136 protein-coding genes and 6 pseudogenes are annotated in these 172,619 nt (G+C 72.2%); 65 read left to right on the top strand and 77 right to left on the bottom strand.

All coding sequences use genetic code 11. The features are described from left to right. Positions 1-96: 96 nt before the first annotated feature. From AB0E14_RS07025 to AB0E14_RS07015, 3 genes and pseudogenes are all read right to left on the bottom strand, one after another. Positions 97-516 (bottom strand): annotated as a pseudogene (locus AB0E14_RS07025) (wax ester/triacylglycerol synthase domain-containing protein); the annotation flags it as partial. Positions 517-697: 181 nt separating this feature from the next. Then, positions 698-2,803, bottom strand: a complete 2,106-nt coding sequence (locus AB0E14_RS07020; protein ID WP_362413291.1) for a SpoIIE family protein phosphatase — start codon at positions 2,801-2,803, stop codon at positions 698-700. Between the two features lie 54 nt (positions 2,804-2,857). After that, positions 2,858-4,090: a DUF6777 domain-containing protein gene (locus AB0E14_RS07015; RefSeq protein WP_362413289.1), complete on the bottom strand. Its 1,233-nt coding sequence runs from the start codon at positions 4,088-4,090 to the stop codon at positions 2,858-2,860. Positions 4,091-4,264: 174 nt separating this feature from the next. Between AB0E14_RS07015 and AB0E14_RS07010 the strand changes: the two genes are divergently transcribed. The 3 genes from AB0E14_RS07010 (at position 4,265) to AB0E14_RS07000 (ending at position 6,592) form a co-directional block, all read left to right on the top strand. Next, positions 4,265-4,855 (top strand): DUF1990 domain-containing protein, encoded by a 591-nt coding sequence (locus AB0E14_RS07010; protein WP_362413287.1) that lies wholly within the window; start codon positions 4,265-4,267, stop codon positions 4,853-4,855. A 75-nt stretch (positions 4,856-4,930) separates the two neighbouring features. Beyond that, positions 4,931-5,101 (top strand): hypothetical protein, encoded by a 171-nt coding sequence (locus AB0E14_RS07005; RefSeq protein ID WP_362413299.1) that lies wholly within the window; start codon positions 4,931-4,933, stop codon positions 5,099-5,101. A gap of 33 nt (positions 5,102-5,134) precedes the next feature. Beyond that, positions 5,135-6,592 (top strand): lipase maturation factor family protein, encoded by a 1,458-nt coding sequence (locus AB0E14_RS07000; protein ID WP_362413285.1) that lies wholly within the window; start codon positions 5,135-5,137, stop codon positions 6,590-6,592. Positions 6,593-6,623: 31 nt separating this feature from the next. On the opposite strand, the gene AB0E14_RS06995 is transcribed toward AB0E14_RS07000, so the two are convergent. The 3 genes from AB0E14_RS06995 to AB0E14_RS06985 form a co-directional block, all read right to left on the bottom strand. Next, positions 6,624-6,794 (bottom strand): hypothetical protein, encoded by a 171-nt coding sequence (locus AB0E14_RS06995; RefSeq protein ID WP_329113262.1) that lies wholly within the window; start codon positions 6,792-6,794, stop codon positions 6,624-6,626. Positions 6,795-7,099: 305 nt separating this feature from the next. Beyond that, positions 7,100-8,575: an SDR family NAD(P)-dependent oxidoreductase gene (locus tag AB0E14_RS06990; RefSeq protein ID WP_362413282.1), complete on the bottom strand. Its 1,476-nt coding sequence runs from the start codon at positions 8,573-8,575 to the stop codon at positions 7,100-7,102. Positions 8,576-8,638: 63 nt separating this feature from the next. Next, complete coding sequence (locus tag AB0E14_RS06985) at positions 8,639-9,406, bottom strand: (2Fe-2S)-binding protein (RefSeq protein WP_362413280.1); 768 nt, start codon at positions 9,404-9,406, stop codon at positions 8,639-8,641. 308 nt (positions 9,407-9,714) lie between these two features. On the opposite strand from AB0E14_RS06985, the gene AB0E14_RS06980 reads away from it, so the two are divergent. Next, complete coding sequence (locus AB0E14_RS06980) at positions 9,715-10,707, top strand: DMT family transporter (RefSeq protein ID WP_362413278.1); 993 nt, start codon at positions 9,715-9,717, stop codon at positions 10,705-10,707. On the opposite strand, the gene AB0E14_RS06975 is transcribed toward AB0E14_RS06980, so the two are convergent. The 4 genes from AB0E14_RS06975 to panD form a co-directional block, all read right to left on the bottom strand. Further along, positions 10,588-11,919 (bottom strand): transglycosylase family protein, encoded by a 1,332-nt coding sequence (locus AB0E14_RS06975; RefSeq protein WP_362413276.1) that lies wholly within the window; start codon positions 11,917-11,919, stop codon positions 10,588-10,590. The genes AB0E14_RS06980 and AB0E14_RS06975 overlap by 120 nt on opposite strands. A gap of 379 nt (positions 11,920-12,298) precedes the next feature. Continuing rightward, on the bottom strand, positions 12,299-12,949 hold the full coding sequence (locus tag AB0E14_RS06970) for an aspartate/glutamate racemase family protein (protein WP_362413274.1): 651 nt from the start codon (positions 12,947-12,949) through the stop codon (positions 12,299-12,301). After that, positions 12,946-13,293 (bottom strand): N-acetyltransferase, encoded by a 348-nt coding sequence (locus AB0E14_RS06965; protein WP_362413272.1) that lies wholly within the window; start codon positions 13,291-13,293, stop codon positions 12,946-12,948. Before AB0E14_RS06965 ends, AB0E14_RS06970 begins: the two co-directional genes overlap by 4 nt. Before the next feature lie 32 nt (positions 13,294-13,325). After that, positions 13,326-13,751 carry an aspartate 1-decarboxylase gene (gene panD / locus AB0E14_RS06960; RefSeq protein ID WP_362413270.1) on the bottom strand — a complete coding sequence of 142 codons (426 nt, stop codon included), beginning with the start codon at positions 13,749-13,751 and terminating at the stop codon, positions 13,326-13,328. Between the two features lie 350 nt (positions 13,752-14,101). On the opposite strand from panD, the pseudogene AB0E14_RS06955 reads away from it, so the two are divergent. After that, positions 14,102-14,266, top strand: a pseudogene (locus AB0E14_RS06955) (glycosyltransferase); the annotation flags it as partial. Between the two features lie 58 nt (positions 14,267-14,324). Here AB0E14_RS06955 and AB0E14_RS06950 read toward each other — a convergent pair. Both AB0E14_RS06950 and AB0E14_RS06945 read right to left on the bottom strand, forming a co-directional pair. Further along, complete coding sequence (locus tag AB0E14_RS06950) at positions 14,325-14,792, bottom strand: SRPBCC domain-containing protein (RefSeq protein WP_362413268.1); 468 nt, start codon at positions 14,790-14,792, stop codon at positions 14,325-14,327. After that, positions 14,789-15,100: a metalloregulator ArsR/SmtB family transcription factor gene (locus AB0E14_RS06945; protein WP_362413266.1), complete on the bottom strand. Its 312-nt coding sequence runs from the start codon at positions 15,098-15,100 to the stop codon at positions 14,789-14,791. The genes AB0E14_RS06950 and AB0E14_RS06945 overlap by 4 nt, the downstream gene beginning before the upstream one ends. Before the next feature lie 107 nt (positions 15,101-15,207). On the opposite strand from AB0E14_RS06945, the gene AB0E14_RS06940 reads away from it, so the two are divergent. Both AB0E14_RS06940 and AB0E14_RS06935 read left to right on the top strand, forming a co-directional pair. Continuing rightward, positions 15,208-15,627, top strand: a complete 420-nt coding sequence (locus AB0E14_RS06940; protein ID WP_362413264.1) for an SRPBCC domain-containing protein — start codon at positions 15,208-15,210, stop codon at positions 15,625-15,627. 17 nt (positions 15,628-15,644) lie between these two features. Continuing rightward, positions 15,645-16,001 (top strand): SRPBCC family protein, encoded by a 357-nt coding sequence (locus AB0E14_RS06935; protein ID WP_362413262.1) that lies wholly within the window; start codon positions 15,645-15,647, stop codon positions 15,999-16,001. Positions 16,002-16,050: 49 nt separating this feature from the next. On the opposite strand, the gene AB0E14_RS06930 is transcribed toward AB0E14_RS06935, so the two are convergent. The 6 genes and pseudogenes from AB0E14_RS06930 to AB0E14_RS06905 all read right to left on the bottom strand — a co-directional run. Further along, positions 16,051-16,380, bottom strand: coding sequence for a TfoX/Sxy family protein (locus AB0E14_RS06930; RefSeq protein WP_362413259.1), 330 nt, complete (start codon positions 16,378-16,380; stop codon positions 16,051-16,053). 618 nt (positions 16,381-16,998) lie between these two features. Continuing rightward, a pseudogene (locus AB0E14_RS06925) lies at positions 16,999-18,249 on the bottom strand (molybdopterin-dependent oxidoreductase); the annotation flags it as partial. Between the two features lie 636 nt (positions 18,250-18,885). Beyond that, positions 18,886-19,116: a hypothetical protein gene (locus AB0E14_RS06920; protein ID WP_362413257.1), complete on the bottom strand. Its 231-nt coding sequence runs from the start codon at positions 19,114-19,116 to the stop codon at positions 18,886-18,888. 202 nt (positions 19,117-19,318) lie between these two features. Continuing rightward, a complete protein-coding gene (gene nhaA, locus AB0E14_RS06915) occupies positions 19,319-20,617 on the bottom strand; it encodes a Na+/H+ antiporter NhaA (RefSeq protein WP_362413255.1) in 1,299 nt (432 codons plus the stop codon). 230 nt (positions 20,618-20,847) lie between these two features. Further along, the gene (locus tag AB0E14_RS06910) at positions 20,848-22,386 is read right to left on the bottom strand and encodes an alanine/glycine:cation symporter family protein (RefSeq protein WP_362413253.1); all 1,539 of its coding nucleotides are present in this window, start codon (positions 22,384-22,386) and stop codon (positions 20,848-20,850) included. Between the two features lie 374 nt (positions 22,387-22,760). Beyond that, positions 22,761-23,564 (bottom strand): annotated as a pseudogene (locus AB0E14_RS06905) (hypothetical protein); the annotation flags it as partial. Positions 23,565-23,942: 378 nt separating this feature from the next. Between AB0E14_RS06905 and AB0E14_RS06900 the strand changes: the two are divergent. From AB0E14_RS06900 to AB0E14_RS06885, 4 genes are all read left to right on the top strand, one after another. Continuing rightward, positions 23,943-34,469 (top strand): LamG-like jellyroll fold domain-containing protein, encoded by a 10,527-nt coding sequence (locus AB0E14_RS06900; RefSeq protein WP_362413251.1) that lies wholly within the window; start codon positions 23,943-23,945, stop codon positions 34,467-34,469. Between the two features lie 20 nt (positions 34,470-34,489). Next, positions 34,490-35,014, top strand: coding sequence for a hypothetical protein (locus AB0E14_RS06895; RefSeq protein ID WP_362413249.1), 525 nt, complete (start codon positions 34,490-34,492; stop codon positions 35,012-35,014). A gap of 238 nt (positions 35,015-35,252) precedes the next feature. Next, positions 35,253-35,798, top strand: a complete 546-nt coding sequence (locus AB0E14_RS06890) for a flavodoxin domain-containing protein (protein ID WP_362413247.1) — start codon at positions 35,253-35,255, stop codon at positions 35,796-35,798. Positions 35,799-36,008: 210 nt separating this feature from the next. Next, a complete protein-coding gene (locus AB0E14_RS06885; protein ID WP_362413245.1) occupies positions 36,009-36,695 on the top strand; it encodes a response regulator transcription factor in 687 nt (228 codons plus the stop codon). Positions 36,696-36,712: 17 nt separating this feature from the next. On the opposite strand, the gene AB0E14_RS06880 is transcribed toward AB0E14_RS06885, so the two are convergent. Both AB0E14_RS06880 and AB0E14_RS06875 read right to left on the bottom strand, forming a co-directional pair. Further along, positions 36,713-38,443 (bottom strand): GAF domain-containing protein, encoded by a 1,731-nt coding sequence (locus AB0E14_RS06880; protein WP_362413295.1) that lies wholly within the window; start codon positions 38,441-38,443, stop codon positions 36,713-36,715. Between the two features lie 95 nt (positions 38,444-38,538). Continuing rightward, positions 38,539-39,450, bottom strand: a complete 912-nt coding sequence (locus AB0E14_RS06875) for a universal stress protein (RefSeq protein ID WP_362413242.1) — start codon at positions 39,448-39,450, stop codon at positions 38,539-38,541. Positions 39,451-39,689: 239 nt separating this feature from the next. Between AB0E14_RS06875 and AB0E14_RS06870 the strand changes: the two genes are divergently transcribed. Beyond that, entirely contained in the window at positions 39,690-40,319 is a 630-nt protein-coding gene (locus AB0E14_RS06870) for a CBS domain-containing protein (RefSeq protein ID WP_362413239.1), read from the top strand. Between the two features lie 60 nt (positions 40,320-40,379). On the opposite strand, the gene AB0E14_RS06865 is transcribed toward AB0E14_RS06870, so the two are convergent. The 3 genes from AB0E14_RS06865 to AB0E14_RS06855 are packed head-to-tail and all read right to left on the bottom strand — an operon-like array spanning position 40,380 to position 44,659. Beyond that, entirely contained in the window at positions 40,380-42,770 is a 2,391-nt protein-coding gene (locus AB0E14_RS06865) for a glycoside hydrolase family 65 protein (RefSeq protein WP_362413236.1), read from the bottom strand. After that, on the bottom strand, positions 42,767-43,609 hold the full coding sequence (locus tag AB0E14_RS06860; protein ID WP_362413233.1) for an HAD-IA family hydrolase: 843 nt from the start codon (positions 43,607-43,609) through the stop codon (positions 42,767-42,769). The genes AB0E14_RS06865 and AB0E14_RS06860 overlap by 4 nt, the downstream gene beginning before the upstream one ends. Before the next feature lie 9 nt (positions 43,610-43,618). After that, a complete protein-coding gene (locus tag AB0E14_RS06855; protein ID WP_362413230.1) occupies positions 43,619-44,659 on the bottom strand; it encodes an alcohol dehydrogenase catalytic domain-containing protein in 1,041 nt (346 codons plus the stop codon). Positions 44,660-44,831: 172 nt separating this feature from the next. On the opposite strand from AB0E14_RS06855, the gene AB0E14_RS06850 reads away from it, so the two are divergent. Next, positions 44,832-46,259, top strand: a complete 1,428-nt coding sequence (locus AB0E14_RS06850) for an MBL fold metallo-hydrolase (RefSeq protein ID WP_362413227.1) — start codon at positions 44,832-44,834, stop codon at positions 46,257-46,259. 294 nt (positions 46,260-46,553) lie between these two features. Next, the gene (locus AB0E14_RS06845) at positions 46,554-47,228 is read left to right on the top strand and encodes a DUF4389 domain-containing protein (RefSeq protein WP_362413224.1); all 675 of its coding nucleotides are present in this window, start codon (positions 46,554-46,556) and stop codon (positions 47,226-47,228) included. Between the two features lie 58 nt (positions 47,229-47,286). Here the strand turns inward: AB0E14_RS06845 and AB0E14_RS06840 are convergent, their stop codons facing one another. From AB0E14_RS06840 to AB0E14_RS06785, 12 genes and pseudogenes are all read right to left on the bottom strand, one after another. Next, the gene (locus tag AB0E14_RS06840; protein ID WP_362413221.1) at positions 47,287-47,742 is read right to left on the bottom strand and encodes an Hsp20/alpha crystallin family protein; all 456 of its coding nucleotides are present in this window, start codon (positions 47,740-47,742) and stop codon (positions 47,287-47,289) included. 223 nt (positions 47,743-47,965) lie between these two features. Continuing rightward, positions 47,966-48,211, bottom strand: a pseudogene (locus AB0E14_RS06835) (universal stress protein); the annotation flags it as partial. A 64-nt stretch (positions 48,212-48,275) separates the two neighbouring features. Then, positions 48,276-49,127, bottom strand: coding sequence for a PaaX family transcriptional regulator C-terminal domain-containing protein (locus tag AB0E14_RS06830; protein WP_362413218.1), 852 nt, complete (start codon positions 49,125-49,127; stop codon positions 48,276-48,278). A gap of 82 nt (positions 49,128-49,209) precedes the next feature. Then, positions 49,210-50,016: an Asp/Glu racemase gene (locus AB0E14_RS06825; RefSeq protein WP_362413215.1), complete on the bottom strand. Its 807-nt coding sequence runs from the start codon at positions 50,014-50,016 to the stop codon at positions 49,210-49,212. Positions 50,017-50,039: 23 nt separating this feature from the next. Next, positions 50,040-50,945 carry a fumarylacetoacetate hydrolase family protein gene (locus tag AB0E14_RS06820; RefSeq protein ID WP_362413212.1) on the bottom strand — a complete coding sequence of 302 codons (906 nt, stop codon included), beginning with the start codon at positions 50,943-50,945 and terminating at the stop codon, positions 50,040-50,042. Between the two features lie 181 nt (positions 50,946-51,126). Next, on the bottom strand, positions 51,127-52,239 hold the full coding sequence (locus tag AB0E14_RS06815) for a cupin domain-containing protein (RefSeq protein WP_362413209.1): 1,113 nt from the start codon (positions 52,237-52,239) through the stop codon (positions 51,127-51,129). Beyond that, on the bottom strand, positions 52,236-53,327 hold the full coding sequence (locus AB0E14_RS06810) for a carbon-nitrogen hydrolase family protein (RefSeq protein WP_362413206.1): 1,092 nt from the start codon (positions 53,325-53,327) through the stop codon (positions 52,236-52,238). Before AB0E14_RS06810 ends, AB0E14_RS06815 begins: the two co-directional genes overlap by 4 nt. A 13-nt stretch (positions 53,328-53,340) precedes the next feature. Then, positions 53,341-55,704 carry an FAD-dependent monooxygenase gene (locus AB0E14_RS06805; protein WP_362413203.1) on the bottom strand — a complete coding sequence of 788 codons (2,364 nt, stop codon included), beginning with the start codon at positions 55,702-55,704 and terminating at the stop codon, positions 53,341-53,343. A 97-nt stretch (positions 55,705-55,801) separates the two neighbouring features. Further along, complete coding sequence (locus AB0E14_RS06800) at positions 55,802-56,296, bottom strand: thioesterase family protein (RefSeq protein WP_362413200.1); 495 nt, start codon at positions 56,294-56,296, stop codon at positions 55,802-55,804. 13 nt (positions 56,297-56,309) lie between these two features. Then, on the bottom strand, positions 56,310-57,938 hold the full coding sequence (locus AB0E14_RS06795; protein WP_362413197.1) for an AMP-binding protein: 1,629 nt from the start codon (positions 57,936-57,938) through the stop codon (positions 56,310-56,312). 104 nt (positions 57,939-58,042) lie between these two features. After that, the gene (locus AB0E14_RS06790; RefSeq protein ID WP_362413297.1) at positions 58,043-58,168 is read right to left on the bottom strand and encodes a hypothetical protein; all 126 of its coding nucleotides are present in this window, start codon (positions 58,166-58,168) and stop codon (positions 58,043-58,045) included. A gap of 89 nt (positions 58,169-58,257) precedes the next feature. Next, positions 58,258-58,629: pseudogene (locus tag AB0E14_RS06785) on the bottom strand (ATP-binding protein); the annotation flags it as partial. Between the two features lie 261 nt (positions 58,630-58,890). On the opposite strand from AB0E14_RS06785, the gene AB0E14_RS06780 reads away from it, so the two are divergent. Both AB0E14_RS06780 and AB0E14_RS06775 read left to right on the top strand, forming a co-directional pair. Next, on the top strand, positions 58,891-59,865 hold the full coding sequence (locus tag AB0E14_RS06780) for an alpha/beta hydrolase (RefSeq protein WP_362413194.1): 975 nt from the start codon (positions 58,891-58,893) through the stop codon (positions 59,863-59,865). A 176-nt stretch (positions 59,866-60,041) separates the two neighbouring features. After that, the gene (locus AB0E14_RS06775) at positions 60,042-60,776 is read left to right on the top strand and encodes a phosphatase PAP2 family protein (protein ID WP_362413191.1); all 735 of its coding nucleotides are present in this window, start codon (positions 60,042-60,044) and stop codon (positions 60,774-60,776) included. 89 nt (positions 60,777-60,865) lie between these two features. On the opposite strand, the gene AB0E14_RS06770 is transcribed toward AB0E14_RS06775, so the two are convergent. From AB0E14_RS06770 to AB0E14_RS06760, 3 genes are all read right to left on the bottom strand, one after another. Further along, positions 60,866-61,873 carry a LacI family DNA-binding transcriptional regulator gene (locus tag AB0E14_RS06770; RefSeq protein WP_362413188.1) on the bottom strand — a complete coding sequence of 336 codons (1,008 nt, stop codon included), beginning with the start codon at positions 61,871-61,873 and terminating at the stop codon, positions 60,866-60,868. Positions 61,874-62,227: 354 nt separating this feature from the next. Beyond that, on the bottom strand, positions 62,228-63,817 hold the full coding sequence (locus AB0E14_RS06765) for a carboxylesterase family protein (RefSeq protein ID WP_362413185.1): 1,590 nt from the start codon (positions 63,815-63,817) through the stop codon (positions 62,228-62,230). 257 nt (positions 63,818-64,074) lie between these two features. Then, positions 64,075-64,794 (bottom strand): phosphatase PAP2 family protein, encoded by a 720-nt coding sequence (locus AB0E14_RS06760; RefSeq protein ID WP_362413182.1) that lies wholly within the window; start codon positions 64,792-64,794, stop codon positions 64,075-64,077. Between the two features lie 511 nt (positions 64,795-65,305). Here AB0E14_RS06760 and AB0E14_RS06755 point away from each other — a divergent pair. From AB0E14_RS06755 to AB0E14_RS06745, 3 genes are all read left to right on the top strand, one after another. Further along, the gene (locus AB0E14_RS06755) at positions 65,306-66,550 is read left to right on the top strand and encodes an MFS transporter (RefSeq protein ID WP_362413179.1); all 1,245 of its coding nucleotides are present in this window, start codon (positions 65,306-65,308) and stop codon (positions 66,548-66,550) included. A gap of 119 nt (positions 66,551-66,669) precedes the next feature. Further along, complete coding sequence (gene surE, locus AB0E14_RS06750; RefSeq protein WP_362413176.1) at positions 66,670-67,575, top strand: 5'/3'-nucleotidase SurE; 906 nt, start codon at positions 66,670-66,672, stop codon at positions 67,573-67,575. A gap of 199 nt (positions 67,576-67,774) precedes the next feature. Further along, positions 67,775-69,391 (top strand): carboxylesterase family protein, encoded by a 1,617-nt coding sequence (locus tag AB0E14_RS06745; protein ID WP_362413173.1) that lies wholly within the window; start codon positions 67,775-67,777, stop codon positions 69,389-69,391. A 15-nt stretch (positions 69,392-69,406) separates the two neighbouring features. Here AB0E14_RS06745 and AB0E14_RS06740 read toward each other — a convergent pair whose 3' ends face one another. The 4 genes from AB0E14_RS06740 to AB0E14_RS06725 all read right to left on the bottom strand — a co-directional run bounded on the left by AB0E14_RS06740 (position 69,407) and on the right by AB0E14_RS06725 (position 74,286). Next, entirely contained in the window at positions 69,407-71,395 is a 1,989-nt protein-coding gene (locus AB0E14_RS06740) for a SpoIIE family protein phosphatase (protein ID WP_362413170.1), read from the bottom strand. Between the two features lie 368 nt (positions 71,396-71,763). After that, positions 71,764-72,243 (bottom strand): universal stress protein, encoded by a 480-nt coding sequence (locus AB0E14_RS06735; protein ID WP_362413167.1) that lies wholly within the window; start codon positions 72,241-72,243, stop codon positions 71,764-71,766. 3 nt (positions 72,244-72,246) lie between these two features. Further along, complete coding sequence (locus AB0E14_RS06730) at positions 72,247-73,548, bottom strand: SLC13 family permease (protein WP_362413164.1); 1,302 nt, start codon at positions 73,546-73,548, stop codon at positions 72,247-72,249. Between the two features lie 48 nt (positions 73,549-73,596). Then, positions 73,597-74,286 (bottom strand): response regulator transcription factor, encoded by a 690-nt coding sequence (locus tag AB0E14_RS06725; protein WP_362413161.1) that lies wholly within the window; start codon positions 74,284-74,286, stop codon positions 73,597-73,599. Positions 74,287-74,309: 23 nt separating this feature from the next. On the opposite strand from AB0E14_RS06725, the gene AB0E14_RS06720 reads away from it, so the two are divergent. The 4 genes from AB0E14_RS06720 to AB0E14_RS06705 all read left to right on the top strand — a co-directional run bounded on the left by AB0E14_RS06720 (position 74,310) and on the right by AB0E14_RS06705 (position 78,001). Further along, a complete protein-coding gene (locus AB0E14_RS06720) occupies positions 74,310-76,661 on the top strand; it encodes an ATP-binding protein (RefSeq protein ID WP_362413158.1) in 2,352 nt (783 codons plus the stop codon). A 46-nt stretch (positions 76,662-76,707) separates the two neighbouring features. Beyond that, positions 76,708-77,073 carry a hypothetical protein gene (locus AB0E14_RS06715; RefSeq protein WP_362413155.1) on the top strand — a complete coding sequence of 122 codons (366 nt, stop codon included), beginning with the start codon at positions 76,708-76,710 and terminating at the stop codon, positions 77,071-77,073. A gap of 143 nt (positions 77,074-77,216) precedes the next feature. Continuing rightward, complete coding sequence (locus tag AB0E14_RS06710) at positions 77,217-77,594, top strand: peptidase inhibitor family I36 protein (RefSeq protein WP_362413152.1); 378 nt, start codon at positions 77,217-77,219, stop codon at positions 77,592-77,594. A 20-nt stretch (positions 77,595-77,614) separates the two neighbouring features. Then, positions 77,615-78,001 (top strand): peptidase inhibitor family I36 protein, encoded by a 387-nt coding sequence (locus AB0E14_RS06705; protein WP_362413149.1) that lies wholly within the window; start codon positions 77,615-77,617, stop codon positions 77,999-78,001. Between the two features lie 18 nt (positions 78,002-78,019). On the opposite strand, the gene AB0E14_RS06700 is transcribed toward AB0E14_RS06705, so the two are convergent. The 3 genes from AB0E14_RS06700 to AB0E14_RS06690 form a co-directional block, all read right to left on the bottom strand. After that, a complete protein-coding gene (locus tag AB0E14_RS06700) occupies positions 78,020-79,501 on the bottom strand; it encodes a fused MFS/spermidine synthase (protein ID WP_362413293.1) in 1,482 nt (493 codons plus the stop codon). 161 nt (positions 79,502-79,662) lie between these two features. Then, the gene (locus AB0E14_RS06695; RefSeq protein ID WP_362413146.1) at positions 79,663-80,103 is read right to left on the bottom strand and encodes a pyridoxamine 5'-phosphate oxidase family protein; all 441 of its coding nucleotides are present in this window, start codon (positions 80,101-80,103) and stop codon (positions 79,663-79,665) included. A 154-nt stretch (positions 80,104-80,257) separates the two neighbouring features. Next, a complete protein-coding gene (locus AB0E14_RS06690) occupies positions 80,258-80,710 on the bottom strand; it encodes an Lrp/AsnC family transcriptional regulator (protein ID WP_362413143.1) in 453 nt (150 codons plus the stop codon). Between the two features lie 129 nt (positions 80,711-80,839). On the opposite strand from AB0E14_RS06690, the gene AB0E14_RS06685 reads away from it, so the two are divergent. Continuing rightward, on the top strand, positions 80,840-81,802 hold the full coding sequence (locus AB0E14_RS06685; protein ID WP_362413140.1) for an SMP-30/gluconolactonase/LRE family protein: 963 nt from the start codon (positions 80,840-80,842) through the stop codon (positions 81,800-81,802). Positions 81,803-81,910: 108 nt separating this feature from the next. Here AB0E14_RS06685 and AB0E14_RS06680 read toward each other — a convergent pair whose 3' ends face one another. The 3 genes from AB0E14_RS06680 to AB0E14_RS06670 form a co-directional block, all read right to left on the bottom strand. Beyond that, a complete protein-coding gene (locus AB0E14_RS06680; protein ID WP_362413137.1) occupies positions 81,911-82,501 on the bottom strand; it encodes a hypothetical protein in 591 nt (196 codons plus the stop codon). Then, a complete protein-coding gene (locus tag AB0E14_RS06675; RefSeq protein ID WP_362413134.1) occupies positions 82,502-83,089 on the bottom strand; it encodes an RNA polymerase sigma factor in 588 nt (195 codons plus the stop codon). Positions 83,090-83,166: 77 nt separating this feature from the next. After that, positions 83,167-83,643, bottom strand: coding sequence for a hypothetical protein (locus AB0E14_RS06670; protein WP_362413131.1), 477 nt, complete (start codon positions 83,641-83,643; stop codon positions 83,167-83,169). 202 nt (positions 83,644-83,845) lie between these two features. Here AB0E14_RS06670 and AB0E14_RS06665 point away from each other — a divergent pair, with 202 nt between their 5' ends. The 6 genes from AB0E14_RS06665 to AB0E14_RS06640 all read left to right on the top strand — a co-directional run bounded on the left by AB0E14_RS06665 (position 83,846) and on the right by AB0E14_RS06640 (position 91,395). After that, the gene (locus AB0E14_RS06665) at positions 83,846-84,367 is read left to right on the top strand and encodes an SMI1/KNR4 family protein (RefSeq protein WP_362413128.1); all 522 of its coding nucleotides are present in this window, start codon (positions 83,846-83,848) and stop codon (positions 84,365-84,367) included. A gap of 47 nt (positions 84,368-84,414) precedes the next feature. Then, complete coding sequence (locus AB0E14_RS06660; RefSeq protein ID WP_362413125.1) at positions 84,415-85,434, top strand: hypothetical protein; 1,020 nt, start codon at positions 84,415-84,417, stop codon at positions 85,432-85,434. Between the two features lie 309 nt (positions 85,435-85,743). Next, a complete protein-coding gene (locus AB0E14_RS06655; RefSeq protein WP_362413122.1) occupies positions 85,744-86,838 on the top strand; it encodes a UDP-glucuronic acid decarboxylase family protein in 1,095 nt (364 codons plus the stop codon). 100 nt (positions 86,839-86,938) lie between these two features. Then, positions 86,939-88,828: a glycosyltransferase family 2 protein gene (locus AB0E14_RS06650; protein WP_362413119.1), complete on the top strand. Its 1,890-nt coding sequence runs from the start codon at positions 86,939-86,941 to the stop codon at positions 88,826-88,828. A gap of 34 nt (positions 88,829-88,862) precedes the next feature. Beyond that, a complete protein-coding gene (gene galE, locus AB0E14_RS06645; protein WP_362413116.1) occupies positions 88,863-89,885 on the top strand; it encodes a UDP-glucose 4-epimerase GalE in 1,023 nt (340 codons plus the stop codon). 76 nt (positions 89,886-89,961) lie between these two features. Next, positions 89,962-91,395 (top strand): UDP-glucose/GDP-mannose dehydrogenase family protein, encoded by a 1,434-nt coding sequence (locus AB0E14_RS06640; protein ID WP_362413113.1) that lies wholly within the window; start codon positions 89,962-89,964, stop codon positions 91,393-91,395. Between the two features lie 105 nt (positions 91,396-91,500). Here AB0E14_RS06640 and AB0E14_RS06635 read toward each other — a convergent pair whose 3' ends face one another. Then, positions 91,501-93,051: a right-handed parallel beta-helix repeat-containing protein gene (locus AB0E14_RS06635; protein ID WP_362413110.1), complete on the bottom strand. Its 1,551-nt coding sequence runs from the start codon at positions 93,049-93,051 to the stop codon at positions 91,501-91,503. Between the two features lie 368 nt (positions 93,052-93,419). Between AB0E14_RS06635 and AB0E14_RS06630 the strand changes: the two genes are divergently transcribed. The 4 genes from AB0E14_RS06630 to AB0E14_RS06615 all read left to right on the top strand — a co-directional run bounded on the left by AB0E14_RS06630 (position 93,420) and on the right by AB0E14_RS06615 (position 97,153). Beyond that, positions 93,420-94,553 carry a CDP-glycerol glycerophosphotransferase family protein gene (locus AB0E14_RS06630; RefSeq protein WP_362413107.1) on the top strand — a complete coding sequence of 378 codons (1,134 nt, stop codon included), beginning with the start codon at positions 93,420-93,422 and terminating at the stop codon, positions 94,551-94,553. 152 nt (positions 94,554-94,705) lie between these two features. Further along, entirely contained in the window at positions 94,706-95,164 is a 459-nt protein-coding gene (locus AB0E14_RS06625; protein ID WP_362413104.1) for a cyclic nucleotide-binding domain-containing protein, read from the top strand. A 132-nt stretch (positions 95,165-95,296) separates the two neighbouring features. Further along, complete coding sequence (locus tag AB0E14_RS06620) at positions 95,297-96,286, top strand: nitroreductase (RefSeq protein ID WP_362413101.1); 990 nt, start codon at positions 95,297-95,299, stop codon at positions 96,284-96,286. A gap of 201 nt (positions 96,287-96,487) precedes the next feature. Continuing rightward, complete coding sequence (locus AB0E14_RS06615) at positions 96,488-97,153, top strand: deoxynucleoside kinase (RefSeq protein ID WP_362413098.1); 666 nt, start codon at positions 96,488-96,490, stop codon at positions 97,151-97,153. A gap of 95 nt (positions 97,154-97,248) precedes the next feature. Here the strand turns inward: AB0E14_RS06615 and AB0E14_RS06610 are convergent, their stop codons facing one another. Further along, positions 97,249-98,349 (bottom strand): endonuclease/exonuclease/phosphatase family protein, encoded by a 1,101-nt coding sequence (locus tag AB0E14_RS06610; protein WP_362413095.1) that lies wholly within the window; start codon positions 98,347-98,349, stop codon positions 97,249-97,251. A 173-nt stretch (positions 98,350-98,522) separates the two neighbouring features. Here AB0E14_RS06610 and AB0E14_RS06605 point away from each other — a divergent pair, with 173 nt between their 5' ends. Beyond that, positions 98,523-99,323 carry an aminotransferase class IV gene (locus AB0E14_RS06605; protein ID WP_362413092.1) on the top strand — a complete coding sequence of 267 codons (801 nt, stop codon included), beginning with the start codon at positions 98,523-98,525 and terminating at the stop codon, positions 99,321-99,323. Between the two features lie 46 nt (positions 99,324-99,369). Beyond that, positions 99,370-100,047 (top strand): 2-phosphosulfolactate phosphatase, encoded by a 678-nt coding sequence (locus AB0E14_RS06600; RefSeq protein WP_362413089.1) that lies wholly within the window; start codon positions 99,370-99,372, stop codon positions 100,045-100,047. 37 nt (positions 100,048-100,084) lie between these two features. Here the strand turns inward: AB0E14_RS06600 and sigJ are convergent, their stop codons facing one another. Further along, on the bottom strand, positions 100,085-101,020 hold the full coding sequence (sigJ, locus tag AB0E14_RS06595; RefSeq protein ID WP_362413086.1) for an RNA polymerase sigma factor SigJ: 936 nt from the start codon (positions 101,018-101,020) through the stop codon (positions 100,085-100,087). A gap of 120 nt (positions 101,021-101,140) precedes the next feature. Between sigJ and AB0E14_RS06590 the strand changes: the two genes are divergently transcribed. The 5 genes from AB0E14_RS06590 (at position 101,141) to AB0E14_RS06570 (ending at position 105,733) form a co-directional block, all read left to right on the top strand. Further along, the gene (locus AB0E14_RS06590) at positions 101,141-101,548 is read left to right on the top strand and encodes a hypothetical protein (protein WP_362413083.1); all 408 of its coding nucleotides are present in this window, start codon (positions 101,141-101,143) and stop codon (positions 101,546-101,548) included. A gap of 98 nt (positions 101,549-101,646) precedes the next feature. Further along, positions 101,647-102,108 (top strand): hypothetical protein, encoded by a 462-nt coding sequence (locus AB0E14_RS06585; protein WP_362413080.1) that lies wholly within the window; start codon positions 101,647-101,649, stop codon positions 102,106-102,108. An 80-nt stretch (positions 102,109-102,188) separates the two neighbouring features. Then, positions 102,189-102,866: a GntR family transcriptional regulator gene (locus tag AB0E14_RS06580; protein WP_362413076.1), complete on the top strand. Its 678-nt coding sequence runs from the start codon at positions 102,189-102,191 to the stop codon at positions 102,864-102,866. 134 nt (positions 102,867-103,000) lie between these two features. Next, a complete protein-coding gene (locus AB0E14_RS06575; RefSeq protein ID WP_362413073.1) occupies positions 103,001-104,281 on the top strand; it encodes an amidohydrolase family protein in 1,281 nt (426 codons plus the stop codon). A gap of 117 nt (positions 104,282-104,398) precedes the next feature. Next, on the top strand, positions 104,399-105,733 hold the full coding sequence (locus AB0E14_RS06570) for an amidohydrolase family protein (protein ID WP_362413070.1): 1,335 nt from the start codon (positions 104,399-104,401) through the stop codon (positions 105,731-105,733). Positions 105,734-105,778: 45 nt separating this feature from the next. Here AB0E14_RS06570 and AB0E14_RS06565 read toward each other — a convergent pair whose 3' ends face one another. After that, complete coding sequence (locus AB0E14_RS06565; protein WP_362413067.1) at positions 105,779-106,318, bottom strand: DoxX family protein; 540 nt, start codon at positions 106,316-106,318, stop codon at positions 105,779-105,781. Positions 106,319-106,530: 212 nt separating this feature from the next. Between AB0E14_RS06565 and AB0E14_RS06560 the strand changes: the two genes are divergently transcribed. The 4 genes from AB0E14_RS06560 (at position 106,531) to AB0E14_RS06545 (ending at position 109,964) form a co-directional block, all read left to right on the top strand. Further along, positions 106,531-107,937 (top strand): dipeptidase, encoded by a 1,407-nt coding sequence (locus tag AB0E14_RS06560; protein ID WP_362413064.1) that lies wholly within the window; start codon positions 106,531-106,533, stop codon positions 107,935-107,937. Between the two features lie 18 nt (positions 107,938-107,955). Next, positions 107,956-108,591 carry an HdeD family acid-resistance protein gene (locus AB0E14_RS06555; protein ID WP_362413061.1) on the top strand — a complete coding sequence of 212 codons (636 nt, stop codon included), beginning with the start codon at positions 107,956-107,958 and terminating at the stop codon, positions 108,589-108,591. 99 nt (positions 108,592-108,690) lie between these two features. Then, positions 108,691-109,113, top strand: coding sequence for a DUF350 domain-containing protein (locus AB0E14_RS06550; protein WP_362413058.1), 423 nt, complete (start codon positions 108,691-108,693; stop codon positions 109,111-109,113). 110 nt (positions 109,114-109,223) lie between these two features. Further along, a complete protein-coding gene (locus tag AB0E14_RS06545) occupies positions 109,224-109,964 on the top strand; it encodes a class I SAM-dependent methyltransferase (RefSeq protein WP_362413055.1) in 741 nt (246 codons plus the stop codon). Positions 109,965-109,981: 17 nt separating this feature from the next. Here the strand turns inward: AB0E14_RS06545 and AB0E14_RS06540 are convergent, their stop codons facing one another. From AB0E14_RS06540 to AB0E14_RS06530, 3 genes are all read right to left on the bottom strand, one after another. Then, complete coding sequence (locus AB0E14_RS06540) at positions 109,982-110,461, bottom strand: hypothetical protein (RefSeq protein WP_362413052.1); 480 nt, start codon at positions 110,459-110,461, stop codon at positions 109,982-109,984. 34 nt (positions 110,462-110,495) lie between these two features. Continuing rightward, the gene (locus AB0E14_RS06535) at positions 110,496-112,028 is read right to left on the bottom strand and encodes a glycoside hydrolase family 71 protein (protein WP_362413049.1); all 1,533 of its coding nucleotides are present in this window, start codon (positions 112,026-112,028) and stop codon (positions 110,496-110,498) included. Positions 112,029-112,177: 149 nt separating this feature from the next. Beyond that, complete coding sequence (locus tag AB0E14_RS06530) at positions 112,178-113,155, bottom strand: LCP family protein (RefSeq protein ID WP_362413046.1); 978 nt, start codon at positions 113,153-113,155, stop codon at positions 112,178-112,180. 336 nt (positions 113,156-113,491) lie between these two features. Here AB0E14_RS06530 and AB0E14_RS06525 point away from each other — a divergent pair, with 336 nt between their 5' ends. After that, positions 113,492-114,967 (top strand): sugar transferase, encoded by a 1,476-nt coding sequence (locus AB0E14_RS06525; RefSeq protein ID WP_362413043.1) that lies wholly within the window; start codon positions 113,492-113,494, stop codon positions 114,965-114,967. 21 nt (positions 114,968-114,988) lie between these two features. On the opposite strand, the gene AB0E14_RS06520 is transcribed toward AB0E14_RS06525, so the two are convergent. Next, entirely contained in the window at positions 114,989-115,957 is a 969-nt protein-coding gene (locus AB0E14_RS06520) for a GDP-L-fucose synthase (RefSeq protein WP_362413040.1), read from the bottom strand. 125 nt (positions 115,958-116,082) lie between these two features. On the opposite strand from AB0E14_RS06520, the gene gmd reads away from it, so the two are divergent. From gmd to AB0E14_RS06505, 3 genes are all read left to right on the top strand, one after another. Next, on the top strand, positions 116,083-117,096 hold the full coding sequence (gene gmd / locus AB0E14_RS06515; protein ID WP_362413037.1) for a GDP-mannose 4,6-dehydratase: 1,014 nt from the start codon (positions 116,083-116,085) through the stop codon (positions 117,094-117,096). A gap of 186 nt (positions 117,097-117,282) precedes the next feature. Beyond that, the gene (locus AB0E14_RS06510; RefSeq protein WP_362413034.1) at positions 117,283-120,006 is read left to right on the top strand and encodes a DNRLRE domain-containing protein; all 2,724 of its coding nucleotides are present in this window, start codon (positions 117,283-117,285) and stop codon (positions 120,004-120,006) included. 79 nt (positions 120,007-120,085) lie between these two features. After that, a complete protein-coding gene (locus AB0E14_RS06505; protein ID WP_362413031.1) occupies positions 120,086-120,781 on the top strand; it encodes a hypothetical protein in 696 nt (231 codons plus the stop codon). Between the two features lie 79 nt (positions 120,782-120,860). Here AB0E14_RS06505 and AB0E14_RS06500 read toward each other — a convergent pair whose 3' ends face one another. Further along, entirely contained in the window at positions 120,861-122,012 is a 1,152-nt protein-coding gene (locus AB0E14_RS06500; RefSeq protein WP_362413028.1) for a glycosyltransferase, read from the bottom strand. Next, positions 122,009-122,545: a WcaF family extracellular polysaccharide biosynthesis acetyltransferase gene (locus tag AB0E14_RS06495; protein ID WP_362413025.1), complete on the bottom strand. Its 537-nt coding sequence runs from the start codon at positions 122,543-122,545 to the stop codon at positions 122,009-122,011. Before AB0E14_RS06495 ends, AB0E14_RS06500 begins: the two co-directional genes overlap by 4 nt. Before the next feature lie 158 nt (positions 122,546-122,703). Here AB0E14_RS06495 and AB0E14_RS06490 point away from each other — a divergent pair, with 158 nt between their 5' ends. Next, on the top strand, positions 122,704-124,269 hold the full coding sequence (locus AB0E14_RS06490) for a hypothetical protein (RefSeq protein WP_362413022.1): 1,566 nt from the start codon (positions 122,704-122,706) through the stop codon (positions 124,267-124,269). Here AB0E14_RS06490 and AB0E14_RS06485 read toward each other — a convergent pair. Genes AB0E14_RS06485 through AB0E14_RS06475 form a run of 3 tightly spaced genes read right to left on the bottom strand, consistent with a single transcriptional unit; the run spans position 124,242 to position 128,433 of the window. Beyond that, a complete protein-coding gene (locus tag AB0E14_RS06485; RefSeq protein WP_362413019.1) occupies positions 124,242-125,483 on the bottom strand; it encodes a hypothetical protein in 1,242 nt (413 codons plus the stop codon). The two genes, AB0E14_RS06490 and AB0E14_RS06485, sit on opposite strands and share 28 nt — an antisense overlap. Next, positions 125,480-127,213 carry a lipopolysaccharide biosynthesis protein gene (locus tag AB0E14_RS06480; RefSeq protein ID WP_362413016.1) on the bottom strand — a complete coding sequence of 578 codons (1,734 nt, stop codon included), beginning with the start codon at positions 127,211-127,213 and terminating at the stop codon, positions 125,480-125,482. The genes AB0E14_RS06485 and AB0E14_RS06480 overlap by 4 nt, the downstream gene beginning before the upstream one ends. Beyond that, positions 127,210-128,433: a glycosyltransferase family 4 protein gene (locus tag AB0E14_RS06475; RefSeq protein WP_362413013.1), complete on the bottom strand. Its 1,224-nt coding sequence runs from the start codon at positions 128,431-128,433 to the stop codon at positions 127,210-127,212. Before AB0E14_RS06475 ends, AB0E14_RS06480 begins: the two co-directional genes overlap by 4 nt. A gap of 179 nt (positions 128,434-128,612) precedes the next feature. Between AB0E14_RS06475 and AB0E14_RS06470 the strand changes: the two genes are divergently transcribed. Then, positions 128,613-129,095, top strand: a complete 483-nt coding sequence (locus tag AB0E14_RS06470) for an adenylyltransferase/cytidyltransferase family protein (RefSeq protein WP_362413010.1) — start codon at positions 128,613-128,615, stop codon at positions 129,093-129,095. On the opposite strand, the gene AB0E14_RS06465 is transcribed toward AB0E14_RS06470, so the two are convergent. From AB0E14_RS06465 to AB0E14_RS06450, 4 genes are all read right to left on the bottom strand, one after another. Then, positions 129,076-129,822, bottom strand: coding sequence for a CDP-alcohol phosphatidyltransferase family protein (locus AB0E14_RS06465; protein ID WP_362413006.1), 747 nt, complete (start codon positions 129,820-129,822; stop codon positions 129,076-129,078). The genes AB0E14_RS06470 and AB0E14_RS06465 overlap by 20 nt on opposite strands. An 88-nt stretch (positions 129,823-129,910) precedes the next feature. Then, the gene (locus AB0E14_RS06460) at positions 129,911-130,609 is read right to left on the bottom strand and encodes an ABC transporter ATP-binding protein (RefSeq protein WP_362413003.1); all 699 of its coding nucleotides are present in this window, start codon (positions 130,607-130,609) and stop codon (positions 129,911-129,913) included. A 42-nt stretch (positions 130,610-130,651) separates the two neighbouring features. Beyond that, the gene (locus AB0E14_RS06455) at positions 130,652-132,130 is read right to left on the bottom strand and encodes an ABC transporter permease (RefSeq protein ID WP_362413000.1); all 1,479 of its coding nucleotides are present in this window, start codon (positions 132,128-132,130) and stop codon (positions 130,652-130,654) included. A gap of 192 nt (positions 132,131-132,322) precedes the next feature. Beyond that, complete coding sequence (locus tag AB0E14_RS06450) at positions 132,323-133,630, bottom strand: ROK family transcriptional regulator (protein WP_362412996.1); 1,308 nt, start codon at positions 133,628-133,630, stop codon at positions 132,323-132,325. 216 nt (positions 133,631-133,846) lie between these two features. On the opposite strand from AB0E14_RS06450, the gene AB0E14_RS06445 reads away from it, so the two are divergent. Next, the gene (locus AB0E14_RS06445) at positions 133,847-134,773 is read left to right on the top strand and encodes a ketopantoate reductase family protein (protein ID WP_362412993.1); all 927 of its coding nucleotides are present in this window, start codon (positions 133,847-133,849) and stop codon (positions 134,771-134,773) included. Positions 134,774-134,865: 92 nt separating this feature from the next. After that, complete coding sequence (locus AB0E14_RS06440; RefSeq protein ID WP_362412990.1) at positions 134,866-138,336, top strand: DUF4132 domain-containing protein; 3,471 nt, start codon at positions 134,866-134,868, stop codon at positions 138,334-138,336. A gap of 36 nt (positions 138,337-138,372) precedes the next feature. Here AB0E14_RS06440 and AB0E14_RS06435 read toward each other — a convergent pair whose 3' ends face one another. The 7 genes from AB0E14_RS06435 to AB0E14_RS06405 all read right to left on the bottom strand — a co-directional run bounded on the left by AB0E14_RS06435 (position 138,373) and on the right by AB0E14_RS06405 (position 150,281). Beyond that, on the bottom strand, positions 138,373-139,137 hold the full coding sequence (locus tag AB0E14_RS06435; protein WP_362412987.1) for a maleylpyruvate isomerase family mycothiol-dependent enzyme: 765 nt from the start codon (positions 139,135-139,137) through the stop codon (positions 138,373-138,375). Between the two features lie 151 nt (positions 139,138-139,288). Further along, on the bottom strand, positions 139,289-139,861 hold the full coding sequence (locus AB0E14_RS06430) for an antibiotic biosynthesis monooxygenase (protein WP_362412984.1): 573 nt from the start codon (positions 139,859-139,861) through the stop codon (positions 139,289-139,291). Positions 139,862-140,037: 176 nt separating this feature from the next. Further along, complete coding sequence (locus AB0E14_RS06425; protein ID WP_362412981.1) at positions 140,038-141,858, bottom strand: ABC transporter ATP-binding protein; 1,821 nt, start codon at positions 141,856-141,858, stop codon at positions 140,038-140,040. Positions 141,859-141,952: 94 nt separating this feature from the next. Next, complete coding sequence (locus AB0E14_RS06420; RefSeq protein WP_362412978.1) at positions 141,953-144,601, bottom strand: glycoside hydrolase family 3 C-terminal domain-containing protein; 2,649 nt, start codon at positions 144,599-144,601, stop codon at positions 141,953-141,955. Positions 144,602-144,638: 37 nt separating this feature from the next. Further along, positions 144,639-145,727, bottom strand: coding sequence for a DUF1996 domain-containing protein (locus tag AB0E14_RS06415; protein ID WP_362412975.1), 1,089 nt, complete (start codon positions 145,725-145,727; stop codon positions 144,639-144,641). Positions 145,728-145,775: 48 nt separating this feature from the next. Continuing rightward, entirely contained in the window at positions 145,776-147,929 is a 2,154-nt protein-coding gene (locus AB0E14_RS06410) for a discoidin domain-containing protein (protein ID WP_362412972.1), read from the bottom strand. A 162-nt stretch (positions 147,930-148,091) separates the two neighbouring features. Next, entirely contained in the window at positions 148,092-150,281 is a 2,190-nt protein-coding gene (locus AB0E14_RS06405; protein ID WP_362412969.1) for a discoidin domain-containing protein, read from the bottom strand. A 219-nt stretch (positions 150,282-150,500) separates the two neighbouring features. Here AB0E14_RS06405 and AB0E14_RS06400 point away from each other — a divergent pair, with 219 nt between their 5' ends. Then, positions 150,501-151,520, top strand: coding sequence for a LacI family DNA-binding transcriptional regulator (locus AB0E14_RS06400; protein WP_362412966.1), 1,020 nt, complete (start codon positions 150,501-150,503; stop codon positions 151,518-151,520). Positions 151,521-151,602: 82 nt separating this feature from the next. Here the strand turns inward: AB0E14_RS06400 and AB0E14_RS06395 are convergent, their stop codons facing one another. From AB0E14_RS06395 to AB0E14_RS06380, 4 genes are all read right to left on the bottom strand, one after another. Then, on the bottom strand, positions 151,603-153,000 hold the full coding sequence (locus tag AB0E14_RS06395) for a GH1 family beta-glucosidase (RefSeq protein WP_362412963.1): 1,398 nt from the start codon (positions 152,998-153,000) through the stop codon (positions 151,603-151,605). A gap of 38 nt (positions 153,001-153,038) precedes the next feature. Next, positions 153,039-153,878, bottom strand: coding sequence for a carbohydrate ABC transporter permease (locus AB0E14_RS06390; protein ID WP_362412960.1), 840 nt, complete (start codon positions 153,876-153,878; stop codon positions 153,039-153,041). 73 nt (positions 153,879-153,951) lie between these two features. Then, entirely contained in the window at positions 153,952-154,965 is a 1,014-nt protein-coding gene (locus AB0E14_RS06385) for a sugar ABC transporter permease (protein ID WP_362412957.1), read from the bottom strand. A gap of 17 nt (positions 154,966-154,982) precedes the next feature. Next, positions 154,983-156,299 (bottom strand): extracellular solute-binding protein, encoded by a 1,317-nt coding sequence (locus AB0E14_RS06380; protein WP_362412954.1) that lies wholly within the window; start codon positions 156,297-156,299, stop codon positions 154,983-154,985. A gap of 187 nt (positions 156,300-156,486) precedes the next feature. On the opposite strand from AB0E14_RS06380, the gene AB0E14_RS06375 reads away from it, so the two are divergent. Further along, entirely contained in the window at positions 156,487-157,800 is a 1,314-nt protein-coding gene (locus tag AB0E14_RS06375) for an ROK family protein (protein WP_362412951.1), read from the top strand. Positions 157,801-158,019: 219 nt separating this feature from the next. Here the strand turns inward: AB0E14_RS06375 and AB0E14_RS06370 are convergent, their stop codons facing one another. Next, on the bottom strand, positions 158,020-161,523 hold the full coding sequence (locus AB0E14_RS06370) for a CHAT domain-containing protein (protein WP_362412948.1): 3,504 nt from the start codon (positions 161,521-161,523) through the stop codon (positions 158,020-158,022). A gap of 277 nt (positions 161,524-161,800) precedes the next feature. Here AB0E14_RS06370 and AB0E14_RS06365 point away from each other — a divergent pair, with 277 nt between their 5' ends. From AB0E14_RS06365 to AB0E14_RS06320, 10 genes are all read left to right on the top strand, one after another. Then, the gene (locus AB0E14_RS06365) at positions 161,801-162,436 is read left to right on the top strand and encodes a hypothetical protein (protein WP_362412945.1); all 636 of its coding nucleotides are present in this window, start codon (positions 161,801-161,803) and stop codon (positions 162,434-162,436) included. A 122-nt stretch (positions 162,437-162,558) separates the two neighbouring features. Further along, complete coding sequence (locus AB0E14_RS06360) at positions 162,559-166,020, top strand: CHAT domain-containing protein (RefSeq protein ID WP_362412942.1); 3,462 nt, start codon at positions 162,559-162,561, stop codon at positions 166,018-166,020. Beyond that, positions 166,017-166,784 carry a hypothetical protein gene (locus tag AB0E14_RS06355; RefSeq protein WP_362412939.1) on the top strand — a complete coding sequence of 256 codons (768 nt, stop codon included), beginning with the start codon at positions 166,017-166,019 and terminating at the stop codon, positions 166,782-166,784. Before AB0E14_RS06360 ends, AB0E14_RS06355 begins: the two co-directional genes overlap by 4 nt. Continuing rightward, entirely contained in the window at positions 166,784-167,464 is a 681-nt protein-coding gene (locus AB0E14_RS06350) for an RES family NAD+ phosphorylase (RefSeq protein WP_362412936.1), read from the top strand. Before AB0E14_RS06355 ends, AB0E14_RS06350 begins: the two co-directional genes overlap by 1 nt. Before the next feature lie 63 nt (positions 167,465-167,527). Next, a complete protein-coding gene (locus AB0E14_RS06345; protein WP_362412933.1) occupies positions 167,528-168,640 on the top strand; it encodes a hypothetical protein in 1,113 nt (370 codons plus the stop codon). A gap of 137 nt (positions 168,641-168,777) precedes the next feature. Next, the gene (locus AB0E14_RS06340; RefSeq protein ID WP_362412930.1) at positions 168,778-169,008 is read left to right on the top strand and encodes a hypothetical protein; all 231 of its coding nucleotides are present in this window, start codon (positions 168,778-168,780) and stop codon (positions 169,006-169,008) included. Continuing rightward, positions 169,001-169,771 carry a hypothetical protein gene (locus AB0E14_RS06335; RefSeq protein ID WP_362412927.1) on the top strand — a complete coding sequence of 257 codons (771 nt, stop codon included), beginning with the start codon at positions 169,001-169,003 and terminating at the stop codon, positions 169,769-169,771. The genes AB0E14_RS06340 and AB0E14_RS06335 overlap by 8 nt, the downstream gene beginning before the upstream one ends. Further along, positions 169,768-170,748 (top strand): protein phosphatase 2C domain-containing protein, encoded by a 981-nt coding sequence (locus tag AB0E14_RS06330; RefSeq protein ID WP_362412924.1) that lies wholly within the window; start codon positions 169,768-169,770, stop codon positions 170,746-170,748. The genes AB0E14_RS06335 and AB0E14_RS06330 overlap by 4 nt, the downstream gene beginning before the upstream one ends. 2 nt (positions 170,749-170,750) lie before the next feature. Then, positions 170,751-171,839: a hypothetical protein gene (locus tag AB0E14_RS06325; protein WP_362412921.1), complete on the top strand. Its 1,089-nt coding sequence runs from the start codon at positions 170,751-170,753 to the stop codon at positions 171,837-171,839. Beyond that, positions 171,836-172,486: a 4Fe-4S single cluster domain-containing protein gene (locus tag AB0E14_RS06320; RefSeq protein ID WP_362412918.1), complete on the top strand. Its 651-nt coding sequence runs from the start codon at positions 171,836-171,838 to the stop codon at positions 172,484-172,486. The genes AB0E14_RS06325 and AB0E14_RS06320 overlap by 4 nt, the downstream gene beginning before the upstream one ends. Positions 172,487-172,619: the final 133 nt, after the last annotated feature.

Raw genomic sequence — 172,619 nt, 5'->3', positions numbered from 1 at the left:
GCACAGGAACCGTACGGCGGGCCTTACTTGGCGACGGCGCCGAAGGCCGGGATGACCGAGCCGTTGTAGGTGTCCTCGATGTACTTCTTCACCTCAGGCGTGGTGGAGCTTGACGAGGACGGCGAACGAGCCGTCGGGGGCGCCCGTGAGCAGGTACATCTCCCAGGGCGGCAGCCCCCGTTCGACCGGCCGCTCCATGAGTTCGCCGGCCAGCCGGGCGGTCTCGGCGCCGAAGTCGGCGCCGGGCAGCGCGATCTCGTGCACGTGCCGTCGTACGTCGAAGTGCTTGTCCGTGGACCAGGCGGCGCCGCCGACGGGCAGCAGGACGTCGCGGACCCGCATCCGCAGCCGGGGGACGGCGGCGGCGCGGCTGCCCAGGAGTTCCAGGACGCCGGACGGGTCGCCGTCGGCGGGCAGCGGGCCGAAGTGGGCGAGGGCGCCCAGGTGCATGGGGTGGTCGGAGGACTCGAGGTGCCAGAACGCCAGGTCGAGAGGTGCCAGAAGCTCGCTGCTCAAGGTGTCCCCATCAGCGGGTGCGGGTCGGGAAGGACGGGAGAGGGGTGGACGGCGGAAGCGGAAGGACGGGAGGGGCGGGGTGGACGGCGGAAAGGTCGAGGTGGACGGCAGGAAGGGCGCGGGCAGGCGGCGGAAATCGGGTGGCTGGAAAGTGAAGTCAATCGCGGACGGTCGGTTACGGTCAAGTACGGTCTGTATACGCGGGGTTAACAATGAACTCGCACCACACGCACTTGCCGCTGCCGCGCGACTCGACACCCCACACGTCCGAGAGCCGGTCCACGAGCATCAGGCCACGGCCCGAGACGCCCGCCTCCCCCGCCTCGCGACGGCGCGGCAGCGCGCTGGAGCGGTCCTCGACCTCCACCCGCAGCCGCCGTTCCGGGCCCGCCAGCATCCGTAGGGTCACGATCGCCCCGCCGTCGGTGTGCATCAGCGCGTTGGTGATCAGCTCGTCGGCGACCAGTTCGATCTCGTCCGAACGCTCGCCGGCGCCCCAGGCCCGCACCGCGGCCCGGATCATGTGGCGCGCCGAGCTGAGCGCCTCCGGGTCGCTCTGCGCCACGTGCTGCTGGAGCCGGCCGCCGGACTGCGGGAAGTACTCCCCCTGCCGCCGGAGCAGCAGGAGCGCCACGTCGTCCTCGCCACCGCGCTCGTCCACGACGTCGCAGAGGTGGTCGGCGAGCTGCTGGAGGTCGCGCGGCCCGCCCCGGACGAGCGAGCAGAGCCAGCGCAGGCCCTCGTCGAGGTCGGCGCCCGGCTTCTCGACCAGCCCGTCGGTGTACAGCAGGAGCGTCTGCCCCGGGGACAGCTCCAGGGTGGTCGCCGGGTAGTCGAGCCGGTCGAACTCGGCCGACAGGCCCAGTGGAAGCCCGCCGTCCACCGGCAGCCGGCGACAGCTTCCGTCGGTGTCCTGGAACAGCGGGTCGACATGACCGGCGCGGACCACGTTCAGGATGCCCGTCGTGAGGTCCGCCTCGACATAGGTGCAGGTGGCGAAGCGCTCGGTGTCGAGTTCGTGCAGGAAGACGGAGGCCCTGGCCATGACCGTGGCGGGGCTGTGCCCCTCGGCGGCGTACGCGCGCAGCACGATGCGCAGCTGCCCCATCACGGCCGCCGCGTGGGTGTCGTGGCCCTGGACGTCGCCGATGACGGCGCCGACCCGGCCGCCGGGCAGCGGGATGATGTCGTACCAGTCGCCGCCGATGTCCCGGCCGAGGCGGGCGGAGCGGTACCGGACGGCTATCTGCGCGCCGGGCACGTCCGGGATGCGGCGGGGCAGCATCGCCTGCTGGAGCCCCTCGGCCAGGTCGTGGTCCTGCTCGTAGAGCATGGCGCGCTTGAGGCTCTGCGCGATGCTGCTGCCGAGCGCGACGAGCAGATTGCGCTCGTCGGGGCTGAATCCGGTCCGGTCGCTGTAGAGCAGGCCGAGCGCGCCGATCGGCCGGGCCTGCGCGATCAGCGGGAGGTACGCGGCAGAGGTGATGCCGAGGCCGCTGATGTGGGGCCACAGGATCGGGTACGAATCGGCGAAGTCCTTCGGCGACTCGATGAACCGGGGGGTGAGGGTCCGGATCACCTCACCCATCGGGTACGGCTCGTCCACCCGGGTGAACCGGGTGCCGGGAACGAAGGCTCCTTCGGGCCCCTCGGCGACGAGGTGGATCCGGCCGGCCTCCAGGAGCCCCAGGACGAGGCTGGTGGCGCCGAAGTACTCGAGGCCGTGCGAGTCGTTGAGGATGTCGATGACGTCCTGGACGGTCCGGGCGTGGGCGAGGGCCGCCGTGGTGCTCTCCACGACGCTGGTGCGGGCGCGCCGGCCCTCGTCGAGGCCGAGCCGGGCGGCCTGCTCGCTGACCTCCTCCGAGGCGTCCCTGACGATGCCGACGATACGGACGGGCCTGCCGGTGTCGTCCCGTTCGATCTGGCCCTCGGTGTGCGTCCAGCGCGGTGTGCCGTCCCGCAGCCGGACCCGGAAGTACGCGCCGTAGTGGTCGCTGCCGTCCTTCAGCGCGTGGCTGACGAGCGTGTCGAGCTGCCGCCCCTCGTCGGCGGTGACGCGCGAGCCCAGGGTCGCGGGGTCGCCGTCGTACTCGTCGGGCCGCAGGTCGAAGACCCTCAGGGCGCCCTCGCCCATGAGCATCACGCCGGTGAGCAGGTCCCAGTCGAAACTGCCCATCCGGAACGCCCGGCCGTAGTCCCGGAGGAAGCAGCACGCCAGGCCCGCTGGGCCCGACTCACAGCGGCAGGGCACCACCGCTTCGCCTCCCCCGCTTCCCGCGCTCATGGGGCCACGCTAGGCGCAGCCCCGTCGGAGCGCACGGCGGAGATCATCGGTCGCTCAGCCCTCGAAGGTCTCCGGCTGCTGGGGAGCCGTGTCGCTGGGGAAAAGGTCCTCGAAGGAGGGCCCGTCCGTCTCGGGTGCCGGTTCGGTCTCCGGCAGGGGTTCGACGGGCGGTTCGGGGGCGGTCGGCTCGCTCGGGGCCGGGGTGGGGCAGCCGGGCGGGATCGACGGCGTCCCCGTGTCGGGGGAGGTCGTGTCGGGGATGCCGGTCGGCTCCTCCGAGGGGGATGTGGCGGGCGGCAGCGAGGGGCAGTCGGTCGTCGGCGAGCCGTCGCGATGCGGGGACGCCGGCGAGGAGGGGTCGCCGGGTGCCGTCGGCTCGCCCGGCACGGTCGGGCCGTCGGTGACCGAGGGGGACGGTACGGGGACGGGCGTACCGGTCAGGTGGCAGTCGGCGGGGTCGCACGGCGGGGTCACGGCCGGACGGGTGTCCCGCTCGCCGTCGGTGCCGGTCTTCCGTTCGATCCAGGTGTTGTCGTCGACGTTCACGATCACCAGGCTGGTGACGACCGTGGTCGTCGGCGTGATGACGACGACGCGGTCGGGGTGATAGCCGCCCCAGGGCCGTCCCTTGTGGGTGGCGCCCTGGACGGCGACCGGCGAGCGCAGCGGGTTGCCGCAGGCGCAGCGGACGCGGGGCGTGCCGTACTGGTCGACGAGGACCGCCGTGCCGGCCTGGAGCACGGACTGGAACGCGGTGGGGGCGCCGTCGCGGTAGCCGTGGTTGGTGACGCGGGTGTCGGCGCGCAGGACGACGGGGGTGAGACCGCGCAGCCAGCCGGCGAGGGAGGTCTCGGGGAGTCCGGCCGCCTCGGCGAAGGCGCGGGCCTTGGCCCGGTCCTCGGCGAAGAAGGCGACCTGCTGCTCGACGTCGCAGCTGGCCTCGGAGCGGGTGCCGCCGTAGAGGCCGGGAGTGGAGCCGGTGACCTCGCGGACCGTCTGCGGCGGCGCGGGGGACGCGGGGGTGTCGGGCGGGGTGGTCGTGGGGCGGCTCGGGGTGCCGGCCGTGGCCGTGGAGCCGGTGAACGGATCGGGCCCCCGGGCGGCGACCGGCTGGAGGAGCACCTCCTGGGCGGCCGCTGTGGCGGTGGACCGGACCGCGCCGTTGCCGCCGCCCTCGTCGCCCGACGAGCAGCCCGCGAGCAGCAGCACGGCGCCGAGCGTCGCGGCGGCGAGCGCCCTGTGTGCGGTGACGTGGGGCCGTGACGACCTGCGTGTCGGTGAGCGCACGTGGTTCTCCCGCCTCTTTCCACCCCGAGACATTCCTTCATGTCTGTCGCACGGCGCGCCCACCCGCAAGCGGGGCGGGTCCGAGCGGGCGAGAAAGAGACTTGAACACGTTCAAGGGAAGCCCTACCCTCGGAACCAGTCGGTTTGAACACGTTCAAGCGGAGGAATCGCCCCATGGCCCGTCTGATCCGCGACCTCGCCACGCCCGCGAAACCCGCCACACCCGCGACAACCGCCACGCCCGCCCGGTCCGCCGCGCCGGCGGGCCTCACCTACCGCGAGGTCGGCGCCACGGCGCGGGACTTCCTCCCCGGCGGCTACCAGCACCTCCACCACATGGTCCGCGTCGGCCGCGGCCGGGACGACTTCGAGGCGGCCGGGGCAGCCGTCACCACCTGGCGGATGCACCGCGCCTCGGGCGCCCGGGTCCGCACCGAGGCCGTGCGCGCCGCGCCGGGCGCCCTCGTCGAGGTCGCGCTGGGCCTCGGCCCGGTCCGCTTCACCGCGCCGTGCGAGGTGGTCTGGACGGCGTACGAGGAGGACCGCGTCGGCTTCGCCTACGGCACGCGCGCGGGGCACCCCGAGAGCGGCGAGGAGTCCTTCGTCGTCGACCTCCACCCCGACGGCACGGTCTGGTTCACCGTCACCGCCTTCAGCCGCCCGGCGGCCTGGTACACGCGCCTGGCGGGACCGCTGGCCCCCGCCGCCCAGCGCGCCTACGCGCGCCGCCTCGGCCGGACCCTGCGGCACGTCGTCGCGGGATGACTCCGGGCGGCGCTCGGGGCGAGACCCGGGGTTACGCTCCTTCTGTAGGGAAATGTTCTGATCCGGGAGGCAGCCGTGAGCCAGTCCCAGTACGACATGTACAGCACTCCCTCCCAGGCCGAGGGGGAGCGGCAGGAAGAGGACATGGACGCGCTGCAGCGGGACCACCGGCACCCCGCGACCGCGCGCACCACACCGTCGCAGGCCGAGGGCCAGCGGAACGCCGACGAGGAGGAGAAGGCCTGACGCCCGGCCCGGACGGCGCCGATACGGGAAGCGATGGAGTGGTTCACCGCACCGGACTACTGGCTGAGCCGGATCGTCTTCCAGCGCGGGCTCGCCGGGCTCTACCTGGTGGCCTTCCTCTCGGCCGCGCTGCAGTTCCGGGCCCTGATCGGCGAGCGCGGCATGCTCCCGGTACCGGAGTACCTGCGCCGGGTGGAGCCGCGCAGGGCCCCCAGCCTCTTCCACTGGCGCTATTCGGACCGGCTGTTCTCGGCGGTCTCGTGGAGCGGCGCGGCGCTGGCCCTCGCCCTGGTGGCGGGCGCGGGGGACGCGGTGCCGCTGGCCGTCTCGATGCTCTGGTGGGCGGTTCTCTGGGCGCTGTACCTGTCGATCGTCAACGTCGGCCAGACCTGGTACGGATTCGGCTGGGAGTCACTGCTCCTGGAGGCCGGCTTCCTCTCGGTCTTCCTCGGCAACGACGACACCGCGCCGCCCGTCCTCGTCCTGTGGCTGCTGCGCTGGCTGCTCTTCCGCGTCGAGTTCGGCGCCGGACTCATCAAGATCCGCGGTGACCGCTGCTGGCGGAACCTGACCTGCCTGTACTTCCACCACGAGACGCAGCCGATGCCCGGCCCGCTGAGCTGGTTCTTCCACCGTCTGCCCCGACCGCTGCACCGGGTCGAGGTGGCCGCCAACCATGTCGTCCAACTCCTCGTCCCGGTGCTCCTGTTCACCCCGCAGCCGGTCGCGACGGTGGCCGCCGGGCTGATGGTGGCGACCCAGCTGTGGCTGGTGCTCTCGGGGAACTTCGCATGGCTGAACTGGCTGACGATCGTCCTCGCGCTCTCGGCGATGGACGGCTCGCTCGTCGTGGGCGAGCACCCCCAGCCCGACCCGCCGGTCTGGTTCGTGGTCGTGGTCGTCGCCGTGACCGCCCTGGTCCTGGTCCGCAGCTACCGGCCCGCCCGCAACCTGCTCTCGCGGCGCCAGGCCATGAACCGCTCGTACGACCCGTTCCACCTGGTCAACTCGTACGGCGCGTTCGGCACGGTCGGCCGGATCCGGGACGAGATCGTCGTCGAGGGAACCGACGACCCGGTCCCGCGGGAGGACACGGTGTGGAAGGAGTACGGCTTCAAGGGCAAGCCGGGCGATCCGCGCCGGCTGCCGCGCCAGTTCGCCCCGTACCATCTGCGGCTCGACTGGCTGATGTGGTTCGCGGCGCTCTCCCCCGTCTACGCCCGCGAGTGGTTCGGCCCGTTCGTCGAGCGGCTGCTCGACGGGGACCGGGACACCCTGCGGCTGCTGCGCCACAACCCCTTCCCCGACGCTCCCCCGGCCCTCGTCCGGGCCCGGCTGTACCGCTACCGGTTCACGACCTGGCGCGAGCTGCGGGAGACGGGGGCCTGGTGGCACCGCACGCTGGTGCGGGAGTACCTGCCGCCGGTCGGGCTCGGGGCCCCCGGACATACCCGTGCCCCCGGGCGCGGGGGCGGCCGGGGGCACGGGTGAAGCGGTACGACTCGGTCGGTACCGGAGCGGGTCAGTCGATACCCGGCAGGATGTGGGGCTCGGCGAGGTCGTCCTCGTAGCCCGCCAGCCGGATCGGGGCCGCGTGGGCCCACACGTCCAGGCTTCCCAGCTCACCGGAGCGGTGGGGCCGCTCCGGATGTTCGGCCGGTCGCTGTTCCTGCTTCGTCAGTTCTGGTGTCACCGCGCACTCCCTTGTGTCGCGTACCTATGTGGACATGGCCGTTCGGTCGCGGTGGCGCCGTTCTTCGGGCGGGACCGCGGCCTTGGTGGCAGGCCAGTCCCCAGGCAGGCCGTGAGGGTTTGGTGAAACCCTGGTGGCCGACCGTGGACATCAGACTAACCAAATGAGCGCGCCATCGCTCTATGGGGCTCGGAAGTGTGATGCGATCGAGTGAATTCCGGACATCAGAGCGATGAGGTCCGGGAGAACTGGGGTGACGGGAGGGTCACCCGTTCGACTGTCGGGTCACCCGTACGCCCACCCGCCTACCAGTTACCGGGCTTGTAGTCCTTGAGGAAGCAGCCGTAGAGGTCCTCGCCCGCCTCGCCGCGGACGACGGGGTCGTAGACGCGGGCGGCGCCGTCGACCAGGTCGAGCGGGGCGTGGAAGCCCTCATCGGCCAGCCGCAGCTTGTCGAAATGGGGACGCTCGTCGGTGATCCAGCCGGTGTCGACCGAGGTCATGAGGATGCCGTCGCTCTGGAACATCTCCTGGGCGCTGGTCCGCGTCACCATGTTCATCGCGGCCTTCGCGGCGTTGGTGTTCGGGTGCCCGGCGCCCTTGTAGCCACGGCCGAAGACGCCCTCCATCGCCGAGACGTTGACGATGTACGCGCGCCCGCTGGCCGCCTTCTTCGCGGCGTCGGCCATCACCGGGCGCAGGGCGCTGATGAGGATGAACGGCGACGTGTAGTTGCAGAGCTGGGTCTCCAGCAGCTCCACCGGGGAGATCTGGTCGATGGTCTGCACCCAGGTGTTGGTGTCGACGACGTCCGGGACGAGCCCGCCCGCGTCGATGGCGCTGCCGTCGCGGTGGCGCTCGACGCTGGCGTTGCCCGCGACGAGCGCGAGGTCGGCGACCTTCTGCGCGTCCAGACCGCTCACCCCGACGGGCAGCGCGGCGAGACCGTCGACCGCTCCGGAGTTGAACGCGCCGATGACCTGGTGCGCGGGCAGCTCGCCGGCGGGCAGCGGCGCGCTCTCGCCCTCGACGAGCGCGGCGTACGCGGAGGGCAGCCGGCGGACGGTCTGCGTCGCGTTGTTGATGAGGATGTCCAGCGGGCCCCGCTCGGCGACCTGCTCGGCCAGGGCGACCGCCTGCGCGGGGTCGCGCAGGTCGATACCGACGACCTCCAGACGGTGCATCCAGTCCGCCGAGTCCTCCATCGCCTTGAAGCGGCGGATTGCGTCCTTGGGGAAGCGGGTGGTGATCGTGGTGTGGGCGCCGTCGCGCAGCAGCCGCAGCGCGATGTACATGCCGATCTTGGCCCGGCCGCCGGTGAGCAGCGCGTGCTTGCCGGTGAGGTCCGTGCGGGCGTCGCGGCGCATGCGGTTCTCTACGGCGCACGGCTGGCAGAGCTGGTGGTAGAAGTAGTCGACCTCGACGTACCGGGTCTTGCAGACGTAACAGGACCGGGGGCGCTGGAGTATCCCGGCGATCTTGCCGGCCTCGGTGACCGAGGAGGGCAGCAGGCCCTCGGTCTCGTCGTCGATGCGCTGCGCGGAGCCGGTGGCGGTCGACTCGGTGACGGCCTTGTCGTTCGCCGTCTTCGACGCGCGGCGCTCCTGGCGACGGCGCTGCTTCACCGTGCGGTAGATCCCGGCCGTGGCGCGGCGGACGGTGATCGCGTCGGGGTGGTCGACGTCGAGCTCGTCGAGCTCGTCGAGCACGCTCAGGCAGACGGCCAGGCGATCGGGGTCGATACCCGGCCCGTACCCCTGGGTTTCTTCGGTCACCGTCATGGCCTCTGCCGTTCCTCGCTCGCCGGTCGCGCCGGTCGTTCCGGTCGTTCCAAAAGAGGAACTTTACGGAGACGTGGGCCCGGTCTCCAAACCCGTTTGCCGTACACGGGCGGGCGGGTGGTCGAAGACACAGTCGCCGCAGAGGCCGCCGGAGGGGCAGCGGTAGTAGAGGCAGCAGCTGGTACGGCGCAGCGCGCGGCCCTCGACGGTGCGGGCGAGGTCGGGGTGGGCGAAGAGCCCGGAGACGAGTTCGGCGGCGCGGGCGGCGACCTCGGGCCGGTCATGCGCGCGGGCCCAGCGGGTGAGTTCGCGCAGAGCACCGGCGAGGGCCGATCCGGCGTTGCCCCAGAGCAACCGGGGCGAGATCCGGCCGTCGCGCCGGAAGGCCTCGTGCAGCGGGACGAGGTGCGCGGTCTGGACGGCGTCCCGGAGGTCCGCCACGGTGGCGGGCCGGGTGCCCGTGCCCGCCCACCACAGGTCCTCGGGCGAGGTCAGGGCCGGGTCCCAGAACAACTCGGCCGGGTCGAGGTCAGGGAACCGGCCGAAGAGCGCGGCGGGCCCGAGCGCGATCGACCAGAGCCGCGCCGCGAGACCGAGGTGGGCGATGGAGGCGGCGACACGTCGCTCCGGCGCCCCGAGGCGGTCCCCGACCCGGTCCACGCGGCCGGTGAGAGGGGCGAGTCCTGGCCCGCCCCCGGCCGCGTACAGCCGCGCGAGCGGCGTGTGGCCACCGGCCGTCCGCCGGTCCGCCGTCGCCGGGGCGGACGCCTCAGGGGCCGCCGTCCGCAGAGCGAAGAATCCGCCCACGGACGAGCTCTCGACGAGATCCACCGCCACCACACCCCCACTGCTTCGGTTCTCCCGGCTTCCCCGGCGGTGATCACCGTAGCCGGTCCGAGGAGCGGGCCAATGTGGCCCGGAGAAGGCGGCGACTGGCTCGGGATGGAACGTCCGTCCGGGCGCGATCATGGCTGCCCGGTTCGGCCCCGATACCGGAAAAGTTCCCAATGCACCCCTGTTGACCTGCGCGGTTGTACATCCACAGGCGTACAGCACAGGCCCGTACTGCGACGGCAGTACGTCCGAAGGCGTCCCCTGGTCTGACGACGTGAACGCTCGGAAGAGAGATCGTTGTAGGTATGAGCCCCCTCCTGCTGTCCGTGCTCCTGTCACTGGTCTCGGCGGTCGCCTACGCGGCCGCGGCGATCGTGCAGGAGCGGGTCGCGGCCTCCGCCGCCGGCCTCACGTACGCACCGCTGCGCAACCCGGCCTGGTGGGGGGCCGTGCTGCTCAACGGTCTCGGGGCGGCGCTGCACGTGGCCGCGCTCGCCTACGGCCCGCTCAGTGTGGTCCAGCCCCTGGGCGCCCTCACCATCGTCTTCGCGCTGCCCATGGCTGCCCTCTTCGTCGGCCGCAAGGCCGGTCGGACGGCCTGGCGCGGCGCGCTGATGGCCACCGTGGGCCTCGCCGGGCTGCTCAGTCTGACGGGCGGCAGCGACGGCCAGTCCCTGGCGGACGCGGAGCGCTGGCTGCTGGCCGCCGGGACCTTCGGAGTCGTCGCAGTGCTCTTCACGGCCGCGCACGTCGTGGGCCGCTCGGTGCTGCGCGGCATCGTCCTCGCCGCCGCGGCGGGCGTCGCCTTCGGGATCGCCTCGGTCTTCACCAAGACCGTGGCCGAGGAGTGGACGACGAGCGCCCCGCTCGCCCAGTGGCCGAGCCTGCTGGTCCTCTCGGCCCTCGCCGTGACCGGACTCCTGCTCTCCCAGGCCTCCTACCGGGGTGCCGGTCTCGCGGCGCCGCTGGCGACGGTGACGGTCGTCAACCCGGTGGTGGCCGCGACCGTCGGCCTCACGCTGTTCGGCGAATCCTTCCGCTACGGCGCGGCCGGCACCGTCGCCGCGCTGATCTGCGGCGCGGTGGCGGCACTCGGCATCGTCCAGCTCACGATGGAGCGGCTGACGGGTCGGCCCGACTCCCTGTCGGTGTCAGAGGCGCCGACGTCGGAGACGCGGTCAGATGGAGACGCCCCGGGCGCGGAGGTAGGCGAGGGGGTCGATGTCGGACCCGTACCCGGGACCCGTGCGCACCTCGAAGTGGAGGTGCGGCCCCGAGCTGTTGCCGGTCGATCCTGAACGGGCGATGCGCTGCCCGCCGTTGACCCGCTGCCCCTCACGCACCGTGAGCGCGGAGAGATGCGCGTACTGGCTGTACCGCCCGTCGTCGTGCCGGATGACGATCTCGTAGCCGTACGCCCCGGCCCACCCCGACGAGACGACCTTGCCGGGGGCGACGGCCTTGACGGACGTACCGGTGGGCACCGGGAAGTCGACACCCGTGTGGTAGCCGCTGGACCAGGAGGAACCGGAGACGCGGTAGCGGGTGCCGATCGAGGCCGCGACGGGCGCGGAGAAGCTGTCGGAGCGCGCCTCGGTCCTGACGGCGGGCTTCGAGTCGGGCTTCGTCCTGCTGACGGGAGCCTTGGTGGCGGGGGCTTTGGTGGCCGGGGGCTTCGTGGCGGGGGTCCTGGTCGCCGGGGGCTTGGTCGCCGGGGCCTGGGTGGCGGGAGCCTTCGTCGCCGGGGGCTTGGTGGCTGCCGGGGGCTTCGCCTGATCGCTCTTGCCGGGCGCGGTCTTCCCGGGAGCGGTCTTACCGGGAGCGGTGTTCCCAGGGGCCGTGGGCTTCTTCGGGGCGGGGGCGGTGATGCGGAGGGTCAGCTTCTGGCCCGGGTGGATGAGATCGGGGTCGTCGCCGACGACGGCGCGGTTCGCCTCGTACAGCCGCTGCCAACCGCCCTTGACCCGCTCCTCACGCGCGATGCGGGAGAGCGAGTCACCCGGGGTGACGGTGTACATCTCGCGGACCTGCGGCACGGTGGTGGGCGTCGCCCGGTCCGCCGGGGTGCGGGTCTCCGGAGCGCTCGCCGACCGCTGGCGCGGCAGGGAGGCGGGGACGACGCCCGTGTTCCCCTGCTGGGTGAGCCCGGCGCGCGGGGAACAGGTCGGCCAGGCATCCGGGCCCTGTCCCTTGAGGACCTTCTCCGCGATGGCGATCTGCTGGTCCTTGGAGGCGAGGTCGGCGCGCGGCGCGTACCGCGTACCGCCGTACCGCTCCCAGGTGGACTGGCTGAACTGGAGCCCGCCGAAGTAGCCGTTTCCGGTGTTGATGCGCCAGTTGGAGGAGGACTCGCAGGCCGCGACCTTCTCCCAGACGTCGAGGGAGGCGGCTTGGGCCGCCCCGGCGGCGACGAGCGGGAGCGCGATGCCGGCGCCGCCCGCGGTGACGGTCAGCGAGGCACGGTTGATCCGGCTCGGCTGGTACCGACGGTGTCGTCCCCGTAAGGCCATGGCCCCCCCTTGAGCACGTGCGCTGAAGGCATCAGCAGTCGCCCAAGGTAGGGGAAGGTCACAGCCCGTGACAAGGGTTCCGGGCTCGTTCGAAGCGTGTTCAGCGCCCCGCGGGCCCGGGCTGGGGCTGGGGTTCGGGGTCCGGGAGGGGCGCGGGTCCCGGCGGCTCGGGCACCGGGTTGGGCGGCGGTACGGGAGGCGGTTCGGGCACCGGGGCCGGTGGGGAGGGGGGCGGACCCGGCGTCGGGATCGGCCCGGGCGGCACGGGGTCGGGGAACGGATGGGTCATGGCGGGGTCGGGCCTCTCGGTCGACGACGGGGCCGTACGGCTACGGCTCCAGGCTCTCCCGGGGCGTCTGCCCGCGCCCGCCGGGACCATTCATCCGTGGCGGGCCACGGCGTCCGCGGCCGCCGCGAGACCGAGGCGGGGGCTGGAGAGGACGGGCAGCGGGGTCGTGGTGCGTGCGGCGGCGTCGGTCATGGACGCCTGGGCGAGGACGACCACACCACCCTCGGTGGGGTCGACGCGGTCCACGGCGGCCGCGACGGCGTCCAGATACCCGTGGAGGTCGCCGGCGAGGAAGCGGTCCCAGGCGCCGTGCACGAGGAGGGTGGCGACCTCCGGACCCGGGTCCCCTGCCTCCTCCCGGAGCAGGTCGAGCGTGGGAGCGAAGGTGGACTCGACGGACGCGACGACCACGATCCTCCCCCGGCCTCGGGACCGGACGGCTTCGGCGGCCATCGGACGGTCGACCCGGAGGACGGGCACGCCCAGCTCGGCGGCGAGGCGTTCGGCGACGCCGCCGAGGGTGGAACAGGTGCACAGGACGGCGGAGGCACCGTCGCCGACGGCCTCGGCGAGGAGGTCGCGGACGGCGCCCGCGACGGCTTCGGGGCCCTCGGCCCGGGCCCGCACGAGCAGTTCCTCGGCGACGACGTGCCGCAGGGCGAGACCGGGGTGGTGGTCGTCGCGGAGCCCGTCGAAGACGGGCACATGGACCGGCGAGGTGTGCAGGAGGACGAGGGTCACCACAGCTCCGGGGTGGCCTTGAGCTGAACCTCGGCGGCGCGGACGACGTCCTCGTCCGGCACCGGAGCCTCGTCGGGGTGTTTCTCGGCCCACGTGGCGGCGTACGGGCAGAGCGGCACGACGGGGACGCCCTCGCGAGCGGCGATGGCGTAGAACTCCCGCACGAGCGACCCGGCGATGCCCTTGCCCTCGTCACCCGCCTCGACGACGGTGTGCACGGCCACCAGGGCGTGGGGTGCGGCGTCCAGGACGAAGTAGACGACGACACCGACGTACCGGCCGTCCTCGAACGCCTCCAGGCGCCCCTTCTCCCGGTCGTCGCGGATCTCCGGCGCGGCGGCCATGCGCCCCCTCTTCCCTAGGGCCGGTCGAACGATCAGGCGCGCGCGGCCACGGCGTGCGGGGCGCGCTCGGTGTCGCTCCCGGGCACGGGCGCGGAGGCGTCGCCCCCGAGCTCGACGATCCGGTTGTCCGCGTCCACGTGCACGACCCGAGGCACGAACGCCCGCGCCTCGGCGTCCTCGACCTGGGCGTAGCTGATCAGGATCACCAGGTCCCCGGGGTGGACGAGATGCGCGGCGGCCCCGTTGATCCCGATCACTCCGGACCCGCGCTCCCCCTCTATCACGTACGTCTCGAGCCGGGCCCCGTTGTCGATGTCGACGATGTGCACGAGCTCCCCGGGCAGCAGATCGGCCGCCTCCATGAGATCGGCGTCGACGGTCACGGACCCGACGTAGTGCAGGTCGGCCTGGGTGACGGTGGCGCGGTGGATCTTGGACTTGAACATTGTCCGAAACATGAACAAACTCCCAATTTGTCTGCTCCCTGCCTGCTTCCCGCAGGTCAAGGGCGTTCGCTGGAGCCTACAAGGGTTCGCACGGTCGGTCAGCTGCCCCCAGGTGTTTCAGGGCTCACACAGACCACTTGTTGACCTTCCTGATGCACCGCCAGGTCGGATCGGGATGCAAGGCCCGCCCGTCCGCTCCCCCACAGCGACGGCGCCTGCCCCGCCAACCGGGCCGGCGTCCGACGGTGCCGTTCGCCGACGGGTTGGCCGAGCGCGCGGGCGGCGGTGACAGCCCTGGCTGCGGAGGCAGGGCAGGCTCATCCACTGCAACTGCTTGCGCACCGCCCCTCGCGGACCTCGCACTGCCGTGCCTCAACGAAGCAGAAGCGCTCCCCTGGGTGCTGGCTCGGGTACCCGCCGGGTGGCGGGCCATCGTCGTCGACAACGGGTCGACCGACGGCTCGGCGGACATGGCCCGAAGCCTCGGCGCGACCGTCGTCCACGAGAGCCGGCGTGGTACGGGCTCGCGGCGCTCCTGGTCCTCGCGGCCACCGGGGTGCGGTCGCGGCGCGGGACCGGCGGGAGTCAGCCCGAGGGCGGCTCCATCCAGGCATCGGCGCCGGGGTCGCCGCCCTCGGCCCGAACAGCCAGCCGGCCGACGTAGTGCTGCCAGCCCTCGGCGTGCGCCGCGCACGCCTCCGGGGAGGGGAGCCCGCTGTGGACCAGGCGCAGCAAGGTGCCGTCGGCCGTGGGCTCCAGAGTGATCTCCACAGTGCTGGATCCGGGCGGGACGGGCATGGGGCCCGTCTCCCAGCCCCAGGTGAAGACGAGCCGTTTGGGCGGGTCGACGGTCACGAAGTGGCCGGCGGCGATGTTCTCGCCGGTGACCCGGGTTCGGTACGCGCCGCCGGGCTCGAAGGAGAAGGTGCCGTCGGCGCCCATCCATGACAGCCACTTCTCGCGGTCGGTGAAGAACCCGAAGACGGTCTCGGGGCGGGCGGCGATGTGCCGTTCCAGGGTGACGGTGTCCGCGGCGGGCGAGGGGGTCGTCATGAGGAGGTCTCGTTCCGTTCGGCCTCTTCGGCGAGCCGGGCCAGGGTGTCGAGCTTCGTGGCCCACATGGCCTGGAGGTAGTCGGCGAGCGGGCCCAGCGCCTCCCGGTCCGCCCGGTAGAACCGCTTCGTCCCATCCTTACGCAGCGTGACGAGACCGGTGTCGCGCAGCACCTTGAGGTGCTGGGAGACCGCCCCGAAGGTGACCTCGAATCGGCCCGCGATGTCCCCGGCCGACAGCTCGTCGTCCCAGATCAGCCGCAGGATCTCGCGCCGTCTGGGTTCGGCTATCACCTGTACCGCGTCCATGCCTCGAATTTTAGTCGAGGCTTCAGCTTGCCGCCTCTAACGTCTTATTTTAGTCTTGGCTCAAATAATCCCCCCACGGGAACGCCCAGCACGAGCAGGAGCACTTCATGGCCGCCATCACCTACGAGACCGACATCGCCGCCGACCGGGCCACGGTCCTGGAGGCGCTCAACACTCACGACGGCCTCACCGGCTGGTGGACGAACGACGTGAACCGCAAGGACGACGTCCTCTTCTTCAACTTCCCCGGCGTCCCCGAGCCCTTCCGGCTCCGCCGCGACCGGGCCGACGAGGACCGCGTCGTGTGGGTGAACATCGGCGCCTTCCCGCCCCATTGGGCCGGCACCACCATCACGTGGGAGCTCTCCGACTCCCCCGGCGGCGGTACTCGCGTCGCCTTCTCGCACTCCGGCTTCCCGGACGGCGAGCCCGAGATCCCGATGATCAGCGAGACCTGGGGCACCCTGATGACCCGCCTGAAGGACTACGCCGAGACGGGCGAGCCCAAGCCCTTCTTCACGGTCTGAGGATTCCGAGGATTCCGATGAAGGTCATCGACTCCGTCGCGTGGCAGACCCCGCCGCCCGTCACGGTCGGCTCCCGCATCGCGTTCACCGCCCGCTTCCTCGGCCGGCGCCTCGCCTACACCTACGAGATCACCGCCTACGAGCCCGGCCGGAGGCTGGTGATGCGGACGAGCGAGGGCCCCTTCCCCATGGAGACCACCTACACATGGGAGCCGCACGGCGCTAGGGGCGACGGCACCCGCATGACGCTACGGAACCGGGGCGAGCCCAGCGGCTTCGCGGCACTCGCCGCCCCCGTGATGGAAGCCTCGATGCGCCGCGCCCAGAACAAGGACCTGGCACGCCTCAAGGCACTCCTGGAGCCAAGCACCTGACTGGGGCCGCTCGGGAGGGCCCGGCCGCTCAGCCTTCGTTGACGCTGCGTCACTTCGGCGGGAGCGTGCTCGCGAAACCCACGGCCGTCGTGATCCAGTGGTCGAGGACCCGGTCCTCCCCGAGCGCGGGGCCGCCGACCGTCACCCAGCCGCGCATGGGCTTGCCGGTGAAGTCCATCGGGCGCGCCTCGGGGCGGGCCAGCGCCTCCTCGGCCCGCTCGGGACCCACCCGGACGATGAGTTCGTCGCCGACCACGCCGACGGTCATGTTCCCGCCCAGCAGGAAGGCCAGGCCGCCGAACATCCGCTTCTCGGTGAGGCCCGGCCGCTCACCGAGCTCCTCCCGGATCCGCTGGGCCAGACCTTCGTCGTACGTCATGGAACCCACTCTCCCGCACGACCCGACAAAGCGCCCTGCGGGCGGCCGTCAGTTGGCCGGCACCACCCGGGTCACGGGCCGCCGGCGTCGCCGTCACCGCACGGCTTCGCGTGCCCGTCGCTCGCGTCGTGCCGCTCGCCGTCGAGGTGCCGATTCATGCCAGCGCCGGACGAGGAGGACCGCTGCCGAGGCGACGAAGAGCGCAGCCGTGATCAGCAGCCAGCGCTCCAGGAACCCGTCGGCCGGGAGCCCTGTGTACGCGGTGTAGTGGTCGACCTGCCCCAGGATCAGTGGCCACCAGACCAGCAGCAGAAGCCCCGAGACGAAGACCGGGACACGCACGTAGTTGACGCTCGGCCTCGGCGACCTCTCCCCCGGGATCTCCTGGAACAGGCGCTGCGCCGCCCGGTCCGTCACCACGTACAGGGGGAGCAGGACAAGGTCGTGCAGGAGTGCCGCCCCGACGAACCACAGGGCCACGCCCAGGGTGTCCCCCTTGAGCAGACGGACGCCGGCGTACGCGGCAAGGGCGAACGAGGCCAGCACGAGCAGCAGGTGGAGCGGGGAGGCTCCGTAGCGGCGTCGGAAGGTGGCCCTGTGGCTCATGCCGGCCCTCCGAAAGGTGATCCGGCCGACCCACTTGGTGTTGTGGACGCCGGGCGCGCCCGGGACGATCACGCGGGCCGGGTAGCCGTGGTCCTGCGAGAGGACGGCCCCGTTGACGCGTACGGCAAGGAGGGAACGGTGGTCGCGTACCTGGTTGTCCCTCAGCACGACCGAGCTGAACGCCCCTCCCCGCTGTACCGATTCCACCAGGGCTCTCGGGGTGTCGGTGCCCCGTCCGACCAGTGCGGCCAGGTCGGTGAGCCGGACCCCGCTCCACAGCTGGTCGGGAGTCGACCAGCCTTCCACGCAGGCGATGGGCAGGGTCGCTTCGTGCTGCTCCATGGCCAGCAGCTCGTCCTGGGTCAGGACGACTTGGCGGCCCGCGCCGCGTACGGTCAGCCGCCAGGCGGGGCCGATGTCGCTGGGCCGGATGCCGACGGACGCCGCGGTTTTGTTGATCTGGAAGCCGTTCGGTCCTGAGCCGGGATCCTGGCCGTGCGGGGCGAGCAGCGCAGTCCGGCGCCACCAGCCGCCCACGCTCTGCCCGGCCGTCACCACGAACAGCGCCAGGGACCCCAGTCCGACCATGCCCAGGGCTCCCCGGCGAGAAATGGTCGGGGGTGCCGGCCGGGGCGAGGCCAGCCCGGCTTCCTCCTCGGTACCGGCTTCCGGCAGCTCGCGGCCGTACCTCACCGCGCGGAGGGCACGCGGCAGCCGGAAGGCCACGTGGACGACGAAGGCGCCGATGAACACCCACGCCCCGTAGAAATGCAGGACGTAGAAGGAGCCCGGGAAGATGTAGTGCAGCTGCACGTTGAGGATGCCGGTGGCGAACTCAAAGATGGCGCCGCCCACCAGAAGCAGCAGGGACATTCGCTCAATGCCCTGACTGACCGACCGCACGGGCGGCCACTGGAACAGCTTCGGGATGACCGACCACAACTTCGCCAGCAGCACCGGCACCAGGACGACACCCAGGACCACGTGCACACCCTGGTTCACCCGGTAGAGCCAGTACGGCGAGGTCGGCCAGGAGAACAGGTAGAAACCGAGCCACCCCTTGTCCGGCGTCTGGTCGTTCACCGGTGACAGATCCGGGTTGTACGCGGCGTACGACAGCAGGCCCGTCACGAACAACACCATGACCCCGACCAGCAGCACGAGCCCGAGCACGGCGGTCAGCCACAGCCCCCGCAGCGGGCTGCGCCAGAACTCCGGACGGGTCGGCCCCTGTGGGGGCCCCGACGCGACGACGGAATTCACGGCAGTCTGCAAGCGCCTCAGAGGAGCAGGACGCTCTGGAGGCTCAGACGGCGCCGGCGGTGTGGGCTCGGACCGGTTCCGCTCGCTGTCGCTCGCCTCCACCAGGACACCTCCGCACACTCACCAGTCGCCGGGACGAACATCCCCCACGGGAGGCCGGACCGGCTCCATGACACGCCCACGATCCACGCCCACGATCCGCCTCTTCCGCGGCGGTTTCGGCCGACTGTTCCGAGGGCGCCTGCTGCGCCTCATCCACATGGGTCGGACGTCAGGCCGTTCACACGAGGTGGTCCTGGAAGTGGTCGCCCGCGACCGCGATCAAGGCACATGGACCGTCGCCTCCAGATTCGGCCCGAATGCCCAGTGGTACCGGAACCTCCCGGGCCGCACGTACCCTCTGCCAGTACATGGGCTTCACGGCCGACGGCAGCGTGGCCGCCTACCGGACGGCGGGTGAACGGATCCCGTTTCGTGCAGCTGGAGGCCGCAGACCGCTGACGCGTCTCATGGCTGCGCGGAGGACGGAGATCTCGGCTGCTGGGTGGCGAGGCGAGAAGGTCCACGACTCGTCGTACGCGGGCGGGCTCCAGGTGGGCGTGGAGGGGGGCGCGAATGGACCCGCGCGATTCTCCATCATCCCCTCATCACGATGGCGAAGGCCACGCTGGCGAAGATGAGGAAGGAACCGATGGGGTTGTTCGGGTTGTGTTGTAGCGGTTCGTCCCGCATGCGCTCGTCTCCCAGCACACCGGCGAGGCTCAGTAGCGCCGCGGTCAGGGACCCTGCATACAGCGTGAACGCGGCGTAGCCGCGTGACCTGGCGACGCGCGCACTGCGACCGCGCGCGCCCAGCACGGGGTCCATCCGCGCAAGAAGGCGATCCCGATAGGCACAAGGCCGGCCGTGCACAGCACGATCCACACGACCTGAAACTTCATCAGTCACCTTCCGCTACTGCAGATCCGAGCAGCCAGGAGCCCGGCGAGGATGACCCATGGGACGGCTGCAGGTCCGGAATGCGCCCAGCCCACCGCGCCGAGGACCGCGGGTCCCGCGTCCTCCATGGTCATCGGCTGCCACGCGCTGGCCCCGTCTGGTAGATGTCGGGGATGCCGTCCGCGTCCTCATCGCGCTCTTCGTCCTCCCACAGGCGCCGGTAGAGGCGGTTGCGGCGGCGCAGCAGCGCCGCAGCGAGGACCGCGGCGGTGAGCGAGCCGATCAGGACTGCGGCCTTGATGTGCTCGGCCTCGGCGGCGTTCGGGAAGGCGAGTTCGCCGATGAGGAGGGCCACGGTGAAGCCGATGCCTGCCAGCGTGGCGAGCCCGAACACGTCGGCCCAGGCGAGGTCGGGGTTGAGCTGGGCACGGGTGAAGCGGGCTGCGAGGTAGGTGCCGAGGAAGATGCCGAGGATCTTGCCCACGACCAGACCGAGGAAGACCCCGAGCGGTTCCGGGTCGGTGAAGACGTGCGTGAGCGCGGCGCCCGAGATGCCGACGCCTGCGGCGAAGAGGGCGAAGAGCGGGACGGCCACGCCCGCGGAGAAGGGATGGACGAGGTGGGAGACACGCGCGCCCGGTGAGGCTTCCTCCCCCTTGTCCCGGGTGGTGCGCAGGATGAGGCCCATGGCGACACCGGCGACGGTGGCGTGGACGCCGGAGTTGTACATCAGTGCCCAGATGCTGACGCCGAGCGGGACGTACCACCACCAGCCGCGGACCCGGAAGCGCTGGAGTGCGTAGAAGAGGATCAGGCCGGCGAAGGCTCCGCCCAGGGCCCAGAAGTTGAGGCCGCTGGTGAAGAAGATCGCGATGATGAGGATGGCACCGAGGTCGTCGACGACGGCGAGGGTGAGCAGGAACGCCCGCAGGGCGGCGGGCAGATGGGTGCTGATGACAGCCAGGACGGCGAGGGCGAAGGCGATGTCGGTGGCCATGGGAACGGCCCAGCCGTCGATGCTTCCGCCGCCCGACGCGGCGACGAGGGTGTAGACAGCCGCTGGTACGGCCATGCCGCACAGGGCAGCGATGACGGGCAGGGCCGCCGTGGCGGGGGTGCGCAGTTCGCCGACGACGAGTTCGCGTTTCAGCTCGATGCCCGCGACGAGGAAGAAGACCGCCAGGAGGCCGTCGGCGGTCCAGTGGGCGACCGACAGGTCCAGCCCCAGAGCGGGGATGCCGAAGTGGAAGTCCCGTACGGACTCGTAGGCCGCACTCCACGGGCTGTTCGCCCACACCAGCGCGACGACAGCCGCCGCGAGGAGGACCAGACCACCGACCGTCTCCGTCCGCAGGGATTCGGCGATCGCTTGGCGTTCGGGCCAGGGCAGCAGTCCGAAGACGGGCTTGCGCGAGCGTGCCTGGGTCATGGGGAGGAGCCTCCGGGGCATGTCGACTGATGGGCGCACAGGCCTCTCGGACGCCGACCAGACTTCCCGGCACACCAGCATCGAATTGATGCGTTCTTAACACCCTATCGGGTGGCCGGGGGTCTCACCAGGCGTCTCTCACCTGCTGGAACAAGGGTGAAGGGCCCTGTCCCCACCAAGGCGCGAGGTGGGGACAGGGCCCTTCGGGAGCCGGGCCGCCGGGGGGACGGTCAGACGGTGGTCTTCACCGGCTCCTCGTCGGTGTCCTCGTCCGTGTCGAGGCCGGCGTCGCGCTTCTTCACGAAGGCGAGGAAGGAGTTCAACTCCCGCTTGACGACAGGGGCGAGGAGGTACAGGCCGATGATGTTGATGACGGCGAGCATGAACAGCACCGCGTCGGCCATGTCGATCAGGGTCTGCAGGGTCAGCAGCGAGCCGGCCACGGCGAACAGGGTGTAGGAGACCTTGAAGGTCACCTCGCTGGCCTTGCTGCGGCCGAAGAGGTGGGTCCAGGCCTTCATGCAGTAGTAACCCCACGTCAGCACCGTGGAGATGGCGAACAGCATGACCGCGATGGTCAGGATGTACGGGAACCAGGGCAGGACCGTGGCGAAGGCGTCCGAGGTGAGCGTCACTCCACCGATGGACTCGCCGCCCTCACGAACCTCGACATAGCTGGCGGGGTTGGCGATGACGATGGTCAGCGCGGTCATCGTGCAGATGACGACCGTGTCGATGAACGGCTCGAGGAGGGCCACCAGGCCCTCGCTCGCGGGGTGCTTGGTCTTCACCGCGGAGTGGGCGATCGGGGCGGAGCCGAGACCGGCCTCGTTGGAGAACGCGGCCCGCTTGAAGCCGATGATCAGCGCGCCGAGCACACCGCCGGCGACACCCTGGGGGTTGAAGGCGCCCTCGATGATCGTGGAGATCGCGGCGGGGACGGCAGTGACGTGGACGGCGATGACGACGAGACAGGCGGCGATGTAGATGCCGGCCATCGCCGGGACGAGCTTGCTGGTGACGGAGGCGATCGAGCGGATGCCGCCGAGGAGCACGATGCCGACCAGGGCCGCGATCAGGATGCCGAAGAAGAGCGCGCCCGCGGAGCCGCCCATCAGGCCGTTCTCACCGCCGGTGACGGAGACGAGCTGGGCGTAGGACTGGTTGACCTGGAAGAGGTTGCCGCCGAACAGGCCGAAGAACAGCACGAAGAACGAGGCAAGGACCGCGAGGACCTTGCCGAGCGTCTTGCCGTTCTTGCCGAAGCGCTCGGCGAGGCCCTTGGGCAGGTAGTGCATCGGACCGCCGGAAACGGTGCCGTCGGCGTGCACCTCGCGGTACTTCACGCCGAGCGTGACCTCGACGAACTTCGTCGCCATGCCCAGCAGACCGCACAGGATCATCCAGAACGTGGCGCCCGGGCCGCCTATGGAGACCGCGACAGCGACACCCGCGATGTTTCCGAGACCGACCGTGCCGGAGACGGCTGCGGTCAGCGCCTGGAAGTGGTTGACCTCGCCGGCCGACCCCTTCTCGTCGTACTTGCCCCGCACCACGTTCACGGCGAGCTTGAACTTGCGCAGCTGGACGAAGCCGAACCAGCCGGTGAAGACCAGACCGGCGACGACGAGCCAGGCCACGATCAGCGGCAGCTCCGTACCCCCGACGGGGACGGAGTAGAAGACCACTTCTCCGAGCCAGGTGGCTATGGGCTCGAAGAAGCCGCTGACCGCCTTGTCGACGGACTGGGTGAAGGAATCGAGTGACACGGTGGGGACCTCAGTAACGCAGGACCGGCGCGCGGGAGGCTGCGCCGGTGGATGTGCGGGCTTTGAGCGAACGCCGTTGTCCGATCGGCGACCCGAGGGTCGACGTCCACGGACTCGGAACGTGATCACCTTGGTCGTGCTGCCGGTGCGTGCCGGCACTGCGCAGGAACGGCGAGGGGTGGTGCCACCTGCGAAGTTGCGCATTCCTACCACGACACCCGCCGCACACTGTGTGGCGCATGTCACCTCACGCACGGTGATCTTCGAGAATCCCAGGGAGCGTGACACGACCGTTATCCGGACAGACATGTCCGTTCACAGTGCACTTATCTCCGCAGGTCAGGAGCGTTCGAAGCCATGCACATGTCCCTGCGTCAGCTCTCCGCCCGGTCTTCACGCACCGGTTGCGACGTGTGTCGTCCGGCCGGGCGCGCGAGGAGGTGGCGCGGGTCCGTCGGCGCACGGCTGATCGCCGTTTCGACGGCTGTGATGCGGTCGGCGAGCAGGCCGAGGGCGGCGACCGCGCGGCCGAGCGCAGCGAGATGGGGGTCCCCCTGGCCGAAGGTTGGAGGAGGGTCCTCTCCGGCGCCGCCGAGTGCCCGGGTCCGCAGGTGGGCGGAGGTGACCTCCGCCCAGCGAGCGGCCTGCGAGGGGGTGAGGGTGCCGCGCAGCTCGGAGAGTTTCAGGAGGTTGGCCTCGGCGTCGACGGTGAGGGTGTAGTGGTCGTCGATGACGGCGGCGAGTTCGGCGTCGTTCATGGCCGGTGAGATACGGGCGACGATCTTGTTCATGTTGCGGTACGAGCCCTGGAGACGGAAGGGCGGTTCGGTTCGGGCGTCGTCGGACTGGGCCGCGGACGCCATGTAGGCCGCGTTGACCGCGAGGACCGTCGCGCGGGCGGTCAGCAGGTGGCGCAGGACGGCGAGGACGCGGTCGAGTTCGGCGGGGGCGGAGGGGTGGGTGAGCCGGTCGCGCCGCGAATCGCTTGCCGCGCAGGTCGCGGCCGCCCAGGGTCCGGGTGGCGTCGCAGGGCGGGATGACTTCTGCAGGAACTCCGGCGCGGTGTGCTGGATGTCGTCCAGGTACAGCAGGACGTTGTTGCCCGCCGCGAGCGCGAAGGCGATCTTCTCCAGCTCCCGGCGGGCGGCGGCGTCGGGCGCTTCGGCGGGGTCCAGGGAGTGCGTGTTCCGGCCGAGGCTCGTTCGGGCTGCCACCGTCGCCATGCACGCAAGGCCGAGCACGAGCGACACGGCCACTCGGGCCGCGAAGCGACGTCCTGGCGGCGCAGCCGGGGCGGCGCCGGTGGCCGAAAGGGGGCTTTACGGCAGCGGTGTCGAAGTGATGTCACTCACCCGACTTCCCGTCGGCGCGGGCGAATTGGCAGGTTACGTGCCCGTCTGCGTGAGGGGTGTCATGAGCCGGCGACCACCGAGCCGTAGTCCATCTTCGGTCGAACTTGTGTGTGGGCTGTGTGAAGGATATGAAACCCCCCACTGATCATCTATGTGGGGGATTACGTGCGAAGAGCGCGACCACTAGTACTCCTAGTGGCATTCATGATGGCTGTTCTGGCAGGTACGGAGCAGGCTGCACTGGCGGTGACCCGCTGGGTCGCTGCGAAGGCCGGCCCGGGCGCCGGCGAACTGCCCGAACAGGGCTGGGGATCGGCCCGCGGACGCGGGCACAGCGCGACCGGCGATGCCACCGACGCGTCCGCAGCCGGCGGCCGCGAAGGCGCCCTGAAGGCACCGGGCGAGCTCGCGCCGGACTCGGCGGCCTCCGCCCTCCGGCTCGGTGGCGTACCCAAGCCGCCGGCGAAGCCGTCCTACACCGAGGTGCCGGCGCCCAAGGCCGCAGCCCCGAAGGGTTTCGACGCCAAGGCCAGCACCGAGCTTCCGGAGAAGCGCACCGAGCGGGGTCGTACGTTCCGGAACGAGGACGGCACCTTCACCACGCGCTTCTACAACGAGCCGGTCAACTTCAAGGCCGCCGACGGCAAGTGGAAGAGCATCGACACGCGCCTGGCGCGTGCCGAGGACTCCGGCCCGCGGACGATGAGCGGCACCTCCGGACCCGGCTGGGAGACCCGCTCGACCGAGGACGCGGTCTCCTTCGCCGAGTACGCGGACGCCGACGTCCTGGTGCGTCTCGCGGCCGGCGAAAAAGCCACCATCGGCTACGCCGTCGACGGCGCGGCCCGCTCCCGGGGACGTGTCACCGGCAGCGTCATCACCTACCCGGAGATCCGGCCCTCCGCGGATCTGGAACTCGTCGCGGGCAGTGACTCCGTCAAGGAGACGCTGGTCCTGAAGAACGCGCAGGCGCCGTCCGAATGGCGGTTCCCGCTGGCGCTGAACGGACTGACCGCGCAGCTCGACGGCCACGGCGGCGTCTCCTTCCTGGACGCCTCCGGCCGTCAGCAGGCAGCGATGCCGCCGGGCTGGATGGAGGACTCCGCGAAGGCGCCCAACTCCGACGAGGGCGTCATCTCCTCGGGCGTGACCTACCGCCTCGAAGGCCGCGGCAACCGCCAGGTGCTCGTCGTCTCGCTGGACAGGCGGTGGCTGTCCGCCCCCGAGCGCGTCTTCCCGGTGAAGGTCGACCCCTCGGTCGAGAGCGCCACAGCGACCTCCGACACCTACGTCGAGTCGCCCTACAACCAGAACTTCTCCAGCGACAAGGTGCTCAAGGCGGGCACGTACGACGCGGGCGGTCACAAGGCCGCGAGCTTCCTGAAGTTCGGCGGTCTGGAGAACACCCTCAAGAACGCGTGGGTCGTCGACGCCAAGCTGGCGCTGTTCAACTCGTGGTCGTACTCGTGCACCGCGCGCCCGGTGACGGTCCACGCGGTGACGTCGAACTGGGCGGAGAGCACCACCAAGACGTACCCCGGCCCGGCCACCGGCCCGGCCCTGGGATCGAAGTCCTTCGCGCACGGCTGGCTCCCTGAAGGGGCCTCCAACTGGTCCTGCGCTCCCGCCTGGGAGGCCATTCCCCTCGGGGCCGAAGGCCGGCAGCTCGTCGACGACTGGACGCACGGCCGCAAGCCGAACTACGGCCTGGCCGTGAAGGCGTCCACCTCCGACTCCAAGAGCTGGAAGAAGTTCCACTCCGAGGACGAGGCCGGCGGAAAGCCCAGCCTCGACGTCACGTGGACGAAGTACGGCGCCACCTACGGCCTCGGCGGATTCGTCCAGCCGATGACGGCGACCAGCGAGGGCACCTTCAAGGTCACGGTCACGAACCAGGGCCAGCAGACGTGGGGCAAGGACAGCAACTACAAGCTGCGCTACGACCTGTACGACGCCAACGGCAACCAGGTGGGCGGCGACTACTGGAGCAAGATCCGGTGGACGCCCATGCCCCACGACGTCGCACCGGGCTCCTCGGTGACGCTCGACGCCAAGATCGCTCCGCTCGCCCCCGCGACCTACACGCTCGTGTGGACGATGGACGAGTACGGCGTCAGCTCCTTCGCGGCGGCGGGCGTACCGGGCCCGGCGGTCAAGTTCGACGCGGTCAACGTGCCGCCGTACCTCACCTCCGCGGCCCCGCCGAGCGGCACCGTCGTCGACACCCGCACCCCGACGCTGTGGGCCAGGGCCACCGACGTGGACAAGTCCCCCGGGGCGCTGACCTACCAGTTCGAGATATGTGAGGTCGAGGGCAAGGACGTCCGGAAGAACTGCCGGGGCAACACGCACGCGGCTTCCGAGAGCTGGACCGTTCCGGCCGACTGGCTCACCTGGGCGAAGACCTACGCCTGGTACGCGTACGCCAACGACGGCAAGGACCAGTCGGCGCGCACCGCTCCGTCGATCCTGACCACACAGGTCCCGCAGCCCGTCATCACCTCCCATCTGGGCGGCGCGAACGACAGCCGCGGCTTCGGCGAGCGCTCCGGCAACTACGCCACCTCCGCCACGGACACCGCCGTGCCCGTGGTCGGGCCCGAACTCGCGGTCACGCGTACGTACAACTCGCAGGACCCGCGCACGACCGGCGCCTTCGGTGCCGGCTGGGCCACCCGCTGGGACATGCGGGCGACGGCCGAACCCGACGGCAGCGTCGTGATCACCCTCGCGACCGGCAGCCAGGTCCGCTTCGGCAGGAACAACGACGGCACCTACAGCGCGCCGTCCGGCTCGATGGGTCTGCTGACCACCGTCGCCGGCGGGGGCTGGACCCTGCGGGACGCGAGCGCGGCCCTCTACACCTTCGACGCGACCGGTCTCCTGACCAAGGTCAAGGACGGCCACGACCGCGAGCAGTTGCTGACCTACACGGGCGGCAGACTGACCAAGGCCACCGACGCCGTGTCGAAGCGGTCGCTGACGTTCACGTGGAGCGGTGCGCACGTCGCGTCGGTCTCCACCGACGCCGTCGGGCCGTCCGCGCCCGCCCTCGTCTGGTCGTACACCTACCAGGGCGACCTGCTGACGAAGGTCTGCCCGCCGACGTCCACGACCGCCTGCACGGCCTACGAGTACACCGGCGGGTCGCACTACCGGAGCATGGTGCAGGACGCCAACCCGGTCGCGTACTGGCGGCTGAACGAGACCGAGGGATCGCTCGCGCAGAGCGAGGCGGTCTCCCGCACCGGTATGAACGCCGGGCGCTACCGCGACGTCACCCTCGCCGGCGCCGGTGTCCTCGCGGGCACGGGCAACGGTTCGGCGTCCTTCGACGGGACCAGCTCCTACGTGGAGCTCCCGGAATCGACCCTCGCGTCGTCCACCGTCCTGTCGGTCGAGGTGTGGTTCAAGACCGACAAGGCCGGCGGCGCACTCGTCGGCTTCCAGGACGCACCGGTCGGCCCCACCGCTCCGGTCCGCTACAACCCGGTGCTCGCCATCGACGCCGCGGGCAAGCTCCGCGGGGCGTTCGAGAAGGCGGACGGCGGCCTGGTGCCCATCACCTCCGCCACCGCGGTGAACGACGACGTCTGGCACCACGCCGTACTCACGAGCACCGCGACGAACCAGACGCTCTACCTCGACGGCGCGGTCGTCGGTACGCTGGCCGGCCCGGTCGGTCACGCCGAGAAGTCCCACGCCTACCTCGGCGTGGCCTACGGAAACAGCAGCTGGGACGGGATCGCCGCCACGGGCAACCGCTTCTTCAAGGGGTCGATGGACGAGGTCGCGGTCTACCACCGTGCCCTGGACGCCGGGTCGGTCCGCGCGCACTACGCGGCCCGCACCGGGACCTCGAAGCTGTCCAAGGTGACCCTGCCCTCGGGCCGTACGGGCGGCACGGCCGAGTACGACGGCGACACCGGGCGCGCCACCAAGGTGACCGACGGGAACGGCGGTGCGTGGCAGATCTCCGCGCCCCGCTACGCGTCGGGTTCGCAGGCGTACGCGGACGCCGTGCACGCCTCGGGTCCGGTGAACTACTGGCGCCTGGGCGACGGCAGCGGAGCGGCCGCGGCCGACGAGATATCCGCCGGCGGCAACGGCTCCTACCGTGACGGTGTCACCCTCGGCGGTGTCGGGGCCTTCCTCGACGGCGACGACGCCGCGATCACCCTCGACGGTTCGAAGGGTGTCGTCTCCGTCCCGTCCGAGTCCATCAGCAATGCCACCTCGCTCTCCGTTGAGCTGTGGTTCAGGACCGACAAGCCCAGCGGTGTCCTGCTGGGTCTGCAGAACACCGAGCTCGGCACCACTCCGACGATGTGGAACGCAAGCCTCCTCGTCGACGGAGAGGGCAAGCTGCGCGGTCATCTGTGGGACGGTCCGTCAGCGGGCTGGCCGGTCATGGGCGGCGTGAAGGTCACCGACGACAAGTGGCACCACGTCGTCATCACGGGCGGCCCCACCGGACAGTCGCTCTACCTCGACGGAGCCAAGATCGGCTCCAAGGCAGGTGTCGTCAAGCCGGAGACCCTGGTCCAGGCCTACCTCGGCGCCGGCTACTCCAGCGAGGCGTGGGACGGCCAGGCCCGCGCCACCCGCTATTTCAACGGCCGGCTCGACGAGGCCGCGTTCTACACCAAGGAGCTCGACGCCCAGACGGTCGCCGACCACTACAAGGCCCACAGCAAGGCGGTCAGCGGCAGCGGTGACCAGTACCGCGGCGTCGTGACGGCCGCCCGTCCCGCGGGCTACTGGCGCCTGGACGAGACCGCCGGCACCACGGTGAAGAGCCGGGTGGCGTCCGTCGACGGCACCGGCACGTACACCAAGGCGGTCCTCGGGACCACCGGTGCGTTCGGCCCCGGTGACGGCTCCGCGGTGCAGTTCGGCGGTGACGGCTTCGCCGAGCTGCCGCCGGTCGGAACCGTCACCACGGACGTCTCCGCCAGCGTGTGGTTCCGCACCGACAAGCCCGGTGTCATCCTCGCCGACCAGTCGGCACCCGTCGCGGGAGCCGCCGACGCGAGCGGCAGCTGGACCCCGGTCCTGTACGTCGGCGCCGACGGCAAGCTGCACGGCGAGTACTACTCCGCCGGCGTCACGGCCTCCAACGCGTCGCCCGGCACCGTGACCGACAACCAGTGGCACCACGCCGCCATCACGGCCAAGGGCGGCACCCAGACGCTCTACCTGGACGGCGCTCAGGTCGCGACGAAGTCCGCCGCCCCGGTCGGGCACCAGAGCAACAGCCGGACGTTCCTCGGTGCGGGCTTCGCCAAGTTCTGGCCCTCCGCCCCCGGCAACGTCAGCTACTTCACCGGCGCGCTCGACGAGGCCGCGGTCTTCCGCCGCGGTCTTTCCGCCGATGAGGTGGCGGCGCAGTACCAGGCCCGCGCGTCGTCGTCGGTCTCCTCGCTCACGTCCACGGTGACGGTCACCGACCCGGCGGGCACGACGACGAGCAGCACCTTCGACGCGGTCCGCGGACAGCGCAGGGTCATGTCGACGAACGCGGACGGCGGTGTCACCACGTACGCGTACGACACCGGTGGCTTCCTGCACACCGTCACCGACCCCAACGGCCACTCGGTCGTGACAGGTCATGACGAACGCGGCAACACCGTCTCCACGACGACCTGCCGGGACGCGAACTCCTGCTGGACGTCGTTCGCGGAGCACCACTACAACGAGGCCGACAAGCTGGACCCGCGCAACGGCAAGCAGACCGCCGTGCGCGACGGCCGTTCCTCCGGGCCGGCGGACGACCGGTTCCGCACGACCACCTCGTACACCGCCCTCGGGCAGATCGACACGGTCACCCTGCCGGACGGCCGCAGGACGTCGACCACCTACACCCTGGGCGACGAGCCCGCGGTGGGCGGCGGAGCGACCCCCAAGGGCCTGGTCGCCACCAAGAAGAGCACCGGCGGCGCGACCGTCTCGTACGCGTACTTCGCGAACGGCGACCTGGCCAGGGCCACGACCCCGTCCGGGCTCGTCACCTCGTACACCTACGACGGCCTCGGACGGAAGCTGACCGAGACCCAGGTCTCCGACGCCACTCCGAACGGCGTGACCACGACGTACACCTACAACACGATGTCCCGCGTCTCGTCGGAGACCGGGCCGGGAGTGAAGAACGAGATCACCGGTGTCACGCACACCGCCAAGGTCAGCCGTACCTTCGACGCGGACGGGAAACTGCTCACCGAGTCCGTGGCGGACATCACCGGCGGCGACGCCACCCGTACCACGAGCTACCGGTACAACGCTGCCGGCCTCAACGAGAGCGTGACGGACGCGGAGGGCAACGAATCGGCCTTCGGCCACGACGCGCTGGGCCGGGTGATCCGTGAGACGGACCCCGCGGGCAACGTCGTCACGCACGCCTTCACCAAGCGCGGGCAGCTTGCCGAGTCGGTGCTGAAGGACTGGACGGGCGACCCGTCCGGCCAGATCCGTGACCTGGTCCTGGTCTCCCACGCGTACGACCCGGCGGGCCGCCTGGCCTCGACGACGGACGCGCTGGGGGCCACGACGGCCTTCACCTACTTCGACGACGGCCTGAGCGCCACGACGACGGCGAAGCAGGTGACACAGGCTGACGGTTCCAAGCGGGACGTCCTGCGGGAGTCGCTGGTCTACGACGGCGCGGGCAACGTCACCTCGCAGACGGCGAGCGGCGGTCGTACGACCGTCAGAACCGTGGACGCCACGGGCCGTCCGACGCGGTCGGTCTTCGACCCGAACGGCCTCAACCGGGTCACCGCCATCGCCTACGACGGCGACGACCGGGTCACCGAGCAGAGCCAGTCCATCGACGGCTCCGGTAAGAAGCTCACCTCGACCACCGAGTACGACGCGGCCGGCAACCCGAAGAAGTCGACCGTCACCGACGGCACCGGCACGCGCACCTCGTCGGCCACGTTCGACCAGCGGGGCCTCGCCCTGACCCAAATCACCCCCCGTGGCCACACCTCGATCAGCCGCTACGACGTGCTCGGCCGCCTGGTCGAGACGACGGCGCCGCAGGTCCAGGTCGAGGAGAACGGCGGTGCGGCCACGGCTGCCACGCCGAAGGCGGCCACGGGCTACAACACCTTCGGCGAGGCCACCGAGGCGCGCGACCCGCGCGGCGTGGTGACCCGTCTGGAGACCGACAAGCTGGGCCGTCCGACGGCGGTCACGCTGCCCGACTACACCCCGCCGGGCGCGACGACGGCCATCACCGCCGTCACGCGGACCACGTACGACCAGCTCGGCAACACGGCCTCCACGACCGACGCGCTCGGCCGTGCGACCAACTACGCCTACGACCAGCTGGGCAACCTGACCCGCAGGACCGACCCCGCGGTCACCGGTGCGCAGGGCCTCCAGGCCTCCGGTGCCACGACCTTCGACGGCACCTCCACCGACCTGTCCGGCCGCGGTGTCTCCACCTACACCTGGACCCCGACCGGTCTGCCGCTCTCCGCGACCGACCCGACAGGAGCACGCACCGAGTCCACCTACGACCAGCTGGGCCGTAAGCTCACGGCCACCACCGTCGAGCGCAGGCCCACGCTCCAGAACCTCGTCTCCCGCTACACCTGGGACGACGCGGACAACCAGACCGTCTCGGCCACCCCGGGAGGCCTGCGGACCATCTCGTCGTACGACACGGCGGGTCAGGTGCTCACGGTCACCGACCCCCTCGGAGGTGTCACCCGGGCCTCCTACGACGGCCTCGGGCGCCAGACCGAGTCCACGGACGCCACCGGCCGCAGAACGGCCATGGCCTACGACGTCCTCGGCAACCTGACCTCGTCGACGGAGTACGGCACGGGCACGACCGCCCTGCGGTCGACCGTCACCGAGTACGACGCGGACGGCAACGTCACCGCGTCCGTCTCACCCACCGGCGCGCGCCGTACCCACACCTACGACGCCGTCGGCCGGATGACCACGCAGGTCGAGCCGGTCACCGCGACGGACTCGATCACGACGACCTTCGGCTACGACGCCGCGGGCAACCGCACGCGCCTCACCGACGGCCGCGGAAAGGCGACCTACCACACCTTCAACACCTGGGGTCTGCCCGAGAGCACGATCGAACCGGCCACCAGCCAGCACTGGACCGCGGACGTCCGCACCTGGTCGAACGTCTACGACGCGGCCGGACGGCTCGTCACCGAGCTGCTGCCGGGCAACGTCAAGCGTCAGAAGACGTACGACGGCCTTGGCCGGCTGACCGGTGAGACCGGCTCCGGCACCGCGGTGGCCACCCGGCCCCGCACCCTGTCGTACGACCTCGCCGGCCGGCTGACCGGCGCGGGCGGGGACGGCGTCCTCGCCGCCAACGCGTACACGTACAACGACCGTGGTCAGCTGCTGTCGGCCGACGGTCCCGGCGGCAGCGCGTCCTACGCGTACGACGCGGACGGTCGCATGACCTCCCGCACGGACGCCGCCGGCGTGACGGCCTTCTCCTACGACCAGGCGGGCCGGCTCGACACCACGACCGACCCGCTGACCGGCACGCAGGTCCGCAGCGACTACGACGCCGCGGGCCGCCCGATCCTGCAGGAGTTCGCCAGGCCTGCGGGCGGAGGCCAGTACGCGGTCGGCGCGAAGCGCACGTACGCGTACGACGGCCTCGGCCGGATGACCAAGGACGCGGTGAGCCGTACCGACACCGGCGCCGAGGTCGAGAGCATGGCGTACGAGTACGACCAGGCCGACCTGCTGGTGAGGAAGACCACGGCGGGCACCGCGGGCGCGGGCGAGCAGACCTACGCCTACGACAGGTCCGGCCGCATGATCTCGATGACCGCGGGCGGCGGCACCACCACCCCGCTCGAGTGGGACAAGTCCGGGAACCTGACCAGGAAGGGGGCTGTCACCGCGACCTACGACTCCCGCAACCGGCTGGAGACGTGGGGAGCCCAGAGCTTCACCTACAGCGCACGCGGCACCGCGAAGTCGGTGACCGAGGGAGGAGTCACCCGCCAGATCGGCTCGGACGCGTTCGAGCGCACGATCACCAACGGCACGAGCACCTTCACGTACGACTCGCTCGACCGGGTCATGACCCACAACGGCGCGTCGTTCTCCTATGACGGCGGCTCGAACCAGCTGGTCAAGGACGGCACGACGACCTACAGCCGCAATCCCGGAGGAGCCCTGCTCGCCAGTGCCGCCTCCGGCACCGCGGGCTCGGCGAGTCTGGCGGTCGCCGACCGGCATACCGACCTGGTGGCCGGCCTGACACCGGACGGCAAGTCGGTGGCGTCGTCGCGTGCCTACGACCCGTTCGGCAACGTCACCGCCTCCAGCGGCGGCAACCCGGCCGTGGGCTACCAGTCCGGGTGGACGGACAGCTCCACCGGCGAGGTCAACATGGCCTCACGCTGGTACCAGCCGGGCATCGGCAGCTTCACGAGCCGCGACACCTGGCAGCTCAACCCGAGCCCGTCGGTCCAGGCCAACCGCTACACCTACGCGAACGCGAGTCCGCTCAACGGCACGGACCCGAACGGTCACCTTCCCTTGTTCCTCGCTGCCATCCCCCTGTGGAAGGTGGCCGTCGCAGCCACCGCCGCCGTGGGGGTCGGAGCGGCAGCCCATACGGCGGTCAACGCCAACTGGAGCACCGACAACGACTGGAACTGGCGCCAGAACGACAAGCAGAGGGACCGCTGGAACCCGCAGCCCCGCCCTCGCCCCTTCGACGTCTGGGACGAGAAGAAGTACATGCGGGACCAGCGGAAGAAGCAGCCGCAGGCCCAGCCGCAGCCCCAGCCGAGGAGCACCTACTGCCAGCGCAACCCGTGGCTGGCCGCGTGCGGCGGAGGGAAGAAGGGTGCGCCGCCGAAGGCGGGCAGCTCCGGCGGCGGTGGCGGCGGCTGCCGTCCCTGGTGCCGCACGAGCTGGGGCAACTTCCCCGGCCCGTCCTCCGTCGACGACGGCAACGCCAACGTCGACCCGTGGAAGCCGCCGCCGGTCGTCGTCCCGAACCGCAAGCCCGAGGTCGCGATGGACGCGGTCGCAGCCGGGCAGTGGACGCTGGCCGACGGCTGGGCCGCCATGTTCGGTTCGGCCGATCTCCTGGACTTCTTCAAGGAGCACCCGGACTTCGACCCTGATGGAGACATCGCGGCCGACTACGGGCTCGGTCTTCATCTGACACCGACCGAGGAGAACGAAGGGGCGTTCGACAGCTCACCTGTCGATCGCCGCGGCTGCAAGCAAGGCAATTCGGCGATCTACTACATGCCGCTGGACAGCCTTGGCCGTGCACAGGGTGCGCGTGCCTGTCTCAATAGCGGTGACTACAACTACACGACCGGCAAACACGAAAAGTGGAAATTCGATACGGAACCCACCAACCTCGTGGGTACGGGGACCGAATGGCCGCTCAACAGGGGCGACGGCTGGAACAACCAGCCTCGCGGTTGGAAGCTTGGCGCAGGCCTGCAGCGCGGGCATCTGATCGCCAAGTCCCTCGGAGGGTCCGGTGAGGACGCCCGTAATCTGGTCCCGCTCTACGACAGATCGAACTCGCCTGACATGTCGAGCATCGAAAGGGATCTCGCCAGGCGGGTCGAGACGGGGGAGACTCTCTACTACAGCGTCACTCCGGAATACGTCGGCAACAACCCCATCCCGATCCGGGTGCACCTGGGTTGGATAGGTAACCGAGAAGGTGCGGGTTATGCTCGCATCGAAAACTATCCTCACTAGACAGAAGTAGCCGAGGGACCATGGCGAGCTGGGTGGACAGAATCGTCGGCCGGCTCCCTTGGTCCCCGCTGGCCCTGGAGATCTCCTGGGGGGAGATCGAAGAAGAACTTCAGTGCTCCCTCCCAGGGGACTTCAAGGAGTTGTGCGAAACCTTCGGGCGCGGCGTTTTCAGTGGGTTCCTGGAGATTGCCTCGTCCGCGGGTGGTGCGGACCTGGAACTCCTGCGGCAGTGGCGTTCACTGCGGCGGATCGTGGAGGTCAACCCGTTCGCGGCGGCGGACCTTGAGCGCTACGGGGTCTACCGGTTCGGTTCCCGAGGGTTGCTCCCCTGGGCAGACACGTACTCGGAGTGCCAGATCTACTGGCTGGCGAGCAACGAGCCTTCGGAACGGTGGCCCATCGTGGTCCAGGATTCCGAGGGTGACTGGTCGGAGTTCGCGATGTCGGCCTCGGAGTACGTCTTCAGGACACTGACGGACGAAGAGTTCCGCTTCGGTGTGGCCAAGTACGGCCCGCCCTACTTCGAGGCGGCTTCGCCCAGCTGAACCAGGGCGAAGAGTGAAATGTGCGGCGCGGCGTGTCTCTTGGAGACCGTCGCGCCGTTTTCGTTGCTCCTGCCGGAATCAACCGATGCCACTGGGCCCGTTTCGGGGACCGTTCGGCCCCAGCGAGATACCCGTGCTTGGACGAGACTGATGACGTCGGATCTGGAGGTCATGGGGCACGTGGAGTGCCGGACCGAGCGGAGACCGGAGAAGGAAGCACCTGAGGAGATGCATCGTGATGCGTGCCGTGATCGTGTACGAGAGCCTGTTCGGGAACACGCACGAGATCGCCGACGCGATCGGAGAGGGCGTGAAGCAATCGCACCCGGACGCGGAGGTCGAGTGCGTGGCGGTGGTCGACGCGCTGCCGGAGCGTATCGGCTCCACCGACCTGCTGGTCGTCGGCGGACCGACCCACATGCGGGGCATGACCACGGGGATGAGCCGGAAGATGGGGCTGAAGGCCGAGCAGCAAGGGGCCGAGAAAGAGGAACGTCCCTTCACCCCTGAAGAGGGCGCCGAAGGTCCTGGCGTCCGCGACTGGTTCCACGACACGCTCCCGAAGGCCCACACCGGCACCCATGCCGCCGCGGCCTTCGACACCCGAGCGGACATGCGCCTGGCCGGCGCCGCGGCCGGCGGTATCGCACGCCGGCTGCGCAACCATGGTTACGAGCTTGTCGCGGAGCCGGAGGGATTCATCATCGAGGACACCGAAGGCCCGCTCCGCGCCGGCGAACGAGACCGCGCGAAGGCATGGGGCGCGGCTCTCCAGGTGGCTTGACCGATCCACGTGGCCACCCCCTCCGGCGGAGGGGGTGGCCACGATGCGTGGCTCGCTCTCGGACCGGTCGCTGGTGCCGCTGGTCGCCCGGGCCGTGCGGGCGGTGGAGTGGGTCGTCGACGTCCGGATGGATCTCGGTGCGACCTGAGACGCTCCGGTGACGGACAATCCAAAGAGGGGGTGCCCAGCCGATCGGCCACAAGGATCGCCATGACGGATCTGTCGGCAGTCACCGCACTCACTCGCGTGTTCCTCGTCGACGATCACGAGGTCGTCCGCCGGGGCCTTCGCGACCTCCTCGACGACGAGCCCGACCTGGAAGTGGTCGGCGAGGCGGCGACGGCGGAGCAGGCGCTGGCCAGGGGTCCCGCGCTGCGGCCGGACGTGGCGGTTCTCGACGTACGGCTGCCGGACGGCGACGGCATCTCCGTGTGCAGGGAGCTGCGGTCCCGGATGCCCGAGCTGGCCTGTCTGATGCTGACGTCCTTCGATGACGAGGACGCTCTCCTCGACGCGATCATGGCCGGCGCGGCCGGGTACGTCCTCAAGCAGATCAAGGGGTCGGACCTCGTCGCGGCCGTGCGGACCGTGGCCACCGGGCAGTCGATGCTGGACCCGGCCACCACAGCGCGGCTGATGCACTCGCTGCGAGACCCCGAGGCGGCGAAGCCGCCGGAGGACGAACGGCTCGCGGTGCTGTCCGAGCGGGAGCGGTCCGTGCTCGACCTCATCGGCGAAGGGCTCACCAACCGGCAGATCGCCAAGCGGCTCTACCTGTCGGAGAAGACCGTCAAGAACCACATCTCACGGTTGCTCGGCAAGCTCGGTGTGGAACGCCGCGTGCAGGCCGCCGTCATCGCCGCGCAGTCGCACGAACACGACTCCGAGGGGACGTAGCGTCCGGTGTCCGGCCCTCACTCCCGGCCCTCCCGCACCGGAATTCGCCACTCCAGTACCGTCCCGCCGCGCGGCTCCGCTCTCGCCTGAACCGACAGGGTCCCGCCCAGCCGCTCCGCCCGTTCGGAGAGGTTGCGCAGTCCGCTGCGGGGGCCGCCCCGCGCGATGCCCGTACCGTCGTCGCTCACCGTCACCGCCAGCACGCCGTCCTCGGCGACGACCGACACCTCCGCCCCGCGCGCGTGCGCGTGCCGAGCCACGTTGGTGAGCGCCTCGCCGATGACCGCGATCACCTCCTCCGCCGCCTCATGGGGCACGTCCGTGTCGAGGAGACCCTCCATGCGCAGCGCCGGAGCGAAGCCGAGCGTGGTCGCGGCCTCGTCGACCGCCTTGACCACACGGCTTCTGAGCCTCGGCGCCTCGGCGGTCTCGTGTTCCCGCAGACCGAAGATGGTCGACCGGATGATCTTGATCGTGGCGTCCAGGTCGTCGATCGCCCGCGTCAGCCGGTCCACGGCCTCCGGGTGCTCGACGAACCGACGGGCGCTCTGCAGCGTCATGCCGGTGGCGAACAGCCGCTGGATCGCGAGGTCGTGCAGGTCACGGGCGATCCGGTCGCGGTCCTCCAGGAGGACCACCTGCTCGGCGTCACGGCGTCGGTCGGCCAGTTCGAGCGCCAGGGCGGCCTGCCCCGCGAACCCGGGGAGAGCAAGGATCTCGGCGCCCGCGAACGGAGGCCGCCCGTGCCTCCGGGCCAGGATCAGTACCCCGCTGAGCCGCTCCTTGGTACCGACCGTCACGGCCACCGCCGGGCCGAAACCCTGCCACCGTTCGGGCTGCACCCTGATGCGCGGCTCGTTCTCGACGTCGGCGACGGTGAGCAGGCCGTCCTGCGCGAGGGCGGCCTCGGCCAGCGTTCCCTCGCTGCTCGGCAGGACGACTCCCCGGTGCGCTTCGGCCTTCTCGCCGCAGGCGAGTGAGCCTCGCAGCTCGCCACCGGGGCCCACGAGATAGAAGACCCCCATGTCGGCGGCCGCGATGTCCACGGCCTGCTCCAGCATCCCGTCGAGCACCTCGGTCTCCTCCGCGCCCGACAGGAGTGCGCTGGTCAGGTCGGAGCTCGCGGTGAGCCACCGCTGCCGGAGGCGGCCCTCCTCGTACAGGCGGGCGTTCTCGATGGCGATGCCGGCCGCGACGGACAGGGTGGTCACGACCGCCTCGTCCTCGGCGTCGAACTCGGCCCCACCCCGCTTCTCGGTGAGGTAGAGGTTGCCGAAGACCTCGTCGCGGACCCGGATGGGCACGCCCAGGAAGGTCCGCATCGGCGGGTGGTGCGGCGGGAACCCGTACGAGGCCGGATGCTCGGACAGCTCCGCGAGCCGCAGCGGCTTGGGGTTGCGGATCAGCTCACCGAGGAGACCGTGACCGGAGGGCAGGTCGCCGATCCGCGCCCGCAGATCGTCCCCGACACCGACCGGGAGGAACTCGGAGAGCTTCTTGTCGTCCCCGATGACGCCCAGAGCGCCGTACTCGGCGTCCACGAGGGTGACGGCCGCCTCCACGATGCCCCTGAGCACCTGAGGCAGGTCGAGTTCCCTGCCTACGGACATCACGGCTTCCAGCAGCCCGGTGAGCCGGTCCCTGGTGCCTCGTACCTCGTCGATGCGTGCCTGGACCTCGTCGAGCAGCTCGTCGAGTCGCAGCCGCGGAACCTTTCGGTTCGCGGGCCCCGGCCCCTCCGACACCATCGTCACCTCCGGCCGCGCCGCGCGGCGGTCCACGCCTGAAGCACATGTTCACGGTAGTTCCGGTGCTTGGGCCGCTCCAGCCGAACGCGTCCGTGTCAGTACGTGGTCCCATGCCCAGGACCTCGCCGGGGGATGAGCTCCACGGGACAGTGGGCGTGCTGCAGCAGGCCGAGCGTGGTGCGTCCGATGGTGGGTCCGAGGTATCCGGGCGACCGTCTCCCTCCGACGACCACGAGGTCGGCGTGGTGTGACGCGTCGACGAGGGCTCCGGGCACGCTGTGACTCGTCCGGCCATCGGCCCACACCGTCAGTTCCGGGAATTCCTTCCGGACCCGGTCGGTCACCTCGGGCGGCACGGCGACCCGCTCGCCGGCGTTCTTCTCGCCGCCGTCGCGCAACAGAGCGTGTGCGCCGGCGGACAGTCCCGCGTTCCGGACGTGCAGGAGCCGCAGCGGCACCTTGCGCAGCACGGCCTCACGGGCCGCCGCGAGGGCGCAGCCCGCATCGGCAGCGTCCCGGACCGCGGCCAGGACAACGCCTGCCTCGGCGGGCTCGGCGGGCTCGGTGGCCCCGCGGACCACGACGACAGGCGTGGTGGCGGCGGCCGCGACGCCGAGCCCGACCGAGCCGAGCAACAGCGCGGAGAACCCTCCGAGGCCCCGGTGCCCCACGACGATCGTTCCGGTGAGGGCGGCGGCCCGTCGCAGACTGTCAGGGGCAGCGCCGTGGTCGAGTTCGGTGAGGACCGTGAGCTCAGGGTGACGCGTCGCGATCTCCCCGGCGGTCCTGTCGAGCAGTTCGAGCCCCGCACGCCGACTCTCGGCAATCTCCGCCTGGGACAGGAACGGGGCTGGTGCGTCCGTGTCGGCCGCGTGGACGACGCGGAGAGGGCTCCCCCGCAAAGCCGCCTCCTCCGCCGCCCACATCACCGCCGTACGCGCGGAGGGTGATCCGTCGACGCCGACGACGACGCTGCCGATGCCGGGACGGGACGTGAAGGTCGCCATGCCTCCTCCTCGGACGATCCGAAGGGCTCCTTCCACTCTCCCCTCCGGACGCGGCCGGGCCGAGGGCCGCTGGGGCCAACGTCGGGACCGAAGGGCCCCATCACCTGCTGGGGGACGAGCACGTGGTCGCGCCGAGACCGTTCGGTCCTGATGGTGGACCGTTCGGCCCTCCCCGGCACGCGCCCGGCGGGGCAGGGTGAGGAGGCAGGACAGCACCACCGAACCCCTGAACAGGAGGCATGGCGATGAAGCACATGAAGGTCGGCGGACTGATGACCGACGACGTCGTTTCCGCCGTCCCTGCGATGTCGTTCAGGGACGCGGCGAAGATGCTCGCCGAACACGACATCAGCGGACTGCCCGTCGTGGACGAGGACGAGCATGTCCTCGGAGTCGTGTCGGAGAGCGATCTCCTGGCCCGCAACGAGCTGACGGTGAGGGACATCATGACGCGGCCGGCCATCACGGTGCACGCCGAGGAGACGGTGGCGGACGCGGCGCGGCTGATGGTGCGGCGGGGCGTCGAGCGCCTTCCCGTCGTCGACGAGGAGGAACGGCTGGTGGGCATCGTGACCCGCCGCGATCTGCTCTACGTCTATCTCCGACCCGACGCCGAGATTCGACGCCGTATCCACGAGGACGTCCTCTCGGAGGCCATGGACCTGTCGGCCGACGCCGTGGACGTCCACGTCCTCGACGGCGTGGCGACGCTCGCCGGCCGTGTCCGGCGACGCAGCCAGGCCCGGATGCTCGTCGAACTCACCGAACGGGTGGACGGTGTCGTCGCCGTCGTGGACCGGCTGTCCTCCCAGGAGGACGACACACGGCTCTCGTCCTCCGTCCGGAATCCGCACGACAGCCTCTGGTGACGAGCTTCCGGTGACGCACGGCGGACAGTGACGCTTCGAGAAGCCCCCGGTTCGCCCTGCTCAGAGCCGGAACCACCGCTCCCGCCCGGGGGCGACGGTGTACTTCCGGTCTCCGGGGAGCACGACGGCCAGCGAGCCCTCGGGCGAGGCGGGAACCCTCAGGGCGAGCCGCCCGGGGAGTACCCGCAGCCGGACCCCTCGATGACGGCCGCAGCACAGCGTGAACGTGAACCGCGGGATCTCCGCCAGCGCCACCGGAGCCACGCGCAGACCGCCCGGCCCGGTCTCCAGGCCGGTGATCCCGCGCTCGACCAGGTCGATCGTGCCCGCCATCGCTCCGAGATGGATGCCTTCCCCGGTCGTACCGCCCTGGATGTCGGCCACGTCGGCGAGCAGCGCCTCCTCGCAGTACCGCCAGGCGTCCGCGCCCTTCTGCCGGGCCAGCACCCAGCCATGGACGAGGCTGCTGAGCGTCGACCCGTGGCTGGTGCGCCGGAGGTAGTACGAGACGGTCGCCCGCCACACCTCGTCGTCCAGCGCGTAGCCGAGCCGGCCGAACAGGTCGGCCAGCTCCTCGGGCCGGAAGAGGTAGCCGAGCATGAGGGTGTCGGCCTGTTTCGACGCCTGGTAGCGGTTGACCGTGTCGCCCTCGGCCTCCAGGATCCGGTCGAGTCTGCGGATGTCGCCGTACCGGTCGCGGTAGCGGTCCCAGTCCAGCTCCGCCAGTTCGCCGTACCCCTGGAACTGGCTGATCACGCCTCGGTGGAACGGCACGTACAGGCGGCGGGAGACGTCCTGCCAGCGCGCGAGTTCACCCTCGTCGAGCGACAGTCGCTCCGTGAGCTCCGAGCGGCGGGCCTCGGGCAGTTCGCCGAGGAGGTCGAGGCCGCGGGCGAGTACCCAGGCGGCGGTCGCGTTGGTGTAGGCGTTGTCGTCGATCCCCGGGTTCACGGCGTCGGGATAGGCGTCGTGGTACTCGTCGGGTCCCACGACCCCGCGCATGCGGTGACGGCCGAGGGCCGGGTCGAACACGGCGGCCGCGGACCAGTAGCGGGCGACCTCCAGGAGGATCTCCGCACCGGCGGAGTGCAGGAACCCCCGGTCGCCGGTGGCCTGCGCGTACCGCCACACGTTGTACGCGATGGCGGAGTTCACATGGTGCTGAAGCCTGGAGTGGTCGGGAAGCCAGCGTCCCGATCGCGGGTTGAGGTGCAGGGCCTGCGTCTCCTCCCGGCCCGAACTCGCGCTCTGCCAGGGATACATGGCTCCTCGGCGGCCGGCGAGACGAGCGGCCTCGCGCGCGGCCGGCAGTCGACGGTGCCGGTACATGAGCAGCGCCCGGGCCACCTCGGGGAAGTGAAGGTCGAGATAGGGCAGGACGAACAGCTCGTCCCAGAACACGTGTCCCCGGTACGCCTCACCGTGCAGGCCGCGCGCGGGGACGCCCACGTCGAGCTCCGCCGTGTGCGGGGAGAGCGTCTGCAGCAGGTGGAAGACGTGCAGCCGCAGGATGCGGCCCGCCTCCCCCGGCGCGCGCAACTCGCCCTGTTCCCAGATGCGCTGCCAGGCCGCCTTGTGGGCGGAGAGCAGCCGGGGGAAGGCCGGGGCGCGGCCGATCGCGTCGACGGCCGCGGAGTGCGGGTCGGCGGCGGGCCAGTCCATCGAGGTGTGCAATGCCAAGGTCTTCACGACCGTGGCCGAACGTCGGGGGACGACGGGCAGGCGGTACGTCTGCACGGTGCCGGTCCCCGTGGCTTTCTGCCTCGCGGGCCGGACGGGGCTGGTGACCGTGCGCACGGCGGCGGCGATCCCGATGCCCGGATCGGCCGTGCGGCAGGTGAGCCAGGCGACGCCCTCGGACGCGAATCCAGCCCGGTGGTCCGTGAGATGCCGCCCCTGCAAGTGCCGGTAGCGGTCGACTCCGGAGTTGGTCACGGCGCCGTCGAGGATGGACTGCACCTCGATGTCACCGCTCCAGCAGTAGGCGCGGAACAGCGTGCGCTGGGCCGCCAGTCCGGGCTCGCCCATGTGCACGAGGCGGACATGGCTCACGCGCAGGCCGCGCCCCCGGGCGTCCTCGAAGAAGAGGTGCCGGGTGAGCACCCCCGCGCGCAGGTCGAGGCGCACGTCGTAGTGGCGCAGTTCCCCGCTGTCGGGCGTCAGCCAGTCGCCCGCCGGACCGTCGTCCGGCAGACAGCGGTAGCGCAGCAGCGTCCAGTTCGGGAGGTTGACGAGGTCCTCGTTCTCGACCCGTTCCCCCGCGACGAGCGAGGTGAGCCGGTCGTAGCAGCCGGCCAGATAGGTGCCCGGGTAGTGCGCGGACCCGGCGGTGCACTCGGGCGCGGAGCCCCGGGTCGCGAACCGGCCGTTGCCCAGGGTGCAGAGCGCTTCGACCAGCGGCTCGCGTTCCGGGTCGTACCGGTCGTACCTCCACGTCCACTCCGAGGTCATCGGCGCTCACCCCACACACTGCGGACCAGTGTCGTGAGATCGGGGACCACCAGGTCGGCACCCTGCTCGCGCAGCGGGGCGGCGGCACGCCGCAGCGCGGTGCGGTCGACGCCGACGACCAGGCCGAAGCCGCCGCGGCGCGCCGCGTCGACCCCGGCGAGTGCGTCCTCGGCGACCGCGGTCTCCTGCGGGCGGCTGCCGAGGAGAGCGGCCGCGCGCAGGAAGAGCGCGGGGTCCGGCTTGCCGGCGAGGCCGAGGCGGGCGGCGTCCTCGCCGTCCACGATCACGGTGAGGAGTTCCGCGAGTCCTGCCGCACGGATCAGGTCCCGAGCGTGCCGGGAGGCCGACACAGCGGCACAGGGCACCTCCGCCGCGCGCAGGGCCGTGAGAGCGGGCCTGCTGTCGCCGAAGGCCGCGACCCCGTCCTCGCGAAGCCGGTCGACGAACGCCCGCTCCTTGCGGGCGGCGACCGCCCAGATCGTGGCGGAGCCGGGCGGGTCGCCGGGAGTGCCCGGCGGGAGTGCGAGGCCCCGGGCGGCGAGGAAGGCCGCCGCGCCGTCGTAGCGGGGTCTTCCGTCGACGAACCGGCGGTACTCCACGTCGGCGTCGAAGGGCGGCTGCTCCGCGCCGGAGACCGCTGCCAGGCAGGCGTCCAGCGCGGTCTTCCAGGCCGCCGCGTGCAGGCCGGCCGAGTCCAGGAGCACCCCGTCCGTGTCGAGGACGAGGGCTTGGGGCGAGCGGGGTCCGGGACTGCCCCGGCCGTCCTCCGGCGGGCCCCCAGCCGGGCGGGGGCCGTCCCCTGGCTTGCCCCCAGCCGGGCGGGGGTCGGCGCCGCTCACCGGCGTGCCCTAGGCCCCGCCGAGCGCGACCTTGAGGGCGCCTGTCTCCGCGGCACGCCCGAAGACGTCGTACGCCTCCTCCATCTGCCCCAGGTCGAAGCGGTGGGTGATCAGTGACGAGGACGGCAGGCGGCCCGCGGCCATCATGCGGAGCAGCAGAGGCGTGGACGAGGTGTCCACCAGGCCGGTGGTGATGGTGACGTCCTTGATCCACAGGTCTTCGAGGTGGAGCGCCGCCGGCTTGCCGTGGACACCGATGTTGGCGACCCTCCCCCCGGGCCGCACCATCCGCGTGCACATCTCGAACGCCTCGGGGACGCCGACGGCCTCCATGACGACGTCGGCGCCCAGGCCGTCGGTCAGGTCCGCGACCAGTTGTTCCGGTTCCTCCGTGGCGTGGGCCGTGGCGTGCGCGCCGAGGGCGCGGGCGGCGTCCAGCCGGGACTCGGCCAGGTCGACGGCGACGATGTTCCCCGGGCTGTAGAACGCGGCGGTGGCGACTGCGGCGAGCCCCACGGGTCCCACGCCGACCACGACCACGGTGTCGGCGGGGCTCACGGCACCGTTCAGCACACCGACCTCGTAGGCGGTGGGGAAGATGTCGGCGAGCAGGACGGCGTCGTGTCCGTCCGTGGCGTCGGACAGCGCGTGGACGGACAGATCGGCGAAGGGCACCCGGACGTACTCCGCCTGGGTTCCGTCGATGGTGTGACCGAGGACCCAGCCTCCCCCTCCCGTGCACTGGCCGTAGCGGCTCTCGCGGCAGAAGCGGCAGCGGCCGCAGGCCGAGATGCAGGAGATCAGGACGCGGTCACCGGGACGCACGGTACGCACGTCACCGCCGGTCTCGACGACCGTGCCCACCGCCTCGTGACCGAGCACGCGGCCCGGTGTCACCTCCGGCACGTCCCCCTTGAGGATGTGCAGGTCCGTGCCGCAGATGGTGACGACGTCGACCCGCACGATCGCGTCGGCGGGGTCCTCGACGACCGGATCGGGCACGTCCTGCCAGCCCATGTGGCCCGGTTCCTGGAACACGAGTGCCTTCATGGAGTCCACCCACTTCTTCTCACGCGCGGCTGCGGTCCTCGGTATCAGGCTCAACGGGAGTCCCCCCGCGCCGCATGAGCCGGTCGGCCCCCGAAACGGACCCGCTCGGACCCTCCGGATCGGCTGGGCCGGATGCGAGGGTGAAGACGGCTCCGTCGAAGGAGGGTCGGCCATGTCCGATGCAGCCCCGAGCCCCGCACCCGGCACCCCACGCCCGGCCCTGCTCAGCTTCCTGGGCGGCGTGGGTACGGTCACCGGCAGCACGTTCCTGGTCGAGAGCGACCATGCCCGGATCCTCCTCGACTGCGGTCTCTTCCAGGGTTTCGCGGACCTGCGACGCCGCAACTGGGAGCGGTTCGCCCGCGACGCCGCCGACGTCGACGCCGTGGTCGTGACCCACGCCCACCTGGACCACTGCGGCTACCTTCCCCGCCTGGTCCGGCAGGGGTTCCGGGGACCGATCCTCACCAGCGCCCACACCGCCCGGCTCGCCGGGATCGTGCTGCGCGACAGCGCCCGCCTCCAGATGGAGGCCGCCCGGCACGCCGACGAGCACGGCTGGTCCAAGCACCGCCCGGCCAAGCCGCTCTACGACGACTCCGACGTCGAGAAGACGCTGTCGTTCCTCGACCCCGTCCCGATCGGCGAGGACGTCGAGATCATGGCCGGCACCCGGCTCGCCCTCCACCACGGCGGGCACATCCTCGGGTCGGCATGGGCGCACCTCACCCTGGAGGACGGCCACACCCTGGCCGCCTCCGGAGACCTGGGCCGCCCCGGACACCCGCTGCTGCTGCCGCCCGTGCCCTTCTCGGGCGCGGACGCGCTGCTCATGGAGTCGACGTACGGAGACCGCCGCCACGACCAGGAGTCCGCCCGGTCGGAGTTCGCCTCCGTGATCGCGCGGGCCCTCGCTCGCCGGGGCACCGTCGTCATCCCGTCCTTCGCGATCGACCGGACCGAGGTCGTCCTGCACGAACTGGGCCGGTTGCGCGCCATGGGCGTCCTGCCACGCTCTGTGCCCGTGTTCGTGGACAGCCCCATGGCCCTGGCCGCCCTCGACGTCTATCAGGACGCGGTACGCGCGCGCTCCCCCGAGCTCCGGCCGGAGATCCTCGCCGAGGGAGAGGCCGCCCTGAGCCCGGAGCCGTTCCTCGCCGCGCGCACCGTCCAGCAGTCCATCGAGATCAACGAGGTCGAGGGCCCCGCCGTGATCGTCTCCTCGGCCGGTATGGCGACCGGCGGCCGCGTCCTGCACCACCTGCACCGGCTGCTCCCCGATCCGCGCAACGCGGTCGTCATCGTCGGCTTCGCCGCGGCGGGCACCCGGGCACGGGACCTGGTGGACGGGGCGCGGGCGCTCAAGATGTTCGGCGCGTACGTGCCCGTGCGGGCCGAGGTCGCCGACGTACCCCACTTCTCGGCCCACGCCGACGCCGGCCAGATCATCGACTGGCTGCGCGGCGCCCCTCCCCCGCACACCACCTACCTCGTCCACGGCGAACCGGCCGCGTCCGAGGCCCTGCGCGACCGCATCGACCGCGAACTGGGCTGGACGGCCGTGGTGCCCCGGTCCGGCGAGGCCGTCCTGGTCCGCTGACGGCAGGCTCCTCAAGGTCTCCCTCCGCCAGGTCGACGTGCGGGTCGACGCCGGAGTCGTCACCCTGACAGGTGAGGTCCGCGACAGCGCGCGCATCCCCTCGCGGCCCGCCTTGCCCGCGCTGCGTGCGAGCTCACCGTCCAGGGACGTGGGTAGCCAGGTCCTCGCAGGTCGACGGGGCCGTCCTCCCGAAGGCGGCGGCGACGAGCGATCCTGAATGAGGGGCCGCCGGTCGAACACGTGAGACGACCGGCTCACGTACGAAGTCGACGACCTACCGAGGAAGTGACGATCATGGTCACGCCGAGTGCCCCGTACGTTCCCGTGAACGTGACGGCCGAGCTGGACAAGGGGCTGTCCCGCTGGCTGTGGCTGGTGAAATGGATCCTGGTGATCCCCCACTGGATCGTGCTGTTCTTCCTCTGGATCGCCTTCCTCGTCGTGACGGTGATCGCGTTCTTCGCCGTCCTGTTCACCGAGCGCTTCCCACGGGGCCTGTTCGACTTCAACCTCGGCGTGCTCCGCTGGTCGTGGCGTGTGTCGTACTACTCGTACGGCGCCCTCGGCACCGACCGTTACCCGCCCTTCAGCCTGGGCCCCGAGCCCGACTACCCCGCCCGGCTGGACATCGCCTACCCGGAGCGGCTCTCCCGCTCGCAGGTCCTGGTCAAGTGGTGGCTGCTCGCCATCCCCCACTACCTGGTGATCGCCTTCTTCACCGGCGGCATGCGCGCCGCCGGCTGGTGGAGCGGCGGGCTGATCACGCTGCTCACGCTCATCGCGGGCTTCGCCGTGGCCTTCACCGACCGGTATCCACGCGACCTGTTCGCCCTGATCGTCGGCCTGAACCGCTGGGTCCTGCGCGTCGCCGCCTACGCGAGCCTCATGACGGACGCCTACCCACCCTTCCGTCTCGATCAGGGCGGCACGGAGCCGGCCGCGACCGAGCGCACCGTCACCGGCCGCTGAAGGCGACGCGAGGTCGCGCCGGCCTTGCTGCCGTAGGCGACCCATACGCGCTTGGGGTTCACGAGCTGGCTCCTTCGGGCGGGGTGCCTCCTCGCTTCACCGGAATGGTGCGTACGGTGCCGGTCTTCTCCTCGGGTATCGGGACGCGGATGGTGAGGATGCCGTCCTCGTACGACGCCTCGACGTCGTCGGCCGGGATCGTGCCGGGGAGGCGCACCGTCCTGCGGAACGATCCGTAGCGGAACTCCGAGTGCTCTTTGTCCTCCTCACCTTCGCCGTGTTCCGCACTCACCGTGATCAGGTCGTCGTCAACGGTGATGGCGACATCGTCGGGGTCCATCCCGGGCAGTTCAGCCCGCAGCACGTACACACCGCCTCCGCCGGTCACCTCCACGGGAATGGAGTGAGCAGCCGTTGCGGGTCGCCACCCGGGCAGTCCCGGAAACTCTCGGTTGAACAAGTCGTTGAAGTCGGGGAAGAGGCTGTGCCTCCGTTCCACCTTGCCTCCGGCCATGGCGCTCCTCCTCGTTCGCGGGGCCCAGGGCCGTCGCGCTGGACCCGAGTCGGTACGGACGGGCTGCGGACCGGGTTACGGGGCCGGTCCGACTCCGTAACCCCATCGTCCGCCCGCGAGGTCAGGCGTCACAGCGTCCAAGGGGGCTGTCCGACGGGGCCGAACGGGCCGCCCTTGGACCGACCGGCCCATGGCGCCACGGCTCCGGTCCTGGCAGTCCCGGTCACCCACGCTGAGGTACGACGGCGATCGGACACGAGGCGTGGTGCAGGGCGCGGTGGGCGACCCTGCCCAGTTCCAGACCGACGAGCCCGTCCCTGCGCCGTGCCCCGACGACCAGCAGGTCGGCGGCGGCCGAGCGCTCGGTCAGGATCGTGTGCGCGGGGCCCTCGACCGAGCTCCTGCGCAGGCGGACCCGGGGATGTTGGGACGTCGCGGCCTCAAGGGCCTTGTCGAGCAGCTCATCAGCTGAACCCGGCTGGTCGGTCCCGAGCCCGGTCCATCCGGACCTTGGGCGGGCCCCCTCCTCACCTTCAGGAAAGCACCGGCCGAGAGCCCGTGCCAGGGCTGTCGCCGGTCACGGTCCGCACGTGGCGCAGGCTGGGCTCGGCGAGCACCGCGTGGAGTCGCTGGAAGAGCCGGCGTGCCTCGACCGCGTTCCAGTCCTCGGGGAGGAGTTCCTCCGGCAGGCCCGGGTCGAGGTAGGGCAGGCGGCGCCACTGCGTGAGCAGGGGGACGTAGTGGCGGAACGCCTCCTCGGGGTCGATCTCAGCCCCTTCGGTCATCCGCGCCGACACCGGGCCGTAGGTGTCGCTGAACGCGGCGTACTGCGCCTGGATCGCCGGGAAGTCCCACCAGGTGCTGACCGAGGCGCGCAGTTCGCTGAACGCCACGTACCGCGACGCGAAGAGGTGCACGTACGCGCTCAGGCCGAGGCGGTCGAGGGTGGCGCGGGCGTCGTCGAGCAGACGTCCGGGGGCCAGCCACACCCCGGAGGTGATGTTGCCGAAGCCGAGCCAGGTCAGGCGGGTGCGGAGCTGGTAGCGGTGGGCCCGCTCGGACTCCGGTACGGAGAACACCGCCGTCACCCAGCCGTCGGCCAGGTCCGCCGGCTCCAGGCTGCCGAAGATCCGGCGGTCGCCCTCGTCGAACACGGGGTGGACGGCCGGACTCAGGCGGTAGCCGTTCACGCCGCGCCGCTCGGGTTCGAGGATGCCCCGCTTCTTCAGGCGGGAGATCGCCGAGCGCACCGCCGGTGCGTCCACGTCCAGTTCGTTCATGAGGACGATCAGGTCGGCGATGGAGATCCATCCCCCGAGCGGCCGAAGAAAAGCTCCGTAGACCGTGTTGATCAACGAGCTGGGCCTGAGGGGACTGTCCGACATGATCGCCTTCCGTGGTGTGCGGGGGCGATCCTACCGAGCGTCCGGCAAGGCCGGGCCGGTGGGCGCGAGCGCGGGCGACCGGTCACTCCGTGGTCGCCGCACGCCGTGGCAGCGGCGTCTCGGCGTACGCGCCGGAGAGCAGGTGACCCGCTCCGGGCGCGACGGCCGGCAGGTCCAGCGTCCGCAGCATCTGGTGCGCGGTGCACACCGCCGCGGAGACGACGGGCTTGCCGAGCAGCTGCTCGGCCTCGTCGACGGCTCCGAGGGAGGGCATCTGGACGCAGGCGGACAGGACGACGGCGTCCGCGTCGGCGTGCCGGAGGGCGCGGGCGATCCCGGGCAGCCGGGCGGGGTCGTGGGCGGCGACGTCCAGATTGTCGGGGATCTCCAGCGCCGCGTAGTCGAGCACCTCGATGCCCTCGTGGGTCAGGTAGTCGACCACCGTCCGGGTCAGCGGGCGCATGTACGGGGCCACCAGCGCGATCTTCCTGGCGCCGAGGGTGTGCAGGCCGTGCACGAGGGCGCCGGCGCTGGTGACGACCGGGGCGGGGGCGCCGTTCTCGACCGTACGGGCGTGCAGGCGTTCCTCGGACGTGCGGTGGTAGCCGAGGCCCATGCTCATGATGGCGACCAGGCAGGCGTAGCCGAGGACGTCCACATGGGCGTCGGACAGTTCGACGGCGCAGCGGTCCGAGTCGGCGTCCATCGCCTTGAGCTGTTCGGGCGTGACATGGGTCATGCGCATGCGGCTGGAGTGGAAGGTGAAGCGCTCCGGCGCCACGCGCTCGCGGGCGCGCAGGATGGCCGGGATCTCGGTCTCCATCGTGACGTTGGAGCTCGGCACGATCTGGCCGATGCGGTAGGTGCGGGAGGTGTGGTGAGTGGTCATGACTGGTGCTCCGTGGCTGCTGGTCAGCGGGCGTCGACGACGGGGTTGGCGAGGGTGCCGATGTGCTCGACGGTGGCTTCGACGGTGTCGCCCGGGACGAGGAACTCCGGCGGCACCATGCCCGCGCCCACGCCGGAGGGCGAGCCGGTGGCGATGACGTCGCCGGGCTCCAGGGTCACGCCGGAGGAGATGTCCGCGATCAGGCGGGCGATGGGGAAGAGCATGTGGCGGGTGTTGGACTTCTGCTTGGTGACGCCGTTGACGCGCAGTTCGAGGTCCAGGGCCATGGGGTCGGCGATCTCGTCGGCGGTGACGATGGCGGGGCCGAAGGGCGCGTAGGAGTCCTGGCCCTTGGAGAAGAACCACTGGCCGGAGCGGCGCTGGTCGCGGGCGCTGATGTCGTTGACGATGCTGTAGCCGAAGACGTGGTCGTAGGCGTCCTCCTCGCTGACCCGGAAGGCGGTGCGGCCGATGACGACGGCCAGTTCGCACTCCCAGTCGAGCTGTCGGGTGAGGTCTCCGTTGTGCAGGACCGGCTGCCCGGGGCCCGTGACCGCGGTGGCGGGCTTGCTGAAGAGGACGGGGCGCGGGGGCAGTTCCCTGTCGGTGTCCAGGCTGCGGCTGGACTCCTCGACGTGTTCGACGTAGTTGAGGCCGACCCCGATGATCTTGCCGGGGCGCAGCGGGGCCTGGAGCGCCACCGCCGCGAGATCGTGGACGGCCGCGGCGGGCCGGCCGGCCGGGCCGCGGGCGAGCAGCCGGCGCGCGGTGTCGTGGACGTCGGTGTCCGCGCGCAGGAACGTCAGCAGGTCGTGCGGCAGTTCGGTGCCGTGGTGGGCCGCCAGGGCGGCGAGGTCGACGACCAGGTCCTCGACCTGGGCGCCGAGGCGGGCGGGGGCGTCGTCGGAGGTGAAGGTCACGAGGCGCATGACGGCTCCTTGGGAAGCGGTGGGGTGGAGTGGGGGCTGAGGCCGGGGCGGCGGTACGGTCCGTGATTCCGTGCCGCCGCCCCGGGTCCGGGGCGATGCGGAGAAGGTTCGGATCGCCCCCGGTTCGGGGCCGCCGCGCCGGTACCGGTGTCAGGGCCGGCGGTGCCGGCGCGGCGGCGGCTCACGCGACGGACTGGTGCCCGCCGTTGTCGGGGTACGCCTCCTCGCGGTGGAAGGCGAGGGAGCGCATCACGGGGAAGTCGTCGAAGGAGAAGAGGCAGGCGTCGTCGTTCTGGTCGAGGTTCGCGTGCTCGTGCCAGGCCCAGGAGGGGACGCAGAAGATGTCGCCCCGCTGCCAGTCGTGGCGCTGCCCGGCGATGACCGAGTAACCCCGGCCCTTGGCCACGGTGTAGACGACCGATCCGGTGTGGCGGTGCGCCTTCGTGGCCTGGCCGGGCCGCAGCAGTTGCATGTGGGCGCTCATGGTGGGCATCACGGACCCGCCGGTGACGGGGTTGGCGTACTCGGCGATGACACCGTCGTACGGGGAGCCTTCCGTCGCCTCGGCGAGGCCCAGCAGGGACTCGTAGGTCGGCTCCCACGGATAGGCGAGCAGCGGCGAGTAGGGGCGCGTCCACTTCTCGGAGCCGTGCGGAAGCAGGTGGGCGCCGTAGGTGAGGACGGAGGAGTTGATCACCTTTCCGGGCTGCTGGTACAGCTCCGGGTGGACCTCGTAGAAGCCCGCGTCCAGGGCGTTGACGAGGGGGATGTCGAGGCCGTCCTGCCAGATGACGGGGGCGTCGTCGGACTCGTTGCCGTGTTCGTGCCAGGTGCCGTTGGGGGTGATGGCGAAGTCGCCGGGACCGACCTTCAGCTTCTGGCCGTCGACGATCGTCCAGGCGCCGGTTCCCTCGTGGACGAAGCGCAGGGCGGCGGCCTGGTGGCGGTGGGCGGTCATCGCCTCCCCCGGTCCCATGATCTGCAGGCCTGTGTAGAGCAGACCGACGGCGGCGCTCACGTCCTTGCGGCCGGGGTTGACGAGCATGACGACACGGCGTCCGGCGTCGTCGGCCTCGACCAGGTCGAGCGCCTTGCGGACCAGCGGGCGCAGGGCTTCGTAGCGCCACAGGACCGGTACGGACTTCGGCTGCGGGTACCAGGGCTCGATGTCGTTGGCCACCGTCCAGAGGGCGCCGGCCTCCAGTTCGGCGAGTTCGCCGTAGTAGGCGGTGAGTTCGGGGGTGTCGGACACGCGGGCCCGGCCCAGCCTGTCGTCGTCGTACGCGGTGGTCATGACTCCTCCTTGGGGGTCCCGGCGGCCGGCGCGACGGCGTCGTCGTCGGCCGGGAGCGGCGGGGCGGTGGCGTGGCGGGCGGTCCGGGCTGCGTGGGCGGGCCGGTCCGTGAAGACGACCGGGGCGCGCGGGGTGTCGTCGACGTGCAGGCGGAAGACGTCGAAGCGGTTGTAGTGGCCGACGATGTCGTGCATCTGCTTGGGCTGGATGCACCTGGCCAGGTCGATCTCGGCGTAGACGATGCCCTCGTCGTCGACGAGCGGTTCGGTCACGGGGCGGCCGTCGGGTCCGAAGATCCCCGAGAGGGCGCTGCGGGGGCGGGCGAGCATGCGGCGCACGTCCTCGTCGTCACCGGCGACGGTGTCCACGATCTCCGGGGAGATCGTGGAGCAGGCGACGACGGAGAAGACCTTGCCCTCGAAGCTGTGGGCGGCCGTGCGGACGGCGATGGCGTCGGCCATGTCGTAGTCCTCCGGTGCGACCGGCAGCGCGATGTAGCTCGCCGCGTGCACCAACTCGCCCTGGGCGAGCAGGGTGAAGCGGGCGAGGGTGTTGGTGTTCTCGCCGCAGGCGAGCACACCGAGCGGGCCGACGGGCGTGGCGTGGACCTTGAGGGAGCTGCCGTCGCCGCCGGTCCAGGTCAGCTTCTCGGCCCAGGTGGGGACGAGCTTGCGGTGCACTCCGAGGAGTTCGCCGTCCGGCCCGATCGTGAGCAGCGTGTTGTAGAGGACGCCGAGGCTCCGGGGGCTTCGCTCGTTGACGCCGATGACGACGACCACGCCGTGCCGACGGGCCGCGGCGCGCAGGGCGTCGACGTGCGGGCCGGGGACGTCGACGGACGCCCGCCACAGGCGCTCGAACCACGGGGAGCCCTGGACGGGGTTCATCGTCCAGTTCCAGTAGGGGTACCCGGGGACGAAGACCTCCGGGAACACGATCAGTTCGGCCCCGTGGGAGGCGGCCTCCGCGACGAGGGACACGGCCTTGTCGACCGTGGCCGCCGGGTCCAGGAAGACCGGCGAGGCCTGCATGGCCGCCGCCGTGAAGCGGGGCAGCCGCCCCGTCTCCTCCGCTGTCTGCTTCTCCATCGGTTCCTCCGTGTCAGACGAGCGTCGAGTGCAGGGCGGCGGTCGCCGGGGACGGGGGCAGCCACCTCTGGTGTACGGGCGCGGGCGCCTCCCGGAGCAGTTGGAGGCGGGGCGGTACGCGGTCGGTGCGGGCGCTGGGCGGCCGGCTGCTGCCCGGCTTCCAGTACGCGGGCCAGGGCGCGGCCGGTCCTGCGTACCGCTGGGCGGCCGCGGCATGGAGCGTCCACAGCGGGTCGTGGAGCTGGGCACGGCCCACGGCGCACAGGTCGGCCCGGCCCGCCAGGATCAGGGAGTTGACGTCGTCGTACGTGGAGATCGCGCCCACGGTGATGACGGGCACGCCGACGGTGTTGCGGACGAGGTCGGCGTAGGGCGTCTGGTAGCTGCGGCCGAAGCGCGGACGCTCGTGTGCGACGACCTCTCCGGTGGACACGTCGACGGCGTCCGCTCCCGCGTCGGCGAGGGCGCGGCACAGCTCGACCAGGTCGGCTTCGCCGATGCCGCCGTCGGCCCAGTCGGTGGCCGAGATCCGGACGATCAGGGCCTTGGCGACCGGCCACACGTCACGGACCTGGCGCAGGACCTCCAGGGGGAAGCGCATCCGGTTCGCGGGGCTGCCGCCGTAGGCGTCCGTGCGGGTGTTGGTCAGCGGCGACAGGAAGCCCGACATCACGTGCCCATGGCCGTACTGGAGTTCGATCACATCGAAGCCCGCCCGGTCGGCGCGGCGAGCGGCGGCGACGAAGTCCCGCGCCATGCCGTCCATGTCCGCGCGGGTCGCCTCGCGGGGCGTCGCGCTCGCCGCGTCCCAGGGCAGGGCGGACGCGGCGACCAGCGGCTGCCCTTCGGCGCGCCGTCCGGCGTGGGTGAGCTGGATGCCGAGCGGGGTGTCCGACTGTCGGCGTACGAAGTCGGTGATGCGCCGCCAGGCGGCCTCCTGCGGGTCGGTGTACAGGCCCGGACAGCCGGAACCGGCGCGGCCGTCGGCGCTGACGGCCGTCATGCCCGCGATGACGAGCCCCGATCCACCCACCGCCTGCGTGCTGAGATGGACCAGCTCGACGTCTCCGGGGACGCCGTCGCGGGACGCGGAGTACAGGGCGATCGGCGGTACGACCACGCGGTTGCGCAGTCGCACCCCGCCCAGCCGGAACGGCCGGAACATGGGGGGTGCCGCTTCGTCTCGCGGATCGACGCGCAGGTCGTGCCGGCGGTCCTGGTGCTCCTGGTGCCAGGTGTCCACGGCCCCGGTGAACGCCTCGTCGCGTACCCGCAGGTTGTCGTAGGTGACCCGCCGGCTGCGGGTGAGCAGGTTGAACGCGAACTGGAGCGGTTCCTGGCCGGTGTAGCGGCCGACGTTCTCGAACCATTCGAGGCTGGCCTGGGCAGCCCGCTGCGTGGACTCGACGACCGGCTTGCGCTCGGCCTCGTACGCGGCGAGGGCGCCGGGCACGTCCGGGTGTTCGTGCAGGCAGGCGGCCAGGGCGAGGGCGTCCTCCATGGCGAGCTTGGTGCCGGAGCCGATGGAGAAGTGGGCGGTGTGTGCGGCGTCCCCGAGCAGAACGATGTTCTCGTGACGCCAGGCCCGGTTCCGTACGGTGGTGAAGCTGATCCACCGGGATCCGTTGGGTATGAGCCGGTGGCCGTCGAGGTGTTCGGCGAGGATCTCCTCGCACCGCCGGATGCTGTCCTCGTCGTCCGCACCGGGCGGGAGGTCGCGCGCCGCGAAGGCGTCGAACCCCGCCCGCCGCCAGGAGTCCTCGTCGATCTCGACGATGAACGTGCTGCGCGTGTCGTCGAAGGGGTACGCGTGGACCTGCAGGGTGCCGAAGTCCCGTTCGGCGACGATGAAGGTGAAGGCTTCGAAGACCTTGTCGGTGGCGAGCCACATGTAACGGCAGCGCCGCTGGTCCAGGTCCGGCCCGAAGGCCTCGGCGTGGGCGCCTCGGGTCTGCGACCGTACGCCGTCGCTCGCCACCACGAGGTCGTGGTCGGCGGCGAGTTCGGCCGCGGACGGGGCGGGCGTGCGGTAGCGGACGTCCACCCCGAGCGCCGCGCACCGCTCCTGGAGGATCTGCAGCAGACGCTTGCGGCCCAGGGCGGCGAAACCGTGACCGCCCGAGGTGAGCACCTGCCCGCGGTAGCGCACGTCGATGTCGCTCCAGCGGGCGAACTCCGCGGACATGGCCGCGTAGACCTCCGGATCGGCCTGGGCGATGCCGTCGAGGGTCTCGTCCGAGAACACCACGCCGAAACCGAAGGTGTCGTCGGCCGCGTTGCGCTCCCAGACGGTGATCTCCCAGTGCGGTGAGAGCTGCTTGGCCAGGGCCGCGAAGTACAGCCCGCCGGGCCCTCCGCCGATGACTGCTATGCGCACGGCGTCCTCCTAGTGGTTCGAGGAACAACGTATGCCGTAATTCCTGCGATCGTCAAGAAACCTATATACATCTGCGTGACCTGCTTGAACCGGCGTCTCAGCCGCAGCATTCGGGGGCCTGTGCGCCCGCCTTGGTGAAGAGTTCGCGCACCTCGTCCGGCCACGGCGTGGATCCCGAGGCGCGTGCGGAGGAGTGCGCGATCACCATCCGGCCGGCGGCCGCCGTCTCGTCGTCCTGGGCGCGGACGGTGAAGGCGTAGTGCAGCGACGTGGAGCCGACCTTGTCGACGCGCAGTTCGACGCGCACGAGGTCGCCGAACCACAACCGCGCCCGGTAGTCGGCCTCGAAGTGCACGCGCGGCGTGCTGCCGAAGAGGTGGGCCAGACCGAGGCGGCGCAGCAGGGCGGCCTCCGCCGCCTCCACCCAGCGCACGACGGTGGAATGGTGGTAGTGGCCGGCGGCATCGGTGTCGGGCCATTCGACGCGACGCTCGATGACGATGCGGGCCGGGTTCGCCTCTCCGGCTTCGGCGGCCCCCTCGGCGCAGCTGCCGATCGGCGGGGTCGCCCGGTGGGTGACAGGGGTTTCCATGAGGAGCCTTCTCTCAGCTGCCGGCCGCGTTCGCCGCATGCCGGCGCAGCACGTTGCGGCGCAGCTTTCCGTTGTCGGTGCGCGGCAGGTCGGTCACGAACTCGACGGCGCGCGGGTACTTGTAGGGCGCGATGGCCCGCTTGACGTGGTCCTGGAGGTCCTTGACGGCGGCCTCGTCGGCGACGGCGCCGTCGACCAGCACCACGTACGCCTTGACGACCATGCCGCGCCGCTCGTCCGGCGCGCCCACGACGGCGCAGTCCGCGACGTGGGGGTGGTCGAGGAGCGCCTTCTCGACCTCCGGTCCCGCGATGTTGTAGCCGGAGGAGACGATCATGTCGTCGCTGCGCGCCACGTACCAGAAGTAGCCGTCCGCGTCCCGCCGGTAGGTGTCGCCGGTGATGTTCCAGCCGTTCCGCACGTACGTCGTCTGGCGTGGATCGTCGAGGTAGCGGCAGCCCGTCGGGCCGGTCACGGCGAGCAGACCGGGCTCCCCGTCCGCGACCGGCGCACCGGTCTCGTCGACGACCATCGCGCGGTAGCCGGGAACCGGCTTCCCGGTCGCCCCGGGACGTATGTCGTCGTCGGCGGCGGAGATGAAGACATGGAGCATCTCGGTGGCGCCGATGCCGTCGATGATGCGCAGCCCGGTCGCCGCGTGGAAGTCCTCCGACACCTGGGCCGGCAGGGCCTCGCCGGCCGATACACATCTGCGCAGGCCGCCGAGGCGATCCGCGGCACCGGCGGCCATGATCGCCCGGTACGCGGTGGGGGCGGTGAACAGGACCGTGACGCCGTGTTCGGCGACGAGGTCGGCCAGTCGCCGCGGTGACGCCTGCTCGACGAGCAAGGTCGCCGCCCCCACATGGAGCGGGAAGACGACCAGACCGCCGAGTCCGAAGGTGAAGGCGAGCGGCGGCGTGCCGGTGAAGACGTCGTCAGGCCGGGGCTTGAGGATGTGCCGCGCGAAGGTGTCGGCGTTGGCGAGCACATCCCGATGGAAGTGCATGGTCGCCTTGGGCTTCCCGGTCGTACCGGAGGTGAAGGCGATGAGCGCGACGTCGTCGGCGGCGGTCGGAACGTTCTCGAACGTGCCCTCCTTGGCCGCGCATCGGCGGGTCAGGTCCGCCTCGCCCTCGCCGCCGTAGGCGAGGACGGTCAACCCCGGCGCGCGGACGGCCTCGACGTCGTCGAGGTACCTGTGGTCGCACAGGGCGACGAGCGGCCGGCTGATCTCGTGGAGTTGCGCGAGTTCCGCGGTCCGCAGCATCGGCATGGTGGTGACCGCGACCCCGCCCGCCTTGAGCACGCCGAACCAGGCGGCCACCAGCCAGGGGTTGTTGGGGCCGCGCAGCAGGACGCGGTTCCCCGGGACGAGCCCGAGGTCCTCGGTCAGGACCCGGGCCACCTGGTTGGCGTGGCGCAGCAGGTCGCCGTACGTCCAGCGATCGGTGGGGGTGAGGAGACAGGGCCGGTCGGGGCCCCAGCACTCGACGGCGTCGTCCAGCAGGCGGGCGGCGCAGTTGAGACGGTCCGGATACGCCAACTCCGGCAGGTCGAAGTGCAGTTGAGGCCAGAGACCGGAGGGAGGGAGTCGGTCACGACAGAAGGGGTCCACGTGGGCGGACGGGGAGAGCTCCATGGGGCGCACACCTCGGTTTCGGGGGCAGCGGAGGGAGTGCGGCAAGTATTTCGCCAAATTGACGAGCGTCAAGTTTTCTCGACATTGATTTTTATGACGGATCGTCAGATGGTGGGGACGTGAATCCGCACGACCTTGCCGGTCGACACGCGGAACGCCTCCAGCCGGCCACCGGCCTCGTCGACCAGGAACCCCACGATCGCGAGCCCGCGACCGCCCTCCGCGTCCACGTCGACGCCCGGGGCGGCAGCCAGGTCAGCGCCTGGATCGACGCCCGGGGCGGCGGCCGAGCCGGCACCGGGTCGGCGTCCGACTCGGCGGCCGGGTCCGCGCCTGGGGTGAAGCGCGGCAGTCGCGGGTCTCCGTCGGCGACGTCGAGCCGTAGCCGTCCGCCGCGGAGGGCCACCGTGAGACAGGTGCGGCCCCCCGGCCCACCCGCGTGGCGGACGGCGTTGGACAGGAGTTCCGTGGCGACGAGCAGCAGCACCTCGGCACGTTCCGGCGAAACTCCCCAGGCCGCGAGCGTGCGGCGCAGACAGGCCCGCACCCCGGAGACCTCCGACGCCACCGCCTCCACCGGCCGGCGGGCGCGTCGGCGACTTCGGGGCGGGACGACCGCCGCGCGGCCCGGGGGGTGCGGGGGGTGCGGGAGGGCAGGCGGAGCGGTCACGGACGACGAGGGAACGAACATGGGAACTCTCCGACGAGACGGGCGACGCACGCCGCGTTTCCTCGTGTAACCTCAGCGGCCACACCATCCGACTCATTCGGCGTCCGAGACGTTTACGACGTCGCACATGTTGTGTTACACGTGTAACAACACTAGGTCCGGCACCGCCGAGATCACAAGGCATTTCGGACATTCGTCCAGAAAGCCCGAATCCCGTGGGAGCGGCCCGACGCATCGGCAGCGCCTGGCCCGGACTGATCACACCCATAGAAATGAGGGGAAATGACGCAAGCACCCTCCGCACCCCCGACCGCGCCGACGGCTCCCGAACCCGACCTCGGCGCCTGGCCCCCGCCACCGTTCCGCGCCCCCGCTCCTCCGCGGGTCGGCCAGGACGGAGCGCGCCACTTCGACGGGCTGACCTACGCGATCACGCTGGGATACCGGCCGTGCCTTCTCGACGTCCACGTGCCGGCGTCCGAGCAACCGGTGCCCGCCGTGGTGTGGATCCACGGCGGCGGCTGGCTGGAGGGCGACCGTCGCTACCCGCCGCCGACCGTGCCGGCCGAGCTGCTGCACGGCGCCGTCCTGGGCGCCGGCCTCGCCCTGGTCAGCATCGACTACCGGCACAGCCTGGAGGCCCCGTTCCCGGCGCAGCTGCACGACACGAAGGCGGCCATCCGCTACGTCCGCCAGTTCGCCGCCGAGCTCGGCATCGACAAGGACCGGATCGCGGTCATGGGCGAGTCGGCGGGCGGCCACCTCGCCGCGCTCGCCGGGCTCGTGCGCCCGGACTCCACGGAGGACGGCGCCGAGTTGGAGGGCCGCGTGGGCGTCCAGGACCAGGACAGCGCCGTACAGGCCGTCGTCAGCTGGTACCCGGCCACGGACCTCGTCGGCCTGCTCTCGCACCCGCTGCCGATGCCGCCCGCGCCCGACGGCTCCGCGTACCCCGACCCGTTCCGTGCCCTGCTGGGCGGCGCTCCCGAGCAACTGCCGGAACTCGCCCGCGCCGCAAGCCCGGTCACCTACGCGGGCGGTGCGACCCCGCCTCCCTTCCTCCTGGTCCACGGGACGGCGGACCGCCTCCTCCCGTACAGCCAGAGCAAGGTCTTCGCCGAAGCCCTCCGGAAGGCCGGCGGAGAGGTCACCTTGCGGCCGGTGGAGGGCGCCGACCACATCTTCCTCGGCGCCCCCGATGTGACGCCGATCGTCGCCGAGAGCGTCGACTTCGTCGCCCGCCGACTGGGCGTCTGAGCACCGCCGTCGAACACCCCGCGCGGGGCGCCGTCATGACGGCGCCCCGCGCTCCGCACCCCTCAACTACGCGCCCCTCACCGCGCACTCCGCGCCCGCGCCACGCACTCCGGCGCCCCGCGCCACTCACCACTCACCACGCACTCCGCACCCCGCACTCCCGCGAGAGGTTACACATGGCCGGCACTCCGACCCAGACCCCGCTGACGCCCCCTGCGAGACCGACACCGGCGACGTCACGGCGCCGCCCCTCCCCCACCGCCCGCCGCTCCGGCCCCCTCGCCCTCGGGGTCCTCTTCCTGCTGGTCACCGCCGTGCTTGCGGCCACCGTGTCGGCCCGCCCCGAGCACCCCCTCACCCAACCTCTCGACGACACATGGCTGCGGTGGATGGGAGGCCCGCACGACGGTCCGTACGCGGCGGTCGCCGCCGTGCTCGACTGGTTCGGCGGGCCGCTGGGCGTAGTGGTCCCGCTGGGTCTGCTGGTCTTCCTGGCGGTCCGGAGACGCTGGCCGTCGCTCTTCTGCCTCCTGACCGCCTACCTGGTGGGGGGTTTCCTCGTCGTCCAGGCCCTCAAGCACGGGGTGGACCGGCCGCGCCCCGCCGACCCGCTGGTGCGGGTGGACCACGGCTCCTTCCCGTCGGGGCACGTCGCCGGAACGGCCCTCCTCGTGGTGATCGCCGTCGCCCTGCTCGTGCCCGCGGGGCGACGGCGCGGCTGGTGGGCGGCGGGCGCGGTGCTCACGCTGGCGATGATGTGGAGCCGCACCTGGCTGCACGCCCACTGGCTGAGCGACACCGTGGCCGGCGCCGCCACGGGAGCCGGAATGGCCCTCGTGGTGTGGTGGGCCTTCACACCCCTGCTGAACCGGGAGGAGTCCGCCCGCGGCCGGGACGCTCAAGCTCCCTGACGGCTCAGGCCGCTGACGGCTCAGGCCGACCGACGGCTCAGGCCCACTGACGGCTCACGAAGGCCGGCAACCCACGAGAACCGATCGGTTCACGAGGACTGACGGTGCACCAGGACCGGCTCCATGCCCCGCACCTGCGGCGACGTGCCGCGGTCCACCAGCTCGTGCAGGGCGTCGGCGACCTGCGCGGGCGTGGGCAGTTCCAGCCGTACGGACGTCAACGGCGGCTGCTGCAGGGCCGACAGGACCAGGTCGTCGCAGCCGACCACGGCGACGTCCTCCGGCACGGACACGCCCTCGTTGCGCAGGGCGTGGAGCAGCAGGGCTGCGTACTCGTCGTTGTAGGCGAACACCCCGTCCAGACCCAGCTCGCGCCAGCGCCCGGCGAGTTCGGCGGCGGATTCGTGGGTGTACGACAGGTCCACCGGGGTCACCGTCGCCGTACTGCGGGCGGCGACGCTCTCGGCGCCGACGAGGCGCGGCCGGGCGAAGGTTCCCAGGCCGCGCTCCTGCGGCATGACCACGCCGATCTTCCGACGTCCCTGTGCCACCAGGTGCTCGACGGCGAGCGCGCCGATGCTCGACTGATCGAAGTCGACGGTGTGGGCGCCGGGCACCTCTCGGGACGCGAAGGCCAGCACGCCGCGCACCCCCGCCCGGCTGAGCACCTCGACGGCCTGCCCGGACAGGTTGTCGCCGTCCAGCGCCACCACGGCGGCCGGACGCAGCTCCGCCCAGGCCCGGGCGGAACTCACCGGGTCGGGGAAACGGCCGGCGTGCAGCACAAGGACGTACCCGTGGCGTTCCAGCTCGCTCTCCAGGTCGTCGACCCAGGCGCTGACCAGGCGTCCGGCCGCCGAGACCGACGCGGGGACGAGTACGAGATTGCTGCGGCCCGCCCTGAGCGACCGGGCGGCGGCGTGCGGTACGTAGCCGAGCTGCTCGGCCGCCGCCTGCACGCGGGCCCGCGTGGTCTCGCTGACCCGGTGCTCCTGCGTGTTGTTGAGGACGAAGGACACCGTCGCCCGTGACACCCCCGCCAGGCGCGCCACATCGGCGCTCGTGACGGCCGCCGCCCCGGTCGGCTTCTTGCCCATGGCGTCCCCTGCCCCTGCCTCGTCTCCTCGGTCGGCCGATCGGCCACTGACCAGGTTACACGCGTTAGCGCAGGTGGCGACGGACATGCCCGCGGCGGAGCGTCGGCGAGGGCGTCCTCGTACGTCGACGGCGTGCGCAGGCGTCGGCGGCGTGCGCGGGCGTCGGCGGAGAAGGACGCGACCGCGGAGGTGCGTATTTCCTTCTGGCGGGGATGGCGCACGCGAGGCGGGCGGCGGGTCCCGGGCCGTCAGGAGCCCGGGACCCGCCGGGGCGCCCCCCGTACGCCCTACACGGAGATTACACGTGTAACAGCGGCGATGCGTACGCCCCGTGAGACATTTCGGCAACGACGGCTAAGCGGAGGCCGTCGGCCGCCGACGGTGCAGCTGCCGCGCATGTCCGGCGAGGTCGTCCACGGGCAGGGTGACGCTGTCGAACCGCATGGTGGTGCGCCGGTCCGTCCGGTACGGCTCCCAGGCCGGCAGCCCCGCGTGGTTGGGATCACCGGTCCTGACGAACGCGATCCACGCGCGGTGCATGCTCCGCGCCAGCCCCTGCCCCACCTCCGGGTCGATCCCCTCGACGAGCGGAGCGTGCGCCCAGCTGTCGAAGTTGTCGAAGACGAAGGGGAGTTCCAGACAGTGGGCGGCGGCGAGCCTGCCTTCATGGGCGGGCGTCGGGAGGTCGAACTGGAACGCCCACACCGGCCGCTCCGATCCCGCTCTGGCCTCGGCCAGTTCCAGACAGGGCACGCGGAACAGCTCGTCCGTGATCAGGTCCATGAGCACGTCCACCGGCCTGGCGCCGGGGCGGGTCCGCGCGTACTCGTCGTACACCTCGGCCGCCAGATCCGCCCCGAACGTGTCGGCGATGCGGTCGACGACCTGCTCGCGGGTGGTCTGCGCGTATCCCGGGTCCAGGGCGAACCCGAAGTTGGCCTCTTCCCGGGTCCAGCCGACGAGGACGTCGATGTCCGCCGCCGGCCCGTCGAGCAGCGTGCGCGCGGGATGACGGAAGAGCGTGACCTCGTCCCGCACGGGAAGGAAGGGCGTGGGCCAGTACCCCCAGCGCATGGTGTGCGCGAAGAGCCCGCCGGCGGCCTCGATCAGCCGCTGCCACGGCAGGCGCCGGAGTTCGTCGGCGTCCTTCACCCCGGCGAAACGCAGGTACGCCTCGACACGCTCCCGGTACTCGACTGCGGTGGGGATGTGCAGCCCGAAGGGCGGACTCTGCAGGATGACCCGCTGGAACAGCTGCCGCGCCTCAGGGTGTCCGGCCAGTGCGGCCGTCGACATGGCGCCGCCGGACTGTCCGGCGACCGTGACACGGTCGGGGTCGCCGCCGAAGCGGTCGATGTTGTCGCGCACCCACCGCAGCGCGGCCAGTTGATCGGTCAGCCAGACGTTGGCCGGCTGCGCGTCCGCCCGGAGCTCCCCCGACTCTTCAGACTCGTCGAATTCGTCGGACTCGTCGGCGAAGGAGAGGTAACCGAGCGGGCCGATACGGTAGTTGAGGGTGACGACGACCAGGTCGCCGTCGCGGGCGAAGGTCTCACCCGAATAGATGGGCAACGATCCGGAGCCGGAGACGAACCCGCCGCCGTGGATCCAGACCAGCACCGGCCGCCGCGCGGCATCCGGAGCCGGTGTCCACACGTTCAGCGTCAGGCAGTCGTCGTCGAACGGCGGGCTCCCGTGACCACCCAGGACGGGATCGCCGCCCTCGACGAACATCTGCGGCGCACTCGGGCCGTACGCCGTCGCGTCCCGCGTGCCCTCCCAACCGGGATGGGGCCGGGCAGCACGCCAGCGCAGGGCCCCCACCGGGGGCGCGGCGTACGGCACACCCTTGAACACCGCGATGCCACGCTCGATCCGGCCGCGCAGCCGACCGGCCGGCAGCTGGACGACGAGGGGCGTCGCCTCCTCTTGCACGTCAGCCATGCATGTCCTCCTTGGTCAATGGTTCGCCGGGCGCATCCGCGACGCCACCGCAGGGCCGAGCGGAGCCGCGGGGCCGAGTGGAGCCGCAGGGCCGAGCGGGGCGGAGCGGAGCCGCGGGAATCAGCCGGCACCGAGCCGGACGCGGAGCCGTCGGGACCGGCCGATACCGAGCCGGACAGCGAGATTATGCAGGACTATTGACGACCGTCAATAGTACTCAACACCCGGGAGGGCGACCCGAGCCGTTCGCGGCCCCCTCACTCCCACAGACGGCCGGACGCCGCGCGGGTGGCTTCCTCCTCCAGGAGTCGAGCGAAGGCGGCCCACAGGAGCAGGACGACACCCACCCCCATGGCGGCGCCGGCCACGGTGTCGCTCAGCCACTGGGTGTGCATCCACGTGCGGCTCCACATCGTGGCGGCCACCAGGACGGCGGCGAACAGCCACCACCAGCGCCGCGCGGCCGAAGGGAAGAGCACGACGCCGGCCGTCAGCACGAGGGTCGTCACCGTGAAGACCTGACCGGACGGGAAGGAGCCGCCGCCCACCAGGACCCACGGCTCCGGCGGGCGGGGGCGGTCGACGAGCTGTTTCACGGGGAGAACCACGACAATGTTGGCCACGACGCACGCGGCGAACACGAAAGCCCCGGATCTCCACCGCCCGTAGACGGCGAGACACCCCGCCAGCACGAGCGGCACGACCACGCCGAGGGGCCCGCCGAGGACGTCGAGAGCGCGCGCGAGCCCCGTCACCGCGTCCTCCGGTGAGCCGCGCATCGCGCTCATCCAGCGGTCGTCGACGCCCTGGAAGACCGGCGGCTCCTCGCCGAGAGCCGCGAGCCCGACGGCGAGGGCGGCGGCCATCAGCACGGATCCGGCCGGCACGGCACGCCGCGGCGGCGGGGCCGGGACCGGGTGCCGCGCCGGCTCGCCGGGAGGTGGCGACGGGACGGGAACGGTACGCGCAAGGGGCATGGCTCAACTCCGGGAGCTAGGGGTACCGCGACGCCCGCGAGGGGGCGGTGGCGGAGACACGAGCGGGAGGGGGCGGCGGCGACGCGGCCGCGAGAGCAGGGCCCACACAGGGCGGCCCCACAGCGCGCGGCGACTGCCGCGCGGGGCACTTCCAGGCCAAGGCTGAACCTTCACGACAGTCGACACAAGAGCGACCCGCGAGTAGCTACACGTGTTAGCAACCTGCCTCAGCCAAGCGGTCACGGTCGCCATGCAAAATGGCTTCGCCCCCTACCCAAGCGGCTTCACGAGTGCTACACAATGCTGCAAGCCGGAATTAACACGTGTAACTCAGAGGCTCCGCCACCGCGCTCACCAGCGGTCGTCATCAGCGCGGAACACGTCTCCCGGCGGTCATCCCCTCATCGCTCCAGCTCGCAGCTCCGCGCTCAGCTCCGTTCCCGAGGAGTCGCCATGCCCGCCCTGAACCCCCGCCGCGCGAACCGCGCGTCCGCATCCCCCGGTGGTCGCCGTGACAGCTGACGAAGTGACCCAGACGGACGCGTCACCAGAGGCGTCCGCGCCGCGCCAGCCCGGCCTCATGCTGCTGCTCCTGCTCGCGAACTCCTCGATGCTCGCCGTGTACATGGGCGTCGGCTCGGTGCTGCTGCCGCTCCAGGTCGCCGCCATCGACCCGGCGAACAAGGTGGCCGTTCTCGGCGTCATCGGCGGGGTGAGCGCGATCTTCGCCACCGCGTTCAACCCGATCGCCGGCGCCCTGTCGGACCGTACCGGCCGACGGAACCCATGGATCCTCGGCGGCGCGCTCGCCTCGTTCGTCGGCCTCGCGTTCCTCGGCGGTGTCGACACCGTGCTGCTGGTCGGCATCGGATGGTGCCTGGTACAGGCGACCATGAACGTCTACCAGGCCGCCGTCACCGCCATCGTGCCCGACCGCGTCCCGGTCGCCCGCCGGGGCACGGCCTCGGCTCTGGTCGGCCTGGCGCTGCCCGTCGGCGGCACCGTGGGCGTGATGATCGCCTCGCAGACGGCCGACCGGCTGACGACCGGCTATCTGGTGCTCGGCGCAGTGGCGGCCGGTGCGGCGCTGCTGCTCGCCACCCTCTGCCGCGACGTACCGCGGCGCGAGCCCGCTCCCTCCGTCCCGAAGCGCGAGCGCCTCGCCGCCTTCCTGTCCGCCCTGTCCCACCACGACTTCCGGTGGGCCTTCATCGGACGCGCCCTGCTGGTGCTGGGCTACTTCTCCGTCGTGGGCTACCAGCTGTACATCCTCGACGACCACATCGCCCTGCCCGACGGACTGGCGCCGGCCGAGGCGATCGCCCTGCTCACTCCGGTGTCGATGGGCGCCATGGCCGTGTCCACGGTCGTGGGCGGCCTCCTGTCCGACCGCTGGGACCGGCGGAAGGTCTTCGTCGGCGTGTCCGCCGCGCTCGCCGGGTTCGCGATGGCTATCCCCGTGATCAGCCCGACCTGGACCGGCATGCTCGTGTTCAGCGCCCTCAACGGCCTGGGCTTCGGATGCTTCATGGCCGTGGACACCGCGGTGGTCACGCTGGTCCTGCCCCGCGCGGAGGACGCCGCCCGGGACATGGGCGTCCTGAACGTCGCCAACGCGGGGCCGCAGATCGTCGCGCCCTTCGTGGCCTCCGCCATCGTGACCGCGTTCGGCGGCTACACCCCGCTGTTCGTCATCGGCGGTGTCCTGTCGCTGCTGGGCGCGGCGTCCGTGGTCCTCATCCGCGGGGTGCGCTGACCGGCCGTACCGCCGCACGAAGCTCGCCGGGCGCATGTCGAGGGGGCGTGCGTCCGGCGGTCCCGCCCCTCCCCCTCTCCCGCCTTCTTCACCCTCATCGACCTCGAAGGAGCAACTCCGTGAGACGCACGCGCGTTCTGCCCCTGGCCGCCCTGTTGCTGTGCACGCCCGCGCTGACCGGCACGGCGCCGGCGAACGCCGCCGCGGAGACCGGCCCGGCCGGCCCGCTGCGCATCCTGCTGACCAACGACGACGGCTACAACGCGCCCGGCATCCGCATGCTGTACCAGCGGCTGACGGCCGCGGGGCACGACGTCACCATCGTCGCCCCGCTCACGAATCAGAGCGGCGCAGGGACGAAGCTGATGAGCGGCAGCACGCTCAGGGTCGAGCGTCCGGAGCCGCGGGTGTGGGCCGTGGACGGCACGCCCGGCGACTCGGTGTCCTTCGGCCTCGCCGCGGTGTTCGCCGACCGCGCACCCGACCTCGTGGTCTCCGGCGCCAACTTCGGGCCCAACGTGGCCGCCCTGGCCACCCACTCCGGAACCGTCGGCGGCGCGATCGCCGCTCTGGAGCGCGGCGTGCCCGCCATCGCGGTGAGCACGGGCGAGCTCGCGGTCCCGGTTCCCGAGCAGATCATCAACGCCATGGGGCCCACCAACGACTTCACCGTCAAGCTCATCGAGCGGCTGCGCGCGCAGGCGAAGAACGGACGCCTGCTGCCCGAGGGCGTGGGCCTCAACGTGAACCACCCCGTGGTCGGCGCCGACGGCAAGGGGACCGCGAAGGGCGCCTCCGTCACCACCCAGGATCCTCAGCCCGGCCTCGCGGCGGAGTACACCGACTCCGGTGACGGGACCTGGAAGGTCGGCGTCAGCCTGGTCGCGTCGCCCGACCAGAAGGGTGGCGACGTGGCAGCGGTCAGGGCGGACAAGGTGTCCGTCGCGCCGATCTCACCCGACTGGAACACCGGCGCCGCGGACTTCGCCAAGGTCGCGGCGCTTCTGACCGGCCTGCGTCCGTAGGGGACCCGGTACGCCCGTTCCGTAGCGGAACCGGTACGCCCGTTCCGTAGGGGACCCGGTACACCCGCTCTCCGTCCCGGCGGCGCCGCGTCCGCCGGGACGGGGGCAGTCCCACGTCCCGACCGGACACGTGCGCAGGACTTGTCCGAGAGCCCGACTGTCATGTGCTTGACACCCTTGGAGGAGAGAGTTGACAAGGATGACGCGCTCGATCGTTCCCTCGATGCTGCTGGCTCTGGTGCTCGCCGTCGCCGCCCTGTTCACGCACCCCGCGGTCGCCGCGTCGGCGCGGCAGAGCGGCTCCGCGGCGCGCCCCGTCGTGACCGTCGACCAGGGCAAGCTCGCCGGCCAGGTCGACGGCCGGGCCGAGGAGTTCCTCGGCGTCCCGTACGCCGCGCCGCCCGTTGCGGACCTCCGGTTCCGGCCGCCTCGAAAGCCCGCACGGTGGACCGGGACACGGGAGGCGACCCGGCCGGCCCCCGCGTGCGTGCAGTTCCTGCCCGTCGGGCTGAGCGACCCCGGCCACATCAGCGAGGACTGTCTCTACCTGGACGTGTACCGGCCGCGCCACGCCCGTCCCGGTGACCGTCTGCCCGTACTGTTCTGGATCCACGGGGGCGCCTTCCTCATGGGCACCGGAACCCAGTTCGGCGGGCGCACGATGGCGGACCTCACCGACAGCGTGGTCGTGACGGTCAACTACCGTCTCGGGCAGCTCGGTTACCTCGCCGCGCCCGAACTCACCCGGCAGAACGACCTCGGCTCCGGCTCGTTCGGGCTCATGGACCAGGTCGCGGCGCTGAACTGGACCCGCGACAACATCGCGGCCTTCGGCGGTAACCCCGCCAACATCACCCTCTGGGGACAGTCCGCCGGCAGCGCCTCGGTCTGCGCGATGCTCACGTCGCCGCGCGCCGCCGGGATGTTCTCCCGCGCGGTGCTCCAGAGCGGACCGTGCAGCCTGATCCGCGCGCCCGGCTCGGCCCAGGCCGCCGAGGCGGCCGGGGACTTCGCGGCCGCCGCGGGCTGCACCGACCCCTCTGTCAGGGCAGCCTGTCTGCGCACGGCGCCGGCGGCCGACCTGATCGCCGCCGCCCGCACCCGTCCCGCCGCGGGGCCTGCCTTCGGCGACGGCCTGCTCCCTGCCCAGCCGTCCGAGGCGATCGCCTCCGGCAGGTGGAACAAGGTCCCGATCCTGATCGGCAGCACCCGGGCCGAGGGCAGGTTCTTCCTGGCCGGCACCCACCCGTACCTCACGGCGCAGGAGTACACCGACCAGATCGACGCCACGTACGGACCGGCGGCGCCGCAGGTCCTCGCGCGCTATCCCGTCGCGGGCCACCCCACACCGTTCGACGCGTTGTCGGCGGTGCTCACCGATTCCACGTTCGCCTGTCACACGCTCAGCACGGCGCGCGCCTTCGGCTCGCAAGTGCCCACCTACGTCTACGAGTTCGACGATCCGCGGTCCCCGACGCTGCTCGGAGCCCAGCCGCCGGGCGTGGACATGGCCAACGCGCACAGCGCCGAACTCGCCTACGTACACGACTTCAGCCTGATCGACCGCCCCCTCAGCGCCGAACAGCTCGCCCTCGCCGACGACATGAAGCGCCGCTGGGGAGCGTTCGCCCGTACGGGCAGCCCGAACACCGCCGGTGAGACCCGCTGGCAGCCGATCCGGGACCGGTACACCGTCCTGACCCTCGACCCGGAGCGCACCCGCACCTCGTCGTCCTTCGCGGCCGACCACCAGTGCGACTTCTGGGCCGGCGCGGCATCTCACGGCAGCGACGAGAAGCGGAACCGCATCAGGTGATGGTCCGCGCCGGGCTTACGCGGAGGTCTCGACGGTCTGCTCCGACCAGATCATCTTGCCGCCCGATGTGAAGCGGCTTCCCCAGCGGTCGGCCAGCTGCGACACGAGGAAGAGGCCCCGGCCTCCTTCGTCGGTCTCCCGGGCCCGCCGAACCCGCGGCCGGGCGGTACCGGTGTCGGAGACCTCGCACACCAGGGCTCCGTCGCCGCGGATGAGGCGGAGGCCGACCGGGCCGCCGACGTAGCGGATCGCGTTCGTCACCAGCTCGCTGACGATGAGTTCGGTGACGAACGCCGCCTCGTCCAGGCCCCACTCTGCCAGTTGCGACGTGACGAGTTCACGGGCGCGGGCGACGTGCGCCAGGTCCGGTTCGAGCTCCCAGGCGGACACGTCGCGCGCGGGCAGCGTGCGGGTGCGGGCGAGGAGGAGGGCCGCGTCGTCGTCCGGGGCCGTGGGCGTGAGCCGGGCGAGGAGCTCCCGGCCGGCCTCGTCCAGCGGCGTTTCGCCCACCCGCACGAGGGCCTCCCCCAGCCGGGTCATGCCCTCGTCGACACCGCTGGTCCTGCTCGTGACGAGGCCGTCCGTGAACAGGGCGAGGAGGGAACCCGAAGGGATCTCGAAGTGCGTCGTGGTGAAGGCCATGCCGCCGACGCCCAGCGGCGGCCCGGGCACCAGATCGGGGACCACGGACGCGCCGTCCCCGGGCCGGAGGAGGGCGGGCGGCAGGTGTCCTGCGCTGGAGGCGGAGCAGGTGCCGGAGGCCGGGTCGTACACGGCGTACAGACAGGTCGCGCCCAGGATCGCCGGGTCCGGTCCCTGGCTGTCGGTGGCCCTGGTGCTGTCGGGGCCGTCGGGGCTGTCGGGGCCGTCAGAGACGCCGGTGCTCTCGGTGACGCCAGTCCTCCCGTGGCCACCGGAGCCGTCGGAGCCGCCTGTGCCGTCGGAGAAGCCGAGAACGAGGTCGTCGAGGTGGGTGAGCAGTTCGTCGGGATCGAGATCCAGGTCGGCGAGGACGCGGACGGCGGTGCGCAGGCGCGCCATCGCGGCGGTGGCGTGCAGACCGTGGCCGACGACGTCCCCCACCACCATGCCGACGCGGAGGGACGGCAGGGGTATCACGTCGAACCAGTCGCCACCGGCCCCCGGGCCGCCGGCCCTCGGCCGGTACACCCCCGCGGTCTCGGCCCCGGGAAGGTGTTTGGCCGCGCCCGGCAGCAGGCTGCGCTGCAGGGTGACCGCGGAACGGTGCTCGCGTGCGTAGCGGCGGGCGTTGTCGACACCGAGGGCGGCGTGCGAGGCGATGTCCTCCAGCGCCGAGCCGTCCGCCTCGGTGAAGGGATCGGAGGGCGGGCCGCGCCAGAGGGTGAGGCAGCCGAGGACGCGTCCTCTCGCGTACAGCGGCACGGCGACCGAGGATTGCGTGCCGTCGGGGATGAGCAGTCGGAGGGTTCCGGGGTCCGCGCCGAGCCCGGATGTCAGCACCCCGATGTCGGAGACGACGACGGCTCGGCCCTCCATCAACGGCCTCATCACCGCATTCTCGGGAAGGGGTGGCACGGCTTCGCCGATCGGCAGGAGGTGCTCGGCGGACACGCCGGGGCTCTGCGCCGCTGCGACGCGACGCAGCCGCACCTGGCTGCTGGCGTCGAGCACCGCGGGTTCGTCACCGACAAGGACGGCCTCGACCAGATCGACGGTCGCCAGGTCGGCGAAGCCGGGCACGAGGAGATTCGCCAACGTCCGGGCGACCTCCGTCGCGTCGAGCGACTCGCCGAGGGACAGGGCCGCGATGTGGGCCAGTTCGCCACGACGGCGCGCGGCGGATGCGGCGGCCTCCCGGTCGTCCTCCTCCAGGAGCACCAGCCACGGCCCCGCCTCCGCACCGGAGCCGCCCGCGGACTCCAGCGGGACGACGACGGCGGCGTACGTCAGCGTGTCGGGAGTCCCCGGCGACGCCCGGGCCGCGGATACGGACCCTTCCCCTGCGGATACGGATCCCGCCACGGCGTGGCCCGCTTTCCTCAGCACTGCCACCAGATCGGGGCAGGGCGATCCGGGCGCGCACATCAACAGCTTCCTGGCTCTCGCCGTGCTGAACAGCACCACACCCGCCCGGTCGACCACGACCGCCGCAGCATCGGCACCACCCCCGGCCGCGCGCGCGTGCGCTCGGCCACCCGTGCTGGATACGTGCATGTCGCGCCTCGCCTGCCAAGCGATACCGCGTCCATTGTCGCCCGGTCGGCCGTACGACGCATGCCCACCGGGCGCCGCCCTACAAGGCCCTCGGGTGCCGAGATCCCGGCCGGCCACGACCGACGCAGACGCGCCCACACACGCACGCGCACCCGCACACGCGCCCGCACACGAGGTCAATCGGCGGACGCCGAGGCGCCGGGCCCCGGCGGATCCTCCGGCCGGACGAGCAGCACCGGGCACGGGGCGTGGTCGACGACGTAGCGGGCGGCGGGGCCGAGGCTGTGCGGTCCGAGGTGGGTGCGGTCGCCGTCGCGGGCCAGGATCAGCAGATCGCATCCCTCGGCCGCCGCGAGGACCTCACGCTCGACGCGTCCCGTGCGCTCGGTGCGGGTGCAGGGGCGGCCCAGGCGGTCGGCGGCGTCCTGGAGCAGCCGCTGCCCGGAGGCGGCGGCGAGGTGTTCCAGGCGCGTTCCGGGGTCCATCTCCGGGTGGCCGCGGCCGAGGAGTCCGGCGAACGCGCCGTGTGCCGCGCCCGGGACGTCGGCCGGTGCGACGTGCAGGAGCACGACGTCGGCGTCCGCCGGGGCGTGGGCGCGGGCCGCGTCCACGCAGGCGGGCCAGGTGCCCTCGACGATCCAGACGACAACGACCACGGGTCAGCCTCCTCCGACGACGGTCAGCGAGAGCCACAGTGCCAGGACGGCGGCGACCAGGCTCGCGGGTACGGCGTACACGCCGAGCCGGGTGAACTCCTTGAGCCGCACCTCACCGTCGTGCGCGTGGACGATGCGCCGCCACAGCAGGGTGGCCAGTGAGCCGGCGTACGTGAGGTTGGGGCCGATGTTGACCCCGAGCAGGACGGCGAGGACGGCGCCGGGTCCCGACGGGGCGGTCAGCGGCAGCAGCACCAGGACGGCGGGGAGGTTGTTGATGACGTTCGCGAGGACGGCGGCGAGCGCGGCGAGGGCGAGCAGCTCCGGGAGGCCCGTGCCCTGGGGGATCACGTGCCCCAACGCGTCGTCGAGACCGTTGTTCACCACCGCGAGGACCACGATCCCGAGGGCCAGGACGAACGCGAGGAAGGGGACGGACGCGGCGCGGACCAGCGCCCTCGGAGTGGTCCGGCGCCGGATCAGTGCCCGGACGGCCAGGGCGAGCGCGCCCGCGAGGGCGGCCCATGCCGCGTCGATGCCGATCACCGAGGTCAGCACGAAGCCGGCGAGCGTGCAGCCCACGGTCACGAGGGCGAACAGCGGCAGCGGGGGCGGTTCGACGGCGATGGGGGCCTCGGCTCCGGCATCCAGGTCGGTGGCGAAGAACCGCCGGAAGACCAGGTACTCGACGGCGATCGCCGCCGCCCAGGGCAGGGCCATCAGCGCGGCGAACCGGGTGAAGCTCAGACCGCTCGCCGCGAACGCCAGCAGGTTGGTCAGGTTCGAGACCGGCAGCAGCAGGGAGGCCGTGTTCGACAGGTGGGTGCACGCGTAGACGTGCGGTTTGGGGCGTGCGCCGATCCGGGCGGCGGTGGCGAAGACGACGGGGGTGAGCAGCACCACCGTGGCGTCCAGGCTGAGCACGGCCGTGATCGCCGAGGCGGCCAGGAACACCTGGGCCAGCAGGCGGCGTGGCCGGCCCGCCGCCGTGCGCGCCATCCAGGCCCCGCAGGCCTGGAAGAGACCCTCGTCGTCGCAGAGCTGAGCCAGCACCAGTACGGCCGCGAGGAAGCCGATCACCGGCCCGAGCCGTTCCGCCTCCGCCAGCGCCTCGTCGAAGGAGAGGGCCCCGGTGACGATCACCAGTGCCGCGGCCGGGACGGCCACGACCGCCTCGGGCCAGCCGAAGGGGCGGACGACCGCGCAGGCAAGCACGAGAACGAGGAGGACGACGGAGAGCGCCTCCGCGAGCTGGGGGTTCAGGGTCGGGTCCTTCCGTAGCGCTGGTCGGGCCGCCCGAACCATCGCGCCGAACGCTACCTCCTCGAAGATCGCAGCCGTGCGGTCCGGCGGTCAGGGCACCTGAGAGGGCGGTGTCGCGCCGAGTCCCGCGTCGCGGGCGTGGGAGACGGCCTCGGCCCGGTGGGCGACCTGAAGCTTGGCGAAGACGCGGCTCACGTGGTTGCGGACGGTCTTCTCCGACAGGACCAGTTCACGGGCGATGCGGCGGTTGTCGTAGCCCCGAGCGACCAGTTCGAGGACTTCCGCCTCCCGCTGCGTCAGTTCGGGGAAAGGCTGGTCGGGAACGGCCCTGCGGACCCCTGCGAGCTGGGCGGCGATCCGGTCGGCGACCTCGGGGCCGAAGACGGCGCCGCCCGTCGCGACGGTCCGTACGGCGTTGAGCACCGCGTCCCGTCCGGCCCCCTTGACCAGGTAGCCACGCGCGCCCGCGCGCAGCGCGGCGAGGAGACTGGCGTCGTCCTGAGCCATCGTCAACATGAGCACGGGCAGTCCGGGATGGCTCGATCCCAGTCCGCGCACGGCCTCCGTCCCCGAGATGCCGGGCAGTCCCATGTCCATGACGACGACGTGCGGCCGGGTCTCGTCGACGAGGACGCCCAACGCCTCGGCGTCCCCCGCCTCACCCACGACTTCGACGTCGACGGCGCTGTCCAGAGCGGCTCGCAGGCCGGAGCGGAAGAGGGGGTGGTCGTCGACGATCAGGACTCGGAGCTGCGGGCGGTCATCGATGGTGTCTGCCACGCACGCATGCTACTTGTAGTCGAATGGTCACCAAGGGTAGTAGTCGGGGGGCGGTCGAGGCACACCGCCCACCCCGGGTCGCCGCCCGGGAGCGCGAGTGGGCGGCGGCGGCCTTCTGCCTGCTGCTGTGTGTGGTGTCCGTGCTGGGCTGGGGGGCGCTGTGCACGCTCCACCCGCCCCGCGACGGCTGGTACGTGGACATGGGTTCGGACCTGTCCGTCGCTCTCGTCGGTCTGCCGTGCGCGGTCCTCGGCTTCCTCGTTCTCGTACGCGCCGCCGACCGGACCGCCGGCCGGCTGCTCCTCGCCACCGGCATCGGGCTGACCCTGCCGTTGCTCACCGGGCAGCTCGTGGTCATGGCCGAGCCGGGTCAGCGGGTTCGCCTCGCGGCGCACCTGTTCGCCCAACTGTGCTCGCTGGTACACGGCTACGCGATGGTGGTGCTGCCGCTGTCCTTCCCCGCGCCCCGCCGCGCGGGACGGTTCGTCCGGGTGTACGCGGCGGTGCTGGCCGCGGCCTGCGTCGGCATCGCCCTCGTCGCCACGGCCGTGGAGGAGGCGCCCGGCGCGGGCCCCCACCCGCTGCGGGGAACCCCGTGGGAGCGCGCGGCCCTGGCCGTCCTCGAGCCCTGCGCCGTGGCGAACCTCTGGCTGCTCGCGGTCTGCACGCTGGTCAACGCCTCGGTGGTGGCCCACCGTTGGCGCCGGGCTGGCCGGCGGGCGCGGCGGGAGGCCGTCGTCTTCGGCGCCGCGTACCTCCCCTGGACCTACGGCGACATCGTGGAGGAACTGCCCGGGATCCCGCCGTGGACGGCGATCGCGGCGTTCGTCACCGGCGCGGTCGGATGGTACGCGGCGGTCGCGTACGTCATCGGCAAGGGGGGCATGTGGCAGATCGACCGCACGAGCCGCCGACTGCTCGTGACCGCCGTGGTCGTGACGGCCGTCGTCCTCGCCTACACCGCCGCCGCGGCCACGGTCTCCACGGCGCTGCCGGACGCCGACGGCGCCGGGGCGTTCGCCGTCGCGGTCGTCGCCGTGCTGATCGGATCCGGCCTGCGGCCGCTGGCCTCCTGGGCGAGCCGACGCGTCGACCACCTGTTCCAGGGCAGGAGTTCGGTGCCGTACGAGGCGGTGCGCGGCCTCGCCCGGCGCCTGCGCGAGGCGCCGGAACCGGACGACGTCCCGGCGGTCCTGTGCCGTTGCGCGACGGAGGACCTCCGCTTTCCCATGGCCCTGGTCGAGGTGGCGACGCGCTCAGGCCCATGTGTCCTTGCCTCAGCCGGAGGGCCGTGGCAGGGCGAGGGGGCCCATGAGTTCCTGCTGCGCCACCACGACGAGGTGATCGGCACGCTCCGGGTGGCGCCGCGCTCGGGTGAGCCGTATCTGTCGGTCGGGGACGCCGAACTCCTCCAGTTGCTGAGCGAACAGGCCGCTCCCGCCCTGGCCGCGCTGCGGCTGATCCAGGACGTACGGGCCGCCCGGCGGCAACTCGTCCTCGCCCGGGAGGAGGAGCGGCGCCGGCTGCGCCGGGAGCTGCACGACGGTCTCGGCCCGCTGCTCGCCGCCGTCCGGATGCACCTGGACACCGCCCTGGCGGTCATGCCTCCCGGCGCGCCCGAACCGCCGCCGCACGCCGCGCCGTCGGTGCCCCCGGCGCGTCCCACGACCTCGACCGCGATGGCGGGCATCGAGGCCGCGCTGCGGCCGGCGGTCGAGGCGGTCACCCGGGCGACGGCCGAGACCCGCCGCCTCACGGACGGGCTCGGCCCGGGTGTTCTGACCGAGCAGGGTCTGGACTCCGCGCTCAGGGAGCTGGCAAGGACGCTGGCCGCGCCGGGGTTGGCCGTCACGGTCATCACGGAGACGAACTCCTTCCCGGAACCGGAACCGCACCCCGAGCCGGGACCACCATCAGGGTCGGCGACGGGGGAGGAACCCGCGGCAGAGAGCGCATCGCGGGCGGCGGTGGAAGCTCCGCTGCCCGCGGCCGTGGAGAGCGCCGTGTACCGGATCGCCTCCGAGGCGCTCACGAACACCGTCCGGCACGCGGGCGCCACGCGGTGCGAGATCCGCCTCACCCGGCACGCCCACGCCGCCGCCCTGAGCGTCGTCGACGACGGAACGGGACTGCCCGTCCGAGTCCGTCCCGGTGCCGTCGGGCTGGCGTCCATGGCCGAACGGGCCCGGGAACTGGGCGGTGTCTGCGAGGTGACGAGCGACCCGTCCGGCACCCGGGTGCACGCGGTGCTGCCGACGGCGGTCGGCACGCCGCCCTCTCCCGGGGCGCCGTTCCCGCGTGTCCCGGCAGCGATACGGGACAGAGACGAGACCGGCGCATCATGCGCACGGGACACCGGGCGGCGGAAGCTCTGACCACGGCGCCGGACCGACCGGAGCCCCGTGGAAAAGGAACCCTCCCATGACCTTGCGTACCCGCCTGCGGTCGGCGACAGCCGCCCTGGCGACAGTGGCGGCGCTCGTCCTGACCGCGCAGACCGCGGTCGCCGCGCCGCAGAGCACCGGCCGTTGGGACATGCCCAACGGCATCCTGTGGGCCGAGACCGCCCATGATCATGTCGACGTCGGCTACCAGCGCACCGGAGACGGCACCAGGGTGTCCATCGGCTTCGTCGACACCGAGGGAGAGCGCCGCTCGCACATCGAGACGCTGCTCACCGGCCGGAGCATGGCGTTCAGGTGGGACAGGGGAGCCCTCTCCGGCCCGTGCCTGACGGTGTTCGTGCAGTTCACGTTCACACGCGAATCGTTCGAACTGTGCGACTGACGGCCCGCCCGGCGCCCGCGCTTCCGACGGCGCCCGCGCTTCCCACCACGCCCCCGCTTCCTCCCACACCCTCGCGATCCGCGACTGCCTCGCGTCCCACCCCTTCCGAGAAGCCCGAGTCTTTCCAGAGAAAGGCAACGGCTGTGCCGACCGCCCGCCGCTTCCTCGTCGTGTCGACCGTCCTCGCCACGGCCGTCCTCTCCTCCGGCGCGCCGGCGGGCTCCGCGCCGCGCGGGTTCGACCGCTGCCCCACGGGCCACTTCTGCCTGTTCGACGGTCCTGGCGGCACCGGCCTCATGGCGAGCTTCCGCAGCGGCTCGCCCGACCTCGCCCGGCAGGGCATGGACAACCGGGCGTCGTCCCTCGCCCACAACGTGCCCGACACCGTCTGGTGCCTCTACGACGAGCGCGACTACGCCGGCACGGAGTACCAGCGCGCGTACCCGGGGGCCGCGGGCGACTTCGGCCCCGACTGGGACAACCGGGTCAGCTCGACCCGGCTCGGCGAATGCAGCCCCTGACACCGAAGACAGGAGTTCTCATGCGCGTCAGGAACCTTCTGACCACCCTGCTCACCGCGGCGGCCGTGCTGTCCGCCGCCACGGTCGCGACGGTCGCCCCACCGGCCTCCGCACTGCCGTCGGCACCGACGGCGGAGTGCCCGGCGGGCCACATCTGCCTCTGGGAAGGCCCCGACTTCCAGGGCTTCCAGTGGGGCGGCCCGCCCGAGCCGAACGAGGAGCCGAACGGCTGTGTCGACTTCACCGAGAAGTCACCGGGCTCCGTCATCAACAACTCCGACCGGGCGTACTACGTGTTCCGGGAGGGCACGTGCACGAACGCCGGTCGCGCCATGGACCTTCCCCTGGGGGAGTCTCCACGGTTCCCGTGGCGGGTCGGCTCCGTCTCGTGGTGCCGAGGCTGCTGAGCCGCGCCGACCCGCCTGTCAGCTGCCCGACTGCGGGCGGTAGGGCTGGAGGAGCTGGTCCACGGGCGCGTAGTCGTCGGTGAGTCGGCGGGCGTCGCCGATCCAGGACGTGAGGTCGTCGCCGGTGGCGATCTTCCAGCCGGTCTCCCGGGCGTCCAGGCGTTCCTGCGTGGCGCGGAGGTCGACCGGTCGGTCGGAGGCGAGCACGATCATATTGCCGCCCTTGGAGGTGGCGGTCGCGTCGAGGCCGATGTCGGCGGGTTCGCCGACGACGGCGACATGCTCGAAGGTCGCGCTGAGGGTGGCCACTTCGGCTCGCGCGAAGGCCAGTGCGCCGTGATCGATGAGGTTGGCGACGTACAGCCCGTCCTCGTCGAGGACGCGCCGTACGTCGGCCATCGCCTCCGCGGTGGTGAGGTGCCACGGCACGCTGACGCCCCCGAAGGCGTCGCCGACGACGAGGTCACGGCTTGCGGCGTCCAGTCGCCGCAGGCCGAGCCTGCCGTCCTCGACGCGTACGTCGATGCCGCCTCGGGATGTCAGCCCGAGCTCGTCGCGATCGATGCCGACGACCCCGCCGTCGATCTCGGACACCAGGCTGTGCGTTCCGGGTCGCGTCGCCGCGAGGTACCGGGGGAAGGTGAGCCCGCCGCCGCCGATGTGGTGGGCGGAGAGCGGCTCACGCGCGGGGAAGGCCGCATCGACCACCGCCGCGATGGCGCGCACGTACGCGAACTCCAGGTGGGTCGGGTCGTCGACATCGACGTAGGAGTGCCGCACGCCGTCCAGTACGAGGGTCCGGCCGCCGGTCCGGTCGGGGTCCGCGACGACCCGCGCGCAGTGGTACCTGGTCTCCGTGTCACAGGCACCGGGCGCGACCGTGGTGGCGAGGCCGCCGGCCACGACCGCGAGGGCCAGGGCAGGCGTGCCCTTCCAGCCGCGCGTTCGCCACTCGACCAGGGCCGCGCCCACGACCAGGCACGTGCCCAGGCCGATCAGGATGCCGCTGACCGGCAGCCGTGCGACGAGGACGAAGCCGGTGATGACCGTGCCGACGATGGCGCCGAGTGTGCTGACGCCGGACAGGCGACCGACGACCGTCCCGGTCTGCTCCAGGTTGGTCAGCCGCAACTTGGTGACGATCGGCGTCACGGCCGCGAGCAGCCCGCCGGGCACGAGGATGGCGAGCGAGGCGGTCAGCAGCAGCAGATCGGGGGACAACTCCGCGGTGGTGCGCAGCGCGGCGGGGGTGAAGGCGACGACCGCTCCCGACACGCCGAGCGAGGGGCCGATGAGCCTGCGCGGGTCGAGCTGGTCGGCGAAGCGCCCGCCGAGCCAGGAGCCGGTGGCGATGGCGGTGAGCGCGATACCGATCACCAACGTGCTGGTCTCGAGGGTGAGGCCGAGGTACGGAGCCAGGAGCCGCAGAGCGACGATCTCCACCACGAGGACCGCGAACGACGACCCGAAGACGAGCGCGACGGCGGTGCGGGTGCCCAGACCGCGGGTGCGAGGGGCGGCTTCGGCGGCGGGCTCGGCGGCGGTTTCGGCGGCGGGCTCGGAGGACAGTTCAGTCACGGTCGACATCCTGGCACGCGCCGCGTCGACAACACGCCTTGGATTCCACTTCGTTGACGAGAGGCGTTCCGGCCCGACCCGCCTCAGTCCTGGGCGGGGATGTCCAGGGCGGTCCCGTACAGGCGGGAGACCCGGATCAGGATGACCACGCGCCGGTCGGGCAGCGGCTGTTCGCCGGGGCCCGCCGTGTCGGCCGGGTCCACGATCTCCGCCGAGCCCTCCGCCACGGCGAACGACCAGACGTCCGGACCGCTGACGTGCAGCGAGGCGTGCGGGTCGCGGCGCAACTGGCGGACCTTGAGGCGGTCGGCCGTGGAGGAGATCCGCAGGACGCGCTCCTCGGGGCTCCAGTCGTAGAGGACGGTCGACAGATGGGGGTGACCGGTACTCCTGACGCTCGCGAGGACGCCGAACTGCTGCTGCCGGAGCAGTTGGGAGAGTTCCTGGTCCGTGAGCGCCCGGGGCGCCGGCCCGTCGTTCTCGGTCGTGGTGGTGGCCGTGGTGTTCGTGGCGGTGTCGTTCATGGTCTCGGCCTTTCGGTGGGCGGAGCAGGAGGAGTCGGGTCGCGACGACCGGACACAAGAGACCGTAGCAGATAGTTTTGTTACAGACTATCTGCTACGGCTCACCCCGCCGCGACACCGGGACCGTGCGCCGGGGTGTTCGAGGATCACCGGCTCACCCCTGTTCCGCGGCGCGAGGCGACAGCGGGCGTTCGAAGAAGGTCTCCAGGACCACGGTGGCCTGCGTTCCACTGACGCCGTCGATGGCATAGATCCGGCGCAGCACATCCTGCAGCTGCTCGGTCGTCGCGGTCCTGACCTTCACCAGCACCGAGGCGCTGCCGGCGATGACGTGCGCCTCCAGGATCTCGGGGAGCGCGGCGAAGTCCCGCGCCGAATCCCCCATCCAGGACGTCGAGTCGACCATCACGTACGCGAGGACGGCGCTGCCGACGGCCGCCGGATCCACCTCGACGGTGGTACGCCGGATCGCACCCCGTTCCCGCAGCTTCCGCACCCGCTCGTGGGCGGCACCGGCGGACAGGCCGACGGCCTGGCCGAGTGCGGCGTAGGACTGGGTGGCGTCCTGCTGCAACTGCTCCAGCAGCACTCGATCTATGTGATCCACAACTCTCCGTTCGGATTCAACTGGCCTTTGCAGTATCCCATCTTGCAGGATGCGACTGATGCCGATTCATATTCGGTACGCGACAGGTGTCATGAGCGGTGACGGACGAGTGGTCGAGGAGTGGACTCCATGAGCGGCGAGCGCCCCGGGCTGTACGAGATGCTGGACGACCGGTTCCGCACGGGGAGGTGCATGAACGGCGACGACGCACTGGAGGTCCTGTTCACCGGCTGCCGTTGGGCCGAGGGACCGGTCTATGTGCCCGCCTGGCGGCAGCTGGTCTGGAGCGACATCCCCAACGACCGGATGCTGCGGTGGGACGAGGAGACCGGCGCGGTCGGCGTCTTCCGCCGCGCCGCCGGGCACACCAACGGCAACACCCTGGACCGCGAGGGCCGGTTGATCACCTGCGAGCAGGGCCATCGCCGGGTGACCAGGACCGAGCACGACGGCACCCTCACCGTGCTGGCCGACCGGTGGCAGGGCAAGCGGCTGAACAGCCCGAACGACGCGACCGTGAAGTCCGACGGTTCGATCTGGTTCTCCGATCCGGACTTCGGCATCACCAGCGACTACGAGGGATACCGCGCGCCGAGCGAGATCGGCGCCAACAACGTCTACCGGATCGACCCGGCGACGGGCGAGGTGCGACTGGTCGCGGACTGTTTCGGCGCCCCGAACGGCCTGGTCTTCTCCGCCGACGAGCGGCAGTTGTACGTCTCCGACACCCGGGCGGGCGTCATCCGGGTCTTCGACGTACGCGACGACGACACGCTGTCCGACGGCGAGGTCTTCGCCGAGGCGGGGGCGCGCGCGAACGCCCGCTTCGACAACCTCCGCTTCGACGACGGCGGTCGGCTCTGGGTCGCCGCGATGGACGACGGCGTGCACTGCTACGACCCCGACGGCACCCTGATCGGCCGGCTCGACGTCCCCGAGGCGGTCGCCAACATCTCCTGGGGCGGCGCCAAGCGCAACCGTCTCTTCATCACCGCCGAGACCAGCCTGTACTCGGTGGTCATGGGCACCACCGGGACCCACCCGACCGGGCCGGGACGCCGCCCCTGGCTCGACGCGGCGGCGGTCGGCTGACCTACGGCGCCTCCTAGGACACCTCCCAGGGAGCCCCGGTCGGCCGCGAGGGCGTCGGCGAGACCGACGCCCCCGGCCGGACGGGCCGCACGACCGGAAGGATCGCGGTCACCGCTCCCTGACCTCGTTCGGCCCCGTGCCGGGAGTCCCCGGGCTCTCGACGAGCGGTCCCGGCCTGTCGTTCTTCGGCCGGCCGTTCTTCGCCCCCTGATCGGTTCCCCGGCCCTGCCCTTGGCTGTTGCCGATTCCCTGCCCCTTGCCCGGTCCCCTTCCCATGGTGTCGTCCCTTCCCGTCGGGGTCCCGGCGGGATCCGCCGTCGACGGGCGCGGTGATCCCGCGCGGGTGGGCCCCGCGGGGGCGGATGTCGGGTGGTGGGGTGTGGAGGTGGTGGGTTCGGGGACCGGGGATTCCGGGCGGTCGCCACGGATTGCGGGGAGGTCTCCCGCCGCGAGGGCGACTCCACCGAGGGCGGCGCTCGCGATGAGGCCGGCCAGCACCGTCCGCAGGGAGCGCCTCGTGCGGCGGGAGCGGCCGGCGGCGGAGGTCCAGTCGTCCCCGCGGCGCGTGGGCCGGTCGATGTGGCGGGCTGCACGGAAGGCGGCCAGCGCGGCGGGCTCGACCTCGGGGTCGACGCCTCCGCGGGTCAGAGCCGTGCGCAGCGCCTTCTCCAGGTCGCCGTACCTGTCGTCGTGCGGCATTCAGTCACCTCCCCTGCGGCCGAGTTCTCGCGAGAGCCGTTTCAGTCCCCTGTGTGCGGCGGACCGTACCGCACCCGGCCGTTTGCCCAGTACGCGGGCGGCGGTCGGCCCGTCGAGGCCGATCACGACGCGGAGGAGCACCGCCTCGGCCTGATCCCTGGGCAGGCCCTTCACCAGCGCGAGCGCCTGATCCGTCGACAGGGCCTCCAGCGCCTCGTCGGCGGTGTCCCCGCCGGCCGGCAGTTCGACGACGTCCGGTTCCACGGGGGCGGTCCGGGGGCGGGAGCGCTCTCGGCGCAGATGGTCGAGGGCTCGATGGCGAGCTATGGTCGCCGTCCAGCCGCGGAAACCCGCCGCGTCGCCACGGAACCTGCCGAGGTCGCGCGCGATCTCCAGCCACGCCTCGGCAGCCACGTCCTCCGCGTCGGCGCCCACCAGACCCCGTAGGTAGCCGAGGAGTCCGGGGTACACCATGCGGTAGGCCACGGCGAACGCCTCCTCGTCGCCCTGCTGCGCGCGTGCGACGGCCGAGTGGAGTTCGGCGTCGGAGATCGCCGAGGACGCGCGGCCGCCACCCCCCTCGCTCACACGTTCCTCTTCACAGCCGGTCCCGTCAGAAAACTCCGGTCGTATCCGTGAACCGGAGGGGCCATCCTGTCAGACCGTCAGCACAGGCTCGCGGCCAGTCCGTCGGACGGGCAGAACCCGCGGCGAGAACGCGCCGTGCGGCGGCCGTGCAGGGTGAGGAAGTACGTCTGGAGCGACTCCTGGGGGCCTATCTCGAAGCGGTTCACCGTCCGGCCGAGGGGGTTCCACAGCCGGCCGTCGGGCATGCGCACGGCGACGGGGTGCTCGAAGGTCGTACGGAGCGAGTGGTCCGGCGCGAGGTCCACCCACACCCCGCCGGCCTGGCGCACCAGCACCTCACCCACGTACGCGCCGAGACCGAGCAACGACTCGGCGACCTCTTCACGCCGGGCGCCCCCGCGCCGCAGACCGTCGATGATCCTGTCGACGACCCCGAGGCTCGCCACACCGAAGTCCAGCGGCAGACGCGTCCTCACGGTGATCCGTCCGACGAAGTCGACCGCGTACCGCTTCATCTCGACCGCTCTCGGCGCCTGCTCCTCGATCATGCTCATCACCCCTGCCCCTCGACATCGCGGCGGGTCCGGCGGACCCACCGGATGATCAAGCGGATCCGGCACACGGATCATCACGGGGCGAGCAAGTGACCCTGGTCACAGGCAGCGTCGGCTGAGGCGGGGGAACCGGCCAGGATGTCCGCAACCTGGTGGCCATGTACGACCGTCAGGGGCTCGACGCGCTAGAAGGGGCATCGGTGTGGCAACGCTTGCAGAGGTACGAGCCCTGTTGGGCGAATCCAGGTTCAACTGGTCCGATCCGGCACCGTGGATCGAGCTGGAGCGGGAACTCGGTGTCGAATTCCCCGTGGACTTCCATGAGGTCGTCGACGCCTACGGCTCGGTCCTGATCAACAACCAGTTGTATCTGAAGCATCCGGCCCGTCATCTTCTGCACGATCTGGGAACGATGATCGGGAGGGATCTCGAACTCTGGCGCGAGGAGGACATGGCGGAGTTCCTGCCGAGTCCGGTGGGTGCGAACCCAGGCGAACTGATGCCGGTGGCGACGGCCACGACGGGCGAGGCGGTCTTCCTCCGTGTTCCCGACGACTCCTCGTCGTCCTGGCGCGTCGTGGTCCAGGAGTTCGACAGTCCGGCGTGGACGCTCTACGAGATGACGTTCGGTGAGTGGTTGCCGGCGTATCTCAAGGGCAGAGACGTGACGTTGTGTGCGCGCGACCGCGCACCTGACGGCCCGTACTACGAACCACTGCCCTGAACACAGACACGGTGGTGTCTCCTGTCCCGGCGACAGGGGGCACCACCGTGTCGCGTTCCGACGGCGCGCCACACCGGCGCGCGGGATGCCTCCGCCGTGTCGTCGTCTCGGGGATCCTGGAGGGGTCGAAGTCCACTCCGCTCCTCGGGAGGTGTGGCGTCATCGGATCCGACCGCGCGCTGCTGGGCGTGTACAAGGGGTTCGGCGCCGCGGCCGTCGCGGCGACCGTGCGCCACGAAGAGCTGGTGGGCCGGCCGATGGAGATCGGCAACGACTATCTGCCGCATGGGAGTTGGGCGGATTTCGAGCCGACGTCGATGCGCCGTCTGCAGCTCGATCCGTGGCGCGCGTGGCGGGACGAACGGCCCGGATCGAGGTTCGTGTACGGCGTTCCGCCGCTGGTCGACGGTGACGAGGGGGCGTTCGCGCGAGGGGTGGCGGGCGAGTTCGACGCCGCGTACGAGCAGGCGGCACGGGCGCTCGTCTCGGCCGGGCACGGCGACGCGATCGTCCGGCTCGGCTGGGAGCCGAACAACCGGGCCATCGGCCCGTGGCAGGCGACGGACGATCCGGTGGGCTACGCGGCCCTGTTCCGCCACGTCGTCGGCGTGTTCCGCGCGACGCCGGGCGCGTGCTTCACCTTCGAGCTGTCCAGCGCGTTGGGCCTGCAGCCCGGCCGGCGCCTGAGCGCCTTCGCCGACTACTACCCGGGGGACGCGTACGTCGACTGGCTCGGCATGAACGCCTACGACCTCAGATGGGGCGACCCGACGACGTCCCCGGCCGACCGGTGGTCCTGGATCCGGTCCCAGGAGGCGGGGCTCGACGCCCATGTGGCATTCGTCCGCGCCCGGGGAAAGCGCAACGTGTGCTCCGAGTGGGGGCTCTACCGAGGCGGGGACCTGTTCGCCGGCGGCGGGGACGACCCGTACTACATCGATCGGATGACGGAGTATTTCTCGTGGGGTGAGGTCGCGTACCAGTCGTACTTCGACCACGATTGGGGTGGCGGCACGCTGGCGGAATTCCCGGCGGGCCAGGCGGCGTACGTGCGCCGGTTCAGGTGACGGCAGGCCGGGGCCCGACCTCCGCATCGAACCGACGCACCCGCGACGGATGTACGAAACACCCCTGAACACACGGGCGCGCACGCTTCCACCTCACACGTACGTGTGAGCCCGATCGACTACGCCGTTCGAACGCAGACCGAGCCCCGACCTGGCCGGTAACCCCCTAGCGTCTCCGCGCACGACACCTGCCGAACAGCCCATTCATCGGATTCGCCTCCGCGGAACGGACAACATATGCCCATATTCTCGCACTGCGTTTTCTGAAAGATCTCCGCAGGCATTGCCCTTTCATTCCTGGAGAAACACATGCGCGTTGTCGTCACCGGCGGCGGTGGATTCCTTGGGTCGCACCTGTGCGAGGCGCTGTTGCGGCGTGGCGACTCGGTGGTGTGCCTCGACAATTTCTCGACGGGCGACCCGGCGAACATCGCACACCTCATGCCCGACCCGGCCTTCCAGCTCCAGCACACCGACGTGAGCGTGGCCGTGGAGGTCACCGGCCACGTCGACGCCGTCGCCCATCTGGCATCCCCGGCCTCCCCTCCCGACTACCTGCGACAGCCGCTGGAGACGCTCGCCGTCGGCAGCCGCGGCACCGAGAACGCGCTGCGCCTGGCGCTGCGTCACGACGCCCGCTTCATCCTGGCGTCGACCAGCGAGATCTACGGCGACCCGCTGGTCCACCCCCAGGTCGAGACGTACTGGGGCAACGTCAACTCGATCGGGCCACGCAGCGTCTACGACGAGGCGAAGCGGTACGCCGAGGCCGTCTCGGCCGCCTATCGCCGCACCCGCGGCCTCGACGTCGGCATCGCGCGGATCTTCAACACCTACGGTCCGCGCATGCGCCCGCACGACGGCCGCGTGGTGTCCAGCTTCATCACCCAGGCCCTGACGGGTGAGCCCCTCACCATCTACGGCGACGGCAAGCAGACGCGCAGCTTCTGCTACGTCGACGATCTGGTCCGTGGCCTGCTCGCGCTCCTCGACTCCTCCGAGCTGGGGCCGTTCAACCTCGGCAACCCGGTCGAGCGCACGGTGTCCGAACTCGCCGAGACCGTACTGGCCATGACCGGATCGCTCTCCGAGGTGAAGTACCACCCGCTCCCGGAGGACGACCCGGTCCGGCGCCGCCCTGTGATCACCCGCGCCCGGGAGGTGCTGGGCTGGGAGCCGGAGATCGACATCACCGAGGGCCTGCGCCGGACCGTCGCGTACTTCACCGCCCACGCCGACCGGCTCGCCGCGTCGGCCGCCGCGATCCGGGGCAGCCAGAGCGACACGGTTCCGCTGGTCGCGACGGTCCCGGCCGCCCCGGCCCAGACCATCCCCGGTCCCGCGGCGGCCGCGGCCGGCCTGCCGGCCACCATCGCCCCCGGCCAGAGCGTCGGGGAGAGCTGACCTCCCGTCACATCCGGGCACGCTCCCTCCTGTCGAGCCCGCCCCCTCCTACCGTTCCCGCCCCCGGACCGCTCTCGCACCGCCTGGAGAACTTGCTGTCATGACGTCGCTGGATCAGGGTCCCTCCCGAGGGACCGGCACCGTCCAGGATCCGCCGCTCCACTCCCCCGCTCCGGGATCGCCGGAGGAGTGGGCGGCCCTGGGTGAGGAGATCCGGTCCCTGTCGAACGGCGCGGTGACCTCCATCGGCCCGGACGGACCCGTCCTCGCGAGACCGGTGCGTCGGCGCACGGTCGACGCCTCGGGCCATCGGCCGGCGTTCTCGCGCTTCGACCGTGTCCTCGTCGTCCTGATGTCCCTGGGCTGGACCGCCTGCCTGGTCTGGTTCTGGGTCTGGTGGCTCCAGCCGTCGCACCGGATCGGCTGGCTGGGTCTGGTCATCAACAGCGCTCTCCTGCTGTACCTGACCTACCTGCCGGTGCACTTCCTCGTCGCGCTGCTCCGCATGCGGCGCTTCGACCCCGCCCGCGAGGTGCCCGCGCTCCGCACGGCGTTCGTCGTCACCCGCGCTCCGTCCGAGGGCTGGGACATCGCCCGCGCCACACTGCGGGCCATGCTGGATCAGGACTTCCCGCACGCGTACGACGTGTGGCTGTGCGACGAGGACCCCACCGAGGAGATCCTCGACTGGTGCCGGTCCGCCGGGGTCGGCATCTCCTGCCGCCGGGGCCGTACCGACTACCACCGGGCCGACTGGCCGCGGCGCACACGGTGCAAGGAGGGCAACCTCGCCTTCTTCTACGACCACTGGGGATACGACGACTACGACGTGGTCGCCCAGCTCGACTGCGACCACGTCCCCGGGCGCCGGTACCTGGCCGAGGTCGTCCGCCCCTTCGCCGACCCCGCCGTCGGCTATGTCGCCGCCCCCAGCGTCTGCGACTCCAACGCCGACGAGTCCTGGGCCGCCCGCGGCCGACTCCACCGCGAGGCCATGTTCCACGGGCCGGTCCAGCTCGGCCACTCCGCCGGCCTCGCCCCGGTCTGCATCGGCTCGCACTACGCGGTCCGCACGGCGGCGGTGCGGGACATCGGCGGCCTGGGCCCCGAACTCGCGGAGGACTTCTCGACCACCTTCCTCCTCAGCTCCGCCGGCTGGCAGGGCGCCTTCGCCATCGACGCCGAGGCGCACGGCGAGGGGCCGCTCACCTTCGGCGCGATGATCACCCAGGAGTTCCAGTGGTCGCGCAGCCTCGCCGTGATGCTCCTGGGCATGCTGCCCCGCCACCTGAGCCGGATGCCGGTGAAGCTCCGGGTGCGCTTCGGCGCGGCGCTGATGTACTACCCGCTCCTGGCCATGGCCACCGTCATGGGCATCCTGCTGCCACCGATCGCCGCGATCACGGGCGCGCCCTGGATCAACGTCAACTACCTCGAGTTCCTCGCCCATTTCTGGAGCATGTCCGTCTGGCTCATCGCGCTGACGTGGCTGTGCCGCCGACGCGGGCTCATCCGCCCCAAGGACGCCCCGATCTTCAGCTGGGAAACCTGGCTCTTCGGACTCTCGCGCTGGCCCTACGTCGCATGGGGGGTGCTTGCGGCGGTGGTCCAGCGGGTGCGGCCCCGTCAGATCACCTTCAAGGTGACGCCCAAGCGGCGCGACGGCCTGGAGCCCCTCCCCCTGCGGGCCGTGGCCCCGTACACGCTGATCACCGTGTTCCTCTCGGGCTCGGCCCTGATGGGCGAGTTCACCGGCCCCGCCGTCGGCTATGTGTTCCTCTGCCTCCTCGGTTCCGCCTCGTACGCCGGAGTGACGCTGGCCGTGGGCGGGCTGCACATCAAGGAGACGGCACGCGCGACCGGTGTCCCGGTGCTGCGCGCGTGGCGCACCGCGGCGCTGCCGCTCTTCGTCGGTGTGCTGTCCCTGCTTCCCCTGGCACTCGGCATCGCCGTCTTCCCCACCTATCTCACCGGCTTCTACGCCTGGTGACGGCCGCACGGCCGATCGAGCGAAAGAGGTTCCCGTGCCCCAAACGGTCCTGGTCACCGGAGGCGCCGGTTTCATCGGCAGCCACACCTGCGTCGAACTGCTCGACCACGGCCACGAGGTCGTCGTGCTCGACGACCACTCCAACAGCAGTCCCGAGGCGCTCGAACGCGTCACGAAGATCGCCGGCCGCCCGATCGCCGCGGTCCATGTCGGCGACGTGCGGGACAGGCGCGCGCTCGACGCGGTCTTCACCAGCCACCGGATCGACGCGGTCATCCACTTCGCCGCGAAGAAGGCCGTCGGCGAATCGGTTCGCCTGCCCTTCACGTACTACGACATCAACGTCGGCGGCACCACGGCCCTGGCCTCCGCGATGCACGACCACGGTGTGCACCGGCTGGTCTTCTCCTCCTCGTGCTCGGTCTACGGAGACGCGACGACCGTCCCGCTGACCGAGGAGTCCCCGGTCGCCCCGACCAATCCGTACGCGACGACCAAGTGGACCTGTGAGCAGGTCCTCGCGGACCTGTGCCGGCACGCGCCGGAGTTCCGTGTACTGGCCCTGCGGTACTTCAATCCGACGGGCGCCCATCCCACCGGGCTGCTCGGCGAGGACCCGCGCGGTGTGCCCAACAACATCATGCCGTTCCTCAGCCAGATCGCCGTGGGCCGTCGCGACGAGCTCAGCGTCTTCGGTGACGACTACCCGACGCCCGACGGCACCGGCGTGCGCGACTACATCCACGTCGTCGACGTGGCCGAGGGTCATCGCGTGGCCCTCGACCACCTCGACGACGAGCCCGGCATGCGGGTCCTCAACCTCGGCACCGGGCAGGGAGCGTCCGTCCTCGACCTCGTGCGCGCCTTCGAGGAGGCGTCGGGGCGGCCCGTCCCGTACCGCGTCACCGGGCGCCGGCCGGGTGACGTCGCGGAACTCGTCGCCGACCCGTCGAAGGTCGCCGCCCTCTGGGACTGGAGGGCGCGCCGCGACCTGCCGGCGATGTGCCGCGACGCCTGGAACTTCCAGGAGCGCAACCCGTACGGCTACGCCCCCTGACCCGCCCCGCCGGCCGCACCCTTCCTCGCAGCAGCCCCGCAGCCCCCACAGCCGCGCCCAGACAGGAGAACAGCACATGCGGTTGACCGTCATCGGTACGGGATATCTTGGCGCCGTGCATGCCGCGTGCATGGCGGACGTCGGACACGACGTCCTCGGCGTCGATGTCGACGCAGACAAGATCGCGGCCCTCGCCGAGGGCCGACCCCCCTTCTACGAGCCCGGTTTCGCCGACGTCCTCCAGAGGGCGCTCGCCTCCGGGCGTCTCCGCTTCACCACCAGCCTGCGGCAGGCGGCGGAGCACGGCGAGGTCCACTTCGTCTGTGTGGGGACACCCCAACGGGCCGGCTCACAGGCGGCCGACCTGACGTACGTGGACGCCGTCGTCGACGGGCTCGCGCCCCACCTGTCCGGCCCGTGCCTGGTGGTCGGCAAGTCCACCGTCCCGGTGGGCACCACCGAGCGCCTGGCCGCCCGCGTGGCGGCCCTCGCACCGACGGGCGTACGGGCGGAGCTGGCGTGGAACCCCGAGTTCCTGCGCGAGGGCTTCGCGGTCGAGGACACCCTGCGGCCGGACCGGCTCGTCGTGGGCGTGACCAGCAGGGAGGCCGACGAGACGCTGCGCCGGGTGTACGCGACGATGCTGGAGGCCGGAGTCCCGTACATCTCGACCGACCCCAACACCGCCGAGCTGGTGAAGGTCGCGGCCAACTCCTTCCTCGCGACGAAGATCTCCTTCATCAACGCGATGGCCGAGATCTGCGACGCGGCGGGCGGTGACGTGGTGACCCTCGCCGACGCCCTCGGGCACGACACCCGGATCGGCCGACGGTTCCTCAACGCCGGCCTGGGGTTCGGCGGCGGCTGCCTGCCGAAGGACATCCGGGCGTTCGCCGCCCGCGCGCGGGAGCTCGGCGTCGGTACGGCCGTGGAGTTCCTCGACCAGATCGACGAGATCAACCAGCGTCAGCGGTCGCGCACCGTCGCCCTCGCGCGTCGGATGGTCGGCGGCGACCTGACCGGACGCGTGGTGACCGTCCTGGGCGCCACGTTCAAACCGGACAGCGACGACGTGCGCGACTCTCCGGCGCTCGCCGTCGCGACGGAGCTGCACCGGCAGGGCGCCGATGTCCGCGTTCACGACCCGGAGGGCGCCGCGAACGCGCGGCGCGCCCATCCTCAGCTGGCCTGCGGTGCGGACCTGCTGACGGCCTGCCGGGGCGCGGAGATCGTGCTCCACCTCACCGAGTGGGCCCAGTACCGCGAGGTGGACCCCGTCGCCCTGGCCCGCGTGGTCCGCGAGCCGGTGCTCGTCGACGGGCGGAACGCGCTGCCGCACGACGCGTGGCGGGCGGCCGGCTGGACCGTGAAGGCCCTCGGCCGTCCCGCGCGAGCGGCTCGTCCCTCGTACGTACGGTCCGCCGAACCCCTCCGGGCGACGATCGCGTCCCCTGCGGCCGAGTCGGACCGCGCCGGGGCGATGGCCGTACCGCCCGGCGGCCGGGCGTAGCTCGCCGGGCAGACCCACCGACTCCGCCCCGTGGTCACGGTTCTCGACCGTGACCACGGGGCGGAGTCATGCTCCGGGCGGCCGCGATCGACGTGGCCGCCCGGCTCAGTCGACGGGGCGTGCCTGCGCGGCGCCGACCGTGAGCGCCACCGGAACGCGGTTGCCGAAGTAGTCGACCGGCCCCACGTCGACACCCAGCGCCTGTGGCCCCAGGCCCCGGGGAACCTCGTCGACGCACGTGGGCACCAGGGCGCGGGCCTCTCGCTCGGCCGTGGTCGGAGCGACGAGCCCGGGCAGGCACGGGTCGTCGGTGGCACCGGTCGGCTCGCCGTCGAGGGTCTCCTGGTTGGACGCGGCGCGCCAGCTGCCCAGGCCCGAGTAGCGCTGCTTGCCCCACTCCATCAGCCAACGGCCCGTGCTGTAGTAGACGTTGCCGTGCAGGCGCATGGTGCTGGGGCTGTAGGACGACTGGGCCCCGACCAGGGGACCGCCGTCGGTGGCGAAGATGTTGTTGTAGACGCGGACGCCGCGCATGCCGTCCCGCAGCCGCAGGGCCGGTGGCCGGCTCCCCGCGGCCTTGGCGGACGGCAGTCCGGCCGTCCGCATCACGACCGTGTTGTGGTAGATGTCCAGGTTCCTCATGCGGGTGCCGTAGGCGACGATGCCGCCGTACTCGGGCAGCTTCCGGGCGTCGTCCCAGCTCATGTTGAAGCGGATCACGTTGTCCTTGTGGGCTCCGGTGGGCTGGCCCGAGTAGACGAGGAATCCGGGGCCGTCGTTGTCGTGCGCGAGGTTGTACTGCACGACGGAGGACGACACGTTGTTGTCGAGGCCGAATCCGCCGCCGTCGACCCGGGAGCCGGTGCGGTTGCGGTAGGACCTGTTGTGCTCCAGGACCACGCGGGTGGAGTCGTACACCCAGATGCCCTCGGGCCCCTCGTCGGCGTCGACGGCGGACCGCGCGCCGTTGTCGTGCGCTTCCGAGCGCGTCACCTTCGCGTCCCGCACGCTGCCGAGCGCGATGCCGCTGCCGGTGTTCCGCTCGTCGCTGCCGGGGTCACCGGTGTTGAAGGAGGCCTTGACGCGTTCGAGCCGGAGTCCGGTGTGCGCGTAGGAGGGGCGGTCGGCCTCGAACTCGGGCCCGTAGAAGACGAGTCCGCCCTCCAGGTTGTGGTGGACGGAGACGTCGGTGATCCGGACGTCTCCGTAGCCGGCGGCGGCGCCCTTCTCCGCGCCGACGCTGATCCCGTTCTGGAAGCCGCGCGCCTCCACGTTCGTGATCCTGACGTGCTGGAGGCGCCGCGCGCCGGGGAGGGTGTTGCGGAAGGCGATCCCGACTCCTTCCTTGAACGACGTGCGGTCGCCGACGATCGCGATGTCGCTGATCCGCACCCCGCCCGTGTTCCGTACGGTGATGCCGGACGTACCGCGTGGTGCGATCGTGGCGCGTCCGGTGCCGTACGACTCGATCACGACCGGCTTCGACGCGCTGCCCGCCTCGTTCTCCTCCAGGGTGACGGTGCCGCGGAACCGCTCCCCGCCCTTGAGCCGCAGCCGGTCGCCGGGCCGGAATCGCACGGTGTTGGCGTGGTCGAGCGTCCGCCAGGGCTTCTCGGGCGAGAGCCCGTCGTTCTTGTCGTCACCGTCGGGACTCACGTAGAAGGTGAAAGGTCCACCGGTGGCGGGCCTGGCCGGCCTGTACACACCGGGCACGTCACATGCCGTCAGCATCAGGAGTACCGCGGCGGACCCACCCACCGCGGTCCTCATCGACCGGCTCCGCTTCAGCGAGTTCAAGCGCATCCCCTAGGAACGTTCCCGTACATCGAGCGCACAACGGAACAGACTGCCAGAAAGGGTGCACTCAAAACGCCGACGAGAGGGGTCGGCCATCGGCCCGTTCGGGGGAAGATGTTCGGCCGGGCGGCCCACAGTGCGGTACGCCGGGGTGCCGCGCACCGCCGTTGGGCCGAACGGGTGGCTGCCGGTGGTCGGCCGGCCGCCGGTGCAGCTAGCGTCCCGGCATGCTCCAGCCCCTGCTCCGGCCCGCGCGCCGCTTCGTACGCGGCCCGGCCGCCCGCGCCGTCCACCGCCTCGACCGGGCTCTGCGGCCGGTCGACCCGGACCTGGTCGTCTACGGCGCGTACTGGAGCCGCGGCCCGGCGTGCAATCCCGCCGCCATCGCCGCCCGGGCGCGGGTGCTGCTGCCCCGGCTGCGCCAGGTGTGGGTGGTGAACAGCCGGCATGTCGACCGGGTGCCGCCGGGAACCGCGTACGTGATCGCCGGTTCGCGCCGGCACTGGGAGGCCATGGCCACCGCCGGCCATCTGGTCACCAACTCGGCCTTCCCCCCGGGCTGGGTCAAGCGACCCGGCCAGCGCTATCTGCAGACCCACCACGGGACCCCGCTCAAGCACATGGGGCGCGACGAACGCGGCGCCGATCTGCCCGCGGTGCTCGCCCACGCGCGCCAGTGGGACTTCAGCCTCTCCTCGAACCCCCACTCCACCGAGGTCTGGGAGCGGGTCTACGGCCCCGGGCTGCGCTCCCTGGACCTGGGCTATCCGCGCAACGACCGCTACTTCACCACGAGCGAGGCGGACATCGCCCGGATCCGTTCGGAACTCGGCATCGAGCCCGGGCAGATCGCCGTGCTGTACGCGCCGACCCACCGCCCCTCCCCCGGTCGGCTGCTGGACCCGGCCCGGCTGGCCGCGAGGCTGGGCCCCCGCTACGTCCTGCTGGTCCGCGCGCACTACTTCGAGTCCCCGACCGGTCCGGCCGGCGCCGCGCGCGACGTGTCCGCGCACCCGTCGGTGGAGGACCTGTGTCTGGCGTCCGACGCCCTGGTCACGGACTACTCGTCCCTGATGTTCGACTACGCCTGCCTGGACCGGCCCATCGTCCTGTTCGCACCGGACGCGGAGGCCTACCGGACGGAGCGGGGGCTGTACTTCGACCCGCTGTCGGGCGAGCCGGGCCGGGCCCCCGGAGTCTCCGCGACCTCCGAGGAGGAGCTGACCGAGGTTCTTCTCGGCGGTACGTGGAACGGCCCCGGGGCCGCCCGGCTGCGGGCGGCCTTCCGGGGCCGCTTCTGCCCCTACGACGACGGCGGCGCGGCAGACCGGGTCGTGCGGGCCTTCTTCGGCACGGACTGAGGCGGGCGGGGGGAGGCGGGCGGGGAATCGGGTGGCGCGAAGCGGACACGGGGAGGCGGACACGGTCGGTGTCGATGGAGGTCGGATCCGTCACCCGGACAGCATCGGGCGCAGAGGCCAGACTGGAGGGGGACAGCGACGAGGAGGCCCCCATGAGCACTCCCCCCAACCCACGGCTCACAGCCGCGCTCTCTCCCGCACAGCGCGAGCGGCTGTGGACCTGCGCCACCCCCGTGGACTTCCCCGAGGAGACCCGGCTGCTGGAGGAAGGCACGTACGCCGACCGGTTCTGGATCATCAAGACCGGGACGGTCACCCTCGACGTCCATGTGCCCGGCAAGCGGCCCGCCGTGGTCGACAGCGTCAGCGCCGGGGAGCTGCTCGGCTGGTCGTGGCTCTTCGAGCCGTACCGCTGGCATTTCGGCGCGGAAGCCATGACACGGGTACGCGCGGACGAGTTCGACGCGGCGACCGTACGCATGATGATGGACGCGGATCCGGCCTTCGGGCTCGCCCTGGACCACTTCGTGGGCCAGATGCTCGCCCACCGGCTCTTCTCCGCCCGTGTCCGGCTGCTCGATCTCTACGCCCCGCGTGGCAGCGGCCTGTAGGCGGCCCTGTACGCGTCATCGCCGTCCGGGAGCACGTGATGCCATGACGATGCCGTGTGACGGACAATCCTTGTGGGGCGGCGGGTACGGCCCGCCGACCCCTCCGGTGCCCCACCGCAGACAGGACGAACCGTGTCCACCACCCCGCTGACCCGCCCCGTCGTGACCTCGCTGATCGAGGACGCCGTCACGGCGCCTTCGATGCACAACGCGCAGCCGTGGAAGTTCGTCTGCAGGACGGACAGCGGCGTCATCGAGCTGCACGGCGATCCGCTGCGCGGCATGCCGCGCGAGGACCCGGACCACCGCGCCCTGCACATCGGATGCGGCGCCGCCCTGTTCGCGCTGCGGGTCGGCGCCGTGCGCGGCGGGCTGCACCCCGTGGTGCGCCTGCTGCCCTCCGCCGAGGATCCGTGGCATCTCGCCGACGTACGTCTCGACGGTCCGGACGACGCCGACAGCGACCTGGGGGCGCTCCACGAGGCCCTGGCGCGTCGGCACACCAGCCGGTTCCCGTTCACCGAGGAGCGGGTCCCCGCCGAGGTGATCGAGGGACTGCGTGCCGCGGCCCTGCGCGAAGGCTGCCGCCTGGTCGTACCGGGCCCCTGGCACACCGACACCGTGATGGACCTCGTCCACGTCTCCGAACTGTTCGAGGCGGCGGACAGCGCCGTGCGCGCGGAGATCGCCGCCTGGACGCGGACGGACACGGAAGGTGAGGGGCCGGCCACGGAGGGAATCCCCGCGTCCGCCTTCGGCCCTCGGCAGTACGACGTGACCTCTCCGGTCCGGGACTTCGGCTCCCACCGCCCCGTGCCGGGCCGCGACTCCGCACGCTTCGAGAAGCGGCCGCAGATCGCGCTCCTCGGCACGGCCGAGGACACCCCGGAGGACTGGCTGAAGGCCGGCCAGGCCGTGCACCGCGTCCTGCTGCAGGCCACCCTCGACGGACTGGCCACCTCCCTGATGTCCCAGCCGCTGGAATGGCCCGAGCTCCGCGCCGAGGCACGCGACCCCGGCTCGACGACCGGCTTCGTCCACATGGTGATCCGCCTCGGCTACGGCCCTCAGGGCGAGGCCACGCCCCGCAGGCCGGTCTCCGACGTGCTCACCTTCGACTGAACGAGGATCCTCGCGGCAGGGTGGGCCTGCCGGTGGCGTCCTCTAAGATTCAAGGCCGCTGGGTCAGGGCCTCGCCCCGGTCCGGCTCCGTGACGTTGATCACGAGGCCCCCGGGGAATCACACGACCGCCGGTGCGCGTCTCATGGAAGCGGGCTGCCCCGCGCGTCCACCCCCGAAGAGAAGACCAGGAGAAGTGAGGTATGCCGGTGATCTGCGTCGGCGGCATGATCGGAATCGGCAAGACGAGCGTGGCCGAGATGCTCGCCAAGGAACTGGGCAGCCAGGTCTTCTACGAGAGCGTGGAGGACAACCCGATCCTTCCGCTCTTCTACACGGCGAGCGCCGAGGAGATCCAGGCCAAGCGCTATCCCTTCCTGCTCCAGCTCTACTTCCTGCAGACCCGGTTCGCCTCGATCAAGGAGGCGTACAAGCAGGGCGACAACGTCCTCGACCGGTCCATCTACGAGGACTGGTACTTCGCCAAGGTCAATCACGACCTGGGCCGGATCAGCGCTCTCGAGATGCGGGTGTACGAGGGACTGCTCGACGAGATGATGCGCGAGATCGACGGCCTGCCGTACCGCAAGGCCCCCGACCTCATGGTCTACCTCAAGGCCGACTTCGAGACCGTGCTGTACCGCATCGGGCTCCGGGGCCGCGACTTCGAGCAGGACGAGAGCCTCGTCGCGTACTACCGGACGCTGTGGTCCGGCTACGACGACTGGGTGCACAAGCACTACTCGGCCAGCGACGTCCTGGTCGTCGACATGAACACCACGGACGTGGTGAACAACCCCGAGGACGCGACCCGCGTGGCGCAGGAGGTCAGGGACGCCCTGGCCGCCGCGGGGCGGCGACGGGGCTGAGTCGGGCCGGCGGGGCCACCGCGGCCGGCGCGGTGTCCCGCCGACGGCCGCGGGGAGGAGGGCGTCGGCGGGACAGGTCGTGAGAGTGCCGGAGATCAGTCCCGGTCGCGGGCGGTGGAGACCCGGAAGGTGCTGAGGACGGCCTTGTGGTCCGAGGGCCACGTCCAGCTCGGCTCGCGGAAGCTCTCCCGGCCCGGCTCCTCCACCCGCTCGTTGCGCACGATCGACGTGGACGGACCGACGATCACGCTGTCGAGGAGACGGATCCGGCGGTCCGGGTGGTAGAAGACGAAGTCGATCCGGTCCCGCTCGTCCGCCTTCGGCGCCCAGGTGAGCTGTCCCGGCTCGGCGCCCGCGTTGTCGCTGGGCCAGGTGAAGCCCGGCGTGCGCACCGGGTCGGGGTTGATCTCACGGTAGCTGTCGCGGAACCCGGCGTCCTCGATCGCCTTGGTCGTCGTCCACTCGACGACGGTGCCGTTGTGGTCGAACAGGTTGCGCGTCCGGCGGGTCCAGTCCCGGTGCGACGGCTCGTTGAAGTCGCCGGCCAGCATGGTGAGCCGGCCCCGGCGGCGCTCCTTCGCGGCGTCCGCGAGCACCGTCCTGGTCACCTCGGTCCGGCCGGAGGCCTCGTTGATCCGGTGGATCAGGTCGACGTCGGTGATCGGGCCGGTCGGGATCTCGTCCCAGCCGTACTCGGACGTCTCCAGGGGCGCCGGCGTACCGCCGCCGTAGCCGCGGGGCAGGTAGTTGGCGTAGTAGCGGTACTCAAGGTGCCCGGAGTAGGCCGCGACCTCGGTGCCGTCGACGTCGATGACCGCCTTCGACCAGGACGGGAACGACTGGTGCTCGATGATCGGGTAGCGCGAGATCACCGCCGGGTCGGTCGGGTTCCGGTTGTCGTAGTAGGTCAGTCCACGGGCCGCGAGATCGGCGAGGGTGTTGGCGACCCGGACCGGGTTCGACTCGCTGAGCATGACCACGTCCGGCTCGACCGCCGCGATCGTGTCGGCGATGCCCGCCCGGCCGCCCGCGACCTGGCTGCCGCCCAGCCAGATGTTGAACTGGAGGACCTTGAGCGTGCGGTGCGACGGCCGCGGCCGACCGCCCTTGGACGCGGCCTCGGCCGTTCCCGCCCCCAGCACCCCCGCGCCGACGGTCGCTCCGACCACTCCGAGCAGCTCACGACGCCTCATCATGCATGACCTCCGTACATCGGCATATGCCATTGACCCCATGCGCTGATCAGCACGGGATGGGACGCAGTGTCGGCGTGCCGCGCGTCCGGCGGGTGAACCTGGGTGGAACCCGCGAGGTGGGCGCCGTGTCCGATGGCTGCGCCGTGGGGGTGGGCGCGGGGGAGACTGCAGGCATGGCCACTGTCAACGGAGAACCAGCCACCGTCGCCCAGCTGGCGGCGCTCGCCCTCGGCAACTACGGACACTTCACGACCATGCGGGTGGAGGGCGGAGCCGTTCCGGGTCTTTCGCTCCATCTCGACCGGCTGGTCGGGGACTGCGCCGCCGTCTTCGGCGCGGATCTCGACCCGGAGCGTGTGCTCGGCTGGGTGCGGGCGGAGGTCGGTGGGCAGGAGGGGGTTGGGGGGCGGGGCGGGGCGTTGACCGTGCGCGTCACCGTGTTCGATCCCGCGCTCGACATCGCCCGCCCCGGCGAGCAGGCCGACCCGCACGTCCTCGTGACCACCCGCCCTGCGGGCGTCCTGCCCGCTCCCCCGCTGCGGGTGGCCGCGCTGCCCTACGTCCGGGACGCCGCCGCGGTGAAGCACACGGCGCTGTTCGGCCAGCTCCGGATGCGGCGCGAGGCACGGCGGGGCGGATTCGACGACGTCCTGTTCACCGGGCCTGGCGGTCTGGTCTCGGAGGGATGCACCTGGAACGTCGGGTTCGTCGACCGAGACGGGCGGGTCGTGTGGCCTGAGGCGGACGTGCTGCCCGGGGTGACCATGCGCATGCTGCGCTCCACCGTGCCCGGCTCGGCCGTCCGGCCGGTCCACGTCGACGAACTGCCCGCCATGCGGGCCGTCTTCGCCACGAGCGCCGGGGTCGGGGTACGCCCGGTGGAGGCCGTCGGTGCCGTGCCGTTCGCCACCGACGACCCGGTGCTCCACGCGCTCCGCGAGGCGTACGAAGCGCTTCCGGTGGAGCGGCTGTGACCACCCCCCGGGCCCTTCGGACCGGGCATGCGCGACCATGATCGGCATGGACGCTCGATTCCTCGGCATCGCCGATCTCGCCGAAGTTCCGTCCGTGGCGGTCGTGGTCGACGTCATGCGCGCCTTCACCGTGGCCGCCTGGGCCTTCGCGCAGGGGGCGGAGAAGATCGTCCTCGCCGGGTCCCCGGCCGAGGCCCTCGCGCTCAAGGACGACCATCCGGACTGGGTGGCGATCAAGGACGGTCCGCCCGCGCCCGGGTTCGACACCGTCAACTCCCCCGGCCTGCTGCGGTCCATGGACCTCGGCGGGCGGACCGTCGTCCAGAAGACGACGGCGGGGACGGTCGGTGCCCTCGCGGTCAAGGACGCTCCGCTGGTGCTGTGCGCAAGCTTCGTGGTGGCGGAGGCGACGGCCCGAGTCCTGCGCACGCGCGCCGGCGGGAGTGTCACGTTCGTGGTCACGGGCGAGGACGGGCAGGCCGAGGAGGATCTGGCGTGCGCCCAGTACATCGCGCGGCGGGCCACGGGGGCCGGGACGGACGCCGCCGGCTTCGTCCGCCGCGCCGCGGAGTCACGCGCCGCCGCCGAACTGACGAACGGCGTACGTCAGGGGGTCCATCCGGACGACGTCGCGCTCTGTCTCGAGGTCGACCGGTTCCCCTTCGCCATGGCGGCCGCCCCGGAAGGGCCGCACATGGTGCTGCGTCCCCGAACGTCCCAGTGAGCCGGGCGGCACACGACAGCCGACGGCCCAAGGCGGGCTAGGAACCCTCCAGTTCGCCGCCCGAGCTGTTCCACGACCGGAGCTTCTCCGGATTGCGCACGGCCCAGATGCGGGTGATGCGGGCTTCGGTGACGTCGAACGCCGCCACGGTGACGGTCACGTCGGCGTGCTGGGCGACCAGGCCGGGGCGGCCGTTGACCGTGCGCTCCATGAGCTGAAGGCCCGGGGCGACGGCGGCGATCTGGATCAGGTACTCGGCGATGCGCTCGGCGCCCTCGACCGGGCGCAGGACGGTGCCGACCTTGCCACCGCCGTCGGCGATCATCGCGGCGTCGGGGTCGAGCAGGCCGACGAGGGCCCCGATGTCCCGGGCCTCCCACGCTTCCTTGAAGTCCCGTACCAGATGGGCCTGTCCGGCCACCGGAGGAGAGGGGTCCTTCGCGGCACGCATGCGCCGCCGGGCCGAGGACGCCAGCTGACGGCAGGCCGCGGGCGTCCGGTCGAGGATCTCCGCGATCTCGGCGAAGGGGTACTGGAAGACGTCGTGCAGCACGAAGGCCACCCGCTCGGCGGGCGTCATGGACTCCAGTACGACGAGGAAGGCCATGCTGACCGACTCGTCCAGGGTGATCCGGTCGGCGGGATCGGCCCCGGCCTCCGACGCACGTGCGCCGCCCCACTCCGTACGGTCGGGCAGCGGCTCGGGTATCCACGCGCCGACGTAGCGCTCGCGCCGGGCCCGCGCCGACCCGAGCACGTCCAGGCAGACACGGCCGGCCACCGTCGTCAGCCACGCGCCCGGCGACTCGACGGCCTCGCGCTTCTGCCTCGGCATCGCGTACCAGCGGGTGTACGTCTCCTGCACGGCGTCCTCGGCCTCGGCCAGTGAACCGAGCAGCCGGTAGGCGAGGTTCGTCAGCTGCCGCCGCTCCGCGACGATCACACCGAGGCCCGGTTCGGTCGGATCGTCCATGCTCGTTGCCACTGCGCTCCCTCGTTCTCCTCGTCCGCGTGCGAACGCCCGCCTCACATTTCGCGGGCCTGCGTCGTCGGACGTACGAGACAGTACCGAGAGAGAGAAGAGGACCACGTCATGGCCGTACAGACGACGGAAGTACGGGGCCGCGTCACGTTCCTGCGGGTCGCGATCGCCCTGCAGACCGCCGCGCTCCTCTTCCAGGCGGTCACCGCCGGAATGCTGCTGTCCTCGTCGCTCGGCGCGCTGCTGCACGACGTCGGATCACGCGTGATGTACGGAGCCTCGATGCTGTACGTCCTCGCCGCGATCCTGGCGTGGCGACCGGGCGGCGGTTCGCCCCGCCCCATCGCCTACGCCACCGGATTCCTCGCCCTCGCCTCGGTGCAGGTGATCCTGGGCATCGCGCACATGCCGTCGCTCCATGTCCCCCTGGGCATAGTGATGTTCGCGCTCAGCCTGCTGGCGCTCGTCCAACTGGTGTCCCGTCCGTCGGCGGCGCGCCGGGCCGGCGCCGAGGGGTAGGGGTCTCGGGAGGGGACGGAGCAGCTCCGTTCACTCGTGATGGTGGCCGGCGGGCGTGCGCGGGGCCTCGGCGGCGCGGTTCGGGCAACGTGGGCCCCATGGACCGCCGAACGACTCTTGTCCTGCTCACCGCGCTGCTCACGAGCGGCTGCGTCGCCGTTCCCCCGCCCGCCGCCCCGAGTCCGTCCGCCCGGGGCGGCGAGGTCTCTCCGGCCGCCGTACGACCGCCGGCGCCGCTGCCCGAGTGGCCCGCGCCGCGGGAGGCCGAGCCCAGGGAGACGCTCGCCGCGACCGAGCCGGAGGCCGGGGCGGCGCCCGCGGCCGGGCCGGAGCCCGAGCGGTATCGGGCGGCGGGCAAGGGGAAACGGAAGGCGTCGGTCCCCGCCGCCTCCCGGCCCACGGTCGCCCCGGCACCCCCGCGCCGGCAGCCGAAGAAGCCCAAGAAGCCCGCGCGCACCGAGTCGCCGACCGGGTTGCGCGCCCTGTGCAGGCAGGCCGAGGGGTCGGGTGCCGTTCCCTCCGGCGTCGTCGACCTCTGCCGGAGGACGTACGGCCGCTGATGTACCGGAGGGACGTATTCTCGCCACGGGCACGCGCGGCGGGAGCACGCCCGTGATGAGAGACGGAGAAGGCGGCGAAGGTGGCAGAGCGCGGCAGAAGTGGCTCGGCGGCGAGCGGATCGGCCTCGCTCAGCGCGCAGGCGCGGGACGCCGTCCTGCGGCGCATCGTCGACCGGCGGTACGCGCAGGGGGCCCGACTCGTCGAGCGCGAGGTCGCCGAGGAGCTGAGCATGTCGCGCGTGCCCGTTCGGGAGGCGCTGCGCGCGCTGGTCGCCGAGGGGCTGCTGGAACTGCTGCCGCACAGCGGCGTCCGCGTGCGACGCCTCGAACGCGTCGACGTGGAGCACCTGTACGAGGTGTGGGAGCCGCTGGCCGTCCAGGCGTCGCGGCTCGCCGCTCGGGCCGTCGTCGCGGGCGGCGCCACGGGGCTCGCCGCTCTGGAGGCGACGCTGCGCCAGGCCGAGTCGGCGGCAGCGGCGGACGAGGGGACGCGGGAGGTCGCCGCGCACACGGCGTTCCACGAGGGAGTCGTGGAGTTGGCGGGCAATCCGCTGCTCGCGCGCACCATGGAGCAGCTCAGCTGGCAGTTGCGGCTGCTCTTCGGGCTGCGCGAGGAACCGGCGCACATGCGGGCCCAACATGCCGAGATGTACCGGCACATCGCCGCCGGTGACGCGGAGGCCGCGGCGGCGAGCACCCTGCTGCACGTGCGCGACAGCAGGACGGTCGCACTGCGCTCCCTCTTCGGCCCTGCATAGGGCTTTGTATACCAGATAGGTCGCCGCACCCTCTCGCCGCGCATTTTCCTGCACCTTCAGCACCACTCTTGCTCGCCATTCTCTCCTTGGTATACAAAACGGAGTGCCACTGTCCCCTTTCCCAGGGAGCCCCCATGTGCGTCGAAGCCACCCCGCCGCCGTCCGGCCGACTGACGCGCCGCGGTGTCCTCGCCGGTGCCGCCGCGCTCGCCGGCACCATGGCCGCCGCCGCCCCGGCCGCCGCCGACGGGACGGGCACCGATACCGCCCACGACACCCGGCGGGCGGGCGGACGCCTCCTGATCCGGGGCGGCTCCCTCCTCGACCCGGCCACCGGCGCGGTCGTCGAGGACGCCGCGGTCCTCGTCCTCGACGGGATCGTGCACGCCGCGGGGCCCCACGGCAGCTTCACCGCCCCCCGAGATGTCGAGGTGCTCGACGCGCACGGCCGCTGGATCCTGCCCGGCCTGATCGACGCCCACATCCACCTGAGCACCGCAGCCGAAGCCCGCGACGCCGTCCGCAAGGGCGCGACCAGCGCGCGCAGCGGATCGACCGCGTTCTACCAGGACATCGCCGTCCGCGAACTCGCCCGCCACAGCCCCGCCCTGGCGCCCCGGCTGACGGCCGCCGGAGTCTTCGTGACCCCCGACCTCGGCGACACCGTGCTCGCCGACCCCGACCTCACCCCGCTCGCCCGGCTGAAGGAGGGCGTGCGCTCGGCGGAGGCCCTGCGCCGCGTCGTCGAGGTCAACCTCGCCCGCGGCGCGGACGTCATCAAGACCCGGGTCAACGAGCGCGCCGGTCTGCCGGAGCAGGACCCGCTCACCCAGGTCTACTCGCACGAGCAGCTCTCGGAGATCGTCGCGGCGGCCCGGCGGCGCGGCAAGGGCGTGCTGTGCCACAGCTACAGCGAGCAGGGCTGCCACGACGCGGTCACCGCCGGCGTCCGCTCCCTGGAGCACGGCGCGTTCGTCGGCGAGCGCACCCTGGGCGAGATGCGCCGCAGGGGTACGTTCTTCACCCCGACCCTCACCGCCATCGCGGGCCTGGCCGACTCGCCCGACCCGGTGCTCGCGGAGCGGGGCCGCACGTACCTCCCCGTCCTGAAGCGGGCCGTCCTCGCGGCGTACGAACTCGGTGTCCCGCTCGCCGCCGGCACCGACTCGTCCGGCGGCACCGTGCGCCCGATCGGCCGGGAGGTCGAACTGATGCGGGCGGCCGGCCTGCCGGCACTCGACGCGATCCGCACCGCCACCACCGGCGCCGCCCGCCTCCTGGGCCTCGAACGCACGGCGGGGCGCCTCGCTCGCGGCTTCGCGGGCGACGCGATCCTCGTCGACGGCGACCCGCTGGCCGACGTCACCGTGCTCAAGCAGCCGGTACGGGTGGTACGGGCGGGCTTCGCCCTCTGACCTCCCCGTCGAACGGTCCCCCTTCAGCCGCGGGGGCTGCCCGCCCCCGCGTCCCGGAACGTCTCTCCGCCCCCACACACCCGCTCTCCGCCCTCCCCCGAGCCCCAAGGAGCCCCCGTGCAGTCCTCCTCCCCCTCCCCCGGCGCCTCCAGCCCTCTGTCGCGGCGCACGATGCTGGCCGGCGCCGCCGCGTTCGCCGGGGCGACGGCCACGTCGGGCGTCGCCGCGGTCCCGGCCGAGGCGGCGGCCTCCGGCCGGCCCGGGCCTCGGGGCAAGGCCGTGGTCTTCCGTGACGTGCGGGTGTTCGGCGCCGCGAAGGCGACGGATCTCGTGGTCGTCGACGGCCGCGTGGCGGGCGGTCCGGCGCCGCGTGGCGCGAAGGTCGTCGACGGTGGCGGACGGATCGCGCTCCCCTCACTCGTGGACGCGCACATCCACCCCGACAAGACGACCTGGGGCGGCTCCTGGGTCTCTCGGCGGCCGGCGAGCGGCATCGCCGACTACGTCGCCCAGGACGTCGAGTTGTTCCGTGCCCAGCGCCGGCCCGTGGCGCAGCGGGCGTACGGGCTCATGGCGCACGCCGTCTCGCGCGGTACGCGGGCGATGCGCGCACACGCCGACGTGGCCCCCGCCTACGGGCTCGCAGGTGTGGAGGGCGTGGCGGAGGCCCGCGAGCGGCTGCGGCACGCCCTCGACGTGCAGATCGTCGCCTTCCCGCAGCACGGAGTCGTCCGTACTCCGGGCACGGCGGAGTTGCTGGAGGAGGCGGCGCGCTCCGGTGCGATCGACATGATCGGCGGCATCGACCCGGCGGGGTTCGACGACGCCCTCGACGAGCAGCTCGACCTCGTCTTCGGCATCGCGGAGCGCCACGGCGTCGGCGTGGACATCCATCTGCACGACCGCGGCGAGAAGGGGCTCTCGGCCCTGCGCGGCATCGTCGAACGCACCCGCGCCCTGTCCCTGGCCGGCCGGGTCACCGTCAGCCACGTCTTCTGCCTCCCGGGTCTGACGGACAGGGAACTCGGTACCCTCGCCGCCGACCTGGGCGAGCAGGACATCGCCCTGACCACGGTGGCGCCGTCCGACTCCCTCGTCCTGCCGATCGCCCGGCTGCGCGAGCACGGGGTGCGGGTCGGGCTCGGCTCCGACGGCGTGCGTGACTCCTGGAGCCCCTTCGGCAACGCCGACATGCTCCACCGGGCGCAGCTGCTCGGCTGGGTGACGGACGTGCGGCTCGACGAGGAGCTTGCGGAGTGCTACCGCGTCGCGGCCCATGGCGGCGCGGACGTGATGGGCCTCGCCCACGCCGACCTCGCGCCGGGCGCCCCGGCCGACTTCGTCCTGGTCGCGGGCGAGTGCCTGCCCCAGGTCGTGGTGGACATGCCCCGCCGCGACATGGTCGTCCACGGCGGGGTCGTCGTCGCCCGCGACGGGGAGTTCCTCGACTAGGACGCCCTGTCGGTCTCCGCCCCGCCTTCCCTCCGCCCCGTCCGCCTACGCCTCGTCCGTCTCGGCCTCGTGCGCCGCCTCCGCCCTGGCCTGGGCGCGGCGGCCCACGACGGCGGCGGCCGCGACGGCGCTGCCGAGGAAGGCGGTCGCGACGACCCAGGGGCGGTCCAGGACGTGGCAGGTGGCGTGGTCGAGGGAGTAGCGGCCGGCGCCCGCGATGCCGATGGCGGCCGCCGTGAAGCCGAGGAACGCCGGGTACTCGTAGCCGCCGCCCTGGGCGAAGAAGCCCGCCGGGGCGTGGACGGCGACCGCGCCCGCCATCGCCCCGGCCGCGGCGGCGCCGGCCGCCGGGGTGGCCAGGCCGAGCGCCAGCAGGACCCCGCCGCCCGTCTCGCCGAGGCCCGCGGCGATCGCGCTCTCGCGCGGCGGGTGGAAGCCCATCGCCTCCATCCCCTTCGCCGTGCCCTCCACTCCTCCGCCCCCGAACCAGCCGAAGAGCTTCTGCGTGCCGTGCGCGGCGAGAACGGCGCCGGTGCCGACCCGCAGGACGAGAAGCCCGAGGTCGCGTCGGTTGAGGGTGGTCATCTGGGTCTCCCTGGGCAAGGCGGCAGGAGGCGTACGTCATCACGGCGGTCTTTCACCGTCGTCTCCCACTGTCGCCGCGGCCCGCCCCTGGGCGTCGGTGTTGTTGCTCCACACGGGGAAGTTTTGCGGCCTTTGTCCCGTACTGCTTGAGTGGGAGGGCCTCTGCCGCTCGGGCCGCCGCCCAGGAGCAGGCCGCATGGAAGTGGGTGCACATGTCCGCCGAGTCCACCGAGTCCGTCGGGACGACGGAGGCCGCCGCCACCGCCGCGCTCCGCGCCCAGGTCCGCGCGCTGATGCCCCGGGCCAAGGAGGACCTGACCGAGCTGGTGTCGATGCGCTCGGTCGCCGACCCCCGCCAGTTCCCGCCCGAGGAGTGCGCCAGGGCAGCCGACTTCCTGGTGCGCGCCTTCACGGAGGCGGGGCTCCAGGACATGCGCCGGGTCACCACCCCGGACGGCACCGACGCGGTCGTCGGGCACGCGCCGGGCCCCGAGGGCTCCCCCACCGTGCTCCTCTACTGCCACTACGACGTGCAGCCGCCGCTGGACGACGACGCCTGGACCACTCCGCCGTTCGAGCTGACCGAGCGCGACGGCCGCTGGTACGGGCGCGGTACGGCGGACTGCAAGGGCAACATCGCCATGCACCTCACCGCGCTCAGGGCCCTGCGCGACGCCTCGGGCGGGCGTGGGTTCCCGGTGTCGCTGAAGTTCGTGGCCGAGGGCTCGGAGGAACAGGGCACCGGAGGGCTCGAACAGCTGGTCCCGATGCAGCCCGAACTCTTCGCCGCGGACTGCCTGTTGATCTGCGACACCGGCAACTTCGCGCTCGGCCTGCCGACCGCGACGACCTCGCTGCGCGGGCTCGCCAACGTCGTCGTCACCGTCTCCACGCTCAAGGGCGAGATGCATTCCGGCATGTTCGGCGGCCCTGCGCCGGACGCCCTGGCCGCGCTGGTGCGGATCCTCGACAGCCTCCGCGACGAGCACGGCGACACGGCGGTCACGGGCCTCGCGGGCGACGGCCGGTGGGACGGGGTGGCCTACCCGGTCGAGCAGTTCCGTACCGACGTCGGGGCCCTCGACGGGGTCGCGCTCCTCGGCTCGGGTTCGGTCGCGGACGAGTTGTGGGCCCGGCCCGCGGTCACGGTCCTCGGCATCGACTGCCCGCCGGTGGTGGGCTCCTCCGCGGCCGTCCAGGCGAAGGTGCGGGCCCGGGTGAGCCTGCGGGTCCCGCCCGGGATGGACGCGGACGTCGCGCTGCGCGCGCTCACCGACCATCTGGTCTCGGCCGCGCCCTGGGGCGTACAGGTCGAGGTGGAGGCCGAGGGCACGGGGCAGCCCTTCCGGGCCCGCACGGACGGACCGGCGTACCGGGCGCTGGGCGCGGCCATGCGCGAGGCGTACGGGAAGGACATGGTCCAGTCGGGGCAGGGCGGGTCGATCCCGCTCTGCAACGTCCTGGCCGGTCAGTTCCCCGACGCCGAGATCGCGTTGATCGGCGTGGAGGAGCCGGGCTGTCTCATCCACGCCCCCAACGAGAGCGTGGATCCCGGCGAGATCGAGCACATGGCGCTCGCGGAGGCGCTCTTCCTCAGTTCGTACGCGACACCGCTCTGAGTGGACGGGAGTGTTCCCATGACCCAGACCCCGCACCGACCGTCCGACGACGCCGACCCCTACGGGAGCGGGCGCCGGGACCAGGACGTGCTGCCCGGGCCGATCGGCATGCTGGCCGGCGCCGCCTGGCAGGCGCTGCTCTTCGCCGGGCTCGCCTCGCTCGTCCTCGGGATCCTGGTGCTCGTCTGGCCGGGTGCCTCGCTGTTCGTGGCGGGTGTGCTGTTCGGCCTGTACCTGCTGTTCAGCGGTGTGATGCAACTGGTCGCGGCCTTCGGGACGCACGCCTCGACCGCGCTGCGGGTGATGGCGTTCATCAGCGGCACGCTGTCGATCCTGCTGGGCCTGTTCTGCTTCAAGGGCGAGACGCAGTCGACCCTGCTGCTCGCGCTGTGGATCGGGATCGGCTGGCTGTTCCGAGGGATCACCATGACCGTGGCCGCCGCCTCCGACCCGGCGATGCCCGCCCGGGGGTGGCAGATCTTCCTGGGGGTCGTGAACGCCCTGGCCGGCATCGTCCTCATCGTGTCGCCGCTCGAATCGGCGACGGTGCTCATCGTCCTCGGCGGTGTGTGGCTGCTCGTCGTGGGGGCCGTCGAGATCGCCACCGCTCTGCGGGTGCGCTCGCGCGCGAAGGACCTGCCGCCGGGCATCTGAACCGTCCCACCGGGCAGCCGACCTCGGCCTATGCGCTACATTTTGCCGGTCCTTGACCGCGATCACTCACGATCACTCATTTCTCGGAGCCGGCAACCCATGAGCGACATCGTCAACGGCCTCGGCCGGGCCTCCGCCTACGGCGCCCTCGGCGTGGTCCTGCTGATCCTCGGCATCGTCCTGGTGGACGTGCTCACGCCGGGGAAGCTCGGGCGCCAGATATGGGAGGAGCGCAACCGCAACGCCGCGACGCTGCTCAGCTCCGCGCTGCTCGGTATCGGCGGCATCGTCTTCACCTCCATCTGGACGACCTACGACGACTTCGGCAAGGGCCTCGCCTCCACGGCCGCCTTCGGTCTGCTGGGTCTCGTCATGATGGCCGTCGCCTTCCTGGTGGTGGACCTGGTCACGCCGGGCAAGCTCGGCGCCACCCTGGTCGACCCGCAGCCGCACCCGGCGGTCTGGGTGACGGCCTCCTGCAATCTCGCGGTCTCCGCGATCGTGTCCGCCTCCATCGCCTGACGCCCGAGCCGGCGCGGGACGCTCCCTGGGTTGCGGGGGGGGTGCACGCCGAGCCGCCGAGAGCCAAATGCGTCGACAGCACCCCACGGAACACGGCACAGTGGCCACCCGTGACGAGCAGTGAACTGTGGACCCGCGCAACCGCCGACCGCTACGACGCCGAGGAAGCCGATATGTCGTCGGCTGCCGCTCTCGGACCGACCCTCGCCTTCCTCGCCGAGCTCGCCGGAGACGGCCGGGCGCTGGAGTTCGCCATCGGAACCGGACGGGTGGGAGTCCCGCTCCGGGAACGCGGCGTACCGGTGGTGGGCATCGAGCTGTCCGAGCACATGGCAGCGGTGCTGCGGCGCAAGACCGACGAGGTCACCCTCCCGGTAGTCATCGGAGACATGGCCACCACCGCCGTTGCCGGCGGATTCACCCTGGTCTACCTCGTCTACAACACCATCACGAACCTGCTCACGCAGGACGAACAGGTCGAGTGCTTCCGCAACGCCGCCCGGCATCTGGAGCCTGGCGGCCGGTTCGTCATCGAGTTGCTTGTGCCGCCGCTGCGGCTCCTGCCGCCGGGCCAGGTCGCGGTGCCGTTCGACGTCTCCCAGCGGCATCTCGGTTTCGACACCTTCGACCTGGTCGAGCAGATGCTCGTCTCGCACCACTTCACCCGCGACGGCGACGACGGCCACTACCGCCGCGCAAACTCCCGGCACCGGTACGCCTGGCCGGCGGAGCTCGACCTGATGGCGCGGATCGCCGGGCTCGAGCTGGAACGTCGCGTCGCGGACTGGGACGGGTCTCCGTTCACCCAGGACTCCGCGAAGCACGTCTCCGTGTGGCGCAAGCCGGCCTGAGTTCGGACACCGGGCCATCAGCCCCGAGCCGGGCTCGGTTCCCGGCGCGGGACCAGCGGCTCCACTTCGAGGAACCGCCTGCGGCGCGGCCCCCGGTAGAGCAGCGCCTCCCAACCGAGCCGCTCCAGCGCGGGTACGCAGCGGCGCAGGGCGGACTCCTCCTCCTGCGCGGCCCCGCCGGCGGGCGGTCCGACCCACTCCACCACGGCCGTGCCGGGCCGCTCGCCCGCCGTGACCCGGTAGCCCGTCGCCACCCGCGCGCCGGAGGCGTCGACGGCGGAGGGAGTGATCCCAGCCGCCTCCAGAACGAGCGCGACGGCCCGGACGGGCTGTCTTCGCTCCCACTCGGCGACGCCCGTCCCGCCTGTCAGCCGCCGGATCTGCAGCAGCCCTTCGAGGGCCGCCCGCACCTCACGCGACCTCTGTTCCACGTCTCCCTCCGGCAGCGGCGGTTCGTCCCCCGTCGCCGCCTCGAAGACCCCCCGTTGCGTCGTCATGTCCTCACGTTAGGACGCGCCACTGACAACCGCCTCAGCGCTGCGCGCGTCCGCTCGTCACCGCGTAGTACTGCAGGTCCTGCCGGTCGACGGGGCGGCGGACCGGGTACCGGCTGGTGACCGTCGTGGTGGTCGTGCCGTCCCGTACGGCGGTGGCGGAGCTGTGGCCGGTGCGCAGCGGCAGCAGGCGCGCGTGGACCCCGGGCGGCGCGCGGTAGGCGTCGGTGGTGGTGCCGGTCCTGGTGCGGATCTCGGCGGGGGCGGTGAGGAAGGAGAGGACCTCGACCGTGTCGCGCGGGGTGGCGGTGCCCTCGCGGGGCCGTATCACCTGGGGCTGGCGGCCGGCGGGCGGCAGGTCGTCGACGAACTGGACGCGCGCGGTGAGGTAGAGGGTGTCGCGCAGGATCGTGGGCCAGGTGCCGGTCTTGAAGCGGGTCAGGTAGTAGGAGCTGAGGTCCAGGTAGGCGTGGCCGTTGTGCAGTGAGGGCGCGACGTGGCTGCCTTCGGAGTAGTCGTTCCAGGTGGTGAGCTGGACCCAGTCGGCGCGGGCGTCGATGGCGGCCTGCCAACTGGCGCGCAGGGTCTCGGTGTTGCCCGCCTCGTCGAAGAGGCCCTGGTTGGGCCGGGCGTCCTGGACGGAGACGGGGTGCATCCAGATCTTGCCGAGCCGGTGGGCCCGTCGGGCGTCGGCGACCGCGCCGGACTGCCGGTCGGGGCTGCGGGCACCCCACTCGGAGAGGCCGTGGCTGATCGCTGCGTAGTGGTCCCGGTCGGGGGTGAAGTCGAGGAAGAGCGGGACGAGGGCGGTCCTGATGCCGTGCCGGGTCTCCAGTTCGCGCATCATCGTCCGCCACCATTCCGGGCTCTTCGCCTCGGCCTTGAACGGGGTGACGACGAGCCTGCCGTCGGGGAGCCGGTGCGCGGAGGGCTGTCGGGCCAGGTCCGCGAGGAGGTCGGCGAGCGAGCCGGGGGTGGCGGCGGTGAGCGCCGTCATGTCGGGCATGAGCTGGATCCGGAAGCCCGGGTCCTCCTCCCGCGCGGCCCTGAGCAGGAGTTCGGCGCGCTCGCGGTGGCGTCCGGCTTCGGAGAGCAGGTCGAGGGTGAAACCGTCGAGCCCGGCGTCGCGGGCCGCGCGGATCTCCTGGCGGAGGTGGGCGAGTTCCCAGTCGCCGTCCTCGGGCGCGGCCGGGAGCGGGCGGTCGCGGAGGAGCCCTCCGTAGGCGCTGTGCTTGCCCTTCTCGCCGTCCGGGGTCAGGTAGTTCCGCGCGTAGTAGTCGCGGTCCGCGGGCTCGTTGTCGAGGGAGAGGGGGTACGGGGTGAAGTAGTGGGCGAAGACGAGCTTCGGCGAGCGGCGCAGTTCGGCGGCGGGCGGCAGGTCGAAGGGGAGGGCGGTGCTGTACGCCTTCGGGGACACCGGTGCGGTGTCCGCCGGCCCGTCCGCGCGCAGGGCGCCCGCCGTGGCGATCCCGGCCCAGGCGCCGAGGAGCAGGACGCCGAGGGCGAGGGCCGCGAGGATCCCGCGCCGTCCGGACGTCCTGTGCGTCCCGCCTGAGGACCTGTCAGCCATGGGCGTCCTTGGGGTTCTTCGGGGCCGCTCGCTCGCGCTCCCGCCGGTCCCGCGGACGGGCTGGGGTCCGTGCGGGCTGGCTGTAGTACAGCCGATGACCGGCGGGGGAACAACCACCGTCGGGCGGGTGGCGGGCGGGTCGTGGTCCGCTAGGACGTACCGCTTCCGAGGCGGTCGGTGCGGTGAGCGGCGACGTAGGCGGCCATGGTGTCGTTCCGCATCGCCTCCCACAGGGCGCCGGATTCCTTCGCGTCGAGGAGGACGACGGACTGGCCCTTGATCGTGTCGGTGCCGGTGACGGGCGCGTTCATGAAGACCATGTCGGCGGGGCGTACGGACTTGTGGTCCCAGAGGAGTTGGCGCAGATCGCCGTCGCTGAGCCGGTCGTCGACGCTGACGCTCGCCGTGAGGTCGTCGAGGAGTTCGGCGGTGCGGACCGGGTTGGTGAGGTTGCGGGTGGTCATGGCCTTGGTGAGGACGGCGCGCAGGAAGTTCTGCTGGCGTTGGGTGCGGTCGAGGTCACCGCGGGGCAGGTTCTTGCGCTCGCGTACGTAGACGAGGGCCTGCTCGCCGTTCATGTGGCGGACCGTGCCGTCGACGCGGAGGTCGACGCCGCCGACGGTGTCGGTGAGCTGCTTGAACCCCTCCCAGTCGATGACGGCGAGGTGGTCGACGCGGACGTCGGTGAGGCGTTGGACGGTGTCGATGAGCAGGGGCGGGCCGCCCCAGGAGAAGGCGGCGTTGAGCTTGGACCTGCCGTGTCCGGGGATGTCGACCCAGGAGTCGCGGGGCAGGGAGACCACGTAGGCGCCGGCGTGGTCGGCCGGGAGGTGGACCAGCATCATGGTGTCGCTGCGCTGGGCTCCGTACGTCCACGTCGGGGCCTTGGCGTCGCGCCCGGTGGTCGGCAGGTCGGAGCGGCTGTCCACGCCGACGAGCAGGAACGTTTGGCCACCCTTGGAGGGGGCGGGTTGCTCGGCCGGCGGGACGTGGGTGGGGAAGGCGCCGGGGATGCGGTCGACCTTGCCGGTGTAGTGCTCGACCGCCCACCAGCCGGCGCCGCCGGCCAGCAGGATGCCGAGGCCGAGGAGGGCGAGCGCGGCCAGCAGGACGCGTTTCGGGCTCACTCGGCGCTTACGTCGCGTGACGGACGGTGTGCTTTCCGCCACATCTTCGACTCTCTCCCCCACCGCGACCTCGTCCCCCACCGACACGTCCCCACCCCTTCTCCCCATGGCTTCACGTGCGTCAACTCCCGTTGGACAGACGTATCATGCGCCCTGCCGTGTCCACACCGGCCCCGATGTCACGAGATGAATACGCCATCACCTTCTGAGGTCGTTCGCGTGAACTGCAGCGGACGTGCGCGCGTATGTCGTACTGTTCCGGCGTTGCGACGCTTGTTCGTCGATCAGGGGGTCGACGAACAGGGTGGCGAACGTCGACACGTGCCTGGGGGGTACATGTGGCATGCCCGCACCACTGAGACCAACTCCACTGATACCGCTGCCGGTTCACCGTCCGCAGCGCCACGCCCGCGGGCGAAGGCGGGCTGGTACCCGGTCCTCGCGCTGACCGTCGACGCCCTGGGGGTGGGCGTGCCGGTGGCGTCGGTCCTCCATCTGGAGCGCCAGCCGTACGCCTTCGCGAGCGCCCTCGTCGCGGCCCTGTCCTGGGTCGTCGTGCGTGCGCTGCGGCGGAGGTACGCGCGGCGGGAGCTCGGGGAGTCGCGGGGCAGTCTGCCGGTGCTGCACGACTGGCTGATCCTGCTGGGCGTGCTCGCCGTGCTGCGGGCCGCCGCCGATCTGCACCATCCGGCGCTGCTCTGCCTCGCCGTGCTGCTGCCCGCGCCCGTACTCACCCTCATCTGCTCGAAGTTGACGTGGCATCACCTCGTCGCGGCGCGGCGGGAGGCACAGGTGGTCACCCGGGTGCTCGTGCTCGGCGAGCCGACGGCGGCCGGTGACGTGGCCGAGCACCTGGCCGGCCGGACGGAGCACCCGTACGTCGTGGTCGGCGTGGTCGCCATAGGCGAGGGTCCGGTCCGCACCGGCGCGCCCGTCGCGGCCCGGCTGAGTACCGCGACACCGGAGAGCGCCGACGGAGACACCTGCCATGTCCTCACGGCGGCACGCGAGTTGGAGGCGGACATCGTGCTCGTGGCGGCCGGTCCCCGGATGGCGGGCGAGCGGTTGCGCAGGCTGTCCTGGGGGCTGCACGACGCCGGGACGGAACTGGCCCTGGCGCCGGGCCTGGTGGAGTGCGCGGTGAAGCGCCTGGAGACCACGTCGGCGGCCGGTCTCGCGCTGCTGCGGGTCGCGCCGCCGCTGCGCAGCGGGGTGCAGCCGCTGCTGAAGTCCGTGGTGGACCGCGCGGGCGCGGCCTTCGGTCTGCTGGTCCTCTCGCCGGTGTTCCTGGCGATCGGCGCGGCCGTGCGGCTCGGCTCGCAGGGTCCGGTCTTCTACCGGCAGGTGCGGATCGGCCAGGGCCGGGTGCCGTTCGTGATGTGGAAGTTCCGCACGATGTTCCTGGACGCCGACGCCCGCAAGGCGGAGCTGGAGCGCGCCAACGAGAACGACGGCCTGATGTTCAAGATGCGGCGCGATCCACGCGTGACGCGGGTGGGCCGGCTGCTGCGCCGCACCTCGCTGGACGAGCTGCCGCAGCTGATCAACGTCCTGCTCGGGTCGATGTCGCTGGTCGGGCCGCGCCCTCCGCTGCCGGACGAGGTGGCGCGGTACGGGGACGTGGAGTTGCGGCGCCTTGCCGTGCGGCCGGGGATGACGGGGTTGTGGCAGATCAGCGGCCGCTCGGACCTGTCGTGGGACGAGACGGTCGAGCTCGATCTGCACTATGTGGACAACTGGTCCTTCACCAGTGACGTGGATGTCATGGCCCGTACGTTCCGCGCCGTCGTCGACGGTCGCGGAGCGTACTGACGGGCCGGCCGCCGCATGAGATCAGTGCTGTTCCCGCCACCAGGCGTAGGTGGCGGCGATTCCGTCCGGCAGGGCGACGGCGGGCTTCCAACCGAGGCCGGTCAGCCGGGAGACGTCGAGGAGCTTGCGCGGGGTGCCGTCGGGCTTGCTCGTGTCCCAGGCGATCTCGCCCTGATATCCCGTCACGTCGGCGACTGTACGCGCGAGTTCGTGGATCGTGAGGTCCTCGCCGCAGCCGATGTTGACCGGCTCGTCGCCGTCGTAGCGGTCGAGCAGGACGGCGCAGGCGGCGGCGAGGTCGTCGACGTGCAGGAACTCGCGGCGCGGGGTGCCGGAGCCCCAGAGGGTGATCTCCTCCCTGCCCTCCTCGCGGGCCTCGTGGAAGCGGCGGATCAGGGCGGGCAGGACGTGCGAGCTCTGCAGGTCGAAGTTGTCGCCGGGGCCGTAGAGGTTGGTCGGCATCGCCGAGACGTAGGCGGCGCCGTACTGCTTGCGGTATGCCTGGATCTGCACGATGCCGGCGATCTTGGCCAGCGCGTAGGCCTCGTTGGTGGGCTCCAGCGGGCCGGTGAGCAGGGCGTCCTCGGTGATGGGCTGCGGGGCGAGCCGGGGGTAGATGCAGGACGAGCCGAGGAAGAGCAGCCGGTCGACGCCCGCGGCGTGCGCGCCGGCGACGACGGCGAGCTGGATCCTGAGGTTCTCCTCCAGGAACTGCACCGGACAGGTGCTGTTGGCCATGATCCCGCCGACCTTCGCGGCGGCGAGCACGACGGCGTCGGGACGAGTCTCGGCGAGGAAGGCGGCGGTGCGTTCGGCGTCGCGCAGATCGAGTTCGGCGCGGGTCCTGGTGATCACCTCGTGCCCGTCGGCGGTGAGGCGGCGGGCGATCGCGGACCCCACGAGGCCGCGGTGGCCCGCGACGAATATCCGGGCCCGCTCGGGCAGGTACGACGTCGTTGCTCTCGGGGCTGCGCTCGTCGATTGAGTCATGGCCCGGATCATGCCAGGCCGAGTGGGCCCGCAGTACCTCAGATCAGGATCAAAGGCCTGTAACACACCACAACCGCATCACCCGGACCGGCTGGGGGCCGGTCCGCCAGGGAGGGGCAGCACGCATGGGCAAGACCGCACTCATCACCGGCGTCACCGGGCAGGACGGCTCGTACCTGGCCGAACTGCTGATGTCCAAGGGCTACACGGTGCACGGCCTGGTCCGCCGCTCGTCGAGCTTCAACACCGAGCGGATCGACCACATCTATCAGGACCCGCAGCAGGTGAATCGTTCCTTCGTGCTGCACCACGCGGACCTCTCCGACGGTGTGGCGCTGGTGAACCTGCTTCGGGACCTCCGCCCCGACGAGGTCTACAACCTCGGCGCGCAGTCCCATGTACGGGTCTCCTTCGACGCCCCGCTGTACACCGGTGACGTGACAGGTCTGGGCGCCCTGCGGCTCCTGGAGGCGATCCGGGCGAGCGGCATCGACACCCGGATCTACCAGGCGTCCTCCTCGGAGATGTTCGGCGCCACCCCGCCGCCGCAGAACGAGGGGACCCCGTTCCATCCGCGCAGCCCGTACGGCGCGGCGAAGGTCTTCGCCTACTGGGCGACGGTGAACTACCGCGAGGCGTACGGGATGTTCGCCGTGAACGGCGTGCTGTTCAACCACGAGTCGCCGCGCCGGGGCGAGACCTTCGTGACCCGCAAGGTGACCCGTGCGGTCGCCCGGATCAAGGCCGGGTTGCAGGACCGCCTCTATCTGGGCAACCTCGACGCGGTACGCGACTGGGGGTACGCCCCCGAGTACGTCGACGCGATGTGGCGGATGCTCCAGCGGGACGAGCCGACCGACTACGTGGTGGCGACCGGAATCCCGTCGACGGTACGGCAGTTCGTGGAGACGGCGTTCTCGCACGCCGGACTCGACTGGTCCGAGCACGTGCGGTACGACCCCAAGTACGAGCGCCCCAGCGAGGTGGACGCGCTGATCGGCGACGCCGGCCGGGCCCGGGACCTGCTCGGCTGGAAGCCCTCCGTACAGGTCGACGAGCTGGCCCGGATCATGGTCGACGCCGATGTCCGGCTCGTGGAGGACCAGTTGGCCGGCGCCACGGTGCGCATCGACCGCTGACCTGCGGCTTCCGGCCCCGCAGTCGCCCCTGGGGCGGTGGCGGCCCGGGCGACTGCGGGGCCGGGTGGTACGAGATTCGCCAAGTGGCCTTTTCCGACTGTCAGTTCGTCGTACAGTTCGCATTCATCAGATGGCAGTTGCACCACTTCACGCCACATTGACTGGGCTATCACGCCTGGGGGGAACATGCGTAGATCCTGGGGGCTCACCGCTGCCCTCGTCCTGACCGTCGCGGCCGGAGCCGGAGGCTCTCTGGCCCCGACGGCCGCGGCCCTGACGCCGCCGGTGGCCTTCACCGCGGACGATCTGCCGACCTGGCAGACCAACGGTGTCGTCTGGGCACTGGCCGAGACGAACGACACCGTCTTCGTCGGCGGCACCTTCTCCGAGGTGCGCCCGCCCGACGGCACCGCCGGCGCCGCGAAGAGCGCCGTCAACTTCGCGGCGATGGACGCGGCCACGGGCGCGCCCACCGACTGCACCCTCTCCTTCACCGTCGGCAGCGGCACCGCGACCGTGCGGACGCTCGTCGTCTCGCCGGACAAGAAGACGCTGTACGCGGGTGGTTACTTCGGCGCCGTCAACGGCACGCCGGTCTCCAGCCTCGCCGCGATCGACGTCGCCACCTGCACCCCGAGGGCCGGCTTCACCCCGAGCTTCCCCGCGACCGTGCGGGCGCTCGCCGTCACCGACACCACCATCTACGCGGCCGGCGACTTCGGCACCGTCGAGGGGCAGACCCGGCAGCGGTTCGCGGCCATCACCACCGGCGGGGACCTGCTGCCGTTCACGGCCAACGCCGACGAGCCTGGACGCGCCGTCGAGGTGACCCCGGACGGCCAGAACGTCCTGCTCGGTGGGGACTTCTTCACCGTCAACGGCGCCAACTCGCACGCCCTGGCCGTGGTGAACGCCACCACCGGCGCCGTGACGAAGGCGTACCCCAACGGCTGGATCCCGCAGAACTCCGTCGTCAAGGACATCGAGACCGACGCCACCGGCTTCTACACCGGCAACGAGGGCACCGGTGGCGGTGTCTTCGACGGCCGGATCGCCCTGAACCTGTCGAACTTCGAACAGCGCTGGCGCGACACCTGCCTCGGCGCCACCCAGGCCGTCCGCTCGTACGAGGGCGTCCTCTACAGCGCCTCGCACGCCCACGACTGCTCCAGCGTCGGCGAGTTCCCCGACGGACGCCGCTACCACCTGCTCGCCCAGCCGACCACGTCGACCGGCAAGCTCGGCTGGTTCCCCGACACCAACGACGGCATCGGCGAGGGCATCGGCCCGCGCGCCTTCACCATCTCGGGCACCGGCGCCACCAAGTACCTCTGGGTGGGCGGTGAGTTCACCACCACCAACGGAGCGCCCGCGCAGGGCCTCACCCGCTTCGCGTCGGGTCCCGACACCGGCGCGCCGACCGTCCCGGTGGCGAGCGCCGCCGCCGTGACCCCGAACGCGGTGCAGATCCGCTGGCGTTCCAGCCTGGACCTGGACGACTCGCGGCTGACGTACAAGGTCTACCGCAACGGCGCCGCGACCCCGATCGCCACCGTCCAGGGCGACTCGCTGCACTGGTCCCGCCCCCAGGTGTCGTTCAAGGACACCGCCGTGACCCCGGGCCAGACCTACAGCTACCGGGTGACCGCGGGCGACGCCGACGGCAACACCAGCGCCCTGTCGGCGACGTCCACCGTGACCGTGCCGACCTCCCCGGAGCCGTACGCCTCCCGCGTGATCGCCGACGGGGCGTCGCTGTACTGGCGCTTCGACGAGTCGACGACGCCGTACGCGGCCGACTCCTCCGACAGTGGCAACAACAGCGGTCTGTACGTCAACGCCCCGGCGCTGCGCCAGACCCCGGGTGCCGTCTCCGGCGCCTCCACGGCCGTCGCGCTCAACGGCACCGACGAGCAGATCCACAGCGACAAGCGGCAGGCGGTCACCGGTCCCTTCACCGTCGAGACCTGGTTCAAGACCACCACGACCCGCGGCGGGAAGCTGATCGGCTTCGGCAACAACACCACGCGAAACAGCGGTAATTACGACAAGCACCTGTACATGACGAACTTCGGGAACATCGTGTTCGGCGTGTACAGCGGCTCCACCCGGACCCTGACCTCCCTCGGCTCGTACAACAACGGCGCCTGGCACCACGCCGTGGGCACCCAGGGCCCGGAGGGCATGCGGCTCTACATCGACGGCAAGCTGGTCGGCTCCAACAGCGTCACCACCAACCAGCAGTACGACGGCTACTGGCACGTCGGCGCCGACAACCTCGGCAGCTGGCCGCTGCGCCCGTCGAGCAGCTTCTTCGCCGGCCAGCTCGACGAGGCCGCCGTCTACCCGACGGCCCTCACCGGCACGCAGGTGGCCCAGCACCACAGCCTGGCCACCGCCCCCGCCGACACGGTCACCACCGTCACGGCCACGGAGGACACGTACGCCAACGCGGGCGCTCCCGGCACCAACTACGGCACGTCCAGCTCGCTGGCCGTCCGGGGCACCTCGGCGTACGAGTCCTACCTGCGCTTCCCGCTGCCCGCCGCCCCGGCGGGCAAGGTCCTCAAGAGCGCCCGGCTCGCGGTCAAGACGACCACGATGACCGGCGCGGGATCGACCGACTCCGTCTCGGTCGTACCCGTCACGGGGGCCTGGGCGCAGGACACGGTGACGTACAACAACCGGCCCGCCCTCGGGGGGACTCCGGTGGGGACGCTGCAAGGCGCGGTGGACGGTTCGACCGTCTACTCGGCCACGCTGGACACCGCCGCGGTCACGGCCGCGCTCGGCGGCTCGTACAGCCTGGCGCTGACCAGCACCGGGACCGACCCGCTGTGGCTCTGGTCGTCCGAGGCCACGGCGGCGGAGGGCACTCCGCAGCTGGTCCTGACCTTCGGCGCGCCGTAACCGGTCACCGTCCCTCCACCACCGGACGCGGGGCCCGGCCGACCGGGCCCCGCGTCCGACGTACCACGGGAGTTCCCTCATGCGTCGACCTCTTCACCGGCGCCCGGCAGCGGCGGCGGCCGTGCTCGCCGCGCTGCTCGTCCTGACCGCCTGCTCCTCCGAGGGGACGGGCGATGCGCCGAAGGCGGCCGGGCCCACGCCCACCCGCTCGGCGGCGGTGCCCGACCGGCAGGCCGAGGCGGCCGAGAGCGCCGGGCCGAGCGCCTCGGCCTCCGCCTCGGCGTCCAAGGGGCCGGTCGTGCCCGACGCGCAACTGAAGCCCGTCACGGGTTCGTTCACGGAGAAGGAGAAGAAGTACCTGAGCGGGCGGGTGCCGGTGAACACGGACCCGGCCGCCGTGCTCCAGACCGGGCAGGAGTCCTGCCAGCGGATCGAGCGCACGGCCAAGCGGGACAAGGACGCGGCGATCGGCGCGATCGTCGCCGGGGACATCCCGGACGCGGAGGCGGTGATCACGCATCTGTGCCCCGCGCAGCAACCGCTGCTCGCGGCCGCGAGTACCGGCTTCGGCGAGGGCACGGTCGAGGCGCCGAAGGCCGGGAGCTATCGCGCCCTCACCACGAATCCGGCCTGTGCGTGGCAGGCACTCGGGGCGGACGGCAAGGTCCTCGCCTCCGGTCCCGCGCCCGGCGCCCAGGGGCCGGTGCGCGCGAACGTCCCGGCCGGGACGAAGGAGTTCACCTCCAGCGCGTGCTACGCCTGGGTGCCCGCCTAGCTCGTGGATCCGGCACGAGGAGAGCCCGGTGCGGTCCGAGGACCGCACCGGGCTCTCCCGCGTCCTGAGGAGGAGGGGTTCAGCGCGGTCCGGAGGCCCGCTCGTACACCCCGAGCAGGGTGTCCAGGACCGCGTCCATCGAGAAGGCCTCGGCGGCCAGCTTCCGGGCCGCGGCCGACGCGGCGGAGTGCGCGCCCGGCTCCAGAAGCTCCCGTACGGCCGGGGCCAGGCCGGCCGCGTCCGTGACCACCCGGCCCGCGCCCGCGTCCGCGATGTCCCGGGCGAGCCCGTTGGAGGTGGTGACGACGGCCGGGGTACCCACCGACAGCGCCTCGAGGACGGACATCGGGAAGGGCTCGTCGACCGAGGGCAGGACGTACACGTCGGCCCGGCGCAGCTCCTCCAGCATCCGCTCCGAGGTCAACGGCCCCGGCAGGCTCACCCGCTCCCCGACGCCCAGTCGGGCGACGAGCGCGTCGACGGCGGCCCGCTCGCCCTCGTCGGGGCCGGCGAGGACGAAGGTGGCGTCGGGGTGGTGGCGCAGGATCTCGGGGACGGCCGCCACGAAGTCGGTCGGCCGTTTGCGGGCCTGGAGCCGGGCCGCGTACAGGATGCGCGGCGGCCCGGTCGGCGCGGGGCGCGGCTCCGGCGCGGCCGCCGGTACACCGTTGACCAGGCGTACGGCTCCGGTGAGCGGGCCGCCGACGACGGCGTCCAGATCCCGGCACTCGCGGTCCGTCAGGTACAGGACGGCGGAGGCCCCGCGCAGCACGCGGCGCACAGCGACCGCGTCCAGGAGCCTCGCGAGCGGCTTGTCGCTCGGGTCGACCATGCCGTGGGTCTGGAGCACCAGCGGGCGGCCGGCCCGGAGCGCGGCCAGCGCGACGGGCAGGGTGACGAGGTCCCGGGCGAGATGGACGTGGACCACGTCGGCGTCCTTGACGAGGCCGGTGGCCCCGGCGAGCAGCGCGGGCGAGGTGATGCCGCTGAAGCCGAGCGGGAGGACGGAGCGGGCGCGGTAGAGCCGGGCGGGCACGCCGTCCACGTCGGTCGGCAGGGCGCCGGGGAAGCCGTCGCCGAGGGCGGTCAGCCGGACCTGGTGGCCGCGCGCGGCCAGGCCCCTGCCGAGATTGACCGCGACCCGGACGGGCCCGCCGAAGGCGTGCGTGGGGCTGTGCAGGGTGACCGCGTGCAGCACCTTGAGGGGATTCCGGCCCCCGGGGCGGCTCACGCGGGCACCGGAACCGGTCGTCGGCCCTCGGCCGTGTGCAGGGTCAGCTCCGGGAGGTCCTTGTGGAGCGTCGTACCGGCGGCGACGACGGCGTGCCGGCCGATGGTGGTGCCGGCGAGGACGGTGGCGCGGGCGGCGACCCAGGCGCCGTCCTCGACGGTGATCGGCGCGTTGCGGTAGCGGAAGTCGGCGGCCCGGTGGTCATGACCGCCGGTGCAGAGCAACGCCTCCTGGGAGACGCAGACATGGGCGCCGAGGGTGATGGGCTCCAGGTTGAGCAGCCAGGCGCCCTCGCCGATCCAGGTGTGGTCGCCGACGGTCAGTTTCCAGGGCCACAGGATCCTGACCCGGTGCCGTATGAGCACGCCGTCGCCTATGGTCGCGCCGAAGGCCCGCAGGAGCGCGACCCGCAGCCGGGCCGGACAGAACCAGGCCATGAAGACCGTGTTCATCACCGCGAACCAGAGGGCCTGGACGAGTCTGCCGCGGCCCTTGTCGTATCCGGCCAGTGTGAAGGCCGGTAGATTCCGCATGAGTTCACCCCCACCGGCGCCTCCCCAGGCGCCCGCCGATCAGACTAACGGTTACCGGGAGGTGACAGGGGGGCGTCGGTAGACTGGCCTGAAGTGAGGGGCCGGGGTGGGGACTTCGAGATCCGGGAAGCGGTGGCTGCCGGACTCCAGGGGGCGCGATGACGACCGAAATGCGCGGTACGGAAACCCCGGCGCGACCGGACCCCGCCGCACCGGACCCCGCCGCACCGGACGGCGTCGCGCCGGGTCGTGGCGCCCCGGGGGCCTTCGTAGCGGCGCCGTTGTTGCTCGCGCCCGCCGTGTCGCCGCGCACGCTGCTGTCGCGGGCCCTCTCGATCCCGCTCGTGCTCGGCTTCACGGTGTTCCTGCCGCTTCTCGTGGCGATCCAGCCCGGCGCGGGCGTGCACGACGCCGCGTACTACCTGCAGATCGCGCTGACCATGTACGCCGGGGCGCGGCTCTCGGCGATGATCCTGACCAGCCGCCGCAAGCTGCTGCAGGGCTCGTTCTGGCTCTTCGTCTACATGGCGATGGGGGTGGCTCCGCTCGCCCAGGCCGTCCTGGGCCGGGTGCCGACGCCGGTGGTGGGCCCGCGCTCGGACCTGACGACGGCGGTCGCCCTGGTGCTGGTCGGCTGCGCCGCCTTCGACGTGGGGTCTCTGCTGGCCCGGGGCAGGCCGGGGACGTCCCGGCGGGCGGAGGGACGGCCGGTGCTCGTCCACCGGCGGCGGCTGTATCTGCTCGTGCTGCTCGCCTTCGCGTGCAGCGGCCTGTTCATCATGAAGCTCGGCGGGCCCGCGGTGTTCTTCTCCAGCCGTCAGGAGATCATCGCGGGGATCGAGGAGGCGGGCGTCTCCCAGGCGGACTCGCAGGCCGGCCAGGCGTTCCTGCGCGGCTTCGGGACGGTCCCGGCGCTCTTCGCGCTGCTGGTGTACAGCCGCTGGCTCGTCACCTCGCGGCGGGCCCGGCGCCGGCCGATGGTGGTCACGGTGTTCCTGGCCCTGGTGGCTCTGAACCTGGTGGTGAACAACCCCATCTCGAACCCGCGTTACTGGTTCCTCACGGTGATGTTCTCGCTGCTGTTCACGGTGTTCCCGGTGAGCGCGGCGATGTACCGGTCGGCGCTGAGTCTGGGGGTGGTGATGGCGCTGATCGTCTTCCCGTTCTCGGACCGCTTCCGCTACGACGAGAAGAACTACCGCCCGGTGGAGACGACATCGGTCCTGGAGCCGTTGGCGCTCAAGGACTACGACCAGGTGGGCATGTTCGCCAACACCATCACGCTGGTCGAGTCGGGCAGCCGGCACCGGTACGGCCGTCAGCTGGCCGGGTCGGTGTTCTTCGCGGTGCCGCGTTCGGTGTGGCCGGGCAAGCCGCGCGACACCGGGGTGATGGTCGGCCAGTGGATGGGGGCGGTCAACACCAATCTCTCCTCCCCCGTCTGGGCCGAACTGTGGATCGACTTCGGCGCGGTGGGCATGGCCGCCGGGATGACGGGGCTCGGTTACGCGGCGGCGCGGGTGGACGGGCGGTTCGCCCGCCGGGGCACGCGCCGGGCGCCGCCGGGCAGTCTGATCTCGCTGGTGGTGCCGCTGGTCGCGGGGTACTCCTTCATCCTGTTGCGCGGCCCGCTGCTCCAGGCCTCCGGGCGGGTGGCGATCGCGCTGATCTGCGTCGCCCTGGTGATGACCTGGCGTCAGGACAAGGGGGCCGTGCTGCGCTGATCCTCCGGCCGGTCCTCGGCGGGCTCGGGTCGTACGCGCGCCACACGCGTCCAGGCGGCGAGCGCCTTCAGCGCCGAGCCGGCGGCCAGGCCCCAGGCCGCGCCGGGGGCGCCGGCGAGGGCGTGGCCGGCGAGCATCAGGGCGACGGAGAGCAGGGAGAAGACGACCTGGACCCCGAGCGTGGCGCGGGGACTGAGGACGCGCAGGGTGACGAGGGCGCAGGTGCCCGCGGCCATCACCGCGTACTGGCTTCCGGTGGCCGGCAGCAGGGCGGCGGTCGACTGCCAGGTGGCGCCCAGGAGTTGGCGGCCGACGCGGTCGGGCAGGGCGTACAGGACGGCGGCCCAGCCGAGGGCGACGAGAGCGAGGACGGCGGCGAGCACCGCGGCGGCCCGCACGGTCGCGCGCCGTGAGCCGGCGCGGCCGAGCAGCGGAGGACCGAAGGCGTTCACCGAGGTGAAGAGGGTGTTGAGCGGACCGAAGAGGGTGCTCGCGCCGCGGAGCGCGCCGACGACGAGGGGGCTCGCGAGGAGCCCGAGGCCGAGAACGGCGAGCTGGCTGGAGCCGCTGCCGACGGCGAACTCGACGGCGAACCGGCGGCCGAGGTGGTCCCGGCGCAGATAGCGCCGGGGCGTGCCCTTCAGCTGCCGTACGTACGGCTGGAGCAGGACGAGCCCGAGCAGGGCGGCGGGCAGGGCGGAGAGGCCCCAGGCGAGGACGAGGCGGGCCGGTGAGCTGCCGGACGGCTGGAGCAGCAGGGCCGGTACGGCGCAGGCGAGCCGGAGGAGGTCGGCGGCGAGGGCCCGGTGGGGCGTGCGCAGGGCGGAGAAGCCGTACCGCAGGCCGTCCTGGACGAGGACGACCGGGAGGACGGCGCCGAGGGCGAGCACGGCGAGTCCGGTGGGGCCGCCGATGACGGCGCCCGCCGCGAGGAGGAGCATCCCCGCGGCGGTGGAGGCGGCGGCGGTGAACGCGATGGCGGACCTGACCGCCGCGCCGACCTCGGGCTCCGCGCCCCGCTCCAGGACGAGGCTCTGGCCGACGAAGGCCGCGCCGAGGCCGAGGAGCACGGTGAAGACGATGTACACCATGGAGAAGGCGGCGAAGCCGTCCGCGCTGGAGGCGCGGGCCGCGATCACCAGGACGGCGATGTTGGTGAGGCTCGCCGCCGCCTGGTCCAGGACCGAGGCGGCGACGGTCGTGGCACGCCTCAACGGTCGCCCGCGTGGACGTCGCCGCCGCGCAGCTCGTCCGCGCGCAGGGCGCGCAGGGCGACGGTGTCGGAGCCGTCGCCGAGGAGGATCTGCTCGGGCTCCGCCGCGAACTCGTCGGGGGCGGGCGGCGGGGTGTGCCGTCGGCCGCCGCCGGGCCCCCGACGGGCCTGCTTCCCGGCGGCGCGGCGGCGGCGCCTGCCCGCGGTGTGCACGACGGCCCCGAGGACGGTGCCGCCCGCGCCCGCTATCAACTCGCGGATGCGCTGGAGGTCCGTACGGTGGACGGCGCGCGGGTCGCAGACGATGAGGACGCCGTCGACGCGGTCGACGAGCGCGAGGGCGTCGGCGTAGTTGAGGACGGGCGGGGCGAGGACGACGACGGTGGCGTTCGGCGAGTCGGCCTCGGCGATGAGCCGGGTGACCCGGGGGCCGGTGAGGGCGCGCGCCACGTTCCGCACCCGTTCGCCGGGGACCAGGCCGAAGGAGCCCGACTCGCCCGCGTCGACGGAGAGTTGGCGTCCGGTGGGCCAGCCGTTCTCCTCGGCGTCCGCGTTCTCGACCGGGTTGCTCCAGCGGGGCGCGGTCGCCGCGTGGGCGCGGAGCCGGCCCTTGAGCGTGGGGTCGCGCAGATCGGCCTCGATGAGCAGGACGTCCTTGCCGGTCTCGGCGAAGGAGGCGGCGAGGTGGGAGGCGACGGCGACGGCCGCCAGGTTGCAGCCGCGCGGGGCCACGACGAGCAGGCGGCGGCGGTCGGCGAACCGCTGGTCGTAGGCGAGCCGGAAGGCGACGGAGCGGTACTCCTCGGCGGCCCTGGGGTCCGTGTGGTCGTCGGCGAGCAGGACGTCGGTGGCGCCGCGCGGCAGGGTGCCGAGGACGGGCGCGCGCACCGCGCGGGCGACGTCGCCGGCGGAGCGGGGCGCGGGGTCGAAGACGAGCCGGACCCAGGCGGCGAGCAGGCCGAGCGCCACCCCGACGAGGGCGCCGAGGCCGAGGCTCATGGGCAGTCCGGGGCCGTCGGAGTAGCCGGGGGCGGTGGCGACCCGGATGACGGTGCCGGGCGACATGTCGAGGGACTTGAGCTGGCTGATCCGGGCGTCGAGTTCGTTGATGCGGTTGAGCAGGTTGGTCTTGACGCCGTACTCGGCGTCGCGGGCCGCCCCGTCGGGCATCCGGTCGAGTTCCTTGGTCTTCTGGTCGTGCTTCTTGGCCACCTCGTCGAGCTGCCGCTGCTGTCCGGCGAGCATGGTGGACCTCAGGTCGGTCCACTGCTTCTGGCGCAGTTCGAGGTAGGCACGGGTGACGGCGTTGGCCCGGTCGGCGGCGGCCTGGGGGGTGTCGGCGGTGTAGGTGAACTGGAGGACCTGGCTCTGGGGCGGGTTGGTGACCTGGAGGTCCTTCTGCAGGCGGCCGATGGTGCCGGTCCAGCCGAGCTTCTTCGCGGCCTGCTCGGCGACGCTGCTGCTGAGGGCGGTCTGCCGCTCCGACCCCATGTTGAGGGTCTTGTCCTGGGAGATGCTGGGGTTGAACGGGTCGTTGACGGGGGCGCGCAGCACGACCTGGCTGGTGGCCACGTAGGTGTCGGCGTTGGACATCCCGAACCAGACGCCGCCGAGGAGTCCGAGGCCGATGCCGGCGGTGATGATCGCGCGGTAGCGCAGGAGTTGGCGGAACTGGTCGCGCAGCAGCTCCGGTTCGTCGTCCTCGACCGCGGTGACGTGCGAGTGTGTCACGTGCTCGGACCCCCCAGAGCCTCGTCGATCAGTGCGTCGATCCGGGCCAGTCCGGCCGCTCGGGTCAGATGGGCCTCGACGTGTCGGGGCCCCTGGGCGCCGAGCGCGTCGGCGGCCGTCGGATCTGCGCCGAGTCTACGGATTTCGGCCAGCAGCGCGTCGGGATCTTCCGGAGGTACGAGCACTCCGGCGCCGGAGCGGAGGACTTCCTGGGCGGTGCCGCCCTCGGCGGCCACGGAGGCGACGACGGGGCGTCCCGCGGCGAAGTACGAGGTCAGTTTGGACGGCACGCTCATGTCCAGGACCGAGGCGCGCTGGGTGACGGCGAGGACGTCCGCGGCGGCGAGGGTGTCGGGGAACGCGTCGTCGCCGACGGGTGGCATGAAGTCGAGGTTGGGGACATCGGCGCCCAACTCCTCAAGGTGGGCACGCTGGTTGCCCTCGCCGAGGAGCACGATCCTGATCTTCGGGTCGCGGCGGGCCGCTTCGACGAGGATGTCGAGCCCCTGCTTGAGGCCCATGTTGCCGGAGTGCAGGACGACGGTCTCGGCGTCGTCCCAGCCGAGCCGTCGCCGTGTCTCGGCGCGGGATCCCGAAGGCCCCTGCACGTGGGACCAGTTGGGGACCAGCCGGATGCGGCGGCGGTCGACGCCCATGGCGGCGACCTTGTCGACGAAGGTCTCGTGGATCACGCCGACGAGCGCTGCCCGGCGCAGCGCGTACGTCTCCGCGCGGGCGGCGAGCGCGGCGGCGCGGTCGCCGCCCCTGATGCCGCTCTGTGCGGCCGCCGCGCCCATCAGGTCCTGGACGACGGGAACGTACGGGACGCGCCAACGGGCCGCGAGGCGGGCGCCGATGACCCCGCCGGCCAGGCTGGGCAGCTGGGCGAGCACGGCGTGCGGGCGGGCCATGCTCGGGGGCGCGAGGAGTCCGTGGGCGAGCACGCTCGCCTCGAACGCGGCGCGTTTCAGGGCGGTCTGGCGGGCGGGGACCGTGTGGCGCCTGCGGTGGACGACGACCCCGGCGCGTTCCTCCGTGCGGCGCCAGACCCCGGCGTAGGCCGGGTCCAGGGACCAGGCGGGGTAGTGCGGCATTCCGGCGAGGACGTGTGTCTCGTGCCCGCCGGCCGCCCAGTGCTCGGCTATCTGTGTGGCGTAGGGGCCTATCCCGGCGTGCTCGGGGGCATAGTTCGTGGAGACCAGAAGCAGCCGTCTGCGCACGGCCCGAGTCCCCAAGTCACCGCTCCCCGACGTCACTTCGCCCACGCGACCGCCCCTCTCCCCCAGTGACGCGAACCGGACTTCACCCTAGTCGTTCACCCACTCTCAACGGAACGTGCACGCTATCGTCGAAACTCCTTCGCGCTGGGGAGCGCGAACGCACCTGGGGGGTTTCGTACATGACCGCAGGAAGGCCGTACCGCGTCGGCTACGCACCGGGGGCCTACGACCTCTTCCACATCGGGCACCTCAACATCCTCCGCCACGCGCGCAGCCAGTGCGACTACCTGGTGGCGGGGGTGGTCTCGGACGAGATGGCGGAGCTGGCCAAGGGCCGCCGGCCGGTGATCCCGCTGGTGGAACGCCTTGAGATCGTGCGCAACGTGAAGTACGTCGACGCGGCCTTCGTGGAGACGGTGCCGGACAAGCTGGAGACCTGGAAACAGGTCAGATTCGACGTGCTGTTCAAGGGCGACGACTGGCGCGGCACGCCCAAGGGGGACCGTCTGGAGCGGGACTTCGCGGGGGTGGGGGTGGAGATCGTCTACTTCCCGTACACGATGCACACCTCCAGCACCCAGCTCCGGCGGGCGCTCGACCTCCTGACGCAGGAGGCCGAGCCGGGCACCGGGGTCGGCGGGGTCAGCGAGGGACTGCGCTGAGTTCGCGGAACCACTTGGCGAGGAAGGCGAGGAGGAACACGGCGCTCGCGACACCGAGCGCCGTGTAGCTCCAGCGGAACGCGGTTCCGAAGCCCAGGAGCAGGAAGACCAGGCAGAAGACGCCGTGGTCGACGGGGAGCAGGGCCACCGCGCGGAGCGTCGACGGCTGCGCGGCCGGGGTGCCCGGCGCCGGGCGGGGCTTGAGCTTCTCGGTCAGCAGACCGCCGAAGAAGGTGACCACGGCGGCGAGTTGGAAACCGAGGGGGACCAGGAGCCAGCCGTCGTCCGCGGTGCCGAAGTGGCCGGGGTGGCGGTAGAAGGCGATCAGCACGGCGAGGTGCAGGGCGGTGATCTTGGCGCAGTCGACGACGTGGTCGAGCCACTCCCCCGCCGGGCTGCCGCCGCCGCGCAGCCGGGCGAGCTGTCCGTCCGCGGAGTCGAAGGCGAAGCCGACGGCGAGCCCGAGCCAGACAAGGAGACCGAGGATCGGGCTCGGGCCGGAGAGGGCCACGGCGGCGACGGCGGCGAAGCTGAACCCCGCGCTGATGAGCGTGACCTGATTGGGCGTCAGGCCGCGTGCGTACGAAACGGCCGCGAGGACGCGCCCCACCGGCCGGTTGACGAACCGGGAGTAGAGCGAGACCCCCTTCGCGGACTTCTGGGCGGATCGCAGTGCGCTCAGCGCGGTACCGATCGTTCCCGAACCCGTTCCCGTTGCCGTTCCCACGAACCCCCCAGGACCTTTGCGCGAGTTTCGTACTTTCATACGTGATGCCGCACATCATGGCATCACCGGAGGGTTCGCGGTGGCGGGTCTACGCCTCCACGGGCTCGGCCTGGCGGTTCTCCTTGATCGTGATGCGACCCTTGCGGATCGTCGCGAGGCGCGGGGCGCGGCGGGCGATGGCGCTGTCGTGGGTGACCATCACGAACGTCAGACCGTGCTCCTTCCACAGCCCTTCGAGGAGGTCCACGATCTCGTCGCGCATCGACTCGTCGAGATTGCCGGTGGGCTCGTCGGCGAGCAGCACCTTGGGCCGCTTGACCAGAGCGCGGGCGATGGCGACACGCTGCTGCTGGCCACCGGAGAGTTCGGACGGCAGATGCCCGCGCCGCTCGCCCAGGCCGACGGAGTCCAGGGCCTCGGCCGCCAGAGTGCGCCGCTCGCCCGCCTTGATGCCCATGGGGACGAGCGCGGTCTCCACGTTCTCCTGGGCGGTGAGCGTCGGGATGAGGTTGAAGGACTGGAAGACGAAGCCGATGTTCTGGCTGCGGACGGCCGTCAGCCGGCTCTCCGGCAGTTTGGCCAGATCGACACCGTCCAGGACCACGCTGCCCGAGGTGGGCCGGTCGAGGCCGCCGAGCATCTGCAGCAGCGTCGACTTCCCGCCGCCGGTGGGCCCTTGGATGACCAGACGGTCGCCCTCCCTGATGGTCAGGTCGACGCCGGCGAGCGCGTCGACTCTCTCCTGACCCCTGCGGTACTGCTTGGTGACGCCGGTGAGTTCGTACATGGTGCAACTCCTGCGATACGTGAAGGGGGTGGGGGCGGCCGGCTACTCGACGCGGCGCAGCGCGTCCGCCGGTCGCAGCCGCGAGGCGCGCCAGGCGCCGAAGCCGCCCGCGACGAGCCCGCCGCCGAGGGCGAGGAGGACGGCGAGGCCGACGGTGGTGACGCTCACCGGGGCGGTGAGGGCGATGTCGAGGGTCTTGCCCCCGGCGCCCTGGCCCGCGGCGCCCATGCCGGGTCCGCCGAACATCCGGGCGCCCCCGCCGGGACCGCCGCTCGTCAGCGCGCCGGAGCCGAGCTCGGCCGTGAGGGTGGGGCTGACGGCGGTGACCAGGTACGCGCCGGCCAGGCCGACGGCGATGCCGAGGGCGCCACCGATCAGGCCGTTGACGAGCGCCTCGCCCATGACCTGCCGGGTGACCCGGCCGCTCTTCCAGCCGAGCGCCTTGAGCGTGCCGAACTCGCGCACCCGGCGGCTGACGGCCGAGGAGGTGAGCAGTCCCGCGACCAGGACCGCGGCGACGAGGACGGCGTACGACAGCCACTTGCCCACGTTGGTGGCGAGGTTGGCGGCCGTGTCGAGGGAGCCGGAGACGGTCTCGGCGAGGTCGGCGGAGGTGGTGACCGTGGTCCCGGCGACGTTCTTCTGGATGGCGGACTTGACCACGTCGATCCGCGTCGAGTCGGTCGCCTTCACATAGACGGTGGTGATCTTGTCCTTGGAGTCCGAGAGCGTCTGGGCCTGCTTGAGCGGCAGGTAGACCTGCGCGGCGGACTGGCCGCTGTCGGCGGTGGCGATGCCGATGACCTCGAACTTCACCGCCTTGACCGTGAGGGTCTCGCCGACCGCGAGGCCTTCCTGCTTGGCGTAGGCGCTGTCGACGACGACCACCTTGGCGTCGGTCTCGGCGGTCTTGAAGGTACGGCCCGCGGTGATCGTGGAGGTGGTGAGGGGGCCGAGGTCGGGGGTGGTGACGTCGGTGCCGTAGAGGGTGAAGGAGTTGACGTCGAAGGCCGCGCCGCCGCCCTCGACACGGCCTCCGCCGCCGTTTCCTCCGCCGCTCCCACCGCCGGGGCCACCGGGCTGGGCGGGCTGCGTCTGCCGGAACTCGCCGCGCTTGAACTCGCCGTCGATCTTGAGGTTGGTCAGGCTGAGGCCGCCGACGGCCTGGGCGACGCCGTCCTGCTTGGCGACGGTGGTGACGGTCGAGGCCGCCAGGGTCTGGAAGCCCTGGACCATCAGCCGGTCACTGCTCTGTTCCTCGCCGTCCTCGCCGGCGTCGAACTCGAACCGCGGCCGCTGCGCCTGCTGACCGGCCTGGGGCTCCTCGCGGGCCTTGGTGACGGTCAGGTCGGTGCCGAGACCGTAGAGGGACTCCAGGACCTGGGTCTGGGCCTGCTTCATGCCGGAGGCCACGGAGTTGACGACGATGACCAACGCGATACCGAGCGCGAGCCCGGAGGCGACGACGAGCGCCGCCTTTCTGCGGCGGCGCAGCTCGCGCCGGAGGTAGGTGAAGAACATGGACGCGAAGCTAGGGGCGTGCGGTGATGGCTGGATAAGGCCCACGTGAGAGTGGGATGAGAGTCGGGCACGGGCGGGTGGCGGAGCGGGTACGGACCCGCGGGCCGCCGTGCCCACGGGCGGGTGGCGGAGCCGGTACGGACGCGCGGGCGAAGGAGCCGTGTGGAGGAGCGAATTGCGGCCCCGGGTGAGTCAGGTCGTGTACGCCAGGGGGTCGCGCAGGACCTGGCGGACGACGTACGCGGCCGCGCCGCGCGACGCCGGGGTCGCGGGGGACGGGGGCGACGCGGCGCGCAGGCGTCCAGCCGCCGGGGTCCAGAGGCCGGAGACCACGCGGTGGGCGAGTTCGGCGTCCACGGCGGGGCCGAGCCGGGCCATCAGCCGGGGGTAGAGGCCGCCGAGGACGACCGCCTCGGGGTCGAGCAGGTTCACCGCGCCGGAGAGCGCGAGCCCCAGCATCCGCCCCGCCCCCTCGACGGCGGCCACCGCCCTGGGCTCCCCCGCTTCGGCGGCGCGGGCCAGTTCCTCGACGCCGACGGCCCCGGCCGCCCGCAGCAGCGCCGACTGGCCGGCGTACTGCTCCAGGCACCCGCGCGAGCCGCAGCGGCACAGCGGGCCGTCGGCGTCCACGGGCAGATGGCCGATCTCGCCGGCGAAGCCGTGGGCGCCGCGCAGCAGTTCACCGTTGACGACGATCGCGCCGCCGACGCCGATCTCGCCGGTCAGGTAGAGGAAGCTCCGTACGTCACCGAGGGTGCCGAACCACAGTTCCGCGAGCGCGGCGGCGTTCGCCTCGTTGTCGGAGGTGACCGTGAGGTCCGAGGTGCCCGGGAGGCCTGCGGTGCCCGGGAGGCCTGCGGTGCCCGGGAGGCCGGCGGTGCCCGGGAGGCCTGCGGTCCCGCGCGTCCCCGGCCACCGCTCGGCGAGGGCCTCGCCGAACAGCCGGTCGGCGGGTACGCGGTTCCAGCCGAGGTTCGGCGCCTGGTGGACGGTTCCGGAGGAGACCAGGCCCGGCAGGGCGAGCCGTACCCCGGCCGGGCGCAGATCCCGCTCGGCCGCGCTCCGCAGAGCCTCGGCCGCGAGCCCTGCCGCGCGCGCGAGGAGTTCGGCCGGTTCGGCCGTGCGGTGGGCACCGTGGTCGAGGGGCTCGGTGAACCGGACGCGATCGGCTCCGGCGAGGTCGACGACGCACACGGAGACGTAGTCGACGTTGATCTCGACCCCGAGCCCGGCAGGGCCGGTGCCGGCCGGCTTCAGGACCGTTCCGGGCCGACCCGCCTGGCCGCTGAAGGTCTTGCCCGACTCGACCAGGAAGCCCTGCTCCAGGAGCTGTTCCACCAGGGAGGAGACGGCGGCGCGGGTGAGTCCGACGCGCGCCGCGACGGCCGCGCGTGTCGTCTCGCCGGCGTCGTGGACGGTGCGCAGGACGAGGCTCAGATTGTGGCGTCGCACGCTCGCCTTGTCGGCCTTGGGCTCCCGGGTCGGTGGGGTCTTCTTCATCGTGCCCGAGCCTAGCCCTCCTCCGTCCCCTTCTCCCTCAGCCGTCTCTCTTGTCCGGCTGCCGGACACCGGGCGCCACGCGGGGTCTACGCTCTCACCCCCAAGGGGTGCCCTGTGGCCCGACCCGGTGACGGCGGCCCTCGCCCGCCCGCACCGGCTGCTGCGCCCCCTGCTCGAACCGTCCACCACGCACCCTTCCCCGAGAGGTCCGCACTCATGAAGATCCTGGTCGTCGGCGCCGGAGCCACCGGAGGCTACTTCGGGGCCCTGCTCGCCCGTTCCGGACAGGACGTCACCTTCCTGGTCCGACCGCGCCGCGCCGCCGCACTGCGCGAGCGCGCCCTGCGACTCGTCGGCCGGGGCGAGGAGTGGTCCGTCGAACCCCGGCTCGTCACGGCCGACGCGCTGGACACGACGTACGACCTGGTCCTGCTCTCGGTGAAGTCCACGGCCCTCGATCAGGCGATGGAGGACGTGGCACCGGCCGTCGGACCGGACACCGTGATCGTGCCGCTGCTGAACGGCCTCGCCCACGTCGACGCCCTGAACGCCCGCTTCGGCGCCGCACGGGTCCTCGGCGGTGTCGCCAAGGTGGTCACCACGCTCGACGAGAACGGGGACATCGTCCGCCTCGCGCCGCTCGCCCATCTGACGATCGGCGAGCAGGACGGGACGCCCACCGCGCGCGTGGAGAAGGTCCGGTCCGTGCTGGCCGAGGCCGGTATCGACGTCCTGGTGCCGTCGGACGTGCTGACGTCCATGTGGCACAAGTGGGTCTTCATCACGACGTTCGGCGCGGTGACGAGCCTGACGCGGGGCACGGTCGGGGAGGTCAACGCCGTGCCGGGCGGCGCGGAGCTGGGCCCGGCGGTCCTCGCCGAGGCGGTGGCGGTCGCGGAAGCGGCCGGGCATCCCGTACCGGAGGCGGAACGGGACGCGACCCTCGGCATCGTGACCGCCACCGGCTCCCCGATGGTGCCCTCCCTCTACCGCGACCTGGTCGCCGGCCGCCCGACAGAGGTGGAGCACCTCTTCGGCGACCTGGTGGCCCGCGCGCGTGCCCTGTCCGTGCCCACTCCGCTGCTCGACCTGGCGACCCTGCACCTCCGTGTCCACCAGGCACGGGTCACGGCCGCCGACTGATCCCGTCGGCCGGTCCCGTCGACCGAACCCGTTGTCAGAGGCGCTCGTTAGGGTGCGGTGCAACTGATCGACAAGGGACAGGGGGAGGGCCAGTGGGGCGCTCGGAGTACGTCGTGGACAGCCCGGACAGCACGGAGCACGTGGCTCCGGAGGTCCCGGGAGCCTCCCCGCTCGACGAGGACACCTTCGTCCTGCCCGCCGCCTGGAAGCGGAATCTGCACCCGCGACGCGGCGGGGTCCGGCGCACCGTGCCCGCGGGCGCCGCCGACGCGCCGGAGAGGCTCCGCGGGTGGCTCGCGCGCGACGCCGACGCGATCGAGCACGCGCTGGACTCCGAGCAGAGCGACCCCGCGCTCGTCGAGGCCGCCCGCGCGCACCGGGACGGCGGGCCCGACGCCGTCGGCGCCGCGGCGCTCGCGCGGATGCTCAACCTCCAGCAAGGAGGCTATGGAACGGTCGCGGACGCCTGGGCCGCGGAGTTCGGGCTGCCGTTCGCCGCCTGCGCGGCGGTCGAGCTGGGCGAGACGCGGAACATGTGGCTGAAGGAGGACCGGAGGAGCGTCCTCGTCGGGGTCGAGGCGAACCCCGAGGATTCGAGCGGCTGGGGACACGGCGTCACCATGGTGGCGCTCGAGCGGGTCAGGGCCCTGCTGGCGGAGGCGGACGAGGCCGACTACCGCGCCGCGGTCGAGGCGCTGGCAGGGCACCGCCACGGTGTCCGCAGGGCGGTCAGGGTGTCGTTCCTCGTCCCCTCGGAGAGCGCGTGGGTGGAGGAGTGCTGCGCGCGGCTGAGCCATCCCGTCCACGCCGACTCCCTGGTGCGCAGGATGCTGCTGTGTTCGCTCGGGACCGCCGAGCAGGTCGCCCTGTTCGGCGACCGCTGCGACCTGGGTTGGCGCGGCTGGAACCCTGCCGTCGTCGCGACGCTCGGCGAGGGCGTGGGCGCGGCCATGGCGCCCCTGCTCGCCGGTGAGCTGAACGGCCCCCACATCGACGCGGAGGGCGTCAAGGCCATGGCCGCGGCGCTCGGCGAACTGCCTTCGGACGAGGCCTTCCGCCATCTGCTCGCCCGTGTCGACGACAAGCGTGTGCGGGGCACCGTAGTCACCGCCGCGCACCGCCACCCGGTGCGGGCCCTGCGCCTGCTGGCGGAGGCCGCCGGTGCGGACGGTACGGGCACAGGCGGTTCGGGCACGAGCGGTGCGGGCACCTCGGCGGTCACGGTCCGCAGGCTCCTCACGGCCCATGTCGCGGCCCATCGTGAGACGGCCCTCGCCCTGCTGCCCGATCTGCCCGAGGAGGCGGCCGCGCTCGTCGGGCCGCTCGCGCGCCAGGACGGACGCGTCGAGGACGTCGCCCTCGACTCCCTGCCCGAGGTGCTGACATCCCCGCCCTGGACCCGTCCCCGCAAGGTCGTCAAGCCCAAGGTGGTGGCCGGGCTCGTCGCCCCGGCGGACCCCCGCATCGCGTGGGAACCGGGCGAGCAGCAGCAGTGGGCGGTCGCCGAGTCCTGGGTCACCGGCTGGCAGCCGTACCGGCCGATGGAGGAGCTGATCGAGCAGGCACGCTCGGGCCTCCTGAGCTCCTGGCACGACGTGGCGGTGTTCACGTACGGCCCCGTCGAGGCGGTCCGGCCGCTGATCGCCGACTGGAGCGGCGGCGACGGCATCCACGACGGCCCGAACACCTACAAGCCGTTCGTCGCCCGCCACGAACTCCTCGCGCTCCCCACGGTCGTCCGCGTCGCCACGAACCATCCGACCTCGATGGCGCCGCTCCTCATGCCCTTCGTCAGTCCCGACGTGGCCCGGCTGATGGCCGACTGGCTGGACCGGCTCAAGGTGGCCGGCAGGACGGCCACGGCCTGGTTCGCCCGGCACGGCGCCGACGCGGCGCGGCTGCTCGTTCCCGACGCCCTGGGCAGGCCCGGCGCGGCACGGACCGCCGCCGAGCGGGCGCTCGCGCTGATCGTGTCGGCGCACGGTGCCGAGGTCGTACGGAAGGCGGCGGCGGAGTACGGCCAGGAGGCGTCCGAGGCGATCGAACTCCTCCTCGACTCCGATCCTCTGACGGCCGGGCTGCCCGCCCGGATGCCCGAGCCGGGTGCCTGGGCCGATCCGCTCGCGCTTCCGCAGCTCCTGACGTCCGGCGGCGGCGCGCTCCCGCCCTCGGCCGTGGGCCATGTCCTCACCATGCTCGCGCTGTCCACACCGGGCGCGGTGTACCCGGGCCTGGGCGTCGTACGGGAGCTGTGCGCGAAGGACTCCCTCACGGCGTTCGCCTGGGCGCTGTTCGAGGAGTGGCAGTTCGGGGGGATGCCCTCGAAGGACGCGTGGGCGCTCCGCGCGCTCGGCTGGTTCGGCGACGACGACACGGTCCGCGCGCTGGCCCCGATCGTCCGCGCCTGGCCGGGCGAGGGTGCGCACCAGCGGGCGGTCGACGGGCTCGACGTGCTGGCCGCGATCGGTACGGACGTGGCCCTGCTGCACCTGCACGGCATCGCGCAGCGGGTGAGGTTCAAGGCGCTGAAGCTGCGCGCCCAGGAGAAGATCGCCTCGGTCGCCGCCGATCTCGGCCTGACGGCCGATCAGCTGGGTGACCGGCTGGTGCCGGATCTCGGCCTGGACCCCGACGGCGGCACGGTCGTCGACTACGGCGACCGCGCCTTCACGGTCGGCTTCGACGAGCAACTGAAGCCCTTCGTGCGGGACGGGGCCGGGCAGCGCCTGAAGGATCTGCCGAAGCCCGGCGTACGGGACGACGCGGAGCTCGCCCCGGCCGAGCGCAAGCGGTTCGCCGCCCTGAAGAAGGAGGCCCGGACGGTCGTCTCCGAGCAGGTGCGGCGCCTGGAGCAGGCGATGGTGACCGGGCGCTCCTGGACGGGAGGAGAGTTCCGCCGGCTGTTCGTGGACCATCCGTTGATGGGGCTCCTGGTGCGGCGTCTGGTGTGGCTGGCCGAGGAGCCGGGGACGGTCACCGCGTTCCGGGTGGCCGAGGACCGTACGTACGCGGATGCCGGCGACCGGACGGTGACCGTCGCCGACGACGCGACCGTCACGCTCCCCCACCCCCTGCACCTGGACGGCGCGGTCGCCACCTGGTCGGAGCTGTTCGCCGCGTACAAGATCGTGCAGCCCTTCTCCCAGCTCGACCGGCCTGTCCTCGCCGTGACCGACGAGGAGGCCGCCGGTGCGCGCCTGGCCAGGTTCGAGGGGGTGACCGTGCCGGTGGGCAGGCTGCTGGGTCTGCAGAAGCGCGGATGGGAGCGGGGCGAGCCGCAGGACGCGGGCGTGGAGCGGTGGTTCTCCCGGCGGCTCGGGCCCGAGCGGTATCTGGTCATCGCCCTGGAGCAGGGCATCGCGGTGGGCCATGTCGAGATGTTCGAGGAGCAGACGCTGGAGACGATCTGGCTCGACAGGCGGCCTGGCGACCACTGGCCGTCTCGTACATACCCGCTGACCTTCGCCGACCTCGACCCGGTGACCGTCTCCGAACTCCTCGCCGACCTCACGGAGCTGACGGCCACGGAGGCCGGCTCCCGGGCACCGCGGCCCCGGCCGTGACCCGCCGGACACGACCTACTGTCCTGACTCAGGGATTCAGTCCCAGTCCTGCAGCCGCTGGAGCAGCCCGGCGTCGCCCTCCATCCGCACCGCGTCGGCCGGGACGCGCATGTACATCAGCAGGGCCAGCTCGCTCGCCGTGCCGTGTAGGGCGGCGGTGGGCTTGCTGTCGGCGGCCTCCGCCGGGGTGAGGCGGGTGAAGCGGGAGCCGGCGGCGTCCAGCGTCTGGCGCCAGGAGCGGCCCTCGGCCGTGTGGTAGTCCATGGTGGCGGGCTCCCCCGGCCACGGAGTCGTGACGGTGCAGACGGTGGCGAGGAACTCCTCGGCAGCGTCGAGCGCCTCGGTCGTCGGCAACTCCTGCGGGGCGCCGGAGGCCAGCTGGGCGTCGTAGGTGTGAATCATCGACTCCGGGACGCGGCGGCGGGCCGCGGCGGCCACCGTGTGCGGCGAGGCCAGCGGCTCCCACCAGGCCCAGCAGGACCGGTCCGGGCCGGCCTCGCGCAGGGCGGCCAGCAGCTGCTCCGTCGAGTCGGCCAGCCAGGCCACCAGGGCCTCGCGCTCCCTGGGCGCCGCCAGCCCGTCCTTGCTCGGCCGCTCGTCGCCCGGCGCGGTGTTCAGCACGATGTGGGCCCAGAACCGGTCCCCCTCGCTGAGGTGGTTCGCCAGGTCGTACAGCTTCCACCCGGGGCAGGACGGGACGTCGGCGTCGAGGCTCGGGGCGGCGGTGATCGCGGCGCGGAACGCGGCGGACCGCTCGTCGATCATCCGCAGCAGGGTGGGGAAGTCGAGATTCTCAGTCACGCGGGATCTTCTATCACCCGGCCGGATGCCCACGCACCCGATTAAGTCGCGCCCCTGGCGTCCTGAGTCCTCGATCCGACGCCACCGGCTCGGCCGCCTTCAGCCCGGGACGTCCATGCATTGATCAACGACGGATCAAGGACTCTGGACACTAGCGGCTGAGCCAGCCGCGCAGGAGTCTGCTCACGGCCGGCATCGACACGTAGGTCATCAGGACGTTGAAGACACCGGCGACGACCGCGCTGCTCAGCACGTACGGCAGCGAGGTCAGCCGGGGCACCAGGAAGTAGCCGCCGAGGAGGGAGATCGGGTAGATCGCCAGCGTGGCGCTGATCGCCATCTTCCATCGCGGGGGCGCGGGCCGGGTCGAGCCCGGCTTGGCGAACCAGGTCTCCATGCCGGTCAGGACCCGCCGGGCGATCTCGACGTGGTGGTGGCCCTCGCAGTCGGCGAACCAGGCCGCCCGCTCCGGCGACTCCTGCCACGCCCGGCAGGCCTCCGCGTCGCGGAAGCGGTGGACGAGGAACCAGGGGGCGTCGCCGCCGGAGGAGCGGAAGAAGCCGTAGCCGAGGTGGCCGGGGAAGGCCGCCGCGCTCTCCAGGATGCCCTTCGCCCACCGCTCGAAGTCGGCTTCGTGCCCGGGGTCGACCCGACGGGCTATCAGCAGGGTCACCTCGCCGGTGTCGGCGGGGACGGTGGGGTGCTCAAGACTCACCGCGGTCACTCGTACTCCTCGTGATCACACCGCGCCCGCCGCCACTGTACGCGCCGCCGGGCCGAGGGACGCGGGTGAGGGGTGCCCGCCCGGCTCGGCGAGAAGGGTCACTCCTCGCCGAGCCGGGCGTCCGCGGCCGTACGCGGTCCTCCTCCTCGGCCCGCCCCGCCGGCCGGCGTTCGGGCTCACCCCACCTCCGCCCCCGCGGGAGAGTCGTCGAGGAAGCCGCCCGACTGGTGCGCCCAGAGCTTCGCGTAGGCGCCGCCCGTGGCGAGCAGTTCCTGGTGCGTGCCCTGTTCGATGATGCGCCCCCGGTCGAGGACGACGAGGCGGTCCATGCCGGCGACCGTGCTGAGCCGGTGGGCCACCACGAGCGCGGTCCGCCCCTCCATGAGGCGCCACAGCGCGTCCTGGACGAGGATCTCGCTCTCGGAGTCGAGGGCGCTGGTCGCCTCGTCGAGCAGCAGGATCGGCGCGTCCCGCAGGATCGCCCGGGCCAGGGCGACCCGCTGGCGCTGGCCGCCGGAGAGCTTCACGCCGCGCTCGCCCACCATCGTGTCGAAGCCGTCGGGCAGCGCGTCGGCGAACTCGGTGACGTGGGCGGCCTCGGCCGCGCGGCGGATCTCCGCCTCCGTGGCGTCCGGCCTGGCGAAGGCGATGTTGTCCCGCAGCGAGCGGTGGAACATCGCCGGGTCCTGCGGTACGTAGGAGATCTGGTCGCGCAGATCCTTCTGGCGCAGCCGGCTGATGTCCTGGCCGCCGATCAGGATCCGCCCGTCGTCGATGTCCGTCATCCGCAGGAGCAGCCGGGTGAGCGACGTCTTGCCGCCGCCGGACCGGCCGACGAGGCCGAACTTCGCCCCGCTGGGCACGTCGAGATCGAGCCCCTTGAACAGCGGCTCCGCGCCCGCGTGGGAGAACGTCACCCGCTCGAAGCGCACGTCGGCCGACCCTGCGACGAGCGGCTCAGGGGCCGGCGGGTCGAGCACGGTGGGCGGGTCCATGAGCAGCTCGGTGAACTGCGCCGCCTCCGTCATGGAGCTCTCCAGGCGGCGGTAGATCTGGTTGAACTCGAACATGATGCGGGTGGCGTTGGCGTAGTACGTGAAGGCGACGATGACCGCCTCCACCCCGAGCTCTCCCCCGCCGAGCGAGAGCGCGAGCAGCAGGCCCAGGACGTTGGTCAGCACGGACATCGGCGCGACGAGCGTGTCGATGCGCAGGTTGCCGTAGTCCCAGGAGCGCAGCGTGAGACGGCGCGACTCCGCGACGCGCGAGCGGTGTTCGGAGGCCTCGCGCTCCTCGGCGGCGAAGGCGCGGACGGTGTCCATGTTCATCAGGCTGTCGGCGACGTGCCCGGAGACCCGGGCGATGGCCTGCTCCCGCTGGGCGACGAGCGCCTGTCGGCGCCGGATCAGGGGCGCCACGCCCACCGCCGTGACCGGGATCATCGTCAGCAGCCCGACGACGAGGAGCGGGTCGTACTGCCAGAGCACCACCGACGCGAACGCCAGCGGCACGAGGCTGCCCATGACGGAGAACGTCAGCGTGTCGACGAACTCCTCGAAGCGGGAGGCGAAGCTGAGGACCCGCTTGGTGAGCGACCCGGCGAAGTTGTCGTGGAAGAACGAGGAGTCCTTGGCGAAGAGTTCACCCATTCCGACGACGTACAGGTGCTCGATGCCACGGGCGTCGAGCCGGTTCAGACAGTGCAGCCCGACGCGCCACAGCGCCTCGGAGAACAGCAGGACGCCGGCGAAGGCGAGGACGTACGGGAGCATCGGGCCGATCGCGAAGACGGCGGCGCCGTCCTTGGCGATCCGGCCGACGAGCTTGGCGACGATCAGCGGCGCCACGTAGTTGATGCCGACGTTGCCGAGCGCGGGCAGCAGCATCGCGGGCAGGGTCAGCCGGCGGAGCAGAGCCAGTTCCCGCCCGTAGTAGCGGAGTGCGAGGAGGACGGAACCCCTGCTTGGGGCTCCTTCGGACGATTGATGTGATTCCATCACGAGCCTGTACTTTTGGACCATCGAGTGAGCCACAAAAGTGTTCCGTGCCGAACCCCGCGCGGTCCAAGCCTTTTTCGGCGCGGGGACGCGTTCAGGCCTCGCTTCCGACCTTGGTCGCCGTCCGGACGCGGATGTCCCCGGCCGAGCGGCCCACGAGGATCTCGTAGCGGCCGGGTTCGGTGCGCCAGTCGGTGTCCTCGGGCGACCAGTAGCGGAAGGCGCGCGCAGGGATCCGTAGCGCGGCGGTCACCCGCGCGCCGGGGGGCGCGTGGACGGTGGCGTGGGTCGCGAACCAGCGGTACGGGCGGTCGAGGGCCGAGTCCGGGCGGGCCAGCCAGAGCTGGACGACCTCGCGGCCCGACCGTCGGCCGGTGTTGCGGAGACGGACGCGGACGGTGACGTCGTCGCCCACGCGGACCTCGCGCGGGGCTTCGACGGCGTCGTACTCCCAGGTGGTGTAGCCGAGTCCGTGCCCGAACCAGTAGGCGGGCTCGCGGCCCGTGCGCAGCCAGGCGCGGTGGCCGATGTGCAGTCCCTCCGCGTAGGCGAGCCGGCCGTCGGCCGGCCGGGTGGCGGTGACCGGCGCGTCCGCGAGGGAGGCGGCCCAGGTGGTGGGGAGGCGTCCGCCCGGTTCGGCGGCGCCGAAGAGGACGTCGGCGAGGCCGGTGCCGGCCTCCTGGCCGGGGAACCAGGCGAGCAGGAGCGCCCCGACCTCCTCGCGCCAGGGGAGTTCGACCGGGCCGCCGCTGTTGAGGACGACGGCCGTGCGGGGGTTGGCCGCCGCCACCGCGCGGACGAGGGCGTTCTGCGGGTCCGCGAGCCGGAGGTCGGTGCGGTCGTACCCTTCCGTCTCGTCGTGCTCCGTCGTGCCGACCACCACGATCGCGGCGTCGCAGGCACGGGCGGCCGCCACGGCGGCGGCGAGGGAGTCCCGGGGGTCGGGTTCCGGCGGGGCGGCCGAGACGGTCGTGGCGCGGCCCGAGCCGGGCACCAGTTCCCGCCGGGCCACCAGGTGGACGGTCCGCCCGGCCGCGAGAACCGTTCGGGCGGTCCGTCGCGGCGGGTTGACGTGGACCACGGCCGGGTCGTCGACGTCCCGCGGGTAGTGGCCGTCGAGGAGCGGGCGGCCGTCGACCGTGAGGGACATCCGGCCGAAGCCGCCGACGGCGAAGGTCCACTCCCCCGGGGTCTCGGCGGTCAGCAGCGCGCTGATCTCCACGGTGTGGGCGCCGGGGGCGAGTTCGGGTTCGAGGACGCGGCCCGTGAGCCGGCGTTCGGCGGCAAGTTCCCGCCCATCGGCGTCAAGGAGCCGCAGCAGCACACCGGGGTGTCCGGTGGCGGGGTCGCGACAGCGGTCGACACCGAGCGGGGGCGGCGGGGCGGGCGCGGCGGGACCGGGGACGTGGCGGACCTCCGCCCGCCCCCGCAGCCGGGCGCGGATGCCGTCGAGCGGGGTGACGACGGTGTCCGGGAAGACCCTGGCGCTGCCGCCGCCCTGCGGGCGGGGGTGGGCCGCGTGCATGCCGATCACGGCGAGGGACGACAGGCGCTCGGCGTCCAGCGGGAGCAGGTCGCGGTTGTGCAGCAGGACGGACCCGGCCGCGACGGCTCGGCGCAGCAACGCGCGAGCGGCCGGACCGGCGATCGGATCGGCGGAACCGGCGGGGGCGGCGGGGGCGGCCGGACCGGCCGGACCGGCCGACGGGCCCGGACGCGGGGTGGGAGTCGAGGTCGGGGTGGGGGTCGGACCGGCCGAAGGAGGCGGGGTCGGGGTCGGTCCGGTGGCGGGATCGGTCGACGGACCGGCGGCGGGGTCGGCCACCGGACCCAACGTTGTGGCCGTGGTGCGGTCTGTGGGCCCGGGCGGGCTCCCGGGCCCGGGCCGGTCCAGTGACCCGACCCGCGCGGCCAGCCGAAGGAGGCGACGTACCTTGTCGTCGACGGCCTGCTCCGGGACCCGGCCGTCCTCGACGGCCCGGAGCAGGCCCTCCGCCCAGGGGCCGTGCGGCCCCGGCATCGCGAGGTCGAGGGCCGCGCGGGCGGGGGCTTCGACGGAGCGGACCGCGCCCCAGTCGGAGAGGACCACGCCGTCGAAGCCCCAGTCCGTCTTGAGCGGGTCGGCGAGGAGCGGACTCGCCGCCATGATGGTGCCGTTGACCCCGTTGTAGCCCGCCATGACGACCCACACGCCCGCCGCGACGGCCGCCTCGAAGGGGGCGAGGTACACCTCGCGGAGCACGCGTTCCGCGACGCGCACGTCCACGGTGAGCCGGTCCGTCTCGGAGTCGTTGGCGACGTAGTGCTTGGCCGTGGCGGCCACGCCGTGGGCCTGGATGCCCCGGACGAGGGCGGCGCCCGTACGGCCTGCCAGCTCGGGGTCCTCGGAGAAGCACTCGAAGTGACGGCCCCCGAGCGGGGTGCGGTGCAGGTTGAGGGTGGGGGCGAGGACGACGTCGACGCCCTTGCGGAGCGCCTCGCGGGCGAGGAGGCCGCCGAGTTCCTCGGTCAGCTCCTCGTCCCACAGGGCGCCGATCGCCGACGCGGAGGGCAGCAGCGCGGAAGGGCTCCGCTCGTCCCACGCCTCGCCGCGGACCCCGGCGGGTCCGTCGGAGGTGACGACGGGACGCAGCCCGACCGCCGGTTCGGCGGCGGTGCGCCAGGTCGTGGCACCGGTCAGGAGGCGGACCTTCTGCGCGGTGCTCAGCTTCCCGACCAGCCGGTCGAGGTCTTCGTCGTCCATCCCCCACCCTCGTGTTCCCGTGGTGTGTGCCGCCCGGTCAGGGCAGGCGGTAGTCCGCGTTCAGGACCGCTCCGCGGCCGGGGTTGTTCTGGTCGTACCCGCGCGGGTCGCACTGGAGGCCGCCCACGATGCAGTGGTCGACCATCGCCTTGAGGGTGCGTTCCTCCCACGCGTTGAAGAAGTCGTAGTGGAAGGAGTAGCCCCGACCGCTGGCCAGCCGGACCTCGCTCATGTCGCCGTTGACGGGCCACGCCATCTTGAACTCGACCATCGGCAGGGCGACCGGGTGGGAGGCCGGGCACATGTTGTCGTTGGTCCCGGGCTTGACGACCGGGTAGGCCATGTGGCTCTGGTGATCGGGCGTGTCCAGGTACAGGCCGTTCCAGCAGCTGGGCGCCTGCATCCGGAGGTTGAGCTGCACGTCGGGGCGGCTGGGGCAACTCGCCGGGATGTCGGTGTTGAAGAAGCTGTCACCGCACTCCCAGCCCTCGACGAAGCCCTTGTGACCGCGGAACTCCTGTTCGCTCTGCAGCGGGTTGCCCACGACGAACCGGAGCCCCTTGGGGAAGGGACGGACACTGCGGTAGTCGGTGACGCCCGCCTTGTAGTAGATGACCTGCGGTCCCACGGGCAGGATCTTCTGCTCGCCCTTGTAGAGCGAGGGCATCCAGTACGCGGAGGCGTCCGCGGGCGCCTTGCAGGTGGTGGTCCCCCCGTAGAGCGAACCGGTGGTGCTGGAGGCGTCGGTGGAGGTGTTCCCCATGAACGTGTGGTCGTGCGAGGCGCCGGCCCGGCCGGGGTGGACGATCGGGTCGTCGGGCGCGGTGTGGGTGACGGAGCAGTTGGCCTGGAACTCGTGGAAGTAGGCCTGGGGCGGAGTCTCCGTGGACGGTGTCACTCCGGTGACGGGTGGTACGGCGGGGATGTAGCCGTCGCCGTCGGGGTCGTCCGCGGTGGGCAGCTGGGCGGCCTGCGCCTTCGTGTGTCCGGCGTGCGCGCCGGCTGCGGGGGATGGCGCCCGGCCGCCGCTGTCGGAGGCGGCGGCGAAGGTACCGGCGCCCAGGGCGGTGGCGGCGAGGGCCACGGTGAGTAAGACGGCGGACAGGGATCTCGATCCTGTTCTCATGGGTTCTCCTGGATGGAAGGAGCGGAAGGGAGGGGAGGGGAGGTTGCGTCAGCCGTAGACGCCGAACTCGTGGAGCGAGTAGCCCCATCCGGTGCCCCGGGCGGTCAGCCGGAGCCGGACGTGCCGCGCGGTCGTGGCCGTGTCGACGGTGTCCACGTCGCCGTCGCCCGTGGTCGTGGTGTGGACCGTGCGCCAGGTGGTGCCGTCGTCGGAGACCTGGACCTCGTAGGCCCGGGCGTAGGCGGGGTCCCAGACGAGCTGGAGCTGCCGGACGGAGCGGACCGACCCCAGATCCACCTGGATCCACTGCGGGTCGCTCCAGTCGCTCGCCCAGCGCGTGGCACCGTTGCCGTCGGTGGCCTGCTGCGGCGGGCACGGGCAGTCGCCGTAGGAGGGCTGGAAGGACGACGCGGTGGTCGGCCGGTTCAGGGCCAGATCGGTGCCGGCGACGGGCGGGGCGACGACCTTGACGGACCTGGTCTCGATACCGGCGTTGCCGCGGCCGTCCTCGGCCTGGACGTACACCTTCCACACGCCGAGCTTCTGCGGGGCGGTCACGGCGAAGGTGCCGTTGCCGGTGGCGCGCCACTGCGCCTCGACGAGCCGCTTGTCGCCGTCGGCGTAGTTCCCGCTGAGGAAGATCTTGTACGTCAGGGGGTCGCCGTCGGGGTCGCGTACGTCGGCGCGGACGGTGAACTCGGCCCCGGCCGGGGCGCTTCCGGCCGGCGTGACCGTCATGCCGCTCACCACCGGCGGGGTGTTGTCACCGGCGGTGCTGCCGCTGTACGCCTTCTTCACCGCGTAGTACGAGAGCCGCTTCAGGCCGTCGGGCAGCAGGTTGAACCAGACGCCGCCGAAGTCGTGCTCGATGCCGTAGTGGAAGAGCGTGGCACCGAGGGCGACGCCCTGATGGCCGGTGACGCAGTTCCAGGCCTGGGTGTATCCGGCGGCCTTCTGGACGTCGGTGGGCTCGTCGGGCACGCCGTTGGCGTCGTCGGGCACCTCCCACTCCCCCGCCGGGCCGGTCTCGGTGATGATGTACGGCTTGGTGTAGCCGCCCTCCTCCCAGTCCTGGCGCACGCCGCAGATGTCGCCGTAGGCGTTCATCGAGTACAGGTCGAGGTCGGGGGCGTTGCGCCGGTAGTAGGGCCAGGCCCCGGTCCAGGCGTCGGTGGAGGTGACCGGGTGGTCCGGGTCGATCTCGTGGATCTTCCTGGCGACGTCGTTGACGAAGGTCGTGTACGCGTTGCGCTGGGCTTCCAGCACGGCGCCGGAGTAGCAGTTCTGCAGGCCGAGGACGGACTCGTTGCCGACGTTCCACATGAGCGTGGCCGGGTGGGTCCGGTACGCCTCGACCCACCGGGCGAACTCGGTGAGCATGCCGCTCTTGTACGCGGCGTCGGTGACGTAGTCGACGCAGCCGCCGGAGCCGGGGCCGCCGCCGGGCTGGAGCCAGAATCCGTTGACGACCTTGACGCCGTGCGCGGCCGCGGTGTCGAGGAGGGCCTTGGTCGTGCCGTCCGTGCCCCAGGTACGGAGAGTGTTGACACCCATGGACCGCACGTCCGGCATGTACCGGGCGGCGTCGGCGACGGCGGGTCCCCAGGTCAGTCCCTTGACGGTGTAGGGCTCGCCGCCGACGGTGAGCCGCCAGTTCCCCTGGGTGCCGGTGACGCGGACCGCTCCTCCGGCGGGCGGCTGGGTGCCGCCGTCCTCGCCGTACACCTGGAACTCCCAGAGCGAGTAGCCGTATCCGGTCGCCCGCTGGGTGCCGAGCATCCGGACGTACCGTCCGGTGCCGGAGAGGGCGACCTCGTCGGTGCCGCCGTCCGAGCCGGTGACGGCTTTGAGCGTGCGCCAGTCGATGCCGTTGTCGGAGGCCTGGATCTCGTAGTCCTTGCCGTGTGCCGCCTCCCAGGTGAGGACGGCCCGGCTGAGGGTGGCGCTGCGGCCCAGGTCGACCTGGAGCCACTGGGGATCGCTGCGGTCGCCGGCCCAGCGGGTGCCGGTGAGATCGCCGTCGACGGCGGCGGAGGCCGGGAAGGCGGGGCCCTCGGTGGTGGAGGCGGTGGCGGTCCGGCCCTGCGAGAGCAGGGTCTCGGCCGCGCCGGCGCTGGGGGCGGCGGCGAGGGTGAGGGAGGAGGCGAGCAGGGCGGCGAGGGTGAGGGGGGTGACGAGCGAGGTGGGGCCGGTGCGTGGCATGGCGGCTCCTGCGGGTGGGGGTGGGGGGGAGGGGCTTCGCCGGGGCGGGCTTCGCTTGAGGGGACGGTGTCCGCCGTGGCGGAGGCTGCGGGCGGACACCGGCCCCGATCTGTCAGAGTCCGTCAGGATCCGTCAGGATGCGTCAGGATCCGTCAGGATCCGTCAGGGGAAGGAGACGACGGTCGAGGGGATGGTCTCGGTGCCCGACGTGGGCGCTCCGATGTCGTTGATGACGTGGTCGAAGTGGCCGTTGCCGCCGAGGGAGACGGTGAGCAGGCTGTGGAACTTCACCCCTGGCTTGACCGGGGCCTTGAAGCCGTGGGCCTGGCGGATGGTCGGATCGACGTTGTAGTAGCAGTAGCTGCCGAGGCCCCAGCCCTCGTGGGTGTTCACCGAGTCGTCGACGCGGTAGGCGGCGTAGCCCTTGGTGGCGCCGTTCTGGATGGCGGCCTGGTTGGGGGCGTCGTACGCCTTCTCGTTCTGGAAGAAGATCGTCCTGCCCCGCTCGCCGTACCACTCCACGTCGTACTTGTTGAAGTGTTCGACGAAGAGCCCGGTGGCCAGCACGTCGTCGCCGTTGACGCGGACGCCGTAGTCGGCGCGGTTCGTCTCCCAGCCGACGCCCTCGCCGTGGTCGGCGCGCCAGATCCAGGTGTGGTCGATGATCGTGTCGTCGCTGTTGACGACCATGCTGGTGGTGGCCTTGCCGGCGCCGGCACCGCCGATCCGGATGTACACGTCCTGCACGGTGGTGGGGTTCGCGGCGTGGTCGGCGGAGGCGTTCTGCGGGCCGACCTCCAGGAGGGTCGGGGAGTTGACGGGTCCGGCGTCGATGAGGAAGCCGGCCAGCCTGACGCCGTCGACGTCGGCGACGCGCATCGCGGTCACGCCGTTGTCCGGGATGATCGTGGCGAGGCCGAGGCCGAGGACGATGGTGTCGGGCCGGTTGATCTCGATGGTGCGGTCGACGTGGTAGACGCCCGGGGTGAAGAGCAGGTGCAGGCCCTGGGCGACGGCCGCGTTGATGGTGGCGGCACTGGCTCCCGGCTTGACGACGTAGAACTGGTTCAGCGGGATCGACGTGCCCTGCGGGGCGCCTGCCGCCCAGGTGGTGCCGCGGGCGTTGGTCCGCTTGGCGGGCGCGAAGACCTTGAACTCCCCGCCCTCCCAGTAGAGGAAGGGCTTCTCACGGGAGATCGGGGTGGTGTCGAGGGTGGTGTAGCGGGGCTCGGGGAAGCTGGTGGCAGGGGAGCCCTCGACGCCGGAGAAGACCTGGTTCCAGACGGAGTTGGACCAGCCGCCGATGGCGCTGTCGCGGGTGTACCACTGCTGCTGCGAATAGTTGCCGATCTGGCCGTCGACCTTGCTGTCGGCGATGTAGCCGCCGCTGGCCCAGCCGTAGCCGTCGGGCGAGAGGTTCAGGCCGCCCCTGACGTGCATGCGGCGGAAGGAGGCGGCCTGCGAGACCGCCCACCGGTTGGTGCCGTTGACCGGGGTGAGGGCCAGGTTCTCGGCGGAGCGCCAGAAGTTCTGGGTGGCGTTGCCGTTGAACCAGCCCGCGTCGACGGTCACGTCGCCGTTGATCGAGGTGTCGTCGGGGCGCAGGCCGAGCCCGGCGATCTGGGTGTAGAAGCCGATCTGGGCGTTGAGCCCGCTGTACGTGCCGGGCTTGAAGAGGAAGGCGTGCCGGCCGGGGCCGAACTGGGCCGACTCCTGCTGCCGGAAGACCTCGTCGAGCTTGGCCTGGATGCCGGGCGTGGACGGGTCGAAGACGTGCACGTTCGGCCCGAGGTCGCCGCCGCCCGGGATGACCGGGCCCCCGTCGGTGCCGTACACCTGGAACTCCCAGAGCGAGTAGCCGTATCCGGTCGCCCGGGTGACGCCCTGCAGGCGGACGTAGCGCGCGGTGCCGGAGACGGGGACGGTCTCGGTGCCGCCTGCGCCCGTGGTGGTGGAGTGGGCGGTCGTCCAGTCGGTGCCGTTCGTGGAGAACTCGATGCGGTACGCCGAGGCGTAGGCCGCCTCCCAGCGCAGTTCGACCCGGGAGAGCGCGGTGGGCGCGCCGAGGTCGACCTGCAGCCACTGGTTGTCGGAGAAGGCGCTGGACCAGCGGGTGCCCAGGTCGCCGTCGACGGCCGCCGCGGCGGCGGTGCCGGCCTGCTCGACGCTGGAGGCGGTGACGGGCTTGCCCTGCGAGACCGGCAGGGGCGCGGCCTGGGCGCCCGTGGCCGGGGTCAGCGCGAGCAGGGTGCCGGCCAGGGCGGCGGCCACGGCGGCGGCGATACCGCGACGTGCCGGTGCGGGTCCGCTCCGGCGCGGTGTGAGGGGTGGGTGTTGCCCAAGGGGAGACATGCGGGGCTCCTAAAGGGAACGGGAAGCGGGAGAGCGCTCTCCGACACCCTGCACGGACCGGAAACTGACGGTCAATAAGTCTGACCGTACTTTTCTTTCGACTTGCCTTAAGTCTGAGTGCGAGCAGGGGAGTTGGCGTCGGCGGCACGGCGACGGCCCCGCCGAGCGGGACTCCGCGCACCGGAAAGCGGAGCCGAACGGGCGGGTTAGGGTGCGGTGGTGGGCAGAAGGGGACCGACGCTGGAAGACGTCGCGCGCGAGGCCGGGGTATCGCGCGCGACCGTGTCACGGGTGGTGAACAGGGTCCGCAACGTCGACCCGGGCATCCAGGAGGCCGTCCGGCGCGCGATCGACAGGACCGGCTACTCCCCCAACCTGGCGGCCAGGTCGCTGGTGACACGGCGCACCGAGGCGGTCGCGCTGGTCCTGTCAGGGGCGGGCGAGACCTTCACGGCCCGCGTCTTCTCCGACCCCTTCTTCGGACGGGCGGTCGAGGGGGCGCTGGGCTTCCTGCGCGCCCGCGCCATCCATCCGGTGCTGCTGCTCGCGGAGTCCGGGGCGGCCAGGGAACAGGTCGTCGCGTATCTGCGGCAGGGCAGCGCGGACGGCGCCCTGGTGGTGTCGGTCCAGACCGACGACCCGCTGGCCGGGATGCTGGCCGAGGCGGGGGTCCCGGCGGTGCACTTCGCCCGCCCCGCCGGACCGGCGAGGTCGAGCCATGTCGACGTCGACAACGCCGGGGGCGGCCGGCTGGCGGGCGCGCACCTGCTCGCGCGCGGGCGGAGCCGGATCGCGACGATCTGCGGTCCGCCCGGCCTGCCGGCGGCGCGCGAGCGGTTGCGCGGCTTCCGCGAGGCCCTGCGGGAGGCCGGCATCGGTGACGTGCCGACAGCCGAGGGGTGCTTCACCGTCGAGAGCGGCGCCGCCGCGGCGGCCCGGCTCCTTGCCGAACACCCGCACCTGGACGGGGTGTTCGCCGCGAACGACCTGATGGCCCGGGGCGCCTGCCAGTACCTGCGCGAGCGAGGCCGGTCGGTGCCGGGTGACGTCTCCGTCGTCGGCTTCGACGATTCGAGCGCGGCGGTCGCCTGCCGGCCGACCCTGACGACCGTACGGCAGCCGGTGGAACGGATGGCCGCGGCCATGGCGCAGCTGCTGACCGAGCACCTCCAGGGCACGCGGACGGCACCCGCGTCGCTGGTGTTCGAGCCGGAACTGGTGGTACGGGAGTCCTCCTGAGCGGCCCCGGACTCGGGCGGCGGGCCCCCGCCCCCCGGCGGGGGCCCGTCGCGCGGCAGAGGCCCACCGCCCGGGGCCGCGGTCAGGCCGTACGCCCCCGGTGCTCGCGGATGATGTCCGCGTAGCGCCGTCCGCTCCCCTTCACCGTCCGCCGCTGCGTGGCGTAGTCGACGTGGACGAGGCCGAAGCGCTTGTCGTAGCCGTAGGCCCACTCGAAGTTGTCGAGCAGGGACCACGCGTAGTAGCCGACGAGCGGCGCGCCCTTGCGCAGCGCGCGGGCGCAGGCGGCCAGGTGCTCCTCCAGGTAGGCGGTGCGCTCGGGATCGTCGACGGCGCCGTCGGGGCCGACGTGGTCGGGGAAGGCGGAGCCGTTCTCGGTCACGTACAGCCGGCGGGCGCCGTACTCGTCGGTGAGCCGCATCAGGAGCGCTTCGAGGCCGCCGCCGTCGATCTGCCAGTCCATACCGGTGCGCGGGACGTCCGGCAGCCGGACCTCGCGGGCGTACGGGACGGGTCCGTCGGGGTCGTCGGCGACGGTGACGGGGAAGTAGTAGTTGACGCCGTGCCAGTCGAGCGGGGCGGCGATCGTGTCGAGGTCGCCCGGCCGTTCGGGCAGCTCGACGCCGTAGAGTTCGCGCAGGTCGGCGGGGAAGCCCCGGCCGTACACGGGGTCGAGCCACCAGCGGTTGGTGTGGCCGTCCATGCGGGTGGCGGCGGCGATGTCCTCGGGCCGGGTGGAGGCGGGCGCCACGGTCGAGTGGTTGGTGACGATGCCGACCTCGGCCGCGGGGGCGGCGGCGCGGAGCGCCTGTGTGGCGAGGCCGTGGCCGAGGAGCAGGTGGTAGGAGGCCCGGACGGCGGCCGTGAGGTCGGTCAGGCCGGGGGCCATCCGGCCCTCCAGGTGGCCGATCCAGGCCGAGCAGAGCGGCTCGTTGAGGGTGGACCACTGGGTGACGCGGTCGCCGAGGCGGCCGGCGACGATCTCGGCGTACCGGGCGAAGTGCTCGGCGGTCTCCCGCTCGGCCCAGCCGCCCCGGTCCTGCAGGGCCTGCGGCAGGTCCCAGTGGTAGAGGGTGACCGAGGGGGTGATCCCGGCGTCGAGCAGGCCGTCCACGAGCCGGTCGTAGAAGTCGAGGCCCGGCGCGTTGAGGGGGCCGTCGCCGCCCGGCAGGACGCGGGGCCAGGCGATCGAGAGACGGTAGGCGTCGACGCCGAGGCGGCGCATCAGGGCGATGTCCTCGGGCCAGCGGTGGTAGTGGTCGCAGGCGATGTCGCCGTGGTCGTCGTTGTCGACGGCGCCCGGGGTGTGGGAGAAGGTGTCCCAGATAGAGGGGCCCCTGCCGTCCTCGGCCACGGCGCCCTCGATCTGGTAGGCGGAGGTCGCGGTGCCCCAGGAGAAGCCGGCGGGAAAGGCGGCCAGGTCGAGCGCCGAGGGCGTGCGGGCGTCGGTGGGTTCGGACACGGGGGACCTCTCTGACATGGGTGGGGAGATCGGCGGGAACGCGGAGTACGGGGGCGTCACTTGACCGCGCCCGCGGTGAGGCCGGCGACGAGGTAGCGCTGGAGCAGCAGGAAGCCGGCGACGACGGGGACGCTCACGACGAGGGAGGCGGCCATGACCTGGTTCCAGTACACGTCGTTCTGGGTGGCGTAGCCCTGGAGGCCGACGGCGAGGGTGCGGGTGGTGTCGTTGGTCATCACCGAGGCGAACAGCACCTCGCCCCAGGCGGTCATGAACGCGTAGACGGCGACGGCGACGATGCCCGGGATCGCCGCGGGGACGATCACCCGGAACAGGGCGCCGAGCGGACCGCAGCCGTCGACCTTGGCCGCCTCGTCCAGATCGCGCGGGATCGAGTCGAAGTAGCCGATCAGCATCCAGATGGAGAATGGCAGCGAGAAGGTGAGGTACGTGAGGATGAGCCCGCCCCGCGAGCCGAAGAGGGCGATCCCGGTGGCGTTGCCGATGTTGACGTAGATGAGGAACAGCGGCAGGAGGAAGAGGATGCCGGGGAACATCTGGGTGGAGAGCACGGTCACGGTGAAGACCCGCTTGCCCCGGAAGCCGTACCGGCTGACGGCGTAGGCCGCGAAGACGGCGACGACGACGGAGCAGACGGTCGCGGCTCCGGCGACGACGAGGGAGTTCACGAAGTAGTCGGCCAGCGGGACGGTCTGCCAGATGTCGAGGTAGGGCCGGAAGGTGAGCCCGCTCGGGATCCACTGGAACTTCTCCGAGACGTCCTCCAGCGGCTTCAGGGAGCTGGAGACCATCACGTACACCGGCAGCAGGACGAAGCCGGTGAGCAGGGTGAGAAAGATCCGCCGGGTCCACAGGAAGGAGCGGGGTGCGGCCATCGGGGAACGGGGTGCGGACCTCGGGGAACGAGGTGCGGCCATCGGGGAGCGCGGTGTCCGCCGCGTCGCGGGTTCAGGCATCGCCGCTCCTCCTTCCTCTGCTCGTGAGCAGCAGATAGACGCCCGTGACGAGGAGCAGGAAGAGCAGCAGCAGGACGGACATCGCCGAGCCGGTGCCGAAGTTCCAGGTCTGGAACGAGGACTGGTAGATGTGCAGGGAGATCAGGTCGGCGGCCTCGGGAGCCGCCTTGCCGAAGAGCACGAACGGCGTGTTGAAGTCGTTGAAGGTCCACAGGAACAGGACGAGGACCAGGACCTGGTTGACCGGGCGCAGCGAGGCCAGGGTGATGTGCCTGATCTGCTTCCACACGCCGGCGCCGTCCAGCGCGGCGGCCTCGTACAGCTCGCGCGGGATGTTCTGCAGGCCGGCCATGACGATGAGGAAGGCGAACGGCCAGCCCTTCCAGACGGAGACGACGAGCAGCGCCCAGAAGCTGTTGTCGCCGATGAGCCAGAAGGCGGGGCTCTCGCCGATGCCGAGCTGGTCGTGCAGGACGTGGTTGATCAGCCCGTTGTCACGCTGGAACATGAACGCCCAGGTGATGACCGCGGCGTAGACGGGCAGCGCGTACGGCACGAGGAAGAGCGCGCGCAGCAGGCCGCGGCCGCGGAAGGACTCCTGGAGGAAGACGGCGGCGGCGGTGCCGAGCAGCCAGCACAGGCCCACGGACGCGACGGTGAACAGGCAGGTCGTCACGAAGGACTTCAGGAGCGCCTGCCCGACGGGGGCGTCGAAGTCGATGGACAGCGTGTAGTTGTCGAGGCCGGCCCAGGGCGCGTCGCCCCAGTTCCGGATGGTGAACTGGGTGAGCTCCTTGAAGCTCATGGCGATGCCGATGACCATCGGCACGAGATGGACGAGGAGTTCGAGGGCGAGGGCGGGCAGGAGCAGCAGGTACGGCAGCGAGACGCGGCGCAGCCGTCCGGAGCGGCGGCGCGGTGGGCGCGCCTCTCCGGACGGGGTCTTCCGCACGTTCCGTCGTGCCGTCCGCCGTCCCTCCTGGTACGTGGTGACGGTGGAGGTCATCAGGGTTCCGTCCGCGGCTACTTCTTGGGCATCTGCTGCTGGGCCTTTTCGAGGGCGGCCTTCACGGACTCGGTGGTGACGGGCCGGCCGGCCGCGGCGTCGGCGAACAGCTCCTTGACCGCGGTGCCGACGACGGTCTCGAACTGGGACTCCTCGGGAACCTGCGGCAGGGCGGAGGCACTGGTGGCGAGGGTGTCGCGGATGACCTTGAGCGACGGGGTGTCGAAGGCGGGGTCCGCCTGCGCGCCCTTGACCGGGGGCACGGAGCCGTAGGCCTGGTTGAGGGTCTTCTGCTCGGCGTCGCTGGTCATGAACTTCACGAACTTGGTGGCGCCGTCGAGGTTCTTGCTGTTCTTGAAGACGGCCAGGTTGATGCCGGCGACCATGGAGTTGACGGAGGTGCCCTGGCCGGGCGTGCCGGAGGGGACCGGCGCGGGGGCGACGCCCCACTCGTCCTCGCTCATGCCCTGCGAGGCGAAGGTCTGCGAGGGGGTCTGCCACAGGACCATGGCCGTCTTGTCCTTGGCGAAGTCGCTGAGCGACTGGTTCTGCGCGTACTCCGCGTTGCCGGGGGCGACGATCTTCTGGGTGGCCATGAGGTCGACGTACTGCTTGACGGCGGCGACGGCTCCGTCGGAGGTGAAGTCGGCCTTGCCGTCGGCGGTGAAGAAATCGGCCCCGTGCTGCTTCCCGAGGACGAAGACCTGGTGGATGTTGTTGGAGAGGTTGGAGCCCTCGACCCCGATGGCCCACTTGCCGTCCTTGCTCAGCCGCTTGCCGGTGGCGGTGAGCTCGTCCCAGGTCGCCGGGGGCTTCTCGATGCCGGCGTCCTTGAACATCTTCTTGTTGTAGTAGAGCGCGTAGGCCATGGAGTAGAGCGGGACTGCGGCCGGGTCCTGGCCGGGGACGCCGGTGGAGCCGAGCGCGGACTCGACGAAGCGGTCCTTGCCGCCGATCTTCGCGAAGGCCGCGTCGTCCCAGGGCAGCAGGGCGCCGGTGGACTGGAGCGAGGCGCTCCAGGTGTTGCCGATGTTGAGGACGTCGGGGCCCTGGCCCGAGGTGGTGGCGGTGAGGATCCGGTTGAGCAGGTCGGACCAGGGCACGACCTCCAGCTTCACCTTGATGCCGCTCTCCTGCTCGAACTTGTCGAGTTCGGGCTGCAGGACCTTCTTGTCGACCTCGATGCTGGAGCCCTGGTTGGAGGCCCAGTACGTGAGCGTCTTCGGCTGGGAGTCGCCGCCGGAACCGTCGGAGGTGCCGCCTCCGCAGGCGGCGGCGGTGAGGACGAGGGAGAGAGTGACGGCACCGGTGACCGCGGCTCTGATTCTGCGCATGGCTCCTCAAGGCCCTTTCGGGAGGTGACGGAGTCCGGGGTGGAGCCCTGGGCTGCGCGACGTCCCACGCCCGCCCCCGCACCCTCCCGGCTTAATTTAGGACGTGAGTTAAATGCCGAGAGAAGGTCGCGTCAAGGGCCCCGGCAGGGGTATCTTGCGATCAGGTACTTCAGGAAGTGGGGGCAGAGTGCGAGCGAAGAGCAGCCGTACGGTGCGTGACCTGCGGCGGGAGAACCGCACCGCCGTCTTGCGGCGACTGTATTTCGACGGGCCGCAGAGCCGTCTCGCGCTCGGTCCCGCGACGGGCCTGAGCTCAGGCTCGGTCAGCAACGTGGTCGGCGAGCTCCTGGCCGAGGGCCTCGTGGAGGAGGCCGGCAGCGTCGACTCCGCGGGCGGCCGCCCCCGTACGCTGCTGCGCGTCCGCCCCGGCAGCGGCTGCATGATCGGCGTCGACGTCGGCGAGACCCGCATCCGGGTGGAGCTCTTCGACCTCGCCCTCACCGAACTGGCCCGCGTGGAGCGCCCCCTGTCCGCCGACGGCCCGGGCCCGCACGGCCGGTACGAGGTCTCCATCGTGGTCGGTCACGTCCGCGACGGCATCGCCGAGGTGCTCCGCGCGGCGGACGTGCCCGCGGAGCGGCTGCTCGGCGTCGGTGTCGGCGTCCCCGGCATCGTCGCGCACACTCCCGAGGACGGCGCGGTGGTGCACGGCCAGACCACCGGCTGGGACGCCGTCCCGCTGGAGCGGCTGCTCCGGGAGACGGGCGCGGTGCCCGCGAGCGTGCCGTACCTCATCGACAACGGTTCCAAGACACTCGGCCAGGCCGAGATGTGGTTCGGCGCGGGCCGCGGGGCCACCGACGCCGTGGTCGTGCTCTTCGGCTCGGGTGTCGGCGCGTGCGTGATCGGCGAGGGCACGGAGTCGGGCCGGGCGATCGAGTGGGGCCATCTGACGGTACGGGTCAGGGGGCGCCGCTGCCGCTGCGGTTCCCAGGGCTGCCTGGAGGCGTACGCGGGCGCGGAGGCGCTCCTGGAGCGCTGGCGCGAGGCGGGCGGGCGGCCGCCGAAGGGGGCCGACGAGGAGACCGCGCTGACCGCGATGCTGACCGCCGCCTACCCGCCGGACGGCTCGGCCGCGGAGCCCGACGCCACGGCGCTCGCCGTCCTCGAGGAGACCGCCGAGTACCTGGGCGCCGGGTTCGCCGACCTGATCAACCTCTTCCAGCCCGAGCGCATCCTCGTCGGCGGCTGGGCGGGGCTCCAGCTCGGCACCCGTTTCCTGGAGACGGTCAAGCCCCACGCGGCCGCCTTCGCCCTGCGCTACCCGGCCGAGCGGACCCGCATCGAACTGGGCACCCTGGGCCCGGATGCCGTCACGGTGGGCGCGGCGATCCTCCCCCTCGAAGCCTTCTTCGCCCGGGGCGGCCGCCACACCGAACCCACCCCCGAAGACCCGGTCCCCACCTGGCAACCGGCGCTTCAGCACCGGGTGGGGTCCTGACCCACGCGCGGATCCACCGCCCGAGGGCCACCCGTCGGGAAGATGACCCGCCGGGCGGGTGACCCGTCGGGCAGGCGACCCGTCGGGCAACGTGACCCGTCGGGCGGGTGGCCCGCCGGGCAAGCTGACCCGCCCGGCAGGTGACCCGTAGGGCAGGTGCCCCGTAGGGCAAGGTGACCCGTCGGGCACTCACGCGTCGGCCAGGTATCCGTCAGGCGGTCACCTGTCGGTGCACCGGCACCTGCGGACCGTGACCGACGGCCCCGGATGGCCCTGGTGGATGAAGGCGGCCCAGGCTGCCGGGCGGTGCAACTCCGGCCCGACGCCTTCCAGTTCTTCGAGCAGTTCGGCGCTGAGCGATCCCGGGTTCCGGCGCTCCGGGTCGAGCATCCACCGCTGCGCGCCCTGGAGCGCGTCGGCGGGGGTCAGGCCCTCGATCGCCACGTAGTGGTGGAAGACGGCCATCATCAGCGCCGCGGCCGAGTCCTGGGTCGCCCAGCGAGACCCCACGACGTCCCTCGCGCCGCTCGCCACGAAGGCGGTCGTCAGAGTGAGCGCCTCGTCGTGGTCCCGCTTGCTCAGGTCCGTCTCGCAGGCACTGAGCACGACCAACGGGCCGTCCGTGGCTTCCTGTTCGCCCGCCGGTCGGTCGAGCAGCCGCGCGACGGTCAGCAGCCCCGCGGTCCCCCGGTCCGCCGCTCCCCCCTCCTCCGGCGCCAGGCGCAGGGCGGACGCGGTCGGGTTGGTGCCGGCCGAGCCGTGGCACGCCACGTGGAGCACGGAGGGACCGGCGGCCAGCGCGGCGAGGACGTCGTCCGGTGTGCCGACCGCCACCGGATCGACGGGCGGTTCGTAGAACTCGCCGTACAGCCGGGCCTTCGGGTAGTGGGACTGCTGGAGCGCCGTGACCTCCAGTTCCACGAACGGCAGGGTCATGGTGGGGTCGGCCACCATGACGGGCGCGGCCCTCGGAGCTCGCCGGGCCCGCCGTACGGTGTCCAGGAACTGACGGCCGGACGCCGCGTAGCTGACCACGACGATCTGGCAGACGTAGTCGTGGGGCGCGTCCGCCGGCAGGCGTCCGGCGTGCCAGGGGATGATCCCGAGGCGGCCGCAGGGCACGAGGACGATCCTGGGCGGGCCGGGGCGGTCCTTGCGCCGGTCCTCGTTGGCGGCGAGCCGCTCCGCGATCCCGGTCATCACCGGGATGATCACCGCCTGCGTCGCCCAGTCGCAGAGCTCGGAGAGCGCCTCCTCCCAGGCCTGTTCGGCCTCGGGATCGCCGAGCCGCTCCTGGTGGGCGGCCGTGGCGTCCAGATAGCGCTCCAGGGGGCCGCTCTCCTCCTCCGAGAGCAGGGGGAGCGCCCGTACCCCCGTACCCATGTCAGGGCCGAGGACGACCGCGAGGCCGGGCGTGGCGTCCTCGCCGGCGAGCAGGTAGACCAGCGCGTCCGCGTCGGCCTCGGCGAGACCGGCCTTGAGTTCGTCGACCGTGGGCGTACGGAACAGGGCGCCACCCGGCTCCCGGTCGCCCAGGGCCTTCAGGGCACGGCGCCGCAGGGAACTGGACAGTTCCCTGCTGACGAAGCCCGGCGTCGCGCCGCTCGGCGCAACCGGTCCGGCCGGCACCGGTCCGGCCGGTGCGCCGGGCTCGTTCCGCACCGACCCGTCCACGCCCGTGCCCGCACCCGCACCCGCACCCGCACCCGCACCCGCACCCGCACCCGCACCCGCACCACGGTCCGCCGCTCGCCATTCCTTCGCGAGGTCGTGGTGTCCGCGGGATTCCAGCAGGTCAGGTACGGCCCGCGAGGTGGACGCCGCCTGCAGCACCAGGGCCCGGCCCAGTTCCAGCGCGGCGACAGCGTCCTCGACCCGGCCCTCGGCGGCGGCCCACCGGGCGGCCCGCACCCCGCGGTCGATCCCGAACCGGGCGGCCAACAGGCCGTGGTCGGGGCCCTCCTGAAGGACCACGTCGGCGGCGAGCGCCTGCAGTGACTCCAGGGCCGTGTCGGTGGCGGCGATCCGGTCCGCCGGGTCCCCGGTGCGGCCCAGGCGGAGACGGTAGTTCTCGGCGAGCTGCCACAGCGCGGGAAAGCCGAGCTGCGGCGACCCGCCCCGCCGGATGTCCTCGCGGACCTGTTCCAGTCCCGTGATCGCAGCCTCCAGATCGGCCGGGTCCCGAGTGGTGGAGTGCCGGAGGGTCGCCGTGAGCGCGGCGGCGTACCGCGTGCCCGTCGATGCGTTCGGACCGGGCGACACCGGGTCGGGCATCAGCTCCGGATCCTCCAGGAGCACGGCGCGCGAGGCTTGGAACGCTTCACGGAGGCTGAAGAAATGATCCGCGGAAAGCCCGACGTCCGCCGCGAGCGCGGCCTCGATGGCCGCCTCCTGCTGGGCCAGACCGCGCACGATCATCCCGGTGTCCCCGGTGCGCTCTCCGAGCGACCTGACGCCGGCCCCGTGGACGAGCAGCACCAGCCAGCGGAAAGGGTGGTCGGGGGGCGTGGCGCGCTCGAACGCGTCCAGTTCGCCCACCAGCCGCAGGTGCTCCTCGTCGTTCCCCGCCTCCTCCTCAGCCTGAAGTCGGCTGAACAGCTCGCCGGCTCGGACCGCGACCGTGAGGTGCTCCGTCCCGGCGTCGTCCGCCGCCCATCTCGCGAAGTGCTCACCGATCGCGGCCGTGTGGTGGCGCGCCTCTCCGCTGTCGGCCCGGCTGCCTCCCAAGGGCCCCGCCAGCTGGAGAACCATGCGCATGAGGCTCTCGACCTCGGAGGCCCGTTCATGCCCGGCCGGCAGGCTGTCGAGCTGCGCGCCCAGCCTCTGGAGCAGCCGTTCGAGGTCCCTGGGATCACCGGTGCGCATGGCTTCCTGCAGTCCCATCAAGGAGGTGAGCCACGCGCCGAGGACAGCGGTCTCGGTTGCGTCGTCGGCCTCGGGGGCGACGGATGCCGTCGGCTCGGCGTCGGGCCGCGGAGCGAAAGCCGGTCGCGCCTCCGGATCCGGGACGCGGGTACCGGGGCCCGGGACGGGGCCAGGACCGGATTGCAGCAGGCCCAGCAGAGTCCGCAGTTGGTCCCCCATCGGGAAGTCGGGCGGCAGCGTGGCGAGGAGCTCCTCGGGGTCGGAGAAGTCGCTCCCCGCCATGTACGCCAGGGCGTCCTGCATGCGCCCCAGCTGGTCCCGCAGCTCCTCCGGCACCGGCAGCCGCTGGATCTCGGCGGCCAGTCCCGCGATCCTCGCCGCCTCGGCCCCGGCCTCCGCCGGCGCTCCCGGCCGCATCAGGTGGTCGAGCAGCTGCCAGACGTCTCCCTGCGGGCCGGCGCGGCGGCCCGCCCCCGCCGGCCCCTCGGCCATCAGCAGGAACATCGCCGCCCACTGCCGGTCCTCCTCCGTCGTCCGCTCGCCGGCGGCCGTGGTCGCGTCCCGCGCCTCGTCCAGCAGACGCCGGGCCTCAGCCTGGTCGTCCGGCCCACCGTGCCCCGTGGCGTGCCGCACGGCGTGCAGGCCGCCCAGGACGAGCGTGATCTTGCCGAGCAGGAACCGGTCGTGGTCCAGGAGGCCCCGCAGCTGGTGGAGTTCGACGATCACGCCCTCGAACTCCTCCGCCGGGACCGAGCCCCCCTCCTCCCCCAGGCTGATCAGCCGAGCCCCCCGCTCGCTCGCGTCGACCGCCCAGGCCCGCAGGGCCCGGACACCGCCGCTGTCCTCGTCTCCCGCCATGCCTCCACGCCCCCGTCCGTCACGGTGGAACCCGTCCCGTCGTACCGCGGCCCATGATGACCACAGCACGCCCTGCGCAGCACCCGCCGACCGGTCAACTCCCGTTCATTGCCCGGAATTCGACCTGCGCGCCCCCGTACCGCCCACACTGCTCCACCGTTCCCCGCCCCGGTGGTCGGCAACAGGGCGAAGGGCGGGCGATCTCCGGTTCCACCCTTCACCCGGCGCACCCGTCGGTGCTTCGCTGGCAGCACGGGGGAACGAGGAGGGAGACAGCGTGGACATCGGCGTGCTGACCGCTCTGCTGGTGGCTGTCGTCGGCGTCGCCGGGACGCTGATGTCCGCGCTGTTGACCCAGCGGGCGGCCGACCGCAGTCGGCAGCGCGAGCTGGAACGGGTCGGCGAGGCCTGGGACCGGCGCGCCGAGGCGCGGGAGCTGTGGTCGTGCTACGTGGCGCTCAACACCTCCGGTCGGCACTATCTGGCGGCGCTCACCGACCTGGTGTACGCGCTGGAGCGGGAGGCCGAGCTGCCCTCGGTACGCAAGCGGCTCACGGCCGCGCGCGACCGCCATCGGCAGGTCTACGCGGAGGCCCAGATGCGGCTTCCGGACCGGGTGCTCGACCACGCCGGTGTCGTCAGCCATGGTCTCGGCGCGGTCTACGGCATGGTCCGACGCCTGGACGACGGGCTGCCGCGGCCCGGCGACTCGTCGGCTGCGGCACACCGGGCCGTCGAGGCCCTGTGGACCCAACTCCGCGAGATGCGGCGGGAGATGCGGGCCGATCTGGGGGTGCCCGGAGCGGAGGAGGGGCGCCGGCGAGGAGAAGGAGGAGAAGCGGGGGAAGTCGGAGCGGCATCCGCTCCGGATCGGCATAGTGGGATTGATCCAGAAGCTGTTGAGGGCCACTGAGGCCGGCGAGAGCGGGTGCCGGGCCGCTCAGCGGCCCGGGAGGGTGGGGGTTGTCGGTGAGTCGCGAGGAGAGCGGTGGCGTTCAGGGACTGCGCGCCTGGGTGTCGGATGCCGTCGAGCGGGTGAGAGCACAGCTCCCCGCCTTGGGTGGCGGCTCGCCCTCACCACGGTCACCCGACGCCTCGGTCGCCGAACTGGAGCAGCTCGTCGCCCTGTTGGACCACGACGAGGCCCTGCGCGGCTCGGCCACCGTCTGGCTCGCGGGCGCGATGACCCTGCGGCACACGAACGGGGGTGGCTCGGCGGCGGACAGGGAGCGCGCCGAACGGCTGCTGCGGGAGGCACGGGACGGAACGACACCGCTCGGAGCCCTCGTGACCGAGGAGGACCGACGGTGGGCGGCACTGTTCCTGATCACCCACATCTCCCCGATCCAGTCGCAGGCGGGCATCGCCGGGGCGGCGCCCGACCTCTCCCGCTTCCTCGACTGGATCCAGCGGGTCGGACCCGCCGGAATGATGTCCGTGGCCTCGGAGTTGGGCACGCTGATGGACGAGGCGGCCGAACTGCCGCTGCCGCCCGAGCTGCTCGGAGCGATGCGCCAGGCCCAGGGGCTTCTCGTCGCCCCGTCCCCGCAGGGCCTGTCGGACCTGATGGCCGGCATGATGCCGGCCGGGGGTCCCTTCGCGGATCAGATGCGCCAGATGATGGACCAGATGTTCGGGGCGATGACGTCCCCCGGCCCGCCGCCGACGGCGCCGTACTCAGGGCCCGTGTGGGAGCGGGATCCGGGTCCGGAGCCGTCGCCGAAGCCCCGTACCGGACTGAGGTCGTCGCCGCCGAGGCCCGCCCTCGATAGCGATCTGGAACCGGGGTCGGAAGCGGCACCCGCACCCGAACCGGCACAAGCACCGACGGAACCGCCACCCGCACCCGGACCCACGCCAGGACCGACGGAACCGCCACCCGCGCCCGAACCGCGGCCGGCGACCGGGCCCGTGCCGCGGCCCCCGCTCACCCCCGAGGCGTTGCGGGACATGGTCACCGCCCTGGACGCCGTCAACGCGACCAGCGACGGGCTCGACTCCCTGCTGCGCAGCGGTGATCCCGAGGCGCTCAACACGCTTCTCGGCAGGTTGCGTTCGGCGCAGGACCTGACGCTTCCGGAGGGCGTGAGGTCGACGGCCGCGCTGGAGAGCCTGCGGGCGATCCTGCTCTCCATCAGCCCGAGTGTCGGCGGCACCTACCAGGACACGGCAGCGGGCCACGCCCATATGAAGACGATCATCGGACACCTGGAGAACATCCGCGGTTCGCTGCCCCCGGGCGTGGGCGACCCAGCTGTCGTGGGCCGCGCGATGGACCTCTGCTTCCGGGCCACGGCGGCGAGGGAGGCGGAGGACGTCGACACGCTCCAGGGCCTCCTGGCCGAGGTCGAGGCCCTGGACACCGCGGCCCCTGAGGGCGATCCGCTCCGATTCGCCGTCGACGCCGTACGAGGCGCTGTCCTCGCATCGCTCGGCATGGTGACCCGGGACAAGGATCTGCTGGCACGGTCCCTGCCGTACATGGAGCGGGCCTCGATCCTCGTCGAGGAGAGCGACCTGCCGTTCTCCGAGTCGACGGCTCCACCGCGCGTGCAGGACGTCCGCCTGCTCCACGACGTCCTCACCGGACAGCGGACCGCCGTCCCCGACCACGTTCCACTTCCCGCGGACGCCTCGACGGACGACCTCTACTCCTCGGCGCTCTCGCTCGGCGTACGCTTCGACCGCGACGGCGACCCGGCGGTCCTCGACGCCCGGATCGAGGAACTCGAACGGCTCCGGGTGGGCGTACGGGAGGGCAGGGCGCCGCGCGTCGCCGCCGACGCGCTGTGGCACCTCGCCGAGTCGTACCACCTGCGCAACCGCCTCGCCCATGACTCCCCCGACCAGGCCGACCACGGCTGCCTGGACGCCGCCGAGGAGGCGCTGTCGGCGCTCGCCGCCGACGTCGTCCTCCAGGCGGGCGCCGAGCACGGACTGCTGGCCGCTCGTACCGGGGCGAGCCGCGGCGTACAGGCGGCGCGGATGGCGGCCTCGTACGGCGATCTGCACAAGGCCGTGGCCGCCCTGGAGCTGGGCCGCGCCCTGGTCCTCCAGGGCGCGGCCGTCTCGTCGGCGGTGCCCGAGCGCCTGGACGCCGCCGGATACCAGGATCTCGCGCGGGCCTGGCGGGAGGCGGCCGGCGGGCGCGAAGCCACGGGGGACGCGGGAGAGGTTCCGGGACTTCTGCCCAGCACCTTGCGCCGACAGGCCCTCGACGCCCTCGGCTACCGGCAGGAGGGCGGCCTGCTGGGGACGCCCACACTCGGTGAACTCGCGGACGGGCTGGCCGAGGCGGGTGCGGACGTCCTGCTCTATCTGGTGGCGGGCGACCACCAGGGCCCGGGCCTGGTGATCGCGGTGGGGCCGCGGCTCGGGGCCGGGGCGGGCGCCCTGCCCCTGCTCTCCGACGGCGAGGACGGCCCGCTGGCGCGGTACGTGGAGGCGGCCGCGGCGCGTGACCTCGCCCCGGACGACGCCTCTCTCACCCAGCCCTGGGAGGAGGCCCTGGAGGAGCTGTGCGGCTGGGCGTTCCAGGCGCTCGGCCCGGTCCTCGCCGGCATCGAGAAGCGGCTGGAGGCGGAGGACGACGCCTGGGAGGACCGGCCGCTCCGCGTCGTCCTGGTCCCCTGCGGGCGCCTGGGCATCGTCCCGTGGCACGCCGCGCGCTTCCCCGCCGACGCCCCGCACGACCGGCTCTGCCAGGCCGCGGTCATCAGTCACGCGGCCTCCGGGAGCCAGTTCCTGCGGACGGTGGGACGCACACCGCGGGACCCGGCCGCCGCCCCCGTCCTCGTGGCCGACCCGACGATGAGCCTGCACTTCGCCGACACCGAGGTCACCGCCCTGCGGGACGCCCACTACCCGGATGCCCGGGTGTGCGGAGCGCTCTACGAGGCGGAGCTCGGCGAGCTGCCGCCCGCCACCCCCGAAGCCGTCCTGGGCTTCCTCGCCGACGACACCTCCCTGCTGCACGTGGTCTCGCACGGAAAGGCCGGCATCCGCCCCACGGTCTCCGCCCTGGACCTGGCGGCCGACGTGCAGGGCACACCGGCTCCGCTGACGGTGACGCGCCTGCTCGACCACGAGGGCCAACAGGGCTCCGCAGATGGCCCTTTGGTCGTCCTGAGCGCCTGTCAGACCGATCTGAGCAAGCGGGACCACGACGAGGCGCTGACCCTCACCACGGCGTTCGTCGCGGCCGGAGCGCGGGACGTCGTGGGCTCCCGGTGGCTGGCCCCGGACGGCGCTTCGGCGCTGCTGATGGCCGTGTTCCACCACTACCTGGCGGTCGACGGGCTGAGCCCCGTGGACGCCCTGAGGGCCGCGCAGCTGTGGATGCTCGACCCGCACCGTCGCAACCCGGGCTCGCTGCACGGCGAGTTGCTCCGGGAGTCGCAACGGCCGGGACTGGAACGGACCTCGCACTGGGCCGCCTTCATCCATCAGGGACACCCCGGGGCGAGCCTCACGAACACAGCGGAAGGGACACCATGAACGAGGAGGGCCGCGGACCGTCCGCGGAGCCGTTGCTCGCCCTGATCGGCGAGCACCGGGAGTCCATTCGTGCGGCGCTCGACGACGAACAGCACGCGCTGCTGCTCACCCGGCTGCGCGCACTCGCCGCCGCGCCGCCGGACGAGATCATGGCGGTCCGCAGGGCCCTCCAGGGGGTCAGACTCGCCCTGCGGCCGCTGCCGTTCGACCATCCGGTACGTGCCGCCCTCGACGGCGTACGCCTGGTTGCCGCGCCCCCCGGTCCCGCGACCGTGACGGAGGCGCTGACGCTGGTGGACCTGCTGGCCGCGGCCTCGACGGCCCCGCAGCCGGACCCGGCACCCGACCGTACGCCCGGCACGACGCCCGGCACGACGCCCGGCACGACGCCCGCCCCGACGTCGTCGGACCCGACGCCCGCAGAGGAGCGCGCGCCCGACCCGTTGCTCCGGGAGCCGGCCCTGTCGACGGCCGAGGCCACGGCGCGCTGCGGTGGCGCGCCGCCACCCGAACTGATCAGGCTGCCGGACCCACCGCGTGGCGACCGCTATCTGGAGTTCCAGTTCCCCGTGGGCGGCGGCACCCCGCACCCGGTCGTCCTCACGGTCAACCGGCTGCTCCTGGCGGACATCGACCCCCGGGGCGCCGCGTCCTGGTGGCTCGGCGGCAACAGCTGGCTCGGCGCGGCTCCCGCGTCGCTCCTGGGCCGGCTGCCCGATCACGAGCTGGTGGGCGCGGCCACCACCCTCGTGGAGGGTGAGTGATGAGCTTCCAGCAGCGCCCGATCACGTTCTTCCCCATGACCGGCGAGGAACTGCGCCCGAATTTCAAGGTGATCCCGGCAGGCACGGAGCTGTGGCGGGTGCACAAGTCGAAGTACCGGCCCCACCAGTTCAACCCGCTCCTCGCCGACATCCACTTCGACGGCGGACGCTTCGAGGGCACGCCCCTGGATCCGTACCACAGCCTGTACGTGGCCGACAGCGCGCTGACGGCCGTCGCCGAGAGCATGCTCCGTTCCGTGGCGTGGAACGGCACGAAGCGGACGATCCCCTACGCGGCCGCCCATGGCCGGTCGCTCAGCGTGCTGCGGACGACGTGCGAGCTGACGGTGGTCTCGCTGATCGAGGAGAAGGACCTGGCGGCCGTCCGCCGGACCGCCGACCTCCTGGACGACGAGCGCAGCTACGCGAAGGCGCGGCGATGGGCGAGTGAGATCCGGGCGCAGGCACCCGAAGCGATGGGGCTGGTGTGGCAGTCGCGCCGGAACCGTCCCGAGAACTCCTACGTGCTCTTCCACGACCGCTTCGCCGGCTGCCACTGCGGGGCGCTGGAGGTGGTCCCGGAGCGAGGATTCGCGGACCTCGGCTCCCCGGAGGGCATCGAGGAGGTGAACCGACTGCTCGACCCGCTGGCGGCGGAGGTGTCGAAGCCCTTGCGATGACGCCGGCCCGAGCATCGTGGAAGCGGCTTGTCCGCCTGTGACAGGGGATGCCATCGTGGACGCATGGCATTACCGCTCCCCGACGACGTCGCAATGCTCGCCGAGTTGAAGGAGGTCAGGCGCGCCGGACTGATCAGGTTGCGGGGCCGTGCGCTGCCCGCCCTGGAGGCGGCGGCCGCGGCGGTGGTCCCCGCCGCGGCCGGGACACCCGGCGCGGCGGTGGAGGCGCTGCTGCGGAGCGCGGTGGCGCGCCTGGACGCGGGGACTCTGCGTACGGCCGCCGAGTACACCCTGGGGATCGCGCAGGGGACCAGGGACTGGCCGGCGTCGTCCCGGCGCGTCAGGGCCGCCTCGGTCTACGGGGTGAGCGTCGAGCGGTTCCGCAAGGATCAGGAGGTCATGGTCCTCGAGCAGGTCGCCGAGCACATCGTGCGACTGACGGCCGAGACGGCCGGGCGGAGTTCGGGCGCGGCAGCCGAGGACGAGGACGGGGCGGGCACGCATCGGGTCGTGGAGATCCGGGCCGGGGGCCGGCCCGTCCGTGTCACCCTGCACGTGCACCCCGTCGACCTGCTGCGTGACGTGGACGTGGTCGTCTCCCCGTCCAACGTCTACCTCGCGCTGCCCGAGGTGTACAAATCCTCCGTCGCCGCGTCGCTACGGCGGGCGGCCGCCGTGCTCGGCGTGACCGGGGACGTACTGGCGGACCCGCTCCCCGCGGAGCTGCGCCGGTGGGCCGAGCAGCACGGCACGTCCGGACGGGCGGTGCGGCCGGGCACGGTGGCGGCCACCGGGGCGGGGGCGCTGACCGGCCAGGGCATCCGGCGGGTCTACCACGCGGCGATCGCCGTGCCCCGGGCCGGGACCAACGACTACGACGTGCTGCCCGCCGACGTCACCCGGGCGGTGTCCCGGGCCCTGGCGGTGCTCGCCGAGGAGCACGAGGACCACACACCACCGCTGCGTTCGGTGTGCTTCCCGCTGCTCGGCTCCGGCCGGGGCGGCCTGTCGTACGAGGTCAGTCTTCGCGCCGTATGGGCAGCGGTGGAAGCGGAGTTGGCGCGCGGGGCGAGCTGGGACGTGCACTTCGTGGTGCGTACGCCGGAGGCGGCGGCCCTGGTGGAGCGCATCCCGGCCGGAATTCGCCCGGCGCACGCCCGGAGGCCGACCGGCTGACCCGGTGCAATGGAAGGGCGCGCCGGAGCGCGAGGCGGCGCACGGGTGCGCGACGCAGGGGAAGCGAGGGGGATCTTCATGGGGGTAATCTCCGTTGTCACAGCGCGAGTTGACGTGACGTCATCTGGCGTGGACGCATGACGGGCGGGATGGAGCGGTGGGGCCATGGCGCGCCGGGGCGGATCGTCACCTGGCCCGCTCCCGACGCGTACGTCCTGGTCGACGGGGTGCTGATGCGCATGCTCACGGACCCTCCGGAAATGATCCCGGGGACGGAGGTCGTCGTGCGCTACGACGCCGGGCGGCGCCGGCTCCTCGCACGGGCGGTGGATCGGACGGACGAGGACGGGGCGGCCGGGAATGAGTGAGTACGGCTTCGGGCTGGCACAGGGGTACGACGAGCGGCAGCCCGTGGTACTGCTGCTCGACACCTCGGCCTCCATGGGGCGTCCGGCCGAGAACCCCCGGATCGACGAGCTCAGCGTGGCGCTGGCCGACTGGTTCGACGGAGTGCGGGCGGAGCCGAGGCTCCGCGCGCGGGTGGAGGTCTGCCTCATCACCTTCGACTCCCGGGTCAGGGTCTTCGATCCGGGCCAGGACAGGCTGGTACCGGTGGAGGAGGCCGCCCCGGACCGGCTCTTCGTACCGGTGGACCGGATGCGCCCGCCCCGGCTCAGTGCCTCCGGCCTCACTCGGATGACCGAGGCCGTCGAGACGGCGCTCGACCTGGCCCGCGCGCGCTACCTGGCCCTGCAGGAACAACAGGTGCAGGTGCGCAGGCCGTTCCTGTGGGTGCTGACGGACGGTGCACCCAGCGACGCGAACGGGGAGGCGATGGGCCTTGCCGCCCTCGCCGGTACGGCGGCGAAGGTACGCCTCGGCGAGGAGCGGGGCGAATGCGTGCTCCAGGCGATCGGCGTGAGCGGCGCGGATCTGGAGCTGCTGCGCGCCCTGACGCCCAAGGGCGCCCTGATGCTGGAGGGGCTGGACTTCGGGCGGATCCTCGATCTGCTGTTCCAGAGCTCGGACGTGATCGGCGGACGGCAGGCCGCCGACGAGATTCACGGGCAGGTGGCCGACCGCGTGGAGCGGGAGCGGCGCATGCGGCTCCTCGAGGAGAAGGTCCGGTGATCGTGGCCGGCGCGTCCGTCCAGGGAACCGCTCATCTGGCCCGCGCACAGGGCTGCCAGGACGCCTTCAAGGCGGTCGACCTGGGGACGGCGGCCGTGCTCGCCGTCGCCGACGGCGCGGGCGGCCGGGAGCGCAGCGCGCTCGGCGCGCACATCGCGGTGGACGCCGCCTGCCGGGTCCTGGCCGAGAACGTCCCGGAGGCCGCGGACGCTCCCGAGACCTGGTCGGCGTGGATCGCCGCGGCGGGCGCCACCGTGGTCGAGCACTACCGGCGGTCGGTGGAAGGCGTCCTGTCGCCGTTCGCGGTTCCGTCGGAGCCCCTCGACCCGGGCGCCCTGGCCGCCACACTGGCGGCAGCGGTGGTGCGGCCGCCCTGGGTGGCGTTCCTCTCGGTCGGCGACTGCTTCGGCACGGTCCTGACCCGCGATCCCGACGAGCCCGGGCCCGCCGGACCGCCCGGACTCGACGGGCCCGACGGACTCGGCGGACTCGGCGGGCCTGACGGGCCCGACGGGTCCTTAGGACGCGCGGGGAGCGGCGGGCGCGCGGGGAGCGGTGGAGTCCACGAGTCCCCGGAGACCGGCGGTTCCTCCGCATCGACCGCGCCTCTCGCGTTCGGCGAGCGCTGCCATCTGGTGCTGCCGCCTCCGCCGCCCGGCGCCCCGGAGACGGTCTTCCTCTCCTCGCCGGGGGCCGCCCTGCGCCTGCGGTCGTTCGTGCTGTGGGAGCCGCGGCTCAGCGGCGTCGTCCTCGCCACCGACGGCTGCGCACCGCTCACCCTGGACCACCCGTCCCTGCGCGAACTCCCGCCGAAGGCGGGGCCGTTGCCTGCCGAACGGTTCTTCTGCGGGCTCGCCGCGACGCTCCGCGCCAACGACGGTGACGCCGAGCCCTTGCGCGCACTGCTCTCCGGTCCCGATGCCGCTCGGACCGGCGACGACCTGACCGTGGTCTGCGCCCTGACGGAGGGCAGCTGACGATGGCCCTCACGGTGGTGTCCGGCAGCGGGCACACATGGCGGCTCACCGAGCCCATCGGCACCGGCTCCGAAGGCATCGTCTACGGCGTGGACGACAGGCGCCCCCTGGTGGCCAAGCTGGTGCCCCTCCCGCCCGACCCGTCCGCCTACCGGCGCCGTATCGCCCGGCTCGTACGGCAGCGCCGCGAGCCTCGTGCCGTCCGACTGGTGTCCGCGACGCCCACGCGGGTGGCATGGCCACTGGCGGGGGTCCGGGCCGGCGGTCCCGGTCCCGACGGCGTGGACGGCTACGTGATGACCGACATGCGCCACGCCCACCAGCCGTTCGCCCACCTGCTGACCCCTGAGGCCCGTCGGAGGCTGTTCCCCGACGCGACGTGGGCCACCGCGCTCGCCGCCTCCCTCTCGCTCGCCCGTCTCGTCGCCGACATGCATGTCGAGGGCTATGTGGTGGGCGACCTGAAACCCGACAACCTCTGGGTCGACGCGCTCGGCAGGGTCGGCATCGCGGATGTCGACTCCTGGCACTTCACCGACGGCGGCGAGGTGTTCCCCGGCCGGATGGGCAGTCCGGGGCACACGGCTCCCGAACGGATCGGCGCCCCGGCGGGCACCGCACCGGACCGCGCCTCCGACGAGTTCGTCCTCGCCGTCCTCGTCCACCAGCTGCTGATGTGCGGGCTGCACCCCTTCGCCGGACATCCCGCCTCCGGCGGCGGCTACCTGAGCTACGACGACAACGTCCTGCACCGGCGCTGCCGTCTCCTCGACCGGGCCTCGGTGGTCCTGCCCCGTTCCGCCCCGCCCGTCGATCTGCTCCCGCGCCGGATCACCGCCCTGTTCCGGGCCGCGTTCGGCGGAGCACGGCCCGCCGCCTCGGCCTGGGCGGAGGCGCTGGCCGCCGAGGCGGACCCGGCCCGCCTGCGGACGTGCCGGCGCAACCCCCTGCATGTGCACACCGCCGAACGGCCCTGGTGTCCCTGGTGCGATCTCGCCGAACGAGGGGCCGACGGCTACCCGGACACGACGGACCCGACCGACCCGACGGACCCGACGGGCAGGAAGGGCAGGAAGGGGAAGGCCGGATGACAGAGGTGACCACGCTCTCGGTGGCACGCACACTCGACCGCTGCACCACCCTCGGGCCGGGAACCCGGGCCGTGATCTGGGTGCAGGGCTGCCCGCTGCGCTGTCGCGGCTGTGTGGCGGCGGAGACGTTGCCCTTCGAGGGCGGCACCACGCACCAGGTGTCCGAACTCGCCGCCTGGCTGGGCGCGTTGCCCGACATCGAGGGCGTCACCCTCTCCGGTGGCGAGCCCTTCTCCCAGGCGGCGGCGCTGGCCTCGCTGCTCGACCATGTCCGGGCCCGGCGGCCGGAGTTCACCGCGATGGCCTACTCGGGCTTCCGGCACGAGGCCCTGCGCCGCGGCGGGCCGGACCGGCTCGCGCTGCTGCGCCGCCTCGATCTGCTCGTGGACGGCCCCTATGTGGCCTCCGAGCGGCACGGACTGCGCTGGCGCGGCTCGGCCAACCAGCGCGTCATCCCGCTGACCGACCGCTACGCGCACGTGGCGAGCGAGCCCGATGTGAGCGCGGGGGTCGAGGTCTCCATGGAGGGCGACGGATCACTGTCCTGGGCGGGGGTCCCGCCGACTCCCGGATTCCGGGAGGGGCTTGAGGAACGACTCGCGGCTCGGGGGTTCGTCCTGCGCGCCGAGGCACGGAGGGAAGCATGAGCGGTTCACCGAAGTACAGCACCGTCACCGTCGCGCCGGCCTATGCGCGGATCGAGGCGGAGCGGCGCCGGGCGCGGGAGGCGGAACGCCGACGGCGACAGGCCCAGCGCGCGAAGGAGCGCGCCGAACAGGC

It is taken from the genome of Streptomyces sp. NPDC047981 (assembly GCF_040653315.1).
Classification (GTDB): domain Bacteria; phylum Actinomycetota; class Actinomycetes; order Streptomycetales; family Streptomycetaceae; genus Streptomyces.
This window is presented reverse-complemented; position numbering and strand designations above follow the sequence as displayed.

Bases quoted from the DNA above. Each gene is read 5' to 3' on its own strand.
- AB0E14_RS07020 (WP_362413291.1), bottom strand. From the start codon at position 2,803: ATGAGCGCGGGAAGCGGGGGAGGCGAAGCGGTGGTGCCCTGCCGCTGT.
- AB0E14_RS07010 (WP_362413287.1), top strand. From the start codon at position 4,265: ATGGCCCGTCTGATCCGCGACCTCGCCACGCCCGCGAAACCCGCCACA.
- AB0E14_RS07000 (WP_362413285.1), top strand. From the start codon at position 5,135: ATGGAGTGGTTCACCGCACCGGACTACTGGCTGAGCCGGATCGTCTTC.
- AB0E14_RS06990 (WP_362413282.1), bottom strand. From the start codon at position 8,575: ATGACGGTGACCGAAGAAACCCAGGGGTACGGGCCGGGTATCGACCCC.
- AB0E14_RS06980 (WP_362413278.1), top strand. From the start codon at position 9,715: ATGAGCCCCCTCCTGCTGTCCGTGCTCCTGTCACTGGTCTCGGCGGTC.
- AB0E14_RS06975 (WP_362413276.1), bottom strand. From the start codon at position 11,919: ATGGCCTTACGGGGACGACACCGTCGGTACCAGCCGAGCCGGATCAAC.
- AB0E14_RS06965 (WP_362413272.1), bottom strand. From the start codon at position 13,293: ATGGCCGCCGCGCCGGAGATCCGCGACGACCGGGAGAAGGGGCGCCTG.
- panD (WP_362413270.1), bottom strand. From the start codon at position 13,751: ATGTTTCGGACAATGTTCAAGTCCAAGATCCACCGCGCCACCGTCACC.
- AB0E14_RS06950 (WP_362413268.1), bottom strand. From the start codon at position 14,792: ATGACGACCCCCTCGCCCGCCGCGGACACCGTCACCCTGGAACGGCAC.
- AB0E14_RS06945 (WP_362413266.1), bottom strand. From the start codon at position 15,100: ATGGACGCGGTACAGGTGATAGCCGAACCCAGACGGCGCGAGATCCTG.
- AB0E14_RS06940 (WP_362413264.1), top strand. From the start codon at position 15,208: ATGGCCGCCATCACCTACGAGACCGACATCGCCGCCGACCGGGCCACG.
- AB0E14_RS06935 (WP_362413262.1), top strand. From the start codon at position 15,645: ATGAAGGTCATCGACTCCGTCGCGTGGCAGACCCCGCCGCCCGTCACG.
- AB0E14_RS06930 (WP_362413259.1), bottom strand. From the start codon at position 16,380: ATGACGTACGACGAAGGTCTGGCCCAGCGGATCCGGGAGGAGCTCGGT.
- AB0E14_RS06920 (WP_362413257.1), bottom strand. From the start codon at position 19,116: ATGGACCCCGTGCTGGGCGCGCGCGGTCGCAGTGCGCGCGTCGCCAGG.
- nhaA (WP_362413255.1), bottom strand. From the start codon at position 20,617: ATGACCCAGGCACGCTCGCGCAAGCCCGTCTTCGGACTGCTGCCCTGG.
- AB0E14_RS06900 (WP_362413251.1), top strand. From the start codon at position 23,943: ATGATGGCTGTTCTGGCAGGTACGGAGCAGGCTGCACTGGCGGTGACC.
- AB0E14_RS06895 (WP_362413249.1), top strand. From the start codon at position 34,490: ATGGCGAGCTGGGTGGACAGAATCGTCGGCCGGCTCCCTTGGTCCCCG.
- AB0E14_RS06890 (WP_362413247.1), top strand. From the start codon at position 35,253: ATGCGTGCCGTGATCGTGTACGAGAGCCTGTTCGGGAACACGCACGAG.
- AB0E14_RS06885 (WP_362413245.1), top strand. From the start codon at position 36,009: ATGACGGATCTGTCGGCAGTCACCGCACTCACTCGCGTGTTCCTCGTC.
- AB0E14_RS06880 (WP_362413295.1), bottom strand. From the start codon at position 38,443: ATGGTGTCGGAGGGGCCGGGGCCCGCGAACCGAAAGGTTCCGCGGCTG.
- AB0E14_RS06875 (WP_362413242.1), bottom strand. From the start codon at position 39,450: ATGGCGACCTTCACGTCCCGTCCCGGCATCGGCAGCGTCGTCGTCGGC.
- AB0E14_RS06870 (WP_362413239.1), top strand. From the start codon at position 39,690: ATGGCGATGAAGCACATGAAGGTCGGCGGACTGATGACCGACGACGTC.
- AB0E14_RS06865 (WP_362413236.1), bottom strand. From the start codon at position 42,770: ATGACCTCGGAGTGGACGTGGAGGTACGACCGGTACGACCCGGAACGC.
- AB0E14_RS06855 (WP_362413230.1), bottom strand. From the start codon at position 44,659: ATGAAGGCACTCGTGTTCCAGGAACCGGGCCACATGGGCTGGCAGGAC.
- AB0E14_RS06850 (WP_362413227.1), top strand. From the start codon at position 44,832: ATGTCCGATGCAGCCCCGAGCCCCGCACCCGGCACCCCACGCCCGGCC.
- AB0E14_RS06845 (WP_362413224.1), top strand. From the start codon at position 46,554: ATGGTCACGCCGAGTGCCCCGTACGTTCCCGTGAACGTGACGGCCGAG.
- AB0E14_RS06840 (WP_362413221.1), bottom strand. From the start codon at position 47,742: ATGGCCGGAGGCAAGGTGGAACGGAGGCACAGCCTCTTCCCCGACTTC.
- AB0E14_RS06830 (WP_362413218.1), bottom strand. From the start codon at position 49,127: ATGTCGGACAGTCCCCTCAGGCCCAGCTCGTTGATCAACACGGTCTAC.
- AB0E14_RS06825 (WP_362413215.1), bottom strand. From the start codon at position 50,016: ATGACCACTCACCACACCTCCCGCACCTACCGCATCGGCCAGATCGTG.
- AB0E14_RS06820 (WP_362413212.1), bottom strand. From the start codon at position 50,945: ATGCGCCTCGTGACCTTCACCTCCGACGACGCCCCCGCCCGCCTCGGC.
- AB0E14_RS06815 (WP_362413209.1), bottom strand. From the start codon at position 52,239: ATGACCACCGCGTACGACGACGACAGGCTGGGCCGGGCCCGCGTGTCC.
- AB0E14_RS06810 (WP_362413206.1), bottom strand. From the start codon at position 53,327: ATGGAGAAGCAGACAGCGGAGGAGACGGGGCGGCTGCCCCGCTTCACG.
- AB0E14_RS06800 (WP_362413200.1), bottom strand. From the start codon at position 56,296: ATGGAAACCCCTGTCACCCACCGGGCGACCCCGCCGATCGGCAGCTGC.
- AB0E14_RS06795 (WP_362413197.1), bottom strand. From the start codon at position 57,938: ATGGAGCTCTCCCCGTCCGCCCACGTGGACCCCTTCTGTCGTGACCGA.
- AB0E14_RS06780 (WP_362413194.1), top strand. From the start codon at position 58,891: ATGACGCAAGCACCCTCCGCACCCCCGACCGCGCCGACGGCTCCCGAA.
- AB0E14_RS06775 (WP_362413191.1), top strand. From the start codon at position 60,042: ATGGCCGGCACTCCGACCCAGACCCCGCTGACGCCCCCTGCGAGACCG.
- AB0E14_RS06770 (WP_362413188.1), bottom strand. From the start codon at position 61,873: ATGGGCAAGAAGCCGACCGGGGCGGCGGCCGTCACGAGCGCCGATGTG.
- AB0E14_RS06765 (WP_362413185.1), bottom strand. From the start codon at position 63,817: ATGGCTGACGTGCAAGAGGAGGCGACGCCCCTCGTCGTCCAGCTGCCG.
- AB0E14_RS06760 (WP_362413182.1), bottom strand. From the start codon at position 64,794: ATGCCCCTTGCGCGTACCGTTCCCGTCCCGTCGCCACCTCCCGGCGAG.
- AB0E14_RS06745 (WP_362413173.1), top strand. From the start codon at position 67,775: ATGACGCGCTCGATCGTTCCCTCGATGCTGCTGGCTCTGGTGCTCGCC.
- AB0E14_RS06730 (WP_362413164.1), bottom strand. From the start codon at position 73,548: ATGGTTCGGGCGGCCCGACCAGCGCTACGGAAGGACCCGACCCTGAAC.
- AB0E14_RS06720 (WP_362413158.1), top strand. From the start codon at position 74,310: ATGGTCACCAAGGGTAGTAGTCGGGGGGCGGTCGAGGCACACCGCCCA.
- AB0E14_RS06715 (WP_362413155.1), top strand. From the start codon at position 76,708: ATGACCTTGCGTACCCGCCTGCGGTCGGCGACAGCCGCCCTGGCGACA.
- AB0E14_RS06705 (WP_362413149.1), top strand. From the start codon at position 77,615: ATGCGCGTCAGGAACCTTCTGACCACCCTGCTCACCGCGGCGGCCGTG.
- AB0E14_RS06695 (WP_362413146.1), bottom strand. From the start codon at position 80,103: ATGAACGACACCGCCACGAACACCACGGCCACCACCACGACCGAGAAC.
- AB0E14_RS06685 (WP_362413140.1), top strand. From the start codon at position 80,840: ATGAGCGGCGAGCGCCCCGGGCTGTACGAGATGCTGGACGACCGGTTC.
- AB0E14_RS06680 (WP_362413137.1), bottom strand. From the start codon at position 82,501: ATGCCGCACGACGACAGGTACGGCGACCTGGAGAAGGCGCTGCGCACG.
- AB0E14_RS06670 (WP_362413131.1), bottom strand. From the start codon at position 83,643: ATGAGCATGATCGAGGAGCAGGCGCCGAGAGCGGTCGAGATGAAGCGG.
- AB0E14_RS06655 (WP_362413122.1), top strand. From the start codon at position 85,744: ATGCGCGTTGTCGTCACCGGCGGCGGTGGATTCCTTGGGTCGCACCTG.
- AB0E14_RS06650 (WP_362413119.1), top strand. From the start codon at position 86,939: ATGACGTCGCTGGATCAGGGTCCCTCCCGAGGGACCGGCACCGTCCAG.
- AB0E14_RS06640 (WP_362413113.1), top strand. From the start codon at position 89,962: ATGCGGTTGACCGTCATCGGTACGGGATATCTTGGCGCCGTGCATGCC.
- AB0E14_RS06630 (WP_362413107.1), top strand. From the start codon at position 93,420: ATGCTCCAGCCCCTGCTCCGGCCCGCGCGCCGCTTCGTACGCGGCCCG.
- AB0E14_RS06625 (WP_362413104.1), top strand. From the start codon at position 94,706: ATGAGCACTCCCCCCAACCCACGGCTCACAGCCGCGCTCTCTCCCGCA.
- AB0E14_RS06615 (WP_362413098.1), top strand. From the start codon at position 96,488: ATGCCGGTGATCTGCGTCGGCGGCATGATCGGAATCGGCAAGACGAGC.
- AB0E14_RS06610 (WP_362413095.1), bottom strand. From the start codon at position 98,349: ATGATGAGGCGTCGTGAGCTGCTCGGAGTGGTCGGAGCGACCGTCGGC.
- AB0E14_RS06605 (WP_362413092.1), top strand. From the start codon at position 98,523: ATGGCCACTGTCAACGGAGAACCAGCCACCGTCGCCCAGCTGGCGGCG.
- AB0E14_RS06600 (WP_362413089.1), top strand. From the start codon at position 99,370: ATGGACGCTCGATTCCTCGGCATCGCCGATCTCGCCGAAGTTCCGTCC.
- sigJ (WP_362413086.1), bottom strand. From the start codon at position 101,020: ATGGACGATCCGACCGAACCGGGCCTCGGTGTGATCGTCGCGGAGCGG.
- AB0E14_RS06590 (WP_362413083.1), top strand. From the start codon at position 101,141: ATGGCCGTACAGACGACGGAAGTACGGGGCCGCGTCACGTTCCTGCGG.
- AB0E14_RS06585 (WP_362413080.1), top strand. From the start codon at position 101,647: ATGGACCGCCGAACGACTCTTGTCCTGCTCACCGCGCTGCTCACGAGC.
- AB0E14_RS06575 (WP_362413073.1), top strand. From the start codon at position 103,001: ATGTGCGTCGAAGCCACCCCGCCGCCGTCCGGCCGACTGACGCGCCGC.
- AB0E14_RS06565 (WP_362413067.1), bottom strand. From the start codon at position 106,318: ATGACCACCCTCAACCGACGCGACCTCGGGCTTCTCGTCCTGCGGGTC.
- AB0E14_RS06560 (WP_362413064.1), top strand. From the start codon at position 106,531: ATGTCCGCCGAGTCCACCGAGTCCGTCGGGACGACGGAGGCCGCCGCC.
- AB0E14_RS06555 (WP_362413061.1), top strand. From the start codon at position 107,956: ATGACCCAGACCCCGCACCGACCGTCCGACGACGCCGACCCCTACGGG.
- AB0E14_RS06550 (WP_362413058.1), top strand. From the start codon at position 108,691: ATGAGCGACATCGTCAACGGCCTCGGCCGGGCCTCCGCCTACGGCGCC.
- AB0E14_RS06540 (WP_362413052.1), bottom strand. From the start codon at position 110,461: ATGACGACGCAACGGGGGGTCTTCGAGGCGGCGACGGGGGACGAACCG.
- AB0E14_RS06535 (WP_362413049.1), bottom strand. From the start codon at position 112,028: ATGGCTGACAGGTCCTCAGGCGGGACGCACAGGACGTCCGGACGGCGC.
- AB0E14_RS06525 (WP_362413043.1), top strand. From the start codon at position 113,492: ATGTGGCATGCCCGCACCACTGAGACCAACTCCACTGATACCGCTGCC.
- AB0E14_RS06520 (WP_362413040.1), bottom strand. From the start codon at position 115,957: ATGACTCAATCGACGAGCGCAGCCCCGAGAGCAACGACGTCGTACCTG.
- gmd (WP_362413037.1), top strand. From the start codon at position 116,083: ATGGGCAAGACCGCACTCATCACCGGCGTCACCGGGCAGGACGGCTCG.
- AB0E14_RS06510 (WP_362413034.1), top strand. From the start codon at position 117,283: ATGCGTAGATCCTGGGGGCTCACCGCTGCCCTCGTCCTGACCGTCGCG.
- AB0E14_RS06505 (WP_362413031.1), top strand. From the start codon at position 120,086: ATGCGTCGACCTCTTCACCGGCGCCCGGCAGCGGCGGCGGCCGTGCTC.
- AB0E14_RS06495 (WP_362413025.1), bottom strand. From the start codon at position 122,545: ATGCGGAATCTACCGGCCTTCACACTGGCCGGATACGACAAGGGCCGC.
- AB0E14_RS06490 (WP_362413022.1), top strand. From the start codon at position 122,704: ATGACGACCGAAATGCGCGGTACGGAAACCCCGGCGCGACCGGACCCC.
- AB0E14_RS06470 (WP_362413010.1), top strand. From the start codon at position 128,613: ATGACCGCAGGAAGGCCGTACCGCGTCGGCTACGCACCGGGGGCCTAC.
- AB0E14_RS06460 (WP_362413003.1), bottom strand. From the start codon at position 130,609: ATGTACGAACTCACCGGCGTCACCAAGCAGTACCGCAGGGGTCAGGAG.
- AB0E14_RS06455 (WP_362413000.1), bottom strand. From the start codon at position 132,130: ATGTTCTTCACCTACCTCCGGCGCGAGCTGCGCCGCCGCAGAAAGGCG.
- AB0E14_RS06450 (WP_362412996.1), bottom strand. From the start codon at position 133,630: ATGAAGAAGACCCCACCGACCCGGGAGCCCAAGGCCGACAAGGCGAGC.
- AB0E14_RS06445 (WP_362412993.1), top strand. From the start codon at position 133,847: ATGAAGATCCTGGTCGTCGGCGCCGGAGCCACCGGAGGCTACTTCGGG.
- AB0E14_RS06425 (WP_362412981.1), bottom strand. From the start codon at position 141,858: ATGGAATCACATCAATCGTCCGAAGGAGCCCCAAGCAGGGGTTCCGTC.
- AB0E14_RS06420 (WP_362412978.1), bottom strand. From the start codon at position 144,601: ATGGACGACGAAGACCTCGACCGGCTGGTCGGGAAGCTGAGCACCGCG.
- AB0E14_RS06415 (WP_362412975.1), bottom strand. From the start codon at position 145,727: ATGAGAACAGGATCGAGATCCCTGTCCGCCGTCTTACTCACCGTGGCC.
- AB0E14_RS06410 (WP_362412972.1), bottom strand. From the start codon at position 147,929: ATGCCACGCACCGGCCCCACCTCGCTCGTCACCCCCCTCACCCTCGCC.
- AB0E14_RS06405 (WP_362412969.1), bottom strand. From the start codon at position 150,281: ATGTCTCCCCTTGGGCAACACCCACCCCTCACACCGCGCCGGAGCGGA.
- AB0E14_RS06395 (WP_362412963.1), bottom strand. From the start codon at position 153,000: ATGTCAGAGAGGTCCCCCGTGTCCGAACCCACCGACGCCCGCACGCCC.
- AB0E14_RS06390 (WP_362412960.1), bottom strand. From the start codon at position 153,878: ATGGCCGCACCCCGCTCCTTCCTGTGGACCCGGCGGATCTTTCTCACC.
- AB0E14_RS06385 (WP_362412957.1), bottom strand. From the start codon at position 154,965: ATGACCTCCACCGTCACCACGTACCAGGAGGGACGGCGGACGGCACGA.
- AB0E14_RS06380 (WP_362412954.1), bottom strand. From the start codon at position 156,299: ATGCGCAGAATCAGAGCCGCGGTCACCGGTGCCGTCACTCTCTCCCTC.
- AB0E14_RS06370 (WP_362412948.1), bottom strand. From the start codon at position 161,523: ATGGCGGGAGACGAGGACAGCGGCGGTGTCCGGGCCCTGCGGGCCTGG.
- AB0E14_RS06355 (WP_362412939.1), top strand. From the start codon at position 166,017: ATGAACGAGGAGGGCCGCGGACCGTCCGCGGAGCCGTTGCTCGCCCTG.
- AB0E14_RS06350 (WP_362412936.1), top strand. From the start codon at position 166,784: ATGAGCTTCCAGCAGCGCCCGATCACGTTCTTCCCCATGACCGGCGAG.
- AB0E14_RS06345 (WP_362412933.1), top strand. From the start codon at position 167,528: ATGGCATTACCGCTCCCCGACGACGTCGCAATGCTCGCCGAGTTGAAG.
- AB0E14_RS06340 (WP_362412930.1), top strand. From the start codon at position 168,778: ATGACGGGCGGGATGGAGCGGTGGGGCCATGGCGCGCCGGGGCGGATC.
- AB0E14_RS06335 (WP_362412927.1), top strand. From the start codon at position 169,001: ATGAGTGAGTACGGCTTCGGGCTGGCACAGGGGTACGACGAGCGGCAG.
- AB0E14_RS06325 (WP_362412921.1), top strand. From the start codon at position 170,751: ATGGCCCTCACGGTGGTGTCCGGCAGCGGGCACACATGGCGGCTCACC.
- AB0E14_RS06320 (WP_362412918.1), top strand. From the start codon at position 171,836: ATGACAGAGGTGACCACGCTCTCGGTGGCACGCACACTCGACCGCTGC.